The 228,395-nt window shown below is 64.8% G+C and carries 214 protein-coding genes, 1 tRNA gene and 1 other RNA gene (2 of these 216 running past the window's edge); 103 read left to right on the top strand and 113 right to left on the bottom strand.

Annotated features, from left to right (window positions below; all coding sequences use genetic code 11):
• Together ACS13N_RS11055 and ACS13N_RS11050 are read left to right on the top strand one after the other, a co-directional pair.
• On the top strand, positions 1–532 hold the final stretch of the coding sequence (locus ACS13N_RS11055) for an amidase (RefSeq protein ID WP_438931702.1). It extends 815 nt beyond the left edge of the window; the window shows 532 of its 1,347 coding nt (coding positions 816–1,347); its start codon lies beyond the left edge, outside the window; the stop codon is at positions 530–532.
• A 153-nt stretch (positions 533–685) separates the two neighbouring features.
• On the top strand, positions 686–2,008 hold the full coding sequence (locus tag ACS13N_RS11050) for an MFS transporter (RefSeq protein ID WP_438931701.1): 1,323 nt from the start codon (positions 686–688) through the stop codon (positions 2,006–2,008).
• A gap of 622 nt (positions 2,009–2,630) precedes the next feature.
• On the opposite strand, the gene ACS13N_RS11045 is transcribed toward ACS13N_RS11050, so the two are convergent.
• On the bottom strand, positions 2,631–4,043 hold the full coding sequence (locus ACS13N_RS11045; protein WP_438931700.1) for a methyl-accepting chemotaxis protein: 1,413 nt from the start codon (positions 4,041–4,043) through the stop codon (positions 2,631–2,633).
• Between the two features lie 140 nt (positions 4,044–4,183).
• Positions 4,184–6,898 (bottom strand): bifunctional diguanylate cyclase/phosphodiesterase, encoded by a 2,715-nt coding sequence (locus ACS13N_RS11040; protein WP_438931699.1) that lies wholly within the window; start codon positions 6,896–6,898, stop codon positions 4,184–4,186.
• Positions 6,899–7,360: 462 nt separating this feature from the next.
• Between ACS13N_RS11040 and ACS13N_RS11035 the strand changes: the two genes are divergently transcribed.
• Complete coding sequence (locus tag ACS13N_RS11035; protein ID WP_438931698.1) at positions 7,361–8,536, top strand: alpha-D-ribose 1-methylphosphonate 5-triphosphate diphosphatase; 1,176 nt, start codon at positions 7,361–7,363, stop codon at positions 8,534–8,536.
• Positions 8,537–8,550: 14 nt separating this feature from the next.
• Positions 8,551–9,303: a DUF1045 domain-containing protein gene (locus tag ACS13N_RS11030; protein ID WP_438931697.1), complete on the top strand. Its 753-nt coding sequence runs from the start codon at positions 8,551–8,553 to the stop codon at positions 9,301–9,303.
• A gap of 29 nt (positions 9,304–9,332) precedes the next feature.
• On the opposite strand, the gene ACS13N_RS11025 is transcribed toward ACS13N_RS11030, so the two are convergent.
• The 3 genes from ACS13N_RS11025 to ACS13N_RS11015 form a co-directional block, all read right to left on the bottom strand.
• Positions 9,333–10,154 (bottom strand): hypothetical protein, encoded by an 822-nt coding sequence (locus ACS13N_RS11025; protein ID WP_438931696.1) that lies wholly within the window; start codon positions 10,152–10,154, stop codon positions 9,333–9,335.
• A 4-nt stretch (positions 10,155–10,158) separates the two neighbouring features.
• Positions 10,159–10,533 (bottom strand): hypothetical protein, encoded by a 375-nt coding sequence (locus tag ACS13N_RS11020; RefSeq protein ID WP_438931695.1) that lies wholly within the window; start codon positions 10,531–10,533, stop codon positions 10,159–10,161.
• Between the two features lie 208 nt (positions 10,534–10,741).
• A complete protein-coding gene (locus ACS13N_RS11015) occupies positions 10,742–11,941 on the bottom strand; it encodes an MFS transporter (RefSeq protein WP_438931694.1) in 1,200 nt (399 codons plus the stop codon).
• 249 nt (positions 11,942–12,190) lie between these two features.
• On the opposite strand from ACS13N_RS11015, the gene dacB reads away from it, so the two are divergent.
• The 3 genes from dacB (at position 12,191) to ACS13N_RS11000 (ending at position 15,522) form a co-directional block, all read left to right on the top strand.
• Positions 12,191–13,738 (top strand): D-alanyl-D-alanine carboxypeptidase/D-alanyl-D-alanine endopeptidase, encoded by a 1,548-nt coding sequence (dacB, locus tag ACS13N_RS11010; RefSeq protein ID WP_438931693.1) that lies wholly within the window; start codon positions 12,191–12,193, stop codon positions 13,736–13,738.
• Positions 13,735–14,271 carry a molybdopterin-guanine dinucleotide biosynthesis protein B gene (mobB, locus tag ACS13N_RS11005; protein ID WP_438931692.1) on the top strand — a complete coding sequence of 179 codons (537 nt, stop codon included), beginning with the start codon at positions 13,735–13,737 and terminating at the stop codon, positions 14,269–14,271. Before dacB ends, mobB begins: the two co-directional genes overlap by 4 nt.
• A gap of 204 nt (positions 14,272–14,475) precedes the next feature.
• Positions 14,476–15,522 (top strand): tetratricopeptide repeat protein, encoded by a 1,047-nt coding sequence (locus ACS13N_RS11000; RefSeq protein WP_438931691.1) that lies wholly within the window; start codon positions 14,476–14,478, stop codon positions 15,520–15,522.
• 76 nt (positions 15,523–15,598) lie between these two features.
• Here the strand turns inward: ACS13N_RS11000 and ACS13N_RS10995 are convergent, their stop codons facing one another.
• The 8 genes from ACS13N_RS10995 to ACS13N_RS10960 all read right to left on the bottom strand — a co-directional run bounded on the left by ACS13N_RS10995 (position 15,599) and on the right by ACS13N_RS10960 (position 24,508).
• Positions 15,599–16,657 (bottom strand): SGNH/GDSL hydrolase family protein, encoded by a 1,059-nt coding sequence (locus ACS13N_RS10995; protein ID WP_438931690.1) that lies wholly within the window; start codon positions 16,655–16,657, stop codon positions 15,599–15,601.
• Between the two features lie 148 nt (positions 16,658–16,805).
• Positions 16,806–17,810 carry an L-threonylcarbamoyladenylate synthase gene (locus ACS13N_RS10990; protein ID WP_438931689.1) on the bottom strand — a complete coding sequence of 335 codons (1,005 nt, stop codon included), beginning with the start codon at positions 17,808–17,810 and terminating at the stop codon, positions 16,806–16,808.
• A 16-nt stretch (positions 17,811–17,826) separates the two neighbouring features.
• Complete coding sequence (locus ACS13N_RS10985; protein ID WP_438931688.1) at positions 17,827–19,062, bottom strand: 5-(carboxyamino)imidazole ribonucleotide synthase; 1,236 nt, start codon at positions 19,060–19,062, stop codon at positions 17,827–17,829.
• Positions 19,063–19,098: 36 nt separating this feature from the next.
• Positions 19,099–19,608, bottom strand: coding sequence for a 5-(carboxyamino)imidazole ribonucleotide mutase (purE, locus tag ACS13N_RS10980; protein ID WP_438931687.1), 510 nt, complete (start codon positions 19,606–19,608; stop codon positions 19,099–19,101).
• A 16-nt stretch (positions 19,609–19,624) separates the two neighbouring features.
• Positions 19,625–20,548: a phosphoribosylaminoimidazolesuccinocarboxamide synthase gene (locus ACS13N_RS10975; RefSeq protein WP_438931686.1), complete on the bottom strand. Its 924-nt coding sequence runs from the start codon at positions 20,546–20,548 to the stop codon at positions 19,625–19,627.
• A 113-nt stretch (positions 20,549–20,661) separates the two neighbouring features.
• Positions 20,662–21,726, bottom strand: a complete 1,065-nt coding sequence (gene fba, locus ACS13N_RS10970; RefSeq protein WP_438931685.1) for a class II fructose-bisphosphate aldolase — start codon at positions 21,724–21,726, stop codon at positions 20,662–20,664.
• 84 nt (positions 21,727–21,810) lie between these two features.
• Entirely contained in the window at positions 21,811–23,250 is a 1,440-nt protein-coding gene (pyk, locus tag ACS13N_RS10965) for a pyruvate kinase (protein WP_438931684.1), read from the bottom strand.
• 46 nt (positions 23,251–23,296) lie between these two features.
• On the bottom strand, positions 23,297–24,508 hold the full coding sequence (locus tag ACS13N_RS10960; protein WP_438931683.1) for a phosphoglycerate kinase: 1,212 nt from the start codon (positions 24,506–24,508) through the stop codon (positions 23,297–23,299).
• Between the two features lie 179 nt (positions 24,509–24,687).
• Between ACS13N_RS10960 and ACS13N_RS10955 the strand changes: the two genes are divergently transcribed.
• Positions 24,688–26,583 (top strand): M66 family metalloprotease, encoded by a 1,896-nt coding sequence (locus tag ACS13N_RS10955; RefSeq protein ID WP_438931682.1) that lies wholly within the window; start codon positions 24,688–24,690, stop codon positions 26,581–26,583.
• On the opposite strand, the gene rarD is transcribed toward ACS13N_RS10955, so the two are convergent.
• From rarD to ACS13N_RS10940, 3 genes are read right to left on the bottom strand one after another with little or no spacing between them, the layout of a single operon-like run.
• The gene (gene rarD, locus ACS13N_RS10950; protein WP_438931681.1) at positions 26,569–27,483 is read right to left on the bottom strand and encodes an EamA family transporter RarD; all 915 of its coding nucleotides are present in this window, start codon (positions 27,481–27,483) and stop codon (positions 26,569–26,571) included. The two genes, ACS13N_RS10955 and rarD, sit on opposite strands and share 15 nt — an antisense overlap.
• Entirely contained in the window at positions 27,480–27,803 is a 324-nt protein-coding gene (locus ACS13N_RS10945) for an AzlD domain-containing protein (RefSeq protein ID WP_048934102.1), read from the bottom strand. Before ACS13N_RS10945 ends, rarD begins: the two co-directional genes overlap by 4 nt.
• Positions 27,800–28,594 (bottom strand): AzlC family ABC transporter permease, encoded by a 795-nt coding sequence (locus ACS13N_RS10940; protein WP_438931680.1) that lies wholly within the window; start codon positions 28,592–28,594, stop codon positions 27,800–27,802. Before ACS13N_RS10940 ends, ACS13N_RS10945 begins: the two co-directional genes overlap by 4 nt.
• A 338-nt stretch (positions 28,595–28,932) precedes the next feature.
• Between ACS13N_RS10940 and ACS13N_RS10935 the strand changes: the two genes are divergently transcribed.
• The 5 genes from ACS13N_RS10935 to ACS13N_RS10915 are packed head-to-tail and all read left to right on the top strand — an operon-like array spanning position 28,933 to position 32,389.
• A complete protein-coding gene (locus tag ACS13N_RS10935) occupies positions 28,933–29,130 on the top strand; it encodes a zinc-finger domain-containing protein (RefSeq protein WP_296223835.1) in 198 nt (65 codons plus the stop codon).
• A gap of 52 nt (positions 29,131–29,182) precedes the next feature.
• Entirely contained in the window at positions 29,183–30,208 is a 1,026-nt protein-coding gene (waaF, locus tag ACS13N_RS10930) for a lipopolysaccharide heptosyltransferase II (protein ID WP_039600698.1), read from the top strand.
• A 32-nt stretch (positions 30,209–30,240) separates the two neighbouring features.
• Complete coding sequence (locus tag ACS13N_RS10925; protein WP_039600699.1) at positions 30,241–30,681, top strand: YybH family protein; 441 nt, start codon at positions 30,241–30,243, stop codon at positions 30,679–30,681.
• Between the two features lie 36 nt (positions 30,682–30,717).
• On the top strand, positions 30,718–31,815 hold the full coding sequence (locus ACS13N_RS10920; RefSeq protein ID WP_438931679.1) for a YheT family hydrolase: 1,098 nt from the start codon (positions 30,718–30,720) through the stop codon (positions 31,813–31,815).
• On the top strand, positions 31,808–32,389 hold the full coding sequence (locus tag ACS13N_RS10915; protein WP_438931678.1) for a DUF2946 family protein: 582 nt from the start codon (positions 31,808–31,810) through the stop codon (positions 32,387–32,389). The genes ACS13N_RS10920 and ACS13N_RS10915 overlap by 8 nt, the downstream gene beginning before the upstream one ends.
• A 26-nt stretch (positions 32,390–32,415) precedes the next feature.
• On the opposite strand, the gene ACS13N_RS10910 is transcribed toward ACS13N_RS10915, so the two are convergent.
• Complete coding sequence (locus ACS13N_RS10910) at positions 32,416–34,119, bottom strand: beta-barrel assembly-enhancing protease (protein WP_438931677.1); 1,704 nt, start codon at positions 34,117–34,119, stop codon at positions 32,416–32,418.
• 104 nt (positions 34,120–34,223) lie between these two features.
• On the opposite strand from ACS13N_RS10910, the gene moaC reads away from it, so the two are divergent.
• A complete protein-coding gene (gene moaC, locus ACS13N_RS10905; protein ID WP_438931676.1) occupies positions 34,224–34,700 on the top strand; it encodes a cyclic pyranopterin monophosphate synthase MoaC in 477 nt (158 codons plus the stop codon).
• 52 nt (positions 34,701–34,752) lie between these two features.
• Here the strand turns inward: moaC and ACS13N_RS10900 are convergent, their stop codons facing one another.
• From ACS13N_RS10900 to recA, 10 genes are all read right to left on the bottom strand, one after another.
• On the bottom strand, positions 34,753–35,319 hold the full coding sequence (locus tag ACS13N_RS10900; protein ID WP_438931675.1) for a pilin: 567 nt from the start codon (positions 35,317–35,319) through the stop codon (positions 34,753–34,755).
• Between the two features lie 132 nt (positions 35,320–35,451).
• On the bottom strand, positions 35,452–37,179 hold the full coding sequence (locus ACS13N_RS10895; protein ID WP_438931674.1) for a Wzy polymerase domain-containing protein: 1,728 nt from the start codon (positions 37,177–37,179) through the stop codon (positions 35,452–35,454).
• A 68-nt stretch (positions 37,180–37,247) separates the two neighbouring features.
• Complete coding sequence (locus tag ACS13N_RS10890; RefSeq protein WP_438931673.1) at positions 37,248–37,742, bottom strand: pilin; 495 nt, start codon at positions 37,740–37,742, stop codon at positions 37,248–37,250.
• A 258-nt stretch (positions 37,743–38,000) separates the two neighbouring features.
• Positions 38,001–38,522 (bottom strand): pilin, encoded by a 522-nt coding sequence (locus ACS13N_RS10885; protein WP_438931672.1) that lies wholly within the window; start codon positions 38,520–38,522, stop codon positions 38,001–38,003.
• Positions 38,523–38,706: 184 nt separating this feature from the next.
• The gene (locus ACS13N_RS10880; protein WP_438931671.1) at positions 38,707–39,405 is read right to left on the bottom strand and encodes a TerC family protein; all 699 of its coding nucleotides are present in this window, start codon (positions 39,403–39,405) and stop codon (positions 38,707–38,709) included.
• Between the two features lie 171 nt (positions 39,406–39,576).
• On the bottom strand, positions 39,577–40,458 hold the full coding sequence (gene sucD / locus ACS13N_RS10875) for a succinate--CoA ligase subunit alpha (protein WP_009239052.1): 882 nt from the start codon (positions 40,456–40,458) through the stop codon (positions 39,577–39,579).
• Between the two features lie 85 nt (positions 40,459–40,543).
• On the bottom strand, positions 40,544–41,710 hold the full coding sequence (gene sucC / locus ACS13N_RS10870; RefSeq protein WP_426397114.1) for an ADP-forming succinate--CoA ligase subunit beta: 1,167 nt from the start codon (positions 41,708–41,710) through the stop codon (positions 40,544–40,546).
• Between the two features lie 66 nt (positions 41,711–41,776).
• Positions 41,777–42,403 (bottom strand): DUF2889 domain-containing protein, encoded by a 627-nt coding sequence (locus ACS13N_RS10865; RefSeq protein WP_438931670.1) that lies wholly within the window; start codon positions 42,401–42,403, stop codon positions 41,777–41,779.
• Positions 42,404–42,690: 287 nt separating this feature from the next.
• A complete protein-coding gene (gene recX / locus ACS13N_RS10860; RefSeq protein ID WP_438931669.1) occupies positions 42,691–43,170 on the bottom strand; it encodes a recombination regulator RecX in 480 nt (159 codons plus the stop codon).
• A gap of 96 nt (positions 43,171–43,266) precedes the next feature.
• Positions 43,267–44,328, bottom strand: coding sequence for a recombinase RecA (gene recA / locus ACS13N_RS10855; protein WP_438931668.1), 1,062 nt, complete (start codon positions 44,326–44,328; stop codon positions 43,267–43,269).
• 282 nt (positions 44,329–44,610) lie between these two features.
• Here recA and ACS13N_RS10850 point away from each other — a divergent pair, with 282 nt between their 5' ends.
• The 5 genes from ACS13N_RS10850 to ACS13N_RS10830 all read left to right on the top strand — a co-directional run bounded on the left by ACS13N_RS10850 (position 44,611) and on the right by ACS13N_RS10830 (position 49,213).
• Complete coding sequence (locus ACS13N_RS10850; RefSeq protein WP_438931667.1) at positions 44,611–45,318, top strand: response regulator; 708 nt, start codon at positions 44,611–44,613, stop codon at positions 45,316–45,318.
• Positions 45,311–46,870 carry a sensor histidine kinase N-terminal domain-containing protein gene (locus tag ACS13N_RS10845; protein ID WP_438931666.1) on the top strand — a complete coding sequence of 520 codons (1,560 nt, stop codon included), beginning with the start codon at positions 45,311–45,313 and terminating at the stop codon, positions 46,868–46,870. Before ACS13N_RS10850 ends, ACS13N_RS10845 begins: the two co-directional genes overlap by 8 nt.
• Entirely contained in the window at positions 46,867–47,172 is a 306-nt protein-coding gene (locus ACS13N_RS10840) for a DUF4212 domain-containing protein (RefSeq protein ID WP_438931665.1), read from the top strand. The genes ACS13N_RS10845 and ACS13N_RS10840 overlap by 4 nt, the downstream gene beginning before the upstream one ends.
• A 199-nt stretch (positions 47,173–47,371) precedes the next feature.
• On the top strand, positions 47,372–49,075 hold the full coding sequence (locus tag ACS13N_RS10835; RefSeq protein ID WP_438931664.1) for an MFS transporter: 1,704 nt from the start codon (positions 47,372–47,374) through the stop codon (positions 49,073–49,075).
• A 61-nt stretch (positions 49,076–49,136) separates the two neighbouring features.
• Positions 49,137–49,213 (top strand) — tRNA-Met (locus tag ACS13N_RS10830).
• A gap of 87 nt (positions 49,214–49,300) precedes the next feature.
• Here ACS13N_RS10830 and ACS13N_RS10825 read toward each other — a convergent pair.
• The 3 genes from ACS13N_RS10825 to ACS13N_RS10815 all read right to left on the bottom strand — a co-directional run bounded on the left by ACS13N_RS10825 (position 49,301) and on the right by ACS13N_RS10815 (position 53,015).
• The gene (locus tag ACS13N_RS10825) at positions 49,301–50,218 is read right to left on the bottom strand and encodes a PilZ domain-containing protein (RefSeq protein ID WP_438931663.1); all 918 of its coding nucleotides are present in this window, start codon (positions 50,216–50,218) and stop codon (positions 49,301–49,303) included.
• 254 nt (positions 50,219–50,472) lie between these two features.
• Positions 50,473–51,447, bottom strand: a complete 975-nt coding sequence (locus ACS13N_RS10820; protein ID WP_438931662.1) for an alpha/beta fold hydrolase — start codon at positions 51,445–51,447, stop codon at positions 50,473–50,475.
• Positions 51,444–53,015 carry a flavin-containing monooxygenase gene (locus tag ACS13N_RS10815; RefSeq protein WP_438931661.1) on the bottom strand — a complete coding sequence of 524 codons (1,572 nt, stop codon included), beginning with the start codon at positions 53,013–53,015 and terminating at the stop codon, positions 51,444–51,446. The genes ACS13N_RS10820 and ACS13N_RS10815 overlap by 4 nt, the downstream gene beginning before the upstream one ends.
• 108 nt (positions 53,016–53,123) lie before the next feature.
• Between ACS13N_RS10815 and ACS13N_RS10810 the strand changes: the two genes are divergently transcribed.
• Complete coding sequence (locus ACS13N_RS10810; RefSeq protein WP_438931660.1) at positions 53,124–53,771, top strand: TetR/AcrR family transcriptional regulator; 648 nt, start codon at positions 53,124–53,126, stop codon at positions 53,769–53,771.
• Here ACS13N_RS10810 and ACS13N_RS10805 read toward each other — a convergent pair.
• The 3 genes from ACS13N_RS10805 to ACS13N_RS10795 form a co-directional block, all read right to left on the bottom strand.
• Positions 53,768–54,763 (bottom strand): M14 family metallopeptidase, encoded by a 996-nt coding sequence (locus tag ACS13N_RS10805; RefSeq protein ID WP_438931659.1) that lies wholly within the window; start codon positions 54,761–54,763, stop codon positions 53,768–53,770. The genes ACS13N_RS10810 and ACS13N_RS10805 overlap by 4 nt on opposite strands.
• 43 nt (positions 54,764–54,806) lie before the next feature.
• Entirely contained in the window at positions 54,807–56,138 is a 1,332-nt protein-coding gene (locus tag ACS13N_RS10800) for an MFS transporter (RefSeq protein WP_438931658.1), read from the bottom strand.
• Positions 56,139–56,271: 133 nt separating this feature from the next.
• On the bottom strand, positions 56,272–57,183 hold the full coding sequence (locus tag ACS13N_RS10795; protein WP_438931657.1) for a LysR family transcriptional regulator: 912 nt from the start codon (positions 57,181–57,183) through the stop codon (positions 56,272–56,274).
• Between the two features lie 116 nt (positions 57,184–57,299).
• Between ACS13N_RS10795 and ACS13N_RS10790 the strand changes: the two genes are divergently transcribed.
• Both ACS13N_RS10790 and ACS13N_RS10785 read left to right on the top strand, forming a co-directional pair.
• Positions 57,300–58,496, top strand: coding sequence for an FAD-dependent oxidoreductase (locus tag ACS13N_RS10790; RefSeq protein ID WP_438931656.1), 1,197 nt, complete (start codon positions 57,300–57,302; stop codon positions 58,494–58,496).
• A gap of 20 nt (positions 58,497–58,516) precedes the next feature.
• A complete protein-coding gene (locus ACS13N_RS10785; protein ID WP_438932829.1) occupies positions 58,517–59,074 on the top strand; it encodes a hypothetical protein in 558 nt (185 codons plus the stop codon).
• A 15-nt stretch (positions 59,075–59,089) separates the two neighbouring features.
• Here ACS13N_RS10785 and ACS13N_RS10780 read toward each other — a convergent pair whose 3' ends face one another.
• Positions 59,090–59,386 carry a cupin domain-containing protein gene (locus tag ACS13N_RS10780; protein ID WP_438931655.1) on the bottom strand — a complete coding sequence of 99 codons (297 nt, stop codon included), beginning with the start codon at positions 59,384–59,386 and terminating at the stop codon, positions 59,090–59,092.
• 172 nt (positions 59,387–59,558) lie between these two features.
• On the opposite strand from ACS13N_RS10780, the gene ACS13N_RS10775 reads away from it, so the two are divergent.
• From ACS13N_RS10775 to ACS13N_RS10750, 6 genes are read left to right on the top strand one after another with little or no spacing between them, the layout of a single operon-like run.
• A complete protein-coding gene (locus tag ACS13N_RS10775; RefSeq protein ID WP_438931654.1) occupies positions 59,559–60,728 on the top strand; it encodes an ABC transporter substrate-binding protein in 1,170 nt (389 codons plus the stop codon).
• 19 nt (positions 60,729–60,747) lie between these two features.
• Entirely contained in the window at positions 60,748–62,586 is a 1,839-nt protein-coding gene (locus ACS13N_RS10770; protein ID WP_438931653.1) for an ABC transporter permease, read from the top strand.
• A 32-nt stretch (positions 62,587–62,618) separates the two neighbouring features.
• The gene (locus ACS13N_RS10765) at positions 62,619–63,185 is read left to right on the top strand and encodes an OsmC family protein (protein ID WP_438931652.1); all 567 of its coding nucleotides are present in this window, start codon (positions 62,619–62,621) and stop codon (positions 63,183–63,185) included.
• A complete protein-coding gene (locus ACS13N_RS10760) occupies positions 63,169–64,005 on the top strand; it encodes an ABC transporter ATP-binding protein (protein WP_438931651.1) in 837 nt (278 codons plus the stop codon). The genes ACS13N_RS10765 and ACS13N_RS10760 overlap by 17 nt, the downstream gene beginning before the upstream one ends.
• 7 nt (positions 64,006–64,012) lie before the next feature.
• Positions 64,013–64,762: an ABC transporter ATP-binding protein gene (locus ACS13N_RS10755; RefSeq protein ID WP_048934067.1), complete on the top strand. Its 750-nt coding sequence runs from the start codon at positions 64,013–64,015 to the stop codon at positions 64,760–64,762.
• 34 nt (positions 64,763–64,796) lie between these two features.
• Entirely contained in the window at positions 64,797–65,648 is an 852-nt protein-coding gene (locus tag ACS13N_RS10750; RefSeq protein WP_438931650.1) for a VOC family protein, read from the top strand.
• A gap of 5 nt (positions 65,649–65,653) precedes the next feature.
• Here the strand turns inward: ACS13N_RS10750 and ACS13N_RS10745 are convergent, their stop codons facing one another.
• Both ACS13N_RS10745 and ACS13N_RS10740 read right to left on the bottom strand, forming a co-directional pair.
• The gene (locus tag ACS13N_RS10745; protein ID WP_438931649.1) at positions 65,654–66,394 is read right to left on the bottom strand and encodes a response regulator transcription factor; all 741 of its coding nucleotides are present in this window, start codon (positions 66,392–66,394) and stop codon (positions 65,654–65,656) included.
• A gap of 479 nt (positions 66,395–66,873) precedes the next feature.
• On the bottom strand, positions 66,874–67,791 hold the full coding sequence (locus ACS13N_RS10740) for a LysR family transcriptional regulator (RefSeq protein WP_048934065.1): 918 nt from the start codon (positions 67,789–67,791) through the stop codon (positions 66,874–66,876).
• Positions 67,792–67,943: 152 nt separating this feature from the next.
• Between ACS13N_RS10740 and ACS13N_RS10735 the strand changes: the two genes are divergently transcribed.
• Positions 67,944–68,840: a pirin family protein gene (locus ACS13N_RS10735; RefSeq protein WP_438931648.1), complete on the top strand. Its 897-nt coding sequence runs from the start codon at positions 67,944–67,946 to the stop codon at positions 68,838–68,840.
• A 39-nt stretch (positions 68,841–68,879) separates the two neighbouring features.
• Here the strand turns inward: ACS13N_RS10735 and ACS13N_RS10730 are convergent, their stop codons facing one another.
• The 3 genes from ACS13N_RS10730 to ACS13N_RS10720 form a co-directional block, all read right to left on the bottom strand.
• Positions 68,880–69,923 (bottom strand): serine/threonine protein kinase, encoded by a 1,044-nt coding sequence (locus tag ACS13N_RS10730; RefSeq protein ID WP_438931647.1) that lies wholly within the window; start codon positions 69,921–69,923, stop codon positions 68,880–68,882.
• 3 nt (positions 69,924–69,926) lie between these two features.
• The gene (locus ACS13N_RS10725) at positions 69,927–71,588 is read right to left on the bottom strand and encodes a DEAD/DEAH box helicase (RefSeq protein WP_438931646.1); all 1,662 of its coding nucleotides are present in this window, start codon (positions 71,586–71,588) and stop codon (positions 69,927–69,929) included.
• A 149-nt stretch (positions 71,589–71,737) separates the two neighbouring features.
• Complete coding sequence (locus tag ACS13N_RS10720) at positions 71,738–72,742, bottom strand: LysR family transcriptional regulator (RefSeq protein ID WP_438931645.1); 1,005 nt, start codon at positions 72,740–72,742, stop codon at positions 71,738–71,740.
• A 255-nt stretch (positions 72,743–72,997) separates the two neighbouring features.
• Between ACS13N_RS10720 and ACS13N_RS10715 the strand changes: the two genes are divergently transcribed.
• The 15 genes from ACS13N_RS10715 to ybeY all read left to right on the top strand — a co-directional run bounded on the left by ACS13N_RS10715 (position 72,998) and on the right by ybeY (position 91,827).
• Complete coding sequence (locus ACS13N_RS10715; protein ID WP_438931644.1) at positions 72,998–74,305, top strand: MFS transporter; 1,308 nt, start codon at positions 72,998–73,000, stop codon at positions 74,303–74,305.
• A 24-nt stretch (positions 74,306–74,329) separates the two neighbouring features.
• Positions 74,330–75,352 (top strand): histone deacetylase family protein, encoded by a 1,023-nt coding sequence (locus tag ACS13N_RS10710; protein ID WP_438931643.1) that lies wholly within the window; start codon positions 74,330–74,332, stop codon positions 75,350–75,352.
• Between the two features lie 259 nt (positions 75,353–75,611).
• Positions 75,612–76,691, top strand: coding sequence for a TetR/AcrR family transcriptional regulator (locus ACS13N_RS10705; protein WP_438931642.1), 1,080 nt, complete (start codon positions 75,612–75,614; stop codon positions 76,689–76,691).
• 108 nt (positions 76,692–76,799) lie between these two features.
• A complete protein-coding gene (locus tag ACS13N_RS10700; RefSeq protein ID WP_438931641.1) occupies positions 76,800–79,310 on the top strand; it encodes an acyl-CoA dehydrogenase in 2,511 nt (836 codons plus the stop codon).
• 20 nt (positions 79,311–79,330) lie between these two features.
• Positions 79,331–80,743: a 3-oxoacyl-ACP reductase gene (locus ACS13N_RS10695; RefSeq protein WP_438931640.1), complete on the top strand. Its 1,413-nt coding sequence runs from the start codon at positions 79,331–79,333 to the stop codon at positions 80,741–80,743.
• 7 nt (positions 80,744–80,750) lie between these two features.
• Positions 80,751–81,689, top strand: coding sequence for a MaoC/PaaZ C-terminal domain-containing protein (locus ACS13N_RS10690; protein WP_438931639.1), 939 nt, complete (start codon positions 80,751–80,753; stop codon positions 81,687–81,689).
• 4 nt (positions 81,690–81,693) lie between these two features.
• Positions 81,694–83,025, top strand: coding sequence for an acetyl-CoA C-acetyltransferase (locus tag ACS13N_RS10685; RefSeq protein WP_438931638.1), 1,332 nt, complete (start codon positions 81,694–81,696; stop codon positions 83,023–83,025).
• A 90-nt stretch (positions 83,026–83,115) separates the two neighbouring features.
• The gene (locus tag ACS13N_RS10680) at positions 83,116–84,876 is read left to right on the top strand and encodes an AMP-binding protein (protein ID WP_438931637.1); all 1,761 of its coding nucleotides are present in this window, start codon (positions 83,116–83,118) and stop codon (positions 84,874–84,876) included.
• A gap of 35 nt (positions 84,877–84,911) precedes the next feature.
• Complete coding sequence (locus ACS13N_RS10675; RefSeq protein ID WP_438932828.1) at positions 84,912–85,817, top strand: DUF1571 domain-containing protein; 906 nt, start codon at positions 84,912–84,914, stop codon at positions 85,815–85,817.
• Between the two features lie 211 nt (positions 85,818–86,028).
• Complete coding sequence (locus tag ACS13N_RS10670; protein ID WP_039599167.1) at positions 86,029–86,949, top strand: OmpW/AlkL family protein; 921 nt, start codon at positions 86,029–86,031, stop codon at positions 86,947–86,949.
• A gap of 135 nt (positions 86,950–87,084) precedes the next feature.
• Positions 87,085–88,083, top strand: a complete 999-nt coding sequence (locus ACS13N_RS10665; protein ID WP_438931636.1) for an NAD(P)/FAD-dependent oxidoreductase — start codon at positions 87,085–87,087, stop codon at positions 88,081–88,083.
• A 90-nt stretch (positions 88,084–88,173) separates the two neighbouring features.
• Complete coding sequence (locus ACS13N_RS10660) at positions 88,174–88,584, top strand: hypothetical protein (RefSeq protein WP_438931635.1); 411 nt, start codon at positions 88,174–88,176, stop codon at positions 88,582–88,584.
• A 49-nt stretch (positions 88,585–88,633) separates the two neighbouring features.
• Complete coding sequence (gene miaB / locus ACS13N_RS10655; RefSeq protein ID WP_438931634.1) at positions 88,634–89,992, top strand: tRNA (N6-isopentenyl adenosine(37)-C2)-methylthiotransferase MiaB; 1,359 nt, start codon at positions 88,634–88,636, stop codon at positions 89,990–89,992.
• A 21-nt stretch (positions 89,993–90,013) separates the two neighbouring features.
• Entirely contained in the window at positions 90,014–91,006 is a 993-nt protein-coding gene (locus ACS13N_RS10650; protein WP_438931633.1) for a PhoH family protein, read from the top strand.
• Positions 91,007–91,008: 2 nt separating this feature from the next.
• Positions 91,009–91,827 (top strand): rRNA maturation RNase YbeY, encoded by an 819-nt coding sequence (gene ybeY, locus ACS13N_RS10645; RefSeq protein ID WP_438931632.1) that lies wholly within the window; start codon positions 91,009–91,011, stop codon positions 91,825–91,827.
• A 485-nt stretch (positions 91,828–92,312) separates the two neighbouring features.
• Here the strand turns inward: ybeY and ACS13N_RS10640 are convergent, their stop codons facing one another.
• Positions 92,313–92,498, bottom strand: coding sequence for a hypothetical protein (locus ACS13N_RS10640; RefSeq protein WP_438931631.1), 186 nt, complete (start codon positions 92,496–92,498; stop codon positions 92,313–92,315).
• A gap of 278 nt (positions 92,499–92,776) precedes the next feature.
• Positions 92,777–93,151, bottom strand: a complete 375-nt coding sequence (locus tag ACS13N_RS10635; protein ID WP_438931630.1) for a hypothetical protein — start codon at positions 93,149–93,151, stop codon at positions 92,777–92,779.
• A gap of 48 nt (positions 93,152–93,199) precedes the next feature.
• Here ACS13N_RS10635 and ACS13N_RS10630 point away from each other — a divergent pair, with 48 nt between their 5' ends.
• The 15 genes from ACS13N_RS10630 (at position 93,200) to ACS13N_RS10560 (ending at position 107,046) form a co-directional block, all read left to right on the top strand.
• Positions 93,200–93,646: a hypothetical protein gene (locus tag ACS13N_RS10630; RefSeq protein ID WP_438931629.1), complete on the top strand. Its 447-nt coding sequence runs from the start codon at positions 93,200–93,202 to the stop codon at positions 93,644–93,646.
• Between the two features lie 143 nt (positions 93,647–93,789).
• Entirely contained in the window at positions 93,790–94,683 is an 894-nt protein-coding gene (locus ACS13N_RS10625; RefSeq protein ID WP_438931628.1) for an HlyC/CorC family transporter, read from the top strand.
• A gap of 65 nt (positions 94,684–94,748) precedes the next feature.
• Complete coding sequence (gene lnt, locus ACS13N_RS10620; protein ID WP_438931627.1) at positions 94,749–96,260, top strand: apolipoprotein N-acyltransferase; 1,512 nt, start codon at positions 94,749–94,751, stop codon at positions 96,258–96,260.
• A 176-nt stretch (positions 96,261–96,436) separates the two neighbouring features.
• Complete coding sequence (gene glyQ, locus ACS13N_RS10615; RefSeq protein WP_438932827.1) at positions 96,437–97,423, top strand: glycine--tRNA ligase subunit alpha; 987 nt, start codon at positions 96,437–96,439, stop codon at positions 97,421–97,423.
• The gene (locus tag ACS13N_RS10610) at positions 97,420–98,079 is read left to right on the top strand and encodes a hypothetical protein (protein WP_438931626.1); all 660 of its coding nucleotides are present in this window, start codon (positions 97,420–97,422) and stop codon (positions 98,077–98,079) included. The genes glyQ and ACS13N_RS10610 overlap by 4 nt, the downstream gene beginning before the upstream one ends.
• 77 nt (positions 98,080–98,156) lie before the next feature.
• Positions 98,157–100,250, top strand: a complete 2,094-nt coding sequence (glyS, locus tag ACS13N_RS10605; protein WP_438931625.1) for a glycine--tRNA ligase subunit beta — start codon at positions 98,157–98,159, stop codon at positions 100,248–100,250.
• A 31-nt stretch (positions 100,251–100,281) separates the two neighbouring features.
• Positions 100,282–100,869 carry a D-glycero-beta-D-manno-heptose 1,7-bisphosphate 7-phosphatase gene (gene gmhB, locus ACS13N_RS10600; protein WP_438931624.1) on the top strand — a complete coding sequence of 196 codons (588 nt, stop codon included), beginning with the start codon at positions 100,282–100,284 and terminating at the stop codon, positions 100,867–100,869.
• 9 nt (positions 100,870–100,878) lie between these two features.
• A complete protein-coding gene (locus ACS13N_RS10595) occupies positions 100,879–101,631 on the top strand; it encodes a lysophospholipid acyltransferase family protein (RefSeq protein WP_048934041.1) in 753 nt (250 codons plus the stop codon).
• On the top strand, positions 101,628–102,509 hold the full coding sequence (locus tag ACS13N_RS10590) for a M48 family metallopeptidase (protein WP_438931623.1): 882 nt from the start codon (positions 101,628–101,630) through the stop codon (positions 102,507–102,509). Before ACS13N_RS10595 ends, ACS13N_RS10590 begins: the two co-directional genes overlap by 4 nt.
• Before the next feature lie 54 nt (positions 102,510–102,563).
• Positions 102,564–103,307 carry a hypothetical protein gene (locus ACS13N_RS10585; protein ID WP_438931622.1) on the top strand — a complete coding sequence of 248 codons (744 nt, stop codon included), beginning with the start codon at positions 102,564–102,566 and terminating at the stop codon, positions 103,305–103,307.
• Positions 103,308–103,398: 91 nt separating this feature from the next.
• A complete protein-coding gene (locus tag ACS13N_RS10580) occupies positions 103,399–104,538 on the top strand; it encodes an MGDG synthase family glycosyltransferase (RefSeq protein WP_438931621.1) in 1,140 nt (379 codons plus the stop codon).
• Positions 104,535–105,026, top strand: coding sequence for a hypothetical protein (locus ACS13N_RS10575; protein ID WP_438931620.1), 492 nt, complete (start codon positions 104,535–104,537; stop codon positions 105,024–105,026). Before ACS13N_RS10580 ends, ACS13N_RS10575 begins: the two co-directional genes overlap by 4 nt.
• Positions 105,027–105,039: 13 nt before the next feature.
• Positions 105,040–105,636 (top strand): dual specificity protein phosphatase family protein, encoded by a 597-nt coding sequence (locus ACS13N_RS10570; RefSeq protein WP_438931619.1) that lies wholly within the window; start codon positions 105,040–105,042, stop codon positions 105,634–105,636.
• 113 nt (positions 105,637–105,749) lie between these two features.
• Positions 105,750–106,157 (top strand): lactoylglutathione lyase, encoded by a 408-nt coding sequence (gloA, locus tag ACS13N_RS10565; protein ID WP_031329860.1) that lies wholly within the window; start codon positions 105,750–105,752, stop codon positions 106,155–106,157.
• A complete protein-coding gene (locus ACS13N_RS10560) occupies positions 106,141–107,046 on the top strand; it encodes a DMT family transporter (RefSeq protein ID WP_438931618.1) in 906 nt (301 codons plus the stop codon). The genes gloA and ACS13N_RS10560 overlap by 17 nt, the downstream gene beginning before the upstream one ends.
• Here the strand turns inward: ACS13N_RS10560 and rsmA are convergent.
• From rsmA to ACS13N_RS10540, 4 genes are all read right to left on the bottom strand, one after another.
• Positions 107,033–107,878 (bottom strand): 16S rRNA (adenine(1518)-N(6)/adenine(1519)-N(6))-dimethyltransferase RsmA, encoded by an 846-nt coding sequence (gene rsmA / locus ACS13N_RS10555; RefSeq protein ID WP_438931617.1) that lies wholly within the window; start codon positions 107,876–107,878, stop codon positions 107,033–107,035. The genes ACS13N_RS10560 and rsmA overlap by 14 nt on opposite strands.
• 35 nt (positions 107,879–107,913) lie before the next feature.
• Positions 107,914–108,939, bottom strand: a complete 1,026-nt coding sequence (gene pdxA, locus ACS13N_RS10550; RefSeq protein ID WP_438931616.1) for a 4-hydroxythreonine-4-phosphate dehydrogenase PdxA — start codon at positions 108,937–108,939, stop codon at positions 107,914–107,916.
• A 98-nt stretch (positions 108,940–109,037) separates the two neighbouring features.
• Positions 109,038–110,528: a peptidylprolyl isomerase gene (locus ACS13N_RS10545; protein ID WP_438932826.1), complete on the bottom strand. Its 1,491-nt coding sequence runs from the start codon at positions 110,526–110,528 to the stop codon at positions 109,038–109,040.
• A 7-nt stretch (positions 110,529–110,535) separates the two neighbouring features.
• Entirely contained in the window at positions 110,536–112,989 is a 2,454-nt protein-coding gene (locus tag ACS13N_RS10540; RefSeq protein WP_438931615.1) for an LPS-assembly protein LptD, read from the bottom strand.
• A 175-nt stretch (positions 112,990–113,164) separates the two neighbouring features.
• Here ACS13N_RS10540 and ACS13N_RS10535 point away from each other — a divergent pair, with 175 nt between their 5' ends.
• Genes ACS13N_RS10535 through murU form a run of 4 tightly spaced genes read left to right on the top strand, consistent with a single transcriptional unit; the run spans position 113,165 to position 116,020 of the window.
• On the top strand, positions 113,165–114,238 hold the full coding sequence (locus tag ACS13N_RS10535) for an aminoglycoside phosphotransferase family protein (RefSeq protein ID WP_438931614.1): 1,074 nt from the start codon (positions 113,165–113,167) through the stop codon (positions 114,236–114,238).
• A 5-nt stretch (positions 114,239–114,243) separates the two neighbouring features.
• Positions 114,244–114,981, top strand: coding sequence for an AzlC family ABC transporter permease (locus tag ACS13N_RS10530; RefSeq protein ID WP_438931613.1), 738 nt, complete (start codon positions 114,244–114,246; stop codon positions 114,979–114,981).
• Entirely contained in the window at positions 114,978–115,304 is a 327-nt protein-coding gene (locus tag ACS13N_RS10525; RefSeq protein ID WP_438931612.1) for an AzlD domain-containing protein, read from the top strand. Before ACS13N_RS10530 ends, ACS13N_RS10525 begins: the two co-directional genes overlap by 4 nt.
• A 17-nt stretch (positions 115,305–115,321) precedes the next feature.
• Positions 115,322–116,020, top strand: a complete 699-nt coding sequence (murU, locus tag ACS13N_RS10520; protein ID WP_438931611.1) for an N-acetylmuramate alpha-1-phosphate uridylyltransferase MurU — start codon at positions 115,322–115,324, stop codon at positions 116,018–116,020.
• Here murU and ACS13N_RS10515 read toward each other — a convergent pair whose 3' ends face one another.
• Positions 116,021–118,087, bottom strand: a complete 2,067-nt coding sequence (locus tag ACS13N_RS10515; RefSeq protein ID WP_438931610.1) for a putative bifunctional diguanylate cyclase/phosphodiesterase — start codon at positions 118,085–118,087, stop codon at positions 116,021–116,023. It abuts the gene before it with no gap.
• Between the two features lie 230 nt (positions 118,088–118,317).
• Between ACS13N_RS10515 and ACS13N_RS10510 the strand changes: the two genes are divergently transcribed.
• From ACS13N_RS10510 to ACS13N_RS10460, 11 genes are all read left to right on the top strand, one after another.
• Positions 118,318–119,694 (top strand): aminopeptidase P N-terminal domain-containing protein, encoded by a 1,377-nt coding sequence (locus ACS13N_RS10510; protein ID WP_438931609.1) that lies wholly within the window; start codon positions 118,318–118,320, stop codon positions 119,692–119,694.
• Positions 119,691–120,917: a UbiH/UbiF/VisC/COQ6 family ubiquinone biosynthesis hydroxylase gene (locus ACS13N_RS10505; protein ID WP_438931608.1), complete on the top strand. Its 1,227-nt coding sequence runs from the start codon at positions 119,691–119,693 to the stop codon at positions 120,915–120,917. Before ACS13N_RS10510 ends, ACS13N_RS10505 begins: the two co-directional genes overlap by 4 nt.
• A 3-nt stretch (positions 120,918–120,920) precedes the next feature.
• Positions 120,921–122,186 carry an NAD(P)/FAD-dependent oxidoreductase gene (locus ACS13N_RS10500; protein WP_438931607.1) on the top strand — a complete coding sequence of 422 codons (1,266 nt, stop codon included), beginning with the start codon at positions 120,921–120,923 and terminating at the stop codon, positions 122,184–122,186.
• A 197-nt stretch (positions 122,187–122,383) separates the two neighbouring features.
• A complete protein-coding gene (gene dusB / locus ACS13N_RS10495) occupies positions 122,384–123,451 on the top strand; it encodes a tRNA dihydrouridine synthase DusB (RefSeq protein WP_438931606.1) in 1,068 nt (355 codons plus the stop codon).
• A complete protein-coding gene (locus ACS13N_RS10490) occupies positions 123,448–123,681 on the top strand; it encodes a Fis family transcriptional regulator (RefSeq protein ID WP_438931605.1) in 234 nt (77 codons plus the stop codon). Before dusB ends, ACS13N_RS10490 begins: the two co-directional genes overlap by 4 nt.
• Positions 123,682–123,784: 103 nt before the next feature.
• The gene (gene purH / locus ACS13N_RS10485) at positions 123,785–125,359 is read left to right on the top strand and encodes a bifunctional phosphoribosylaminoimidazolecarboxamide formyltransferase/IMP cyclohydrolase (RefSeq protein WP_438931604.1); all 1,575 of its coding nucleotides are present in this window, start codon (positions 123,785–123,787) and stop codon (positions 125,357–125,359) included.
• A gap of 83 nt (positions 125,360–125,442) precedes the next feature.
• Positions 125,443–125,988 carry a crossover junction endodeoxyribonuclease RuvC gene (gene ruvC / locus ACS13N_RS10480; protein WP_199029271.1) on the top strand — a complete coding sequence of 182 codons (546 nt, stop codon included), beginning with the start codon at positions 125,443–125,445 and terminating at the stop codon, positions 125,986–125,988.
• Between the two features lie 79 nt (positions 125,989–126,067).
• A complete protein-coding gene (locus ACS13N_RS10475; protein WP_438931603.1) occupies positions 126,068–127,216 on the top strand; it encodes a glycerophosphodiester phosphodiesterase in 1,149 nt (382 codons plus the stop codon).
• Positions 127,217–127,270: 54 nt separating this feature from the next.
• Positions 127,271–127,852 (top strand): Holliday junction branch migration protein RuvA, encoded by a 582-nt coding sequence (ruvA, locus tag ACS13N_RS10470; protein ID WP_438931602.1) that lies wholly within the window; start codon positions 127,271–127,273, stop codon positions 127,850–127,852.
• Between the two features lie 64 nt (positions 127,853–127,916).
• Complete coding sequence (gene ruvB / locus ACS13N_RS10465; protein WP_438931601.1) at positions 127,917–128,981, top strand: Holliday junction branch migration DNA helicase RuvB; 1,065 nt, start codon at positions 127,917–127,919, stop codon at positions 128,979–128,981.
• A 17-nt stretch (positions 128,982–128,998) separates the two neighbouring features.
• On the top strand, positions 128,999–129,709 hold the full coding sequence (locus ACS13N_RS10460; RefSeq protein WP_438931600.1) for a queuosine precursor transporter: 711 nt from the start codon (positions 128,999–129,001) through the stop codon (positions 129,707–129,709).
• Between the two features lie 291 nt (positions 129,710–130,000).
• On the opposite strand, the gene ACS13N_RS10455 is transcribed toward ACS13N_RS10460, so the two are convergent.
• The 3 genes from ACS13N_RS10455 to tyrS are packed head-to-tail and all read right to left on the bottom strand — an operon-like array spanning position 130,001 to position 132,498.
• Positions 130,001–130,681: a histidine phosphatase family protein gene (locus ACS13N_RS10455; protein ID WP_438931599.1), complete on the bottom strand. Its 681-nt coding sequence runs from the start codon at positions 130,679–130,681 to the stop codon at positions 130,001–130,003.
• Between the two features lie 27 nt (positions 130,682–130,708).
• A complete protein-coding gene (dtd, locus tag ACS13N_RS10450; RefSeq protein ID WP_438931598.1) occupies positions 130,709–131,230 on the bottom strand; it encodes a D-aminoacyl-tRNA deacylase in 522 nt (173 codons plus the stop codon).
• The gene (tyrS, locus tag ACS13N_RS10445; RefSeq protein WP_438931597.1) at positions 131,227–132,498 is read right to left on the bottom strand and encodes a tyrosine--tRNA ligase; all 1,272 of its coding nucleotides are present in this window, start codon (positions 132,496–132,498) and stop codon (positions 131,227–131,229) included. The genes dtd and tyrS overlap by 4 nt, the downstream gene beginning before the upstream one ends.
• Positions 132,499–132,705: 207 nt before the next feature.
• On the opposite strand from tyrS, the gene ACS13N_RS10440 reads away from it, so the two are divergent.
• A complete protein-coding gene (locus ACS13N_RS10440; protein WP_438931596.1) occupies positions 132,706–133,866 on the top strand; it encodes an anhydro-N-acetylmuramic acid kinase in 1,161 nt (386 codons plus the stop codon).
• A gap of 69 nt (positions 133,867–133,935) precedes the next feature.
• Here the strand turns inward: ACS13N_RS10440 and erpA are convergent, their stop codons facing one another.
• The 5 genes from erpA to rplM all read right to left on the bottom strand — a co-directional run bounded on the left by erpA (position 133,936) and on the right by rplM (position 136,724).
• On the bottom strand, positions 133,936–134,310 hold the full coding sequence (erpA, locus tag ACS13N_RS10435) for an iron-sulfur cluster insertion protein ErpA (RefSeq protein WP_039599125.1): 375 nt from the start codon (positions 134,308–134,310) through the stop codon (positions 133,936–133,938).
• Positions 134,311–134,437: 127 nt separating this feature from the next.
• Complete coding sequence (locus tag ACS13N_RS10430) at positions 134,438–134,842, bottom strand: bactofilin family protein (protein ID WP_438931595.1); 405 nt, start codon at positions 134,840–134,842, stop codon at positions 134,438–134,440.
• Between the two features lie 41 nt (positions 134,843–134,883).
• The gene (locus tag ACS13N_RS10425; protein ID WP_438931594.1) at positions 134,884–135,660 is read right to left on the bottom strand and encodes a DUF6776 family protein; all 777 of its coding nucleotides are present in this window, start codon (positions 135,658–135,660) and stop codon (positions 134,884–134,886) included.
• A 230-nt stretch (positions 135,661–135,890) separates the two neighbouring features.
• Positions 135,891–136,283 carry a 30S ribosomal protein S9 gene (gene rpsI / locus ACS13N_RS10420; protein ID WP_021196516.1) on the bottom strand — a complete coding sequence of 131 codons (393 nt, stop codon included), beginning with the start codon at positions 136,281–136,283 and terminating at the stop codon, positions 135,891–135,893.
• A gap of 12 nt (positions 136,284–136,295) precedes the next feature.
• On the bottom strand, positions 136,296–136,724 hold the full coding sequence (gene rplM / locus ACS13N_RS10415; protein WP_009239122.1) for a 50S ribosomal protein L13: 429 nt from the start codon (positions 136,722–136,724) through the stop codon (positions 136,296–136,298).
• A 688-nt stretch (positions 136,725–137,412) separates the two neighbouring features.
• Between rplM and ACS13N_RS10410 the strand changes: the two genes are divergently transcribed.
• Positions 137,413–137,838: an OsmC family protein gene (locus tag ACS13N_RS10410; RefSeq protein WP_438931593.1), complete on the top strand. Its 426-nt coding sequence runs from the start codon at positions 137,413–137,415 to the stop codon at positions 137,836–137,838.
• A 26-nt stretch (positions 137,839–137,864) separates the two neighbouring features.
• Here ACS13N_RS10410 and rnpB read toward each other — a convergent pair.
• The 4 genes from rnpB to ACS13N_RS10390 form a co-directional block, all read right to left on the bottom strand.
• Positions 137,865–138,206, bottom strand: an RNA gene (rnpB, locus tag ACS13N_RS10405) — RNase P RNA component class A.
• 19 nt (positions 138,207–138,225) lie between these two features.
• Positions 138,226–139,035: a DUF3025 domain-containing protein gene (locus ACS13N_RS10400; protein ID WP_438931592.1), complete on the bottom strand. Its 810-nt coding sequence runs from the start codon at positions 139,033–139,035 to the stop codon at positions 138,226–138,228.
• A 4-nt stretch (positions 139,036–139,039) separates the two neighbouring features.
• Positions 139,040–140,074 (bottom strand): dihydroorotase, encoded by a 1,035-nt coding sequence (pyrC, locus tag ACS13N_RS10395; RefSeq protein WP_438931591.1) that lies wholly within the window; start codon positions 140,072–140,074, stop codon positions 139,040–139,042.
• A gap of 63 nt (positions 140,075–140,137) precedes the next feature.
• On the bottom strand, positions 140,138–141,229 hold the full coding sequence (locus ACS13N_RS10390) for a tartrate dehydrogenase (RefSeq protein WP_438931590.1): 1,092 nt from the start codon (positions 141,227–141,229) through the stop codon (positions 140,138–140,140).
• Positions 141,230–141,411: 182 nt separating this feature from the next.
• Between ACS13N_RS10390 and ACS13N_RS10385 the strand changes: the two genes are divergently transcribed.
• On the top strand, positions 141,412–142,242 hold the full coding sequence (locus tag ACS13N_RS10385; RefSeq protein ID WP_438931589.1) for a class II glutamine amidotransferase: 831 nt from the start codon (positions 141,412–141,414) through the stop codon (positions 142,240–142,242).
• Positions 142,243–142,320: 78 nt separating this feature from the next.
• Here ACS13N_RS10385 and ACS13N_RS10380 read toward each other — a convergent pair whose 3' ends face one another.
• The 7 genes from ACS13N_RS10380 to ACS13N_RS10350 all read right to left on the bottom strand — a co-directional run bounded on the left by ACS13N_RS10380 (position 142,321) and on the right by ACS13N_RS10350 (position 150,279).
• A complete protein-coding gene (locus ACS13N_RS10380; protein WP_438931588.1) occupies positions 142,321–143,055 on the bottom strand; it encodes an amino acid ABC transporter ATP-binding protein in 735 nt (244 codons plus the stop codon).
• Entirely contained in the window at positions 143,052–143,735 is a 684-nt protein-coding gene (gene gltK, locus ACS13N_RS10375) for a glutamate/aspartate ABC transporter permease GltK (RefSeq protein WP_438931587.1), read from the bottom strand. Before gltK ends, ACS13N_RS10380 begins: the two co-directional genes overlap by 4 nt.
• 18 nt (positions 143,736–143,753) lie before the next feature.
• Positions 143,754–144,482 carry an amino acid ABC transporter permease gene (locus tag ACS13N_RS10370; RefSeq protein WP_438931586.1) on the bottom strand — a complete coding sequence of 243 codons (729 nt, stop codon included), beginning with the start codon at positions 144,480–144,482 and terminating at the stop codon, positions 143,754–143,756.
• Positions 144,483–144,581: 99 nt separating this feature from the next.
• Entirely contained in the window at positions 144,582–145,478 is an 897-nt protein-coding gene (locus ACS13N_RS10365; RefSeq protein ID WP_438931585.1) for a glutamate/aspartate ABC transporter substrate-binding protein, read from the bottom strand.
• Positions 145,479–145,997: 519 nt separating this feature from the next.
• Positions 145,998–147,299, bottom strand: a complete 1,302-nt coding sequence (locus ACS13N_RS10360; protein WP_048934003.1) for a Glu/Leu/Phe/Val family dehydrogenase — start codon at positions 147,297–147,299, stop codon at positions 145,998–146,000.
• 163 nt (positions 147,300–147,462) lie between these two features.
• On the bottom strand, positions 147,463–148,407 hold the full coding sequence (locus tag ACS13N_RS10355) for a LysR substrate-binding domain-containing protein (RefSeq protein WP_438931584.1): 945 nt from the start codon (positions 148,405–148,407) through the stop codon (positions 147,463–147,465).
• Positions 148,408–148,431: 24 nt separating this feature from the next.
• Positions 148,432–150,279, bottom strand: coding sequence for an ABCB family ABC transporter ATP-binding protein/permease (locus ACS13N_RS10350; RefSeq protein ID WP_438931583.1), 1,848 nt, complete (start codon positions 150,277–150,279; stop codon positions 148,432–148,434).
• Between the two features lie 98 nt (positions 150,280–150,377).
• Between ACS13N_RS10350 and ACS13N_RS10345 the strand changes: the two genes are divergently transcribed.
• On the top strand, positions 150,378–150,797 hold the full coding sequence (locus ACS13N_RS10345) for an acyl-CoA thioesterase (RefSeq protein WP_438931582.1): 420 nt from the start codon (positions 150,378–150,380) through the stop codon (positions 150,795–150,797).
• A gap of 62 nt (positions 150,798–150,859) precedes the next feature.
• On the opposite strand, the gene ACS13N_RS10340 is transcribed toward ACS13N_RS10345, so the two are convergent.
• The 28 genes from ACS13N_RS10340 to ACS13N_RS10205 all read right to left on the bottom strand — a co-directional run bounded on the left by ACS13N_RS10340 (position 150,860) and on the right by ACS13N_RS10205 (position 185,542).
• Entirely contained in the window at positions 150,860–151,624 is a 765-nt protein-coding gene (locus ACS13N_RS10340) for an enoyl-CoA hydratase (protein ID WP_438931581.1), read from the bottom strand.
• 28 nt (positions 151,625–151,652) lie between these two features.
• Complete coding sequence (locus ACS13N_RS10335) at positions 151,653–152,606, bottom strand: DegV family protein (RefSeq protein ID WP_438931580.1); 954 nt, start codon at positions 152,604–152,606, stop codon at positions 151,653–151,655.
• A gap of 225 nt (positions 152,607–152,831) precedes the next feature.
• The gene (locus tag ACS13N_RS10330) at positions 152,832–154,031 is read right to left on the bottom strand and encodes an acetyl-CoA C-acyltransferase (protein ID WP_438931579.1); all 1,200 of its coding nucleotides are present in this window, start codon (positions 154,029–154,031) and stop codon (positions 152,832–152,834) included.
• A 29-nt stretch (positions 154,032–154,060) separates the two neighbouring features.
• Entirely contained in the window at positions 154,061–156,538 is a 2,478-nt protein-coding gene (locus ACS13N_RS10325) for a 3-hydroxyacyl-CoA dehydrogenase/enoyl-CoA hydratase family protein (protein ID WP_438931578.1), read from the bottom strand.
• An 83-nt stretch (positions 156,539–156,621) separates the two neighbouring features.
• Positions 156,622–158,409, bottom strand: coding sequence for an acyl-CoA dehydrogenase C-terminal domain-containing protein (locus tag ACS13N_RS10320; RefSeq protein WP_438931577.1), 1,788 nt, complete (start codon positions 158,407–158,409; stop codon positions 156,622–156,624).
• 51 nt (positions 158,410–158,460) lie between these two features.
• Positions 158,461–159,051, bottom strand: coding sequence for a TetR/AcrR family transcriptional regulator (locus tag ACS13N_RS10315; protein ID WP_438932825.1), 591 nt, complete (start codon positions 159,049–159,051; stop codon positions 158,461–158,463).
• Positions 159,052–159,454: 403 nt separating this feature from the next.
• Positions 159,455–161,119 (bottom strand): acyl CoA:acetate/3-ketoacid CoA transferase, encoded by a 1,665-nt coding sequence (locus ACS13N_RS10310; protein WP_438931576.1) that lies wholly within the window; start codon positions 161,117–161,119, stop codon positions 159,455–159,457.
• Between the two features lie 48 nt (positions 161,120–161,167).
• A complete protein-coding gene (clsB, locus tag ACS13N_RS10305) occupies positions 161,168–162,436 on the bottom strand; it encodes a cardiolipin synthase ClsB (protein ID WP_438931575.1) in 1,269 nt (422 codons plus the stop codon).
• Positions 162,433–163,179 (bottom strand): endonuclease/exonuclease/phosphatase family protein, encoded by a 747-nt coding sequence (locus ACS13N_RS10300; RefSeq protein ID WP_438931574.1) that lies wholly within the window; start codon positions 163,177–163,179, stop codon positions 162,433–162,435. Before ACS13N_RS10300 ends, clsB begins: the two co-directional genes overlap by 4 nt.
• Position 163,180: 1 nt before the next feature.
• The gene (gene nudB / locus ACS13N_RS10295) at positions 163,181–163,666 is read right to left on the bottom strand and encodes a dihydroneopterin triphosphate diphosphatase (protein ID WP_438931573.1); all 486 of its coding nucleotides are present in this window, start codon (positions 163,664–163,666) and stop codon (positions 163,181–163,183) included.
• A gap of 122 nt (positions 163,667–163,788) precedes the next feature.
• Entirely contained in the window at positions 163,789–164,664 is an 876-nt protein-coding gene (locus ACS13N_RS10290) for a hypothetical protein (protein ID WP_438931572.1), read from the bottom strand.
• A gap of 152 nt (positions 164,665–164,816) precedes the next feature.
• A complete protein-coding gene (gene aspS, locus ACS13N_RS10285) occupies positions 164,817–166,688 on the bottom strand; it encodes an aspartate--tRNA ligase (protein WP_438931571.1) in 1,872 nt (623 codons plus the stop codon).
• 58 nt (positions 166,689–166,746) lie between these two features.
• On the bottom strand, positions 166,747–167,484 hold the full coding sequence (locus tag ACS13N_RS10280) for a DUF502 domain-containing protein (protein WP_438931570.1): 738 nt from the start codon (positions 167,482–167,484) through the stop codon (positions 166,747–166,749).
• A 31-nt stretch (positions 167,485–167,515) separates the two neighbouring features.
• Entirely contained in the window at positions 167,516–167,860 is a 345-nt protein-coding gene (locus ACS13N_RS10275) for an FmdB family zinc ribbon protein (protein WP_438931569.1), read from the bottom strand.
• Positions 167,861–168,117: 257 nt separating this feature from the next.
• On the bottom strand, positions 168,118–169,557 hold the full coding sequence (locus tag ACS13N_RS10270) for a sodium:solute symporter family protein (RefSeq protein WP_438931568.1): 1,440 nt from the start codon (positions 169,555–169,557) through the stop codon (positions 168,118–168,120).
• A gap of 224 nt (positions 169,558–169,781) precedes the next feature.
• Complete coding sequence (locus ACS13N_RS10265; protein ID WP_438931567.1) at positions 169,782–170,411, bottom strand: SAM-dependent methyltransferase; 630 nt, start codon at positions 170,409–170,411, stop codon at positions 169,782–169,784.
• Between the two features lie 23 nt (positions 170,412–170,434).
• A complete protein-coding gene (ubiB, locus tag ACS13N_RS10260) occupies positions 170,435–172,012 on the bottom strand; it encodes a ubiquinone biosynthesis regulatory protein kinase UbiB (protein ID WP_438931566.1) in 1,578 nt (525 codons plus the stop codon).
• Entirely contained in the window at positions 172,009–172,665 is a 657-nt protein-coding gene (locus ACS13N_RS10255; protein WP_438931565.1) for a ubiquinone biosynthesis accessory factor UbiJ, read from the bottom strand. The genes ubiB and ACS13N_RS10255 overlap by 4 nt, the downstream gene beginning before the upstream one ends.
• A gap of 125 nt (positions 172,666–172,790) precedes the next feature.
• Entirely contained in the window at positions 172,791–173,840 is a 1,050-nt protein-coding gene (locus tag ACS13N_RS10250; RefSeq protein ID WP_438931564.1) for a Tim44 domain-containing protein, read from the bottom strand.
• A gap of 130 nt (positions 173,841–173,970) precedes the next feature.
• Positions 173,971–174,702, bottom strand: a complete 732-nt coding sequence (gene ubiE, locus ACS13N_RS10245) for a bifunctional demethylmenaquinone methyltransferase/2-methoxy-6-polyprenyl-1,4-benzoquinol methylase UbiE (RefSeq protein WP_039599093.1) — start codon at positions 174,700–174,702, stop codon at positions 173,971–173,973.
• A gap of 63 nt (positions 174,703–174,765) precedes the next feature.
• Entirely contained in the window at positions 174,766–175,182 is a 417-nt protein-coding gene (locus ACS13N_RS10240; protein ID WP_438931563.1) for a gamma-butyrobetaine hydroxylase-like domain-containing protein, read from the bottom strand.
• Between the two features lie 24 nt (positions 175,183–175,206).
• Positions 175,207–177,051 carry an ABC transporter ATP-binding protein/permease gene (locus tag ACS13N_RS10235; protein WP_438931562.1) on the bottom strand — a complete coding sequence of 615 codons (1,845 nt, stop codon included), beginning with the start codon at positions 177,049–177,051 and terminating at the stop codon, positions 175,207–175,209.
• A gap of 114 nt (positions 177,052–177,165) precedes the next feature.
• Entirely contained in the window at positions 177,166–177,609 is a 444-nt protein-coding gene (locus ACS13N_RS10230; protein WP_438931561.1) for an HIT family protein, read from the bottom strand.
• Entirely contained in the window at positions 177,606–181,628 is a 4,023-nt protein-coding gene (locus tag ACS13N_RS10225) for a DUF3683 domain-containing protein (protein WP_438931560.1), read from the bottom strand. The genes ACS13N_RS10230 and ACS13N_RS10225 overlap by 4 nt, the downstream gene beginning before the upstream one ends.
• A 200-nt stretch (positions 181,629–181,828) precedes the next feature.
• Complete coding sequence (locus ACS13N_RS10220; protein WP_438931559.1) at positions 181,829–182,410, bottom strand: YqaA family protein; 582 nt, start codon at positions 182,408–182,410, stop codon at positions 181,829–181,831.
• Between the two features lie 57 nt (positions 182,411–182,467).
• Positions 182,468–183,715, bottom strand: coding sequence for a nucleoside recognition domain-containing protein (locus ACS13N_RS10215; RefSeq protein WP_438931558.1), 1,248 nt, complete (start codon positions 183,713–183,715; stop codon positions 182,468–182,470).
• 43 nt (positions 183,716–183,758) lie between these two features.
• Positions 183,759–184,691, bottom strand: a complete 933-nt coding sequence (locus ACS13N_RS10210; RefSeq protein WP_438931557.1) for an ion channel — start codon at positions 184,689–184,691, stop codon at positions 183,759–183,761.
• A 191-nt stretch (positions 184,692–184,882) separates the two neighbouring features.
• Positions 184,883–185,542 (bottom strand): LysE family translocator, encoded by a 660-nt coding sequence (locus tag ACS13N_RS10205; protein WP_438932824.1) that lies wholly within the window; start codon positions 185,540–185,542, stop codon positions 184,883–184,885.
• Positions 185,543–185,659: 117 nt separating this feature from the next.
• Between ACS13N_RS10205 and ACS13N_RS10200 the strand changes: the two genes are divergently transcribed.
• The 5 genes from ACS13N_RS10200 to ACS13N_RS10180 all read left to right on the top strand — a co-directional run bounded on the left by ACS13N_RS10200 (position 185,660) and on the right by ACS13N_RS10180 (position 190,769).
• Complete coding sequence (locus ACS13N_RS10200; RefSeq protein ID WP_438931556.1) at positions 185,660–186,109, top strand: Lrp/AsnC family transcriptional regulator; 450 nt, start codon at positions 185,660–185,662, stop codon at positions 186,107–186,109.
• A 129-nt stretch (positions 186,110–186,238) separates the two neighbouring features.
• Complete coding sequence (ilvA, locus tag ACS13N_RS10195; RefSeq protein ID WP_438931555.1) at positions 186,239–187,759, top strand: threonine ammonia-lyase, biosynthetic; 1,521 nt, start codon at positions 186,239–186,241, stop codon at positions 187,757–187,759.
• Between the two features lie 47 nt (positions 187,760–187,806).
• Positions 187,807–188,319, top strand: coding sequence for a DUF4822 domain-containing protein (locus ACS13N_RS10190; RefSeq protein WP_438931554.1), 513 nt, complete (start codon positions 187,807–187,809; stop codon positions 188,317–188,319).
• Positions 188,320–188,372: 53 nt separating this feature from the next.
• Positions 188,373–189,209: an NADPH-dependent 7-cyano-7-deazaguanine reductase QueF gene (queF, locus tag ACS13N_RS10185; RefSeq protein WP_438931553.1), complete on the top strand. Its 837-nt coding sequence runs from the start codon at positions 188,373–188,375 to the stop codon at positions 189,207–189,209.
• A gap of 237 nt (positions 189,210–189,446) precedes the next feature.
• The gene (locus tag ACS13N_RS10180; RefSeq protein ID WP_438931552.1) at positions 189,447–190,769 is read left to right on the top strand and encodes an acetate kinase; all 1,323 of its coding nucleotides are present in this window, start codon (positions 189,447–189,449) and stop codon (positions 190,767–190,769) included.
• A 21-nt stretch (positions 190,770–190,790) separates the two neighbouring features.
• Here ACS13N_RS10180 and ACS13N_RS10175 read toward each other — a convergent pair whose 3' ends face one another.
• The 5 genes from ACS13N_RS10175 to ACS13N_RS10155 all read right to left on the bottom strand — a co-directional run bounded on the left by ACS13N_RS10175 (position 190,791) and on the right by ACS13N_RS10155 (position 196,411).
• The gene (locus ACS13N_RS10175) at positions 190,791–191,351 is read right to left on the bottom strand and encodes a hypothetical protein (RefSeq protein ID WP_438931551.1); all 561 of its coding nucleotides are present in this window, start codon (positions 191,349–191,351) and stop codon (positions 190,791–190,793) included.
• A 28-nt stretch (positions 191,352–191,379) separates the two neighbouring features.
• On the bottom strand, positions 191,380–192,072 hold the full coding sequence (locus ACS13N_RS10170) for a C39 family peptidase (RefSeq protein ID WP_438931550.1): 693 nt from the start codon (positions 192,070–192,072) through the stop codon (positions 191,380–191,382).
• A gap of 25 nt (positions 192,073–192,097) precedes the next feature.
• Positions 192,098–192,541, bottom strand: coding sequence for a hypothetical protein (locus tag ACS13N_RS10165; RefSeq protein WP_438931549.1), 444 nt, complete (start codon positions 192,539–192,541; stop codon positions 192,098–192,100).
• Positions 192,542–192,666: 125 nt separating this feature from the next.
• A complete protein-coding gene (locus tag ACS13N_RS10160) occupies positions 192,667–193,980 on the bottom strand; it encodes a hypothetical protein (protein ID WP_438931548.1) in 1,314 nt (437 codons plus the stop codon).
• A gap of 703 nt (positions 193,981–194,683) precedes the next feature.
• Complete coding sequence (locus ACS13N_RS10155; RefSeq protein ID WP_438931547.1) at positions 194,684–196,411, bottom strand: AMP-binding protein; 1,728 nt, start codon at positions 196,409–196,411, stop codon at positions 194,684–194,686.
• Positions 196,412–196,633: 222 nt separating this feature from the next.
• Between ACS13N_RS10155 and ACS13N_RS10150 the strand changes: the two genes are divergently transcribed.
• Positions 196,634–197,152 carry a gluconokinase gene (locus tag ACS13N_RS10150; protein WP_438931546.1) on the top strand — a complete coding sequence of 173 codons (519 nt, stop codon included), beginning with the start codon at positions 196,634–196,636 and terminating at the stop codon, positions 197,150–197,152.
• A 12-nt stretch (positions 197,153–197,164) separates the two neighbouring features.
• Here ACS13N_RS10150 and ACS13N_RS10145 read toward each other — a convergent pair whose 3' ends face one another.
• The 3 genes from ACS13N_RS10145 to ACS13N_RS10135 all read right to left on the bottom strand — a co-directional run bounded on the left by ACS13N_RS10145 (position 197,165) and on the right by ACS13N_RS10135 (position 199,771).
• A complete protein-coding gene (locus ACS13N_RS10145; protein WP_438931545.1) occupies positions 197,165–197,968 on the bottom strand; it encodes a hypothetical protein in 804 nt (267 codons plus the stop codon).
• 66 nt (positions 197,969–198,034) lie between these two features.
• The gene (locus tag ACS13N_RS10140) at positions 198,035–198,988 is read right to left on the bottom strand and encodes an alpha/beta hydrolase (RefSeq protein WP_438931544.1); all 954 of its coding nucleotides are present in this window, start codon (positions 198,986–198,988) and stop codon (positions 198,035–198,037) included.
• A 90-nt stretch (positions 198,989–199,078) separates the two neighbouring features.
• Positions 199,079–199,771 carry a TetR/AcrR family transcriptional regulator gene (locus tag ACS13N_RS10135; protein WP_438931543.1) on the bottom strand — a complete coding sequence of 231 codons (693 nt, stop codon included), beginning with the start codon at positions 199,769–199,771 and terminating at the stop codon, positions 199,079–199,081.
• Between the two features lie 33 nt (positions 199,772–199,804).
• On the opposite strand from ACS13N_RS10135, the gene ACS13N_RS10130 reads away from it, so the two are divergent.
• From ACS13N_RS10130 to ACS13N_RS10115, 4 genes are all read left to right on the top strand, one after another.
• Complete coding sequence (locus ACS13N_RS10130; RefSeq protein WP_438931542.1) at positions 199,805–200,923, top strand: DUF2855 family protein; 1,119 nt, start codon at positions 199,805–199,807, stop codon at positions 200,921–200,923.
• 227 nt (positions 200,924–201,150) lie between these two features.
• Positions 201,151–201,585, top strand: a complete 435-nt coding sequence (locus ACS13N_RS10125; protein ID WP_438931541.1) for a YeeE/YedE family protein — start codon at positions 201,151–201,153, stop codon at positions 201,583–201,585.
• Position 201,586: 1 nt separating this feature from the next.
• Positions 201,587–202,000, top strand: a complete 414-nt coding sequence (locus ACS13N_RS10120) for a DUF6691 family protein (RefSeq protein ID WP_438931540.1) — start codon at positions 201,587–201,589, stop codon at positions 201,998–202,000.
• 53 nt (positions 202,001–202,053) lie between these two features.
• Complete coding sequence (locus ACS13N_RS10115; protein ID WP_438931539.1) at positions 202,054–202,863, top strand: c-type cytochrome; 810 nt, start codon at positions 202,054–202,056, stop codon at positions 202,861–202,863.
• 110 nt (positions 202,864–202,973) lie between these two features.
• Here ACS13N_RS10115 and ACS13N_RS10110 read toward each other — a convergent pair whose 3' ends face one another.
• On the bottom strand, positions 202,974–203,807 hold the full coding sequence (locus tag ACS13N_RS10110) for a hypothetical protein (protein ID WP_438931538.1): 834 nt from the start codon (positions 203,805–203,807) through the stop codon (positions 202,974–202,976).
• 138 nt (positions 203,808–203,945) lie between these two features.
• A complete protein-coding gene (locus ACS13N_RS10105) occupies positions 203,946–204,527 on the bottom strand; it encodes a tetratricopeptide repeat protein (protein ID WP_438931537.1) in 582 nt (193 codons plus the stop codon).
• Between the two features lie 294 nt (positions 204,528–204,821).
• Here ACS13N_RS10105 and ACS13N_RS10100 point away from each other — a divergent pair, with 294 nt between their 5' ends.
• Positions 204,822–205,406 carry a TetR/AcrR family transcriptional regulator gene (locus ACS13N_RS10100; protein ID WP_438931536.1) on the top strand — a complete coding sequence of 195 codons (585 nt, stop codon included), beginning with the start codon at positions 204,822–204,824 and terminating at the stop codon, positions 205,404–205,406.
• A gap of 13 nt (positions 205,407–205,419) precedes the next feature.
• Here ACS13N_RS10100 and ACS13N_RS10095 read toward each other — a convergent pair whose 3' ends face one another.
• On the bottom strand, positions 205,420–206,190 hold the full coding sequence (locus ACS13N_RS10095) for a glycosyltransferase family 2 protein (RefSeq protein WP_438932823.1): 771 nt from the start codon (positions 206,188–206,190) through the stop codon (positions 205,420–205,422).
• Positions 206,191–206,233: 43 nt separating this feature from the next.
• Entirely contained in the window at positions 206,234–206,494 is a 261-nt protein-coding gene (locus tag ACS13N_RS10090; RefSeq protein WP_438931535.1) for a phosphopantetheine-binding protein, read from the bottom strand.
• 527 nt (positions 206,495–207,021) lie between these two features.
• Between ACS13N_RS10090 and ACS13N_RS10085 the strand changes: the two genes are divergently transcribed.
• The 10 genes from ACS13N_RS10085 (at position 207,022) to ACS13N_RS10040 (ending at position 217,164) form a co-directional block, all read left to right on the top strand.
• Entirely contained in the window at positions 207,022–207,654 is a 633-nt protein-coding gene (locus ACS13N_RS10085; RefSeq protein ID WP_438931534.1) for a hypothetical protein, read from the top strand.
• Between the two features lie 33 nt (positions 207,655–207,687).
• Positions 207,688–209,400 (top strand): AMP-binding protein, encoded by a 1,713-nt coding sequence (locus tag ACS13N_RS10080; protein WP_438931533.1) that lies wholly within the window; start codon positions 207,688–207,690, stop codon positions 209,398–209,400.
• A complete protein-coding gene (locus tag ACS13N_RS10075) occupies positions 209,397–210,377 on the top strand; it encodes an LpxL/LpxP family acyltransferase (protein WP_438931532.1) in 981 nt (326 codons plus the stop codon). The genes ACS13N_RS10080 and ACS13N_RS10075 overlap by 4 nt, the downstream gene beginning before the upstream one ends.
• A gap of 32 nt (positions 210,378–210,409) precedes the next feature.
• Positions 210,410–210,967, top strand: coding sequence for an outer membrane lipoprotein carrier protein LolA (locus ACS13N_RS10070; protein ID WP_438932822.1), 558 nt, complete (start codon positions 210,410–210,412; stop codon positions 210,965–210,967).
• A gap of 11 nt (positions 210,968–210,978) precedes the next feature.
• The gene (locus ACS13N_RS10065; protein WP_438931531.1) at positions 210,979–213,426 is read left to right on the top strand and encodes an MMPL family transporter; all 2,448 of its coding nucleotides are present in this window, start codon (positions 210,979–210,981) and stop codon (positions 213,424–213,426) included.
• Positions 213,423–214,274, top strand: coding sequence for a polysaccharide deacetylase family protein (locus ACS13N_RS10060; RefSeq protein ID WP_438931530.1), 852 nt, complete (start codon positions 213,423–213,425; stop codon positions 214,272–214,274). The genes ACS13N_RS10065 and ACS13N_RS10060 overlap by 4 nt, the downstream gene beginning before the upstream one ends.
• 88 nt (positions 214,275–214,362) lie before the next feature.
• Complete coding sequence (locus ACS13N_RS10055; RefSeq protein ID WP_438931529.1) at positions 214,363–215,574, top strand: beta-ketoacyl-[acyl-carrier-protein] synthase family protein; 1,212 nt, start codon at positions 214,363–214,365, stop codon at positions 215,572–215,574.
• Between the two features lie 8 nt (positions 215,575–215,582).
• The gene (locus ACS13N_RS10050) at positions 215,583–216,413 is read left to right on the top strand and encodes a beta-ketoacyl synthase chain length factor (RefSeq protein WP_438931528.1); all 831 of its coding nucleotides are present in this window, start codon (positions 215,583–215,585) and stop codon (positions 216,411–216,413) included.
• Positions 216,410–216,871, top strand: coding sequence for a hotdog family protein (locus tag ACS13N_RS10045; RefSeq protein WP_438931527.1), 462 nt, complete (start codon positions 216,410–216,412; stop codon positions 216,869–216,871). Before ACS13N_RS10050 ends, ACS13N_RS10045 begins: the two co-directional genes overlap by 4 nt.
• A complete protein-coding gene (locus ACS13N_RS10040; RefSeq protein WP_438931526.1) occupies positions 216,868–217,164 on the top strand; it encodes a hypothetical protein in 297 nt (98 codons plus the stop codon). Before ACS13N_RS10045 ends, ACS13N_RS10040 begins: the two co-directional genes overlap by 4 nt.
• Positions 217,165–217,248: 84 nt before the next feature.
• Here ACS13N_RS10040 and ACS13N_RS10035 read toward each other — a convergent pair whose 3' ends face one another.
• From ACS13N_RS10035 to ACS13N_RS10020, 4 genes are all read right to left on the bottom strand, one after another.
• Complete coding sequence (locus ACS13N_RS10035) at positions 217,249–217,722, bottom strand: hypothetical protein (RefSeq protein ID WP_438931525.1); 474 nt, start codon at positions 217,720–217,722, stop codon at positions 217,249–217,251.
• A 121-nt stretch (positions 217,723–217,843) separates the two neighbouring features.
• Positions 217,844–218,002, bottom strand: coding sequence for a hypothetical protein (locus tag ACS13N_RS10030; protein WP_438931524.1), 159 nt, complete (start codon positions 218,000–218,002; stop codon positions 217,844–217,846).
• 191 nt (positions 218,003–218,193) lie between these two features.
• Positions 218,194–218,736: a single-stranded DNA-binding protein gene (locus tag ACS13N_RS10025; protein ID WP_438931523.1), complete on the bottom strand. Its 543-nt coding sequence runs from the start codon at positions 218,734–218,736 to the stop codon at positions 218,194–218,196.
• Positions 218,737–218,783: 47 nt separating this feature from the next.
• Positions 218,784–219,947 carry an MFS transporter gene (locus ACS13N_RS10020; protein ID WP_438932821.1) on the bottom strand — a complete coding sequence of 388 codons (1,164 nt, stop codon included), beginning with the start codon at positions 219,945–219,947 and terminating at the stop codon, positions 218,784–218,786.
• 224 nt (positions 219,948–220,171) lie between these two features.
• Between ACS13N_RS10020 and uvrA the strand changes: the two genes are divergently transcribed.
• Positions 220,172–223,036 carry an excinuclease ABC subunit UvrA gene (uvrA, locus tag ACS13N_RS10015; protein ID WP_438931522.1) on the top strand — a complete coding sequence of 955 codons (2,865 nt, stop codon included), beginning with the start codon at positions 220,172–220,174 and terminating at the stop codon, positions 223,034–223,036.
• 91 nt (positions 223,037–223,127) lie between these two features.
• A complete protein-coding gene (locus ACS13N_RS10010) occupies positions 223,128–223,613 on the top strand; it encodes an adenosine-specific kinase (RefSeq protein WP_438931521.1) in 486 nt (161 codons plus the stop codon).
• 16 nt (positions 223,614–223,629) lie between these two features.
• Here the strand turns inward: ACS13N_RS10010 and ACS13N_RS10005 are convergent, their stop codons facing one another.
• The 3 genes from ACS13N_RS10005 to ACS13N_RS09995 all read right to left on the bottom strand — a co-directional run bounded on the left by ACS13N_RS10005 (position 223,630) and on the right by ACS13N_RS09995 (position 226,665).
• Complete coding sequence (locus ACS13N_RS10005; protein WP_438931520.1) at positions 223,630–225,297, bottom strand: Na/Pi cotransporter family protein; 1,668 nt, start codon at positions 225,295–225,297, stop codon at positions 223,630–223,632.
• 12 nt (positions 225,298–225,309) lie between these two features.
• Positions 225,310–225,930, bottom strand: coding sequence for a LysE family translocator (locus ACS13N_RS10000; protein WP_021196412.1), 621 nt, complete (start codon positions 225,928–225,930; stop codon positions 225,310–225,312).
• Between the two features lie 126 nt (positions 225,931–226,056).
• Positions 226,057–226,665 (bottom strand): adenine phosphoribosyltransferase, encoded by a 609-nt coding sequence (locus ACS13N_RS09995; RefSeq protein WP_438931519.1) that lies wholly within the window; start codon positions 226,663–226,665, stop codon positions 226,057–226,059.
• A 119-nt stretch (positions 226,666–226,784) separates the two neighbouring features.
• Here ACS13N_RS09995 and ACS13N_RS09990 point away from each other — a divergent pair, with 119 nt between their 5' ends.
• The gene (locus ACS13N_RS09990; RefSeq protein ID WP_438931518.1) at positions 226,785–227,363 is read left to right on the top strand and encodes a DJ-1/PfpI family protein; all 579 of its coding nucleotides are present in this window, start codon (positions 226,785–226,787) and stop codon (positions 227,361–227,363) included.
• 54 nt (positions 227,364–227,417) lie between these two features.
• A complete protein-coding gene (locus ACS13N_RS09985) occupies positions 227,418–227,822 on the top strand; it encodes a ribbon-helix-helix domain-containing protein (RefSeq protein WP_438931517.1) in 405 nt (134 codons plus the stop codon).
• A 12-nt stretch (positions 227,823–227,834) separates the two neighbouring features.
• Here ACS13N_RS09985 and ACS13N_RS09980 read toward each other — a convergent pair whose 3' ends face one another.
• Positions 227,835–228,395, bottom strand: partial view of a cation:proton antiporter domain-containing protein gene (locus ACS13N_RS09980; protein ID WP_438931516.1) — the 3' portion only. The gene runs 1,419 nt beyond the window's last position; 561 of the gene's 1,980 nt are visible here — the last part of the coding sequence; its start codon lies off the right edge, out of view — the gene reads right to left on this strand; it ends in the stop codon at positions 227,835–227,837.

The raw sequence follows: 228,395 nt of genomic DNA, 5'->3' as shown, positions 1-228,395 counted from the left end.
CGTCGAACGACTCCAACGCGCCGGCGCGCATATCGTGCGCTTCGACTTTCCTGAACTGCTGCAACTGCCCGAGATCAACGGCGGTGGCGGCCTCACGGCGGCCGAAGCCTGGGCATGGCATCGCCCGGTGCTGGCGCGCGCCGAAGCGCAGTACGACCAGCGCGTTGCCGCGCGCATCCGCCGTGGTGAGCAGATGGGTGCCGCCGCCTACATCGACGTGCTCGACGCCCGCACCCGCATGATTGCCGCCGCGCGCAAGCGCCTGGGCAACGTGGACGCATGGCTGATGCCGACGGTGGCCATCGTGCCGCCGGAAGTGGCCCCGCTCGAAGCCGACGACGCCCAGTTCTTCCGCACCAACGCACTGACGCTGCGCAACCCGAGCGTCATCAATTTCCTGGACGGCTGCGCACTGACGCTGCCCATCCATGCCTCCGGCGAACTGCCGGTCGGCCTGTCGCTGTGCGGTCTCGCCAATGACGATGCGCGCATCCTGCGTGTCGGCCGGGCGGTGGAGGCTGCGCTGCGTTGATCGACTAAACAGAACATTCCCGCCAGCGTCCGGGCCACGCGGGCGGTTCTCTAAGCCACGAAGACAAGGCGCGCTGAAGACGCGTCCGGCCCCACTCACGCCTGCGTTTTGACAACAAAGCGCAGACGCCCTTGCACGCTATTGGAGGAAACCATGTCGCAAACCCAAGCCCTGCCGGCTGACCGCACGGACCCGGCCAGCAGCCCACCCCACGGCACCGCGCTGGACGCCACCTACCGCCGCATCACATGGCGGCTGGTGCCGTTCCTGGTCTTCCTGTTCATCCTCGCGTGGATCGACCGCGTCAACGTCGGCTTTGCCAAGCTGTCGATGCTGCAAGATCTGCAGTTCAGCGAAGCGGTGTACGGTCTGGGTGCCGGCATCTTCTTCATCGGCTACTTCCTGTTTGAAGTGCCGAGCAACCTGCTGCTGGAGAAGATCGGCGCACGCAAAACGCTGGCGCGCATCACCATCCTCTGGGGCCTGGCCTCGATGGCGATGATCTATGTGAAAACCCCAGCCTCGTTCTATGCGCTGCGTTTCCTGCTGGGCATTTTTGAAGCCGGCTTCTTCCCGGGCGTGGTGCTGTATCTGACGTACTGGTTTCCGTCGGCCTACCGTGCGCGCATCAACGGCCTGTTCATGACCTCGTTTGCGATCGCGGGCGTGGTGGGCGGCCCGGTGGCGGGCTTCATCATGAGCACGATGGAAGGCGTGGGCCACCTCGCCAACTGGCAGTGGCTGTTCTTGCTGGAGGGCATACCTTCGGTGCTGGCCGGCTTTGCCGTGCTGGCCTGGCTGCCTGAGACGCCACGCCAGGCCAAGTGGCTCTCCGCCGCCGAGCAGGAAGCCGTCGTCCGCTCCATCGACGCAGAAAACCGCGATCCGGCCAAGCACGTATCGTTTGGCGCGGCGCTGTCCAACGCCCGTGTGTGGATCTGCGCAGCAATTTACTTCTGCGTGGTCAGCGGCAACGCCACCATCGCCTTCTGGACGCCGTCGATCATCAAAGAGCTGGGCATCCAGGGCAACTTCCGTATCGGGCTGATCAGCGCCATTCCGTTCATCGCCGGCACGATCGCGATGGTATGGAACGGCATGCATTCGGACCGCACGGGTGAACGCCGCATGCACTGCGCCATCGCCGCCATCATCGCCAGCGCGGGCCTGATCGCAACGGGCGCAACGCTGGGCTCACCGGTGCTGGCGCTGGTTGCGCTCACTGTAGCGGCCATCGGCATCCTGGCGGCGTTCCCCGTGTTCTGGTCAATTCCAGCTGTGTTCCTCGCCGGTACGGCAGCCGCAGGCGGCATCGCGCTCATCAACTCGATCGGCAACCTGGCCGGCTTCGTCGCACCGTACATGATCGGCTGGCTGAAAACGAGCACCGGCCACCTGTCGGCCGGCCTGTACTTCGTAGCCATGCTGGAGCTGGGTGCCGCAGTGCTAGTAATCCTCGGCACGCGCAAGCGCTAAACCCAGCAACCAAACCCCAGAAGACACCATCGAGGCGCAGCCCCATGCGCCCCGATGGTTTGGCCGTTGACGTTCCTGCCCTAGATGGCGCCTTGAATTTTCGTAAGCGGGCGGAAAAAGGATGGGGAACTGTCTGAGCGAAGCGAGTTTTCCCCATCCCCGCCCGGTTACGAAAATTCAAGGAGTCTTTCGCCATCTCGGGCGCGCCTTTCTTTGCTTACTTTCTTTGGCAAGACAAAGAAAGTGAGTCGCCCCCGGCAGGGGACGAAACGGGGGATGCACCACCAGCGCCAATCAGCACCCAATCGCCCCCCCAGAGCGCAGTTCAGAACGCCACCGATGAAGTTCTGAACTCCACGCTTGAGGTTCCAAACCCCATCAACGATGGTTCAGAACTCCACTGACGAAGTTCCGAACGCCGCGGGTGAGGTTCCGAACGCCATCAGCAATGGTTCCATACACCACCGGTGAGGTTCCGAACACCGCGATTGAAGTTCCAAAACTCCATCAATAGGGTTCCAGACTTCATCGACGGAGTTCCGAACGCCACCAATGAGGTTCCGGACACCGTCGGCGATGTTCCGAACCCCATCAACGCCCTTTCCAAAGCAGAACCGGCGCCCTACCCCGCCACCTTGTACCCGATCCGCAACCCACCCCAGTGCCGCCCTTTGACATAGATCGGCGCCGACACGTCCTTCATCATCGCGAAGGTGCCGTTCCCCATATCGCGCCGGTAGGTTTGCAGCAGGAAAGCCTCGGTATTGCGTGCAGCCCCAAGGCCCGTGCGGTCGGTAAACATCCGGCGGTTGCGACTGTTGGCCGCGTTCCACACCGGATCACCCCCCTGCGGCTGCGAGAACTTCAGGTTATGCGTCGGCAGATAGCCATTGGCATCCACCGCCGCGCAAAACACCACACGCGGGTCGAGCCCCAGCAGCGGCTCCTGCAACGCGGGCAGCACGCGGTCGGTAAATGTGGTGAAGCGCGCCAGATGCTGCGGCGGGTCGGTATCGGCGACGGGCTGATACGCACGATCGAACAGGTCGCCTTCACTGATGTCACCACGCGCGACCGCCGATTCGAACAGCGCACCGATCTTGCGCGCCGTTGCCTGTACGGCGTCGATGAACACCGTGTCAGCGCTCTGCACACCAGTGGAGGCCGTGTGCCGAATCAGCGTTTCCGACACCGCCAGCAGGCCGGAAAGCTGCTGCCGTGCGTTGTCGATGTTTTGACTCGATTGCCGGACACCCTCAGCCATGCCCTCCACCTCTTGCGCGAGCGAGGCGCATTCGTCTTCGATCGCGGCGGTGGAATCGGCAATGCTGGTGGCCTCGGCATCAAAGCGCGCGATGGCCTCGCCTGCCACGCCAATCACGGCGCCGATGGCCTGCGTGCCCGTGTCCACGCGCTGGGCACGCGCCACGTTGGCGCTGCTGTCGCCGATCAGCTTGTCGGTCTGGCCGGACAGGTCCGCCAGCGTGGTCTCGATGCGTTGCGTGGCCTCTGCGGTCTGGCCGGCGAGCTGCTTGACCGCGCCTGCCACCACGGCAAAGCTGCGGCCGGATTCGCCAGCGCGCGCCGCCTCGATGGCGGCGTTGATGGCCAACAGGTTGGTCTGCTTGGCAATCTGCGAGATCTGTTCGGACGCCTGCGCCACCTGCACCAGCGCGTCGCGCAGCGCAGCGATCTGCTGCTCCATGCTGGCCACGCCGATCGCCAGCTCGCGGATGTCGCGCAGCGACGCCTCGACCGTGGCGCGTGAACCGCTCACCTCTTCGCTGGCATGCGAGGCCACTTCACGCGCGTGGCGCGCCGCCACGGCAATGTCGTGGTTGCCGCGCATGGTGGCGTCGGCGGCACTGCGCAATTGATCGAACACATCGGCCTGGCGACGCAGGCGCACGGCCACGTCTTCCACGTTGCCGGACACCTCGCAGATGCCCATGCCCACGCGGCCGGCCTCTTCGGCGATTCGGGCGACAAGTTCAGGAGAGGCTTTGGGGCCGCGGCCCCAGGCGAATGGCTTCACGTGCGGTGGTCTCCAAGTGTCATTGTTTTGTGCGCCCTCGCAACGGTGGCGGGGCAACCCTCTATGGGGCATATCGGCGCAGGCGGATGCGCGCTTGAGAGACGCTACGCGCCCTGACTTACGCGGGCATTACGTCGGGACTACGCCTGTGCGGTGTGGTTGCGCCGCAGCCGTGCCTCGTAGGCCGCGGCCGTCATCGGCGGGCCGAACAGGAAGCCCTGCAGCTTGTCGCAGCCGGCTGCCTGCAGGAATTCGGCCTGCTCCAGCGTCTCGACGCCCTCGGCGGTTACGGTCATGTCGAGCGACGCGGCCATCGCGACGATGGCGCGCGAGATCACCACCGAATCGCGGTGGCGCGGAATGCCCGAGACGAACGAGCGGTCCACCTTCAGGTTGTCGATCGGGAAGCGCTGCAGATACGACAGCGAGGAATACCCCGTACCGAAATCGTCGACCGAGATGCGGATACCCAGCGCGGTGAGCGCGTCGAGCACGGGCATCACGGCAGCGGTGTCGCGCATGAGCAGGCCTTCGGTAATCTCCATCTCCAGCGCGCACGCGGGCAGGCCAGCTTCGGCCAGGCACCGCGAGATGGTCGGCACCAGCCCTTCGCCAAACTGGCGCGGCGACAGGTTCACGGCCACGAAGAAGTTCGGCATGCAGGTGGCGCGCCAGTGCGCGGCTTGGCGGCACGCCTGCGCCAGCACCCACTCGCCGATCGCGCCGATGAGCCCGGCGTCTTCGGCCACGGGGATGAACTCGGCGGGCGACACCTCGCCCAGCTCCGTGCTGTGCCAGCGCAGCAGCACCTCGGCACCCACGATCTCCATCGACGTTGCATCGACGATGGGCTGAAAGCGCAGCGACAGCTCTTCCGCGGCCAGCGCGCGGCGCAGGTGGTATTCCAGCTGGAAGCGCCGCTGCGCCCGCTGTGAGAGCCGCGCGGTGTACACGCGGTGCTGGTTGCGCCCGTTCTGCTTGGCGTTGTACATGGCGGCATCGGCACAGCGCAGCAGCGTGGCGGCGTCGCTGCCGTGTTCGGGATACACGGCAATGCCGATCGATGCCCCCAGGTAGTACTCCGTGCCGCTGGTGGAAAACGGCTGCGCGATGGCGCCCACGATGCGCTGGGCCAGGCGCTCGGCCTCGCCCAGCGAGCGCACGTTGTCGAGCAGCACGACGAATTCGTCGCCGCCCAGGCGCGCCAGCGTATCGCTCTGGCGCACGCAGGCCGACAGCCGCTGCGCGACGATACGCAGCAGATGGTCGCCCGCTTCGTGGCCGGCGGTGTCGTTGACCTTCTTGAAGCCGTCCAGATCCAGGAACAGCACGGCCACCTGACGGCCGTCGTTGGCCGCCTCGTCCAGCACGGCCTGCATGCGCTGCGAAAAATAGGCGCGGTTGTACAGGCCAGTGAGCGCATCGCGCTGCGCGAGGAACTTGAGCTGTTGCTGCGCCTGCCGTGCGGGGCCGATGTCGTTGAACGAGATGAGCACGGCGGTGGGCGCATCGTCGCCGGGGCGCGCGATGGGCAGCACGTTCTCGTGCACCCACACCACGTCGCCATCCACCAGTTCCAGGCCGATGGTCAGGCCCAGCAGCGGGCGGCCGGTGCTCAGCACCACGTGCGTGGGCCGTTCGTTGAAGGGGATCTCGCTGCCGTCTTCGCGCAAGGACCGGCGCATCAGCGCAAGGTGGCTGGTACCGACCGGCGAGACGTTGCCCGCCCGCAGGATGCGGCGCGCACTCGGGTTGCAGGCGAGGATGGTGCCGTCGGCCGCCTGCACGACGATGCCTTCGGTCAGGTTGTCGACGGCCAGTCGATAGCGCTCTTCGCTCTCCTGCAGCTCACGCGCGATGTGCGCCTTCTGAATCGCCACGCCGACGATGTCGGTAATGCCGTCAAGCAAACCCATCGTATCGGGCGTGGGCGCGCGCGGCGTGTCGTAGTAGACGCCCATCGCACCGATCATCTGCGCGTTGTCGCCGCGGATGGGGGTGGACCAGCAGGCACGCAATCCGAGCGGCTGGACGATGTCGCGGTAGCCGTCCCATAGCGGGTCGGTGTCGATGTCTTCCACCACCACGCGCTTGTTGAGGAACATGGCCGTGCCGCACGAGCCATGCGCCGGCCCGATCGACAGCCCGATCAGCACCTGCGAGAGCATGAACGGCAGCGAGGGTGCAACCGCCTGTGTGACGTGCTCGCCGTCGCCGCATAGCAGTACGGAGCACATCGCCCCGTCGTCGAGCAGCACTTCCACCAGCCGGCACACCTCGGCCAGCAGGTCGGGCAGCGGCACGTTGCGCGAACTCAGTTCGAGCACAGTCTTTTCGCAGCGCAGCAATTCCTTGGCACGGGCAGTCTCTGCGGCCAGGGCGCGGTAGTTGGCTTCGGATTCACGCAGGGCCTGCTCGGCCTGCTTGCGCTGGCTGATGTCGCGGGCCACCACCTGGATGGCGGTACGCCAGCCCAGCTGCACAGGGGCGGACAGCACTTCCACCTCGACCGGTGTGCCGTCGCAGCGCAGCAAGGTCTGCTCCACCGGCGGCAGGCCCGCACCGTGCGCGACCATCCATTCGCGGCGCTGGCGGGCAAGCTGCACCGAGTCGCCATGCACGAACTCGTCCAGCTCATGGCCGACGATGTCGCGGGCGTGCTGCGCACCAAACAGCCGAACACCCGCCTCGTTGATGAAAACGATGATGTCGTCTGCCACGATGTACAGCGCATCCGGCATTTGCCGGACAAGCGCCTCGTAGCGGTCATCAGCAAGCGGTAGCGGCCGAGGCGTCTCCGGGCCGGTTGCATCCGGTTCGGGACGGTCGGGCCGCTCGGCGGAAGTGGCATCCATATGGGCAGGGGCCTGTCGTCACATGAAACGTGCGCGCGCAAGGGGAATTTGGGGCGCAGGGCTAGGCGTGGACGGCGCCGCTTGGTCGCCCCAAGCAAGCCGGCCACAACGACGCCATGCGGCCCAAATTCCCCTTGCCCTCCGGGTTACCCCGAGCTGGGGCCATCTACTTTGTCGGGCGCCTTGCAAAGGGAATGACCCTTTGCGGCGGCTTCCTTCGCGTAGCTGACCCCAGCTCGGGGCAACGCGCGTACGTTTCATGTGATGACAGGCCCCAGTCTGTTTCTCTTGCTATCGACCATCGTGTCGGGAAAGTTAAGGCGTTTGGATGGTCCTCCCTACTTCAGAGTGGTGCAAATGACCGATGTCAGGTCGAATGGCACGTGAGTTGCGGCACAATGCCAGCACAACTTCGATGCGCGCGAGCACTGCATTGCGCACACTTTCTCTCAGGCACGGGCCATGCAATCGTTTTCGTCCTCTGTCGGTCACTTGGCCGGCCTCGTTTCGCGCCGCACGCTCCTGGCCGATGGGCTCGTGGAGGCGGCGGTCCAGTTTCGCGACGGTCGCATCGTTGCGTGTGATGCCAACCCGACGCGCGGCATGCTCGACTGCGGTGACCTCCTTGTCCTGCCCGGCATCGTCGATCTGCATGGCGATGCCTTCGAGCGCGCCGTCATGCCGCGCCCCGGCGTGGCCTTTCCGTACGATACGGCGCTGGCCGATGTAGACGGCCAGTTGCTCTCCAGCGGCATCACCACCGAATTCCACGGCGTGACGTACTCCTGGGAAGGCGGCCTGCGCGGCCACGCCTATGCGCTGCGCATGCTCGACACGCTCGAAGCCATGCGCCCGCACCTGGGTGCCGAGCACCTGATGCACCTGCGTTTCGAGTTGCACCACGCGGACGGCGTGGCCGATGCGCTGGCCTGGATGGCGGCGGGCCGCGTGCACTTCCTGTCATTCAACGACCACCTGCCGATGATGCGCGACAAGCTGGGCGACGCGCGCAAGCTCGCGCAATACGCCGACCGCGCCGAGTGCGACGTCGACACCTTCCGCACCCGCCTGGACACCGCCGCCGTCAACGTACACAAGCTCGACGAGGTGCTCGGCGCGCTGGCACGGGCAGCGCAGCAGCACGGCATCCGCATGGCCTCGCACGACGAACCGGATGTGGCCACGCGAAACACCTTCCACGCACAGGGCTGCACCGTGACTGAATTCCCGCTGACCGAGGAGGTGGCCCGCGCGGCGCGTGCGCACGGTGGGCACATCGTCTTCGGCGCCCCCAATGTGGTGCGCGGCGGCAGCCACAACGGCGCGCCCAACGCCGCAGCCATGGTGGCGGCCGGGCTGGGCACGGTGCTGGCCTCCGACTACTACTACCCGGCCCTGCTGGCCGCGCCATTCAAGCTGGCCGAACGCGGCGTCGCACCGTTGGCGCGGGCATGGGATCTGGTGGCCGCCAACCCGGCTGAAGCGGCGGGGCTGACCGACCGCGGCAGGTTCGCCGCCGGCCTGCGTGCCGACGCCATCGTGGTCGATGACCGCCGCCCGGGCCTGCCACGCGTGGTGGCTGCCGTGGTGGGTGGGCGCCTGCGCCACGCCACCGGGCATCTGCCGCTCATCGCCTGAAGGCTTTGTCGCAGATGGACGCACCGCTGCAACCGTTGCCTGCTCTCCCCAACGCCTGGCGATACGCGCTCTACCTGCTGCCGCCCGAGCCCTGGTACACGCTGGGCACCCGCTGGCTCGGCCGCTGCGCGCTGCACGGCGAGCCGATCGACGCCGATGCGCGCCAACCGCTGGCCCGCGACGCTCGTGTCGACCTCACCACGCTCGACCGCTGGACCGCAGACCCGCGCCACTACGGCCTGCACGCCACCTTCAAGCCGCCGTTCCGCCTGGCAGAGACCCACACAGTGGATGACCTGGATGCGGCACTGCGCCGGTTCGCGCCCGAACAAACCCCGTTCACGATCGAACCCGCCTTGCAAACGTTGCGCGGCTTCCTGGCCTGGCGCCTGCGCCATGGCGATCCGGCGCGCGATGCGCTCCACGAGTTCGCTGATGCCTGCGTGCGCGAGTTCGACGCCTTCCGCGCACCCGCCCCGGCCACCGAACTTGCGCGGCGGCGCCAGGCCGGCCTGTCCGACGCACAGGAGCACCATCTGCAGCGCTGGGGCTATCCGTACGTGTTTGATACCTTCACCTTCCACATCACGCTGACCGGACGACTGGGCCATACAGAGCAGCTAGCCTGCTACCGCGCGCTGGAAGCCAGCAGCGTGGTGCTGCCGCCTACGATGTCCGTCGACAACATCACGCTGTTCACGCAGCCCGAGCCCGAGGCGCCCTTTACGGTGGCGCGCGTGTACCGCTTCGACGGCAGCGTTGAATGATGTCGCGACAGGTATTCGGGTATTGATGCTCAGCGTGTGAGATCGACCACGTCGATCGTCTGCGTCTGGCCGTGCTGCTCAACCTCCTGACGCATCACCACGCCGGCTTCCGGGCAGAACCAATCGGTCAGATGGGCAACGGTCGGCTCGGGTTCGAGCGATTCATCGCCCAGCTTCAGCACGCCCAGCGTGGCCGTGCGCGTGTAGCGAATCGGCCGGCATTGCAGAACGCCCACCACCGTGTTCATCGGTTGCGGCGGGCCCACCTCGCGTTCGGACACCTCCACCTTGGCGTGCTCGGCACGCATGCGCCCCACCGAAATCCCCAGGCGCGGCGATATCACGTCGAAATCGAAACTCGAATCGTAGGTGTCGCCCGGCAGCATCTCGGCCTCGGGTGCCAAACCTGCGCCATACAGGAACATGCCGGAGATGGCGGTGCTGACGGTGCCAACCAGATCGGCATGCTCGCTTTGCGCAAACACCTTGCCGTTGGTGCTGACAACGCGCGTGACGACACCCGCTTCATCCACCATCAACCGATGCTCCTGCACCGTCTCGATCGGCCGACCGCCAAGCGCCACAAGGCCGGATTTGGCATAGATGTGCAGACCGATCTCGCAGCCGTCCAGCACATCGTGATTGACGTCGTGCAGCGTGAACTCGACGATCATCGGCGTCTTGCCATTGCCGTCCAACTGCAGGCGGCTGCCGTCGTGCACCCAGGACGCGGAGCACAGGCCGGCTGCGTGCGCGGGCAGCGTGACACACGCCACTGCGGCCGCAACCCATAAAGAAAAACGCCGATGCATCTGGCGATGCATCAGCGTCTTCATGAACCCAATGTGCATGGGCTTACTGCTTGGTGTTCGGATCCTTCGAGTACGGGCTGGTGGCATCGCCCTGGCGAGCACCCTGGCTGTACGGATCGAACTTGTCACCGGCCTTGGCACCCTGCGTGTACGTATCGTACTTGCCCTTCTCGACATTGGCCGGCTGGGCACCCGGGTTGAGTGCGCTGGCGGTGCTGTCATCCTTGTTGGCACCCTGCGAATACGGGTCGAATTTGTCGCCGGCCTTCGCCCCTTGGGTATACGGGTCGAACTTCTTGTCGGCGTTGGCGCCTTGGCTGTAGGGGTCGAACTTCTTATCGGTTTGTGCGTGCGCCACACCACTGATGGCTGCCACGACAGCAACCGCTGCCACGAGGTTGAGACGTTTGTACGGCATCTGAAGCTCCTTTCCTATGGGTCGTTTGGGCTGATCGCATGGTGCAGCCTCGTTTTGAACGTGTCCCGATGCCGTCATCACGGTTTGGCCATGACAGGGCGTCGGGGAACCCCCTCTCCTCGTCGTAAGCTATGGCAAGCGCACGCGAAAGTCAACGCACAGGAAGTGCCTATTTTTTTGGCGATTTGCACAACATCAGTGTTGACCCTTAAGCCTCATTCAGCCCTTTCTGGCTTTTCTGCCGAATCGCCCCCGGCCCGGCCACGGCAATCAGCGCCATCGTCAGCGCTACCACCGACAGCCCCCAGCGCAGGTCCGACCGGTGGGCAATCAACCCGATGATGACCGGGCCGATCAGCAAACCTACATAGGCAAAACGCGCCACCGCCGCAATGCCTTCGGCGGCCGGCACGCCCGGCAGGCGCGATGCAGTAATGAAGAAGATCGGCACCATGTTGGCCGCGCCCACGCCCATCAGCGCAAAGCCGGCCAGCACGGCAGCCGGGTCAGGCCACAGCAGCGCCAGCAGGATGCCGCCCGTGGCCAGCACGCCGCTGGCGCCCAGCACGCGCATGTTGCCCCAGCGCCCGCGTGCGAAATCGCCGCCGAAACGCGCCAGTGCCATGCCGCCAGAGAACGCTGCATACCCGGCGCTGGCAACGGCCTCGGGCGATTGCGCAATCTCGCGCATGTAGACGGTGGTCCAGTCGTACATTGCACCTTCACCCAGCAGACCGAAGAACGCCAGGAGACCCAGTACAAAAAGCGTGCGTCCGGTGGTCGGGTGTGCGGGCTCGCCTTCCGCATGCACGTGATCGGGCAGCATGAACGGCCCGGCGCACAGCGCGGTCGCCATCAAGACGATCGCCATACCGCCACAGTGCACGGCCGGCGGCACGCCCAACTCCAACAGCACGCCGCCCACCGCTGCGCCCACCATGCCGCCCAGGCTGAACATGCCATGCAAAGACGAAATGATGGGCTTGTGGTGGTGGGCCTCCACCGTGGTGGCCTGTGCATTGATGGCCACGTCAAACCCCACAGTGCTGATGCCGAACAGAAAGAGCGCCACCAGCAGCGCCGGGTAGCTGGGCATCAGCATGATCAACGCGAGCATCGCGCTGAACGCGATGCCACCCCGCACGCTGGCGTGCTGCGTGCCAACGCGCGCCACCCAGCGGCCCACAAATTTGATCGAGAGGATGGCGCCAAAGGCGACCATGAACATCGCCAGTGACAACGACGCCTCGGACAAGCCAAAGCGCGCCTTCACCGTGGGGATGTGGATCCCCCAGGTCGCAAACGTTGCACCGTTGACGAAAAAGAGAGCCATCGTCGCCGCGCGGGCTGACAGGGGAAGCCGGCGAGGCTGCAGCACGCCGGCAGATTGCACGAATTCGGAAGACATGAGGACAACGAAGAATGCGCTTGCCGCACGAACGTCGCGCAGCAAAGGTGCCATGCTACCGCGCCAAGCTGATCACTGCTTTGCGCAGGATTGCCCACGCGATGACGCTGCCGTCACACGCGGATGCTTCTACGGGAATTGGATGGCGAATGCCGCATTGCTTGTCGGCCGAAGCATGGGGTCACTGCGTTAACATGCCTGCATCCGCACTTGGCGCACGCACGTGTGCCCCACTCTGCCTCCCGCCCGATGGCCCGAATTCGCTCGACCCGTTTGCTGAACCTGTCGCGCTGTGCACTTGCCTGCGCGACGCTGCTCACCCTCACGGCCGCGCCGCTGGCGCATGCCAAGAAACCCAAGGCCCACGCCGCACACGCTACGCCCGCCGCAACCGCAGCACAGAAGCGCCAGGCCGCACGCAATCCGGCCGGGCTGCCTGCCAACGTGGCACTGGCATTTGCCCGCGCACATATTCCGCTCGATGCGGTGAGCGTGTTCGTGATCCGCACCGGCACCGCCAACCCCATCCTGCAGTGGAACGCCGATGCCGGCATGAACCCGGCATCGACCATGAAGCTGCTGACCACCTTTGCCGGGCTGGACTTGCTGGGCCCCAACTTCCGCTGGAAGACCACGGCCTATGCCGACAACCAGCCCGTCAACGGCACGCTCAACGGCAACCTCTACCTGCGCGGCCAGGGGGACCCGAAGCTGATTCCCGAAGAGCTGGTCAAGCTGGTGAGCGATGTACGCCGCGCTGGCGTGGATGAGCTGGCCGGCAACATCGTGCTGGACCGCACATACTTCGAGAACGGCCTGTCTGAAGCGCCCCCGCTCGACGGCGACAGCGGACGCGCCTACAACGTGGCGCCTGACGCGCTGCTCTACTCGTTCAAGACACTCACCTTCACGCTCACGCCGGACGCGGGCAACGGCGCAGTCAACATCGACGTGTCGCCGCCGCTGGCACAACTGCAGATCGACAACCAGCTGCGCACCACGCGCGGCGGCTGCGGCGACTGGAAGACGGCCTCCGGCGCCAACATCACCACGCAGACCGACGGCCACGTGCTCGCCAGCTTCGACGGCCGCTACGCTGCCGCCTGCGGAGAGCGCGTCTACAACATTGCCGCGCTCACGCACGCCGACTTCATCTGGGGCGGCTTCCTGGCGCTGTGGCAGCAAGCCGGTGGCACGACGCGCTTCACGCCCGGCCTGCGTGAAGGCAAGGTGCCGCGCCAGGCCGTGCTGCTGGCCACGCACTACGGCCCCACGCTGGCGGATGTCGTGCACGACATCGACAAGTATTCGAACAACGTGATGGCACGCCAGCTCTTCCTCACCATTGGTGCGGAGATCGGCCGCAAGCCCGCCTCGGTGCCGCAATCGACCGAGGTCATCAACCGCTGGCTTGCCAAACAGAACCTGACGATGCCGGAGCTGGTGCTGGAGAACGGCTCGGGCCTGTCGCGCACGGAACGCATCAGTGCGCGCAACATGGGGCGCCTGCTGCAACAGGCCGATGCCAACCCGAACGGCGGCATCCTGCGCGACGCACTGCCCGTGGTGGGCGTGGACGGCACCATGCGCAACCGCCTCACGCGCGCCGGCGTGGCCGGCAATGCCGAGATCAAAACCGGCACGCTCAATGACGTGCGCGCCATCGCCGGCTACGTAGAAGGCGAAAACGGCGAGCGCTTCGTGGTCGTCAGCATGATCAACCACCCGAATGCCAGCGGCGGTCAGGCTGCACACGACGCGCTGCTGCAATGGATCTACCAGGGCGCGCCACGATGATCCCGCCGAACACCCGCGCGGCGCTTCTCGGCATTACGGGCACCTCAGGCAGCGGCAAGACCACGCTCGTCGAGCAGCTCATCGCCCGCTTCGTACGCGATGGCCGCCGCGTGGCCGCAGTCAAGCACACCCATCACGGGTTCGACCTCGACACGCCGGGCAAGGATTCGCACCGTATGCGCTCGGCCGGCAGCGCCGAGGTGGTGCTGGTGGGCGGCGAGCGTCTCGTGCTGATGCGCGAGTTTGCGCCGGCACAGGAACCGGAGTTGGCCGACGTGCTGGCACTGCTGTCTCCCGAGACCGACGTGGTGATCGTGGAAGGCTACAAGCGCAGTGACTTCCCGAAGATCGAGATCTTCCGCCCTTCGCTGGGTCGTGCGCCGCTGTGGCCGGAGATTGGTGGTGTGGTAGCGGTCGCCACGGATGCAGCAGATGCGGTTCAGGTACCGGAAGGCATCACCGTGCTCAACCTAAACGATGTCGACGCGGTGTACCGGTTTGCCGTGCAGCACATTGCAAAGGCATCCACATGAAGCACTCTTAACATCTGGGCGAAGCAGCTTGGCTATGATGGGGCGTTGAAATTTTTCGCCAGCCCCCCTCCCAACAATATGCTTTCCCGTCTATCTGCCGCGCTTCTTGGCGCGGCATTTTTTTGCTCTGCCCTACCTGCTGTCGCGCGCGAGTGGATCGCCCCAACAGCCACGCTCGGCCGCGGCGCACAGGTCCACCAGTTCGTGCTGATCGATCCCTCGACCAGCAAGCCGATGCCCAACGCGCGCTACCGCCTGTTCCTGCCGAACCACACCATCGCCGGCAAACCGCCCAAGAAAGACGAAAACGATAGCGTGATCTTCGGCACCACCGATGGCGCGGGGCGCACGGTCAAAATCCGCCTGCCCAAGCGCTATCCGGCAAAGCGCTGGATACTCAACCCGATCATCGGCCAGGGTGAGTTTGGTGAATCTTTCCATCTGATCAGCACACTCGATGGTGCTCCGTTGAGCGGCTATCCGTACCTGCTGGATGTGACGGACGAATACCTGATCTGCGGCCGCGCCAATGACGGGGGCTATTCTTACTACGCGCAATCGCGCGAAACGCGCGCGGTGCAGCTCGATATCGACATGCAGTTCACCCTCGAGGACTACGCCTGGTGCGCAGGCCCCGGCAGAGCCATTGCCAACGCAGACGAGGCGCAAAGCCCGTCGGCGCTCTACGCGCAGTACCTCGGCGCACTGACCGCCAACGGCACCACACTCAGCGAAGGCTTTCAAAACCGCCTTGCACGCAAGCTGATCTCGCTGGCGATTGCCGAGCGCAACCTCGAACACGTCGACTTCGCGCTCAATCTGCGTCCAGTGCCCGACGACAAGCTCAACAGCTACGGCTATGACCTCGTCGATGCGGGGCTGCGTGTGGAGCGCGGCCTGTCGATGATCGAAGCCTATCTGGCACAACAGCCGGACGATCCGTTCGCCCTCGACAGCAAGGGCTGGGCGCTCCATCGGCTGAGCCGCAATGAAGAAGCACTCACGTGGTTCGACCGCTCCATCGCCATCTTCGACCAGCCGGACGGCAGCTACGGCGTCAGCGACGACGTGGTGCGCGATGCGCGTGCGGAAGGTCTCGCGCACAAGGGCGAAGTGCTGTGGAAACTCGGCCGAACCGACGAAGCGCAGGAGGCGTTCAAGCGGGGCCTCGCCATCTCGCCGAAAAGCGAAGCGCTGAAGGCGACACTGGCACGCCTAGCGGTGACGTTGCCGACGCCGACCGCACAGTGACGCCGCCCACGCGTCGCCGCTGCAAACAAAAACGCCCGCTTGCGCGGGCGTTTTGCTTTGAGTCGGACTTGCCAGATCAGTGCATCAGGCTGTCTGCCAGCAGACGCTGCAGCACGTTGCTCGCGATCAGGCGATGGCCGCCCGTGGTCGGGTGCACACCGTCGGCAAACAGGTAGGACTGATCCGCACCCACTGCCACCAGCGTGTTGGCCGAGCAGAACAGCGAGCTGCCGCCAGCGCCCGGCACCAGCGCGTTGATCTTGGTTGCGTCGCAAGCCGGCGTGCTGGTGTTGGTAAAGCCGAACTGCGTGCCGTTCTGGATCACGGCGGTCAGTTGCGAGTTGAAGTCGATCACGCGAGCAGTGGTGCCCGCCAGGCCGGTTTGCAGCGTGGTGTTGAACACGCCCACCAGTGCATGCAGCAGTGCCTGGCCTTGCGGGCCACCCAATGCGCCCTGCGGCGTCAGGCTGCTGTCCGGCAGGTTGAACACGTAGAGCTGCGTCGCGTTCTTGCTGATCATGTCCTTGACGTAGCCGACCAGATCGGTCGCGGCCTGCTGCACCTGTGCGGTAGCGATGGCCGGCGTTATCACGACACCGCCGGGGCCAGTTTGGCCCACCGCCGCTGCCCAATAGAAGATGTCGTTGTTGCCACCAAACACGAACACCACGTCGCCGCTACCGTTGAACGTGTTGCCGCTGGCCGCGTAGAAGTTGGCGAGCTGTTGCTTGACCGGATAGGTCAGCGCGCCTGCGCCACCGTTGTGGCCGATACCGTTCGGATCAGTCACGCGCGAACCGCCTTGCGCATAGTCGAAGCAACCGGGTTTCGGGCAGGTCTGCACCTGGTTTGCGTAACCCATCACCGCCGGCGTAAGTGCCACACCCAGTTGCGATGCCACGGTCTCCGCCCACACCGGACCAGGGTTGGTGGTGAACTTGCCGCCGCCCACAGGGGCTGCCGCCGGCGTGTAGGTACCGGCGTCGCTCAGGCTGTCGCCGAACACCACCATGCGTTGAACCTTGGGGTTGCCGCTATTGCTGCTACCGCTCTGATCGGATTCGCCGCCGCAAGCGGCCAGGCCCAAGGCAAGGGTTGCCGATGCAACAACCCCCATCCATTGACGCAACTTCATGGTCTGTCTCCCGTATGGAATTTTTTTTGATCTGTGGTGCGTTGCCCGTGCGTTTGAAGCACGCCAGACGACACAACGCCCAAGTGTAGCGAGGTTGGCGGGGGCACGGCGAACGCGTGCCCCGGAAGAATTAGAGGCCCGACTCGAACTAAGCAGCGAACGCGGCGGCGGCGCGACGCAGGCGGTCGTTGACGGCTGCCCAGGCGGGGGTATCGGCTAGGGTTTCTACCCAGATGGCGTCGTAGCCACCGCGATCGAGCTCGCGCAGCAGCGCATACAGCGCGTTGGCGTAGGCCGCAGGGGTGGTAGGTGCGGCTTGCTGGTCGCAGCCGGCCGGCAATGCCACGGGGGCGCCCAGCCAGACGATGCGCTTGCCGGGTTGCAACGCTGCCAGACGCGCGGGCACTTCGGTCGCGGAGAGCAGATACAGCGGCGTACGCGGCGCGTAGTGCGCCTTCAACGTGCCGGAGGCACGCGGCGCAGCGGCATCGGGCAGTGCGGGCATCTCGCCGGTCACGCGCTCGATGTCTTCGGGGGTGATGGCGCCCGGGCGCAGCAGCACTGGGCCAATGCCCTGATCCAGGCGCGAGAGATCGATGATCGTCGATTCGATCCCCACGTCAACGCCGTCGCCTTCGAGCACGAACACGGCATCGCCGAACTCGTCACGCACGTGCTGTGCGGTGGTCGGGCTGACCTGGCCGAACTTATTGGCCGACGGCGCCGCAATGCCACCGCGCCCGCGCTTGAAGCGCGAGAGCAGCGCCTGCGCCACCGGATGCGACGGGCAACGCAGCCCGATGCTGTCCTGCCCGCCTGCTACCGCAGCCGGAATGTGCGGCGCGCGTTTCAGGATCAGCGTGAGCGGGCCAGGCCAGAAGGCTTCGATAAGTTGCAGCGCGATGCCGGGTACATCATCGGCCCAGTAAGAGATGTCCGCGCCATCGACCACGTGCACGATCACGGGGTGATTGGACGGACGCCCCTTGGCGGCGTAGATCTTGGCGATGGCCTGCGGGCTTTCGGCATCGGCGCCGAGACCATAGACGGTCTCGGTCGGGAAGGCGACCAGCTCGCCCGCCTCCAGCTTGCGCGCGGCTTCATCCAGGCGCTCGCGCGAAGGCATGACGTAGGGCGTGGTCGACTTGTGCATGATGATGCGTGCTCGCTTAATCCGGCTGCAGGCCGAGCACGTGTGCGGCGTGGCGGAAGGCTTCGTCCACCACTTCCGGCGAGGTGCCGACGCAGTTGACGTGGCCCATCTTGCGGCCCGGGCGGGCGTCCGCCTTGCCATACAGGTGGACCTTGGCACCGCTGTGGCCCATCACTTCGTGCCACGCTGGCGTACGTTCCAGACCATATTCGAACCACACGTCGCCCAGCACATTGAGCATACGCCCCGGTGAGTGCTGGCGCGTGCTGCCCAGCGGCAGACGGGCCATGGCGCGCACCTGCTGCTCGAACTGGCTGGTCTCACACACATCCATGGTGATGTGGCCGGAGTTGTGCGGGCGCGGCGCCATTTCGTTGGCCACCAGCGAGCCATCCTGCAGCACGAAGAACTCGATGCACAGCACGCCGACATAGCCCATCTCTTCCGCGATCATCGCGGCGGCGGCACGCGTGCGCGTGGCAATGTCGTCCGACACGCTGCGCGACGGCATGATCGTCGAGAACAAGATGCCGTCACGGTGCTCATTCTCGGCCAGCGGCCAGGTGGCGGTAGTGCCGTCGGCGGCACGGGCGGCTAGCACGGACACTTCGTACGCCAGCGGCAGCATCTTCTCCAGCACGCACGGCACGTGCTGCATGGCACCCCAGGCAGCGCGCAGTTCCTCAATGGTGGAGACGCGGGCCTGGCCCTTACCGTCATAGCCCATGCGGGCAATCTTCAGGATGCCGGGCAGAATGTCGGCGGGCAGTTGCTCGATGTCGGCTTCGTGCTCGATCACCCAGCTCGGTGCCGGATGAATGCCGGTGCGGGCGGCGCACAGCGCGAAGAACTTCTTCTCGGCGATGCGGTTCTGCGCGATCGACACGCAGTTGGCGCGCGGCGCGACAAACGCGCCGAGTTGCTCAAGCTTGTCCAGCGCTTGCGCCGGCACGTTCTCGAATTCGGTGGTGACGGCCGGGCACAGCGCGGCCATTTCGGTCAGCGCGGCTTCATCGGTGTACCCGGCGCACAGGTGACGCTCGGCGATGGTGCCGGCGGGGCTGTTCGGGTCCGGATCCAGCACGCAGACCTTGTAGCCCATCGCCTGCGCGGCGTGCGTGAACATGCGGCCGAGCTGGCCGCCACCCAGCATGCCCAGCCAGGCATCGGGCAGGATCGCGTTGGGAACGTTCAGCGCGCGGGATTCCGCGGTGTGGGCTTGCGCCAGGCGCGGGTTCAGGTCGTCGGCCATGGATCAGGTCGCGGGGTCGTCAGTTACTTAGGCGCCTCAGGCACCATGAACGGGCAGCGTCATGCCGCGTGCCACTTCGGTTTGTTGCGCGCGGAAGGCTTCGAGCTTATCGGCCAACGCCAAGTCTGTCGTAGCAATGGTGGCGATGGCCGCGAGCGCCGCATTGGCCGCGCCCGCTTCACCAATGGCGAACGTCGACACCGGAATGCCCTTGGGCATCTGCACGATGGAGAGCAGCGAGTCTTCGCCACGCAGATACTTGGACGGCACCGGCACGCCGAACACCGGCACGATCGTCTTGGCGGCGATCATGCCCGGCAGGTGCGCAGCACCGCCTGCCCCGGCGATGATGGCGCGCAAACCGCGGCTGCGTGCGGCTTCGGCGTAACGGAACATGTCGTCCGGCATGCGGTGTGCCGAGACGACCTGCGCCTCGAACGGAATGCCGAACTGCGTGAGCATGTCGACGGCGTGGCGCATGATCTCCCAATCGGAGTTCGAGCCCATCACCACGCCAACGAGCGGAGCGGTTTGCTGTACGGTCATCGTCGTCGCTCCTGGTTTAGCGCAGCGACTCGCCGGTCAGGCGGGTCAGTGCTTCGCGGTACTTGCTAGCGGTCTTCTCGATCACGTCGGCGGGCAGTTGCGGCGCCGGCGCGGTCTTCGGCCACGGCTTGCCGTCGATGCGCACGGCTTCCAACCAGTCGCGCACGAACTGCTTGTCGAACGACGGCGGGTTGGTGCCCACCTGGTACGAATCGGCCGGCCAGAAACGCGACGAATCGGCGGTGAGCGCCTCGTCCATCAACGTGAGCGTGCCGTTCTCGTCCAGACCGAACTCGAACTTGGTATCGGCAATGATGATGCCGCGCGTGGCGGCAAAATCGGACGCTTCCTTGTACAGGCGGATGCTCACGTCGCGGATCTGCGCGGCCAGCGCCGTACCGATGCGGCGCTCGACTTCATCGAAGGAGATGTTCTCGTCGTGCTCACCCATCTCGGCCTTGGCGGCGGGGGTGAAGATCGGCTCGGGCAACTTCTGCGCGTTCTGCAGACCAGGGGCCAGATGCACGCCGCACACGGCGCCAGTGGCCTGGTAGTCCTTCCAGCCGCTGCCGGCCAGGTAACCGCGCACCACGGCTTCCACCAGGATCGGCTTCAGGCGCTTGACCACGATGGCGCGGCCGCGCACCTGGTCGACTTCGTTTGGGGCCACCACGGTTTCCGGCGCAATGCCCGTCTCGTGCGTCGGCACGATGTGGCGCAGCTTGTTGAACCAGAAATCCGACATCTGTGCCAGGACCTTGCCCTTGTCCGGAATCGGCTGGCCGAGGATCACGTCAAACGCCGACAGGCGGTCGGTGGTGACCATCAGCAGCTTGTCGTCGCCGACGGCGTAGTTCTCGCGCACCTTGCCACGGCCGAGCAACGGCAGGCTGGTGATCGACGATTCATAAAGGGCGGTGGATGCGGGGGTGGCGGACACGGCGAAACCCGAGAGGAGATGAGGAAACGTGGAAGGCCAGCATTATACGTGGCCCATGCAATGCAAAACGGCTGGCGCAGTGCCAGCCGTTTGCTAGTTGTGACGCGAAATGCTTACTGCACCACTTGCGCCAGCTTGCCGCTCGCGTAATCCGCAGCAATGACCGACAGGCCGATCGGCTTGATCTTGCCAGCCTGGCCTTCACAGCCGAACTGGATGTAGCGGGCCTTGCAGACTTGCTTGGCGGCTTCGCGGGCGGGCTTGAGCCATTCACGGGCGTCGAACTTGTCCGGGTTTTCAGCCAGGAACTTGCGCACCGCGCCAGTCATTGCCAGGCGAATGTCGGTGTCGATGTTGATCTTGCGCACACCGTACTTGATGGCTTCCTGAATCTCTTCGACCGGCACACCGTAGGTTTCCTTCATCTTGCCGCCGTACTGGTTGATGATGGCCAGCAGCTCTTGCGGCACACTCGACGAGCCGTGCATCACCAAGTGGGTGTTCGGGATGCGCGCGTGGATTTCCTTCACGCGGCTGATCGCCAGGATGTCACCGGTGGGCTTGCGCGTGAACTTGTAGGCGCCGTGGCTGGTGCCGATGGCGATGGCCAGCGCGTCCAGTTGGGTAGCCTTGACGAACTGGGCCGCTTCTTCCGGGTCGGTCAGCAGGGACGAGTGGTCGAGCTTGCCCTCAGCGCCGTGGCCGTCTTCCTCGCCAGCCATACCGGTTTCCAGCGAGCCCAGGCAGCCGAGCTCACCTTCAACGGTCACGCCAACCTTGTGTGCCATCTCGACCACGCGGCGCGTGACGTCGACGTTGTAGTCGAAGTCCGCCGGGGTCTTACCGTCTTCGCGCAGCGACCCGTCCATCATGACCGAGCCGAAGCCCAGGTCGATCGCGCCCTGGCAGATCGCCGGGCTCTGGCCGTGATCCTGGTGCATCACCAGCGGGATCTCCGGATAGGCTTCAACGGCGGCCTGGATCAGGTGCTTGATGAAGGACTCGCCGGCGTACTTGCGGGCGCCTGCGCTGGCTTGCAGGATCACCGGCGCGCCGGTTTCCTTGGCGGCTTCCATCACAGCCTGGACCTGCTCCAGGTTGTTCACGTTGAATGCCGGCAGGCCGTAGCCGTTTTCAGCGGCGTGGTCCAGCAGTTGGCGCATGGAAACGAGTGGCATGGTTTTCTCCTATGGGTCGATCTGTATTCGGTTCTCAGGAACACCGTAGCAACCGGTGTTCCCTGGTGCAGGACATGCAGAACGTCAATGCATGCCCACGCGGACAATCTTGAGTGTGTTGGTGCCGCCCGCCTGCCCCATCGGCTCGCCGACGGTCAGGACGATGAAGTCGCCGCGCTGCACGACGCCGCGCGCGACCAGCAGTTCTTCCGCCTGATGCAGCGCCTCGTCACGGTCGGCGCTGGTGGCCATCGCCAGCGCCTGCACGTTGCGGTACAGGGCCATCTTGCGCTGCGAACCCACATTGGGCGTCATCGCATAGATCGGCACGTTGATACCGTGACGGCTCATCCACAGGGCGGTGGCGCCGGAATCGGTCAGCGCGGCGATCGCCTTCACCTGTAAATGGTAGGCCGTGAACAGCGCCCCCATGGCGATCGATTGGTCGATGCGGCTGAAAGTCTGCTCCAGGAAGTCGGTATCCAGGTGCACCGGCTGCGACTTCTCGGCTTCCACGCAGATGGCTGCCATGGCTTCGATGGTCTCGACCGGGTAGCGGCCGGCGGCGGTTTCTGCCGAGAGCATCACCGCATCGGTGCCATCCAGCACGGCGTTGGCGACGTCCGACACCTCGGCGCGCGTCGGCACCGGGTTGACGATCATCGACTCCATCATCTGCGTGGCGGTAATGGTCAGCTTGTTGGCTTCGCGCGCGAGCTTGATCATGCGCTTCTGCAGTGCCGGCACGGCCGCGTTGCCCACTTCCACTGCCAGGTCACCGCGGGCAACCATGATGCCGTCGGACGCGGCCAGGATCTCTTCGAGCACGCCCGGGCGGATGGCCTCGGCACGCTCGATCTTGGCGATCATGCGCGGCTTGTGGTTGTGCGGTGCGCCGGCCACCACGGCCAGTTGGCGCGCCATTTCCATGTCGGTGGCGTTCTTGGGGAAGCTGACCGCAACGTAGTCGGCGCCCAGCGCCATCGCGGTCTTGATGTCTTCCATGTCCTTGGCGGTCAGCGCCGGGGCCGACAGCCCGCCGCCCTGGCGGTTGATGCCCTTGTTGTTGGACAGCTCGCCGCCGATCTTGACGATGGTTTCGATCTCTTCGCCGACCACGCGTTCGACCTGCAACACGATCAGGCCGTCGTTGAGCAGCAGCAGATCACCGGGGCCGACGTCGCGCGGCAGCTCCTTGTAGTCGAGACCGGCGCGCTCCTGGTTGCCCAGTTCGCAACGCGCATCGAGCGTGAAGCGATCACCCGGGTTCAGCGTGATCTTGCCGCTCTCGAACTTGCCGACGCGGATCTTCGGACCCTGCAGGTCGGCCATGATGGCCACTTCGCGGCCCACCGAGCGCGCTACTTCACGCACGAGCTGCGCTCGGTCGATATGGTCCTGCGCGGTGCCGTGCGAGAAATTCAGCCGCACCACGTCCACCCCGGCCGAGATCATGCGGGTCAGGACTTCCTGCGTGCTGGACGCGGGGCCGAGCGTGGCGACGATCTTGGTAGCGCGGGTCATGGGCGGTGTCTCGTTGGTGTTATTGGGCAATGCGAGTGGAACGCAATCAGGCCGTGGTTGCCTGGTTCTGTGCGCGCTGCTCCAGGATCTCCACGGCCGGCAGTGTCTTGCCTTCCAGGAACTCCAGGAACGCACCGCCGCCGGTGGAGATATAGCCCACCTTGTCAGCGATGTTGTACTTGGCGATGGCAGCCAGCGTATCGCCGCCACCTGCAATCGAGAAGCCCGACGAGGCTGCGATCGCCTCGGCCAGCACCTTGGTGCCGTTACCGAACTGGTCGAATTCGAACACGCCGACCGGGCCGTTCCACACGATCGTGCCGGCAGCCTTCAGTTGGTCAGCCAGTTGCGCGGCGGTCTTCGGGCCAATGTCGAGAATCATGTCGTCATCCGCCACGTCCTTCACGTCCTTGACGGTGGCAGCAGCAGTGGCGCTGAACTCCTTGGCGCAGACCACGTCGACGGGGATGGGGACCGACGCACCGCGTGCGGCCAGCATGTCGATGATCGCCTTGGCGTCGCCCACCAGATCGGCTTCGGCCAGCGATTTACCAATCTTCAGACCGGCAGCCAGCATGAACGTGTTGGCGATGCCTCCGCCGACGATCAGGTTGTCCACCTTGTCGGCCAGCGACTTCAGGATGGTCAGCTTGGTCGACACCTTCGAGCCGGCCACGATGGCGACCAGCGGGCGCTTGGGCGCACCCAGTGCCTTGCCCAGCGCATCCAGCTCAGCGGCCAGCAGCGGGCCGGCGCAGGCGATCGGGGCGAACTTGGCGATGCCGTGGGTGGTGGCTTCTGCGCGGTGGGCGGTGCCGAAGGCGTCGTTGACGTAGACGTCGCACAGCTTGGCCATCTTCTGGGCCAGTTCGTCGCTGTTCTTCTTCTCGCCCTTGTTCACGCGGCAGTTTTCCAGCAGTACAACTTGGCCGGGCGCGACTTCCACACCATCCACCCAGTTCTGCACCAGCTTCACGTCACGGCCCAGCAGCTCGGCCAAGCGCTTGGCAACCGGTGCCAGCGAGTCTTCCGGCTTGAACTCACCCTCGGTCGGGCGGCCCAGGTGCGACGTGACCATCACGGCAGCACCAGCGCCCAGTGCAGCCTGGATGGCCGGCACGGAGGCGCGGATGCGGGTGTCTTCGGTGATGTTGCCGGCGTCGTCTTGCGGCACGTTGAGGTCGGCGCGGATAAACACACGCTTGCCGGCTAGTTTGCCTTCGGAGATGAGATCGGACAGACGCAGAACGTGAGGCATGGCAGCAACAGTAGGAATCGCGGAAAACGACGATTTTACCTGATCACCCTTGCACCCTTGCCGTAAAACGGACGAACGAAACCCCGAATCCCCTGACTAGGGGAGCGCGCCTAGCTTCACAATCCTCCACAAAGCTAGAATGTGCGCGCCAATAAACATAAATACGTCGGGAGTTTTCCATGAGCCAAGCGCCAATCCTGGGCCGCGCCACGCTGGCGGCCGCCTTGACCACCCTATTGCTGACCGCTTGCGGCGGCGGCGATGGTGGCGCCACCAGCACCACATCAAGCACCCAACCGGACGGCGGATCGACCGGCACCCCCAGCTCGCCCACCACGCCGGCCGCCGGCCCGCTCGCGCTGAATAAGCTGGAATTTGCGCAGACCCACGTGCTGCCCGAGGGCGGCATCACCTGGACGCTGCCGAACACCACCGGCACGCTGCAACTCACCGGCAGTCGGGCGGCGCTGGCGCTGGTGTCGATCGGCCAGGCAGACGTGCAGCAACCGACGCTGGAAGCCTGGCGCAACGGCGCGTTGGTCGGCAGCCTGGCGCTGAATGCGCCCGCCGCCCTGCCGCCCACGGAATCTGCCGGCCGCCCGTACGCCACCGACCGCTGGAGCGTGACCGTACCTGCCGCGTGGATGGTGCCCGGCACGTCGTTCCGCGTATCGGCAGCCAACTACACCGCCAGCACCAGCCACACACCCAGCTTCGGCACCAACGCCGACATCACGCTGCGTGTGCTGCCGTTCTACCTCTTTGGCGCGAACGATTCGAATACGACACCGCTGTCGACCGTCAAGGCGCCGGACGCCGTGACGCAGCAGGAGATCTTCGCCAAGTGGCCGGTCTCGGCACTCACCGCAGCCAATCACCCGATCGGGCGCGTGTCGTGGCTGAGCATGGTGATCGGGCCGCGTGCAGACAGCGCCAACGTGGCGCAGCCCGCCTATGTCGTCACCGCCATGAGCCAGCAGAAGGACGGCTACGCGGTGATGAGCTCCGTGCTCAGCCTGATCCAGAGCCTGCGCAACGCCAACGGCGAAGGCCCGACCAACAACCAGTACTACGCGCCGATCCTGCCGGTCGACCCGGTGACGAACAAGCCGGTGTTCCTCGGCGGCGGCCTGGGCGGCGGCAACGCGGGCGTGGGCGACCAGAACTACACCGGCATCTTCATCCACGAGCAGGGTCACGCGTTCGGCTTGCCGCATGCGGGCGATGCCTACACCGCCGGCACGTATCCGTACGCGGGCGGCAGCCTGACGGGCTCGGTGTGGGGCTACGACCCGAACAAGAACCAGTTCCTCGACATCCGCGTGCCGACCACGGCCAGCAGCTACGCCAACTGTGCGAGCGGCCACCAGACCGATTCCGCCAACCGCTGCATCAAGCAGGACCCGATGCAGGGCGGCGCAGGCGATCAATCACCCGGCTACAAGTTCGCGACGTTCTCGGATTTCAATACGGGAAAGATGCAGGCCTGGCTGCAGAACCGCATCCTGGTCGACACGGCCTCGCCCACCGGCTACAGCCAGTGGAATGCCACCACGCAGGCACGCGTGACCTACGCGCCCACGACCACCAACAACGGCCTGTACGGCATCAACCAGAACCTGCCGACGCAGACCAACGTACCGGTCTACGCCATCGCCATCACGTTGAGCCGCGCGGGCACGGCGGGTGTCTCGCAGATCTATCCGCCGCTGCCGTTCACCGGCAACCTGATCCAGACCTTTGACCCGGCCAGCGCTGCCGACCGTGCCGCCATCGTGCCCAACACCGGCACGTATGCGTGGTACTGCCACGCCAGCGGCTGCGACTACACTGTGCGCGTGACCTACGCCGACAACTCGCAGATCACGCGTGTGCTGCAAGGCGGCTTCCGCCCGTGGTTCAGCCCGACCGGCACACCAGCCACCAGCACGACAGATCCGACCAGCGGCGACAGCTTCAAGCTGTGGACCATCAACGTGCCTGGCGACAAGGCCATCACCAAGGTGGAACTGCTGGATACACCGATGGCGTGGAACGGCGTGCCCGTCACGCCGACCGTGTTACTTAGCCGGTAACACCTGAGGGCGACGCTGCAGACGCAGCGCGCTCTCGGCACTGTAGACCGCCAGGCCGATCCAGATCAGCACATAGCCCGCCACCTTCGGCCCGGCAAACGGCTCGTTGTAGAGCCACACGCCCAGCAGCAGTTGCAGCGTGGGGCTCACGTACTGCAGCAGCCCCAGCAGCGAGAGCGGAATGCGCCGCGCCCCGGCGCCGAACAGCAGCAGCGGCAACGCGGTCAGCGGGCCGGCCAGCGCCAGCAGCAACTGCATGCCGGGCGACGCGGCCAGGAAAGCGTTCTGCTGCTGCGCGGCCAGCCAGCCCAAGTAGGCCAGCGCCAACGGAAACAGCAGCAGCGTCTCCAGCGTCAGCCCCTCCAGTGCACCCAGAGGCGAGGTCTTGCGCAGCAGGCCATAGAAGCCGAACGAAAACGCCAGCGCCAGCGCGATCCACGGCAGCGTACCGGCCTGCCACGTGAGCCACGCCACGCCGGCCGCCGCCAGCGCCACCGATACCCACTGCACGGGCCGCAGCTGCTCGCCCAACACCAGCGCAGCCAGCATCACCACCACCAGCGGGTTGATGAAGTAGCCCAGGCTCGCGTCGAGCACGTGATCGTGGTTGACCGCCCAGATGTAGGTCAGCCAGTTGGCCGCCAGCAGTGCAGTGCTGGCCGCGTAGCGCCCCACCACGCGCGGCTGCGTGCGCAGCGCCCACAACCACGCCCAATGCCGCTTGACGAGCAGGATCACTACCATCACCGCCAACGACCAGATCACCCGGTGCGACAGGATCTCCACCGGCGACACGGCCTTGAGCAGCTTGAAGTACAGCGGAAACAGGCCCCACATCGTGTAGGCCAGAAACGCGAAGATCACGCCGTTGCGCGTGGAAGCAGAACCCGACACATTCATCCCCAGAGACGCAGCACGGTAAACACCCCCATGCCGACGAAAATCATGCCCAGCATGCGCCGCGTCGCCACATAGAACGCAGTAGCCGCAACACCGGCCATCAGGCGCGGGTTGGTCCAGGTCGCATCAAAATGGCCCTGATTCCAGAGCAGGTCAGGCAGCACGATGGCGATGAGCGCAGCCGCTGGCGCAAAGCGCAGCGCGTGCTGCAGACGCATCGGCAGCGCCACCTTGTCGCCCACGATCAGGAACAGCGAGCGCGTCACAATCGTCACCACCGTCATGCCGGCGATGACCAGCCAGATCTCCAGCGCGCTCATGCGTCCTCCTCCTCGGCTGTCGCCGGTGCGGCACGGCGGCGCTGCCATTGCAGGCGTGCGACGGCCTCGTCGGCGGCCAGGCCCGCAGCCATGGCGCCGGTGACAGCAATCACCAGGCTCAATCGATACGGCAGCTTGAAGGCAACCAGCGCCAGTACCGCCGCCACGGCCACCGCCATGAGGGTGGCACGGCCACGAATGGTCGACACCATGACAGGAATCAGCGCGAGCGTCCCGGCCAGCGCCAGGCCCCACGCATCAGGAAACAGGCTCGCCGCGACGATGCCCAGGATGGACGACACCTGCCAGGCCACGAAGCTCAGCAGGACCATGCCCCAGTAGTACCCTTCCTTGCCCGCCTCCGGCGCCGCGGAGGGATATTTCTGGGTGAACAGCACAAACGGCAGATCGCCGTTGAACACGCCCAGGACCACCCGCCGCACGAACGGCAGGTGCCCGAAATGCTGCGCAAGCCCCGCGCTGAAGATGATGAAGCGCACGTTGACGATGAATGCCGTCAGCAGCACCGTCCAGATCGGCAACCCCGCGGCCAGCAACGGCAGCACCGCCAGTTGCGACGACCCCGCATAGACGAAGATCGTCATGCCGATCGCCTGCGGGATGGTCAGCACCGACTTGCTCATCGCCACGCCCGTCACCACGCCCCAGGTGAACACCGGCGGCAGCGACGGTGCGTAGGCGCGGATGCCGGTGAAGAAACCGGCGCGCTCGGCGGGGTCGATGGCCTGCCAGCGGCGTTGCAGCGCAGTGCTCCAGCGGACTAGCGGCATGACACCCCCATAAGCGGCGCATTCGTCTCTTTTTTTGGGTCCGGACAAAGGCTGCCGGCAGCGCGCGGGCGCGGATGCGTCGGGGGCGACATGGGTGGCTCGTAGGAAACGCACGATTATACTTTTGATGTTAAGCAGCCGCTTAACGCCAATGCGCACGCGCCTTGTCCGGTACAACGATTCGTGCCGGGCACCACGCAGTGCAACAATCGGCGTTGGCGCGCCCGCGCCCACCCCTTACAATTTCGCCTCTTCGCCAAATTTTTCGGCATTTGAATTTGCGGCCCATACCAAGGCACGGCTGACCTGTTCAGACCGTGCCGGCAATCCACCTCATCATGACCACGCACACCGCACCCACGATCGAAATCGGCGCAGACGACCTGCCGCTGCACTGCCCGACCGCCAAGACCCCGGCCTGGAACTACCACCCGCGCGTGTTCCTCGACATCGCCGACACTGGCGAGGTCAAGTGCCCGTACTGCGGCACCGTCTACAAGCTGGCTCCCGGCGTTGAACTGAAGGGCCACCATTGAGCCGTCTTCACACGCAGTACGACGCCGGTCGCAACGTACGCCCGGCGAGTCGATGATGCGCAAGATCCTCGTCGTCGCCCCCAACTGGATCGGTGATGCGCTGATGGCGCAACCGCTGTTTGCGCAGATCAAGGCGCGGCACCCCCGCGCGCAGATCCACGCCATCGCGCCCAAGTGGGTCGCGCCCGTGCTCGCGCGCATGCCCGAGATTGCCCGCGTGCTGCCGACCGACCTCGCGCACGGCAAGCTGCAGCTCGGCAGCCGCACGATGTTCGCCCAGCAGCTCAAGAACGAGACGTTCGACGCGGCCTACGTGCTGCCGAACTCGTTCAAGAGTGCGCTGATCCCGTGGCTGGCCGGTATTCCGCTGCGCATCGGCTACAAGGGCGAGTCGCGCCTGGGCGTGCTGAACGTGCGCTACCCAAATCCGCCCAAGAACGCGCGTCCGCCGATGGTGCAGCACTATGCTGCGCTGGCCTTCAAGCCCGGCGCCAAGCTGCCCGACGCCCTGCCCGACCCGAAGCTGAACGTTGACGTGCAGCGCGTGGCCGCCACCTCGGCCAAGTTCGACATCCCCGGCAATGCGCGCCTGGTCGCTTTCTGCCCCGGTGCGGAATACGGCCCCGCCAAGCGCTGGCCCGCCGAGCACTTTGCCGAGCTTGCACAGATGCTGCGCCGCTCGTTCCCGTATGCGCAGATCGTCGCGCTCGGTTCGGGCAAGGACCGCGAGATGGCCAACGCCATCGTCGAACGCGCGCCGTTCGTACGCAACCTGTGCGGTGAGACCTCGCTGGATGAGGCCATCGAACTGCTCGCCCGATCCGAAGCTGCCATCTGCAACGACTCAGGCCTGATGCACGTGACGGCAGCCCTGGGGCGCCCGCAGGTGGCCGTATTCGGCTCCAGCGACCCGCGCCATACGCCGCCGCTGTCGCCCGCTGCGAGTATCATGTGGCTCCATCTGGAGTGCAGTCCGTGCTTTGCGCGCGAATGCCCGCTGGGTCATCTGCGCTGCCTGCGCGACATCGGCCCCGAGATGGTGTTTCATGAATTGCGCCGGCTGCTGCAGCCGGCTTAGGTCTGTAGCCTTTCCCTCAACGTCCAGCCGCCATGCCACGATTTGCCCGCCTATTCGAAGCCGCCGAGGACATCCTCGAAGCCTATCGCGATGCGCTCAAGCGCCGCGATGCCGATGGCGCGCTCAGGCTGTGGCTGGACGAGGACTCCGTGAGCTTCATCCTGCCCGACGGCCAGCGCCTGCACGGCCACGAGCAACTGCGCGGTTGCCTGGATGCGCTGGTCGAGAAGAACCCGGTCTGGATCGAGTGCCTCTCGCAACAGGTGCATTCGTCGCTGGGCGTATCGATTTTCGAAGCCACCGAAGCCCTGCGTTTCTCCGCCACCGCCACCGAAGCCGATCTGTACGTGCACACGACCTACGTGCTGATGCAGAACCACGAAGGCTGGCGCATCGCCCACGTGCACTCCAGCCAGGCGGCGGAAGAACGTGTGGCGGCCTCCATCTCCAGCGCCACACACTCCCTGCACTAAACCAGCCACGCTGGGCGTGGCTGATGCATTCGTCCGATGACCCGCTCGTCCCGCCAAGCTGCCCCCGTTGAACTGAACCTCGGCGCCATGTTGGCGGGGCCGTTCGAGCCACACGCGTTCCGCTCGCCGTGGTGGCTCATCGGCGGTAACGCACAGACCATCGTGCCGGCACGCCTCTGGCGCTTTCCGCGCATCCCCTACCGGCGCGAGCGCTGGGACACGCCCGACCAGGACTTCATCGATCTCGACTGGACCTCGCACGACACGGATGCGCATGCGCCGCTCGTCGTCATGTTCCACGGCCTGGAGGGTGATTCACGCAGCCACTACGCGAGCCTGCTGATGGATGCACTGCGCGCGCGCCGCTGGCCCGGCGTGATCCCGCACTTCCGTGGCTGCTCGGGCGAGATGAACCGCGCACCGCGCATGTACCACTGCGGCGACGGCGCCGAGATCGCGTGGATTCTTGAGCGGCTCTACCGGACGGTCTGCCAGCCCCAGGGCCGCAAGCTGCTGGCCGTGGGCATCTCGCTGGGCGGCAATGCGTTGCTGCGTTACCTGGGTGAGCATGGTACCGGCGCACGCCACCTGAGCGCTGCTGCAACGGTCTCTGCGCCGCTGGACATGCGGGCCGGCGGCGCAGCGCTGTCTCGCGGCTTCAACATGGTGTACACGCGCATGTTCCTGCGCACGCTCAAAGCCAAGGCCAACGCCAAGCTCGACCAGCACCCCGGCCTGTACGACCGCGCCGCCATGCTCGCCGCGCGCAACCTGAGCGAATTCGACAACCTCGTCACCGCGCCGCTGCATGGTTTCCGCGACGTGCTCGACTACTGGACACGCGCATCGTCCAAGCCGATCCTGCGCGACGTGCGCGTGCCGGCGCTGGTGCTCAACGCGCGCAACGACCCCTTCCTGCCCGGCCAGCACCTGCCCGGCCCCGCCGACGTCTCACCCGACATCGTGCTTGACCAGCCGCAACATGGCGGCCACGTCGGCTTCCTGCTGCGCCACGACAGCGGCCTGCGCAACATGGCCGGTCGCATCGACTGGATGCCGGCACGCGTGCTGCGTTTCTTTGATGATGTGCTCGGTCGCCAGGCGCAGGCCGGAGGCTTGGATTCCCATGGATGACATCGTCCGCCAAGCGATGGCCAAATGGCCGAACGTACCGAACTGCTTCGGCTGGCTGGCGCTGGACCGACGCGGCCAATGGCGCATGCGCAACGAATTCGCGCAGGCCAACAAGCTGTCGGGGGATCCGATCCGGCATGCGCCGCTCATCGACTTCATCGTCCGCAACTACGCACACGACGACGCGGGGCAATGGTTCTTCCAGAACGGGCCGCAGCGCGTGTTCGTGGCGTTGGACTACACCCCGTGGATTGTGCGACTGGCGCCCGGCAGCCTCGTACCCACCTTCACCACGACCACGAGCGCGGCCTTCACACCCATCGGCTGCTTTGCTGATGAGCAAGGCAACGTACTGCTGTCTGGACGCGTGGCGGGGCGGGATGCAGAAGACACCATCGCCGTGCTGCACGATCACGACCTGGAGCCGTTTTCGTCGCTCGTGCAATGGCATGGAGACGCATGCGGCGCCGCACTCGGCACGCTCACCATCGGTGATCGCACGTTCGATATCGAGCCGATTCGTCGCGCAGAAGTCGCACGGCGCTACGGGTTCGTGCCGCATCCGACCGCGTAGCGGCAACAGGCCGCTGCGCCACCCGACTACTTCGGCAGCGCCTTGTCCTCGGCTTTCTCTTCCTTGTACTGCCGCTCCATCTGATGCAATCGCGCATCGACTTCGGACAGCGTGTAGAAATCCGCATCCCCCGCTTCGCGCGCCAGCTTGAGTTGCTCGACCGCCGAGCCCCATGCACCGTCGCGCGCGTACTTCTCGGCCAATGCGCGATGCTGCTCAAGACGCTTGCCCTTGTCGGCATAGGCACGTGCGAGCATGTCCCACCAGATCGATTGCGCGGTGTCTTCGCGGGTCTTGTCCTTCAGATACGGAATCGCGTCGTCGATCCGGCCCGCCGCCAGCAACGTCTGCGCATACGTCTGGCCAACTGCGCGCGATAGCGGATAGGCGACAAGCGCCGCCCGCGACAAGGTCAATGCCTCGGGCATGCGGTTGCGGGCACGCGCCAACTCGATCGCCGTCACGTCCAGATCGACACTGCCAGAGGTGATGCCAGGGATGTTGCCGTACAGGCGCCGCGCCTCCAGCAACGCCTGCTCGGCCTCGTCCAATCGGCCCGCCATCTGATTGGCCACCGCTACGCCGTACCACAGCGCCGCACGCTTCTCGACCGGTGCATCCGGTGCCGAGGACAGCTGCGATTGCATCGCATTGCGCACATCGATGTAGGAGCTGGTCGACGTTTCCTGCAGCACACGCGCACGCGCCTTGGCAAAGCCGAACTCCGGCCGACGCGGTTGGCGCGGGTGCGGCAGGCCGCGTGCGCGGTCGGCCATGTCGGCGATGCGCTCACCGGTGAGCGGGTGGGTGCGCGCATAACCGGGGATCACGCCGGTATCGGCAATGTTGGTGACCCGCTGCATGCGGCGGAAGAAGTCCGGCATGCCCTCCGGGTCATAACCGGCACCGGTGAGCAACGTGAAACCGACACGATCCGCCTCACGCTCGGCACTGCGCGAGAACGAGAGCTGGTTCGACACCGCCGCCGCCTGCCCACCAATCGCCAGCGCCTGCGCCGCGTCGCCGCTCTTGGTGGCGGCCAGGCCAGCCAGCAGGATCGACGCCAGCGCAATCCACATCGACTCACCCGACTTGTCGATACCGCGCGCGATATGCCGCTGCAGCACGTGGCCGATTTCGTGGCCGAGCACGGAGGCCAGCTCCGACTCGCTCTCAGTGGCCACCAGCGTGCCGGTGTTCACGCCGATATAGCCGCCTGGCAGCGCAAACGCGTTGATGGCCGGGTCACGCACTGCAAACAGCTCGAAGCTCGACGACGACGTGCTGCCCGCCACGTGCTGCCGGCGCGCCGCCTCGATCAACTTGAAGCCGATGGTGTTCAGGTAGTCACTGAGCAGCGGATCGGGCACGTAATCCGGGTCGCGGCGAATCTCGCGCATCACCCGGTCGCCCAGCCGGCGCTCCATGTCGGGTGACAGCGCCGCCGTGGATGGGTCGCCCATGTCAGGCAACTCGTACGTTGGCGCGTCAATGACGGTCGGGTCCTTCTGCAGATACGGCGACTGGCGGCCAATCTGCACGCTGCGATTCAGGTTGCTCTGCACCTGGTCCGCCTGCGCAGCGGAACCCAGGCCGAGATTGGCCGAGGCCGCCGGAGCAGAGGCCGGCACCTGCGCCAACACGGGCAGTGGCAATGGAGCCAGCCACGTCGACAACAACACAACAGCCGTCAGCTTACGGGCACGCGGCCGCGAGAAGAAATGCGTCATACGGAAAGCGCAGTGTGCAGGATCAGCCCGGCGGCATCGGGAACCGCCGGGCGCTTGCTATCATAAAACGCTTCGTCTTCTGCCCCGCAATCCTGCGGTCACTTATGTCGCAACTCACCCACTTCGATTCCGCCGGACAAGCCCATATGGTCGACGTCGGCGACAAGGCCGTCACGCGCCGCGTGGCGGTGGCTACCGGCACGATCCGCATGCTGCCGGACACCTTTGCGCTGGTGCGTGACGGCACGGCCAAGAAAGGCGATGTGCTCGGGATTGCGCGGATTGCGGCGATTCAGGGGTCGAAGCGGACGTCGGATTTGATTCCGCTGTGTCATCCGCTGGCGCTGACCAAGGTGGCGGTGGAGTTTGATCTGGATGAAGCTGCTCACACTATCCGCTGCACTGTTCGCACTGAGACGCGTGGGCAGACTGGAGTGGAGATGGAGGCGCTAACCGCCGTGCAGGTCGGGCTGCTGACGATCTACGACATGTGCAAGGCCGTGGATCGGGGGATGGTGATTGGGGATGTGCGGTTGATGGAGAAGCACGGGGGGAAGTCTGGGGATTGGGTGGCGACATAAGAAGCCTTTGCCTCAATGCAAAAGAGCGCATCCTTTGCGCTCTTTTTGCTTTTTAGCGGCACTCTGCCGGAGTCAATTTTGCTGCCAGTGTTGGACTATAAACCTTTGGCTCCTCCACATTGCCGCGCTGCGTCACACCCGTGGCGTAGCAGTCCCAACGAATGGGGCCACTAGGTAGCGTACTGGCGGTAGTGCTGCCCTGCAACGATGCTCCGTCAGCCGCAGTGGTCGGCTTCAGCACCAGTACATTGGCACCCGAAGGCGCAATCTTTGCGCTGTATTGGATCTGAATCTCGCCCTTGGTGGGGTCGATCGTGATGCCGTTGGCAAGCAAATTCTGTGTTGCCGCCGTGCTACTAGTGAACCCTTGCCCGAATGGGGCGCCAGAGGCTGCATTTTCTGCCACTGCGGTTTTGGCTGCGGCTGCAAACGACAAGCCTTCAGTCACGCGTGCCCGAACGGTGTAGTCCTGATACGCCGGCACTGCAATCGCCGCAAGAATGCCGACGATAGCAACGACGATCATGAGTTCGATCAGGGTGAAGCCACGTTGCCGCTTCATTGTTCTCGTGCAGTTGCAGCTCAATTGAGTCGTGTGAAGCAGAATCTGCGATTTCAAAGCCTGTCTCCTTTTGAAAGTTGGCTACGCAGATTAGTGGAGATTTCCGGCAGACCCTCATGATGCAACTATTTTTGACGCACCCAAAATAAGAAAAGCGCCCAAATGGACGCTTTTCTTATTAAAAATTAATCACTTACTCTCAACAAGTAGATTCTCAGCCTTTAGGCGCGAACAAAATTCTTTCAAATCGGCTTTTTTCTTTGCGCAGGATGCTGTCAGAACTTGAGACTGCGATCCGTAGTATGTCCAATATTGGTTGTAGAGTCGGCGCACTTGTACAACTGCCTCATCGTTCTTACCCTGCAATGCCAGCGCAAGTGCGTAGAGTTGAACGGGCCCCGCCCCTGGGTAAAACTGTGTGGCCTGCTGTTCAAGGGCAGCCTGAAGTGGCGCCATTTCAGCGGTCACATTTGCGTTGATGGCGATAGCCAGCGTGGCATATGGTGTAAGCAGAATGCTTGGATTAGCGCGATAGTGTTCAGTTTGCGCCGTTGTGCTATTCGTGGAGTAATAGAGTTGCTCGACTCTACGGTAGTCACTCCACAACGCCGGCAGCAATACCACAACACCGGTAGAAATCAGTGCCATCAACAGCCATGCCATGCTCCCTGATGGAAAGCGAAGTACGCGCATGTCCAGATAGCCGAGGGCAAACGCAAAAGGCAGTAGAAAATAGAGGTAGTGGAGCGGAAATTCCAACATCGAATGAATGCCCATCACCGCAATAATCGTCCACAAGAATGCCCCCTCAGCACGCTTCACTTGACGCCAGATCAAGCGAATCAGGCCCAGAAAGGGTATTGCAACGACAAGCAGACCGACCACCCCAATCTTGGCCAACAAATCCAAGACGATGTTGTGGGCATTCGTCGCCATTTCCACATGTCCGAGTACGTCGGTTTGCACGTACTGATTCCAGGCGTAGTCTCCCCAGCCTGCGCCAAGCCACGGATGTGCAAGAAACATGTGCCAAGCATGGTTCCACAAGAAGGGACGGAACCCGATGCCTTGCTGCACTCGATCCGAGAGCGACCCAGGTAGGCTCCAGCTCCAACGCACGTTCCCATAGTCCATTGCCCAGTTGCATACCTGATAAGCAACCATCAGCAGGAGCAGTGGAGCAAGGCGGCGCAGCCACGCACGGCCCCCGCGCTGAGGCGCATCAACGGCAGCGCCCGCCAATACGCCGATTGCGATAATCAGTAGCCAAGACGTGCGAGAAACCGTCAATGCCATGCCCCACAGCAAAGGAACAACCAGCAGCATCAACAGGACAGCGGCCCGACGATAACGTTGGGCCAGAAACAAACACGCAGCAATGCCGAAAGCAAGATACGACCCGATGTGGTTGGGTTGATTCAAATTCCCCCACATACGCCGATTCGGGCCTTCAGTCACGGTGGAGATGTAGTTCGACCACCCAGACAAGCGCAGCAACTGCATAGTTTCAATCCCAGCAGTTGCAACGGCACCAATGATGAGCCCAATAGCTAAAGCCTCAAGCGTGCCGGGAAGCTCACGACTACGCGCTCCGAGACCACAAACCGCCGCGACACCGAATAGACAGACAATCGCTGCAAACGAGAAGAATGGATTGAGCGGCGTCGACACAAGCAACTGCAGCAGGAGCGCGCCAATTAGGCCAAGAGGTGCGAGCGCAATCACCGGCAACTCGACGCGACTTCTCAAGGTCATCCCAAGGATGCAGGCCGAAACACCGAACCAACACGCTGCGGCGACGAATTCGTTATAGAACGTCGTGATCGGATAGGTATGGAGTTGCACCAAGAACGGCGCGGATCCGCTTGCGGCAAGACAGAACCACAACAACGGCAATGCGATTCGAGAGGCAGGCATCGAGAATGCAGGGATGAGGAAACAAAAAGAGCGCCCGAAGGCGCTCTTCCTATGCTAACAAAACCAGCTTAGCGGCACTCAGCCGGAGCGTACTTGCTCTGCAGAGTCGCGGTTGCCGGGGCAGAAGCGGACCCTGCTGTCTGGCAGATCCACTTGATCGGGGCAGCAGGCGGCGTGCCGGCCTGCAGAGGGCCACTTGCCGTCGGGGTGAGAACAATAGCGTTGGCACCATTCGGGGCGACGTTCGTATTGTAGGTGACCGTAATAGTGCCAGTAGCAGGTGCGATGCTGATGGAATTCACGTTCTTGAGCGATCCAACGGCCGGCGCTGTGTAGCCCGACGACAGATCGTTCGGAGTAGCATTGGCGGCGTTGTCAGCCACAGTCACCTTGGCTGCAGCAGCCAACGACAGACCTTCCGCCACACGAGCGCGGATCGTGTAGTCCTGATAGGCCGGAATGGCGATAGCAGCCAGAATACCGACGATCGCGACCACGATCATCAGTTCGATCAGCGTGAAACCCTTTTGGACACGCTTGTTCAGACGACGCATCGATTGCATGAATTTTCCCCCGGAAAAATTTGGTTAAGGATGATGCGGGGCTAATAGAGCAGGGACCGTGCCAGCCCATTTTGCTTATTTTTGCGGGAAAAACTGACGCGATCCGCTGTCATGGCTACCTCTCTCGTGACAATTTTTGGCATCAAATGACGTATTTGGTCAAATAAGTGATATTTGCGTCACAAATCAACGTAGATACTCTGTAAAAAGAGAAGCGCCCGAAGGCGCTTTGATTTGAGGGGTGCCCCCGTCGCTTGTTCAGCGGCACTCAGCAGGCGCGTACTGGGGCGGCAACGTGGCCGCTGATACCGTCACGGTGGGTGCCGGCGACTGCTTCCCCGCCGCTGAACAAACCCAGGCGACAGCATTCGGTGGCGGCATATTGGCCTGCAGGTTTGCAAGCGGCGATGACCCGCCTCCTGAGTAGGGGGTGAACACCAGCGTATACGCGTTGGCTCCACTCACCGCAGAGGCGTACGTGATGGTGATTTCGCCATTGCCTCCATTGATATTCAAGCTACTTACATTCTTACTGGCAGGAATTGAGGCGGAGCCCGCCGATAGACTGCTCTGCGCGTTGGCAACGTTTTCCACGACCAATGCCTTGGCCTGAGCAGCCATCACCAACCCCTCCGTCACCCGCGACCGAATCGCGTAGTCCTGATACGCCGGAATCGCAATCGCCGCCAGAATCCCGACAATCGCGACCACGATCATCAGTTCGATCAGCGTGAAGCCGCGCGCGCGACGCCTTGTTCCCGTGCTGTGCTTGAAGCCCATGACCTCTCCCCAAAAGGCATTTTGTTGTGGGAGGCCACAGTGCAGGGACTATGCCAAGGCACACACTGCGTTTCCGGGCGAAAACTGGCGCACTTTGACGGGAATTCGAACGCGAATCTGACCGTTCTTGACAGAATTCTGGACAGATCGCGTCATCACCTACTTTCGGGGGGAATCGTTCGGATTAGGCCTGCCGCAACGTCCTGCGGCTGAGCCACCAGCCCACGGCCACCACGAGCAGTGCGCCTGCACAGCCGATCACCATGTCCGCGTATGGCAGCGAGTGCGCAAACCAAGCCGCATCCACCGGATCGCTGACGAGCATGTCGCCGGCCAAGTAGCCAAGCAGCGCGGCGCCCAGCGTGACGATGATCGGGAACCGCGCCATCAACCCCACCAGCAGCGTGCTGCCAAAAATGATCAACGGAATCGACAGCCCGAGGCCGAGTACGAGCAATAGAAACGTCGTACCCGGCGGCCCCTTCTCCGCCGCAGCGGCTACGGCAACGACGTTGTCGAGCGACATCACCAGATCCGCAATCAGGATGGTCTGGACAGCCGGCCACAGGCCATCGCGTTGCTTGCGGCCGTGCGCGTCATCGTCATCCGCTTCGGCCAGCAGCTTGATGCCGATATAGACCAGCAGCACCGCACCGATCGTCTTCAGATACGGCAACGCCAGCAGCTTGACGGCCAAGATCGTCAGCACGATACGCAGCACGATGGCGCCGGCGCTGCCCCAGAAGATCGCCTGCTTCTGCTGCCACTGCGGCAGGTTGCGCGCAGCCAGCGCGATGACGACCGCGTTGTCGCCCGACAGCACGATATTGGTCAGGATGATGGAACCAAGCGCGAACCAGAACGCGCTGGACGTCAGCAGCATGAATGTTCCCGAGAATCTTTTTGTTGGAGAGGGATAACAGACAAGAGACCACGTCTTTGCTTATACACAGGTCGTGCACGGCGCGCATGTTGCATCGCTCGCAAACCGTCGCGCCCAAACAAAAACGGGAGGCCAAGCCTCCCGTTCTCGCACAACCTCAAACCTTGCCGATTACAGCATCGCCTTCAGCAGACGCGCCATTTCCGACGGGTTCTTGGTAGTCTTGATGCCGCATTCTTCCATGATGTCCAGCTTGGCTTGCGCGGTGTCGGCACCGCCCGAGATCAGCGCGCCGGCGTGGCCCATGCGCTTGCCCGGAGGCGCGGTCACGCCAGCGATGAAGCCCACCACCGGCTTCTTCATGTTGTCCTTGATCCAGTAAGCCGCGTTGGCTTCGTCCGGACCGCCGATCTCACCGATCATGACCACGGCGTCCGTTTCCGGATCGTCGTTGAACATCTTCATCACGTCGATGTGCTTCAGGCCGTTGATCGGGTCGCCGCCGATACCAACGGCCGACGATTGGCCCAGGCCCAGCGCGGTGAGCTGGCCCACGGCTTCGTACGTCAGCGTGCCCGAGCGCGACACCACGCCGATGCGGCCCTTGCGGTGGATGTGACCCGGCATGATGCCGATCTTGATTTCGTCCGGCGTGATCAGACCCGGACAGTTCGGGCCCAGCAGCAGCGTCTTGCTGCCGGCCTTACGCATCTTGTCCTTGACCATCATCATGTCGCGCACGGGGATGCCTTCGGTGATGCAAACCACCAGATCCAGTTCGGCCTCGACGGCTTCCCAGATTGCATCAGCGGCGCCTGCGGGCGGCACGTAGATCACCGACACGGTTGCGCCGGTTTGTGCCTTGGCGTCCTTGACGGTTGCGTAGATGGGAATGCCTTCGAAGTCTTCGCCGGCCTTCTTCGGGTTCACGCCGGCGACGAAGCAGTTCTTGCCGTTGGCGTAGTCGCGGCAGCCGCGGGTGTGGAACTGGCCGGTCTTACCGGTGATCCCCTGGGTAATGACCTTGGTGTCTTTGTTGATCAGAATCGACATACTGTAATCCTTTTATGCAGCGAGCCGCGCCGTCATGTTCAACGGGCGCCGCTCGCGTTCGCGTATGGTTGGGTCAGCGGGCGGCTTACTTGCCGGCGGCTGCGGCCACGACCTTCTCGGCGGCCTCTGCCATCGTGTCAGCGGCGATGATGGGCAGACCCGAGTCAGCCAGCATCTTCTTGCCGAGGTCTTCGTTCGTGCCCTTCATGCGCACAACCAGCGGCACCGACAGCGACACAGCCTTCGCCGCGGCGATCACGCCTTCAGCGATCACGTCGCAACGCATGATGCCGCCGAAGATGTTGACCAGGATGGCCTTCACGTCCGGGTTCTTCAGCATCAGCTTGAAGGCTTCGGTCACCTTCTCGGTGGTGGCACCGCCGCCCACATCGAGGAAGTTGGCCGGCTCGCCGCCGAACAGCTTGATGGTGTCCATGGTGGCCATGGCCAGACCGGCGCCGTTCACCAGGCAGCCGATGTTGCCGTCCAGCGAGATGTAGGCCAGGTCGAACTTGGAAGCTTCGATTTCGGCCGGGTCTTCTTCATCCAGATCGCGGTAAGCCACGATTTCCGGGTGACGGAACAGCGCGTTCGAGTCGAAGTTGAACTTGGCGTCCAGGGCGATGACCTTGCCGTCGCCGGTCAGGATCAGCGGGTTGATTTCCGCTTGCGAAGCGTCGGTTTCCCAGAATGCCTTGTACAGGCCTTGCAGGGCTTGGCGGGCTTGCGCGATCGAAGCATCCGGCACGCCGATCTTGCGGGCGATGTCGTCAGCGTCAGCGTCGGTCAGGCCGGTCGACGGTTCGATGATCAGCGTGTGGATCTTTTCCGGATGCGATTCAGCGACTTCTTCGATGTCCATGCCGCCTTCGCTCGAGGCCATCAGCGCGACCTTCTGCGACACACGGTCCACCACCAGCGACACGTACAGTTCCTTCTTGATGTCCGCGCCTTCTTCGATCAGCAGGCGCTTGACCAGCTTGCCTTCCGGACCGGTCTGGTGCGTCACCAGCGTCATGCCCAGGATGCTGCTGGCGTATTCCTTGACCTGGTCCATGCTCTTGGCAACCTTCACGCCGCCGCCCTTGCCACGGCCACCCGCATGAATCTGTGCCTTCACGACCCACACCGGGCCGCCCAGGGTTTCAGCAGCCTTGATGGCCTCGTCGACCGAGAAGGCCGGAATGCCGCGCGGAACCGGCACATTGTATTTGCGCAGGATTTCCTTGCCTTGGTACTCATGGATATTCATGCGTGTTTCCTTTGCTAGGCAGAGTGAGTGTGATGAGTGTTGAAAACGCGAGCAGCGCGGTGCCCTTCAGGACGAGGGCTCGGGCGACAGCTCGGTGGGTGGCGGTTGGATCTTGGCTTCGGGCTGGTAGGCATACCAGCGCGGATAGTGCTTGCGGACCACCTCGCCCTCGAGATGCAGAGCGTGGCAGCCATGAAGTTGGTAAGGCGGCTGTTCGCCGGGCTCGATCGGCCGGAGGTCGTTGGAGTTGTCTCGTACCGGAAAGACATCGCCCGCAAAGGCCTGGATGGCAGCGGTCGGCAGCACGCCACACAGCTCGGTCAGGTGCGTACAGCCCGCCACGCCGCCAAGTCTCTCACGCGAGGCCTTTCGAAAACCCTTCATCAGGTTCAGGCCGATGAGCTTGCGGTAGGCCGGGCCGATCGTGTCGCAGTGTGTGGGATACGGCACCCAATCGGAGCACGCTTCGGCATCGACGACGTTCATGCGGGTGTCGATGGTCACGCGCAGCCACAGGTCGTGCAGCGGCTGGCCTTCGGGGCGGATGCCACCACTGGCCAGCGGGATATCGCGGGGCTTGGTGTCGGTCAGGCGCGCTTCGATGTCCCACAGACCGTCTTCCCGCAAATAGGCCTCCACCGTGATGGCACGGCGGTGGCGCATAACGCGCGGGACAGGAGCAGACAGAGGCATGGACCAGACAGACCGATAGGACCGATGGAGGCGGCGCACGCGGATCTCGCGCATCGCCTACGGGACGTATGCAGCAGCACATCAGCCGCCACACACGAACACAACCGCCCTGCAACCGAAGTAGAGGACGGTATCAAAGCCGTGGATTTTAACACGTCGTTACGACTGTACTGCGTCGTATGCTGCAATGCAGTGCTGGAAGGGTTGCAACGACCAGTCGAGGTGCAACCTGTCGGATTGGCACGCAAGCGGATTGTCTGCGTAAATTGTTGAGAGATCGCCGACGTTCAGTCGGATTCGTCACTGTCGCCCAGCAATTCATCGGCGCCCGAGATGATGCGCGAGACCACTGAGCGCGAGAATCCGCGCGCCATCATGTAGCGGACTTGCTTGGCGCGTTCGGCCAGATCGGCCGGTGGGCGCCCGAAACGCTTGTCCCATAGGGCCTTGGCTCGGGCGGCTTCGGTGCTTTGCAGTTGAGCCTTGACCTCACCCAACGTTTCTTCGCCGAGTTGGTGCGTTTTCAGCTCCTGCATCAGCCGGGCGGTACCGTAGCGGCCCGCGCGGCGGTGCACCATGCTTTCGGCAAAGCGCGTATTGGACAGCCAGTTCTCACCCTCCAACCAATCCAGCAGCGCGTCCACCTCCTCCGCAGATTCGGCGTGCGGCGCCAGCTTACGGCGCAGTTCAGTGCGACTGTGTTCGCGCCGGGAGAGATAGCCCAGCGCGCGCGCCTTGAGTGACAGCGGTTGACGCGGCAAAGCCATGCGGTTTCATGCTCCAAAGAAAAACGCCCACCGTTGGGGGACGGCAGGCGTATGAAGCTCGATAGAGCCGCCGATCTGCGCCGGCGGCCAACCCAATTACTCTTCCTCGACTTCCGCTTCGACCGCCACAACGGCGCCCATCGGCGTCACGCCCAGTGCCTCGCGGACCTTGTTCTCGATGTCGCGAGCCAGGTCGGGGTTCTCACGCAGGTATTCGCGGCAGTTGTCGCGGCCTTGGCCGATGCGCTCGCCGCCGTAGCTGTACCAGGCGCCCGACTTTTCAACGATCTTGGCTTCGACGCCCAGGTCGATGATTTCGCCCTCGCGCGACACGCCCTGGCCGTAGAGGATGTCGAAGATGGCCTCGCGGAACGGCGGCGCCACCTTGTTCTTGACGACCTTGACCTTGGTTTCGTTGCCGACCACGTCGTCGCCCTTCTTGATCGAACCGATGCGGCGGATATCCAGACGCACCGAGGCGTAGAACTTGAGCGCGTTACCACCCGTGGTGGTTTCCGGCGAGCCGAACATCACACCGATCTTCATGCGGATCTGGTTGATGAAGATGACCATACAGTTGGTCTTCTTGATGGTGCCGGTCAGCTTGCGCAGCGCCTGGCTCATCAGACGGGCTTGCAGGCCGGGCAGCGCGTCGCCCATTTCGCCTTCAATTTCAGCCTTCGGCACCAGTGCGGCCACCGAGTCGATGACGATCAGGTCGACCGAACCCGAACGCACCAGCGCGTCGGCAATTTCCAGCGCCTGTTCACCGGTGTCCGGCTGGGAGATCAGCAGGTCCGGCACGCTCACGCCGATCTTGTCAGCGTAGGTGACGTCCAGCGCATGTTCTGCGTCGATGAACGCGCAAGTGCCGCCCAGCTTCTGCATCTCGGCAACCACCTGCAGCGTCAGCGTGGTTTTACCAGACGATTCCGGACCGTAGATTTCGATCACGCGACCGCGCGGCAGGCCGCCGACGCCCAGCGCCACATCCAGCCCCAGCGAGCCGGTAGACACGACCTGGACCGGCTCCACTTCGGCATCGCCCATCTTCATGATGGAGCCCTTGCCGAACTGCTTTTCGATCTGCGCGAGCGCGGCAGCCAGCGCCTTCTGCTTTTCTGCGCTCATCGTGGCTGCCTTCTTGCCGTCTTCCATGGTCGTCCTTCGTGCGATTTGGTGTATAAATGGGCCGCAAGGGCCGATGATTCCTGCGTTTGTTCGCAACAGCAGATCAGCTGCACGGCCTGACGCTGGAACCAATCTTGATACTTTAGCGCCGCCAAGACTACAGCACCGCGAGTTCGGAGTACTGTATAAAAAACCAGTGGTTTTGACAAGTCTCCAGCGCAGCGATTGCGCAACAACACGCGCGAAAACAATGTAGCGGGCGGAATGGGCCGGTCAGACACCACGCCCGAGCATCGCGGGGAGACACGCATGCGCATCCTGATTGCCGAAGACGACGCCACCTTGGCCGACGGTTTGACCCGTTCGCTGCGTCAGGCCGGCTATGCCGTCGACCGGGCCGAAGACGGGGCCGCCGCTGATGCGGCGCTTGCCACGCAAACGGCCCAGACCTATGACCTCCTGATCCTAGACGTGGGGCTGCCGCGCCTGTCAGGGCTGGAGGTGCTCCGTCGCCTGCGTTCGCGCGGGGCCATGCTGCCGGTGCTGATCCTGACTGCCGCAGACAGCGTGGAAGACCGCGTCAAGGGCTTGGACCTGGGCGCCGACGACTACATGGCAAAACCCTTCGCACTGTCCGAGCTGGAGGCGCGCGTACGCGCGCTGGTACGGCGCGGCACAGGCGGTGGCGCTACGCTCGTCCGGCACGGCCCGCTGGCGTTCGACCAAGTTGGCCGCATCGCCTATATCCATGACCAGATGATCGACCTGTCGGCGCGTGAGATCGGACTACTAGAGATCCTGCTGGCGCGCGTGGGCCGGCTGGTGTCGAAGGAGCAGCTGGTCGACCACCTGTGCGGCTGGGGCGAAGAGGTCAGCAACAACGCCATCGAGGTATACGTCCACCGCTTGCGCAAGAAGATCGAGGTGGAGGGCATCCGCATTGCCACGGTGCGCGGGTTGGGCTATTGCCTGGAGCGCGCTGCCGCCCCCGCCAACTCTGCCGCCGCCCATGGCTGATCGGCTGGCCTGGCCGTGGCGTCGCCACCGGATACCGCGCGCACCGCGCCCCGGCGTTGCGCCCCAGGCTGACGACCGCGACCTCGCTGATACCCTCCCCCATCTCGAAGACGACGCCACCGGGCGGGTCGCCCGATCGTTGTTTGGCGAGATTCTCGACTGGATGCTCGCGCCGCTGTTGCTGCTCTGGCCGATGAGCATTGCGGTGACATATCTCGTGGCCAAGTCCATTGCGAATGCGCCCTACGATCGCGCGCTGGAATCAAGCGCCATCGTACTCAGCCAGCAACTGCGCGAGGTGAACGGGCGCGTAACACTGCAGTTGCCGATCTCCGCGCGCGAGATCCTGCGCGCGGATGAGACCGACAACATCTACTACCAGGTGCTTGGTGAGAGCGGCGAGTTCGTCTCGGGCGATCGCGACCTGCCGCTCCCCCCGGAAGAAGACGCCAATGCTGGCAGCCTCGTGCAATTGCGCGACGACCATATCCATGGCGCAGAGATCCGCGTGGCGTATACGTTTGTGCAGCGCCCCGGCATGACCGGCGGCAAACCCGCGCTGGTGCAGGTGGCGGAAACGCTCGACAAGCGTGCGCAACTGGCCAACGAAATCATCAAGGGCGTGATCCTGCCGCAGTTCGTGATCCTGCCGTTGGCGGTCATTCTGGTGTGGTTTGGGCTCACGCGCGGGCTGGCGCCGCTCAATGCGATTCAGGAGCGCATCCGCGCGCGCAACCCGGGCGATACCAGCCCCATCGACGAAGGCGCGGCACCGCAGGAGCTGACACCGTTGGTGGCATCGTTCAACGACCTGCTCGGGCGGCTGGAGCAATCCGTGCAGACGCAGAAGCGTTTCATTGCCGATGCCGCGCATCAGATGAAAACGCCGCTAGCCGGCCTGCGCATGCAAGCCGAGCTGGCCCAGCGCGAACAGTCGCCCGACGAGTTGCGCCGCACGCTCGCTCACATCGCCGACAGCTCGGACCGCACGGCACACCTCGTCAAGCAACTGCTCTCGCTGGCGCGCATGGAGAACATGGGGGCGACCGACGGCATGGTGCCGCTCGATATCTGCGCACTGTCGCGTCAGGTGGTGGCCGACTGGCTACAGAAGGCATGGGCCAAGCAGATCGACCTCGGCTTCGAAGAACCCGGCCCGCCGGTCATGACCTCCGGCAACGCGACGATGCTGGCCGAGATGCTCAACAACCTGCTCGACAACGCCATCCGCTACACGCCTGACGGCGGCCATGTCACGGTGCGCGTGACCACGGCACCGTTCGAGCCATTCGTCTTCATCGACGTGGACGACACCGGCCCCGGCATCCCCGTGGCGGAGCGTGAACGCGTGATGCAGCGCTTCTATCGCATTCTCGGCACGCAGGCCGAGGGCAGCGGGCTGGGCCTGGCCATCGTGCGTGAGATCGTGCAGCAGCACGGCGGCGACATCGAGGTGCTCGATAACGTCTACCAGACATCGCCACGGGTGGCGGGCGCGCGCTTTCGCATCACGCTGCATCGCTGTGCACCGGATGGGGAAACCACCGCATGAGCATCACGCCCGGAACGCCTGCACGCCGACGCTGGATCGCCAACATGCGCTGGATCGCAGCGCTGCTGGGGGTGTGGTTTGTCGTCACCTATGTGGTGGCGTTCTTCGCGCGCGATCTGTCGATGCGCGTCTTCGGTTGGCCGTTCGCTTACTGGGTAGCGAGCCAGGGCGCGCCCATCGTCTATGTGCTGATCACCGTGTTGTACGCATGGCGTACCAATCGCGCCGCGGATGCTGCATCGCAAGATGACGAAGCATCGCGGCAGGAAGCCACTGAACCCACTCCCCCGCCTTCCATTTGATGCGTTGAAGCAGTGAATTGCGCTGCAACGCAACGCGCACATCTTCGTGTATACCCCGACGAAATTGCCCTGTTGACGGGGTGTTCGTGTCAGAACGCAGTAAGTTTCGCTTTCCACAATCGTTCACAATTCCGCGGGCGGTTGCTTTGCGTTGTCATGTCCATGCCCAGCGGGACGACCTACGAAAACAGGAGACAACATGGCAACCGTGCAAAGTGCACCGAACGCGCCCGCCGGGCGTGTCCAGCCTGCGCCCATGACGAAGGAGGAGAAGAAGGTCATCTTCGCCTCGTCGCTCGGGACGGTGTTCGAGTGGTACGACTTTTATCTCTACGGCTCGCTGGCGGCAGTCATCGCCAAGCAGTTCTTCTCGGGGCTGGACCCCACGGCGGGCTTCATCTTTGCACTGCTGGCGTTTGCGGCGGGCTTCCTGGTGCGCCCGTTTGGTGCGCTGGTGTTCGGCCGCCTGGGCGACATGATCGGGCGCAAGTACACCTTCCTGGTCACCATCGTCATCATGGGCTCGTCGACATTCATTGTCGGCTTGCTGCCCTCTTACAGCACGATTGGCGTGGCTGCACCGATCATCCTGATCGCACTGCGCATGCTGCAAGGCCTGGCCCTGGGCGGTGAGTACGGCGGTGCTGCCACGTATGTGGCCGAGCATGCGCCGCACGGCCGTCGCGGTGCCTACACGTCGTGGATCCAGACCACGGCCACGCTGGGCCTGTTCCTCTCGCTGATCGTCATCCTGGTGGTGCGCGAGCTGACCGGCAAGTCGTTCGACGACTGGGGCTGGCGTATCCCGTTCCTGGTGTCGATCCTGCTGCTCGCCACCTCGGTGTACATCCGTCTGTCGATGAGCGAATCGCCTGCGTTCCAGAAGATGAAGGCCGAGGGCAAGACCTCCAAGGCCCCGCTGACGGAAGCCTTCGGCCAATGGCGCAACCTGAAGATCGTGATCCTGGCGCTGATCGGCCTGACCGCCGGCCAGGCTGTGGTGTGGTACACGGGCCAGTTCTACGCGCTGTTCTTCCTCACGCAGGTGCTGAAGGTGGACGCGTTTACGGCCAACGTGCTGATTGCGGTGGCGCTGGCCATCGGCACGCCGTTCTTCGTGTTCTTCGGTTCGCTGTCGGATCGCATCGGTCGCAAGAAGATCATCCTGGCCGGTTGCCTGCTGGCGGTGCTGACCTACTTCCCGCTGTTCAAGGCGCTCACGCACTATGCCAACCCGGCGCTGGAGCGTGCCCAGCAGACTGCGCAGATCACCATCACGGTCGACCCCAAGGAGTGCTCGTTCCAGGGCAGCCCGATCGCCCGCGAGGTGGACTTCCGCTCGTCGTGCGACATTGCCAAGCGCACGCTGGCGCAATCGTCGGCCAGCTATGAGACGGTGGAAGGCCCCGCCGGTACCGTCGCCTCGGTGACGATCGCCGGCAAGCAGATCGCCTCGCTCAACGCCACCCGCACGGCTGACGGCCAGAGCTTTGACGCTGACAGCAAGACGAAGATCGCCGACTTCAAGAAGCAGGTGGCAGAGTCGCTCAAGGCCGCCAACTACCCGACCAAGGCCGACCCCGCCCAGATGAACACGGTCATGGTGCTGGTGATCCTGGTGATCCTGGTGATCTACGTGACCATGGTCTATGGCCCGATCGCAGCGATGCTGGTGGAAATGTTCCCCACGCGCATCCGGTACTCGTCGATGTCGTTGCCGTATCACATCGGCAACGGCTGGTTCGGGGGGCTGCTGCCGACCATCTCGTTCGCACTCGTGGCGCAGAACGGCAACATCTATCACGGGCTGTGGTACCCGATCTGGATCGCGGCCATCACCTTCGTGATCGGCATGCTGTTCGTACGGGAAACCAAGGACGTGGACATCTACAAGAACGACTGAGCAACATACTGGATCAAGGGGCTTGACAGATTCACCGAAGACTGTAGAATCTCGTTTCTTCGGCGAATTAGCTCAGTCGGTTAGAGCGACGGAATCATAATCCGCAGGTCCGGGGTTCGAGTCCCTGATTCGCCACCAGATGTAAGAAAAGCCGCTGCTCCGCAAGGATCAGCGGCTTTTTTGTCCGTGCGATTTGCGGCACCGCATGCCGACGCGCACTGCCCGCTATTCCAGCGCAAGGCTCTCCAGCACGAAGTCTTTGATGTCGCGCCGCGTCTCCTCGGGCATGCGGGAGAACTCCAGGCCGTAGACAAAGCGCTCACCCTCCTGCCGGCGATTACGCACCTCGACGAATACCGTGATGGGACGCACGCGGTGCTCGATGGCCAAGTCCACTCTGAGCCGCGCGGTGCGGCCGACGATCAGGAAGTCTTCCTTGGCCGAAACGCCCGCGCCGGTGGTGCTCACATTCTCGACCACCACATCGACGGCCGCGCGCTGATACTCGCCTGAGGACAACTCGCCCGGAAACGCCGTGGTCACACGCTGATGCTTGCGCACGAGCGCCTGCGCAACGGCCTCCGGATAGCGCAGGAAATAGCAACCGAACGGCCCCACGGCCTCCGGCAGCAACGCGGTCGGAAATTTGAACAACCGCGATCCAGTGAAGAGCCGGGCGTCGTACTGCACGTCCTGCATCAGCGCAGGGGCGTTCTCATGCGCCACACATTGCACGATCAACGCTAGCCCGGGAATCACACCCACCAGTTCGACGCGCAGCACATCCTTCGCGCCACCGGTCGTCAGGTGGAAGAATTCCACCTTCTGCGTGAAGTTCGGCAGCGATGACGGCTTGGTGAGCAACGCGTCGGCATCGCCACTCGGTGCAGCATCCTCGGCTTCCGGCTCGCTCACTTCCGGCGACGGATGTTCTTCTGCGGCCGCTACATGAACGGGCTTCAGCCCGAACCTTCCGGCATGCACCGTGTTGCGCCGATAGCCGAGACGGTACAGGCGCATCAGCAGAATGTCGGACGTGACCACCTGGCCCTTCTGGAGAAGCAGGGCACCGTCAGCGTTGTAGATGGCGAAGTCGATAGGCCTGTCAAGCCGGAGATCGCCGGAAGCGAGCTTGATGAGCATGGTTGTTCTTGACGAGGGTTGCACGCGGTTGCGTGGCCGCGAGGAGTGTGCCGCGCACGTCGTTCGGGTGCGATACCCCTTGCGCAGGGGACGCGACCACAGGCCGCAAGAAATGGCAGGGCTCCGGCGTTTAACGGCAACTCCAGGTCGAACTTTGGCGAGTGACCCTAGGGGCACTCGTCCCGACGGCAGCCAAAACAATAAAGCCCCGCATCGACGGGGCTTTCTGCTGTTCCAGCGCTTCGGCTGTGCGTCTATCCGGCAAGCACTGCGGGCTGCGCCGGCGCGGATGCCGGTGCCGCAATCCCCATCACCCAATCTGTCGTCAACGCGGGCTGCGTCACGGGCAGCATGTGGCCACCCGCCACGACGCGCAGGTTCACGCGATCGAGCTTCTGCTTGAGCGCTTCGCCCTGGCGCTTGTAGTTGAGGATGCGATCTCCCTTGCCGTACAGGACGTCCACCGGCACCGTCATCGATGCATACCGACGCTCCATGTCCGGCAGATCTTGCGGCGCGGACACCAGGTCGGACGACGCGGCATAGAACACGTGCGGACGCAGCCCCAGCAGGCCACCGCCCTTGAACGGGAAGTTCTGCGGCATGGACTCGGGCGCAAACACGGCCTCGACGGCCTTGCGTGAATTGATGATCGACATCGGAATCGCCAGCGTCCACGACACCAGCCGGCGCGCCAGCGGTGACGGCAACACGAGACCCCTGAATGCGCCCGGCGGTGTGCTTTCCGCATGCGTGAGCGGTGCAATCAAGGCAAGCCGGCGAATGACTTGCGGGTCGTTGAGCCCGACCGCCAGTGCTATCGCGCCGCCCAGCGAATGCCCCACCAGCACGGGCTTGTCCAGGCCGAGCTTTTCAATGCATCGCGCGATCGTGCGTGCCTGCGCGTAGACGTTGGCGGGAGACGCATCACCGCGCAACGAGCGCCCCGACCCCGGCCGATCGATCAGGATCACGCGATGCGATTGCGCCAGCCGCTCCAGTTCCAGATACGCGAAGTTGCGCAGGTTCCCGCACAGGCCATGCACGAACACGATGGCCGGGCCGCTGCCCTGATCGACGTAGTGCACGCGATCCCCATCGATATCGATGAACTTGCCCTCCGGCGGAAACCCCTTGGTCACGCGACGCGCGGTAACGAACGTGAACGCCGCCGGTACGGAGATCACCGCAATCAAGATGGCGACGGCAGTCAGGATGGTGCTGATCACAAGGCCCCCGAGGTGAATGAAGCGGTTTGCTCTGCGCCGACCGGTTGCCCACGGCGCTCGAACTGCATCGCGCTGTCGGCAAGCGACCCGAACTTGAGCATCATCAGATCGCGCGCGTAGTTCTGATACGACTTCCAGGGCTGCTTCGTGCCCTGCTTGGGCAGGATGGTCGCCGCGCGCTGGATGTAGCCCGAGGTCAGGTCGACGGCGGGCTCGCGGCCCATCGCTTCATCGTCGAGCCGGGGCACGCAAACGTCGTAGCCATGCGCCTGCATGTGGTTGAGCAGCCGGCACACGTACTGCGCAATCAGCTCGGCCTTGAGCGTCCACGATGCATTCGTGTAGCCGAACGAGGATGCCAGGTTCGGGATACCGCTGTACATCATGCCCTTGTACGACACCGTCTGCGACAGGTCGACAGGGCGCCCGTCGATGGTCACCGATGCGCCGCCCAGCACCTTGAGCTTGAGCCCGGTGGCAGTGACGACCACATCCGCGTCCAGATGCTCGCCGCTCTTGAGTTGCAGGCCGGTGGAGGTGAAGCGTTCGATCTCGTCGGTGGCGATGGACGCGCGGCCCGAGCGGATCGTCTTGAACAGATCGCCGTCGGGCACCAGGCACAGGCGCTGGTCCCACGGGTTGTAGCGTGGCGTGAGGTGCTTGCGCACGTCAAAGTCCGGTCCGATCTGCTTGCCGGCCATGCGGATGATGAAGTCTTTGAACGCGCGGGGCTTACGGCGCGCCAGGCTGTAGAAGTACATCGTCAGCAACACGTTCTTGGTGCGCACGAGCCGGTGCGCGAGCCCGGCAGGCAGCCAGCGGCGCAGCGAGTTGGCCACGGCGTCCTGCTCCGGCCGCGACACGATATACGTAGGCGAGCGCTGCAACATCGTCACGTGCTGCGCGGTATCGGCCATGGCGGGCACCAGCGTGACGGCGGTCGCGCCGCTGCCGATGACCACCACGCGCTTGCCCGCGTAGTCCAAGTCCTGCGGCCAATGCTGCGGATGAACGATGCGGCCCCGGAACTGGTCCATCTCGGCCCAGGCTGGTGCATGCCCTTCTTCGTAGTCGTAGTAGCCGCTGCACATGTAGAGGAACTTGCACGTGTAGTGCAGCTCTTCCTGCCGATCGCCGTCAGTGCGCAGCACGCGCACGGTCCAGCGCGCAGCAGCCGAATCCCAACTGGCGCCGGTCACCTTGTGCTGGTACCGGATCGTCTTGTCGATGCCGAACACGCGCGCCGTGTCATGGATGTAATCGAGAATGGTCTGGCCGTCAGAGATGGCCTTGTCGCTATGCCACGGGCGGAAGCTGTAGCCGAGCGTGAACATATCGGAGTCGGAGCGGATGCCGGGGTAGCGAAACAGATCCCACGTGCCGCCCATCGTCGCGCGGCTCTCGAGGATGGCGAACCGGGCCGACGGGCAACGCTCGCGCAGGTGGTAAGCCGCGCCCACGCCGGACAGGCCGGCACCGACGATCAGCACGTCGAACTCCGTGTCCGATCCTGCCACCCGGCTGCGAGGCGGCGGCGCAGTGGCTGCCCTTTCGATCGTCGTCTCCATGTGCTCTCCTGGTTGGCGGCCCGGCGACGGGCTTGGCAAACTTCGCCTTAAATGTGGTGCACGTCGTCACCACTTTAATTTTTCAGCGTCCTGACGTCAAATAGCGAAATGGAGAAAACATTTGAAACGGCCAAGAAGGGCCGCCCGTATGGAGGAGTGGCGCCGGAAGCACGTGCAGCCGAGCGCCGCGAAGCGCTGATCCGCGCCGGCACGTGCGTCTTTGGCACGGTGGGGTTCCGCAAGGCCACCGTCCGCGCAATCTGCCAGGAAGCCAAGCTGAACGATCGCTACTTCTACGCGGCGTTCGACAGCACGGAAGCGCTGCTGCGCGCGACCTATCAGCAGCATGCCGAGGACTTGCGCGCCCAGGTGTCACAAGCCACGGCCGCCGTGGACGGCACCCTGGAAGCGCGCGTCGATGCCGGCCTGCATGCGTTCTTCGCATTCCTGCGTGACCCATGCGCAGCGCGCGTGCTGCTATTGGAAGTGATGGGCGTGAGCCCGGAGACGGACGCGACCTACCAGCGCAACCTGCTGGAGTTCGGCAAACAGATCATGGCGAACGCGCAGCCGCCCGGCGCCGATGACGCCGACCAGCGCACCGATCACCGCATCATCGGCCTCGCACTCGTGGGTGCGATGACCAACGTGGGTGCTGCCTGGCTGCTGACAGGGTACCGGGACCCCGAAGAGAAGATGGTGCGCAACTGCCGGCAGGTGCTGCTCGGCACGTTGCGAGCCATGGCAGGCGCCTAGGCTACGCCCTCCGACTTGCCCAGCCGGACGACAGTAACGCCCGGCGCCAGATGGCGCAGCGACGGCTGCAGCAACACGCAGTTGTCGTACGGCGTGACGATCTGCATATCGCCGTCGGGACCATCGGTAGCGATGACGGTGCCCGCGCGGGCGATGACCTCCATGCCGCGGTAGTCCTCTGCAAAACGGAAGCCGATGGACTTAGCGACCACCGGGTCAGTCACACGGATGCACCGCACGTCCAGCGCAGGCGCGATGCCCAGCCACGCCGAGACGGCGGATGCATCCACCGTATCCAACGCCACCAGCACGCGTGCACACGCGTCGAGCGCCACATCGCGGCTCACGCGCTCGAAGTGCTGACCGCATTCGATGAGCAGCGCGTTCTTCGGGCTGGCGGCATCGCCAAAGCCACCGTAGTCGCGCAGGCGGCGGCCGGCGGCATGGCCCGCGTCGATCATCAGGTGCGACGGCGCGCCCACCCGGCGGCCGAACGCGACACCCTTTGCCAGCGGGCCGGTCAACATCAGCGGCTCTGCCTTCTCGTGCATCGAGTGGATGTCGAGCAGGTAGTCGACGGTATCGATCACCGGACGCAGCTCACGCGCACGGCGCAGTTCGAGCGTGTTGCCAGGGCCGTCGAACTTGTCGGCGGACCACACGCGGTTCAGGTCTTCATCGATGAAGCGCGTGGCATCCGGGTCGTTGATGTCGAAGCGCTCGTAGGCCTCGACGTTGGCGAACGACAGCGTCAGCTTGCCGCGTGCCGGGCGCACACCGGCGGCCAGCAGCGCATCCACCGCGATCGCGCCGCACAGCTCGTTACCATGCGTGAGCGCGTTGATCATGACGTGCGGACCGGGCACGCCGCTGTCGAACGTGTGCACGTAGTCAACACCGTCCGTGCCGGTCTTCCAGCGGCGGATGTCAGGTTTGCTCAGCTCGATCGGGTACACCGGCAGCGTGGCGCGCAGCGCCTCCAGGGTCATCATGCGAAATCCTTGGGTAGAGACGAAACGAGAAGTCCGTTCGGGTTCAGTGCGCACGCGCGCGGCCGCGCAGCATCCACAGCGACGCCAGGCTGATGAGCGTGGTCGCAAACACGTAGAAGCTCGGCGAGGTCTTGATGTGCGTGACACCAATCAGCCACGTGACGATGAGCGGCGAGAACCCGCCGAAGATCGTCACCGACAAGTTATAGCTCAACGCCAGGCCCGTGCCACGCGTGCGGGTCGGGAAGATGTCGGCCAGCAGCGCAGGCAGCGGTGCCAGGATGGCCGCCAGCAGCACACCCACGATCGCCTGCATGACCAGCAGCGTCCAGAACGTCGGCTGCGCAACCAGCGTGGCGAACATCGGATACGTCGACAGTGCAATCACCACCATTGCAATCGACACCACGCGAATGCTGCCAAAACGATCGGCCAGCAAGCCGAACGCGGGCGCCATCACCATCAGCATCGCTCCGGTGATCATTGTGCAGACGAGCGACGCGCTGGTTGCGATGTGCAGTTGATTGATGGCATAGGTCGGCATGTAGACCTTCTGCACGTAGTTGAATGCGGTGACGGCCACCACCACGCCGGCGCCCAGCAGCAGCCCCGGCAAGCCTTGCGTGAGTGTGTCGCGCAGCGGCGAGCGCTCTTGCAGCGCAGCCGGCGCTTCGGCTTGCATGGCGACGAACTCCGGCGTTTCTGGCGTATGGCGACGGATGTATACGCCGATGGGGCCGATCAGCAGGCCGAACAGGAAGGCCACCCGCCAGCCCCACGATTCCATCTGCGCGGTAGTCAACGCATACGTGAGCCACGCACTCAACCCTGCTGCCAGCAGCGTCGCGAGACCCTGCGTGGCCGCCTGCCAGCTCGCGTTGTAGCCCATGCGCTTGCCGTTGGCATGCTCGATCATGAAGGCCGTGGCGGAGCCAAACTCGCCACCCGCCGAGAAGCCCTGCAGCAGCCGCGCGACGATCACGATGGCCGGCGACCACAGCCCGATCGACGCGTACGTGGGTGCAAACGCGATCATCGCGGTGCCCAGCATCATCAGCAGGATCGACCACGTGAGCGCCGCCTTGCGGCCGACGCGATCGGCATAGCTGCCGAGCACCATCGAGCCCAGCGGCCGCATGATGAACGACACGCCAAACGTGCCGACGGAGAGCATCAGCGAACTCCACGCATCGCCCGTCGGGAAGAACAGCTTGCCGATGGTGATGGCGAAGTAGCCGTAGATCAGCAGGTCGTAGTATTCGAGCGCGTTGCCGACGCTGGCGGCCAGCACGGCGCGCCAGGGTGCGGGGTGTCGGTGCGTGTCAGTGGCCGCGTGTGCGGATGCGCCGCTCGCGTTGAGGGTGTGGGCTGGCAAGGTTGTCTCCCCGTGGTCTGTGCCGATCCGCCTGTTGAACTGCCTGGCGGGCGAAGGTTGCGGGGGAGTCTAGGCGCCGTGCCGGGGCGGCTTGTGCCGTTTCGGCACAAGGCTGGGCTTTTTGCGATGCGGCTCAGGCGATGTCTGTGCGGGCGTTGGCGACCGCCAATTGCCACACCTCGTCTAGCAGCGCGCTCTGGTTGCTGCGTACGCGCATCATGCGGATGTCGACGTAGATGTGCCAGGCCTCGTCGCCAGCGGGGCGCAGTGCGCCGGCATTCAGGTGCGGCTTGGCCAGACGGTAGGGCAGCCATGCCATGCCAAAACCGCGCAGGGCCATCTCTTCCACCGCCTCGTAGAAATCTGCCTGGAACACCGGCTGCAGATGCGCCTTGCGGTCAGCCGCGGCCAGATGGCTGTCGAGCATCTGTCGCAGCGTCAGCCCGCGCGCAAAGGCCAGCCACGGCAGCGGCGCAGCAGCCGTGCCCGGCAACGTGAAGCGTGCACGGCCACGCTTGTCGGGGGCACTCACCGGCACCAGCGTCTCGCTGCCCAGCAGGCAGTTGTCGTACTTGCGCGGGTCGAGCAGCGCATCGGCCTGCGGGCTGGCGTAGGCAATCAGCAAATCGACCGTGCCGTCGGCCAGCGCCAGCACACCCTCCTGCGTGCCGCCCGTCGTCACGGTCAGCGGAAACACGCCGCGCTGGCGCGCCAGCGTTTCATACCAGCCGGGGACGAAGGTACGTGCCAGCGTGCGCCCCGTGCCGATCTTGAGTGCCACCGGCAACTGCGCCTCGCGCAACAGCAACCGGGCATCGTTCAGGCCATCGACCGCATTGGCGGCCGCATCCAGAAACAGCCGCCCGGCCGGCGTGAGCGTGACCGGATGCTCGCTACGCTCCACCAGCGCCGTGCCCACCCACGCCTCCAGCGCCTTGATCCGCCGCCCGAATGCGGGGTGCGTGACGTTGCGGTTCTCGGCGGCGCGGCTGAAGCTGCGCGTTTTCGCCAGTTCCTTGAAGTCTTCCAGCCATTTGATCTGCATGGCGCGTCCAGTGGAGCCGATAGAGGTGTGCGCATTATCTGGCAGGACTGGCGCGAACAGCCTTAACCTGCGTGCCGTATCGTTATCATCTTGAGCAAACGTTCCGCCATGCACTCATGACCGCACCTAGTTCACTGTCCATCGGCATTGCAGGCGCCGGCAACGCCGGTTTGGCCGCCGCCATCGCATTTGCCCGCCAGGGGCATGATGTCCACGTCTACGAAAAGCATCCGCAGTTGACCGCCATGGGCGCGGGGCTGTTAATCCAGCCGCAAGGCATCCGCGCGCTGGAGGCGCTTGGCGTGGGCCGTGAGCTGGAGAACATCGGCGCGCCGATCGACCGGCTGATCGGCCTGAGCCATCGCGGCTGGCGTTTGCTCGACATCGACTACACCGATGCGCCGGGCCGTGCAGTCACACGCCATGCGCTCTCCTCCATGCTGTACGACGCAGCCCTGCGCGCCGGCGCCGCGTTCCACTTCGATTGCGGCATCCAGCAATTGCACCGCGATGGCACGCAGGCACGCGTGACCCACGCACAAGGTGAATCGACCTTCGATCTGTTCGTGATTGCCGACGGCGCGGCCTCCTCGCTGCGCGAACCCGCGGGCCTAGCGGGCCCGTCGAGCACCTACCGCTGGGGCACGCTGTGGTTCCAGGCCTGGGTCGATGGCTGGGATGCGCGCGTGCTGCACCAGCGCTTTCGCGGCACGCGCGAGATGATGGGCCTGCTGCCCACCGATGTGGATGGCCCACGCACACGCCTGTCGATGTTCTGGAGCCTGCCCAGCGATACCGTCGATGCATGGCGCCAAGGCGACATCGCCCAGTGGAAGGCCCACGTGCTGAGCCTGTGGCCGCAAGCCGCACCCGTGGTCGAACAGATCTGCTCGCACGACGACCTGCCCTTTGCCGTGTATCGCCACACATGGCCGCGCGCGCTGGCCAAGCCGCCCTACTGCGTCATCGGCGACGCTGCCCACGCGATGAGCCCGCAGCTCGGCCTGGGGACCACGTTGGCGGCGCAAGATGCACTGGCGCTGGCCTCCGCCGTGCAGGAACACGGCCCCGTCGACGGCGCCCTCGCCTATCACGCACGCCGGTTACGCACCGTGCAGGCTTACCAAACCCTCAGCCGCGCGCTCACGCCATGTTTCCAGGCGCAATACGGCGGCTGGGCGCGCGACCTGGTGTTCACCACCGGCCTGCGCATTCCCGGCGTGGCATGGCTCATGAAACGCAGCCTGGCCGAGCCGCCCGCGCGCAATGCTGCCCGCACCGCCACACCCGCAAGTGAAAAGACGCAAGCATGAACCTGACCTCATCCACCGACATGTCGTTGCTGCACAGCCTGTTGCCTGAACACCAGTTCAGCGAGCAGCATCAGATCCGCATCGATGCCGCTCCCGGGCGCGTGCTCAACATGGTGTCTCGATTGGAGGTCAGCGATTTCCCGCTGGCGCAGCTGTTCCTGCATCTGCGCGCGGTGCCGGCACGCCTTGCCGCGCTGGCGGGCAAACATAGCGAGCGCCGCGTCGACGCGGGGTTCGGGTTGCATGACTTCATCAAGCTCGGCCGGGATGGCGATCGTGAACTCGCGCTGGGTCTGGTCGGCAAGTTCTGGGAGCCCGATGGTGGGCTCGTTGATGTGCAGGCAAGCGAATTCCGCACGTTTTCCGCAGCCGGCGTACTCAAGCTGGTGATGACGTTCGTAACCCAGCCCGACAGCGCAGGCGGCACGCTGCTCACCACCCGCACCTGTGTGCATTGCCCGGACGACGCCTCGCGCCGCCGCTTCACGCCCTACTGGCTGCTGATCCGCATCCCGAGCGGGTTGATCCGCCGCATGATGCTCAAGCGCATCAAGCAACTGGCCGAGGCACGTGCGTAGTCCGCAACGTGCCGCTTACACGTCCAGAATGACCAGCGTGCCAGCACTGCCGGCGTCCACGCTGTGCGGCACGCCCGCCGGCACCACATAGACTTCACCGCGCGAGACCGTCACCGCCTGGCCATGAATGCGCAGGCGCAGCTCACCGTCGATCACCAGCAGGCCCTCGGCATAGTCGTGCACTTCATCGGGATACGGCGTGCCGTCCATGCGCAGCACCTTGAAGTTGCCGCCGCCAAAACGCTCCAGCACACGAGACGACCACGCTTTCGGTAGCGCTTGCGCAAACGCATTCAGATTGACCAGTGACACAGAAAGCTCGGCCCGGAGGATGGGACGCCGAGCATAGCACCGCCGATTCGCACACGCATGGCGTGCATGCTTGCTCGCGCGAATATGCATGCTCCAAACCGTTCGTTGGCGCGCACGCACGGCCAGCCCATAGTGATTGCTTCCCTGACTTTCCTGAGCGATGGAGCAAACGATGGCTGTGCTGCATGGATGGCGCCGTTGGTGGATCGGTGCAACGTGGGTGGTGGCTGCCGCTGCCGGGGGGCACGCCCTGGCGGCGCCCGCCTCCGGCGAGCCGCTGTTCTTCGGCGTCTCGGGCCCGCTGACCGGGCAGAACGCGCAGTACGGCGCGCAGTGGAAGGCCGGTTTCGACCTGGCGCTGGAGCAGATCAACGCTGCCGGCGGCATCCACGGGCGCCCGCTGCAATACGTCTTCGAAGACAGCCAGAGCGACCCACGCCAGGCAGTAGCCATTGCACAGAAATTCGTGGCCGACCGCCGTATCCTCATCGAGCTGGGGGATTTCTCCAGCCCCGCCTCGATGGCCGCTTCGCCGATCTATCAGCGCGCGGGACTGGTGCAGTTGGGCTTCACCAACTCGCACCCGGATTTCACCAAGGGCGGTGATTTCATCTGGAGCCCATCGGTCAGCCAGGCCGATGCGCAACCGCTGCTGGCCGATCTGGCCGTCAAGACCGAAGGCTTCAAGCGCGTGGCCGTGCTGTACCTGAACACCGATTGGGGCCGCACCAGCAAGGATGTGTTCGCGGCAGCAGTCAAACAACACGGCGCGCAAGTGGTGGCCGCCGAGGGCTATCAGCCTGACGAAAAGGATTTCCGCTCCACGCTCGTACGTGTGCGGGATGCCAAGCCTGACGGCATCGTCCTGATCTCGTACTACGCAGACGGCGCACTCATTGCCGGCCAGTTGCGCGCCACCGGCATTCAATTGCCGATCGTGGCCGCCAGCTCGGTGTATTCGCCCAAGTTCCTGGAGCTGGGGGCGGCTGCCGTCAATGGCGTAGCGACCAACACCACGTTCTTCCCCGACGAGCCGCGCCCGGAGGTGCAGACCTTCGTCAAACAGTTCCGCACCAAGTACCAGCGCGACCCCGACGCCTTCAACGCCTTCGCCTACGACGCCGTCATCCTGGCCGCCGAAGCACTGAAGGCCGGCGGCACCGACCGCCGCGCCATCCGCGACGCGCTGCCCAAGCTGCGCGACGTGCCCAGCGTGGTCTTCGGCCGCGCCACGTTCGACCCGAACACGCGCCGCGTACTGGGCGTGCGCAGCGTCAACGTGGTGGTCAAGGACGGCAAGTGGGCGCTGCTTGAGCGCAAGTCGACGGTGGCATCGCAATAGCACGACGGGTGGTTTGACGATGGAATCGCTGTGGCATGGAGCGTGGCTGGATTACACGGTCAACGGGCTCGTCGTCGGCAACATCTATGCGTTGCTGGCGGTGGGGCTGGCGTTGATCTTCGGCGTCTCGCACCTGATCAACTTTGCGCATGGCTCGGTCTATACCGTGGGTGCGTTCCTGGGCTGGTTTGCCATCACGCATCTGCACGCGCCGCTGTGGGCGACGATCCTGCTGGTGATTGTCGGCTCGGCGCTGCTGGGCATGGGCATCGAGCGCGTGGGGCTGCGTCCGCTGGCAAACGCGCCGCGCATTGCGCCGCTGCTGGCCACCATCGGTTTGAGCTATGTGATCGACCAGGCCGTGCAGTTGCTCGCTGGGCCCGACCCGCGTGCGCTACCAAGCCCGCTGCCCGATTGGCGCCTGACGCTCGGCGGCGGCGGCATCGGCGCGCTGGATGTGCTGATCGCAGGGCTGGGGCTGGCCAGTGCGGCCGTGCTGTTCGTCTTCCTGCGCTACGCGCGCCTGGGCTGGGCGGTACGCGCCACCGCGCAAGACCGCGACGCCGCGCGCCAGATGGGCGTAAGCACCCATGCAGTTAACCAGGCGGTGTTTGCGATTGCCTCGGCGCTGGGCGGCCTGAGCGGCCTGCTGGTCGGCATGTACTACAACAACATCAGCCCGGCGATGAGCTTTCAGGCCACGCTCAAGGGCGTGGTGGCGGTGGTGATCGGCGGCGTAGGCAATGTGCCCGGTGCGATTGCCGGCAGCCTGCTGCTGGGCCTGACGGAAAGCTACGGCGTGGCGCTGTTCGGCACGCCCTATCGCAACCTGTTCGCCTTCCTGTTGCTGCTGGGCGTGCTGGCGTGGCGGCCCAATGGGTTGTTCGCACGCAAGCCGGCACTGCCGCCTGAGCCGATGACCGGCACCTTCATCGCACCAAGCCGGCCGATCCACGTGCCGCGCTGGGTGTGGCCCGTGGCAGTTGCGGTGCTGGCGTTGATTCCGCTCACCGGCATCTCGCCATACGTCGTGCAGGTGCTGACCAATGCCTGGCTCTATGCGCTGCTCGCGCTGTCGCTCTCGCTGGTGGCCGGCACGGCGGGGCAGATCTCGCTCGGGCACGCTGGTCTGCTGGCAATCGGTGCCTATGCATCGGCGTTGCTGGCGATCGATGCCCATGTGCCGGTGCTGCTGGCGGTGCTCCTGGCAGGCATCGTCACCGCCGGGCTTGGCACGCTGCTGGTGCTGCCGGCGTTCCGCCTGCGTGGGCACTACGTGTCGATTGCCACGCTCGGCATCGGCGAGATCATCGCGCTGGTCATCCTCAACTGGGAAAGCATGACGCGCGGGCCGATCGGGGTGGCGGGTATTCCGCCGCTGGCGGTGGGCAGCCTGGCACTCGATTCCGCGGCGGCGTTCTATTGGGTGGGCCTGGCCGCGGCGGTTGCGCTAGCGCTGCTGCAGCGCCGCCTGCTCGGTACGCACCTGGGCCGCAGCTTGCGCGCCATCCGTGACGACGACGTCGCAGCCCGCGCCTATGGCATCTCACCGGCGCGCTACAAGGCGCTGGCGTTCGGCGTGGGCGGCTTTGCGGCGGGCATTGCCGGCGCGTTGACGGCGCATCAATACAGCTACATCAACCACGAGACCTTCGGCTCTCCGATCTCCATCCTGGCGCTGACCATGGTGATCCTCGGCGGCCTGGGCAACGTGGCGGGAGCGGTGATCGGCGCGGTGGCACTGGTCGGCCTGCCTGAACTGTTTCGCGTGACGGCCGAGTACCGCATCCTGATCGTCGGCCTCACCCTTCTGCTGCTGGTCCGCTTCCGCCCGCAGGGGCTGCTGGGAACGGTCTGAGCAGTCCAACGCATGACTCCCAAGAGGGCCCCATGAGCACACTCAACGACTACCTGATCGAGAAACGCGCGGCCGTGCTGGCCCGTGATGCACGCATCGCCGCCGGCACCTTCGAGCCGGTGCGGCTGGCCGCCAGCGTGAGCGCCGAGGGGCGCAGCGGCGTACGCCGCGTGCGCATCCGCGAGCACCAGATCATCAGCGACAGCCCGCCCGACTTTGCCGGCTACAACCTCGGGGCCAGTTCTCCGGAGCAGCAGTTGGGCGTGCTTGGGTCCTGCGTCACGCATATCTTCCTGATCCAGGCCGCGCAGCATCAGGTGCCGATCGATTCGCTGGAGGTGGAGGTGACGGGCCAGATCGATGCTCGCGCTGGCCACCCTGGCTTTGAGCACGTTCCCGTCTATCCGCACGACATCGGCTACACGGTGCACATCGCGTCACCGGCATCGCGCGAGCAGCTCGATACGCTGTTCGAGGCAGTCGAGCGCACCTGCCCGATCCTGAACCTGCTCAAGCATCCGCAAAATATTCGCGCCACGCTGCAACACACGCGCACGGGCGCCGCGCAAACGCAGGCCAGCGATGCCGTCCCGGCTTGAACTGCGTGGCGTGACGCGTCGCTTCGGCGGGCTGACGGCCGTTGACGGCATCAGCCTGGACGTGGCCGACGGCGAAGTCGTCAGCCTGATCGGCCCGAACGGTGCGGGCAAGACCACGCTGTTCAACCTCATCACCGGCGTCGACACACCGGACGCCGGCACGGTGCGCGTGGATGGCATCGACACGACCGGCAGGCGTGCCGAGCAGCTTGCTGCCGCCGGCCTGGCACGCACGTTCCAGCACGGCCGCGTATTCGGCAACCTGAGCGTGCTCGACAACGTGCTGATTGGCGCGCACGCCCAGCTGCGCGCGGTGCGGCCTGCGTGGCCCGTGATCGGCCCGCTTGCCGAACTGGCGCTTGCGCTGTGGCGCCCGGCGCGCGTACGCGACGAAGAAGCTGCGCTGCACGCGCAAGCGCTCGACATCCTCGCCCTCTTCGGCGAGCGCCTGCTGCCCCGCCTGCATCAGCCCACCTACACGCTGTCGTATGCGAACCGCCGCCGCGTGGAGATCGCCCGCGCGCTCGCCGCCCGCCCTCGCCTGCTGCTGCTCGATGAGCCCACCGCCGGCATGAACGAGAGCGAAACCGCCGAGATGCAGCAGATCATCGCCACGCTCAAGGCGCGCGGCCAGACCATTCTCCTGATCGAGCACAAGCTGGAACTCGTGATGCAGCTCTCTGACCGCGTGATCGCCATGGATGACGGCCGCAAGATCGCCGAGGGCCCGCCCGATACGGTACGCAACGATCCCGCTGTTGTCGAAGCCTATCTTGGCCACCGCGCCGTGGGCGAAGCGCCCGACGCCCTGGCTGCATGAACCCCACATGACCACGCTCGCCCCTTCCGCTCCGCTGCTGCGCCTGAGCCACATCAACACGCACTATGGTCCGGCGCAAGTGCACTTTGACGTGAACCTGGACGTGCAACACGGCCAGATCGTCAGCCTGCTGGGCGGCAATGCCAGCGGCAAGTCGACGTCGATGAAACTGATCCTCGGGCTGCACAAGCCGACCTCTGGCGATGTGCAGATCGACGGCGCCTCCACCCTCAAGCTGTCGACGCCGCAGATCATCCGTCTGGGCGTGGCGTCGGTGCCCGAAGCGCGGCGATTGTTCGGCGCCATGACAGTGCGCGAGAACCTGCTGATGGGCGCCTTCACGCGCAACCCGCACCGCGAGCGCGCCGCCATTGCAGAAGACTACGAACGCATGCTTGCCCTGTTCCCACGCGTGAAAGAGCGCCTGCACGCGCTGGCCGGCACGCTCTCGGGCGGTGAACAGCAGATGGTGGCCATGGCGCGCGCGCTGATGGGCCGCCCGCGCTTGATCTGCATGGATGAGCCGACGATGGGCCTCTCCCCACGCTATGTCGACCACGTACTGGACCTCATCGCCCAGGTGAACGCGACGGGCGTGTCGGTCTTCATGGTCGAACAGAATGCCAGCCTCGCCCTGCGCATCGCCCACCATGGCTACGTGCTGCAGAACGGCCGCATCGTGCTGTCGGGCCCGGCGCGCGAATTGCTGCACGACCCGCGCATCCGCCATGCCTACCTCGGCGGTGAAGCCGCCTGAAGCTGCCGCATTCCCCCACCCAACCGGAACCGCCATGAGCCTGACCCTGGACCACATCGTCATCCGCGTGAATGATCTCGAGCACGTCATTGCCGACTACACCGCACTCGGCTTTACCGTGCAGCGTGGCGGCACCCATGCCGATGGCGTCACACACAACGCCCTAGTGGGTTTTGCCGATGGCAGCTATCTGGAGTTGATTGCCTTCCTCCAGCCCGCGCCCGAGCGCCGCTGGTGGACGCTCGGCGAGCAGCATGGCGCCGGCTATGTCGACTTTGCCCTGCTGCCGCACAACGTGGGGGCAGTGGTCGGTGCGGCGCGCGCACGCGGGCTCGACTATGAAGGCCCGCTACCCGGCGGCCGCCTGCGCCCCGATGGCGAACAACTGCGTTGGGAACTCGGCCGTCCGGCCACCTCCGATCTGCCCTTTCTGTGCGGCGACATCACACCGCGCCATCTGCGCGTGCGCGAAGGCGACGTACGCGAGCACGCCAACGGCGTGCGCGGCATCGCATCAGTAACGGTGGTGGTACGGGATATCGAAACGAGCCTGGCGCGCTATCGCGCGCTGCTCGGATTGACGCCGGAACCGGCGCCAGTGACGTTGTCCGGTATCGGGATCGCCACGGTCGTGTTGCCGGTGGGCAGTGCGTCCGTGGTGTTGGTCAGCCCGCTGCCGGGCAGCGCCCTGCCGGCAGCCGCAGACCTGGAACACAGACTCAGCACGCGCGGAGAAGGCGTGCTGGGGCTGACACTGGCGGGTGCGCACAGTGCAGCCGCCTCATTGCCCGCCGCACAAACGCACGGCGCGTGGATCACCCTGCAACCGGGTCATCCCGCGCCATCCGTGCCGGACAATGCGCCGGCTGAAACCGTGCTCACCTGAGCCCGTCACACCTCGTACGGCACAGCCTCGTCGCCCACCAGTGAGCCTGCCTCATCTGCCGGCTTCAGGTGGTCCAGTCGATAGCCGTGCTTGTACACGGCCACCAGGCGCACCTCGTTCACCGGCTCGATGTTCAGTTTCATGCGGATGCGTGAGACGTGGCTGTCGATCGTACGTGTGTACTCCGACGAGTTGCGCCCCCACACCTGCCCGAAGATGTGGTCACGCGAGAGCGTGCGGCCCACGTTCGAGAACAGCAGCAGCGCGAGCTGGAACTCAATGCCGGTCAGCGTGACAGGCTCACCGTGCAGCGTGACCTGCTGACGCTGCGGATTAAAGTGGAACGGGCCCACGTCAAACGGCAGACGACCGTACGGAATCGGATAGGCACGACGCAGCAGCGCATCAACGCGCGCGCGCAGTTCAGGAATACGGAACGGCTTGGTGATGTAGTCATCAGCGCCCTGCGTGAGTGCACGCACCAGGCCCTTCTCGCTCTCTTCGGCCGTCACGAACAGGATCGGCAGGACATCTTTGTGGCGGCTACGCACAACGCTCAGCACATCGATGCCAAGCATGCCCGGCGTATGCCAGTCGAGGATCAGCATGTCGTACGAAGAGCGGCCCAGCATGCGCAGCAGCGTTGCGCCGTCGGTATAGGTGACCACGTCGTGGCCGGACTGGGACAGGATCTGGACGATGACTTCGCTCTGGAAAGGATCGTCTTCAAGCAAGGCGATACGCATGTTCGGTTCCATGAAAGATGCGCACATGCGGCCGGGATGGCGTGGGCTCTCACGGCAACTGCAGCAGCCCAATCGGACGCACTCTCAAGCGATCCGTTGCATGTGTTATTTCCATGCAATTTTGTTGGCAAGGTGTGCCACAAACCATGAGAAGAGTCCTAATTTGTGGAGACGCTTCCAAGCTTCACCGTTATGTGCTGATGAGGAACAAGAGCGGCGCGAACAAAAAAAAGCCCGGACAAACGAGGTCCGGGCGGCGGTGTTTCTCACAACGTGACGGGATCAGAAACACCCAAGGGTCGCGTATGCCGGACACGCTGCAGCACACCGGGGGGACGCACTGCAACGCTTCACGGGGGTGACGTCAAGGAGGTCGACGTAGTTGTCCGGCAAACGTGGAGCGGATGATGCCGCGCCACATGCATGGACGGATCATTCGTCACAACATTTGACGAGCCACCATGCCCGGTGGCGACACCTCAGGTGGGATCAGCGTTTTCCAGCTCCTGCCGGATCGACTCCGTCAGCATGTCGATCAGCAGGCGAACCCGCTTGGGCACGAACCGCGCAGATGGCGTCACGAGATTGATCGGCTCACCGCTGGTGGCGTAGTCGGGCAACACGCGCACGAGGCGCGGCAGTGGCGCGTTCGCACGGGCAATGCCGCTCGCATACAAGGGCAGCGGACCGATGCCGGTGCCGGAGGCGATGAGCGTTTCCAGGTAGATCAGGCTGTCGGCATTCAGGCGCGCACGCACGGCCACGGTCTTGAGGCCGTCGGGGCCGACCAGGCGCCACTGCGTCTCGCCCCGGCCAGTACCGCGGAAGTCGAGACAGCAGTGATCGGCCAGTTCCTGCACCGTCTGGGGCACACCGCGCCGCTGCAAGTATTCCGGCGAGGCGAACAGCCCGATGCGCAGCACGCCCAACGGTCGCGCCACGAGCGAACTGTCGGCGAGGCGTCCGACACGTACCGCAAGATCGAAGCCCTCCTGCACCAGATCGACATTGCGCGGTGAGAGCACGACATCCAGGTCGATGTCCTGGTATTGCTGCATGAAACGCGCGGCCACCGGCGCGACCAGCAGGCGCCCCACGTCTTCGGAGGACGTGAGCCGCACTTTGCCGCGCGGGGTGTCCTGCAGTTCACCCGCACAGGTTGTCGCGCGCTCAATGTCTTCCAGTGCGTGCGACGCCACCTGATACAGGCTCTGGCCTGCATCCGTCAGATGCAGCGTGCGCGTGGTGCGCTGTAACAGACGTACGTTCAAATCCTGTTCCAGCGCGGCAATGCCCCGGCTGACGGACGATTTGGGCAAATCCAGGCGCGCGGCGGCGGCGGTAAAGCTGCCCGCCTCGACAACGCGCACGAACAGCGACAATTGGTTCAGATCCACGTGGTTTCCTCCTCTTGTGGTTGTGCTCGCCGGTCTGTGTTTTTAATTGTCCCGCCGGGAGCAACATTTTTTCCCACGATAACCGACTAGTGCCAAAGGGGCAACCACCCTACATTGTGGGTATGACAAATCCCCAATTTCAGGAGAAGCACATGGAAACCCTCGTGCAACCTCGTGTGCAACACGCTCGCCGTGTGGAGCGCATCGTCACCGGCCGGCCCACTTCGGACGGCGCGGGCGTGAAGCTCACGCGCGTGCTGACGAACAACCTGCAGCGCCGGCTCGATCCGTTTCTGATGCTCGACGCCTTCCGTAGCGACGATCCGAACGACTACCTGGCTGGCTTTCCCGATCACCCACACCGCGGCTTTGAAACGGTGACGTACATGATCGCGGGCCGTATGCGCCACCGCGACAGCGCCGGCCACGAAGGCCTGCTGCAACACGGCGGCGTGCAGTGGATGACGGCTGGCAGCGGCGTCGTGCACTCCGAGATGCCGGAACAGGAAGATGGCGTGATGGAAGGCTTCCAGCTCTGGCTGAACCTGCCTGCGCGCGACAAGATGACGACGCCGTGGTACCGCGACATCCCGTCGGCCGAGATTCCCGAGTTCACGACGGAAGACGGCGTGGCGGTGCGCGTGATCGCTGGTGAGTCGCACGGTGTGCAAGGCGCGATGACGCGGGAAGCGACGCAGCCGCTGTATCTGGACATCACGCTGCCAGCGGGCGCGTCGTTTGCACAGCCGCTGCCGGTGGGGCACAACGCGTTCGTCTACGTGTTCCGTGGCAGCGCGCTGGTGGGCGATGCTGAAGCACCGGGCAATGCCGGCCTCCAGCGCGTGGACGACAAGCAGATGGCCATCCTCGCCAACACGGAGGGCAGCGACGGCGTGGTCATCCGCGCGGGGGATGCTGAGGCACGCGTGCTGGTGGTGGCAGGTAGGCCGCTGAACGAGTCGATCGCGCAGTACGGCCCGTTCGTGATGAACACGCAGGAAGAGATCTTCCAAGCGGTGCGTGACTTCCAGGCTGGCAAGTTCGCCTAAAGCGTTCGCATTTGCCCAAAGAAAAACCGCCGCTCGGTTTCACCAGAGCGGCGGTTCGTCCAACAGCGCGATCTGCTCGCGCAACTCCAATACCCGGTCCTGCCAGTAGCGTTGCGTGTTGAACCATGGAAACGCGGCGGGAAACGCCGGATCATTCCAGCGACGCGCCAACCACGCGCTGTAGTGCAGCAAGCGCAGCGTGCGCAACGCTTCCACCAGATACAACTCGCGCGTGTCGAATTCGCAAAAGTCTTCGTAGCCGGCCAGCACGCTGGCGAGCTGCGATTGCATCGACGCGCGATCGCCCGAGAGCAGCATCCACAGATCCTGCACGGCGGGGCCGGTGCGGCTGTCGTCAAAGTCGACGAAGTGCGGGCCGGCCGAGCGCAACGGGTCACCCTGTTTGGCGTCGGCCTCTTCGATCCAGAGAACGTTCGACGCATGGCAGTCGCCATGCAGGCGCAGCAGTGCTACGTCACCCGCGCGGTCGTAGCAGCGGCGCACGCCGTCGAGCGCGGCATCGGCCACGCTGCGCCAGGCGGGCAGCAGATCGGGCGGGATGAAATCGTGTTCGAGCAGCCAGTCGCGCGATTGCACGCCGAAGGTGTCGATGTCGAGCGCAGGCCGCGCCATGAACGGGCGTTGTGCGCCCACAGCGTGGATGCGGCCAAGGAAGCGGCCCATCCACTCGAGCGTGTCGTCGCGGTCGATGGCGGGCACGCGGCCGGCGCAGCGCGGGAAGACCGCGAAGTGCCAGCGTTCGAACGCGTGGAGCGTGCGGCCATCGATCTCCAGCGGAGCGATGACCGGGATCTCGGCAGCCGCGAGTTCCGCCGTGAAGGCATGTTCCTCGACGATCTGCGCGTCGTTCCAGCGGCCCGGTCGATAGAACTTGACCACCACCGGCGCGCTGTCTTCCACGCCGACTTGGTAGACGCGGTTCTCGTAGCTGTTGAGCGCGAACATGCGGCCGTCCGGCATCAGCCCGACCTGCGCCAACGCATCGAGGATGCTGTCGGGCGTCAGGCCATCGTATGGCGCTTCGGCTGATGCGGGTTGGCCGCTGTCGTCGCTACTGTGCATGCGTCAGGCTTTGCGGCCGCCCAGCAACGCTGCCGCCTTGGCGAACAGGCCGTTGAACGGCTGCTTGGCAGGTTGTGCCGCCTTCTGGGCCGGTTGCGCAGCTTGCGTGTTCGAAGAACGACGCTGACCGCCCTGCCCGTTGCCTTGCGCTTGCCCCTGGCGCTGACCACGTCCCTGCGATTGACCGTTGCCCGCGCCATTGCGATGACCGCCCTGCGGCTTCGGTGCTGCCTGGCCATCGCGCTGGCCTTGTGCTTGTCGTTGGCGGCTGCCGCCGCCGTTGCGACCCTGACCTTGGCTTTGGCCCTGACCTTGGCCCTGACCATTACCGCTCGACTCACGACGTGGTTCGCGGGGCTCACGCGGAGCACGTGGCTCGCGCGGTGCAACGTTGCCGCCCGCCGCTTGGCGCGGTTGCTGGCTGCGACCACCGCCCGGGCGACCGCCACGCGCATTACCGCCACGGCCGGCCGAGTTGCGGCCATTCGGAATCGGCTCCGGCGCGATGCTCGGATCCGGCTCGAAACCTTCCAGCACGGTGCGCGGCAGTTCACGCTTGATCAGGCGTTCGATGTCGCGCAGCAGGCCGTGCTCATCCACGCAGACCAGCGAGATCGCCTCGCCCTGCGCACCCGCGCGGCCCGTACGGCCGATACGGTGCACATAGTCTTCCGGCACGTTCGGCAGGTCGAAGTTGACCACGTGCGGCAGTTGGTCAATGTCGATGCCGCGTGCTGCGATATCGGTGGCAACCAGCACGCGCAGCGTGTTGGCCTTGAACTCCGACAGCGCACGCGTGCGTGCCGACTGGCTCTTGTTGCCGTGAATCGCCAGCGCGGGAATACCGTCACGCGAGAGCTGTTCGGCCAGACGGTTCGCGCCGTGCTTGGTGCGCGTGAAGACCAGCACCTGGTGCCAGTCGTTGTCGCGCACGAGCTTGGCGAGCAGTTCGCGCTTGCGCTCGCGGTCCACCGGGTAGATGCGTTGCTCGACTGTCTCGGCCGTGGTGTTGCGGCGTGCGACTTCGATCAATGCCGGCTTGTCGAGCAGGCGATCCGCCAGTTCGCGGATGTCGTCCGAGAACGTGGCCGAGAACAGCAGGTTCTGACGCTTCGGCGGCAGGATGTTGAGGATCTTGCGGATGTCGTGGATGAAGCCCATGTCGAGCATGCGGTCAGCTTCGTCCAGCACCAGCAGTTCGATGTACGACAGGTCGATGGTGCGCTGGCCCACGTGGTCCAGCAAACGGCCCGGCGTGGCCACGACGATATCGACACCGCGCTTGAGCGCATCGATCTGCGGGTTGATGCCAACGCCGCCGAACATCACCATCGACTTCAGCGGCAGGTATTTGCCATAGGCGCGCACGCTCTCTTCCACCTGCGCGGCGAGTTCACGCGTGGGGGTCAGCACCAGCGCGCGAACGGGGAAGCGCATGCCGTTGGGCGTCTGCACCTTGTTCGGCTGCGTGGCAGAGAGGCGGTGCAGCAGCGGCAGCGTAAAGCCGGCGGTCTTGCCGGTGCCGGTCTGTGCGCCGGCGAGCAGGTCACCGCCCTTGAGGATGGCGGGGATGGCCTGGCGTTGAATCGGGGTGGGTTCTGCGTAGCCGAGTTCGGCCACGGCGCGTACCAGCTTGTCTGACAAGCCGAGTTCGGAAAACGACATGGAAAAGCAATTGGACCGGCGTGTCCCGCGCATTCGTTCGTGCGCCAATCGTGGACAAAGCCTGGGTAGGTGACGGGGCGACTGGACCCCGGGGACTGCAAGAAGGGCGGTAGTTTAACAGGATGCGGTGTCGGACTTGGGTTTACCCGCTACCCCGCCGGCGCCCGCAACGCCGCCAACGGCGCATTCACCACATCCCCCAGCCGCTCAGCCAGCGAATAGCGCGCCATATACCGCCGAAAGTGCGCCAGAAACGCTGCCTCGGCAGCCGCCAACCGCCGCTCCTTGTGCCATAGCAGATACAGGTCGATATCCGCAACGCCCTCCTCCGGCGGCAAGCGCCACAACCGCTGCTGCGCCAAATCATCGGCCACGATGTGCTCCGGCAGGCAGCCGATCCCGTAGCCAGCAAACACCAGCCGCTTGATCTCATCCAGACTCGGCGAGGTCGCGACGATGCGCCCGGTGAACCCCTGCTGATCCCGAAACACTGCCAGCGGCGACAGCGCATCGCCCAACTGATCGCTCATGAACGAGACGAAGTTCTCGCCAAGCAAATCGCTGATCGACAGCCCGGTGCGCCCGAACAACCGGTGATGCCGCCCGCAGAACACCGCATAGCGCTGGCGCAGAAAAAGCTGCCGCTCCAGCTTGTCGACGGGGGTCCGGCACAGGCTAAGACCAATCCCCGCCCGCTTCTGCGCGAGTGCATCGAGGATGTCCGTGCTGCGCATCACCTCCATCTGCAGATCCACCCGCGGGTGGTGCCGATGAAACGCGGCGAGGCATTCGTCATACACGCCGGACTGGATGCGACTGACGGTCATCAGGTGCAGCACGCCACTCACATCGTCCTGCGGCTCGCCTAGCTCTGAGCCGAGCCGCGCGACGTTTCCGTAGACATCGGTGGCGATACGCAGCACGTCCTCGCCGACGCGCGTGAGGCGGAAGTGCGAGCCGCGCCGTTCGATGAGCGTGTGGCCGAGCTGATCTTCCAGCCGCCGCAGCGCCAGGCTCACGGCCGGCTGCGTGATGTGCAAACGCACCGCCGCACGGCTGATGCTGCGCTCGTGGACGATGGTCAGGAAGGTGCGCAGCAGGTTCCAGTCGAGCCGGTCGCTGACCAAGGCGGGATCGAGAGCAGACGGGTCCATGGCGGCGAATATGAGTTCAATTTATACAAACAATAAGTATTCAGAATTTGACTAATACCCGTCAACCGGCAATAAACACGCATCCGCTGCCTCGATGCAGTGGGCTCAAGGCTGCCTCGGAAACCGTAGCGAGCGGCCCGAGGTTGGCTCGAGAAGCGCAGCCGTACGACCAGTACGGCGAGCATCGCAGGGGCCAGATCGGGCCGCGCAGTAGGTTTGTGGGGTAGCCGAAAAATATTTTGTGAGGAGCTACCTATGCAACCGTCTCAACCGGGCGGGCGTCAGCCTGCGCGCGCGGCCACCGCCGCCTTTGTCGGCACCATGATCGAGTGGTACGACTTCTACATCTACGCCACCGCCGCAGCGCTCGTGTTCGGGCCGCTGTTCTTCCCGGGGGGCGATCCGTTTCTCAGCACACTCGCGTCGTTCGGCACGTTTGCCGTGGGCTTCTTCGCGCGGCCGCTGGGCGGCATCGTGTTCGGCCATTGGGGTGACCGCATCGGCCGCAAGAAGGCGCTGATGATCACACTCACGATGATGGGCCTGGCGACCATTGGCATCGGCCTGCTGCCGACGTATGCCACTGCCGGTGCGCTCGCGCCCGTGCTGCTCGTGCTGCTGCGCGTGGTGCAGGGCATCGCGGTCGGCGGCGAATGGGGCGGCGCGGTGCTGATGGCGGGCGAACACGCGCCCAAGGGCCGCCGCACGTTCTTCGCATCGTTTGCTCAGCTCGGTAGCCCGGCGGGGTTGATCCTCTCGTTGCTGGCCTTCCGCCTCGTCACGTCGATGGAGAAAGACGTATTCATGGACTGGGGCTGGCGTCTGCCCTTCCTCGCCAGCGCGGTGCTGCTGATCGTGGGTGTGGCGATCCGCCTGGGCGTGAACGAATCGCCCGAGTTTGCGCAGGTGCAGGCGCAGCGCAAGACGGCCAAGCTGCCGATCGCCGAGGTCTGGCGCACGGCGCGTGTGCCTGTGCTGCTGTGCATCGGTGCCAACACCATCGGCATTGCGGGCGTGTACTTCACCAACACGTTCATGATCGCGTACACGACGCAGTACCTGTCACTGTCGAAGACGCTGATTCTCGATTGCCTGTTTGCGGTGGCCTTCATCCAGTTCCTCGCACAGCCGCTGGCGGCTTGGCTGGCGGAGAAGCTCGGCGGCGCGCGCTTCCTCAAGCTGATGGCACTGCTGGCGATGGCCTCGCCGTATCCGATGTTTCTGCTGGTGCAGACGCGTCAGGCACCGCTGATGATTCTCGGCATCGCCATCGCCGTGGTGTGCATGGCGAGCTTCTACTCGGTCATCGCTGGCTTCGTGTCGGGCGTGTTCGAGACGCGTGTGCGGTACTCGGCGATCTCGCTGTCGTATCAGGTGTGCGGCGCGGTGGCGGGCGGGCTCACGCCGCTGGTGGGCACCATTCTCGCGCAGCGCTTCCATGGCGAATGGTGGCCGCTGGCGGTGTTCTACACACTGCTCGCCGGTGTCTCGCTGCTGTGCATCGCCGCTATCGACGCGCGCCAGCGTGGCCGTGCGCCCGCCGGCGATGCAGTGAATGCGTAACGATCCCCCAACCCCGTTTCACCCATGCTGACGTTCTTCCATCCCGAACAGCTGCTGCACCATCCGCAGAGCTACTACTCGCGCGGCAAGATGCGCACGCCGCAGGAAGTGCCTGACCGCGCGCGCAACCTGCTGCAGGCTGCACGCGATCTCGGCTTCACCATCGCGCAGCCCGAAGACCACGGCCTCGCCCCGCTCACCGCGGTGCACGGCGAGCCCTACCTGCGCTTCCTGCAGGACGCCCACACCGACTGGCGCCAACTGCCCGAAGACTGGGGCGACGAGGTCATGTCCAACATCTTCGTACGCGAGCCCAATGCGCTGCGCGGCGTGCTGGCCCAGGCGGCGCGCTACTTGGCGGATGGCAGTTGCCCCGTCGGCGCAAACACGTGGCGATCGGCCTATTGGTCGGCGCAAAGCGCGGCAGCCGGCGCGCAGGCCATCCTCAGTGGCGAGCACCTAGCCTACGCACTGTGCCGCCCGCCCGGCCACCATGCGCGCCGTGAGGCAGCCGGCGGCTTCTGCTACCTGAACAACGCCGCCGTGGCCGCACAGGCATTGCGCGCCAAGTACAAGCGTGTCGCCATTCTCGATACCGACATGCACCACGGCCAGGGCATCCAGGAGATCTTCTACGACCGCGCGGACGTGCTCTACGTCTCCATCCACGGCGATCCAACCAACTTCTACCCGGTCGTCGCGGGCTTTGACGATGAGCGCGGCGCGGGCGATGGCGTAGGCCTGAATGTGAACCTGCCGATGCCGCATCGCTCGCCGGAATCGGTGTTCTTCGACAAGCTGGGGGAGGCGCTTGCTGCGCTTGAGCGCTTCCAGCCCGATGCGCTGGTGCTGTCACTCGGCTTCGACATCTATCGCGAAGATCCGCAATCGCAGGTGGATGTGTCGACTGAGGGCTTCGGTCGCCTCGGCGCAACCGTTGGTGCGCTCGGCTTGCCGACATTGGTCGTCCAGGAAGGCGGGTACCACCTCGCCACCCTCGCACAAAACGCTGCCGCATTCTTTGGCGGCCTTCATCCCGCCGGCTGACCCGCAGCCACCCCGGCGCAGACATCCCTTTAGCAATTTGGATGTTTGCGCCTACTCACTTTTTAGCCCAAGCGTTTCATACGTTCTCTGGGCAACCTCCCCTCGTCTAGAGTGCCTGCTCGAATTGGGAACTTTGCGTTTTCAAACGTCTGTTCCTAACATGCCCGGGCAACCCCATACACATGTTTGAATCGAGCGTTGGAGCGCTGCGCTGCAGCAATCGACCCGATATCAGACCCAAAAAAACGAGGTAGGAGACATGGGACGTCCTGGAGCAGGAGACACCAAGGGCCGCATTCTGGAAGCCACCGAACTGCTGTTCATCGAGTTCGGCTACGAGGCGATGTCGTTGCGGCAGATCACGGCGCGCGCCAAGGTCAATCTGGCAGCGGTCAACTATCACTTCGGCAGCAAGGAAGCACTGATGCAGTCGGTGCTTGGCCGCCGGCTTGATCCACTCAACACGCGCCGCCTGGCGCTGCTCACCGCGTGCGAAGAACGCTGGACCAAGGAGCAGCTCACCTGCGATCACGTGCTCGGCGCGCTGTTCGTGCCGGCCCTGCAGATGGCGCGCAACCCCGACACTGGCGGCCCCGCGTTCCTGCGCCTGATGGGCCGCGTGTATTCCGACACTTCGCCATTCGTGCAGAACTATCTGCTCGGGCATTACGCGCCGGTGTTCGGTCGATTCTTCGAGGCGTTCTCGTGCGCGCTGCCGCATGTGCCGCGTGCTGAGCTCGGCTGGCGCCTGCACTTCTCGCTCAAGGCGCTCGCGGGCGTGTTGGCCGGCGATGACCTCAACAACCTGCTGCCGATGTTCACGCAGGGCAAGCCGATGAACGATGCCTCGCTGCTGGCGCGCCTGACCGCGCTGGTGGTGGCCACGCTCAACGCCCCCATGCCCAAGGACGCCGGCGAGGCCGGTGCGCTCGACCAAGTGGTTGAACTGGCCGAAGCCCAGGCCCCCACGCCCGTGGCGCAAGCCGACGACGCGCCCAACGGCAGCGACAGCGGCAATGGCCACGGTGGCTCAAGCCGCCATGGCAACGGAAGCGGCAACGGCAATGGCCGTGCCCCCGAACGCACCACAACACCCGCCACCGCATCGCCCTTTGCTGGTGACTTGTTCGGCCGCACACCCGGCGCGCGCGCCAGCTCCGCCGAAGATACCGACGCCGACGAGCACGACAGCGCCCTCGACGACGGTGACGATGATCACGAGGACGGCGGCTCCCCGCCCACTGCACGCACCCGTGCGCTGGCCATCCGCCGCAGCAACGCCGCGCGCGCGATCTTCCCGGCCAACCCGATGCGCCCCTGGCGCAGCCCCAGCGCCTGACGGAAAAACCAAGCGCGGCGCGGCTTCAGCCCCCGTAGGCACGGGAGTCGCTGGGCATTCGGCAACCACCGAATGCCCAGCGCATGAACGCATCGAATGGAGACCCTCATGACGACGATCTGGATCGTCCTGCTTTGCATTGGCGCGCTCGGGCTCGCCACCATGGAGGCATCGGCACTGGCCTGGCTGGTCGGCTCGGGTGTGTGGCTTGCGGCAGGTGCACGGCTCGGTCTCGTAGGTCCGGTGATGACCACCATGCTCGCCATCGTCTTCGTGCTGCCCGCGCTGGTGCTCGCGCTCAAGCCGCTGCGCCGTGCGCTGATCACGCGCCGCGTGCTGGCGATGTTCCGCAAGATCATGCCGGAGATGTCGCCAACGGAGCGCGACGCCATCGAAGCCGGCACCGTCTGGTGGGATGCTGAACTCTTCTCCGGCCGCCCCGACTGGAAGCGCCTGCTCACGTCACCGCCGCCGCGCCTGTCGCCCGAAGAACAAGCCTTTCTCGATGTGGAAACCGAGAAGCTGTGCGACCTCGCCAACGACTGGGAAAGCACACAGATCTGGCAGGACATGTCGCCCGAGGCGTGGGCCTATGCCAAGCAGGCCGGCTTTCTCGGCATGATCATCCCGAAGGAATACGGCGGCAAAGGCTTCTCGGCCTATGCACACTCGCAGGTCATCATGAAGCTGTCGACGCGTTGCTCCGCGGCGGCCGTGTCGGTCATGGTGCCCAACTCGCTGGGCCCGGCGGAACTGCTGCTGCACTACGGCACCGACGCGCAGAAGAACCACTACCTGCCGCGCCTCGCCCGTGGCGAAGAAATCCCCTGCTTTGCACTGACCAACGCGTATGCGGGCTCCGATGCTGCGGCCATCCCCGATGTGGGCGTGGTCTGCCGCGGCATGCATGAGGGCCGCGAAACGCTGGGCTTCCGTGTGACCTGGAGCAAGCGCTACATCACGCTCGGCCCCATCGCGACTGTGCTGGGCTTGGCCTTCCGCGCGGTCGATCCAGATGGACTGCTGGGCAGCGACAAGGAACCCGGCATCACCTGCGCGCTGATCCCGACCAAGCATCCTGGCGTGAACATCGGCCGCCGCCACTGGCCGCTGAACGCGGTGTTCCAGAACGGCCCGAACTCGGGCAAGGATGTGTTCATCCCGATCGACTGGGTGATCGGTGGGCAAGCGCAGGTTGGCCGTGGCTGGCGCATGCTGATGGAATGCCTGGCGGCGGGCCGTGCGATTTCGCTGCCGTCGTCCAACGTGGGACTGTCCAAGATCGCCGTGCGCAGTACCGGCGCGTATGCCGCCGTGCGCCGCCAGTTCCGCACGCCCATCGGCAAGTTCGAGGGCATTCAGGAAGCGTTCGGCCGCATGGGCGGCAACCTGTACATGATGGATGCGGCGCGGCGCCTGTCCGCGCTGGCCGTGGACCTGGGCGAGAAACCCTCGGTCATCTCGGCCATTGCCAAGTACCACGTCACCGAACGTGCGCGCGACGTGGTCAACGATGCGATGGACATCGTCGGCGGCAAGGGCATCTGCATGGGGCCGAACAACTTCCTGGCGCGTGCGTATCAGCAGGTGCCGATCGCGATTACGGTCGAAGGCGCGAACATCATGACGCGCTGCCTGATCATCTTCGGGCAGGGCGTGATTCGCTGCCATCCGTATGTGCTGCGCGAGATGACGGCCGCGCAAGACGCCGATTCCCCCGAGACGCTGCGCGCATTCGATGCGGCGCTGTTCGGCCACGGTGCGTTCATCGCGGGCAACTTCGTGCGTGCGTTTCTGCATGCGCTCTCGGGCGGCCGAGTCGCCCCCGCACCGTCGAATGCCGCCCCCGAAATGCAGCGCTACTACCAGGCCGTCAACCGTTTCTCGACCGCGCTGGCGCTGCTGTCCGATGTGTCGATGTTCACGCTGGGTGGCACGCTCAAGCGCCGCGAGAGCATCACCGGGCGCCTGGGCGACATCCTCTCGCAGATGTACCTGATCTCGTCCGCCCTCAAACGCTTTGAAGACGAAGGCCGCCCGGTTGAAGATGCACCGCTGGTGCACTGGTCGGTGCAGGACGCGCTGGTGAAGGCCCATGATGCGCTCGACGGCGTGCTGGCCAACTTCCCGAACCGAGGCGTCGCCGGGTTGCTGCGTGCGCTGATCTTCCCGTTCGGCTCGCCCTATCGCAAACCGTCGGATGCGCTGGCGGCGCAGGTGGCGGAGCTGATGCAGACACCGGGCGCCGCACGCAATCGCCTGCTGGCCGATTCGTACTGCCCCACGCCCGACATCGACCCGATCGCTTACGGTGAATTCGCCTTCCGCCTGCAACCGGCGGTGGATGCCATCGAGCAGCGCTTGAAACCCGTCATCCGAGAAGGCAAGCTGCCGCCCGTGCCGCAAAGCCTGCCCGACTTCGAAGCCTGGGCCGCACAGGCCGTGGCACAAGGCCTCATCGACGAGGCCGAACGCAAGCAACTGTGCGACTACGCGCGCTACGGCGAGCATGCCGTCGCCGTGGACGACTTCCCGCCTGACTTCAACCTGCTGGCTGATCTGCAGCGCCGCAAGGATGCGCTGGATGCCCTGCAAGCTGCCGAACGCCGCGCAGCCTGATCTCAACCACAACAACAACGATGCAAGACAAGTACCTCGATTTCGTCGGTTCCGGTTTCGGCAAATGGCTGTCGGCCAACCTTGGCCTGCCGCAGCCGGTGCCACTGCGCCGGTATCAAGAAGGAAAACCGGAGTTCATCGGTCCGTTCCTGGTGGGTGCGGCACCGGGTGGGACGATGCGGGAAACGCTCGCCGCGCTGTTCGCCGAGATCGGCGTACCCACGCGCTTTCATGAAAGCGACCCCGAATGGCTCGGCGCTGCCAACCGGCACGGACAGATCACCGGGCGCTTTGTTGCGCCCACGGGCAAGGAAGGCGATGCGTTTGACCGCGTCGGCGGCATTGTCTTCGATGCGACCGGCGTCCAAGCAACGGAAGACCTCGACGCGCTGTATCACGTGTTCCACGACGGCGTGCGTGCTGTCGGCTGTTGCGGGCGCGTGGTGGTCATCGGTCGCCCGCCTGAAGATTGCGAGACGCCGCAGGCTGCCATCGCCCAGCGCGCACTGGAAGGGATGACGCGCTCGCTCGGCAAGGAGATCCGGCGTGGTTGCACGGCGCAGCTTGTCTACGTGACCGAGGGCGCGGAGAACGTGGCGGCGTCAACGCTGCGGTTTTTGCTGTCGGCGCGCTCAGCGTATGTATCGGGGCAGGTGGTGCGCGTGCGGGCCGCAGCGCCGGTCTCCGTCGATTGGCAGAAACCGCTGGCTGGACGTACTGCACTGGTGACGGGGGCCTCGCGCGGCATCGGCGCGGCGATTGCGCATGTGCTGGCGCGTGACGGCGCGCGTGTGCTGTGCCTCGATGTGCCGGCGGCACAGGAAGGGTTGAACGCCGTCGCGCAGGCGATCGGCGGTGAAGCGCTGGCCTACGACATCGCTGCGCCGGAAACACCCGCCCTGCTTGCGCAGCAGCTCGCTGCTGCGGGCGGCATCGACATCCTCGTGCACAACGCCGGCATCACGCGCGACAAGACCATCGCCCGCATGACTGAACCGGCGTGGCGCAGCGTGATCGACATCAACCTCACCGCGCAGTTGCGCATCAACGATGCGCTACTTGCTGCCAACGCGCTGCATGCGGGTGGGGCCATCGTCTGCGTGTCGTCCATCAGCGGTATTGCGGGCAACCTGGGACAGACCAACTATGCGACGTCCAAAGCGGGCGTGATCGGCCTCGTGCAGGCCAGTGCGCCGTTGCTGGCCGAACGCGGCATCACCATCAACGCTGTCGCGCCCGGCTTTATCGAGACGCAAATGACGGCCGCCGTGCCCTTCGCCATTCGCGAGGCGGGCCGACGCATGAACGCAATGAGCCAGGGCGGCCAGCCTGTGGACGTGGCCGAGGCGATTGCGTGGTTTGCGTGCCCGGCGTCCAACGGCGTGACCGGCAACGTCGTACGCGTGTGCGGCCAGAGCCTGCTCGGAGCCTAGAACGATCATGCCGCCCACCGTCGCCACACGCACCCGCGCGACCGTCACGCCGCGCTTCGCCACGCAGACGCTGGTGACGACGCCGCCGTCGCCCAGGGCGTTGGCGTGGTGGGCGCTGCTGTCGCAACGCAAGGGCAAGCGCGGCGGACCACTGCCGCGTCATACGCTGGTGCGGCAGGAAGTGCCGCTGGACGCAGAACACATCGCGCGCTACGCCGCAGTCTGCGGCTTCTCGCCCGCACACGGCGTGCCGATGACGTATCCGCACCTGCTGGGCTTTCCGCTGCAACTCATGTTGATGACGGAATCGGCGTTCCCGTATCCGGTCATCGGGCTGGTGCATCTGTGCAACACGATCCGTCAGCATCAACCGCTCACCGCCGGTGAACGCGTGCGTGTGGAGGTGCGACCGCGCCGGCTGTTCCAGCATGCGCGCGGGCAGGCGTTCGCGATTGAGACCGCCATTGTCAGGGCGGGCGCCGTGGTGTGGGAATCGCTCTCGACCTACCTGCGCGTGGGCGTGCCGTCTCCGCAGGGAGCACCACTAATCGCGCTGCCGGCTGCGCAAGACCTGTCGCCCGATGGCCACTGGGATGCGCCCGCCGACACCGGCCGCCGCTACGCCCGTGTCTCGGGTGACTGGAATCCGATCCACGTATCGAACCTTGGCGCGAAGTTGTTTGGCTTCGCCCACCCCATCGCCCATGGCATGTGGACCAAGGCACGCGCACTGGCTGCGTTGCTGCCGGCCGCGCCGCTTGCGCGGGGGGAGGTAGTTGCCGAGTTCAAGACGCCGTTGTCGCTGCCGGGTGCAGCCACGCTCTGGCAAGCCGAGGATGCCGCGCCGAGCTGCGCCTTCGAAGTGCGCAACACCGCCGGCGACAAACCCTATCTGCGCGGCGTGCTGACACTGCCGCAAGCACAACAAGACAACACGGGAAACTGAATCCATGCTCGCTAATGCAGGTACAAGCACACAGGTACGCCGCGTCGCCATCCTCGGGGGCAACCGCATCCCGTTCGCCCGCTCGAACACGGCCTACGCCACCGCGTCGAACCAGCAGATGCTGGTGGCCGCGCTGCAGGGCCTGATCGACCGGTTCAACCTGCACGGCCAGCGCCTGGATGAAGTCGTCGCCGGCGCCGTGATCAAGCTCTCGCGGGATTTCAACCTGACACGCGAATCGGTGCTCTCCACCACACTCGCCAAGCAGACGCCCGCGTATGACGTGCAGCAGGCGTGCGGCACTGGGCTGGAGGCAGCCATCCTGGTCGCCAACAAGATCGCGTTGGGACAGATCGACGTGGGCATCGCGGGCGGCACGGATACCACCTCCGACGCGCCCGTTGGCCTGAACGAGAAGATGCGCAAGATCCTGCTGGAGGCCAACCGCGCCAAGTCCACCGGCGAACGCATCAAGGCACTGGCCGGCCTACGGCCGTCCATGTTCGTGCGCCCACTCCTGCCGCGCAACAGCGAGCCGCGCACCGGCCTGTCGATGGGTGAGCACTGCGAGCTGATGGCCAAGCGCTGGGGCATCCGCCGCGAAGATCAGGATGCGCTGGCCCTGCGCAGCCACCACAACCTGACCGCCGCCTACGAGCGCGGCTTCTTCACCGACCTGATGACCGCCCACCTCGGGCTGGACCGCGACAACAACCTGCGCAGCAACCTCACCGCCGAGCAGCTCGCCAAGCTGCAACCGGTGTTCGACCGCAGCGCCAGCGGCACCATGACCGCCGGCAACTCCACGCCGCTGACCGACGGCGCCTCGTGCGTGCTGCTCGCCAGCGAGGACTGGGCGCGCGCGCGCAACCTGCCGGTGCTCGCCTACATGACGTGCGCAGATACGGCCGCCGTCGATTTCTTCAGTGGCACGCCCGAACAGAACGAAGGGCTGCTGATGGCGCCGGCCTATGCTGTCTCGCGCATGCTGCAGCGCGCGGGCCTCACGCTCCAGGACTTCGACTACTACGAGATCCACGAAGCCTTTGCCGCCCAGGTGCTCTGCACACTGGCCGCATGGGAATCGCCCGAGTACTGCCGCGAAAAGCTCGGCCGCAGCGCGCCACTCGGCAGCATCGACCGCAGCAAGCTCAACGTGAACGGCAGCTCACTGGGCACCGGCCATCCGTTTGCCGCCACCGGCGGGCGCATTGTCGCCACGCTCGCCAAGATGCTGGCGCAGCGCGGCAGCGGGCGCGGGCTGGTGTCGATCTGCGCGGCCGGCGGACAAGGCGTGGTTGCCATTCTGGAGCGCCCCGAAACGATGTCGCACTGAACCACTCGGGCCACAACGGGAACGGCCCAATCTTGAAACCCACGCGGCACACAACAACACCACGCCGCGTTTTTCATGGACGGAGACACCATGAACACCGTTGCCGACCCAACTCAGCCAAACTCGAGCCTGACCGACCACATCGACCGCATCTGGCTGAAGTCGTATCCCGAAGGCGTGCCCGCCGAGATCGACCCCGACCGCTATCACTCGCTGGCCGAGGTGTTTCGCGAATCGGTGGAGAAGTACCGCAACCGCGTCGCCTACGTGAGCGTCGGCACGGAAATGACCTACGACGAATGCGAGCGCAAGGCCCGGCAGTTCGCGGCGTGGCTGCAATCGCGCGGCGTGAAGAAGGGCGACCGCGTGGCGATCATGCTGCCCAACAGCCTGCAGTACCCCGTGTGCCTGTTCGGCACGCTGCTGGCAGGTGCCATCGTCGTCAACGTGAACCCGCTATACACGGTGCCCGAGCTGGCGCACCAGTTGCGCGACTCCGGCGCACAGACCATCGTGGTGCTGGAGAACTTTGCGCGCACGCTCGAACAGGCGCTGCCCGGCAGCCAGGTGCGCAACATCGTCCTCACCGGCATTGGCGACCTGATGGGTGGCGCGCTCAACCTCAAGGGCCGCGCGCTGAACTTCGTGATGCGCAACGTACAGAAGCAGGTGCCGCGGTACAAGCTGCCCTCGCCCATCTGGTTGCGCGATGCGCTGGCCACAGGGCGTACGCGTGCGCCGCAAGCCGTACCGCTGGCGCCGGAAGACATCGCCTTCCTGCAGTACACCGGCGGCACCACGGGCGTAGCCAAGGGCGCGATGCTCACCCACCGCAACATCATCGCCAACCTGCTGCAGGCGGAGGTGTGGTCCAAGGGCATGCTCTCGGATGAGGCGGAGACCAACGTCACGCTGCTGCCGCTGTATCACATCTTCTCGCTCACGGTGAACCTGCTGATGTTCATGACCATGGGTGGGCGCAACATCCTGATTGCCAATCCGCGCGACACCAAGCGCGTGCTGTTCATCCTGCGCAACGAGCGTTTCTCGGGCATTGCCGGCGTCAACACGCTGTTCAACTCGCTGCTGGAAGATCCGGAATTTGCCAAGCGCGATTTCTCGGCCATGAAGATCACCATCGGCGGCGGCATGGCGGTGCAGCGCGCCATCGCCCAACGCTGGAAGCAGGTGACGGGCCACACCATCGTGGAAGGCTACGGGCTGACGGAATGCTCGCCCGTGGTGTCGATGAACCCGCCACAGGTGACTGAGTTCAGCGGCACCATCGGCCTGCCGGCGCCGTCCACCGAGGTGCGCTTCAAAGCCGACGACGGCAGCATCGCCCCGCTGGGCGAACCCGGCGAGCTGCAGGTGCGCGGGCCGCAGGTCATGCGCGGCTACTGGCAACGCCCAGATGAAACCGCCAAATCCATCGACGCGGACGGCTGGTTCTCCACGGGTGACATCGGCGTGATGGATGCCAACGGCTACATCCGCCTGATCGACCGCAAGAAGGACATGATCCTGGTCTCGGGCTTCAACGTGTACCCCAACGAGATCGAAGACGCCGTCGCGCTGCACCCGGAGGTGCTGGAAGTGGCCGCCATTGGCGTGCCAGACCCGGTGGCGGGTGAGCGCGTGAAGGTCATCGTCGTGCGGCGCACCGGCGCGCTGACGGAGCCCGCGCTACTCGAACACTGCCGCGCCCACCTGACCGGCTACAAGATGCCGCGCATTGTCGAGTTCCGCGATGAAGAACTGCCCAAGTCGACCGTGGGCAAGATCCTGCGCCGCGAACTGCGCGATGCCGACCCCGACATCAAGCGCGCCCGTGCCGAGGCCCAGCAATGACCACCATGACCATCGCAACGATGGAGAAGACCCGCATGCGACTGCGCACGCTTGCCCTGGCGACGGCACTGGTCTGCACGAGCGCCGCGTGGGCGCAGACACCCGAAGCTTCTGCGCCCGCAGTTGCCGCAGCGACGGCTACACCGGCCGCTCAATCCGCCGCCATCAGCAGCTTTGGCGCAATGGACGTCGCCCGGCAGACGACTTGGCTTAACGGCCAGGTCCAGGCCAACGCCTTTGCCGACTGGTCTGACGACGACATCCTCGCCATGGCGCAGGCGATGAAGCCCGAGACGCTGGTGCGCTGGCTGCGTGGCGAGGTAGCCAAGCTGCCCGAGTACGAATACCGCATGCGTCGGCAAGAGCGCGTGAAAGACCAGTGGCAAAGCCAGCCGTCTCTCATGCTGATCCGCTACCGCAATGCGCCGCGCCAGGTGTACGCACGCTGGCTCAAGGGCGGCTCGCATGCCGGCCAGGAAATCATCTACGACGAGACCGTCCGCCGCGATGAGATGGTCGGCCACCTGGGCGGCCTCTTCGGCTTTGCCACCATCTGGAGCGCGCTGGACGGGTCATTGGCCAAATCGCAGTCGAACCACACCGCACGTGAACTGGGGTTGCAGTTCATCGTCGACACGGTGGAACGCGACGGGCGCGCCCACGTGGCCGCCGGCGGCAGCGGCAAGTTCAACGAAGCCAAGATGGTGACCGAAGGCGGCGAGCGCATGCTGCGCCTGACCTGGGATGCGCCCAGCGGCCCACCCACGTTCTACGCCAAGCGCGTACGGCTGTTTTTCGACCTCAAGAACCCGTGGGTTCGTGTTGAAGAGGCTTGGGACGAGTCGGGCAACCAGCTCGAAAAGATCGTCATCGAGAGCGTCACGCGCAAGACCTGGAACGACCAGACTTTCAACCCCAAAAACCCTGAGTACAAGTTTTGAAGTTCTACCCGCAGACCGTTGTAGGCCAAGGCTCCGCCGACCGGTGGATGGTATGAAACGTGACTAGGGGAAACCCCTTGTTGCGTGCGTACAAGCTAGAGGAAAACTTCGGTGAGCGCGGCGTAACGTAACAAAAGCGCTGCGTTATGCTGCGGAAACACAAATCGCCACACCCAGGCGAAATAACAATCCAATCCAGAGAGACAACCACATGAACCGCACCACCCGCCGCTTTGCCGCAGCACTTGCCTGCGCCGCCGTCAGCGCCCTCGCTGCCCCCCTGGCTCAGGCCCAATCCACCGCGGAGGCCAACGTGGCTGCAAGCGCCAGCACCGGCAGTGGCACCAGCAGCGGCGGCGGGTTCAGCGGCTTCATGGACGACTACGTCTGGGGCCGCAATGTCATGGCGTTGGGTTGGTTCTACATTCGCCCGATGGATTCGGCCACGCCGCTGACCACCACCACCAGCGCGCTGGGCCTGGGCACGTACCAGTCGCCCGGAACTGACGTGCGAGTCAGTAACGCCAACACGCTATCGCTCACGTTCACGCACTTCTTTACCGACAACATCGCCGGTACGTTCGTTGGCGGCGTGCCGCCCAAGTTCAACCTGTACGGCAGCGGCAATGTGATCGCACCGGTGCCGGTCATCGGTCCGCTCACGCTCATCAACCTGGGCCTGCCGCAGAACAACCCGGTTGCCACCGTGCGTGAGTGGAGCCCGGCCATCGTCGCCCAGTACTACTTCGGCACGAAGGAAAGCAAGTTCCGTCCGTTCGTTGGCGCCGGTGTCAGCTACAACTTCTTCACCAACCTGAAGCTGAACCCGAACTTCGTCAACGCGCTGCAGAACCTCGGTCAGGTGCTGCAACTCGGCATGGGCCAGGTGCCGAGCGGCACGGCCAAGGTGACAGCGGAAACGTCGAGCTCCTGGACGCCGGTGGCCAACGTGGGCCTGTCGTATGAGTTCGCCAAGAACTGGACCGCCATCGGCACGGTGTCGTACCTGCCGCTGAAGACGACCTCCACGATCACGATCCGCAGCGCGCAGGGCCAGGTGCTGGCGGTCAACAAGACCGACATCAAGGTCGACCCGCTCGTGTTTGGGCTGGCGGTTGGCTACAAGTTCTAAGCTGCGGGATTGCGCTATCGCAAACGCCACCTTCGGGTGGCGTTTTTCATTGGGGCGCGACCCGATATGATGGCGGGGTTTTGACGCCCCAGTTCCGAATTCCGGATTCCCGCCCCAGCACCCCACGTCACATCCATGACCCAGCCTTCCATCGCCATCGTCGGAGCCGGCATTGCCGGTGTTGCCTGTGCCAACGCGCTTGCCGCAGAAGGCATCGCTGCCACCGTCTATGAACGCGCGGGCGGCGTGGGCGGCCGGCTGGCCACCACGGTGCTGCCCGAAGGCGCCCCGGCCTACGCTTTTGACCACGGCGCGCAGTCGTTCAACGTCCGCAGCGAGGCCTTCCGCCGCGCGGTGGACGCCGCCCGCCGGCAGGGCTCGGTGATGCCGTGGCCGGCACGCTGGGGCCACCGCACAGCCGATGCGCTGCAGGCGGATTCGCGCGACGAGGCCCGCTACGTCGGCCTGCCCGGCATGGGCGCGCTGGTGCGCAGCCTGGCCACACCGCTGGATGTGCGTTTCGGCCACGCCGTCACCCGCGTGGCACATGAGGGCCGGCGCTGGACGATCGAGCGCAACGGTGCCGATGTGGCGCATGCCGACATCGTCGCCCTGGCCCTGCCCGCACCCGAACTGCCTGCGCTGTTTGGCAACGCAGCGCCCGCCTCGCTGCAGGAGACCATCGCGCCTGTGCGCTACGCGCCCTGCTGGGCACTGATGATGGGCTTTGCGCAATCGCTGGACCTACCCTTCGATGGCATCCGCATTGACGACGACATGCTCGCCTGGGCCGCACGCGACAACACCAAGCCAGGCCGGGTGATGGTCGATGAATCCTGGGTGGTGCATGCATCGCCGGGCTGGTCGGCAGCGCACGCCAACGACACCCCCGAGCAGGCGCTGCACGCCATGCACGCCCGCTTTGCCGAGGCCTTTCCCGGTACGCCCGAGCCTGACCTGATGGCGGCCCATCTGTGGCCGCATGCGCTGGTCGAGCAGTCGGCGGGCATGCCCTGCCACTGGGACGCCGCCACCCGCCTGGGCGCCTGCGGCGACTGGTGCGAGGGCCCACGCGTGGAAGCCGCCTTCCTCAGCGGCGTTGCGCTGGCCGCAAAGATTGCCGAAGCGCTATAAGAGTTCGGCCCGGAACGCTACAATATCGGGTTGTCTCGTGTTTCGTGTGCCGGGTCGCTCACCCGGCGGTGGCTTTCTCCTGACGACGCCATGCGCACCCGACGCCAAGTCCTTGCCCTAGCCTTTGCTGCTGTCGCTGCAGCATCGGCGCCGCTGCTGCCCGCCCATGCGCAAGTCCTGCGCAACATTCCGGCGGCGGCCCCGGCTGCCCAGTTGACCGTCAATTCGGCCAATACCGGCACGCTGACCACCGGCAGCACGGGCTTGGTGAACATCCTGCTGCTCGGCTTCGGTACCACCAAGGCCGATATCCGCTTCGCCCCAGGCGTGCGGATTCTGTCGCTGAATGGGCTGTTGACGCAGCCCAGTGCGGTGATCGGCCAGACGTTCAAGGTGCGCTATCAGCTCGACCTGTATCAGCAACTGCTGACGGCCTGGGTTGTCAGCGATGACGACTACAAGGCCGCGGTCGCCGCTCAGGCGCAGGCCCAGTCTCAGTAGCGCCGCCCCACGAAGCACGTGCCCCCAGGTCAACCACTGTGAACGGCACATGAAAAAAGTCTTCATCAAAACCTACGGCTGCCAGATGAATGAGTACGACTCGGACAAGATGTCCGACGTGCTCAATGCGGCTGAAGGTCTCGTCCCCACCGACACGCCCGAAGATGCGGACGTGATCCTCTTCAACACGTGCTCCGTGCGCGAGAAGGCGCAGGAGAAGGTGTTCTCCGAACTCGGCCGCGTCAAGGCGCTCAAGGCCCTCAAGCCGGACCTCGTGGTCGGCGTCGGTGGCTGCGTGGCGAGCCAGGAAGGCGCCTCCATCGTGGCGCGCGCGCCGTACGTGGACGTCGTCTTCGGCCCGCAGACGCTGCACCGCCTGCCGGACCTGATCGCCGCGCGCCGCCGCACGGGCCGCTCGCAGGTCGACGTGTCCTTCCCCGAGATCGAGAAATTCGACCACCTGCCGCCCGCGCGCGTGGAAGGCTCGACCGCCTTCGTGTCGATCATGGAAGGCTGCTCGAAGTACTGCAGCTACTGCGTGGTGCCCTATACCCGTGGCGAAGAAGTCTCGCGCCCGTTCGACGACGTGCTGGCCGAAGTGGCTGGCCTGGCCGAACAGGGCGTGCGCGAAGTCACGCTGCTGGGCCAGAACGTCAACGCCTATATCGGCAAGATGGGTGACACCGCTGAGCGTGCGGACTTCGCGCTGCTGCTCGAATATGTGGCCGAAATTCCGGGCATCGAGCGCATCCGCTACACGACCAGCCATCCGAAGGAATTCTCCTCGCGCCTGATCGAGGCCTACGCCACCAACCCGAAGCTGGTCGACCACCTGCACCTGCCCGTGCAGCACGGCTCCGACCGCATCCTGATGGCGATGAAGCGCGGCTACACGGTGCTCGAATACAAGAGCAGCATCCGCAGGCTGCGCGCGATCCGGCCGAATATTTCGATCGCCACCGACTTCATCGTCGGCTTCCCGGGCGAGACCGATGCGGACTTCGCCAAGACGATGGACCTGATCCACGAGATCGGCTACGACACCTCGTTCAGCTTCATCTACAGCCCGCGCCCCGGCACGCCGGCGGCCAACCTGCACGACGATACGCCACAGGCCGTGAAGCTCGAACGCCTGAAACATTTGCAGGCGACCATCGAAGAGAACGTCGCGCGCATCAGCCAGGGCATGGTCGGCAGCGTGCAGCGCATCCTCGTGGAAGGCCCGTCGCGCAAGGACCCGACCGAGCTGCATGGCCGCACCGAGAACAACCGCGTGGTCAACTTTGCCCTGCCGGACCTGCCGCAGGCGCGCCGCGACCAGCTGATCGGCCAGATGCTGGACGTGCGCATCGTGCACGCCTTCCCGCACTCGCTGCGCGGCGAAGTTGCGGTCGACGCGACCCACTGATCATCAACACAGACGGATTGGATGAAACCGACCACCGCTGAATTCACCGCGCCCAAGAACGACAACGCGCGCCTGCAGAACCTGTGCGGGCCGTTGGATGAAAACCTGCGTCAGATCGAGCAGGCGCTGGACGTGACCATCAGCCGGCGCGGCGCCAAGTTCACCGTGCGCGGCGCCAACGCGCAGGGCGCTGCCAACGCGCTGGAGACGTTCTACAACAGCGCGCGCGAGCCGCTGTCGGTGGACGACATCCAGCTCGGCCTGGTGGAGACGCGCCAGGTGGCCGCACACGGCGCCTACCTGCCGGAATCGAGTACCGACGTGCCCGACGGCAACGACCTGTCACCAGTGCTGCACACGCGCCGCACCGACCTGCACGGCCGCACGCCGATGCAGCGCGAATACCTGCGCAGCATCCTCTCGCACGACCTGTCGTTCGGCATCGGCCCGGCGGGTACGGGCAAGACGTATTTGGCGGTGGCCTGCGCGGTGGATGCGCTCGAGCGCGATGCCGTCAAGCGCATCGTGCTGACGCGCCCGGCCGTGGAAGCCGGCGAGCGCCTGGGCTTCCTGCCCGGCGACCTCGCGCAGAAGGTCGACCCGTACCTGCGCCCGCTGTACGACGCGCTGTACGACCTGCTCGGCTTCGACAAGACGCAGAAGATGTTCGAGCGCCAGATGATCGAGATCGCGCCGCTGGCCTACATGCGCGGGCGCACGCTCAACCACGCCTTCATCATCCTGGACGAAGCCCAGAACACCACGCCGGAACAGATGAAGATGTTCCTCACGCGGATCGGCTTCGGCTCCAAGGCGGTGATCACCGGCGACACCACGCAGATCGACCTGCCGCGCGGCCAGAAGAGTGGCCTGATTGAAGCGCAGCACGTGCTGCGCGATGTGCGCGGCGTGTCGATGACGCGCTTTTCCAGCGTCGACGTTGTGCGGCACCCCCTGGTGGCCCGCATCGTCGAGGCCTATGACGAATTCCATGCCCAGCATAAGGACGCCTGAACGTGGCTAAAGACAAAACCAAGACCAAGAAGACCCAATCCGCCGCGCCTGAAGCGCTCGGCCCGCGTGTCGACGTATTCGACGCCAAGGGCAAGCCGAAGACGGTGGCCGCCAGCGCCCTGCGCATCGCCTTTGCGGATGGCCGCAGCCTGATCATCAGCGTGCCCGATACAGCCGATGGCGCCATCACCCTGGTTGCCGAGCATTCAGACACCAACACGAATGCCATGCTGTCGCTGCGCCCGGAGCACCACGACAGCGTCACGCTGCGCATCGAGGCCGAGCCGGTACAAACCGAGCGCACTGAAGAACTCGACGACACGTTCTGGAACCACGGCGGCGAAGCCTTCGATGACGCCGAAATGCTCACGCTCGACCTCACCGTGCAGCACGGCGACGAGCTGAAGGCCGCCGCCCGCAAGGCGCTGCCGAAAGAGAAGGACATCGAAGCGTGGATCGCCCCGGCACTGTTTGCCGATGCGCAGCTCAACGTGCGCTTTGTCGGTGAAGAAGAAGGCCGCACGCTCAACCGCACGTACCGCGACAAGGACTACGCCACCAACGTGCTGACATTCTCGTACGCAGAAAGCGACGAAGACCCGGTTGCCGCCGACATCGTGCTGTGCTGCCCGGTGGTCGAGAAGGAAGCCAAGGAACAAGGCAAACCGCTGGTCGCGCACTACGCGCACCTGATCGTGCACGGCGCGCTGCATGCGCAGGGCTATGACCACGAAGACCCGGCCGATGCCGAAGAGATGGAAGGCATCGAAACCGAGATCCTCGGCGATCTGGGTTTTGCCGATCCGTACGCGAGCCGCTGACGCATCCCCTGCCTCGCTGCCAGACGCCGGCCTTGTGCCGGCGTTTTTGTTTTCCGCTACAGAAACGCAACACCGCGTTTCAACGCTGAATCAAGTCCGCTTTCCGCAGATCCAGTCCTGACAACGGTTTGCGGCACTTCCTCCTCCATTCGATGCAGGCGTGTGCCCATCGAATCGCGCATGCGCCCCGCATCGGTCGTCGGCCATCCGGCACCTGCCCCGCTCTCCGTATGGCGAATGGGTTTTGCCGTGGCAATCCATATCCTCGATTCATAAGCCGCCACCCGAGCGCGCTCGATCAATTTCGCCGCAACAGGCGTCATGGGCCAACCCGCGCACAGACGGGCACGGCCTCGCGGGGAGGTCATCATGCGTCAACATTTCATGGACAGCATTCCATGGGCTACGCTGCTCGTCGGCGTAGGGGTCGGCACTGCGCTGGCGGTCACGCCACGAATCGCACATGCGGACCACAAGCAATCGTGCTACGCGGGCATCGTCGTCGTATTCGACGGCACATGGCATCCGGGCGCGCAGATTGGTTGCCGCACCGTCAACGTTTCGGGCAACAACAACGTGGTCGGCGCGGAAGTGAACTTCATGATCGCGCAAGGCACCATCCGGCCGCGCGTGCAGGCGGTGGTCGGCAGCACCAGCGTGCAGGCGCTCATCGGCGGCGGCTATGACTTTGCAAGCAGCAAAGCGCTGGTGGGCGTTGGCGCCACCGGCGACCACTGGATCGCCGGCGCCGACATGGAGATCGCCGGACGCTGGACCGCCTATGGCGGCGCGACTACGCTCGGCCGCTACCACAGCAACAGGGCAGACCCCGTCACAACGCCGGCACCGGCTCCAGTGTCCAGCAACGTGACGGCACCGCCTTCCACGAACAACAATTCGCCCGCCCCCGCTCCGGCACCCGGCAAATCGCCTAGCCCTAGCCCTAGCCCTAGCCCGAGTCCGAGTCCGAGTCCGAGCCCGAGCCCGAGCCCGAGCCCGAGCCCGAGCCCGAGCCCGAGCCCGAGCCCGACACCGACACCGACACCGACTCCGACTCCGACTCCGACTCCGACTCCGACTCCGACTCCGACTCCGACTCCGACTCCGACTCCGACTCCGGTTCCGACTCCGACTCCGACTCCGACACCGACACCGACTCCGACTCCGACTCCGACTCCGACTCCGACTCCGACTCCGACTCCGACTCCGACACCGACACCGACACCGACACCGACACCGACACCGACACCGACACCGACTCCGGTTCCGACTCCGGTTCCGACTCCGGTTCCAGTGCCGACTCCGAGCCCGACTCCCGCTCCAACACCGGCGCCGGGAGGCGGGCACCATCACCACCATCGTCATCACGATCATGATCACGGTGGCGATGGCAACCACGGCGGAGATCACGATCATGGTGGCGACGGCAACCATGGCGGGGACCACGATCACGGTGGTGACGGCAACCATGGCGGCGATCACGATCACGATCACGGTGGCGACGGCAACCATGGCGGCGATCACGATCACGGCGGCAACGGCAACCACGGCGGAGACCACGATCACGGCGGCGACAGCAACCATGGCGGTGGCGACGACCACAACCATTCCGGCCATGACAACGGCAATCACAAAGACAAGGGCAACAATAACCAGGGCGACAACGATCATGGCGGCGACGGCCGCCAGGGCACAGGCAGTGATGAGGGTAGCGGGCACACCGGTGACGACGGTCACCAGCAAGGCGGCAAGGACAGCGGCGACTGACCGTTTCCCCCTCGGCAGGCGCCGTGCCACGCCACCCGGGCCGGCCCCCTGAAGTGCAATTCAGCGCACATCAGGGGGCTTGGTGCCCATCCCGCGCCGTGTTGGAAGGCACCCACCAACCCGCCGCCCACGTCATCGGGGCGGCGAGTCTTTTGGTGTATGCTGGCCCGATGTTTAACGACGCGCGACCGCGCCATGAATGATCCGTATCCCAGTCCGAAGCCAGCCGACAAACCCCGTACGCTGCTGGAACGCCTGACCGACCTCATCTCGCCCGAGCCCGAATCGCGGGCCGAACTCCTAGAAATCCTCCAAGACGCGCACGCGCGCAACCTGATCGACGCCGACTCCCTGTCGATGATCGAAGGCGTCTTCCAGGTCTCGGACCTGTGTGCGCGCGACATCATGATCCCGCGCGCGCAAATGGACGCGCTCAACATCGCCGACGCGCCGTCTGAGTTCATCCCCTTCGTGCAGGAAGCCGCGCATTCGCGCTTCCCCGTCTACGAAGGCAGCCGTGACAACATCATCGGCATCCTGCTGGCCAAGGATCTGCTGCGCTTCTATACCGATGAAGACTTCGACGTGCGCGACATGCTGCGCCCCGCCGTATTCATCCCCGAATCGAAGCGCCTGAACGTGCTGTTGCGCGACTTTCGCGTCAACCGCAACCACATCGCCATCGTCGTCGACGAGTACGGCGGCGTGGCCGGCCTCATCACCATTGAAGACGTGCTGGAGCAGATCGTCGGCGACATCGAAGACGAATACGACATCGAAGAGGAAGAAGACAACATCCTCGCCACTGCCGATGGCCACATGCGCGTGCGCGGCCTGACCGAAATCAGCCAGTTCAACGAAGCCTTCGGCACGCACTTCTCGGATGAAGACGTCGATACCATCGGCGGGCTGCTGTCCAACCACCTCGGCCGTGTGCCGCATCGGGGCGAGAAGATCGTCCTGGGCACGCTGCAGTTTGACGTGCTGCGCGCCGATGCGCGGCAGGTGCAAGTGCTGCTGGTGCGCCGTCTCACCACCCCGGCCGGCGGCAATGCCTCGGCCGACGCTTCCGGTTCCAACCCCGCCTGACCTCCGTGCCCGCTCAGTTCTCCTCCCCTGCCGCCGAACCACCCCGCCGGCAGGACGCTCCGGCTGTGTCACTCGCACGGTTGCGTTTTGCCATGCCGCTGGCGGCGCTGCTGGGCGTCATGCACACGCTGTCGTTCGCGCCCAACCACTGGTGGTGGCTGCAGATCCTGTCGCTGACGGGACTCGCTGCCCTGGTGCAACGCGCACCGCGTTTGCGTGACGCCGCCTGGGTCGGCTACGCCTTCGGGCTCGGCTGGTTCCTCTCGGGCGTCTGGTGGCTTTTCATCAGCATGCACGTATACGGCGACATGCCCGCGTGGATGGCTGCGCTGGCGGTGCTGCTGTTCGCGGGCTACCTGGCGCTGCATCCGGCGCTGGCGGTGTGGGCGTGGCAGTGGCTGACGCGGCGCGGGCGGTGGTCGGGTACGGCGTCGGCGCTGGTGTTCGGTGCAGCGTGGGCTGTCGTGGAATGGCTGCGCGGCACGGTGTGGACAGGCTTCCCCTGGATCAACGGCGGCTATGCGCACACCGACGGCCCACTGGCCGGCTACGCGCCGCTGGTAGGCGTCTACGGCATCGTGCTGATTGCCGCCACGCTGGCCGGCCTGCTGTGCGTGGCTGCCGAGCGCCGCCTGCACTGGCTGACCGCCATCATCGGCGCCGCGGTGCTGGTGGCCGGCTGGCCGCTGCACGGCATTGCGTGGACACAGCCCGTAGGCAAGCCGATCTCCGTGCGCCTGCTGCAAGGCAACGTGCCGCAGGATGTGAAGTTCCAGCAAACCGGCATCGAGCGCTCGCTGGAGCTGTACACGAAGATGGTCACCGAGCAGCCCGCGCAACTGGTGATCACGCCCGAGACCGCCTTCCCAATCATGATCCAGGAAATGCCACAGGAGATCGCGCTGGCCATCCGCACGTATGTGGATAGCACCGGCTCCAGCGTGCTATTTGGCGCGGCCAGCCAGGATTCGGCGGTGGATTACACCAACAGTGTGTTCGGCGTCGGCCCGCAGTTCCAGGGGGTGTACCGCTACAACAAGCACCATCTGGTGCCTTTCGGTGAGTTCATCCCCTTCGGCTTCCACTGGTTCGTCAACATGATGAACATGCCGCTGGGCGATTTCCGGCGCGGCCAGCTCGTGCAGCCGCCCATGACGGTGGCCGACCAGCGCGTTGCGCCCAACATCTGCTACGAAGATTTGTTCGGCGAGGAGATCGCCGCCTCGCTACGCCATGCCGATCAGCCGGCCACGATGCTGGCCAACACGACGAACCTGGCGTGGTTTGGCGACACGATCGCACTGGATCAGCATCTGCAGATTTCGCGCATGCGCGCGCTGGAAACCGGCCGGCCGATGCTGCGTGCCACCAATACCGGCGCCACCGCCGTGGTGCGCCCGGACGGCAGCGTGCAGGCGCGCCTGCCGGTCTTTACGCTGGGCACGCTGCAGGCCGAGGTGCAGGGCACGCAAGGCCTGACGCCGTTTGTGCGGGCCGGCAACGCGCCTGCGCTGGGCGTGGGCGTGCTGGTGCTGTTGATTGCATTCGTGCGTCGCCGCAGGGCGAAGGCGAATTGATCGTTCGTCGCCTGGAGGGCTTTCGAGCCACTTTCCGGGGCGGCTGACAAAAAACGCTAAAATTCAACGTTTTACGGCGGGCATGCAGCCATGCGCTTCTCGTGCCCGCCGCTGCATTCCACCGCCGCGCGGCGCACAGCATCGCTGCGTGCCACAGCGGACCAACGGGTACCACCATGCTCACCTTCCAGCAAATCATCCTCAAGCTGCAGTCGTACTGGGACGCCCAGGGCTGCGCCCTGCTGCAACCGATCGACCTCGAAGTCGGCGCCGGCACCTCGCACGTGCACACCTTCCTGCGCGCGATCGGCCCTGAGCCTTGGCGCGCCGCCTATGTACAACCGTCGCGCCGCCCCAAGGACGGCCGCTACGGCGAGAACCCCAACCGCCTGCAGCACTACTACCAGTATCAGGTGGTGCTCAAGCCCGCGCCGGAGAACATCCTCGATCTGTACCTCGGTTCGCTGGAAGCCCTGGGCCTGGACCTCAAGCAGAACGACGTGCGCTTTGTGGAAGACGACTGGGAAAACCCCACGCTCGGCGCCTGGGGCCTGGGCTGGGAAGTCTGGCTCAACGGCATGGAAGTCACGCAGTTCACGTACTTCCAGCAAGTCGGCGGCCTGGACTGCAAACCAGTCACCGGCGAGATCACTTACGGTATCGAGCGCCTGGCGATGTACCTGCAGCAGGTCGAGAACATCTATGACCTGGTCTGGACGGAATGGGAGGAGCCGGGCCCGAACGGCCCGGTCAAGCGCCGCCTGACCTATGGCGACGTCTACCACCAGAACGAAGTCGAGCAATCGACCTACAACTTCGAGCACGCCGACACCGCTGTGCTGTTCCGCCGCTTTGCCGAGCACGAAACCGAGGCCAAACGCCTGATGGGCGTGCGCCCCGAAGGTGACGCGGCCGCGACCGAAAGCGATGCACCGGTCGTGCAACTCGCCCTGCCTGCCTACGAGCAAGTGCTCAAGGCCGGCCACACGTTCAACCTGCTCGACGCACGCGGCGCCATCTCGGTGACGGAGCGCGCAGCCTACATCGGCCGCATCCGCAACCTGTCGCGCCTGGTCGCACAGGCCTACTACGACTCGCGCGAGCGCCTGGGCTTCCCGATGTGCGGCACTGCCGCTGCGCCTGCTGCCACGGAGGCTGCATGACGGCCACGCGTACGCGACGCGGGCTGGCCTTGCTGACGGCGGCATCGGTCGCCGTGCTGGCGCTGCCGGCAAGCGTTGCGCAAGCAGCGCGGCATCGCACGTCCAAGCCGGCATCGACGGAAAAGATCTTCGTGGTGCCGAGCAACCTGACCCAGATCTGCGTGGCCGATTCCAAGCCGCTGCAGCAAGCGCTGGGCACGGCATGGACGCCGGCGCCGCCGGCGCTCGACCAATGGACGAGCCTGGCGCGCACGATGGCCTGCGACCTGTCTGGCGCACGTGACCTCGGCTGGCACCGCGTGCCGCTGCGCACCTACGCCACCGCCCTGCGCTTCCCGCTCACCTGGGTTGAGTGGCAAGGCGCCGGTGGCAAGGCACAGCGCCGTGCGCGGGTGTTCCGCTCGTCGGCGCAACTGCCGAGCCGCCTGGAATTCAACGTGTCCGGCACGCTGCAAGAGGTGCGCTATGACGAGCGCCGCGGCACGCTGTCCGCGCGCTTCCTGCGCCGCGATGCCGCCGCGCCCGGCACCAACCCCGCGCCGATCGCACCGCCGCCCCCGCCGGGCCAGTGCGCTGGCACGCAACTGCAATTCCAACAGCAAGGCGGCGTGTGGCTGCTCTCGGGCGTGGAGCCCGTGCCCGGCTCGCCGTGCTGACCACGGAACACAACAACGTAACCGCCGCACGCAAGACGTAAGCGGCGCAGAACAACGACGTCACCGATTCAACTGCTATGTCCACCCTCCTGATCGAACTGCTGACCGAAGAACTGCCGCCCAAGGCGCTGGCCCGCCTGGGCGAGACGTTTGCGCGCGGCCTCTTTGACGGTCTGTCGGCACAAGGCCTGCTGGAAGACAACGCCAGCGTGGAAGGCTTTGCCACGCCGCGCCGCCTGGCTGCGTCGATCACCGGCGTGCGCCGCGCGGCGCCCGATCGCGAACTGCGCGAGAAGGTGCTGCCCGTGACCATCGCCTTCGACGCCGAAGGCAAGCCTGCTGCGCCGCTGGTCAAAAAGCTGGCTGCGCTGGCCAAGACGGTGGGTGTGGATTCGATCGCCCCCGAATCGCTCGAACGCGCACCGGACGGCAAGGCCGAATCGCTCTTCTACCGCTACACCGCGCGCGGCGCCGTGCTGGCCGAGGGCCTGCAGACCGCACTGACGCAGACCATTGCCAACCTGCCGATCCCCAAGGTGATGACGTACCAGCGCCCGAACGGTGACAACGTGCAGTTCGTGCGCCCGGCACACAAGCTGATTGCGCTGCTCGGTAGCGAAGTCATCCCTGTCAGCGCGCTGGGCCTGCAGTCAGGCAACGTGACGCTGGGTCACCGCTTCCTGTCGGCCGGCGAAATCGTCATCGCCGATGCCACGTCGTACGCCAGCACGCTGGAAGCCCAAGGCAAGGTCATCGCCAGCTACGCCAAGCGCCGCGAAGCCATCCGCGCCGAGCTGCTCAAGACCGCCGGCGCCGATACGGTCGTCATGCCCGAAGCGCTGCTGGACGAAGTCAACGCGCTGGTCGAATGGCCCGTGGTCTACCCCTGCCACTTCGAGGAAGCGTTCCTCGCCGTGCCGCAGGAGTGTCTGATCCTGACCATGCAGACCAACCAGAAGTACTTTGCGCTGACGGACGCGCAAGGCCATCTGCGCAACCGCTTCCTGATCGTCTCCAACATCGCCACCGGCACGCCGGAAGCCATCATTCAGGGCAACGAGCGCGTGGTGCGCCCGCGCCTGGCCGATGCCCGCTTCTTCTTCGAGCAGGACAAGAAGAAGCCGCTGGCCGACCGCGTGCCGCTGCTCTCGCGCGTGGTCTATCACAACAAGATCGGCACGCAGCTTGAGCGCGTGTCGCGCCTGCAGGCCATTGCCGGCCAACTGGCCGAGAAGCTTGGTGCGGATGTCGCGCACGCTTCGCGCGGCGCGCTGCTGGCCAAGGCTGACCTGCTGACCGACATGGTCGGCGAGTTCCCCGAGCTGCAGGGCACGATGGGCACCTACTACGCCCGTCACGACGGCGAACCCGACGACGTGGCGCTGGCCTGCTCCGAGCACTACCAGCCGCGCTTTGCCGGCGACGCGCTGCCCAGCACCGCCACCGGTACCGTGGTCGCCCTGGCTGACAAGCTGGAAACGCTGGTCGGCATCTGGGGCATCGGCCTGCAACCCACGGGGGAGAAGGACCCGTTCGCGCTGCGCCGCCACGCGTTGGGCATCCTGCGCATGCTGATCGAAAAGCCGCTCACGCTGACGATCGACGGCGCGCTGCAGATTGCCGCCACCAGCTTCGATGGCATCGCCGCCGTCAAGCCGGACCTGGCCGCCATCACCGACTTCCTGTACGACCGCCTGCGCGGCTACCTGAAGGACAAGGGTTACAGCACCAATGAGGTGGAAGCCGTGGTCAGCCAGCGCCCGCAGCGCCTGGACGACATCGTCGCGCGCCTGGAAGCCGTGCGCGCCTTTGCCGCCCTGCCGCAAGCTGAAGCACTGGCCGCCGCCAACAAGCGCATCACCAACATCCTGAAGAAGACCGATGTCGCCATCGGCGCAGTGCAGCCGCAACTGCTCAAGGAAGACGCCGAGCGCGCGCTGCACCAGGCGGTTGCTTCGTCCGAGCCGCAGGTGCACGATGCCTTCGCACGCGGCGACTTCACCACGGCGCTGAAGACGCTGGCCGGCCTGCGCGAAGCGGTCGACACCTTCTTCGACGGCGTGATGGTGATGGCCGACGACACCGCGCTGCGCGACAACCGTCTCGCGCTGCTGGGCGAGCTGCATGGCCTGATGAACCGCGTAGCGGACATCTCCAAACTGGCCGCCTGATTGACCGCCCGCGCGAAGCCCGGAGCCTGACATGCCCCACATCCCCAAGCTGGTGATCCTTGACCGTGATGGCGTGATCAACCTCGACAGCGACCAGTTCATCAAGTCACCCGACGAGTGGATTCCCATCGACGGCAGCCTGGAGGCCATTGCCGAGCTGAACCAGGCAGGCTACGAGGTGGTGGTCGCGACCAACCAGTCAGGCATCGGCCGCGGGCTGTTCGAAGCGGCGGCACTCAACGCGATGCACGAGAAGATGTACAAGGCGCTGTCCGCGTTTGGCGGCCGTGTCGATGCTGTCTTCTTCTGCCCACATACCGCTGCGGACGCCTGCGAATGCCGTAAGCCCAAAGCCGGCATGCTCCGCGAGATCGCGCGCCGCTTTGACCTGGACCTGACGGGCGTGCCGGTGGTCGGCGATTCGCTGCGCGACCTGCAGGCGGGCGTGGAAGTTGGCGCCGCGCCGCATCTCGTGCTGACCGGCAAGGGCATCAAGACGCGCGACGCCGGCAATCTGCCTCCCGGCACCCAGATCCACAACGACCTGCGCGCGTTTGCGCGTGCGCTGCTCTCGCCTACCCCCCAGGGCGTGCCCTCACGTGCACCTAGCGCCCCTTGAAGTCACACCATGACCTTTATCCGTTCGCTGCTGCTGCTGATTTTCCTGGTCGTCTGGACGCCTATTTACGCGGTGGCCTGCTTCATCGTGTTCCCGATCCTGAACCCGCACCGCCGCTTCTGGATGGTGACGGGCTGGACCAAGTCCGTGATCTGGACGGCGCGCTTCCTGGTCGGCATCCGCTGGAAGTACGAGGGCTGGGAGCATATTGAAGAGGCCGTCGCCACCAACAAGCAGGTGGTCCTCCTCTCCAAGCATCAGTCGGCCTGGGAGACCATGGCCTATGTTGCGACCATGCCGCGCCCGCTGTGCTTCGTGTTCAAGCGTGAACTGCTGTTCGTGCCGTTCTTCGGCTGGACGCTGGGCTTGTTGAAGATGGTGCACATCAACCGCAAGGACGGCGCCAACGCGTTCGCCTCGGTGGCGCGCCAGGGCAAGGAGCGCCTGGCCGATGGCGCGTGGGTCATCATGTTTCCGGAAGGCACGCGCACGCGCTCGGGCGATCCGAAGCCGCGCTACAAAAGCGGTGGTGCGCGCTTTGCCGTGGATACCGGCGCATGGGTCATCCCCATCGCACACAACTCCGGGCGCGTGTGGCCGCGCAATTCATTCCTGAAGCATCCGGGTCTGATCACGCTGTCGGTCGGCCCGGCCATTCCGACCGCCGGCAAGACCAGCGATCAGCTCAACCGCGAAGTCGAAGCGTGGATCGAAACAGAAATGCGTAGAATCGACGCCGATAGCTACCGCGAGCGTGCATGAAACTGCTGCGACCACCGACTTCGCCCACCACCGCCGACAGCGTTCAGCTTGAACTGCCGCTGCTCGCGCCTGAAGCCCCGTCGCTCCCAAACGCGCAGCCCGACGCCGCGCTCCTCGCCCCACCCGCAGTCGATCCCACCACCGTAGCGCTGGGCCCCAACCAGCGCCGCCTGACGTTGGGCGAGCGCGCGCTGGTATACAACCTCAAACGCTCGTCGCGGCGCACCATCGGCTTTGTCATCGATGACCGGGGGTTGTCCATCACGGCACCGCGTTGGGTCACGCTCGGTGAGATCGAACACGCCATCAGCGAAAAGCAGAAGTGGATTTTCGCCAAGCTGGCGGAATGGCGCACCAGCGCCGCGCGCCGCGTGCTGCCGCCGATGGAATGGCAGGATAGCGCGTCGCTGCCCTTCCTCGGCAAGTCGATCATGCTCAAACTGGAATCGCCCATCGGCGCGCTGATGTTCGATGCCGATGCGTGCGTGCTGCACCTGGGCCTGCCGCCCGCGGCCACCGAGCAGCAGATCAAGGATCGCGTGCAAGGCTGGCTGCAAACGCAGGCGCGTCGCCTCTTCGGTGAGCGGCTCGACGTGTATGCGGAGCGCCTGGGCGTGCGACATAGTGCGTATGCGCTGTCCTCAGCCGCCACGCGCTGGGGCAGTTGCACGGCCGACGGCAAGATCCGCCTGAACTGGCGCCTCGTGCATTTCCCGATGAGCCTGATCGACTACGTGGTCGCGCACGAGCTGGCGCACCTCAAGGAAATGAACCACAGCCCGCGCTTCTGGGACACGGTGGAATCGATCTTCCCCGAGTTTCGCGAGGCGCGCGAGCAACTGCGTTCGCATCCGCCGGAATATCTGCCGGCGTTCTGAGGGCACCGCCCTCTTGCCCTCCACGCACGGCGCAGGCACGCAGCGCCGCCATCCATGATCTTCGCCCCCGCCCTCTCGCTGCTGGGTTTCCTGGTTCTCGTCATCGTGCCGTTCGTAGGCGTGTTCGGCACGATCCCGATGGTCGGCATCATCGTGGCGAGGTCGTGCACCAAGCGCCCACCGCTCTCGCGGAAAGCGCGGAGATGGATGTGGGCGCTGGCGATCTTCCTTGTAGCGGCGGATCTGTGGACGGGTCTGCTGTACTACCATTTCCGCAGCATTGACCGCGACATTGAGGAAAAGCAGGCGAACAGGATTACGCGGGAGAACTTCATCCTCGATCGCGACTTTCAGTATGGCGAGCTGGTGATTCCAGCGGGCAGCCAGATCAACCGGTACGACCCATTTGACAACGGCGAGAAGGATTTGCCCCTGGCATTGCGCGGCCTGCGCGCCGTACGCTTTCCCCATTCGGTGCGGGTAGCGGGCGTCAATACCGAAGCGATGGATATCTCCGGGAACGCCAAACTCGTGTTGGCCGAAGACCAGGCCATCGGTCCGCTGTTTGCCTACAACCCGAAAGGGAAACTGTCACGCGAGGGCCAGCCGGCGTCCGTTGCTTGCAAGCGCGGACAAGTAGCCCGCTTCGACGTCCCCTCAATCCCCTACGACATCGTGGCCGAATTCGCCCAGCCGGCACCAGACGGACCCGATGCTCGGTTCAAGCCGAGCCAGTGGCAATTCCTGGGCTGCACGGACGACGCTCCGATCGACCTGCCGCCCATCGCGCCGCGCTGACACGCCTGTCTGCTTCATTCCACAAGACGCCATGGTTGGTGGAGAATACGCCACCCGGCAACCCGATGACGCCGGAACTCCTACGCCAACCATGAAGAAGATTCTGCTCCTGAGTGTCAGTGCCGGCGCCGGCCATATGCGCGCCGCTGAAGCCATTCGCGCCTTCGCCGATGTGCACCCCGCGGGCATCGAAGCCACGCACCTCGATGTGATGGACTTTGTGTCGGCCGGCTTTCGCAAGCTCTACACCGACTTCTACATCAAGCTGGTCAGCAACCAGCCGGCGCTGTGGGGCTATCTCTACCAGAAGACCGATGAGACCGCGCCTAGCGCGTTCTCCCAGAAGATCCGCCGCGCGGTCGAACGACTGAACAGCCGCCCGCTGCTGGCCGAGATCAAGCGCCAGCGCCCCGACGCCATCATCTGCACGCACTTCCTGCCGGCGGAGCTGCTCTCGCGCGAGCTGCGCAAAGCGCGCCTGGACGTGCCGGTCTGGGTGCAGGTGACCGACTTCGACCTGCACAGCATGTGGATCGTGCCGAACATGCGTGGTTACTTCGCGGCCAATGAAGAGATTGCGTGGCGCATGCGCGAGCGCGGGCTGGCAGCCGATGCCGTGCACGTGAGCGGCATTCCCGTGATGCCGGCGTTCGGCAAGCCGCTCGACCGCGCTGCGTGTGCGGCGGAGTTCGGCATCGACCCGAAGCGCAAGACCTTTCTGATGATGTCGGGCGGTGCTGGCCTGGGCGGCCTCGACACCTTGGCCGAACGGCTGCTGGCGATGGACGGCGACTTCCAGCTGATCGCACTGGCAGGCAAGAACCAGACGATGCTGGAAGCGCTGCAGCATGTTGCGCAGCGGCATCCGGGGCGCCTCTTCCCGCAGGGCTTCACGCACCAGGTGGAACGCCTGATGGCCTGTGCCGACCTGGTCATCACCAAGCCGGGCGGCCTGACCACCTCCGAATGCCTGGCCATACAGTTGCCGATGATCGTCAACTCGCCCATCCCCGGCCAGGAAGAGCGCAATGCCGACTTCCTGCTGGAGCAAGGCGTCGCACTCAAGGCCATCGACGATGCCGCGCTCGAGTTCCGCATCCATGCGCTGCTGAAGGAGCCTGATCGACTGACGGCAATGCGGCACAAGATTGCGCCCCTGGGCCGTCCGAACGCGGGGCAGTTCGTGCTCGACCGCGTGCTGGGTCTCACCGCGCAAGCCCGCACCGCATGAACGCCACCGATTTCATTCCACGACGCCGCACGCTGGCGCTGGTGGCCTGGGTGGTGCTACTCGGCTTCTTCTTTGCCAACGTCGAGATCCAGATCGAAGGCAGCGCCGGCTGGGCCACCAACCTGCCCACGTGGCGCATCGAAAGGCACTGGCTGCTCGATCTCTTCTGGGGCGGCCGCCCGATGACGGGCTACCACGCGTGGGTGTTCCCGTTCGTGGCGCTGTTCTTCCACCTGCCGGTGGTCTTCAACGGCCAGTGGTCGTGGCGTATCGAGGCACGCACCGTCGCCTGCATCATGGTCTTCTGGCTGGTGGAGGACTTCCTCTGGTTCGTGCTGAACCCCGCCTACGGCATTGCGAAGTTCACGCCCGCCAATGTGCCCTGGCACATCCACTGGACGGCCTTTGCCCCGACCGACTACTGGACCATGAGCGCCGCGGCGATCGTGCTGTTCTTCCTCTCCCGCACGCGCACTGTCGTGCGCTGACTTGCCCACCACCATGCGAATTCTCGCCCTTGCCGCCGCCGCGCTGCTGTTGATCGGCCAACTCCAATCGGCCTGCGCAGACACGACGCCACCCGCCCAATCGTCGGCCAACCGCCCACTCCAGTGGGCGCAAAGCGTCACGGACGCACCGGTGAACAACCTGCATCGCATCACGCCGTCGCTCTACCGCAGCGCGCAGCTTTCGAAGAGCGATCTCCCCCAGTTGCAAAAGCTGGGTATCAAGAAGGTCATCAGCTTCCGCGCTTTCCACTCGGACAGCGAGATCCTGGCGGGCAGCGGCATCACCATGCAACGCATTCCGATCAACACGTGGAGCATCCGCGACGAAGACATGGTGACCGCACTCAAGGCCCTGCACGAAGTCGAGCGTGATGGCCCGGTGCTGATCCATTGCCAGCATGGCGCGGATCGAACGGGCCTGGTGTCGGCGCTGTATCGCGTGGTGTACCAGGGCTGGACGAAGGAACAGGCGCTGGATGAACTGCAACACGGCGGATACGGCTTCCACTCGATCTGGCAGAACATCACGCGCTATCTGCAGCGCGTCGACGTCCAGCGACTGCGCCAACAGGTCGAGGCGCAGGGCTGATCCTCCGGCCGCATCAATCAAGCGACGCTCGGCACGCGCGTGGCCGCTGCCAGCGCGTTTGCTCGGAGCGCCCTAAAATAACGCCTCTTTGCAGTTCTCCAGGAAGGCCCACCATGCGAATGCTCCACACCATGCTGCGCGTCGGCGACATGCAGCGCTCGATCGACTTCTACACCAAGGTGCTCGGCATGCAATTGCTGCGCACCAGCGACAACCCGGAGTACAAGTACTCGCTGGCCTTTGTCGGCTACGGCCCCGAGGCCGGCAACACCGTCATCGAGCTGACCTACAACTACGGCGTGAGCGAATACGACCTCGGCTCCGCCTTCGGCCATCTCGCTATCGAAGTCGACAACGCCGCCCAGGCCTGCGACCAGATCCGCAATGCGGGCGGCAAGGTCACGCGCGAGGCCGGCCCGGTCAAGGGCGGCACGACCGTCATCGCGTTTGTGGAAGATCCGGACGGCTACAAGATCGAGCTGATCCAGGCACGCTCGATGCCCGATGGCAACCGCCACTGACACGGTCCGCCGCCCGCTGGACGGCACTGCCATCGGCCTGATGGTGGTGCTGTGCATGTGCTGGGGCTTTCAACAGGTCGCCATCAAGGTGGCGGCGCATGACGTCGGCCCGGTCATGCAGGCCGGCGTACGTTCGACGATTGCGTCGGTGCTGGTGCTGGCATTTGCGCTGTGGCGCGGCACGTGCCTGTCGGTGCGCGACGGCACGCTGCCCGGCGGCCTGATGGCGGGCATCCTGTTCGGCGTCGAGTTCCTGTGCATCTTCATCGGCCTGGGCTACACCACGGCCTCACGCATGGCGGTGTTCCTCTACACCGCGCCAATCTTCACCGCACTCGGGCTGCACTTCTTCGTGGCGGGCGAGCACCTGCGCTCACGCCAGTGGATCGGCATCGGCATTGCATTTGCGGGGATCGTGCTGGCATTTGCCGACGGCATCCTCCACCCGGCGGCGGGTCCGTCCACGTCGTTGGGCGATGCGCTTGGCGTGGTGGCTGGTGCGCTGTGGGGCGCGACGACCATCGTCGTGCGTGCGAGCAAGCTATCGAACGCACCGGCCGCGAAGACGCTGCTGTATCAGTTGGCCGTCTCCGCCGTGCTGCTGATGGTGATGGCCGCGGGCACCGGTCAGGCCTTCACGGCCAACCTGACACCAACCGCGCTGGCCAGCCTCGCCTATCAGTCCGTACTGATTGCGTTTGCCAGCTACCTGACGTGGTTCTGGCTGCTGCGCCGCTACCTGGCGTCGCGGCTGTCGGTGTTCTCGTTCCTGACGCCGCTGTTTGGCGTGGCCTTTGGTGTACTGCTGCTGCACGAGCCGGTCGGCCTGCGCTTTGCGCTGGCCGCCGCACTGGTGCTCTCGGGCATCCTGCTCGTCAATCTTCGCTAAGGTCTGACATGCTGCCGGCGATGCGGTTTGCCGGCAGCGCGTTCGCCACCGCCACGAAGTCCGCTACCGGCACCTCTTCGGCGCGCCGGCCCAGGTCAAAGCCCAGCGCGTCGAAATCGATCACATCGCGCAGTGCCCCCAGCGTGTTACGCAACACCTTGCGCCGCTGCGAAAATGCCATCGTCACTACCGTGCCAAGCGCGCGCATGTCCACCGGGGCATAGGGCGACTTGTCCGCCGGCCACGGAATCATCCGCACCACGGCGGAATCCACCTTCGGCGGCGGGTTGAACGAGCCCGGCGGCACCTCCAGCACCTGTTCCATGTAGTACCGCACCTGCAGCATCACCGACAACCGGCTGAACGCCTTGCTGCCTGGCTCGGCCACCATGCGGTCAACCACCTCTTTCTGCAGCATGAAGTGCTGATCGCGCACGCGGTCGGCAAACGTGGCCAGGTGAAACAGCAGCGGGCTGGAGATGTTGTACGGCAGGTTGCCGACAATGCGCAGCGGCCGGTCTGCCTCGTGCAGCGAGCCGAAGTCGAAGGCCAGCGCATCGCCCGCATGCACGATCAGCCGATCACCAAAACGCCGCTGCAGGCGCGCCACGAGGTCACGGTCCAGCTCGACCACCTGCAACGTACGTACACGCTCCATGAGCGGCACGGTGAGCGCGCCCAGGCCGGGGCCGATTTCGACGAGCACGTCGTCAGGCTTCGGATCAATGGCCGCAACAATGGCGTGGATCACGCCGTCATCGACCAGGAAGTTCTGGCCGAAGCGCTTGCGGGCCTGGTGCCCCTGGTGAACGCCGGTCGTGGATCGTGCCATCGTGAAACTCGAAATCGAAAAGGTGAAAGCAGAAATCAGGAACGTATTGCCCGAGAAGCATGCCGGGCCATGGCGATGGCGGTGTCGATCGCCTCGAGCAGGCTGCCGAACTCGGCGCGGCCCGTGCCGGCTAGCGTCAGCGCGGTGCCGTGGTCAACCGACGTCCGCACGAACGGCAAGCCCAGCGTGATGTTCACGCCATGGCCGAAGGTGCCGTACTTGAGCGGCGCCAGACCCTGGTCGTGGTACATCGCCAGCACGCAGTCGGCATCGGCCAGCAGGCGTGGCTGAAACAGCGTATCGGCCGGATACGGGCCACGGGCGTTGATGCCCCGCTCCAGCGCACGGGCAATGGCGGGCTCGATGACCTCGATTTCCTCGCGGCCGAGGTGACCGGACTCGCCGGCATGCGGGTTCAGCCCCGTCACGAGAATGCGCGGTGCGCTCAGTCCGAAGCGGGTGCGCAGGTCACGCTGCACGATGTCCAACGTCTCATCGAGCACGGCGGGCGTGATGGCATCCGGCACCTCGCGCAGCGGCAGATGCGTGGTCGCCAGGGCCACGCGCAGCATGGCGTTGTTGTGCGCGGGCTGCGGACCGGCCAGCATCATCACCACGCGCGGCGTGTCGCTGCGTTCGGCCAGGTACTCGGTATGGCCGGTGAAGGGCACACCAGCATCGTTGATGGTGCTCTTCTGCACCGGCGCCGTGACCATCGCGTCATAGCGTACGCCGTCGGCCGTGCCGCGCAGGCAACCGTCGATGGCAGCGTCGAGCAGGTCGAGCACATAGCGCCCATTGGCTGCGTCGAGCACACCCGCGCGCACTGGCTCGCCAAGCGGCCGCTCCACAATGGTCAGTGCCGTGGATGCCACGCGCCAGAAATCCCCCTGGCCGATGGCATTGGCGCGCGCCTGCAGCAAGGCCGCGTCGCCGATCACGTGCCACTGCACGTCGGCGTAGCGCGACGCGCCCTGTCGCGCCAGATGCAGCAGCGCTGCCACGGTGATGTCGGGGCCGATGCCGGCGGGCTCGCCGGTGGTGATGGCAATGTTCAGCATGCGGCGCTTGTCAGAAGCAGTGTCGAAGTCGTTCTAGAAATGCCACGGCCGCCCACAGGCGGCCGTGTGCGATGCGGATACCCGCAAGCGTAGCAGGCTTACTGTTGTTGGCGGTTCACGCGGTATTCCACGTGTGCGCCATCGCGCAGTTCGCGCAGCCAATCCTCATAGGCCGCCTGGACCTTCTGCTCGCGGATCACCGAACGCGCATAGTCACGCTGGCGGTCCACCGGCACTTCGGCTTCGCGGCGGCCTTCCACCTGGATCAGGTGTACGCCAAACTGGCTCTGCACCGGCTGCGACACCTCACCCGGCTTGAGCAGGTTCATCGCCTGTTCGAACTCCGGCACAAGCTGACCCGGCGATACCCAGCCCAGTTCGCCACCGGCGCTGGCCGAACCGTCCTGCGAGTAACGGCGCGCCGCATCGGCAAAGTCATAGCCGTGGACGATACGGTCACGCAAGCCGGCCAGTTGGCGGCGAGCGTCATCGGCCGACATGGTTGCACCGGTCTTGATCAGGATGTGACGCACCTGCGTCTGCTGCACCTTGGTGGCAATGGCAGTGGTCGGCGCACGCTTCTCAAGCAGCTTGATCACGTGGTAACCCGCCGGGCTGTCGATCACTTGACCCGCCACTTGGCCAGCCTTCATGTCGACCACCGCGTTGGCGAACACCGCCGGCAGGCGACCGATCGGGCGCAGGCCCAGTTCGCCGCCCTGGGCTGCATCCTGCGCACCGGAATTCTCACGCGCCAGCTTGGCAAAGTCGGCACCGCCCTGCGCTTGCTTGAGCAGGCTTTCCGCCTTGCTGCGCGCGGCAGCCTTCTGCTCAGCCGTGGCGTCTTCCGCCACCGGCACGAGAATCTGCGCGACGTTGTATTCCTGCTCGCCAGCCGCGGCGGCACCGCCGCCCTGCTGCGCAAGATAGTTGTCGATCTCACCATCGTAGACCTGCACCTTGGAATCCACCTCACGCTCGCGCAGGCGGGCCAGCAGGATCTCCTGGCGGAGGTCATCGCGGTACTTGTCGTACGCCATGCCCGACTCCGTCAGCTTGCTCTTGAGCTGCGGCACCGACAGGTTGTTGCGCTGGGCCACGCTTTCCACGGCACGGTCCACGTCGGCATCGGAGACGCGGATACCGCTTTCCTTGGCGGTCTGCGCCTGGACGCGCTCCAGAATCAGTTGCTCGAGCACCTCGCCGAGCAGATCGGCCCGCGGAGGCAGCGGACGATTCTGCGCGCGGAACGTACGCTCCACCAGATCAGCCCGATTGAGCAGCTCGCGACGCGTGATGACATCGGTGTTGACCACGGCCACCACTTCGTCGACGAGTTGGCTGCGCGGCGTGCCGGCAACGGTCGGCCCGGGCAACGTACCTTGCAACAACGGCTGGCTGGGTGATGAATCGGGCTTGGAGAAGATGCCCTTCAGCGGCGCACTCTTCTGCTTCGGCTGCTGTGCATGGACAGCAGGTACCAGCGCTGCACCCACGGTCAGTGCAATCAGCGCCCGGGTCATTGCGCCCACGCGGCGGGCAGGTGCCATGCGCGTGGCAAAGCGGTCAGCGTTCGATTGGAAAGCCATCATGTCGTTATTCATATTGATCCAGCACGGACGGCGTAACCGGCTGCGCGGTCACCGGCTGATAGCCGGGCACGTTCAGACGAATCACGTCGATCGGATTGTTCCCCACCTTCGACAGGCCCTTGAACTCGATCTGGGCAAAGATGTGCGTCGTATAGCCCGAGACCGCGTTGCTGTAACGCTGCACGGCCAGGCGGCCAACCCAGCAATCGGCCACGTATTCGAGGCCGAGCAGCATATCCGATGGCTTGCGCGCATCCAGGTCGTAACCGATGCGGCCCAGGCCATACAGACGCCGCGTGATCGGCCACTGTGTCGAGATATCGGCCTGCTCCAGCGGCAACTGACCCGTGTTGGTATCGGCGCGATAGTAGCGGTAGCCGAGGTTGATCACCTTGTTGGCCTCCGGCTTCCAGCTGAACGCTACGGTCGAACGCATGACGCGGTCGATGTCCTGATTGTACTGAAGGTTCGTATCGAAAAAGATGCCGCGGAACATCTGGATCGTGGTCGCGCCCAGCAAGTCCGAGTAACGGCGCACCGCGGTAGGGGCAGCGCCCGCCAACGTCACGCGCTGCCCATCGAGGTCAAGACGCTGCGCGATTGTGGCACGCAAGCGCTCTATGCCCGACTCGGCTTCGATAAAGCGCGTGGTCACACCTGCCGTCAGCTTGTTGTTGTCCGCAATGCGGTCATAGCCGGTGTACGGATTCTCGGTGAAGATCTGACCGAGGTTGTAGTCCGACTGACCCGTGTCAAACAACGGGATCTGCGACTGATCGCGGTACGGTGTGTACACGTAGAACAGGCGCGGCTCCAGCGTCTGGATATAGCTCACGCCGAACAGCTTGGAGACCAGCTTCGCATCACGCTCGAACGTCATGCCGGAATCGAGTGAGAACGTTGGCAGCGTGCGGTTGATCTGCGACTGCTGCGTGTCGCCTGCCGGGCGGTCCAGGCGGTATGACGTGGCGTTCAGGATGAACTTGGGCGTGACATACCAGCCCGGGCGGACGATCGGATAGCTGATCGTCGGCTGCATGAACAGGCGTTCGCCCTGCACAGTGTCCGCTGTCGGAATCGAGAACCGCGTGTAGTTGGTCAGGAAATTGACATCGAACCCGCCAAAGTCATAGCGGTTGTATGTCAAGCTCAACTCCGGCACGCGCTCGTACGGCGGCGACAGCGGCGTGGTGGCCGTCGACAGCGTCTGGAACTTCTGCACGCGGGCCACAGCCAGCCAGTCGCCAATCGAATAGGTAACGCCACCTTCCTGGATGTACTGCCGCTGCGTTGCCGTGACGATACTGCGCCCAAGGTCATCCGGATAAGTGTTATCGGAGACCTTGTTGTAGTTGATATAGGCGCTGAGCCCAGGAGCCAGGCGCTGGGTGTGTTGCAGGGCGATCGACCAACGGTTGCGCCCGGCCTCGCGGTCATCTGGCAGGAATTCGCCACGCAGGACGCCGGCGTACGACGAATCGAGATAGCGATACTCCGCGCCGAGCTGCAAACCGCGCTGGCTCAGCAGGCGCGGATATAGCGTCAGATCGCGGTTAGGCGCGATGTTGAAGTAGTACGGCGTCGTGATATCGGCACCGCTGCGACTGTTGTAGCCGAACACCGGCGCGAGGAAGCCGCTGCGCCGATCGTCATTGAGCGGGAAATCCATCACGGGTGCTGCAAACACGGGCACGCCGAAGAAGTGCAGCACGCCATTACGGCCGGTACCGACCTGGCGGTCGCTGTCGATATCGATGCGGCTCGCGCTGAAGTACCAGTCGACGTTGTCCGGCGAGCACGTGGTGTACGTGCCGCGCGTGATGCGGCTGTTGTCTTTGTCGATGAAGTCGATACGGTCTGCCGTGCCGCGGCCGCCAGTCGAATGGAACTCATAAGCCGGCGTGCTCATGGTGCCTTCGCTGGCGGTGACCTTGAGCTTGGCATCCGGGCCGGTGACCAGCGTGCCGCCCTTGAACAGCCGCACGTTGCCAGTGGCGGTGGCAACGTCGGTGTCCTGGTTGTAGTCGAGCGTGTCGCCCTTCACCACCGTGCCGTTGCGGCGCAATTCGCCGTGGCCGCGCAGATGCACGTCCTCATTGGTGCGACCGTCCATCTTGTCGGCCGCGGTAAATGTGGGGACGGTGTTGTCCTGGCGCTGGACGGGCTCGGCCATCCTGGGTACGAGCGGGCTGCCACCGGGCGTTGCCGGGCCGGAGGTGGCCAGCGCCGTCACGGAAGACTCAGACGATGCCGCCGCAGGTGCCGATTGCGTGGCGTCCTGGCTCTGCGCGGCGGACGTCGCTGCCCAGACCCCGGCCACCGCGAACACCAGCGGCCGCAATGCTAGCGTGCTGCGCCTGCTTGTGGCCCCGCGTTCAGCCCTGTCGGCGCCGCGCTCGTCGGGCTTGGCAACAGCAGTGCGCTGCCGGGTCTTCCTGGCTCGGTTCGGTTCGGTCATGCAAGTCGGAAACTGGGCACGCGCCGGGCAAATGGGCGCCGGGCGCGCAGGCACATCATCGGTCGGTGTTTTGCCGCGCCGGGCGGGCCAGACGGGGCCAGCACTCGCTCGCGGCGAAACTCGGTCGGGTATTATACGGGGCTTCTTTCCTGCCCCATTCCAGCGTTCCCTCAGCATGGCTTCGACCCCTGGCGCCGCCACCGGCGCAACCGACGCGCGTCTTGATCAACTGCGCGACTGGCTCAGCACTTTGCCCGCCAGCCATGAACTGCGCGTCGACACGCTGCGACCCGCCTCGGCCGATGCCAGCTTCCGTCGTTACTTCCGCGTTGACGGTGCCGCTGGCGGCCAATCCAGCACGCTCATCCTCATGGACGCCCCGCCGCCGCAGGAAGACTGCCGCCCGTTCGTCCACGTGGCCGGCCTGCTGAACGGTGCCGGCGTGCACGCGCCGCAGGTGCTGGAGCAGGACCTCGCGCAGGGCTTTCTGCTGCTGACCGACCTGGGCCCGCAAACGTACCTGCAATCGCTGCGCGAGCGCGATTTCGACCTCGCCTACGCCAACACGCTATTCCGCCCGGCCATCCACACACTGGTGCGCTGGCAATCGGCCTCGCGCGAAGGCGAACTGCCGCCGTACGACGAAGCCCTGCTGCGCCGCGAGCTGTCGCTGTTTCCCGACTGGTACATCGACCGCCACCTGCAGCGCCCGCTTGACGCCACCCAGCGCGAATCGCTCGACAAGGTGTTCAAGCTGCTGGTCGACAGCGCCCTGGCTCAGCCGAAGGTGTACGTGCATCGTGATTACATGCCGCGCAACCTGATGATCAACGCGGCCGACCCGTCGCAACCGGGCGTGCTGGACTTCCAGGACGCCGTCTATGGCCCGATCACGTACGACGCGGCCTCGCTGCTGCGCGACGCCTTCCTGTCGTGGGACGAAGAGCAGGAACTCGACTGGGCCGTGCGTTACTGGGAAGCCGCCCGCGCCGCCAAGCTGCCGGTGGATGAAGACTTCGGCGAGTTCTACCGCGCGCTCGAATGGATGGGCGCGCAGCGTCACCTGAAGGTGGCCGGCATCTTCGCGCGCCTGCGCTACCGCGACGGCAAGACCGGCTACGTGGAAGATACCCCGCGCTTCATCGCCTACCTGCGCCGCGTGTGCAGCCGCTACAACGCGCTAGCGCCGCTGGCCCGCCTGCTCGATCAGCTCGAAGATCGCGCCCAGCAGATCGGCTACACGTTCTGATCCCCATGGCATCCTCACGTGCTGCCGAATTCCGCGCTGGCGTCCTGGCGCTTGCGCCCATGCTGCTGGGCGTGGTGCCGTTCGGCCTGATCTACGGCGTGCTGGCCACGTCTGCCGGCATGCCCGCGTGGCTGGCAGTGGCGATGAGCGCCATCGTATTCGGTGGCGCCTCGCAGATGATCCTGGTGCAGTTGTGGGCCGGCGGCGCGCCCGCGCTGGTCATTGCGGCGACGGTGTCGATGGTGAACCTGCGCCACGCACTGTATTCGGCCAGCATTGCCCCCGCGCTGGCGCATCTGCCGCGCCGCTGGAAATGGCTGATCGCGTATCTGCTGACGGACGAGGCCTTCGCCGCGATGAACCGCCGCGTCGTCAACGCCCGTTCCAACGCAAATGCGGGCACGGAAGAGACCACCTACCGCCACTGGTACTTCCTTGGCGCCGGTGTGGCGCTGTGGACGAGCTGGCAAACGTCGACCATCGTCGGCGTGGTGCTGGGTGCGCAGGTGCCGACCACCTGGCCGCTCGATTTCTTCCTGCCGCTCACGTTCATCGCCATCGTGGTGCCGTCGCTGCGCACGCGTGCGCAACTGGCCGCGGCACTCACCGGTGCTGCGCTGGCGGTGGCATGGACGGGCTGGCCGCACAAGCTGGGGTTGATGAGTGCGGCGTGCGTCGGCATTGCCATCGGTGCGATTGCCGAGCGGTTGCTGAACCGGCCGAAGACGGAGGCGGCGGTATGAAAGCGCTCATCCTCTTCGGCGTGCTGCTGATTTCCGGCGCGGCCACTTACCTCATCCGCCTGTCGTTCATCGCGCTGGAAGGACGCATGAACCTGCCGATGTGGTTCCGCAGCGCCCTGCCCTATGTGCCGGCGGCCATGCTGACCGCGTTGATCGCGCCCGATCTGCTGATGCGCGACGGCGCGCTGGCCGTGTCGGCGGACAACCCGCGCCTGATCGCCGGCATCGTCGCCATCGTCATTGCGCGTGTCACCAGGAGCGCGATGTGGACCATCGTCGGTGGCATGGCTGTATTGCTGATTCTCATGAAGGTGATGGCTTGAGTTCCACGACGCGCGCCATGATTTTTGCAGCGGGCCGCGGTGACCGCATGCGCCCGCTGACCGACCACACGCCCAAACCCCTGCTGAAGGTGGGCGGCAAACCGCTGATCGTCTGGCAGATCGAACGCTTGGCCGCAGCCGGTGTGCGCGATATCGTCATCAACCATGCTTGGCTGGGCACGCAGATTGAAGCCGCGCTCGGCGACGGCAGCGCCTGGGGCGTACGCCTTGCCTACTCGCCAGAGGGCGAAGCGCTGGAGACAGCCGGCGGAGTCGCCCAGGCCATGCCGCTGCTGCATGCCGGCGACGGCCACAGCGTGTTCATCGCCATCAGCGGCGATGTGTTCTGCGATTACGACTACACCGTGCTGCGCGAGTGCGCGCCCGCCATGGCTGCGCAGCCCGCGCCGGGCATGCACCTCGTGATGGTGCCCAACCCGCCCTACCATCTGCGTGGCGACTTTGCCCTGACGGATGACGGTACCCTCCACGCCGATGGTGCGCAACGTCTCACGTTCGGCAACATCGGCCTGTACGACACACGCCTGTTTGCCGGCATCGCACCCGGCACGCGCATGGCGATGACGCCGCTCTATCACCAGGCCATCGCCGAGGGCCGCGCCACCGGCGAGCGTTTCGACGGCCGCTGGGAAAACGTCGGCACCCCGGCGCAACTGGCCGCGCTGGACGCCGAACTGGGGTCGCAGCCAGCCTGATTAAGGCAACGGCAACGTCGTGGCGCTCAGCGATTCGGCCGTCATCGGGCGGCCCAGCAGATAGCCCTGCAAAGAATCGCACCCGAGCCGCGTGAGGAACGCCTGCTGCTCGGCCGTCTCCACACCCTCGGCAACGATGCGCAGGTTCAGCGTCTGACCCAGCGCCACGATGGCCGACACGATGGCCGCGTCCTCCGTGTCGTGCGCCAAGTCGCGCACAAAACCGCGGTCGATCTTCAGCTCGCTGGCCGGCAAGCGCTTGAGGTACAGCAGACTCGAATACCCGGTACCGAAATCGTCGATGGAGATGCGCACGCCCATCGCGTCGAGCTGCTGCAGGATGTGCAGGCTGGCATCGGCATCGCGCATGGCGGTCGACTCGGTAATCTCCAGCATCAGGCAATGCGGGTCGAGCGTGTGGCGGGCCAGCGCATCACGTACCGTATCGATGAGTGCCGCGTGGGCAAACTGCAGCGCGGAGAGATTCACGGCGACGCTCCACGTGGTGTGTCCCTCGCTGTGCCATTGCGCCATCTGGCGGCAGGCTTCGTTCAGCACCCAGGCACCGAGCGGCACGATCAGGCCAGTCTTCTCGGCCAGCGGGATGAATTCATCCGCCGAGACCAGCCCACGCACCGGATGCTGCCAGCGCACCAGTGCCTCTACGCCCAGGATCGGGCCATTGGGTGCATGGAATTTCGGCTGGTAGTGCAGCACGAGTTCATTCCGTTCGATCGCCAGGCGCAGGTCCTGCACAAGCTGCAGTTGCTTGTGCACGTTGGCGTTCATCGACGGCTCGAAGAAACAGTAGGCGTTGCGGCCCAGGCCCTTGGCGTGGTACATAGCCGCGTCGGCATTGGTGAGCAGGTCGTGTTGATTGCCGCCGTCACCCGGGTACATGGAGATGCCGATGCTGGTCGACACGCGCAGCTCGTGCCCGCCCGCGATGAACGGCTCGCGCACCACCTCCAGCAGCGCATCGGCCAGCGTACCGGCGTCTTGCGGATCATCTACGTAAGCGAGCACGACGAATTCGTCGCCACCGACACGTGCCACGGTGTCCTGCTGGCGCACGCGCGCGACGATGCGCTGCGCCACGTCAATCAGCAGCAGGTCGCCCACATGGTGGCCGTAGACGTCATTGATGGCCTTGAAGCCGTCCAGGTCCATGAACATCAGCGCGAAGTGGCGCTTCTCGCGGTCTGCCGAGCGGATCGCCTGGTTCAGGCGGTCTTCCAGCAGCAGGCGATTGGAGAGTTTGGTCAGGTTGTCGTGCAGTGCCAGGTAGGCCAGTTCCTGATTGGCTTCGGCAAGGGAATGCGCCAGCACGGCGGTGCGCGCCTCCATGCGCAAGTCGAGCACGGAGATGATCAGCGCAATCGCCAGCACCGCCAGCGTGACGATGATGATGACCAGCGCCAGCCATTCCGCGCTCGCACCGGTATGCGCCGCGCCGCACACGCTGCCGAACGGAAACGCGGCCGCCGCCATGCCTGTGTAGTGCATGCCGACAATCGCCACGCCCATCACCACCGCCGATCCGGCGCGCAGCGCACGCACACGCTGCGACTGTCGCCGCAGGCGGAAGGCAATCCACAGCGCCACGCCCGATGCCAGCACCGCCACCCCCACCGACAACGCGAAGATCGCAGGGTCGTACTGGATGCCCGGCGTCATGCGCAGCGCAGCCATGCCCGCGTAGTGCATGCCGGCCACGCCCGATCCCATTAACAGCGCACCACCAACCAGTCGCGGCCACGGCAGTTCGCGCCGGCTCACCAGCCACAGTGCAAATGCCGACGAAGCAATGGCAATGGCGAGCGAGCCAAGTGTGATTGATACGTCATAGCCGAGCGGAATCGGCAGGCTGAAGGCCAGCATGCCGACAAAGTGCATCGACCAGATGCCCAGCCCCATGGCCGATGCACCACCGATGAGCCACCAGAACGCGGCACGGCCCTGCGCGGTAACAACCCGGCCCGCCATGTCCAGCGCCGTATACGACGCCAGGATGGCCACGAAGAGGGAAAGAAGAACAAGAAGGGGGTTGTAACTGCTGGCGAGCATCGGTTCTCCAGGACAGGCCGATCCAATGCGGCATGCCACGTGCGGGCGAAGGTCGCAACCGAGGGATTCCTAACAATCCAGTTGTATCGACCAAGTCCGCCCGAGACTTTAGGAGAGACGGCGCCCACGCCACAAGTCTCCTTTTGGGTGTGACCCCCACCCCGCGCAAAGTGTCACGAATGGGGCGGCGTTACAATCGGCGCATCTCCCCGCAGCCCGGAATCCACGCCATGTCCGCCACTGAACTCGCCTTCCTCCAGACCTATCGCCAGCGCCGCGAGCGCGTCGCGCAGTGGCTGCGCGCGGCAGGTGGTGGTGTGGCCATCGTGCCGACCGCGCCGGAAGCCATGCGCAACCGCGACAGCGATTACCCCTACCGGCACGACAGCTATTTCTACTACCTGACTGGCTTTACCGAGCCTGAAGCGGTGCTCGCCATCGTGGTGCCGGCCGGCGGCGAACCCGCGCGCAGCGTGCTGTTCTGCCGCCCCAAGCATGAAGAACGCGAGATTTGGGACGGCTTCCGTTTCGGCCCGGAATCGGCCAAGGAAGCCTTCGGCCTGGACGCCGCGCATTCTGTCGAAGACATCGACGCGACCCTGCCGGGGCTGCTCGCCAATGCGGCGGCCGTGGCCTATCCGTTGGCCGAGAGCGGCACGTTCGACCGCCGCATGCGCCGCTGGCTCGATGCCGTACGCATGCAGGGCCGCGCGGGCGTGTCGTCGCCGCACCAGGCACTCGACGTGCGCGCCATCCTCGATGAACTGCGCCTGTTCAAGGACGCCGGCGAACTCGACATCATGCGTCGCGCTGGGCGCATCTCGGCCGGCGCACACGTGCGCGCCATGCAGGCCTCCCACGCCGGGCTGCGTGAATACCATCTCGAAGCCGAGCTGCTGTACGAATTCCGCCGCCACGGCGCACAGAGCGTCGCCTACAACTCCATCGTTGCCACCGGCCCGAACGCGTGCGTGCTGCACTACCGCGCCGGCAATGCCGAACTGCGCGACGGCGATCTCTGCCTGATCGATGCCGGTTGCGAGCTGGACGGCTACGCGTCGGACATCACCCGCACCTTCCCCGTCAACGGCCGCTTCACCGGCCCGCAGCGCGCGCTGTATGAACTCGTGGTGGCAGCGCAGGAAGCCGCCATTGCCGAAACGCGCCCAGGCGTGCCGTACAACGTGCCGCACGACGCCGCCACGCGCGTGCTGGCGCAGGGCATGCTCGACACCGGCCTGCTCGACGCCAACCAGGTCGGCACGCTCGACGACGTGCTCGCCGGCGGCCAGTATCGCCAGTTCTACATGCACCGCACCGGGCACTGGCTCGGCATGGACGTGCACGACGTGGGTGAATACCGCACCCCAGGCGCCGTGCCCGCACAAGGCGAACGCCCGTGGCGCCCGCTGGAGGCCGGCATGGTGCTGACCGTCGAGCCGGGCATCTACGTGCGCCCTGCAGCAGGCGTGCCCGAGCAGTACTGGCACATCGGCATCCGCATCGAAGACGACGCCATCGTCACGCCCAACGGCTGCGAAATCATCACGCGTGATGTGCCGGTGACCGCCGACGAAATCGAGGCCGTCATGCGAGGCCAGCAATGACGGACACAACCGCCACTGCCCCGGACTTCGACGTCGCCATCGTCGGCGCGGGACCAGTGGGACTGGCACTGGCCAACTGGCTGCTGCGCGACACCGACTGGCGCATCGCCCTGTTCGACGCACGCGACGCCGAAGCCGCCGCACGCGACCCGCGCGCGCTGGCGCTGTCGCACGGCTCGCGCGTGCTGCTGCAGGAGATTGGCGGCTGGCCCGCGCGCGCCACACCCATCACGCATATCCACGTCTCGCAGCGCGGCCACTTTGGGCAGGCGCATATCCGCCGCGAAGACTATGACGTCCCCGCACTCGGCCATGTCGTGCAGTACGGCGACCTGAGCGCCGCGCTCAACGCCGCGCTGGCCACGCAGATGCAGCGTTACCCGAATCGCCTCACGCGCTATGACCACACGCCGGTCGAGCGCGTGGAGCAACTGCCGCGCGCCGACGGTACCGTCGCTCCGGCACGTGTGCGGGCATTGCGCGAAGGACGCCATCCGCTCGCCATCGAAACCGAAGTCGTCGTGCAAGCCGAAGGCGGCCTGTTCGACGATGCGCGCAAACAGGCGGGCGGGCTCTCGCATGCACGCCGCCGTGACTACGGCCAGACCGCCATCGTCGCGCACGTCCGCTGCTCGGCGCCGCTGGAAGGCTGGGCGTGGGAGCGTTTCACTAATGAAGGCCCGCTCGCGCTGCTGCCGCAGGACGACACGCAGGGCCCCGGCTACGCGCTCGTCTGGTGCTGCGCGCCGGATGAGGCACGCCGCCGCGCTGGCTTGCCGGAAGGCACCTTCCTCACGGAATTGAGCACAGCCTTTGGCGATCGCATGGGCCACTTCACACAGGTCGGCCCGCGCCACACCTTCGCGCTCGGGCTGCATGCGCAACGCATCCCAGTGGACCGGCGTGTCGCTGCCATCGGCAACGCCGCGCAGACCATCCACCCCGTCGCCGGCCAGGGCTTCAACCTGGGCCTGCGCGATGCGTTCGAAATGGCACGCACGCTGCGCGATGGTGCGACACCTGCCGCCCTCGCCCGCTTTGCCCGCGAACGCGCATTCGACCGCGCCGTGACCATCGGCCTAACCGACCTGCTGCCGCGCGCGTTTGCGGTGCCGGGCCGGCCGTTCGGCCACCTGCGCGGCGCGGCGCTCACGCTGCTGGAATGCCTGCCGCCGCTCAAGCACGGGCTGGCACGGCAGATGATGTTCGGGCAGCGGGGCTAGCGCGTGGCGCTGTGCAGCGCAGGCGATCGCCGGCAGATCACGGTGGTGGGTGCCGGCATCGTCGGCGCCGCCTGCGCACTGCAACTGCAACGCGACGGACACCAGGTCACCCTGCTGGATCAGGCCGGCATTGGCGAAGGCTGCTCGTTTGGCAACGCGGGTTGCCTGAGCGTGGCCTCCGTGGTGCCGATGGCACTGCCTGGCATGCTGATGCAGGTACCGAAATGGCTGGCCGATCCGATGGGGCCGTTGACGGTGCGCTGGCCCTATCTGCCGCGTGCGCTGCCGTGGTTGCTCCAATGGGTACGTGCTGGCAACGAGGCCCAGGCCCGCGCCACTGCACAGCCGCTCGCGCACCTCTTTGGCGCGACCTTCCCTGGCTATCACAGCCTGCTCGATGCTGCCCAATATGACGGGCTGATCCGCCAGACCGGCCACCTATATGTGTGGCGCACACTGGCACGCTCGCCGGGCGACCTGCTGGCGCAGTCGATTCGCGACACGACCGGCGTGCGCTCGCAGGCGCTAAGCGCGGCCGAGACGCGCGAACTGGAGCCAACACTCTCGCCCGACATCCAATCGGGCCTGCTACTGCCCGACAACGGCTTCACGTGCAATCCGGAACGGCTGGTCAAGACGCTGGCGGCCAACTTTGTATCAGCGGGCGGCACCGTCCTGCGGCGTAAGGTGCTGGACTTCGCATTCAGTGAAGATGGCCCCACGCGCCTGTACACAGACTGCGGCACGCTGCCCGTCACCACCCTCGTCCTCTGTGCGGGGGCATGGTCGATGCGCCTGGGCGCCAGGCTCACCGGCATCCGCGTCCCGCTTGATACCGAGCGCGGCTACCACACCACGCTGCGTACGCCGACCGTGCAGCCCTCGCGGCCGATCATGGATTGCGAACGCAAGTTCATCGCCACGCCCTTGGAGGGCGGCCTGCGCATCGCGGGCACGGTGGAGATCGGCGGGCTGGATGCCCCGCCCGACTATCGGCGCGCCGACGTCCTGCAGCGACAGGGCCAGCAGCTCTTCCCTGGTCTCGCGTTTGCCGACGACAGCGCCTGGATGGGCCATCGGCCATCCTTGCCGGACAGCCTGCCCGTGATCGATCGCTCTGAGCGCTACCGCAGCGTCTTCTTCGCCTTCGGCCATGGCCACCTCGGCATGACCGGCGCCCCCGGCACGGCACGGCTGATCGCTGATCTGGTGGCCGGACGCGCGCCGTTCATCGACGCCGGGCCCTACAGCCTGCAGCGGTTCCGGTAACGATTGCCGCGACAGCGACGCCCTCGCCGACCGCACTGCCGCATAGTTTGTGCACAACATTTAGGCAATTCGGCCGTTTGGCGGTAAAATCCCGTCCTCGCATTTTTCACCCCCGTCGCTCCGCCCAATATGTCCACCGACCCGGGCGGAAGGGGCTGTTTTTTCGTTTCTCCACCGCTAGCCACGCATCGCGCACCGTGCAAATCGGACCGCATACCCTCCGCAACAACCTGTTCGTCGCCCCCATGGCGGGTGTGACGGACCGCCCGTTCCGCCAGCTCTGCAAGCGGCTGGGCGCGGGCTATGCGGTGTCCGAGATGGTTGCCTCCAATGCGCAGCTCTGGAAGAGCGAGAAGACCATGCGGCGTGCCAACCACACGGGCGAGGTCGAGCCGATCTCCGTGCAGATTGCTGGCGCCGAGCCGATGATGATGGCCGAGGCCGCGCGCTACAACGTCGATCGCGGCGCGCAGATCATCGACATCAACATGGGCTGCCCGGCCAAGAAGGTGTGCAACGTGGCGGCCGGTTCCGCCCTGCTGCAAAACGAGCCACTGGTCACGCGCATCGTCGAGGCCGTGGTGGGTGCCGTGGGCGACCGCGTACCGGTTACGCTCAAGATCCGCACCGGCTGGGACCGTGAACACCGCAATGCACTCAGCGTGGCGCGCATCGCGCAGGATGCCGGCATCAGCATGCTGACCGTGCACGGCCGCACGCGTGCGGACCTGTACCACGGTGATGCGGAATACAACACCATCGCCGCGGTCAAGGCGTCGGTGCGCATTCCGGTGGTGGCCAATGGCGACATCACCACGCCGGCCAAGGCCAAGCATGTACTGGCCGTGACTGGCGCCGATGCCATCATGATCGGCCGCGCGGCGCAGGGACGTCCGTGGTTGTTCCGCGAGATCGAACACTTCCTGCAGACCGGCACGCTGCTGCCGTCACCTGAAGTGGAAGAGATTCGCGGCATCATGAACACGCACCTGGAAGAGCACTACGCGTTCTATGGCGAATACACCGGTGTGCGCACCGCACGCAAGCACATCGCCTGGTACACGCGCGGGTTGGCGGGGGCCAACCTGTTCCGCCACCGCATGAACACGATCGAAGACACCGCGGCACAACTCGCTGCCGTCAACGCGTTCTTCGACGAACAGCGCGCGCTGTCTGATCGCCTGATCTACGAAGATCAGGCCACCGATAGCGAGCGCCCCACGACGGGCAACAACGACAACAACAAGGAACCGCTTGCCGCATGAGCCGCAACCCGATCGAACGCTGCATCCGCGACAGCCTGGATGCGTACTACCGCGACCTGGATGGCGAGAACCCGTCCAACGTGTATGACATGGTGCTGCAGGCCATTGAACGCCCACTGCTGGAAACCGTGATGGCATGGGCCTCCAACAACCAGTCGCAGGCAGCCGATTACCTCGGCATCAACCGCAATACGTTGCGCAAAAAGTTGCAACAGCACGGGCTGCTCTGACGTAACTGAGATAGCGTACCAGCTTCGAACCGATTTCCTTTCTGACGGCGCCTAAGACCAACCTGGTGCCACACCCGCTCACCGGCCCACCGGTATTCCCACCATGATCCAGCAAGCCCTGCTTTCCGTTTCCGACAAGACCGGCATCGTCGACTTTGCCCGTGCCCTGCACGCGCGCGGCGTCAAGCTCCTTTCCACCGGCGGCACCGCCAAGCTGCTCGCCGAATCGGGCCTGCCCGTGACGGAAGTGGCGGACTACACGGGCTTTCCGGAAATGCTCGACGGCCGCGTCAAGACGCTGCACCCGAAGGTGCACGGCGGCATCCTGGCCCGCCGCGACCTGCCCGAGCACATGGCCGCGCTGGCTGAGCACAGCATTCCGACCATCGACCTGCTGGTGGTGAACCTGTACCCGTTCCAGCAGACGGTGGCCAAGGACGAATGCTCGCTGGCCGACGCCATCGAGAACATCGACATCGGCGGCCCGACCATGCTGCGCTCGGCGGCCAAGAACCACCGCGACGTGACGGTCATCGTTGACCCGGCCGACTACGCCACCGTGCTGGCCGAGATGCAGGCCAACAACAACACCGTCGGCTACGAGACCAACTTCATGCTGGCCAAGAAGGTGTTCGCGCACACCGCGCAGTACGACGGCGCCATCACCAACTACCTGACGAGCCTGGGCGCTGACAAGTCGCACAGCACGCGCAGCGCCTATCCGCAAACGCTGAACCTGGCCTTCGACAAGGTGCAGGAAATGCGCTACGGCGAGAACCCGCACCAGTCCGCCGCCTTCTACCGCGACCTGAAGGCAGTGGACGGCGCCCTCGCCAACTACAAGCAACTGCAAGGCAAGGAGCTGTCGTACAACAACATCGCTGACGCCGATGCCGCGTGGGAATGCGTGAAGTCGTTCGACCCGGCCAAGGGCGCCGCGTGCGTCATCATCAAGCACGCCAACCCGTGCGGCGTGGCCATCGGCGGCACCGCGCAGGAAGCGTATGAGAAGGCCTTCAAGACCGATTCGACCTCGGCTTTCGGCGGCATCATCGCCTTCAACGTGCCGCTGGATGAAGCCGCTGCACACGTCGTCGCCAAGCAGTTCGTGGAAGTGCTGATCGCCCCGGGTTTCTCGGAAGGCGCACGTGCCGTGTTCGCGGCCAAGCAGAACGTCCGCGTGCTGGAGATTCCGCTGGGCAAGGGCGTGAACGCGTATGACTTCAAGCGCGTTGGCGGCGGCCTGCTGGTGCAGAGCCCGGACGCCAAGAACGTGCAGCCGAGCGAGCTGCGCGTGGTCACCAAGCGCCACCCGACCCCGAAGGAAATGGACGACCTGATGTTCGCCTGGCGCGTCGCCAAGTTCGTCAAGTCGAACGCCATCGTGTTCTGCGGCGGCGGCATGACGCTGGGCGTGGGCGCCGGCCAGATGAGCCGTGTGGACTCGGCACGCATCGCCAGCATCAAGGCACAGAACGCAGGCCTCACGCTGGCCGGTTCAGCCGTGGCGTCGGATGCGTTCTTCCCGTTCCGCGACGGCTTGGATGTGGTGGTCGATGCAGGCGCCTCGTGCGTGATCCAGCCGGGCGGCTCGGTGCGCGATGACGAAGTGATCGCCGCCGCCGACGAGCGCAACGTGGCGATGATCTTCACGGGCACCCGCCACTTCCGCCACTAAGCAACACCGTCCGTACTACGGACCAACGGGGCAAGGCGTAGACTGTCGCCTACCCCGTTTTTCATTTCTGCCCTGCTCCATTCATGCGCATCCTCGGCATCGACCCCGGCCTTCGCACAACAGGTTTTGGCGTGCTCGAACGGCACGGCCACAAGCTCGTCTACGTGGCCTCGGGCACGATCAAGAGCAACGGCAATGCCGACTTGCCGAGCCGCTTGAAGACCTTGTACGACGGCGTCTCCGAGCTGGTGAGCACGTACCGGCCAGACTGCGCTTCCATCGAAAAGGTGTTCGTCAACGTCAACCCGCAATCGACCCTGCTGCTGGGCCAGGCGCGCGGCGCGGTGATCTGCGGGCTGATGAGCGGCAACCTGCCGGTGTTTGAATACACCGCGCTGCAGCTCAAGCAGGCCGTGGTCGGCTATGGCCGCGCCAACAAGGACCAGGTGCAGGAGATGGTCGTGCGCCTGCTCAACCTCGAAGGCAAACCCGGCTCGGATGCCTCGGATGCGCTGGGTGTGGCGATCTGCCACGCACACGGCGGCGAGACGCTGGCCGCCATGGCAGGCCTCGCACCGCAGCTTGCGCAAAAGGGCCTGCGCGTGCGGCGCGGACGCCTGGTCGGCTGACAGGATTCTCAAAGCCTACGGGTAGCTCCTACACGGCCCCGCGACTACCATGCGGTGAGTCCGTTTCCGGGAGCCCCCGATGTCGCGCCGCCTTGCCCTGCTGAGCCCACTTGCCCTGACTGCAGTCGTTGCACTGTCCGCCTGCCGGATGGAATACAACCACGGTGGCAACAATGGCGGTGGCGGTGGCGGCACCACGCCCATCACCACCATCCAGGTCATCGGCCATCGCGGCGCCTCGGCACTGCGGCCCGAGCACACGCTGGCGTCGTATCAAAAGGCCATCGACGATGGCGCCGACGTCATCGAACCGGATCTCGTCTCCACCAAGGACGGCGTGCTGGTGGCGCGCCACGAGAACGAGATTTCCGGCACCACCAATGTGGCCGACGTCGCCGCGTTTGCCGGCCGCAAGACCACCAAGACGATCGACGGCCAGAGCATCACCGGCTGGTTCACGGAAGACTTCACCCTCGTTGAGCTCAAGACGCTGCGCGCACGCGAGCGCATCCCGAGCATCCGCCCCAACAACGTCGTCTACAACGACCAGTTCCAGATCCCCACGCTCGACGAAATCGTTGCGCTGGCGCGGGACCAATCCGCCAGGCTCGGCCGCAACATCGCCATCTATCCGGAAACCAAACACCCGACGTACTTCCAGTCGATCGGCCTGCCACTCGAAGACAGGCTGATCGACGGCCTGCGCCGTGACAGCTTCACAGCCAGCCGCACCACGGTGTACATCCAGTCGTTCGAAGTCGCCAACCTCAAGGCCGTCCGCAACAAGATCGGCGGCAGCCAGCCCAACTGGCGACTGGTGCAACTGATGGGGACGTCCGGCAGGCAGCCCTACGACTTCGTCGTCGCCAAGGACAACCGCACCTTCGGCGACATGATGACCAGCCGCGGCATGCGCGATATCGCCGCGTACGCCAACGGCGTCGGCCCGGACAAGAGCAGCATCATGGGGCTGGATGCCAACGGCAAGCTGACCGACCCGACCGACTTGATCCGCAACGCGCACAACGCCGGGCTGGTCGTCCACCCCTACACCTTCCGGCCAGAGAACACGTTCCTGCCGCCCTCCCTGCGCAGCGGTGCAGACAACACGCGAAACGTCAACGGCTCGGTCCAGGAAATCCAGGCCTTTCTGCGTGCAGGCGTGGATGGCTTCTTCACTGACGATCCGGCCATCGGGCGACAGGCCGTGTCGACCTTCAAGCGCTGAGGCATTTACGCGGCCCGGCATCGGCTACACTGCGTCCCGTTTTGGAGGAATCACATGATCGGACGCATCGCCGGGACGCTGGTTGAAAAGAACCCGCCGCACCTGCTGGTCGATTGCCACGGCGTCGGCTACGAGATCGACGTGCCGATGAGCACGTTCTACAACCTGCCCGCCACGAGCGAGCCCGTCGTACTGCTCATCCAGCAAATCGTGCGCGAGGATGCGCACCTGCTCTACGGCTTCGGCACCGCAGCTGAACGCGAGACCTTCCGCCAGCTCATCAAGATTTCCGGCATTGGCGCGCGCATCGCGCTGGCGGTGCTGTCGGGCATGTCGGTCGCCGAACTCGCGCAAGCCGTCACGCTGCAGGAAGCCGGGCGGCTGACGCGCATCCCGGGCATCGGCAAGAAGACAGCTGAACGCCTGTTGCTGGAACTCAAGGGCAAGCTTGGCGCTGACCTGGGTACGGTGCCGGGCGGCCCGGCGGTGTCCGACGACGCGGCGGACGTGCTCAACGCCTTGCTGGCGCTGGGGTATTCCGACAAGGAAGCCGCGCTCGCCATCAAGCAGGTGCCGGCCGGCACGGGCGTCTCCGAAGGCATCAAGCTGGCACTCAAGGCGCTCTCGAAAGGCTGACGCCCGCGCGGTGGCAAGGCGGTAAAATGGCCCGTTCGCGGCCATCCTGCGCCGTCTGCCCCTCATGATCGAAACCGACAAGCTCGCCGCCAAGGCCGTCTCCGCTGAGCGCATCATCTCAGCGTCCCCCGCGTCCCCCAATGAGGAGGCCTTCGAGCGCGCGCTGCGCCCCAAGCTGCTCGACGAGTACGTCGGCCAGGAAAAGGTGCGCGGCCAGCTCGACATTTTCATGACGGCGGCCAAGAAGCGCAGCGAAGCGCTGGACCACGTGCTGCTGTTCGGCCCGCCGGGCCTGGGCAAGACGACGCTGGCGCACATCATCGCGCGCGAGATGGGCGTCAACCTGCGCCAGACCTCCGGCCCCGTGCTGGAGCGTCCGGGTGACCTGGCCGCGCTGCTCACCAACCTCGAAGCCAACGACGTCCTCTTCATCGACGAGATCCACCGGCTCTCGCCCGTGGTGGAGGAAATCCTGTACCCGGCGCTGGAGGACTACCAGATCGACATCATGATCGGCGAGGGCCCGGCGGCGCGCTCGGTCAAGCTCGATCTGCAGCCGTTCACGCTGGTGGGCGCCACCACGCGTGCCGGCATGCTGACCAACCCGCTGCGCGACCGCTTCGGTATCGTGGCGCGGCTGGAGTTCTACACGCCGAGCGAGCTGGCGAAGATCGTCACGCGCTCTTCGGGCCTGCTGAATGCGCACATCGTCGACGAGGGCGCGCTGGAGATCGCCAAGCGCTCGCGCGGCACGCCCCGGATCGCCAACCGCCTGCTGCGTCGCGTGCGCGACTACGCCGAGGTGAAAGCCGACGGCATCATCACCCGCGAGGTGGCCGACGCCGCGCTGGCGATGCTCGATGTGGACGCGGTAGGCTTCGACCTGATGGACCGCAAGCTGCTCGAAGCGATCCTGCACAAGTTCAACGGTGGGCCGGTCGGCATCGACAACCTGGCCGCCGCCATCGGCGAGGAGCGCGACACGATCGAAGACGTGCTCGAGCCCTACCTGATCCAGCAGGGCTACCTGCAGCGCACGCCGCGCGGGCGCGTGGCGACGGCTTCGGCGTACCAGCACTTTGGCCTCGGCGCCCCCAAGGGCGACCTCTGGGACGGCAACAACAACTAACTCCCCCACCCGCCGCCATGACCACTCAAAGTCCTCAGCGCAACTTCCGCTACTACGACTTCGTCATGGCCGCCTTCGTGACGGTGCTGCTGTGTTCGAACCTGATCGGCGCGGCCAAGGCGGCGCAGGTCACGTTGCCGATCCTCGGGCCCATCACGTTTGGCGCGGGCGTGCTGTTCTTCCCCATCTCGTACATCTTCGGCGACATCCTGACCGAGGTGTACGGCTATGGGCGCGACCGACGCGTGGTATGGGCAGGCTTTGCCGCGCTGATCTTCGCGTCGTTCATGTCGCTGGTGGTGCTGGCGCTGCCGGTGGCGCCGTTCATGGCCGGCTACCAGAGCAGCCTGAACGACGTGTTCGGCAACACGCCGCGCATTGTCGCTGGGTCGCTCATTGCGTTCTGGTGCGGCAGCTTCGCCAACAGCTACACGCTGGCGAAGATGAAGATCTATACGGAGGGGAAATGGCTGTGGACGCGCATCGTCGGCTCCACGGTGGTGGGCGAGGCGGTGGATTCGTCGCTGTTCTACGTGATCGCCTTCTACGGCATCTGGCCGCACGAACAGGTGCTGCGCGTGGCCATCGCGCAATACATCCTCAAGACCGGTTGGGAGATCGTGGCCACGCCGCTCACCTACCGCGTCGTCGCCTTCCTCAAGCGCGCCGAGAACGAGGACTACTACGACCGCGATACCGACTTCACGCCGTTCCGGCTGAAGGTGTAGTGCTGCCACACGCCAAGGCTCACGCACAGGGTTGTGAACGTCGATGTTGGGGTTCTGCGCTCGATAGCCGGCGTTTGGAACACCGTGTTTGGCGTTCTGAACCTCAACACTCCGCGTTCTGAACATCGCCTTTGAGGTTCTGAACCTCACGATCGGCGTGTTGAACTCGGCGCGTCGGGGTTCCGGACTCGGTTGTTGGCGCTCTGAACGCCATGGTTGATGTTCTGTAACCCCACGTTTGGCGTTGCAAACGCCATGTTCGGCGTTCTGAACCCCGCGGCCAGTTCGGCGCTAGGGAACACGGCGGTCCACCTCGTCGAGCACCAACAAATCCAGGTGCGCGACATCCCCCCACTGCAGCACGGTCAGTTGATGACCATCGGACGAGAGCCGGTTGATGCTCGCGTTGCGCAGCTCATGCTGGCGCGGCTCGGTCAGCGTCATGGCGTTGGCGTGGCGGTACAGGCAATCGAGCACGCCGCCGTGGCTGACCAGCGCGATGCGCTCGCCGGGGTGGCGGCGGATCAGGCGCAGCACGGTTTCCACCGCGCGCTCGTGGAATTCGGTGAGCGTTTCGCCGCCGGGCGGGGCGAACTCGGGCACGCGGTTCTGCCACGCGTCAAACTCAGCCGGATGCTGCTCGGCGACCTCGGCGTAGGTCAGGCCCTCGAACTGGCCATAGTGACGTTCGCGCAAACCGGCGTCGTCGCGCACCGTCACGCCGACCTCATCTGCCAGCGCCTGCGCCGTCTGCTTGGCGCGCGACAAGTCGCTCGCGTAGACGGCATCAAACCGCTCACGCGCGAGTGCGCGGCCCAGTTGCGTAGCCTGCTCCAGCCCCTGTGTATTCAGCGGCACGTCGAGCTGGCCTTGCAGGCGGCGCTCACGGTTCCAGTCGGTCTCGCCGTGGCGGACCAGCACGATGTGGGTGATCTGCGGCAACGGCATGGGGATGGCGGCGGCGCGTGGCATCACAGGTTCCAGAGCGAGTCAGAAAAATTAGGCAGATTGGTCGGCGGATTTGGCAACTTCGGGCTCAGCCTTCTTGCTGACAGGCGCGGCTTGCGGCACCACCTGCAGCCAGAACGTGACCGGGCCATCGTTGACGAGCGACACCTTCATATCCGCGCCAAACTCGCCGGTCGCGACGGTCGGGTGCTGCGCACGGGCCCGCGCCACGAAATGCTCGTACAGGCGGCGGCCATCTTCAGGCGCAGCCGCCGGCGTGAAGCTCGGACGCGTACCGGACTTGGTATCGGCCGCCAGCGTGAACTGCGAAACCACTAGCAAGCCGCCTGCCTGACCGTTGCCGTCGATGTTGCGCACGGGCAGGTTCATCTTGCCCTGTGCATCGGAGAACACGCGGTAGTTCAGCAGCTTCTCCAGCAAGCGGTCGGCCTCGGCAACGGTGTCACCGCGTTCGGCGCACACGAGCGCGAGCAGGCCCGGGCCGATCTCGCCGACCACGCGGCCGTCGACACGGACCGCCGCTTCGGACACACGCTGGATCAGTCCGATCACGACAGCACCACGCGCGCAAAGCGACGCTTGCCGACCTGCACGACGAACGTGCCGGCCTCGATCTTCAAACCCTTGTCGCTGATGACGGTGCCGTCGATCTTCACGCCGCCCTGCTCGATGTTGCGGTTCGCGTCCGAGGTGGACGGGCACAGGCCCGCTTGCTTGAGCAGCTGCGCGATGCCCAGCGGCGCACCCGACAACTCGATCTGCGGAATGTCGTCCGGCACGCCGCCGCGTGCGCGGTGGTTGAAATCTTCCAGCGCGCGCTCGGCATCGGCCTGGCTGTGGAAGCGCGCGACGATCTCCTGCGCCAGCAGCACCTTGCAATCGCGCGGGTTGCGGCCCAGCGCGATCTCCTGCTTCATCAGGTCGATATCAGAGAGCGGGCGGAACGACAGCAGCGTGTAGTACGTCCACATCAGGTCGTCGGAGATGCTCATCAGCTTGCCGAACATGTCGCTCGGTGCCTCGCTGATACCGACGTAGTTGCCCTTGGACTTCGACATCTTCTCGACGCCATCCAGGCCCACCAGCAGCGGCATGGTCAAGATGCACTGCGGCTCCTGGCCGTATTCCTTCTGCAGCTCGCGGCCGACCAGCAGGTTGAATTTCTGATCGGTGCCGCCCAGCTCCAGGTCGGACTTGAGCGCGACCGAGTCATAGCCCTGCATCAGCGGGTAGAGGAATTCGTGCACCGAGATCGGCACGCCGGCCTTGTAGCGCTTGGTGAAGTCATCGCGCTCCATCATGCGGGCGACAGTGTACTTGGCGGCGAGCTGGATCATGCCGCGCGCGCCCAGCGGGTCGCTCCATTCGCTGTTGTAGCGGATCTCGGTCTTGCTCGGGTCCAGCACCATGCTGGCCTGACGGTAGTAGGTCTGCGCGTTGGCCTCGATCTGCTCGCGGGTGAGCGGCGGGCGTGTGGCGTTGCGGCCGGATGGGTCACCAATCGTCGACGTGAAATCGCCGATCAGGAAGATCACCTGATGCCCCAGGTCCTGCAACTGGCGCATCTTGTTGAGCACCACCGTGTGGCCGATGTGGATGTCGGGCGCGGTCGGGTCCAGGCCCAGCTTGATGCGCAGCGGCACGCCGGTGGCGGCGCTCTTGGCCAGCTTCTGCTCCCATTCGGCAGCGACCAGCAGTTCGTCGCAGCCGCGCAGCGACACTTCCATCGCGTGCGCCACCTCCGGCGTGATCGGATACTTCGGCGTGGCCGTTGCGGCGTTATCGGAAGCGGGTGCAGTAGAAGCGTCAGAAACGGTCATGGCAGAAAGAGAGGTCACCGCGCCGACCGAGAAAGTCAGCAGCGCGGACGAGAAACAACAATCGGGAAACCAGTGCGTGCGCGATGGCCGACATCCGTGCAAGCCGTTCCGGCCGCGCAATCCCGCGATTTTACCGTGATGCGCCTTCCTGCCCAACGGACGCCGTCCGACCACCCTCCTGCGCCCCTGCATAGCGCCCCCGCTGGTATGCTCACGCGCATGACGACCACCCCCCATTCCCACAGCGAGCTCTACATCGGCCTGATGTCCGGCACCAGCCTGGACGGCGTCGATGGTGTGCTGGTTGATTTCTCCGGTGCCCATCCGGTACTGGTGGCCGATGCTTACGCCCCCTTTCCGCCGGAGCTGCGCCACGCCTTCCTCAATCTGCAGCACGCCGGCCACGACGAGATTCATCGCGAAGCCCTGGCCGCCAACGCGCTCGCCAGCCTGTATGCCGAATGCGTCGAGCAACTGCTGAAGAAGAGCGGCTGCATCCGCCGTGAAATCCGCGCCATCGGCGCGCACGGCCAGACCATCCGCCATCAGCCAGGCGCGCATGACGGTGTGGGCTACACGCGCCAAACGCAGCACGCAGCCGTGTTGGCCGAACACACTGGCATCGATGTCATCGCCGATTTCCGCAGCCGTGATGTGGCTGCCGGCGGCCAGGGTGCACCGCTGGTGCCCGCCGTGCATCGCGCGCTGTTCGGGCTGCCCGATGGATGGCGCGTGATTTGCAACATTGGCGGCATCGCCAACCTGACAGTGCTACCGCCGCAAGCCTCGGATGCGCGCGACACCGTGCTCGGCTTCGATTGCGGCCCCGGCAACGCCCTGCTTGATCACTGGGTCCACACGCACCACGGGCATACCTTTGACCGCGACGGCGCCTGGGCGCGCACTGGCCATGTCGATGAGGCCCTGCTCGCCCGCCTGCGCGCCGAGCCTTTCTTCGACTTGCCGCCGCCCAAGAGCACCGGCCGCGATCTGTTCAACCCCGCTTGGCTGAAACACCGCGCCGGCGACGCGCTGGACCGCCTGCGCCCCCAGGTCGTGCAAGCGACCCTGCTGGCGCTAACCACCGACACCATCGCCGATGCGGTTCGCCGCTATGCGCCCCAGGCAACCTCCCTTGTGGTCTGTGGTGGTGGCGCGCGCAACGGCGCCTTGATGGAGCGGCTTGGCGCGCAGTTGCCCGGCGTCGACATTGCACCTAGCGACCAATTCGGCGTACCCGCCAATCAGGTCGAGGCGCTCGCCTTCGCCTGGCTGGCCCGCCAGTGCGTGCGCCGCGAGCCGGGCAACCTGCACCATGCGACTGGCGCTTCAGGGCCGCGCGTGCTTGGCACGATCTACCCCGCCTGACGCTACGCAAATCCTGCGGGCAACAAAAAAGCGCACCGAAGTGCGCTTTTTCTTTACAGCGATGCCGCGTCAGACCGAGAACGACGAGCCGCAACCGCAAGTGGTCGAGGCATTCGGGTTCTTGATGACGAATTGCGCACCGTTGATGTCTTCCTTGTAGTCGATCTCGGCGCCCACCAGGTACTGGTAGCTCATCGAGTCGATCAGGAGCGACACGCCATTCTTGGTCATGGTCGTGTCGTCTTCGTTGGTGTCTTCGTCAAAGGTGAAGCCGTACTGGAAGCCCGAGCACCCGCCGCCTTGCACGAACACGCGCAGCTTCAACGCCGGGTTGCCTTCCTCTTCGATCAGTTGCTTGACCTTGTCCGCAGCGCTGTCGGTAAAGACCAGCGGAGCCGGAACCTCGTTCACATCGGGCGTGGCTGCCTGCGCGACTGCGTTCATGAAAATCTCCTGTGGGGAACGTCTAAAACTTGCCTGTATTTTAAGCGCAAGCTGCAAATCGTGCCGAAGCCCCGGGTTTCAAGAGGATATTGTGCGGTGCGCCAGCAACGGCTGGCCCACCGTGTGATCAGTCCTGATTGGACGCGAGCTTGAGGTTAGGCAAGAGCTTCACTTCACCGGGCGCCGAGTGCGCCAGCGTGCCCATGACAACCGCGCCCTGATGCATCTCGAGTGCTGCATATTGCACGTTACCCTCGATGCGCGCCTTGGGCTGCAGCTCCAGCAATTCCGCCACATGCACCGGGCCAACCACCGTGCCGTTCAGAATCAGATGTCCGACGTGCACTTCGCCCTCGATGCGCGCGGTATCCGTGATGACCAGCATGCTGGGCTTGTCCGGATCACCATAGACGTTGCCCTTGATCTGGCCATCGATCCGCAGCCCGCCCGAAAAGCGCAGGTCCCCCTCCAGCTTGGTGTGGGCGCCCAGCAGCGTTTCGATTGCCAGCCCCTTCTTCTTGCCAAACAGCATCGTCGACTCCTCTTTGTACGGATCCGACAGGCCCCCGCCCGTCAGATGGAAAAACTCTGGCTCGCCTTGATCTTGCCGTTCTGCAACACCTTCACCATCACCGATTTCACCGTGGTGCCGGGCGGGACATCCACCCAGCCTTCCAAGCGCTGGTAGTGCGTAAGCTTGACGCGCGTGGCTGCTGCTGTGGCCACCGGCACCGAAGCGCCCGCGCCGCCGGCCATGGCGCCGGGGAAATCGATCGTAGCAGGTTTGCCTGCCTGCACCACATTCAACGTGAGTGCCAGTTGCCCCTCGAATTCGGAGACCGGCGCGAAGGCTTTGCCGCCGCCTTGCATCAACAAAACGCGGAAGTGCATGCGCGTCGGCTGCGCTTCGTCCGGCGCGATCCGGAAGCTGCGCACGTAGATGCCGGCGGAATTGGTGGGCGCAGGCAGCAGGCTGTCGAAGAAGGCCAAGTCCTCCTTCAACTGCGCGTTCTCGGCTTCCAGCCCCTTGAGCTGCTCGGCCATTTGCGTCTGCGCACCTTCGGCCATGCCGACACGCGATTCCGCCGTGCCCGCGGCCGCGGCGAGCTTGTCGCGCTCAGCCTGCACCGTTGCTAGTTTGGCGACCAGCTCGCGGTTCATTGCACGCAGGTCACTGTCGTGCGGACCGGTCAGGCGGCGGCCTTCTTCAAAGGCCCACAGCGCCACGGCTGCAGCCAGGCCGATCACCACCGCAATCAACAGCACCGTTACCGGCCACGGCAGGCGCGAGCGCACCGTGACATTCGGAGCAAGCACGGAAGCGCGACGCAGCAAGCGACGCGCCTTCATGCGGCGACCCCTCGACTCGCGCCGCGAATCAGAATCGGCTTAGAGCAAATTGCGGATTGCATCATACGGACCAAACGCAAACGAAACGTGAATTGTAGTCTCGGCGACATGTCGGAGCTGTTGCAAAGGGTAAGTGAGGCGCCCGACAGATCACACCGTTTGATTGAGGCGCTCAAAACAAAAAACCACACCCGGGGGTGTGGTTTTTTGCTGAAGCAGCAGGAAGCGGATTAACGCTTCGAGAACTGCTTGGCGCGGCGAGCCTTGCGCAGACCGACCTTCTTACGCTCGACTTCACGCGCATCGCGCGTCACCAAACCTGCCTTCGACAGGGTGGGCTTGAGCGTTGCATCGTAGTCGATCAGGGCGCGGGTGATGCCGTGACGCACGGCACCGGCTTGGCCGGTTTCACCGCCGCCGACCACGTTGACCTTGATGTCAAACGTAGCTGCGTGGTTGGTCAGTTCCAGGGGTTGACGCACGATCATCAGCGAGGTCTCACGAGCGAAGTACTCGTTGATAGCCTTGCCGTTGACGATGATGTCGCCCTTGCCGGACTTGATGAAAACACGTGCCACAGCGCTCTTGCGGCGGCCAGTGCCATAGTTCCAGTTACCGATCATGGATGTGGCCCCTTAGATTTCCAGCGCTTTCGGCTGCTGTGCTTCGTGCGGATGCGAGCCTTCGGCGTAAACCTTCAGCTTCTTGATCATCGCGTAGCCCAGCGGACCCTTCGGCAGCATGCCCTTCACAGCCTTTTCCAGGGCACGGCCCGGGAAACGCTGCTGCATCTTGCCAAACGTCGTTTCGTAGATACCGCCCGGGTAACCCGAGTGGCGATAGTACTTCTTGTCCGTCGTCTTGGCGCCCGTCACGCGCAGCTTGGCTGCGTTGATGACGATGATGAAATCGCCCGTGTCGACGTGCGGAGTGAATTCAGGCTTGTGCTTGCCGCGCAGTCGGTGTGCCACTTCGCTGGCGACACGCCCGAGGACCTTGTCCGTCGCGTCAATCACGTACCAATCGCGCTTCACCTCATGGGGCTTTGCGGAAAAGGTCTTCATGATTTTTCCAAAATTTTGAGTCAGTGCCCGAGTGGACCCGTATCGCGCGTAACAACTCATGAACGGATCGTCTTGCGGACGCCTGCGCAACCTCATACAAGGTCATCGCCGGCCCGCCTTCCCGCTTGTTGGTGCGGGCTCTCCAAAGTTTCTTTCCCGCGGGCAATCCGGAAAAGATTTCGAGTGTACCCCGCAAACAGCCCTTGACACAAGGAAAAAGACACACTCCGCTCACAGTGGACGAAAAAAAACCCAAGCCGTTGAGCTTGGGTTTGAATCCACCAAAGGAGGAGGGTGGAGGAGACACCTGCTGATCGTTGACTTGGTGGGTTGCACCGCATCGGCCGATCCAATGGGGGCAATTATACCCACTTCTGGGGCATGCGCAAGATAATTTGCACTACGAAATTGCATTTCATAATGCAGAATGCACCATGATGCGCACGCATATGACTAGCATCATTGAAAATCAATCACTTGCGGAAGACTGGTCACCGTGCCGTTGTCGTCTACTAGAAACTTTCCTCCAATTTCAGCCCAACTCAGGTGCATGAGCAACGGGTTGCACCTTTTTATCCAGGTGCCACTGTCAAGGGGGAGATCACCCTAGGGTGCCGACGCGGGTTGATCACGATGGCTACAATGTGGCTTTTCGTCGGTACTCGCCGACACCGCACAAGGATTCGACATGGATTGCACTGTGAGCTGGACCGGCCCGGACGGCATGGCCTTTTTGGCGGAAACCGGCAGCGGCCACCTCGTCACAATGGACGGCGCACCGGACGGCGGCGGCCGCAACCTGGCACCGCGCCCGATGGAAATGGTGCTGCTGGGCACCGGCGGCTGCACTGCCTATGACGTGGTGCTGATCCTCAAGCGCGGCCGCGTGGATGTGCAAGGTTGCAGCGTCAAGCTGCACGCGGATCGTGCCGAGGCCGACCCGAAAGTCTTCACGCGCATCCACTTCACCTTCACGGTGACGGGGCGCAAGCTCAAGCGGGAAACGGTGGAACGTGCGGTTCAGCTCTCGCACGAGAAGTACTGCTCAGCGTCGATCATGCTGGCCAAGACGGCCGAAATCACGCACTCGCTGGAACTGGTTGAGTTGGCCTGATTGATGACCAATCCGGCAGAAGGAAGAAGCGAAGCGGACCGATAAGCCGGATTCTGTGCGCCGCGTGGCCGAAACCAGCGGCGTGACAACCATTCCTCTAGACCGGCTGTTGCCAGCCGGCTCAAGCTCCCTACCCGCAGACTCAGCGAGCCGCTTCATCGCCTGCTTACTTGGGATTGCTCCGGGTGGAGGTTACCGCGTTTCACCCTTCGCCCTGACCGAAGCCGGGGCGAAGACTCGTCTCTGTGGCCCTATTCCGCACGTCACCGTGGATGGTCGTTAGCCATCACCCTGCTCTATGGAGTCCGGACTTTCCTCCCCTTCCGCTCGCACGAGGCGGCGGAAGCAGCGGTTGTCTGGTCCGCTTCGCGAGGCGCGAGTCTAGCACTATTCAGCCCTGACGATTTTGTTGGCTGCTGCCCGACGGCCCGGACGGAATACCGTTGTATCTGAATAGAAAGCAGTGTCCTCATTGGCACTGCACCAGCCGGGAATGCCCATGACGGGCAACGGACGGAAATCTCGCGTCGTCAGCTCAGCATCGAGCAGCGTGTCAGCCAGCGCGGTATCAAGCGATGCGCGATCAGTCTCCAGACTGGCAACACGTACTGGCCAGGCATGCGCCGTGATCGATTTATACGGCGTCACCAACTTTTCCAGCAACGCGTGCCCGAACGGCAACACGGCGCAGGTCTCACCCCACGCTGCCCTGACCTCTACGAACAAATGTTGCCAGCCGAAGGCCATCAGGCTGCGCTCGGGTGCATCTTCGGCGTGCAGAAAGATCAGGGCGTTTTCGTCGAACAGCGTGGCGGCATCGCGCACCGCGCCGCGGACCGCACGGATGCCGTCTCCCGCGATGGCCCGCGCCTGACGCGCGTTGAGCGCTGCCTTGGCACACGGCCAGTGCAGCCAGATCAGCGCGTTGAAGAAATCGTGCAGATTGTCCCGCGTCGGCACTTCGCCTGTTGCGGCGATGTGCGCCTCGTAGGCCGCACCGACGGGCAGCGCATCTTGTGGGATAAAGCGCAGCGCTTGCCCGCCTGAGGTACGAATCGCCGATGCAGCCGGATGCGCGTTGAGCGTATCGCGCAGGTCAGCGCCGTGCGCGACGGCGCCAGCAATTGGGGCACCGATTTGAGCGAGCGGTGCGAACGCCGGATGGCTCCAGTCGATCGCACCCAAACCCTCGATCACCAACTCAGACCGACTTCCAGCGCAGCATCTCGCCGCCGCGCAACGGCACGAGCGTCTGCTCGCCAAACGGCACCTCAGCAGGGAGTTGCCATTGCGAGCGTGTGAGCGTGAGCGTGCCGGCATTGCGCGGCAGACCGTAGAAGTCCGGGCCGTGCAAGCTGGCGAAACCTTCGAGCTTGTCGAGTGCGTTGGCGTCTTCAAACGCCTCGGCGTACAGCTCCATGGCGTGCAGTGCGGTGTAGCAGCCGGCGCAACCGCAGGCGTGTTCCTTCACGCCCTTGGCGTGCGGCGCGCTGTCGGTGCCAAGGAAGAAGCGCGGGTGGCCCGAGGTGGCAGCCGCCACCAGCGCCAGACGGTGCGTCTCGCGCTTGAGCACCGGCAGGCAGTAGTAGTGCGGGCGGATGCCGCCAACGAACAGCGCGTTGCGGTTGTACAGCAGATGGTGCGCGGTGATGGTCGCACCGACCGGGCCTTCTGCATCGCGCACGTACTCGGCAGCCTGCTTGGTGGTGATGTGCTCGAACACGACCTTCAGCGCAGGGAAGTCGCGGCGCAGCGGGAGCATCACCGTGTCGATGAAGACGGCTTCGCGGTCGAAGATGTCGACGGTGGGGTCGGTCACCTCGCCATGTACCAGTAGCGGCAGGCCGACTTCCTGCATCGCTTCGAGCGTCTTGGCGCAGCGGCGCAGGTCAGTCACGCCGGCGTCGCTGTTGGTGGTGGCGCCGGCCGGGTACAGCTTCACGCCGTGGATGAAGCCGCTGGCACGGGCCTCACGAATCACCTCGGGCGACGTGTTGTCCGTCAGGTAGAGCGTCATCAGCGGCTCGAACTGCGTGCCTGCGGGCAGCGCGGCGACGATGCGGTCACGGTAGGCACGCGCCTGCGCGGTGGTCGTTACCGGCGGCTTGAGGTTGGGCATGATGATCGCCCGGCCGAACTGGCGCGCGGTGTCGCCCACCACGTCGGCGAGCGTTTCGCCATCGCGCAGGTGCAGGTGCCAGTCATCGGGGCGGACGATAGTGAGGGTGTCGGTCATGGTGCGTAGGAATGCGGTGAGCGAAAAACGAAAATCGGAGAACGAGGAGGAGTCGGCCTGGCCTCACGCAAGGGCATCGGCAATCGCGCGGCCCAGATCAACGGTGCTTGCCGTGCCGCCAATGTCGCGCGTGAGCGGCGCATGACCCGGGCCTGCGGCCAGCACACGCTCGATGGCGGTCAGCACGGCTGCGCCAGCTTCGGGCTGACCGAGGTGTTCGAGCATCATCGCGGCACACCAGATCTGGCCGATGGGGTTGGCCACGCCCTTGCCCGCGATGTCCGGCGCCGAACCATGCACCGGCTCAAACAGGCTCGGATACGTACGGTCCGGGTTGATGTTGCCTGACGGCGCGATGGCTATCGTGCCGGTGCAAGCCGGCCCCAGGTCAGACAGGATGTCACCGAACAGGTTGCTGGCGACCACCACGTCAAACATCTCCGGCTTCTGCACGAAGTGCGCAGTCAGAATGTCGATGTGGAACTTGTCGACGTTGACTTCGGGGTAGGCCTTGGCCATCGCTTCGACGCGCTCATCCCAGTACGGCATGGTGATGGAAATGCCGTTGGATTTGGTGGCCGACGTCAGATGCTTGGCCGGACGGCGCTGCGCCAGGTCGAAAGCGAACTTGAGGATGCGGTCCACGCCGGTGCGGCTCATGACCGTTTCCTGGATGACGATCTCGCGCTCGGTACCGCCGTACATGCGGCCGCCGACGCTGGAGTACTCGCCCTCGGTGTTCTCGCGCACCACGTAGAAATCGATTTCTCCGGGCGCGCGAGGCTGGCCGTTGCGATCAACCAGCGGGCTGCGGATGCCAGGCATCAGGCGTACCGGGCGCAGGTTCACGTACTGATCGAAGCCGCGCCGGAACTGCAGCAATGAGCCCCACAACGAAATGTGATCGGGCACCGTATCTGGCCAGCCAACCGCGCCGAAGAAAATGGCGTCATAGCCGCGCAGGGTGTCGAACCAGTCGTCGGGCAGCATCTTGCCGTGGCGTGCGTAGTAGTCGCAGCTGGCAAAGTCAAAGTGATCGGTCTGCAGTGTGAAGCCAAATTTGCGCGCCGCCGCATCCAGCACCCGCAGGCCCTCCGGGACGACTTCCTTGCCGATCCCGTCTCCGGGGATCACGGCGATGCGATATGAATTCATGAAAATGGGGTCCGATTGTGCGACGGTCGGAATGCTATGTTTGGTGGCAAATCTGGCGGCGTGCGGCGTGAGCGCAACGGCCGGTGGCCAAGGGCGCAGGCGCGAGGACCAAGTCGCTTGGCACCCCCGTCGGCCCGCAGGATAATGACTATTTTATTGCATCCGACTTTTTCTTCCCCACCATGTGCCAGCTGCTAGGCATGAACTGCGCCGAACCGACCGATGTGACGTTCTCGTTTACCGGGTTCGCCGCGCGCGGTGGCGTGACTGACCACCATGCCGACGGTTTCGGCGTCGCTTTCTTCGAAGACAAGGCCTGCCGCCTCTTCATCGACAACCAGTCGGCCGGGACGTCGCCGGTGGCTGAACTGGTCAAGCGCTACCCGATCAAGTCCAAGAACGTCATCTCGCACATCCGCAAGGCGACACAGGGCACGGTGCGGCTGGAAAACTGCCATCCGTTCATGCGTGAACTGTGGGGCCGGCACTGGATCTTCGCCCACAACGGCGATCTGAAGAATTTCTCGCCCTTCCTCTCGGGCGTCTACCAGCCGGTGGGCGACACCGACAGCGAACTCGCCTTCTGCTTCATCATGCAATCGCTGCGCAAGCGCTTTCCGGGTTCGCAGCCGCCGCTCAACGAGCTGTTCTACGCGCTGTCGGACATCACCAAGGAAATCACCCGCTACGGTGTGTTCAACTTCCTGCTGTGCAACGGGCAGGCACAGTTTGCGCATTGCTCGACGCGGCTGTATTACATCGTGCGGCAGTGGCCGTTCTCCACGGCGCATTTGATCGACGCTGATATGACGATCGACTTCGCCAAGTACACCACGCCCGCCGACCGCGTGGCCGTAATCGCCACCGCGCCGCTGACCGACAACGAAGTCTGGACCCAGTTCGTGCCGGGCGAGTTGTTGATGTTCGAAGATGGCCAGGCCACCATGGCGACCAAGGTGCCGATTCCGGAAGCGGTACAGATTGCCAACGCAGCCAACACCGCCTGCACCTGACACGATCATCACCAACGCGCCGCCCAACAAAAAGCCGCTCCCGAAAGAGCGGCTTTTCTTTTGCGCAAAACCCTGTGCTCAGTGCGACAGGATCTTCGACAGGAATTGCTTGGCGCGATCGGAACGAGCGTCGATGTTGCCGAAGAACTCTTCCTTCTCGCAGTCTTCAACGATGCGGCCTTGGTCCATGAAGATCACGCGGTTGGCGACCTTGCGGGCGAAACCCATTTCGTGGGTCACGCACATCATGGTCATACCTTCCTTGGCCAGCTCCACCATTACGTCGAGCACTTCATTGACCATTTCCGGGTCCAGCGCGGAGGTCGGCTCGTCGAACAGCATGCAGATCGGGTCCATCGACAGCGCACGTGCAATCGCCACCCGTTGCTGCTGACCACCCGACAGCTGGCCCGGGTACTTGGCAGCGTGCGCCTTCAAACCCACGCGATCCAGATACTTCAGGCCCTTGGCCATCGCCTCTTCCTTCGAACGGCCCAGCACCTTCTGCTGCGCAATCGTCAGGTTTTCGGTAATCGACAGGTGCGGGAACAGCTCAAAGTTCTGGAACACCATGCCCACACGCGAACGCAGCTTCGGCAGGTTGGTGCCGCGGGCGCCCACCGAGGTGCCGTCGACGAGGATATCGCCCTTCTGGAACGGCTCCAGCGCGTTGACGGTCTTGATGAGCGTGGACTTGCCCGAACCCGACGGGCCGCACACCACCACCACCTCGCTCTTCTTCACACTGGTGGTGCAGTCGGTCAGCACCTGGAAGCTGCCATACCACTTGGAAACGTTCTTGATCTCGATCATTGGGTCACCTTCTTCTGAAGTCGCTTCACCAGCACGGAGGCGCCGAAGCAGATCACGAAATAGCACAGGCCGGCAAACAGCAGCAGCTCAACGATACGGCCGTCGCGCTCACCGATGTTGTATGCCTGCGTAAAGAAGTCCGACAGCGCGCTCACATACACCAGCGACGTATCCTGGAACAGGACGATGGCCTGCGTGAGCAGCAGCGGGATCATGTTGCGGAATGCCTGCGGCAGGATCACCAGACGCATGGCCTGGCCGTAGGTCATGCCCATCGCGTAGGCCGCGAACATCTGCCCGCGCGACACGCTCTGGATACCGGCGCGAATGATCTCCGAGTAGTACGCCGCCTCGAACAGCGCGAAGGCGACCAGCGCGGAGGTCATGCGCATGTCGGTGGCCGGCGACAGGTTGAAGATCTTCTGCAGCACCTGCGGCACGATCAGGAAGAACCACAGCAGCACCATCACCAGCGGGATGGAGCGGAAGAGGTTCACATACCCCTGCCCGAACCACTGCAGCGGCTTGATGCCCGACAAGCGCATCATCGCCAGCAGTGTGCCCCAGACGATGCCGACCAGAATGGCGGTGCCAGTGATCTCCAGCGAGAGGACCATGCCCTCGCCGAGCACGCGCATGTTGTCGGCGTTGACGGATGAGAAATCGAAGTGATAAGCCATGAAGTGTCCTCGCTCCGATTACTTGCCGCCGATGAAGCCAGGCAGCCGGGAACGTGCTTCCACCCAGCGCATCAGGCCCATGACAGTCAGGTTGATCAGCATGTACATCAGCGTCACGGCGATGAACGATTCGTACGGCTGCGCGGTGTAGTCCACCAGTTGGCGGCCCTGCGCGGCAAGCTCGAGCAAACCGATGGTCGATGCCACGGCGGAGTTCTTGAAGATGTTCAGGAATTCCGAGGTGAGCGGCGGCACGATGATGCGGAACGACATTGGCAACATCACGTAGCGATACGTCTGTGCCAGGGTGAAGCCCATGGCCAGACCGGCGTTACGCTGGCCGCGCGGCAGCGAGTTGATACCGGAGCGCACCTGCTCGCACACACGCGCCGCGGTAAAGGTACCGAGACACAGCATCGCGCACAGGAACATTGCCGTGGCGGGATTCATCTGCTTGATGTAGTCGCCGCCCGGCACGAGTTCGGGCATGACGAAGTACCAGATGAAGAGCTGCACGATCAGCGGGATGTTGCGGAACAACTCCACGTACGCAGCGGCAAAACCCGACAGCCACTTGTTCGGCACAGTGCGCAGCACGCCCAGCACGGAGCCGATGGCGAGCGCGATGATCCAGGAGGAGAGACCGAGCACGACAGTGGTCTTCAACCCCGCCAGCAGCCAGTCGAGATAGGTCTGATTCTGGGCGGCTTCCGTAAAGAAGACGCCCCAGTTCCAGTGGTAATTCATGGTGGTTCCCTCAAAGAGAAACGGAAGGGAGAGGACCTGTTAATCGGCCTTTGCCTTCCGTTTCGATGATGCTTGAGTCAGGCCCGTTGAGGGAGCCGATCAGTCAAGAGCCTTGTCGTTCGGGTTCTTGATCAGCGCCTTCATGTCATCCGACAGCGGGAAGTCCAGGTTCAGGCCCTTCGGCGGAACCGGACTTTCGAACCACTTCTTGTACGCAGCGGTGATCGAGCCGTCCTTCATCATGCCGACGATGGTCTTGTCAGCCAGAGCCTTGAATGGAGCGTCGTCCTTGCGGACCATACAGCCGTACGATTCACGCGATTGCGGCTTGGCCACGACCACCCAGTCGTTCGGGTTGCGAGCCTTGGCGCGCTCGCCGTACAGCAGGGCGTCGTCCATCATGAACGCAACGGCACGGCCCGATTCCAGCGTCAGGAACGACTGACCGTGGTCCTTCGTACTGATGATGTTCATACCCATCTGCTTGTCGTCGTTCATCTTGCGCAGCAGACGTTCCGAGGTCGTGCCGGCGGTGGTCACGACGTTCTTGCCTTTCAGATCGGCCCAGTCCTTGATGCCCGAATCCTTCTTCACCATGATGCGGGTGCCGATGATGAAGATGGTGTCGGTGAACGATGCCTGCTTCTGACGCTCGAGGTTGTTCGTCGTGGAGCCGCACTCCAGATCGATGGTGCCGTTCTGCAGAAGCGTGATGCGGTTCTGCGAAGTCACCGGAATTTCGTTGATCTTCAGGTCCTTCAGGCCAAGCTGCTTCTTCACGTCCTCAGCAATCTTGGTGGCCACGTCGTACGAATAGCCGATCGTGCGGACACCGCCAACGTTGTAGCTGAACGGAATCGACGAATCGCGCACGCCCAGCGTGATGGTGCCGGTGTCTTTGATCTTCTTGAGCGTACCAGTCAGCTCTTCTGCGTGAGCAGCACCGCTCATCACACCAACGGCGGCAAGCACGGTTGCCAGCTTGGCGAGGTTCATGAAAGTCTCCTTTTGACCATGAAAGAGAAAGACGGGACTGTACCAAAAAACGTTTGGCGACAGTATTGGTGTTGCCACTAAATCGTTGAATCGAACGGAGTTTTTCCTCCGGCGCGGACCTTGCCGCAACCACGTTTTCCGAGCAACCGGACACCTTACGTTGTGCTTTTCCGGAAAACCGGAAACGCCGCGCAGCGCCCAATACGGAAACGCTCTGCACAATCGGCACGCAGGCACGATCGCTTGAGCGGATGACCGTCAGTTGCTAAGGAAAACAAGGGGAAATGAAGCCCGCCCGATGTGCGCTCTCTGTCGCTTACACGAACCCGACTTGAGGATGGGAAGGGCGACGATGTCATCGCCCTTCTCATGGTGCGGTGCTTCGGGACGTTATGGTTCGCCCTGTGAGCACCGGCTTTCTTCAACCGTCGCGCATAGCTGCCTGATCGGCAGCGACGCGATAGACCGGAGCAGCGCCCTGTTGGAGCACCGCGCCGGTATTGATCAGCGCGTCGCCAATCAGGGGTACAGACCGCGCTCTTGGCGGGCCTGCAGAATCCGCGTGCAAGCGATGATGAATGCCGCCGTACGCAGAGTGACCTTGTTGTCCTGCGAAACTTGCCAGACACCACGGAAGGCATCCTGCATGATCCGTACCAGGCGCTGGTTGATCTCGTCTTCGGTCCAGAAGAAGCTCGAGAAATCCTGCACCCATTCGAAATAGCTGACCGTCACGCCGCCGGCGTTGGCGATCACGTCCGGGCAGACCAGCGTGCCTTTGTCGCGCAGGATGTCATCGGCCTCGGGCGTCGTGGGGCCGTTTGCACCTTCCACGACAATCTTTGCCTTGATATGGGGCGCGTTCTTGGCGGTGATCTGGCCTTCCAGTGCGGCCGGGATCAGGAATTCGCAGTCCAGCGCCCAGAAATCGTCTTGCGAGACGGTCTCGGCAGCAAAGCCGGCCACGCTGCCGTTGTGGTCAACGTGCTTGATCAGCGCGTCGACATCCAGGCCATTGCCGTTGAACACGATGCCCTTGTGATCCTGCACGGCGATGACCTTCGCACCGGCGTCATGGAACAGCTTGGCGGCCACGCTACCCACGTTGCCGAAGCCTTGCACCACCACGCGAGAACCCTTGACGTCGATGCCCAGGTTGCGTGCGGCTTCGCTGCCGACCACGAACACGCCGCGGCCAGTGGCTTCACGACGGCCCAGGCTGCCGCCCAGCGCGATCGGCTTGCCGGTCACCACGCCGGTGGCGGTGGAGCCTTCGTTCATGGAGTACGTGTCCATCATCCACGCCATGATCTGCGCGTTGGTGTTCACGTCCGGTGCCGGGATGTCCTTGTTCGGGCCGATGATGATGCCGATCTCGCTGGTGTAGCGGCGGGTCAGGCGTTCGAGCTCACCGGAAGACAGCTTGCGCGGGTCGACACGAATGCCACCCTTGGCGCCGCCGTACGGCACGTTCACAGCCGCATTCTTCACCGACATCCACGCGGACAGCGCCATCACTTCCGACAGTGTCACGTCCTGGTGGAAACGCACGCCGCCCTTGCCCGGGCCGCGCGACGTGTTGTGCTGCACGCGATAACCCTCGAAGTGGGCGATGCTGCCGTCATCCATCTGGATGGGCACATCGACGATCAGAGCGCGCTTGGGGCGCTTGAGGGTTTCAACCCAGCGTGCCAGCGAGCCGAGGTAGGGGGTGACCCGGTCGACCTGCTGCAGATAGATGCCCCACGGGCCGAGGTTATCGGCCGGCAGATAGGACGGGATGGCGTGCTGAAGTGTCGTCGGAGAAGCGACATTGGACATGGTGTCTTCCTGTTTTGAGCCTCGGTAAGGCTCCTCGTTTGGGAATATGCGGTCCCACAAAATGCCCGCCAGCTTAGGGACCGCCCAGAACGAAATCCAATGCCGTTTTTACATCGGGTTATGCATTAAGCGCATAACCCCATGACCCGATGCGATGGCGTACTCAGCCCGATAGCGCGCTCCACAGCGTGTCGATCAGCTCCCGCTTGCGCTTGGATTGCGGGTGGCGACGGTCATGCGCGCCGTTCTGCGGGTGTTCACGGTACAGCCGAATCTCCATTTCGATCGACAGCGTGCCACCGCCCTTGCCTTCGGCGCGCACCAGCCGCCCGGCCGCCACGTCGTCGCGCACCGCACTCTCGGGCAGGAAGGCAACGCCGTGGCCCGCCAGCGCCATCACCTTGAGCGCCTCGGCCATATCGGTCTCGTAGCACTTGTCGAGCAGCGGCGCCACCGGCGAGTTCTCCAGCAGCACATCCACCATACGGCCCAAGAAGGCATTGGGCGTATAGCTCAGGTAGGCAATCGGCTTACGTGCTGCCGGCATCAGCCGGTAGATCGGGCGGCCATTCGCATCTGGCTTGGAAAACGGAGACAACCGCTCGGTACCCAGCACCAGCATGTCGTAACGCGTCGGGTCGAGCTGGATCATCTGGCGCGCATGGTGGTAGACCATGACGAGATCGCAGCCGCCTTCCACCAGCGTCATCACCGCATCGTGCACGTTGAGCGCGCGCAAGCGGCACTGCAGCTTGCCGACCTTCTCCTCCACCTGCGCCAGCCAGCCCGGGAAGAACGTGAGCGACAGCGTGTGCGGCACGGCAAAGTCGATGGTCGATGCGCTGGCCGGGCGCTGACCACGCATGAGCGCGCGTGTCTCGCTCACCTGCGCGAGCATCGCCAGCGCCTGCTCGTAGAACACCTCGCCCGCGGGCGTGAGACGCGTGGGATAGCTTGAGCGATCGATCAGCTCATTGCCCAGCCATGCCTCAAGCGACTGAATGCGCCGCGAGAACGCCGGCTGTGTGACATGCCGCAATTCCGCCGAGCGCGAAAAGCTGCGCGTCTCGGCCAGGCTGATGAAGTCTTCCAGCCATTTGAGTTCCATCGCTTCTCCCTTCCCCTGCCCTGCTTATGCGCCCGCCACGTTTGCGGCGTTTTCGACTTCTTCAGCGACACGCTCTGGTTCGCGCGCCTGCATGCGCCACATCTGCGCGTAGCGCCCTTCTGCGCGCAGCAGTTGTTCGTGCGTGCCGCGCTCGATGATGCGGCCGTGTTCCATCACCAGGATCTGGTGTGCCCGCACGATGGTGGACAACCGATGCGCAATCACCAGCGTGGTGTGGTTTTGCGCCAGGCTCATCAACTCTTCCTGGATGGCGTGTTCAGTGCGTGAGTCCAGCGCGGAGGTCGCCTCGTCAAACACCAGAATCGGCGGGCGCTTGAGCAGCGTGCGCGCGATGGCCACACGCTGCTTCTCGCCGCCGGAGAGCTTCAACCCACGCTCACCGACCTGCGTGTCGTAGCCATCTGGCAGCGATTCGACAAAGTGGTGGATCTGTGCAGCGCGGGCGGCTTCGATCACTTCTTCGCGCGTGGCTTCTGGGCGACCGTAGGCGATGTTGTAGTAGATGCTGTCGTTGAAGAGCACCGTGTCTTGCGGAACGATGCCGATGGCCCCGCGCACGCTGGCCTGCGTGACGTCGCGCAGATCTTGTCCGTCGATCTGGATGGCGCCGGATTTGACGTCGTAGAAGCGGAACAGCAAGCGCGCGAGCGTCGACTTGCCCGAGCCGCTCTGCCCCACCACGGCCGTGGTCGTGCCAGCGGCAATCGTGAAGTCCACATCGAACAGGATCTGCCGCTTGGCTTCGTAGCTGAAGTCCACGTGCGCGAAGCGGACTTCACCGGCGTGCACGGCCAGCGGCAGCGCATCGGGCTTGTCGGCCACTTCGCGGTTGGTCTGCAGCAGGTGGAACATGCGGTCCATGTCCGTCACGGCCTGCTTCAGCTCGCGGTAGATCACACCCAGGAAGTTGAGCGGAATGTAGATCTGCAGCATCAGCGTGTTGACCAGCACGAGGTCACCCAGCGTCATGTGCCCAGCAACTACGCCCTGCGTGGCGCGGTACAGGATCAGGATCAGCGCGGTGGCCACGATGAACTGCTGGCCAAAGTTCAGGATCGATAACGAACGCTGCGAGCGAATGGCGGCTGCGCGGTAGTTCAGCAGATTCTCGTCGTAGCGGCGCGCCTCGTACTCTTCGTTGCCGAAGTACTTGACCGTCTCGAAGTTGAGCAGCGAATCGATCGCCTTCTGGTTGGCACGCGAATCCAGCTCGTTCATCTTGCGGCGGAAGTGCGTGCGCCAGTTCGTCACCGTCACCGTAAAGACGATGTAGCTGACCAGTGCGCAGAACGTGATGAGTGCAAACCACACGTCGTACTTCACGAAGAAGTACGTGATGACCAGGCCCACTTCCACCAGCGTTGGCAGGATGCTGTAGAGCGAGTACGAGATGAGCGACTGGATGCCACGCGTGCCGCGCTCGATGTCGCGGCTCATGCCACCAGTCTGGCGCTCCAGGTGAAAGCGCAGCGACAGTGCATGCAGATGGCGGAACACCTGCAGCGCGAGCGTGCGCACCGAGCTTTCCGTGACCTTCGCAAAGAGGATTTCGCGCAGCTCGGAGAACAGCGACGTCGACAACCGCAGCAGCCCATAGCCGATGATGATGCCCACCGGCACCACCAGCAGCGCACGTGGGTCTGACGGCGACACGTTCATCGAGTCGATCAGCCGCTTCATGACCATCGGCACGCCCAGGTTGGCCACCTTAGCTGCGATCAGGAACGACAGCGCGAACCCCACGCGCCACTTGTAGGCCATGAGATACGGCAGCAGGCTCTTGATGGTGCGCCAGTCACCGCGGTTACCCCCGGGCGGAGGCGGTTCGGAAGAAGCGGGGAAGCGGCGCATGTGCGGTGCAATAAAATAGCGGATTGTGTATTCTCCCACCGATCACCTGTGTGCGCCCCGCACCCAGTCCGTCCGCTTCAATGCTGCCCTGCATCATCATGTCCGAACCCCAAGCCTCCACTGAGATCGTCAAGCTGCCCGCCGGCAAGCAACCTGCCGTGCGCGTCATGCCGATGCCGTCCGACGCCAACGTGCACGGCGACGTGTTCGGCGGCTGGATCATGTCGCAGGTCGACATTGCCGGGTCGATTCCGGCGGTGGTGCGCGCCAACGGGCGCGTAGCGACGATTGCGGTCAACTCGTTCGTGTTCAAGCAGCCCGTGTACGTGGGCGACCTCGTGAGCTTCTATGCCGAGGTGGTCAAGACCGGCCGCACGTCCATCACCGTGGATGTGGAGGTCTTTGCCCAGCGCATGGGCGCCAACGGCCGTCACGCGACCGTCAAGGTCACGGAAGCCACCCTCACCTACGTGGCCACGGACGAGACCCGCAAGCCACGCGTGTTGCCGGAGCAGTGATTCGACATCGCCCAATGAAAAACCCGGCCTAGGCCGGGTTTTCTTTTGCGCAGAAGCCGCGCTCAGTTGAACTTGGAGAAATCAGGACGGCGCTTCTCGAAGAACGCAGTGAACGCTTCACGCGCTTCCGGCGCGCGCAGCATCTCGCCAAACTGCTTGCCCTCGACCGACATGCGCTCGGCGACCTGTGGCGTAGCACCTTCCTTCATCAGGCGCTTGGTGGCGCGCAGCGAAGCCGGCGGCAGCAGTGTCAGTTTGCGCGCCTGGGTGCGAACGAAGGCGTCCAGTTCGCCTGCCGGCAGCACGCGGTTGACCAAGCCCAACTCGCGCGCCTCATTCGCATCGAACGGCTCACCAAACAGCAGCTTGTCCGCGGCGCGGTGGTAACCGGCCAGTTGTGGCAGCAGCAGGCTCGAAGCCGCTTCCGGGCACAGGCCCAGTTGCGCGAACGGCATCGACAGCTTGGCTGTGTCGGATGCGTACACAAGGTCGCAGTGCAGCAGCATCGTCGTGCCAACGCCGACGGCCGCGCCGCTCACCGAGGCAATCAACGGCTTCGTGGCCGTGCTGATGGCCTTGAGGAACTGGTGCACCGGAGCGCTCTCGTCCTTGGGCGGGTTCTTCATGAAATCTTCGAGATCGTTGCCCGCCGTGAACACGCTCTCATGGCCCGCCAGCACGATCACGCGGATGGCGGGATCGGTCTCGGCGGCCACCAGTGCATCCGCCAGCGTCTGGTACATCGCGGCGGTGATGGCATTCTTGCGGTCCAGACGGTCGAAGGTGAGTGTGAGGACGCCGTCTGCGGTCTCGGTACGAATCGACATGAAAACTCCAGGGTGAAGGCCCGCGCCGCTAGATCGGCACGGATGAATCAGAGAGATAACCGACGGAGAACGCGTTGGCCCCCACGTTCAACGCCACGGTCAGGCTCATCGGCGCGAGCAGCACTTCCACACCGTGGTCCTTGGCGGTCTGCATCAGCGACTGCACCGGCTCCATGCGGCGCACGACGTCGAGCGAACCGGAATACGTGATCGCCACCACGGGCGTGGCCAGACGCTCCTCGGCGATCATGGTTTCGGCATGGGCCAGCACGCGGCGAATCCCCTCGTCGGAACCGCGCACCTTGGCGACGGCCTCGGTCTCGCCACGGTGCATGTGAATGATGGGGCGCACATTGAACGCCGTACCCATCATGTAGCGGCCCCAGGTGATGCTCTTCTCGCCTTTCTGCTTGGCACGCGTGTACATGTAAAGCAGCTCATCCGGCACGAGGTACATATGCGCGGCATCGCGCAGGCGATTCTCGATCACATGGACGACGTCACGCACTTCGGCGCCCTCGCGCAGCATGCGTGCGGCTTCATGCACCATCAGCGCCTGACCCGGGCCGATGGCGCCGGTGTCCACCACCGTCAATTCGAACAGGCCCGAGCGGCCGGCGTCCTTGCGCGGCTTGAAGCTCTTGGCCGTGGTGCCCACCACCGCACCGGTGGCATGGCTGTAGAAGTGGCTGCGCGAGCTTGCAATCGTCAGCAGCAGTGCGCGGTCATGCTGGGTGACCACGTGCTTGAGCAGGTAGTCCTCGATCTCGCGTTCGAGCAGCGGGATCGACTCGGCATAGTGGTCTTGCTTGTCGACCAGGTACTTTCGGTAGAGCTGCGGAAGCGCCTCTTCGTCGCGCCGGTCTTCCACAAACAGTTCGCCCGCGCGGATGCGGAACGGCACTACGCCCAAGCCCAGTTGATCAATCATCGAGCGCGGCATATCGCATGCCGCGTCGGTCAACACGATGGTGTTGCTCATCGCACGCCCTCCTCTTGGTGCACCGCCGGTGGCCCGGTGGTGTGTCTCCTCTGTCGCGGAATCGTGGCTCCGCTTCTGTAGCGTGCCCACTGGCGTGGGCCGCATTCTTCGGCGCGCTTGTTCTGTATTGCTGTGCGCGCCTGCGCAACTATGCGTGGTGAGACGGGCGATATCAAGCGGGGGAAGGCCCTAAAAAGCGACCTGAGCCCTCCCCCTCACGTGGGGTCACATGCGTTCGAAAATGCCCGCAGCGCCCATGCCGGTGCCGACGCACATCGTCACCATGCCGTACTTCAGGTTGCGACGGCGCAGGCCGTGCACGACGGTGGCCGAGCGGACGGCACCCGTAGCGCCCAGCGGGTGACCCAGCGCGATCGCGCCGCCCAGCGGGTTGATCTTGCTGGTGTCCAGACCCAGGTCCTGAATCACGGCCAGCGACTGCGCAGCGAACGCTTCGTTCAGCTCGATCCAGTCGAGTTGATCTTGCGTCAGGCCGCCCGCCTTCAGCGCCGCAGGAATCGCTTCCTTCGGGCCGATGCCCATGATCTCCGGCGGCACACCGCGCACCGCAAACGACACGAAGCGCGCCAGCGGCACCAGGTTGAACTGCTTGAGGATCTTTTCCGACACCAGGATCAGCGCACCCGAGCCGTCCGACGTCTGCGAGCTGTTACCGGCCGTCACGCTGCCCTTGTTGGCGAACACAGCGCGCAGCTTGCCCAGCCCTTCGAGCGACGTATCGGCGCGCGGACCTTCGTCCAGCGACAGCGTGCGCGTCTTCAGGTCGATCGCACCCGTGCCCAGGTTCGGGAACTTCTCGATGATCTCGATCGGGGTGATCTCGTCCTTGAACTCGCCGGCTTGCTGCGCGGCCAGTGCCTTCTGGTGCGACAACAGCGAGAAGGCATCCTGCGCTTCACGCGAGATCTTCCATTGCTGGGCGACCTTCTCGGCGGTCAGGCCCATGCCGTAGGCGATGCCAATGTTCTCGTCACGCGTGAAGATGTCCGGCGACATCGACGGCGAGTTGCCCATCATCGGCACCATGCTCATCGATTCGACACCGGCAGCGATCATCACGTCGGATTCACCCACGCGGATGCGGTCAGCCGCCATGGCGACGGCGGTCAGGCCCGAGGCGCAGAAACGGTTGACGGTCACGCCGCCCACCGTGTTCGGCAGGCCGGCCAGCAGCGCGCCGATACGCGCCACGTTCAGGCCTTGCTGCGCTTCGGGAATCGCGCAGCCGACGATGGCGTCTTCGATCAGCGCCGGGTCCAGGTTCGGCACCTGGGCGACAGCGCTCTTGAGGATGGTCGCCAGCAGATCGTCCGGGCGCAGGTTCTTGAGCGTGCCCTTGGGCGCCTTGCCGATCGGGGAACGCGTCGCGGCGACGATGTAGGCGTCTTGCAGTTGCTTGGTCATGATGAAACTCCTGTTCTCTGTCGCTGCGATTAGTTACGCACCGGCTTGCCGGTCTGCAGCATGCCCATGATGCGTTCCTGGGTCTTGGCGCTGCCGAGCAGATCGACGAAGGCCTTGCGCTCCAGCGCCAGCAGCCATTCTTCGTCCACCAGCGCGCCGGCTTCCACGTCGCCGCCACATACAGCTTCAGCGATGCGCGAGGCGATCGTGAAGTCGTGCTGCGAGATGAAGCCGCCGTCACGCATGTTCACCAGCGACGCCTTGATGGTCGCGATGCCCGAACGGCCCGCCACCGGAATGGCCACCGGACGCAGCGGTGCGCGGTAGCCCGAGTCGGACAGCGCACGCACTTCGTTGCGCGCCACGTGCAGCAGTTCGTGCACGTTGAAGACGATGGTGTCGGTCGGTTGCAGGTAGCCGATCTTCTGCGCATCCAGCGCGGAAGACGACACCTTGGCCATGGCCGCAGCCTGGAAGCGGTTGGTCAGGAATTGCAGGATGTTGGTGCTGCCCGCCGCCTGCGCAGCGCGCGCTGCAGCCAATGCGGCTTCCTTCAAACCACCGCCCGCCGGCACCAGGCCCACGCCCACTTCCACCAGGCCCATGTAGGTTTCCAGCGCAGCCACACGCTTGGCCGAGTGCAGCATCAGCTCGCAGCCGCCACCCAGCGCAATACCCGACGCAGCCGACACAACCGGCACACCGGCGTACTTCACGCGCATCATGCCGTCCTGGAACTTCTTGACGAACGGCTCGATGCCCTTGGCGCCGCCCATCATGAAGGCCGGCATCGCCTCTTCCAGATTCGCACCCGCGGAGAACGGACCACCCGGCGCGCCCAGCTTGAGCGACGTCGGCTGCCACACCACCAGCCCCTTGTAGCCGGCTTCGGCCAGATCAACCGCACGCGTCAGGCCATCGATCACGCTCGGTCCGATCGTGTTCATCTTGCTCTTGAACGAAACGATCAGAACATCGTCCTGGCCAGCGGCATCGTCCACCCAGATGCGCACGGCATCGGTCTCTTCGATGGTCTTGCCGTACGTGAGCGGGTTGACCGTGGTCGCACCCTTGATCGGTGCGCGGAACACCTGACGGCCATACACCGGCAGCGTGCTGCGCGACAGGAATGCGTTTTGGTTGGCCGACCACGAACCCTGCGCCGAATGCACACCGCCGTTGTCCGCCACCGGGCCGGAGAACACCCACTGCGGCAGGGCTGCGTTCGACAGCGCCTTGCCGGCTTCGATGTCTTCCTTCACCCACTCGGCCACTTGCTTCCAGCCGGCTTCTTGCCAATCTTCGAACGGGCCGCTGTTCCAGCCGAAGCCCCAGCGGATGGCTAGATCGACTTCTGCTGCGGAGTCAGCAATCTGCTCCAGGTACACGGCGATGTAGTGGAACACGTCGCGGAACACCGCCCACAGGAACTGCGCCTGCGGGTTGGTCGATTCGCGCAGCAGTTTCAGGCGCTCGGCCGGCTCCTTCTTCAGGATACGAACGACCAGCTCATCCGCCTTCTTGCCGCTCGGGCCGTACTGGCCGCTTTGCGGGTCCAGCACCTTGATGTCCTTGCCTTCCTTCTTGTAGAAGCCGGCGCCGGTCTTCTGACCCAGGGCACCCGCTTCCACCAGCTTGGCCAGCACGGGCGGCGTGGCGTAGACCGGGGCGAACGGATCGTCCTTCAGGTTGTCCTGCATCGTCTTGATGACGTGCGCCATGGTGTCCAGGCCCACCACGTCTGCCGTGCGGAACGTGGCTGACTTGGCGCGGCCGAGCTTCGAGCCCGTCAGGTCATCCACCACGTCAAACGGAATGCCGTACTTGGTCGATTCCGCAAACACCGCCAGGATCGAGAAGATGCCGACGCGGTTGGCGATGAAGTTGGGCGTGTCCTTCGCACGCACCACGCCCTTGCCGAGCGCGGAGGTGAGGAACGTTTCCAGCTTGTCGAGGATGTCGCCACGCGTGTGCGCGGTCGGGATCAGCTCGACCAGGTGCATGTAACGCGGTGGGTTGAAGAAATGCACGCCGCAGAAGCGCGACTTCAGCTCGGCGTCAAAACCATCCGACAGTTCGGTGATCGACAGACCCGACGTGTTCGACGCGAAGATCGCGTGCGGCGCGATGTGCGGCGCGACCTTCTTGTACAGGTCGTGCTTCCAGTCCATGCGCTCGGCAATCGCTTCGATCACGAGGTCGCAATCGCGCAGCTTTTCGATGTCGTCTTCGTAGTTGGCGGCCTGGATCAGGTTGGCGTCGTCCTTGATGCCCAGCGGCGCCGGCGACAGCTTCTTCAGGTTCTCGATGGCCTTGAGCGCGATGCCGCTCTTCGGGCCTTCCTTGGCCGGAAGATCGAACAGCGTGACGGGAACCTTGGCGTTGATCAGGTGCGCGGCAATCTGCGCGCCCATCACGCCAGCGCCCAGCACGGCGACGCGTCGGACGAGGAAGTTGGAACGCGCGCCAGCTTGCGGCTGGGCGACGGGGAGTTCGGTACGGGTCATGACATCCTCAACTGAAAAGAGGAAAGAGACGAGCGGGGCGACGGTCTGTGTGCGTCGCCCCGAGGGGGAGTGCGGCTGTTTGCTTAGAACAGCTCGGCGTCGAGTGCCATCAGCGTCGCGCCGCCTGCACGTGCCAGACGGATCTGCGAAGCGGTTTCGGGCAGCAGCTTGGCGAAGTAGAAGCGTGCCGTTGCCAGCTTGACCTTGTAGAACGTGTCGCCGCTGGCTTCCTTCTCCAGCGCGATCTTGGCCATGCGGGCCCAGAAGTACGAGAACACCAGGTGGCCGACCACACGCAGGTACGGCACAGCGGCCGCGCCCACTTCGTCCGGGTTGGCCATGGCCTTCATGCCGATTTCCATGGTCAGCTTCTGGACCTTGTCACCGATGTCAGCCAGCGGGTTGACGAACTCCTGCATGGCTTCGTTGGTGCCTTCGGCTTCAACAAAGTCCTGCACCAGCTTGCCGAACTTCTTCATCTTGGCGCCCATGTCGCCCAGGATCTTGCGACCCAGCAGGTCCAGCGACTGCACGGTGTTCGTGCCTTCGTAGATCATGTTGATGCGGGCGTCGCGCACGTATTGCTCCATGCCCCACTCGGCGATGTAGCCATGGCCGCCGAAGACTTGCATGCCTTCGTTGGTGGAGATGAATGCGTTGTCGCTCAGGAAGGCCTTGGCGATCGGGGTCAGCAGTGCAACCAGATCAGCAGCGTCCTTGCGCGCGGATTCGTCGGAGTGCGACAGCTCGCGGTCGATCTGCAGGGCGATCCAGTACGAGAATGCGCGGCCGCCTTCGGCAAAGGCACGCTGGGTCAGCAGCATGCGGCGCACGTCCGGGTGGACGATGATCGGGTCGGCCGGTTTCTCCGGTGCCTTCGGGCCCGACAGGCTGCGCATCTGCAGACGTTCCTTGGCGTAGGCGGCCGAGTTCTGGTACGCGACTTCGGTCAGGCCCAGGCTCTGCATGCCGACGCCCAGGCGGGCGGCGTTCATCATCACGAACATGGCGTTCAGGCCCTTGTTCGGCTCGCCGACCATCCAGCCACGGGCGCCATCCAGATTGATCACGCAGGTGGCGTTGCCGTGGATGCCCATCTTGTGCTCGATGGAGCCGCACTTCACGGTGTTGCGCTCGCCCGGGTTGCCGCTGGCATCGGGAATGAACTTCGGCACCACGAACAGCGAGATGCCCTTGGTGCCGCCCGGTGCGTCCGGCAGACGGGCCAGCACCAGGTGGATGATGTTTTCCGACAGGTCGTGCTCGCCGGCCGAGATGAAGATCTTCGTGCCGGTGATGGCGTACGAGCCATCGGCCAGCGGCTCGGCCTTGGTGCGCAGGATGCCGAGGTCGGTGCCGCAGTGCGGCTCGGTCAGACACATCGTGCCGGTCCACACGCCCGAAACCAGCTTGGGCAGGTAGCGCTGCTTCAGTTCATCCGTGCCGTGCGCGTGCAGGGCTTCGTATGCGCCGTGCGACAGGCCGGGGTACATCGTCCACGCCTGGTTGGCCGAGTTCAGCATCTCGTACACGGCGTTGTTGATCAGGATGGGCAGGCCCTGGCCACCATATTCCGGATCGCAGCCCAGTGCGGGCCAGCCACCTTCGACATACTGTTGATACGCTTCCTTGAAGCCCTTGGGTGCGGTCACCACGCCGTCGCCGTGGTACGTACAGCCTTCGCGATCGCCGCTCTGATTGAGCGGGAAGATGACTTCGGAGCAGAACTTGCCGGCTTCCTCGATCACCTGGTTGATGGTGTCGGCATCGATCTCCGCGTGCTGCGGCATCTGCTTCAGGTGATCCTCCACGCCGAGAAGCTCGTGCAGAACAAACTGCATATCACGCAGCGGTGCGGTGTATTGACCCATCTTGCAACTCCTTGGTGTGTACTGCGCGACCGCTAGGTGTGCGATGCCGCGTCAGGTTCGGTAAGACTGAATGAGTTTATTGAGCGCCACCATGGCCAGCTCGGCGCTGTTCGGCAACCGCAGGAAACGCGCATCGTGATGCAGGCCCAGTTCCAGGCTGTACATCTCGAACAGCATCAGCTGCGGGTCCGCTTCTGCACGCAGGTGGCCCTCTTCCTTTGCCTGTGCGATCGCGCGGGCCAATGCTGCCCGCCAGATCGTCACGCTCTTGACGAGTTCGTCGCGCACCGGGCTTTCGGCACGATCGTCGTACTCCACCGCGCCGCTGATGTAGATGCAGCCCGTGGTCACTTCCTGAATGCGGCGCTCCATCCAGCGCCGCACCATGCTCCACAGGCGCGGCAGACCGCGCGGTTCCGTCAAGCTCGGGTAGAAGACTTCCTGCTCGAACCGTTTGTGATACTCGCGAACCACTTCCACCTGCAGATCCTCACGCGAGCCGAAGTGCGCGAACACCCCGCTCTTGCTCATCTGCATGCGCTCCGCGAGCACACCGATCGTCAACCCTTCCAGTCCGTCGCGCGAGGCCAGGTCCAGCGCGGCATCGAGAATCGCCGCACGCGTCAGCTCGCCCTTGCGCATCGGCGTGGCTGCTGCGTGATTCGATTCGAGACGAGCGGTCGGGTGACGCATGATGATTTCTCTCCGTTCTTTTCTGGGGCGTGACACGCGAGAAAATTGGCTTGTTGCAGGGCGCCTTTCGCGTGCCGGGCAGGACTGTAAACCAGCCTGCGCGAACACTCTAGCCCAAAATCGAACGGTCGTTCAATTATTTACAGGGCCCCGGTGAGCGGCAAGTGTTTTATTAGAAAGTCGCGTCTAAATGAAGACGCCACAATGGCGCCTTCTGCGGTGCAGCGTGATTCCTGCAAACCCTTTTAATGGAATGCTCTACGGGGTGTGCGCCGCACCCAGAAAACCAGTGCGGCGCAGCATGTTCGACCGATTTTCTAGTGTTACCCGTCAGTAAATAAAACGGGCGAAATCAGGCCGGTGCGGTGCCCGCGCACATGGGGCCGCGATGGAAGATGCGGGCGTCCATTTCGCGCAGATCCGGTGCCACGGCAACCTCTGCGGCACATTGGTCGAGCACATCGCGCTGCAGGTCGATGCCGGGGGCGATTTCGGTGAGCGTGAGACGTCGGCCGCCTTGGCCGTCGTCGCGCATCTCGAAGACGGCGCGTTCGGTCACATAGCGCACGGGAATGCCCGAGCGCGCCGCGTAGTCGCCATTGAAGGTGAGGTGCGAGACCGCCGGCACGATCTTCTTGAGGCGCCCTTCGCGCACGATGCGCAGTTTGCCGCCGTCGGCTTCGACCTGAAGGCCACCAGCCGTGAGCGTGCCCATGAACACGACCGAGCGTGCGCTCTGCGTGATGTTGATGAAACCGCCCACGCCCGCGACGATGGTGTCGCCGCCCTCGCCGAACAGGCTCACGTTGACGTTGCCGGCGCCGTCCAGTTCCGCCAGGCCGAGAATGGCGAGATCAATGCCACCGCCTTCATAGAAGTCGAACTGCGCGGGCTGGTCGACCACCGCCTCGGGATAGGCAGACGCGCCAAAGCTGAGGCCATCTGCCGGCGTGCCCCCGATGGGGCCAGCTTCCACGGTGAGCGTGAAGCCGCGCGCGCCTTCCTGCTCGGCCAAGGCGCCCACGGCAGCGGGCATGCCCACGCCCAGGTTCACGACGCGCGGTTGCTGCGCCATTAGTTCCAGCACCGCGCGACGTTGCACCAGCGTGCGAGCGTCGAGCGCGCCGTGCAGGCTGGTCTCCAATGCTTCGCCGGCCTCGATGGCATCGGTCTTCAACTGGATCGCCTCGCCTTGCCATGGGCGAATGTAGGTCGGGTTGAACGCCTCACCAAAGGTCATCTGGTGCTCGGCCTCGTCGTCGGCAACGACCACGTAGTCGACGAGGATGCCCGGCACGTGGATCGCCTGCAGGTTGTCATGCCGATCCACCAGCCGACGCACCTGCGCGATGACGATGCCGCCCGAGTTGCGTGCGGCTTGCGCCATGGCCAGCAGCTCGTGGTGGAAGGCTTCTTCGTGCGTGCTGATGTTGCCGCGCGGGTCAGCCGCCGTGCCGCGCAGGAAGACGCAGTGCAGCGAGAAGCTTGGGTAGAACAGGTAGTCTTCGCCGCGAAAGCGCTCGTACTCGACCCACGAGGCCGTGCCCGCCGCACGCGCCGCCTTGGCGCGCGCGTTGATGGCGCCGCCGTGGTAGCGCGCATCCAACTCGGTGCGCGGGTCGACGAAGGTGTGCAGGCCAATCTTGGTGAGCACGCCCGGCTTGCCGCCCGCGATGGCGCGATACAGATGCGTGAGTACCCCTTGCGGCAGGTTGAATGCATCGCACTGTTCGGCGAGCGCCAGATCAGCCAGTCGCGTTGCCGAGCGCCAATGCCCGCCTACCACGCAGCGTGTCATGCCGGGATTGCCGAAGTGGTTGACGCCGCGCGTGGCGCGATCACCCTGCCCCGCCGAGTAGACCAGCGTGAGATCGCGTGGCTCGCCAGTCGCCAGAAAACGGCGCTCCAACGCGTGCGTGACGGCCTCCGCGTGACCTGCGCCGACAAACCCGGCACACGCCACCGTCCATCCGGGCTGCACCAACCGAGCGGCTTCGTCTGCTGTGATGACCTGCATGTCTCCTCCGTCTTTGTTTTGTTTTCTGCGCGCTTCATGACCTTGCCGCTAATACTGTGCCGCCTGCCCGCTGATAACCACGCCCAGACGCACGACCCGGTATGCGCACCAGTCTGCCAAGCGCCACCACCAACGGCGCGCGGCGTGGGTATCTGCGAGCACCGGGCGCGCGTGATGTGTGATGGCGTCTTCCAGTACGGTGCGCAACTCGCTGGCGACCTCTGCATCCCATGCAACAACGTTTGCCTCGCGCGCCAGCAGCAAGCTGAACGGATCGATGTTGCTGGAGCCAACCGTGGCCCAACGCTCGTCCACGACCGCCACCTTGGCGTGCAGGAAGCTGGCCGTGTATTCATGGATTTCCACCCCGTCGCGCAGCAGCATGTGATACAGCGAGCGCGTTGCGAAATGCTGCAACGGATACTCAACACGCCCCTGCAGCAGCATACGCACGCGCACACCGCGCCGCCGGCATGCCGCCAGCGCACGCATGAAGCGCACGCCCGGCAGGAAATACGCATTGGCGATGATCACCTCGCGCCGCGCCGTACCGAGCGCCCGTAGATATTCGCGCTCGATCGCGCGACGGTTGCGCACGTTATCGCGCAGCACCAGCGAGGCGAGCACGCTGCCCGGCGCGCGCGTACTTTCGGCACCAGACTCTCCTCGATGGCGCGGACGGGGCGTATCGGTCATCACCGGAAACTCGGCCGCCACGCCCGTCACACCCACCTCGCGCACGCCGGAGCGCACCCCCATCTGCCACCAGAGTCGATCGACCGTGAGCACGATCTGCGCAACCAGCGGCCCGCGCACGCATACCGCAAAGTCGTAGCGTGCGCCCAGCGTGGCGTCGTGCAGCGGTGCGTGATTCAGGTCGTCGATGATGTTGATGCCGCCGACAAAAGCGATCTCATCATCGATGATGGCGATCTTGCGGTGCAGGCGGCGCAGGTAGCGGCGCTGCAATGCAAAGCCGCGCACGGGGCGATACACGCGCCAGTCCACGCCGGCGGTGTCGAGCATTGTGGCGATGTCGGCAGGCAATGCGCCGGTGCCGAAACCGTCGACCGTCAGGTGGACCTCCACACCACGCTGTGCTGCGCGCGCCAGTGCCTCGGTCACGCTGCGCGCAACGTCGTCGTTGGTGTAGATGTAGGTTTCGAGCGCGACGCGATGTCGCGCACCCTCAATGGCGCCGATCAGCGCGGGGAAGAATTCTGCGCCGCCGCACAGCAGGTCGACGTCGTTGCCCGGCAGGGGCTTGCCCCGCCGCCACTCAGAACGCAGTGGACCCGCATCGCGCACGACCCTCATGGGCGCGCCAGTTCCGCCAGCAGGGGCACGTGGTCGGAGCGCTGCGCCCACTCGCGGCCCGTCAGCGCATGTGCGCGTTCAATATCGAACCCACGCACGTAGATGCGATCCAGCCGCAGCCACGGCATGTGGCTTGGGAAGGTACGCACGGGGCGCGCATCGGCCGCCTTGTCGGCCACTTCCGTGGCGCCCAACGACTGACAGATGATGCGGTCGAGGCGGTTGTTCCAGTCGTTGAAATCACCGGCCACCACGAGTGGCGCGTCTTTCGGCACCACGGCGCGCACGCGGTCGATCAGCGCCTCGGCCTGCCGCTGCCGGCTGCGCGCAAACAGGCCGAAGTGTGCGCACAAGAGATGCACCTCACCGAAGCCGAGATCGGTCACGGCATGCAGCAAGCCACGCTGTTCAAAGCGGTGATCGGAAATGTCCAGGTTCTCCGACAACAGGATCGGAAAGCGCGAGAGGATGGCGTTGCCGTGATGCCCGTGGTCGTACACGGCGTTGCGCCCATAGACCGTGTGTGGATACACGTCAGTCGCCAGGTAGCGCAGTTGCGTATAGCTCGGGTCGAACAGTTCGGAGGCGACCAGCCGATCGTTGCGGTCCTGTACTTCCTGCAGGAAGACGATGTCGGCGTCCATGGTGTGCAAGCCCTGCCGCACGTCATGCACGCGCACACGACGCGCAATCCCCGTCACGCCCTTGTGGATGTTGTAGGTGGCGACGCGCAGACGCAGCATGTCAGGCCCGGTCCTTCGTGAAGGCAGCCTGCCGGGCCGTGTAGGCCGCTAGGCGCTCGGGCAGCTGCAGGATGGCTTCGCCGTTGCTGCGTGAGAAGCAGCGCGCCGCGGCTTCTTCATAGGGCAGCCATTCGGCCTGGAGGTGCTCGCGTGGCGACAATCGCACCGGCACTTTGCCGCTCACCAGCAGGCCGAACCAGTGCTCGGTGTTGCGTGTGACACCCGGTGCGTAGCGGTAGCGCCAGCGCGGGTAGATCTCGTATTCGATCTGGTGGCCCCAATCGATCAGGTGATGCCGGCCCGTATCGATGCCGGTTTCCTCCTGCACCTCGCGGCGGGCGGTTTCGGCCAGGGGCTCATCAAGGGCATCGCAACTGCCGGTGACGGATTGCCAGAAGCCCGGGTGATCCGCCCGCTCCATCACCAGCACATGAAGATCAGGCGTGTGGATGACGACGAGAACGGAAACGGGAATCTTGTGCGACATGACGGTTGGCAGCGGATAACGGCGGGCGGCACAAGCGCACCGCAGTTCGATAGCTTACCGCAGCCGGATGCCGCTGATTGCGATGATCGCAACCGCCGTGCAACGCGGCGATGCCGCAGCCATCAAGCCGCGCGCAATGGGCCCTGCCCCGTGCGCGTGCGGGCGAGCCACAGCACGGTCTCATCGGTGGCAGTCTCGTGGCCAAGTTCGCGGCGCGCGACCGCCAGCAGTGGGTCGAGCATCGCGGCGTAGTCCGCGGCGGCCAGGTCCGATCTGGCCCACAGCGCCTCGGTTCGTTCACCCAGTTGCTGGCGCAGCGCACTGACTTGCGCCGTCAGCTCTCGCTCGCGCGTGCCAAGCGCGTTGAACTTCTGGATCAGGAACCGCTGCACCTCGGTCTGCTCGGATTGCGCGTTCGCTTGCTCGAAGCGCACCACGATGGCGGAGGTTTCGCGCTCGATGCGCTGCAGTTCTTCGCGGCCTTCGCGCTCGGCAGCTTCCAGCGCTTGCAAGGCGCGGCGTGCGGCCAGCAGCGCGTGGGCGTGCTCGGCAAAACAGCGTTCGGCGGCCAAGTGCTTTTCGGCCAACGAGCGTGGCGTGTCGTACAGCAGCGGATGGATCGGCGCCTCGGGTGCGGCTGGCGGCAAGGCCGTATCGGGCACGCGCAAATTGGCGATACCGCGCAGCCAATGCATGCGCGCTGCAGCCAGAGGCCCCAAGTCGCGTAAGGCATTCTCCAGGCGAGAGGACGGGGTAGGAGGCGCTGCAGCCTCAGAAGTGGGCGAATGTGCACTCTGCGCCGCAGCGGCGATCTCAGGCACGCAAGCCGCTACGGTTGTCGCCACGGCCTCCGTCATGGCGATGGCGGCACGACGGGTAGCGCGGCGGATTTCGATCCACGCCAAGGTCATGATGATCAGCGCGGCGATCAGCCAGGTCAGCAGGAATTCTGCGTGCGCCACCACCCAGGTGCGCACGAAATCGATGGGGTCGTTCAAGGTGGTCCTCCTTCGCTGTCACCCAGCGTGACAACTCCAAGGGACCACTAGTAGCAATTGGCGTTCCTGCACGAAGCGAGCGCCCAAAAACAAACCGCGCCGCCCTTGGTCCGGGCGGCGCGGTGTGTGTCGCAGCGCGAACAACGAGAGAATCAGGCCGTCGTTGCAGCGTTCGGAGCCGCTACCTTTGCCTCGGCAGCGCGCAGACGAATGTGCAATTCGCGCAATTGTTTCTCGTCGACCGGGCTCGGCGCCTGCGTGAGCAGATCTTGCGCACGCTGCGTCTTCGGGAAGGCGATCACGTCACGGATCGAATCGGCACCGGCCATCATCGTGACAACGCGGTCCAGACCGAAGGCGATGCCGCCGTGCGGGGGCGCACCGTACTGCAGTGCGTCCAGCAGGAAGCCGAACTTGGCACGCGCTTCTTCGTCGTTGATCTTCAGGGCGCGGAACACCTTGCTCTGCACTTCCTCGCGATAGATCCGCACCGAGCCGCCGCCGATTTCCCAGCCGTTGAGCACCATGTCGTAGGCCTTGGCGATGCACTTGCCCGGATCGGTTTCCAGGTATTCCAGGTGCTCGTCCTTCGGGCTCGTGAACGGGTGGTGCATGGCCACCCAGCGGGCGTCTTCCTCGTCGTATTCGAACATCGGGAAGTCCACCACCCACAGCGGCTTCCAGACGTCTTCAAACAGGCCGTTGGCCTTAGCAAAGTCGGAGTGACCGATCTTCAGGCGCAGCGCGCCCATTGCGTCGTTCACGACCTTGGCACGGTCCGCGCCGAAGAACAGGATGTCGCCGTCTTGCGCGCCGCTGCGCTTCAGAATTTCGGCGATGGCCGCGTCGTGCAGGTTCTTCACGATCGGCGATTGCAGGCCGTCGCGGCCCTTGGCCACTTCGTTGACCTTGATCCAGGCCAGGCCCTTGGCGCCGTAGATCTCGACGAACTTGCCGTAGGCGTCGATGTCACCACGCGACAGGGCTGCACCGCCCGGCACGCGCAGGGCGACCACGCGGCCACCTTCAGCGTTGGCCGCAGCCGAGAACACCTTGAAGTCGACGTCCTTCATGGCGTCGGTCAGCTCGGTGAATTCCAGCTTCACGCGCAGGTCCGGCTTGTCCGAACCAAAGCGGGCCATCGCCTCGCGGAACTCCATCACCGGGAACTTGGCATCCAGCTCGACCGACATGGTGTTCTTGAACACCGTGCGGATCATTTCTTCAAACAGGTCGCGGATTTCCTGCTCGGTCAGGAACGACGTTTCGCAGTCGATCTGGGTGAATTCGGGCTGGCGGTCAGCGCGCAGATCTTCGTCGCGGAAGCACTTGGTGATCTGGTAGTAGCGGTCGAAGCCCGACACCATCAGCATCTGCTTGAAGAGCTGCGGCGATTGCGGCAGCGCGAAGAACTGGCCGGCGTTCACACGCGACGGCACCAGGTAGTCGCGGGCGCCTTCGGGCGTGCTCTTGGTCAGCATCGGCGTTTCGATGTCGATGAAGCCCTTGTCGTCCAGGTACTTGCGCACTTCCATCGCCACCTTGTAGCGCAGGCGCAGGTTGTATTGCATCTGCGGGCGGCGCAGATCCAGCACGCGGTGCGTCAGGCGGGTGGTTTCCGACAGGTTGTCATCGTCCAGCTGGAACGGCGGCGTGACGGAGGCGTTGAGCACGGTCAGCTCTTGGCACAGCACTTCAACCTTGCCGCTGGCGAGGTTGGCGTTGGTGGTGCCTTCCGGACGGGCGCGCACGAGGCCCTTCACCTGCAGGCAGAACTCGTTGCGCACGCCTTCGGCCACCTTGAACATCTCCGGGCGGTCCGGGTCGCACACGACCTGCACCAGGCCTTCACGGTCGCGCAGGTCGATGAAGATCACGCCACCGTGGTCACGACGGCGATGCGCCCAGCCCGACAGCGTGACGCTCTGCCCGAGCAGTTGTTCGGTGACCTGACCGCAGTATTGAGTACGCATTTGCATGTTGTGGTTTTCCGCGAAGCGCGCCGCCAATAAGGCGTCGCGCATAAAAGTTGATCGAGAGGGGCCGGCGGGGATTGACTCACGCTACCGGCCGAATGCATTACTAAGGGGCTGATACGGCGCCGCCGGCATCGGGCAGCGCGTTCGGATTCGAAGGGTCGCGCGGCGAGTTTGCCGGCGACCGGTCCTCCGTATGTGGCGTGCCATCGGGCGGGTCCATGCGGCGCGGCAGCGTTTCGGGCGCCACCACCCCCATCGACACGATGTACTTGAGCGCCGCATCCACCGTCATGTCCAGCTCGATGGTGTCGGCCTTGGGCATCATCAGGAAGAAGCCCGACGTCGGGTTCGGCGTGGTCGGCACGTACACACTCACGTACTCGCCTTGCAGGTGGTTCTCGACATCACCGCCGGGGCGGCCAGTCAGGAACGCAATCGTCCACGAGCCCTCGCGCGGGTACTGCACCAGCAGCGCCTTGCGGAATGCATTGCCGCTGGATGACAGCAGCGTGTCCGACACTTGCTTCACGCTCGAATAGATCGGGCCGACCACGGGAATGCGGCCCAGCACAGCTTCCCACCACGTCACCAGCTTCTGGCCGATGAAGTTGTGCGCCAGCACGCCCACGATCAGGATGAACAGCAGCGTCAGGATCGCGCCCAGGCCAGGAATCTTCACGCCGAGCAGGCGATCGGGCTGCCAGGCCGACGGCAGCAGCGCCAGGCTCTGGTCCATCGTGCCGATGATGAGCGACAGCACCCACAGCGTGATCGCAAGCGGGACAAGCACCAGAAGACCGGTCAGGAACCACGTCTTGAGTGCGCTGGTTTTCTGTTTCATGGGGCGACGGACCGAGAAATCAAGGAAGCGATCAGTGGCACGCGCACGACGTGCCGCAACCACCGGAAGCTGCCGGAGCAGCACTGGTGGTGGACGACGCGCTGTCGGACGCAGGGGCCGAAACTGCTGGTGCAGCAGCAGGTGCAGCAGCATCCGTCTTGGCCGTGGTGCCGGCCGCAGACGTGCCGCCCGAGCCACCGCGGAAATCGGTCACGTACCAGCCCGAGCCCTTGAGCTGGAAGCCGGCAGCGGTGAGCTGCTTCTTGAACGCCGGCGCGCCGCACTCCGGGCAATCCGTCAGCGGCGCGTCGCTCATCTTCTGCAGCACATCCTTGGCGTGGCCGCAGGCGTCGCATCGATAAGCATAGATCGGCATGGTGTCCTCACCCTGGAACAAACGAAATTCGAGAAAACGGTTGAAATGCCCGCGCCCACCGCAATTCCAGCGTAGAAAAGCGCGCAGGCTCGCGAAAGATCGGGGCAACTGCGCCGGTTGCAAGTCCATCTGACAAGCACGGGCGCGCAAAGCCTTGAATTATAAACCCTTTCAGGGGGATTCCTGACCGCGGTTGCAGTGCGGGCGATGGCGGCGCGCCACAATGTGGCACACCAAGCACGCCCGGCAGTGCTGGGTCAGGCTTGGGTGGCGGCCTTGGTGGTTGGCGCGCGATTCTCGATCCACTGCGGCCCGAGCGAGCCCAGGATCATCGCGCCCAAGCTGGCCAGCAGGCCAACCAATTGTGGCGGAAGCGCCGCATCCGGCAAGAACACTTCGCACCAGATCCAGGCTGCCAGGCCCAGGATGATGGCCAGCAGACCGCCCTGCTTGGTCGCGCGCTTCCAGAACAGGCCGAAGGCCAGCGGCACGAAGGCCGCCACCAGCGTCACTTTGTAGGCGCTCTCGACCATGTGGAAGATCGACAGGTGCGAGTTCAGCGCGAACAGCGTCACCAGCACAGTGAACACCAGCACCACCGCCTGCATCACACGCAGGAAACGCTTGTCGTCCATGTTCGGCAGCAGCGGGCGCAGCACGTTTTCAGCAAAGGTCACGGACGGCGCCAACAGCGTCGCGCTGGCGCAGCTCTTGATGGCCGACAGCAGCGCACCGAAGAACATCACCTGCGCAAAGACCGGCGCGTGCTGCAGCACCAGATTGGGCAGGATCATCTGCGAATCGCTATCGATGTACTTGGCGACCATTTCGGGGTCGATCAGCGTGGCGGAGTACGCCAGGAACATCGGCACGAATGCGAACATGAAGTACAGCACGCCACCCAGGATCGAAGCCGTACCGGCGATGCGCTCGGTGCGCGATGATGTCACGCGCTGGAACACGTCCTGCTGCGGAATCGAGCCGAGCATCATGGTGATCCAGGCGGTCACAAAGCCGATGATCTCGATCGGGTTGAACGACGGCCAGAACGAGAACTTGCCCGAAGCCGCCGCGTGCGCCACCACCGTGCCCACGCCGCCAGCTTGGCCCGACACTTCCCAGCCGATGTACAGCATGCCGATCACGATGATGATCATCTGGATGAAGTCCGTCACCGCCACCGACCACATGCCGCCGAACAGCGTGTAGACCAGCACGCTGCCCGCGCCGATCATCATGCCCATGTCTTGCGAGACCGCGCCGTCCGACACGGTGTAGAACACCAGGCCCAACGCCTTGATCTGCGCCGCCACCCAGCCCAGGTACGACACGACGATGCACAGAGTGGTCAGCGTTTCGGCCACGCGGCCAAAGCGGTTGCGATAGAAGTCACCAATGGTGAGCAGGTTCATCCGGTACAGCGGCTTGGCGAAGAACAAGCCCACCAGGATCAGGCACAGGGACGAACCGAACGGATCGGCCACCACGCCATGCAGGCCGCCCTTGAGAAATTCTGCGGGAATGCCCAGCACCGCCTCGGAGCCGAACCAGGTGGCAAACACCGTGGCGGTCACGACGTAGAACGGCAGGCTGCGGCCGGCCACCGCGAAATCGGCCGCATCGCGCACACGCAGCGCAGCCCAGAGGCCGACCCCGACCGAAATCACCCAGTAAATAATGACAAACCAGATCAGCATGGCAGCGCGGAAGAATTGCAGGAAATCCCGTTGGCGGCCAAGCCGGGCGCCGGGCGAAGTGGCGGGATTATAGCGATGGGACTGTGCGACGGGGCATCGGTGCGACCACGAATACCACCCCGTTTGCCACTTTTTTGTGCGACGGGCCGCAACGGGCGTCCACAGGCTTTTTGTTGACAGCTGCCATGTTGCTTCGCACCAACACTGGCTGCAGTCGGTCGGGATCAGTCTGCCCGGCGGCGCCAGACCTGCCAGCGCTCGCGGCCGGCAAATACCGGAATCGAATCGGCCTCGGCGATGGGCGTATCGCTGACGCGCTCGAAAGCCGGCAACAGCAGTGCGCCCAGTTCGGCCTGGGTCGTCTCGAACGGGGGGCCCTTGGGCGATGCCTCCCTGCCCTCCACCACGGCGAAGAAGCCCGCCAGCAAGCCACCCGGCGGCAGCAGCTTCGCGACCTGCGCTGCGTAGTCCAGCCACAGCCGGCGCGGCATGGCACACAGGAAAGCGCGCTCGTAAATCCACTCCACCGGCCGATGCGGCGCAAAACGGAAGAAATCCGCCAGCTCCACGACGTCGGCATACGGGCCCAGCACGGCCTTGGCCGAGGTCACCGCACTCGGCGCAAAGTCGATGGCCGTGACAGGCCAGCCGCGCTCGGCCAGCCAACCGGCCTCGTAGGCATTACCGCAACCTGGGATCAGTGTAGAAAGTGGCGCGGACTGCGCTTCAAGGAATTGCTGGAAGGCAGCCGGCACACCGTGTGCATCCCAGGGCGTGTGATCGCGGCTGAAGCGCTCGTCCCAGAACGCAGGATCGGCGGCATCACGGGATTGGAAGACGGGCGGCTCGGCCATGGCAGCAACAGGCAATCAGAAGGTCAATGACGGGCCAGCCATGCCAGCACATGGGTGGCGATGATGCCGACTGCAAACCCGCCGATGAACAGCAGCGCAGCCGAGAGCAGCCGGTTGGTACGCCGTTGCTCGGCGAGCAGTGCGGCCAGCGCTTCCGTCTGGGCGTTGCCGTTGTTGCTCGCGTGGCGATCCAGGATCTGGTGCACCAGGCGCGGCAGGTCCGGCAGCTTGTTGGCCCATTGCGGCGCCTCGACCTTCAGGCGCTCGACAAACCCACGCCAGCCAATCTGCTCGTGCATCCAGCGTTCGAGGAAAGGCTTGGCAGTCTTCCACAAGTCCAGGTCCGGATCGAGCTGGCGGCCCAAGCCTTCCACGTTCAGCAGCGTCTTCTGCAGCAGCACCAATTGCGGCTGCACTTCCACGTTGAAGCGGCGCGAGGTCTGGAACAGGCGCATCAGCACCAGCCCCAGCGATATCTCGCCCAGCGGCCGGTCGAAATACGGTTCGCAGCACGCGCGGATGGCGCCTTCGAGTTCTTCCACGCGCGTCTCTTCCGGCGCCCAGCCGGACTCGATATGGAGCACCGCCACGCGGTGGTAATCGCGCTGGAAGAACGCCAGGAAGTTCTGCGCGAGGTAGTTCTTGTCGAACTCCGACAGTGCCCCGACGATGCCGAAATCCAGCGCGATATAGCGGCCCAGCGTCTCGGGCGCCACGCTCACGAGGATGTTGCCGGGGTGCATGTCGGCGTGGAAGAAGCCGTCGCGGAAGACCTGCGTGAAGAAGATCTCCACGCCGTCTCGCGCCAGCTTGCCCATGTCGACGCCGGCCGCGCGCAGCTCTTCGGTGTGCGAGATGCGCATGCCGTGCATGCGTTCCATGACGAACACGTCGGAGGTACACCAGTCCCAGAACACCTCGGGCACCAGCAGCAGATCGGATTTGGCGAAGTTGCGGCGCAGCTGGCTGGCGTTGGCCGCCTCGCGCATCAGGTCGAGCTCGTCGTGCAGATACTTGTCAAACTCGGCGACCACCTCACGTGGCTTCAGGCGTTTGGCGTCGGCCCACAGCTTTTCCATCCACGTGGCCAGGTCGCGCATCAGCGCCAGATCGCTGTCGATCACGGGCAGCATGCCCGGTCGCAGCACCTTCACCGCCACCTCGCGGCCGTCGTCCGGACCGCCGCGCAGTGTGGCGAAATGCACCTGTGCAATCGACGCGCTCGCCACCGGATGATGATCAAAGCGATGGAACAGCGCCGACAGCGGCTTGCCCAGTGACTTCTCCACAATGGCCGCCGCCACCTTTGGGTCGAATGGCGGCACCCGGTCCTGCAGCTTGGCGAGCTCGTCCGCTACGTCAGGCGGCAGCAGATCGCGCCGCGTCGACAGCACCTGCCCGAACTTCACGAAGATGGGGCCCAGCTGCTCGAGTGCCATGCGCAGGCGCTCGCCACGCGGGCGCTTGGGCTTGCGGCCCAGCGTCAGCAGCCAGACCAGCGCACGAATGCGCCGGCTCTTGAAGCCCGACAGTGCGAGCTGATCCAGCCCGTAGTACAGGATGACGAAAACAATCTTGCCCAGCCGGAAGAAGCGCGTCATGCCAATTCACCCGGGCGAGCCATAGAGGTTGCCGGGCGCTGGAGCTTCTCAAGCCGCTCCAGACGTTTGGCGAGCCGCGCCTCCGCATCGCGTAGCGCGGCCACATCGGCTGCGAATTGTGCGAGGCGTGCGTGGCGCACCAGCGTGGGTTGTTCATCGGTCAGGTACGACGCCACCGCCTCGGCCAGCGAGCGGCTGACGCGCGTGGCTTCGGTGCGCGCGGCCTGGGCGCCGCTCACCATGCGCTGCGCGATCACGTCGCCGAACACACGCGAGAGGTCCTCCGCCGCATCCCAACGCAGGTTGCGCAGCAGCGTCGACAACACGTTGGCAAATTCGGCCTCGCCCTCGATGCGCACGTGCTTGAGCACGGCGGCTTGCCCACCGGCGGCGTAGTCACTGGCAGCCGCAGCAAGCGGCACGACTACGGTCACGGCCGGCTCCGCGCCCGCCTCTGGCGTCGTCACGAGACCCGCTGCGTCCACCTGCAGCGTGACCGACACTGGCGCCAGATCAAAGCGCGCAGCGCGACCCGCGAACGGCCGCAGCGTTTCCTGCGCCCAGGGCTCCTGGCGCAACAGATGATTGAGCGCGAGCAGCAGCGGCTGCATCAGCACGAGGGGAAATGAAGACGAGGTAGCTGTCGAAGACATGCGGCAACGGTGCGCAGTAGCGGGCTAGCCGGTGGGCAACAAAAAGGGCCCGAACCGGACGGTCGGGCCCTATTTTACGGGGAATGTTGAAACGGCCGTTTTGCGCCGCTTCAAGTATTACCGCATCACTGCAGTTGCTGAATGCCTGCCAGCACCCAGCCACCGCTGCCTTGCGTCGGCTTGGACAGGTTCCACACCTCGGCAAACGGCTGGGCCGGTGCATTGGCTTCTTCGCGGATCATGCCCGAGAAGCGCACGCTCGCCAGGTACTCGCCAGCTTGCGTCTCGATGCCGAGCATCTCCGCCTCGACCGACACCACATCGGTCTTGTTGGGCGTGGCGCCACGGTCGGCCAGGTCCATCTTGATCTCGGCGAACATCTCCGGCGTGGTGAACTCGCGGATGTCGTTCAGGTTGCCAGCATCCCATGCGGCCTGCAGGCGGATGAAGTAGACCTTGGCGTTGCGCAGGAAGGCTTGCGTGTCGAAATCGGCGGGCACGCCCCACGGTTGCTGCGGTGCGGCTGCGGCTGGCTGTGCGTTGACAGCAGACGCCGCAGCCGGGCCACCCAGGCTCCACGCTTGCGCGGCCGTCGGTGCGCCAGCGCCCAAACCCGACGTGTTGCTGCTACCGGTGTTGAACGATGAAGCAGCCGGAGCGGAAGCCTGCGGCGCCGGTGCAGCGGGTTGCGGCACGTACGGCTCGCGCTCACCGCCCAGCGACGGGCCACCCGTGGCGTAGGCTGGACCTTGCGGACGGCTGCCGCGCACCTTGCGGATGATCCACATCACAACGAAAGCGACGATGGCGATCAGAATCAGATTCGACAGCAACGAGGCCAAGCCCGCGCCCAGACCAAACTTTGAAAGCAGATAGCCGATGCCCAGGCCTGCGGCCAAGCCACCCAGCATACCGCCCCAGTTGCGACCAGGCTTTGCGGCCGGTGCGCCCGGAGCCGGCGCTGCCGGTGACGGTTGTGCAGCCGGTGCAGCCTGTTGCGTTGGCGACGGTGTGGTCGCCGGCGGCGTTTGTTGACGTTGCGTCACCGTAGACGACTGCTTGCCGACGCTGCGGCTGCCGCCCATGCGCTTGGCATTGGCGTCGACCGCCGCGCCCAGTGCGATCGTCGCGACCAGCGCGCCGACCATCAATTTTCCACCCCAGTGCAAACTCATCGCTGTCTTCTCTCCAATGGCAGTGACGCCATTAGATGAAGACGTCAACGCCGAAATTCAATGTGAAAGATCGTGGCATATCGTCGCAGTGCGCTGCATCGCCCATCTGGTGGACCGGACGCACCGCCAATCAGAGGCGACGACCGACGTGCAGGGCCACGACACCCGCCGTCAGGTTGAAGTATTCGACCGAGTCCAACCCGGCCTGTTCCATCATCTGCTTGAGCGTTTCCTGATCCGGGTGCATGCGGATGGACTCGGCCAGGTAGCGGTAGCTCTCAGGATCACCGGCCACCTTGCTGCCCAACCACGGCAGCACCTTGAACGAATACACGTCGTAGGCCTTCTCCAGCGGCTGCCACACCTTGGAGAACTCCAGCACCATCACCTTGCCGCCCGGTTTGACGACGCGGCGCATCTCGGCGAGCGCTCGATCCTTGTGCGTCATGTTGCGCAAGCCGAATGCCACTGTCACTACGTCGAAGTAAGCATCTGGAAAGGGAATGTGCTCGGCGTCGCACAAGCAATTGGGCGTGAGCACACCGGCATCGAGCAGGCGGTCGCGGCCGACGCGCAGCATCGACTCGTTGATGTCGGTCAGCCACACCTCGCCGGTGGGGCCGGCCTGGCGCGCGAAGGCCTTGGCCAGATCACCCGTGCCGCCCGCGATGTCGAGCACCTTGTAGCCCGGACGCACAGCTGCCTGGGCGATGGTGAACATCTTCCACACGCGGTGCAGTCCACCGGACATCAGGTCGTTCATCACGTCGTACTTGCTGGCGACGGAATGGAACACGCCGGCGACCTTGCCGGCCTTCTCGCGCTCGTCGACCTTCTCGAATCCGAAGTGGGTTTGGCTCATGACAAAAAGAAATGCGAATTGGGTTGCATTCGGGCGCGTATGCGCCGCGATGTGAATCGGGAATCAGTGGCTGTGGCCGCAGGCGTGGCCGGCATTGGCGGCCATTGGCGCGTCACGGTCGAGGCCGGCGGCGGCCAAGCGGTCGAGGTAGGCCTGCCACAGCGCGTCGTGTTCAACGCCGAGGCGGTACAGGTAGGCCCAATCGAAGATGCCGGAATCGTGACCATCGGAGAACAGCGGCCGGATCGCGTAGTTGCCCACCGGCTCCACGCCGGTGATGCCCACCTCGCGCTTGCCGGTCTGCAGCACTTCCTGCCCCGGCCCATGCCCCTGCACTTCAGCCGACGGCGACAGCACGCGCAGGTATTCGAACGGCAGGCGGAACTGTTTGCCATCGGCAAAGGCGATCTCCAGCATGCGCGATTGGGTGTGCACGGTGATGCCGGTCGGGTGCGGGGTGTCGGCGGAAAGTCCTGCCATGAAAAACGTCTCTGTGATTGTGTTTCAGGAAGCCGCCAGCGCCATGTGCGCGGGCTCTTCCACCACCCGATAGCTTACCGCAGTCAACGGATCGCCCTCGGGGATGTAACGCAGGCGGCGATGGTGGAATCGTGCCACGGTGCTGCGGTGCGCCACGCTGACGATGGTCACATCGGACATCGATTCGAGCATCAGGCTGTACATGAACGCCTCGGTGTCTTCATCGAGTGCACTAGTCGCCTCGTCAAGGAAGAGGTAGTCCGGGCGCTGCAGCAAGGCGCGGGCGAAGGCCAGACGCTGCTGCTCGCCGGGTGAGAGGCGCAGGCTCCAGTTGCTGACCTCATCGAGCAGATCGACCAGTGCCGGCAAGCGGCATGCGATCAACACCTGCGAGAGACGCTCGGCGGTGTACTCGGTGGCGAGCTTGGGGTACGACAACGCATCCGCCAGCGTGCCGGACGGCAAGTAGCTGCGCTGCGGGAGGAATAGCACGCGAGCATCTTCCGGAATCTTGATCTGACCATTGCCGTACGGCCAGATGCCTGCCACGGCGCGCACCAGGGTGCTCTTGCCGCACCCTGACGGACCGTTCACGAGCACACGCTCACCGCGCGCGAGCGTCATGTCGAAGGGTTCGACCAGCATGTCTTCGGGCTTGTGGTTGGGCAGGTTCAGCGCCAGACCGCGTGCCTCGATGGCAGGCACGGCGGTGGTCTCGACTTCGATGTCCTGGATGCCGGCGCGATGCTCTTCCTCGCGCTCGGCGGCGCGCATAGCGCGCTGGAATTCGATCAGACGGTTGGTGGAGGCCTTCCAGCTCACCAGCGTGCTGTAGTTGTCGACGAACCACGACATCGCACCCTGCACCTGCCCGAACGCAGTGGCCACCTGCATCATGCCGCCCAGCGTGAGCGTGCCGCCAAAGTAGCGCGGGGCGGAGACCAGGAACGGGAAGATGATGGCGAACTGCCCGTAGCCGGAGCTGGCAAAGTTCAGGCGCCGGGTGTAGTCCATCAACTGGTTCCAGTTGGCGCGGATGCGCTCGAAGCGGCCGCGTAGGATGGCTTTTTCGCTGGGCTCGCCTCGGTACAGGGCGATGCTCTCGCTGTTCTCACGCACGCGCACGAGCAAGAAACGGAAATAGGCTTCGTAGCGCTCCTGCTGGAACGACAGCCCGATCAGCGGTCGGCCGACGAAGTGGATGATGACCGAGCCCAGCACCGAATACAGCAGCGCAAACCACACCATGTAGCCGGGGATGACGAAGTCGTGCCCGCTCAGCGTGAACGCAAGCGGCCCCGACACCGCCCACAGGATGCCGAAGAACGACACCAGCGTGACCGCTGAATTGAAGAAGCCGAACCCGAGGTTGACGGTCGCATCCGTGAAGTTGCGCAGGTCATCAGAGATCCGCTGGTCGGGGTTGTCCGCCGTGTGTGTCTGTTCGAGCCGGTAGAAGGCCTGCTTGCCCAGCCAGTCGTCGAGGAAGCTGCCGGTGATCCACGTCCGCCAGCGGATGCGCAGCAGCATCGTGTAGTACTGCCGCAGCACCGAGGCGATGATGATGCATGCGGCAATCCACGAAAAACGCCCCAGTTGATGCCAGAACTCGGCCTGGTTCTTCTGCTCGAGCGCGTTGTAGAAGAACTTGTACCACTCGGTGTACAGCACGGTCATGTAGACCGTGAACAGGCTCAGCGCGATGACCAGCGCCAGCAGCCCCCACGCCTTGTAGCGGTCTTCAGAGAACCAATAGGGCTTGATGAGCTGCCACGTCTCGGACAGGTTCAGCCGGCCGTGATGGACAGTCAGCTCGGCAACGGAATCCTTGCGGGAGTCAGGTGTGGCGGCGGTGCGCGGTGTCGTCATGGCGATGGCGGTGACACGACAAAAAGCGGACAGAAAGACAATCTGACGACCTGCGCGCCTCACGGGTTCCGCGCTGGGCGTGACGATGCGTTACAAGCGGTTGGTGCCGGTGACTCAGACGTCGGCCAGCGCCGATTGCAACGCGTAGGATAGCGCGGGCAGTTTGGCCGTCACCTCGGCCATGCGCGCGGCATCCGGCTCACGCTGGGCAGGTCCCCAGACGGCTTCGGGGAAGTGCGTGTCCCAGCGGTAGCGCGGAATGACATGCCAGTGCAGATGCGGGACGAAGTTGCCGAAGCTGGCGAGGTTGATCTTGTCCGGCGCCAACTCAGCGCGCAGCACGCGTTCGACGCGGGTGACGACTTCCATCAGCCAGTGGCGATCGGCATCGGACAAGTCGGTCTGCTCGGCCACATGGTCATTCCAGATGACGCGGCAGAAGCCAGGAAAGCGCGCGTGCTCAACCAGCACCACGCGCGCCCTGGCGTTGCGCCAGACGGGCTCACCGCCGTCGGTCTCACATAGCGCGCAGCCCGATGCCCGCTCGCCGGTCGTCACACCAGCACCCGCTCGATGCCGCCGGCGTTGGCGTGGGCGACATAGTCTTCCAGCCAGGTCTCACCCAGCACGTGGCGCGCCATCTCGACCACGATGTAGTCGGCCTGCACCGAGACATCTTCGGTGTAGCGCGACAGCCCTTGCAGGCAAGCCGGGCAGCTCGTGAGGATCTTCACGTCGCCGTCGAACGCCTGGCCGCTCTGGCCATCGGCGCGCAGCTTGTCGGCGCCCTTCTTCATCTCCTCTTCCTTGCGGAAGCGGACCTGCGTGGAGATGTCCGGGCGCGAGACTGCCAGCGTGCCCGATTCACCGCAGCAGCGATCGTTCTTCTCGATCGCGCGGGTCTGGCCGTCGGCACCGAGGTTGCCGCCCATGAGCTGGTTGACCAGCTTGGTCGGGTCCATGGTCTTGATCGGGGTGTGGCAGGGGTCGTGGTACATGTAGCGCGTACCCTGCACGCCGTCGATCTTCACGCCCTTTTCCAGCAGGAACTCGTGGATGTCGATGATGCGGCAGCCCGGGAATATCTTGTCGAATTCATAGCCGGCAAGCTGGTCGTAGCACGTGCCGCAGCTCACCACCACCGTCTTGATGTCGAGGTAGTTGAGCGTATTGGCCACGCGGTGGAACAGCACGCGGTTGTCGGTGACGATCTTCTCGGCCTTGTCGAACTGGCCGGTGCCGCGCTGCGGATAGCCGCAGCACAGATAGCCCGGCGGCAGCACGGTCTGCACACCGGCGTGCCACAGCATCGCCTGCGTGGCCAAGCCGACCTGCGAGAACAGCCGCTCCGAGCCGCAGCCCGGGAAGTAGAACACCGCCTCGCTGTCGGGCGTGGTCGCCTTCGGGTTGCGGATGATCGGGACGATCTCGTTGTCCTCGATGTCCAGCAGCGCGCGCGCCGTCTTCTTGGGCAGGTTGCCCGGCATCTTCTTGTTGATGAAGTGGATCACCTGCTCCTGCACAGGCGGCTTGCCCACCGTGGCGGGCGGATGCGCGGTCTGCTTCTTGGCGAACTTCTTCAGGATATCGTTGCCCAGCCGCTGTGCCTTGAAGCCCCAGTCAAACATCACCTTGCGCGTGAGGTTGATGGTCTCTGGGTTGGTGGCGTTCAGGAAGAACATCGCCGCGGCGGTGCCGGGATTGAACTTCTTCTGCCCCATCTTGCGCAGCAGGTTGCGCATGTTCATCGACACATCGCCGAAGTCGATCTTGACCGGGCACGGCGTCACGCACTTGTGGCAGACCGTGCAGTGGTCGCCCACGTCGGCAAACTCTTCCCAGTGCTTGACCGATACGCCGCGGCGCGTCTGCTCTTCGTACAGGAAGGCTTCGATCAGCAGCGAGGTGGCGAGAATCTTGTTGCGCGGGCTGTACAGCAGGTTGGCGCGCGGCACATGCGTGGCGCACACCGGCTTGCACTTGCCGCAGCGCAGGCAGTCCTTGATCGACTCCGAGATGGCGCCGATGTCGCTCTGCTGCATGATGATCGACTCGTGCCCCATCAGGCCGAACGACGGCGTGTAGGCGTTGCGCAGGTCGGCGGCCAGCCCTTGCGGGTCGTTCACGTCGCGCAGCAGCTTGCCCTTGTTGAAGCGGCCGTTGGGATCGACGCGGCGCTTGTAGGCCGCGAAGTCGGCGATCTCGTCGTCGGTCAGGAATTCCAGCTTGGTGATGCCGATGCCGTGCTCGCCCGAGATCACGCCGTCGAGCGAACGCGCCAGCGTCATGATGCGGGCCACCGCCTTGTGGGCGTCCTGCAGCATGTCGTAGTCATCCGAGTTGACGGGGATGTTGGTGTGCACGTTGCCGTCGCCGGCGTGCATGTGCAGTGCCACGAAAACGCGGCCACGCAGCACCTGCTTGTGGATCGCCTGTGCCTCGTCGAGGATCGGCTTGAACTCGCCGCCATTGAAGATCTTGCGCAGCTCGGCGCGAATCTCCGCCTTCCACGACACGCGGATCGTGCGGTCCTGCAGCAGGTGGAACAGGTTGGCGTCCGGCTGATTCACCAGACGGTCGTCGAAGGTCTGCGCGAGGTAGCCCAGACCCAGGCCGATCAGGCTGGCGCGTGCCGTATTCACCGGCGTATCGAGGTGGTCCAGCAGGTACTGCCAGCGCGCGCGCGTGGCGCGCACCAGTTGCTGTGCCTGCTGTACGCGGTCTTCCAGCAATTCAGCGCTGGGGATCTCGTTGGCGTCGTCGGTGCGGCCCAGCGGCAGATCGTTGCGCGCGAAAAAATCTTGCAGCGCGTCGGCCAGCTTGAGCTTGTTCTTGATCGACAGCTCGATGTTGATGCGCTCGATGCCGTCGGTGTACTCGCCCATGCGGTTGAGCGGGATCACCACGTCTTCGTTGATCTTGAAGGCGTTGGTGTGCTTGGAAATCGCTGCCGTACGCGAGCGATCCAGCCAGAATTTCTTGCGCGCCTCGGGGCTCACGGCCACGAAGCCTTCGCCGCTCTTGCCATTGGCCAGGCGAATCACCTCCGAGGTGGCACGCGCCACGGCGTCATCGTCGTCGCCAACGATGTCACCGATCAGCACCATCTTCGGGAACGCGTTGCGCTTGCTCTTGGTAGCGTAGCCGACCGCGCGCAGGTAGCGCTCGTCCAGGTGCTCCAAGCCAGCCAGGATGGCGCCGCCCTTCTTGGTCTCGCCGTCGAGGTAGTCCTTGATCTCGACGATGCTCGGCACCGAGTCGCGCGCCTGGCCAAAGAACTCCAGGCACACGGTGCGGATCGACTTCGGCATGCGGTGCAGAATCCAGCGCGCGCTGGTGATGATGCCGTCGCAGCCCTCCTTCTGCACACCGGGCAGGCCCGACAGGAACTTGTCCGTCACGTCCTTGCCCAGACCCTCCTTGCGGAATTTGCGGCCTTCGATGGTGAGCGTTTCGGTGCGCAGCAGCTTGCTGCCCATCGGCGCATTGCCGTCGAACCACTTCAGCTCGAACGTGGCGACCGGCGCGTCGTGAATCTTGCCGAGGTTGTGATCGAGGCGCTGGACTTCCAGCCAGTTGCCGTCCGGATCGACCATGCGCCACCAGGCGAGGTTGTCCAGCGCGGTGCCCCACAGCACGGCCTTCTTGCCACCCGCGTTCATGGCGACGTTGCCGCCGATGCACGATGCGTCGATCGAGGTCGGGTCCACGGCGAAGACGAGACCGGCCTTTTCAGCCGCTTCCGCCACGCGGCGCGTGACCACGCCGGCGCCCGAATAGATGGTCGCCACGGGGTGGTCGACGCCCGGCAGATCGGTCTGTTCGACCGCATCCAGGCGTTCCAGCTTTTCGGTGTTGATGACGGCCGAGAACGGCGTGAGCGGCACGGCGCCGCCGGTGTAGCCGGTGCCGCCTCCGCGCGGGATGATGGTCAGCCCAAGCTCGAAGCAGCCCTTGACGATGCCGGCGATCTCTTCTTCCGTATCGGGCGTGAGCACCACGAACGGGTATTCGACGCGCCAGTCGGTGGCGTCCGTCACGTGCGACACGCGCGACAGGCCGTCGAACTTGATGTTGTCCTTAGCGGTGACGCGGCCGAGCACCTTCTGGGCGCGGCGGCGCAGGTCATACACCTGGGCAAACTCTTCCTGGAACGCCTTGACCGCACGGCGGGCATGCACGACCAGTTGCTCGACCTTGCTGGCGCGCTCGTCGCCTTCCGGGTCGTGATGCGAATCGTGATCGGCCACGCGGCGCTTCTCGATCTCCGCCAGGCGGTGATTGAGCGCATCGATCAGCATCTGCCGGCGCTTGGGCGTCTCGAGCAGGTCGTCCTGCAGATATGGATTGCGGCGCACCACCCAGACATCGCCCAGCACTTCGTACAGCATGCGTGCCGATCGGCCGGTGCGGCGCTCGGCGCGCAGCTCGCTCAGGATCTGCCACGCAGACTCGCCCAGCAGGCGGATGACGATTTCCCGATCCGAGAACGAGGTGTAGTTGTAGGGAATCTCGCGCAGCCGGGGCGCAGCGTCGTGCGCCGTGAGTTTGGCGTCGATCAGAAGTGGGGCATTCATGGCGTGCCGCTGGGGAGGGATGGCGCGGCAAAGAGGGATCGAGCCGCGCGGTCTTTAAAGGGCGATTGTACTGCAAGGTTTAGCGTTGATGCATTGCAGCAACGGTATCCCTGCACCGAGCATGGCCGCAAAAACCGCCGCGTTTTCAATGGCTTGCGAAAACATAACGCGCCGAACGTGACGAAAAAATCACGCAAACGTCACATCATGAGATTCTTGATCCAGCCAAACATACCGTGCCAAAAGTCATCGGGCAGCGTCATCAGCGCGCCGGTCATGACCAGATACCGCAGGAATTTGCCGATGGCCATGTACATCACGCTCGGCCAGAATTTGAGGCGCAGCCAGCCGGCCAGCGTGCAGAGCGGGTCGCCAATGCCAGGCAGCCACGACACCAGCAGCGACACCGGCCCAAGACGGCGCATCCAGCGGAAGTATTTTTTGTCGAGCGGCGGCGCGCGGTGGCGCTTGGGGTGCGGCACGTGCTGCGCGTGCTCTGCATCGTGCTGACGGCGACGGCGGGCCAGGTGGTAGCGCACCAGCGCCAGCTTGGCCGCATAGCCCATCCACCAGTCGACCACGCCGCCCAGCGTATTGCCAATGGTGGCGACGATGATGGCCGGCCAGAACATCTCCGGGTTGAGCTTGATGTAAGCAAAGACCGCTGGCTCGGAGCCCAGCGGCAAGAGCGTCGCCGAGATGAAACTGACGAGAAAGATGGCGGGCAGCCCGACCTTGGGCAAGGCGAGCGTGGCAAAAAGCGTATCGATCCATTGTTCCATGCGACCGATTGTAGTGGCCGGGCGGCCGTGGCGTCGCTCGGGGGCCTCCCTACGCGGTCAGCCGAAGAACAGATAGGCGATGAACACAGCGCCGATCAGCCCGATCAGGTCGGCCCACAGCCCGCAGGCGAGCGCGTAGCGCGTGTCCTTGATGCCGACGCTGCCGAAGTACACAGCCAGCACGTAGAACGTGGTTTCGGTGGAGCCCTGGATGATGGCCGCCAGCTTGCCCTGGAAGGAGTCGACGCCGTAGGTGGTCATCACGTCCACCATCAGGCCGCGGGCGCCCGCGCCGGACAACGTCTTCATCAGCCCCACGGGCAGCGCCGGTACGAAGCGAGTGTCGATGCCGAGGTGCGAGAACAATGCCGAGAGCCCCTGCATCAGCACATCCATGCAGCCCGCTGCGCGAAACACGGCGATGCCTACCAGCACCGCCACCAGGTACGGCACGATGCCGATGGCGACCTGGAAACCATCCTTGGCCCCGTCGACGAAGGTCTCGTAGACGTTGATGCGGCGGATCGCCCCGCACGCCAGGAACGCCACCACGATGGTGAGGATGGAGCCCGCGCCGATCAGCCCGATCCACGCCGCCATCTGCTGCGGCGGAAACTGGCGCAGCCACGCAAACAGCAACCCCATCAACGTGATGAAGCCACCGAAATACGCCAGCAGCGCCGGCTTGAACAGGTTGATGCGCTGGTAGAACGCCACCGCCCCAATGCCCGCGCAAAAGCCGATGAAGGTGGACAGCAGCGTCGGCAGGAAGATGTCCGCCGCGTTGAAACCGACCAGGCCCTGCTTGACCGCCATCGCCTGACGGATGGCGATGACGGAGGTGGGCACCAGCGTGACGCCCGCCGTGTTGAGCACCACGAACATCAGTTGCGCATCGCTGGCGCGCTGCGGCTGCGGGTTGATCTGCTGCAGCTCGCGCATGGCCTGCAGGCCCAGCGGTGTGGCAGCGTTGTCCAGGCCGAGCATATTGGCCGACACGTTCATCATCATCGCGCCGTTGGCTGGGTGACCGGCGGGCACGGAGGGAAACAGGTGCCGCATCAGCGGGTTGACCAGCCGCGCGAACAGATCGACCACCCCGGCGCGTTCACCCACGCGCATGATGCCGAGCCACAGCGCCATCATGCCGGTCAAGCCCAGCGCGATCTCGAAGCCGGTGCGCGCGGCGTCGAACATGGCGGTCAGCATGCGGGAGAAGACTTCCATGTCGCCCTGCACCACCTGCACGCAGGCAGTCACGAAGGCAACGAGGAAGAAAGCCAGCCAGACGAGGTTCAGGGCCACGGACGTTGCGCGTTGGCGCGTTGAGAGGAATCGGACAAGCCGGTCATTGTGCCTGCACCGGTTCCTCGGCTGGCATATCGGCCGGCACGATCTTGTGGAAGTTGTCGTAGTCGACGTGGGTGACGCCGTTTTCGTCGTCGCGCATCAGGTCGACATAGCGGTAGCCCCAGCGGATCTCGTCGTGGCGCCAGGCGTTGCGCGCCTGCAGGGTTTGCGCGGCGGTTTCGTCCGAGCCTTCGATGGTGAGCAGCAGCAGCGCATCACCCGCGGCAAGCGACTCGGGCGTGGCGTTGTACAGCGGGCTGGTCTCGTCAATCACGTGCATCAAGACCCAGCCGAGCAGGAAGATCGGGTGCTCGCTGCGCTCCAGGTGCAGATCGCGGATGCGGTAGATCGAATAGCCCTCGGGCGAGCGCTCATCCTGCAGCAGACGCAGCTTGGCGCTGGCCTCGGCAATGACGTTCTGCCGCGCATTGGCCGCCCGCACCATCAGCGTCATCTTGCCGTTGAGCATCCGCACCACGGCATTCTGCGCAAACATGATCTTGGCGCGCGGGCGTGAGAAGCGCGCAAACACCAGCCCCGTCGCCATGGCAATGCCCGACATGCCGATGAAGATCTCCAGCGTGGCAATGACATGGGCGTAGAGCGTCTGCGGGTGCATGTCGCCGTAGCCGACCGTGGCAAGTGTCTCCACGCTGAAGAAGAACGCGCCCGCGAAGCCCGACGGCGACTGATTGGCGATGGACGCATCGCCCAGCGAATACAGCCCGGCAAACACGGCATTGAGGGTGAGGAAGAGCCCCGCCAGGATGGCAAAGAAGGTCGGCCAGTTGACCTCCAGTGCATGGTGATAGATGTCACGCCAGCCCAGCGACGGCATGCCGTAGGCGATGACCTGCTGCGTGCCGGACCAGACTTTGCGGCCCCGGCGCACGGGCCGGGAAGGCTGGGAGGAAGACGACGGGGTGTTCATGGAGGCCTCTCGCCCGAGTGTGCTTTTAGCAGCGCCAGCCATCGAGGTCGTAGGCACCGCAAATACCGCCGACACCGCTGACGGTGCCGGGGCAGTGTACAGATCACCCCAGGTCTCGGGCAAGAATCACCTGGCCTTGGCCGGGCCGGCATGATGTGCGCCCGCGCGATGGCCGATGGCTTGACTGAGGCTTACACCACCTGGGCAACGCTGCGCAGCCCCGCAATGACCTGCACGGTGCCGAACCCAGCGATGGCGAGCGCTGACAGCCGCGTGATGGCAGGCACGAATGAAGCTGGCATCCTCACGCGCAGCGCCGCGGTCGCTCCACTCAGGCAAAGCCACCATGCAGCGGAACCAACGAAGACCCCGACGACCATCTGCGCAACGGCGAGCCATCCGGCACCTTCAGCTGACGCATGCGCCTCGGCCGACGGCCCGAGCGCAGCGAAGATCGCCACGAACGATAGGATCGTCAGCGGGTTCGACAGGGTCAGTGCGAATGTCGTCAGGAATTCGCGCGCATTGGCAACGGCCTGCATATCACGTGCGGCGTCCAGCGCAGCAGGCCCGGCGGACGATGTGCGCGCGGTCGACCACGCTAGCCATACGAGAAACGCACCGCCGGCAATTTTGAGCACAAGCGTCAGCGCAGGGAGCGCAGCAACGACGCCGGCGACACCGAGCGCGCCAAGCAACCCGTACAGGGCATCTGCGCAGGCGGCGCCGAGGCCCGTCGCCAGTCCCGAGCGGAACCCGCGGTTCAGGCTGCGCTGGATGCACAGCATACCGATCGGGCCGACCGGCGCAGCAATACAGAACCCGATCATGGTGGCCTTGATGAACAGCACTTGCATGCCCTCCCACAGTGGTTTGTTGTGTAGGTCTCATCGTAGGCACCGCCGCATCCTGGCGGAATCGTATTTTTAAGGCAAAATCGCCCATTCTCCTTAAAGATTGCAACCACAATGGACGATCTGGACTGGAAGCTGCTAGACCTGCTGCAGCACAACGGCCGCATGACATATACAGAGCTTGCCCGACAGGTGAAGCTGTCGGTGCCGACCGTCACGGAGCGCGTGAAGCGTCTGGAAGACGCCGGTGTGATTGAAGGCTACGTGGCGCGAGTGAATCCCGTTGCTGCGGGCTACCCGGTCAGCGCGCTGATCGGTATCACCGTTGCGCAGCCCGCAAAGGCCAAGTTCCTCAAGCTGCTCGAGACGATTCCCGAAGTATTGGAATGCCACCACGTGACCGGCGCAGATTCCTACGTGATGCGGCTTGCAGCGACGAGCGTCGCAGATCTGGAGCGGTTGATCGAACGGATCAACCTGTATGGCGAAACACGCACCTCGATCATGATGTCGACGCCGATCGCGGCGCGTGCGCTTGGACGTCCGCTCACGACACAGGCATGACATTGCCGGCGCAGCCGTCTTCGGCGCGCGCCCACCAGACCCTGGCCCGCGCCAACAGCGGACACACCAGCGCACAAGGCGCCGCGTGATAGGCTTACGGGCTCCCCTCAGTCCAACCCGGTCCGTCCCATGGCCATCGATTACCTCAAGAAGATCCTGACTGCGAAGGTCTATGACGTCGCACTGGAAACCGAGCTCAAGTTCGCGCCCAACCTGTCGGCGCGCACCGGCAACCGCGTCTACCTCAAGCGCGAGGACGACCAGCCGGTGTTCTCGTTCAAGCTGCGCGGCGCCTACAACAAGATGGCCTCGCTCACGCCGGCCGAGCGCAAGCGCGGGGTGATTACGGCCTCCGCCGGCAACCACGCGCAGGGCGTGGCGTTCAGCGCAGCCCGCATGGAATGCAAGGCCGTGATCTGCATGCCGGTCACGACGCCCCAGCTCAAGATTGACGGCGTGCGCTCGCGCGGCGGCAAGTGGGTCGACGTCGTGCTGCAGGGCGAAAGCTATTCCGACACCTACGCCCACGCCGTCAAGCTGCAAGAGAAGCACGGCTATACCTTCGTGCACCCGTTTGACGACCCGGAGGTGATTGCAGGCCAGGGCACCATCGCCATGGAAATCCTGCGCCAGCATCCGCAGCCGATCCACGCGATCTTCTGCGCGATTGGCGGCGGCGGGCTGATCTCCGGCATTGCGGCCTACGTAAAAGCCGTGCGTCCGGACATCAAGGTGATCGGCGTGCAGAGCGAGGATTCCGACGCGATGGCGCGTTCGGTGGCCGCAGGCAAGCGTGTCGAGCTAAAGGACGTGGGCCTGTTTGCCGACGGCACCGCAGTCAAGCTGGTGGGCAAGGAAACCTTCCGCATCACGCGCGAGCTGGTCGACGAGATCATCACCGTGGATACGGATGCCATCTGCGCGGGGCTCAAGGACGTGTTCCAGGACACGCGCAGCCTGCTGGAGCCCTCGGGCGCGCTGGCACTCGCCGGCCTCAAGGTGTACGCCGAGAAGAACAAGCTGAAGAACGAAGCCCTGGTGGCCGTGGCCAGCGGCGCCAATATGAACTTCGACCGCCTGCGCTTCGTGGCCGAACGCGCCGAGGTGGGCGAAGCGCGCGAAGCCGTGTTTGCCGTGACGATTCCGGAAGAGCGCGGCAGCTTCAAGCGCTTCTGCGAGCTGGTCGGCTGGTCGCGCAACGTGACGGAGTTCAACTACCGCATTGCCAGCAAGGACGCCGCGCACATTTTCGTGGGCGTGCAGATTGCATCGCGCGCAGAAGGCGACAAGATTGCCGAGAACTTCCGCAAGCACGGCTTCCCGACGCTGGACCTGTCGAACGACGAGCTTGCCAAGCAGCACATCCGCTACATGGTGGGCGGGCGCTCGCCGCTGGCGGAGAACGAACACCTCTATCGCTTTGAGTTTCCCGAGCGGCCGGGCGCGCTGATGAAGTTTTTGTCGAGCATGAGCCCGAACTGGAACATCAGCCTGTTCCACTACCGCAATCAGGGCGCCGATTCGAGCAACATCCTCGTCGGCATCCAGGTGCCGAAGGGTGAGAAGCGCGAGTTCAAGGCGTTCCTCGCCACGCTGGGCTATACCTACTGGGACGAAAGCGAGAACCCCGTCTACAGCCTATTTTTGTGACGCGCTACCCCTTAACAGCGCTGTTGCGTAACGCTATCGAGGCATCCATGAAAATCAAATCGATCATCATGACGACTGCGCTTGCCGCCGGGATGTTCCTGGCCGGAGCCGCGCAGGCGGAGACACCCGCCATTCACCCTGAGGCGCTCGGCAAGACCGTCTGGCTCACGACAGAGGTTTACGTTGACGGGCATCCGGATACGAATGTGAAGGACGATTATCCCGGCGTCGTCGGCATCTCGAAGTGGGATATGCAAACGAATCGATACGAGTTCTTCGACACCAAGACCGGCGAATCGAAGCACGCCTTGGGTGGTGGCGGCTATTTCTTCATTACGGGAGACAAGAAGCATCACGTCCTCGTATCGGACAAAGGAACGGGCGGCATTGCGCGCAAGCTGGAAAAGCTCGACGACAGCGAATTCACCTATACCCGCGTGGTTCCCGAGAAGATGACCGCTGGGAATCCGCCGGTGAAAATCTGGGTCGTCCACAAACCTTATCGTGGGCAGCTCAATATTCAGTGGACCGACACCGTCGTGCGTTCACTCACCCCGTAACCGAGGCCATCGAATCCTCAGTGACCGTGCCTTCTGGGGCCCGAATCCTTGCCATGAGCAACCATCCCGAACATTCGCCGCTGGGCAAGACCTCCGCCTACAAGACGGAGTACGACCCGAGCCTCCTGTTTCCCATTCCGCGCCAGGGCAAGCGTGACGAGATCGGCCTGCCCGCCGGCAGCGCCCTGCCCTTCTTCGGCGTGGACTTGTGGAACCTGTACGAGCTGTCGTGGCTGAACCTGCGCGGCAAGCCACAGGTGGCCGTGGGTACGGTGATCGTGCCGGCGGATTCGCCCAACATTGTCGAATCCAAGTCGTTCAAGCTGTATCTGAATTCGTTCAACCAGACCAAGGTGGCCTCGCACGAGGCGCTGCAGCAGTTGATCCACCACGATCTGTCGGAAGCGTGCGGCGCGCCGGTGCAGGTGCGCATCGTGCCGCAGGAGGAATTTACGCGGCAGAAGATGGGCGAACTCGACGGCCTGCTACTCGATCGACTGGACATCGAGACCGACATCTACCAGCCCACGCCCGAACTGCTGCACGCGGATCAGGAAGAGACCCCGGTGGAAGAGACGCTGGTCTCGCACCTGCTCAAATCCAACTGCCTGGTGACGGGCCAGCCGGACTGGGGCAGCGTGCAGATCCGCTACGTGGGCGCGCCGATCAACCAGGAAGCGCTGCTCAAGTACCTGATCTCGTTCCGCGAGCACAACGAGTTTCACGAGCAGTGCGTCGAGCGCATCTTTACCGACATCCTGCGCCAGTGCCGGCCGGTCAAGCTGACCGTGTATGCGCGCTACACGCGGCGCGGCGGCCTGGACATCAACCCGTTCCGCACGAACTACAACACGCCGTGGCCGGACAACATGCGCAATGCACGCCAATGAGACGCGTCAGTAAGCACTGACAATTCGCGAGACACACAAGGCGCCTTCGGGCGCCTTTTTTCTTGCCCGGGCGATAGAGAAAACGGGCACGCGGCCCTCCTCCGTTTTGGGGACACCAATGCCCTATCGTTTCACGCGCGCTCGCCTATAGTGGAATCCGCATTACGCCACCCGGGGGAATCGTGAAGGGCTCATCCACTTTTCGTGGAGAGGGCGCTCTCGACGGGGGACATTGCCATGACGAACACGCCATGGTGGCCGCTACGTGCGGTTGCGTGCGCATGCCTGCTGTTGTGCAGCGGGCCGGTCCTTGCGCAGACCAACGAGCCGGTGGATGACAAACCACCCAGCTTTGAATCCCTTCAGCGGGAGCTTGCCGACGCGCAGGCGCGCCTGCAGGAATTGAAGCGTTCCATCAAGCAGCAGGAAGCTCACCTGAACCACATGCGGCGCGCGCTCGGCATGAGCGAGCTCGATACCGTGCGCGGTGCCGGTGCGCCGGGCGCGGGTGGTGATGCGTCGTCCGGTGAAGCTGCCGCACAGATGGCGCAGAACGGCGAGCCCGGCAACACGCCTGTCGGCAAGCCGCCAGAACCTTCCGACCAGCCACCGCGCGTCGCGCAGATCTTCGATGAGCCCAGCGCGCTCACGCCGCCGGGCAAGTTCGTCGTCGAACCTTCACTGCAGATGGCGTATTCATCGTCTGACCGCGTGGCGCTGGTGGGCTACACCATCATCCCTGCGCTGCTGATCGGCCTGATTGATGTGCGGCAGGTGAAGACCACCACGCTCACCAGCACGCTGGCCGTGCGCTATGGCTTGGCCCGCCGCTGGGAGCTGGAACTGCGCATGCCCTACGTCTACAGCACAAACGACACCGTCAGCCGTGAGATATTCACGGGCACGGCAACTGACAACGCCTTCGGCTCGCACGGCCACGGCATCGGCGACGTGGAGATGACCGCGCGCTATCAGATCAGCGCGGGCGGCGTCGACAAGCCGTTCACCATCGGCTGGCTGCGCTTCAAGACACGCACTGGCAAAGATCCATTCCAGGTCACCACCGACTGCGTGACGCGCTGCGTGAGCAACACCACAGGCACGGGCCTGCCGCTGCAGCAACCCACAGGCTCGGGCTTCTATGCACTGCAGCCGGGCCTGACCTGGCTGTTTCCGACCGACCCGGCGGTGTTTTTCGGCAGCATCAGCTACCTGCACAACTTCGAGCGCAAGGACGTGAGCCTGAATCTGGTGGACGGCTCGCAGCAGTTCCTGGGCAACGTGAAGGCCGGCGACATCATCGGCCTGAATTTCGGCATGGGGCTGGCGCTCAACGAGAAGGCTTCGTTCTCGATCGGCTACGACCAGAGCATCATCGGGCCGACCCAGCAGAACGGCCAGCGCGTGCCGGGCTCGGTGCGTACCACCCTGGGCACGCTGCTGGTGGGCTATTCGTACCGCATCTCGCCCAAGATGACGCTGAACCTCTCGGTGGGCGCAGGCCTCACGCGCGACACGCCAGACCTAACGGTCACGCTGCGGCTGCCAATCCAGTTCTGACGTTCTGACGCGGCTTCGGCTTTAGTGCAGGCCCGTCACAACGTTGGCCAGCGCGCTCTGCAGCGCGTTGTTGAGGCTGAGCTGACGGAACTGCGGCAGGCTATTGACTGCCGCGTTGATGGTCGTGATCGCTTGCAGGGTCTGGTTGTTCAGGCTGTTCTGGATGACCGTGGCAGCCGCTGACGCGCCCGCTGCAATGTCCGGCGGCGCAACGTTGTTCGGCCCGTTCTGCACGACATTGACGGTGTTGACCACGTTGGCCAGCTGCTGCGCCTGCGCGGTCGTCATGCGCGCAATGTCGGGAATGTTGACCGACACACTCGCCACCAGATCGCCGTTGATATAGACCGCGCGATCGATACCGAACGAGATGCGCAACCCCGCTGCCGAGGGCACATCAAACCCGCCGCGCATGTCGTCGAGCTGGTCTTCTGACACGGCTTTCCATGCGTGGACCGGGTTGTTCATGCGCGGGCCATCCATGGCATCCGTCACACCGCCCATGCCCGCCGCCAGCGCATGACCAGACCCAGCCAGCACCAGCGTGCCGGCTGCCCACAGCACCCCGCCAAACCGTCTCATGGTGCCCTCCTGCGCTTGCCTATCGCTCTCAGAAGTCGGACGGCCCATGCTTGGGGATCACGATGTTCCCCAGGCCAGTGCGATCCACCCCTTCGTCCAGCGGCGCACGCGGTGCCACGCGCCAGTCCGGCCCCGCGTTGAACGTTGCGCGCTCTTCGCGATTGTGGATGACGAACAGCAGATGGTTGTCCCACATGCTCTCGAAGCTCGCACGTGGGATCGCACGCGTGCCCATGGCCGGATCGCCCACCAGCACACGCCCTTCCTGCACACCCTTGACCACCACGAAGTGGTGATAGCCGTTCTCGCTCAACAGCACGATGGCCGGCAAGTGGGCGCCGCTCAATGCATCCAGCGGCTGCTCGAAACCATCGGCCTCGAAGCCTTGCGACTCCAGATAGCGTTTGATGTCGAGCAGCGAAAAGCCTTCTCGCCGGATCTTCTCCTGGTTGCCATGCAGATACATGGCCTGGAACACCGTCTGCTCACTCACCGGATAGCCGTACTGGTAGGTGAGCAGCGTCGCCACGGCAGCCGAACCGCAACTGAAGTCGAAACGCTGATGGATGGTGCGCAGAAAACGCGCCTCCTTCATGCTCGTCACCGGCATGTTGTAGGTCGCGCCACCCGTGCCGAGCATGTCGATCGAGCCGGCAAATGCCGGCCCACACGCCGGCCCGCATGCGCCGAGTATCAGCGCCGCACGCCACGTCCACCGCATCGCCACGTCCTTCATCTCGGCGTCATCAAGGCCTGAACTGCACGTTGACGATGGTCGCGTTCTGGATCAGCACGTTCGCCCCGCTGTTCTGGATGACCGTGGGTATCCCGGCTGCGTTGGTGAACGAGCCGTCGCGCACGATGTTGCCGCCCGTCGCTATGTTGACGGCACTATCGTTGCTGACGGTGCCCGAGAGACGCGCATCGTTGACGGTCTGGTACAGGTCCTGCGTCCCGCCGCGATAGCCTTCGAGCTTGTCTGCATCGACCGCATGACCGAACCCGGGCACCGATGCGGGCGCGGCGACCGGGGGACGCACCGCTTCCGTATTGACTGCCTGGAGACTGTCTGCGACCGGCGCATCTTCCGCCGCGATCACTGTCGCTGGCATGACCGTAGGCCACGCCGCAAGGCCGCATGTCAGGAACCATGCCGCCCATCCTGTTGCTGTTGTTCTGTCGGATCGCATCGAATGTCTCCCATACGTTCCAACTGCCGTTCCGACTGGGCCGGACCCTGTTGCGTGATCCAGCCCGATCAGCCACTGCCATCAGAGATGGCAGCGGCACTTCCCCGCTCATGCCTGATACCGGATCAGTGGCCGACATTCAGGTTGGCTTGCACGTTGACGCTCTGCTGGATGAGCGAGGCGAAACCGCTGTTCTGGTTCGCGATCATCACCCCGGCAGCCGATTGGCCGACACTGGTCATGGCGTTGGACATGTTGAACGTGCCGGCATCCACCGCCACCGCTCCGCCTGCCCCACCAGCACCGCCAACCGCGCCATTGCCGACGCCACCGTTGCCGGTGCCGCCCGCGCCGCCTGCTGCGCCCATCGCCCCCGTTGCGCCCACCGCGCCGTTGCCGGCCATGGACGTGGCTGAGCCGTTGGTTGCGCTGCCGTTAGTTGCGCTGCCGCCAGCACCGCCATTACCGGCCAGGTTGTTGGCCGCGCCGCCTGCTGCGCCGGCTCCACCCGTGCTTGTGCCAGTCGCTGCGCTAGTGCCTGTGCCTGCGCCGCCGGAAGCAGTGGATGTGCCAGCCGTTCCTGCGCCGCCAGCCGCACCGTTGCCGCCTGCCGCCGCACCTGCACCGCCAGTCGCCGCGCCGCCGCCGTGATGGCGGTTGGCATCGCCGCCACTGGCGCCAGCACCACCGCCACTGCCACCGCTGCCGCCGCCGGCTGCACTGTTACTGCCTGCCGCACCGCCCAGGCCTGCACCCAGGCTGGCCGACAGCGTGCCGGAGCCGCCGCCTGCGCCGCCGTTACCGGCATTGCCGCTGGCATCGCCGCCGCTGGCACCGTTGCCCGCTGTCGCGCTGCCGTTGGTCGCGCTGCCGTGCGTGACGTTGCCCGAGCTGCCGCCAGAACCGCCGCCGCCGCCCGCGCCACCCGCACCACCGGTGCCGCCATTGCCGCCCATGCCGACGCCGCCGTAGCCATTGCCGCCACGCCCGCCGCCGCCACCGTTGGCCGTGCCACCGTTGTTGGTGGCCACGTTGCCGATGCCCGATACGCTGAGGTTCGTCACCGTGCCTTCCAGCTTGGAGATGGCGATGGCCTTGCTGGAGTTGAAGGCATTGCTGAAAGTTGCCGTGGCAACGCTGCCATTGTTGGCAGCCGCAGTGCCATAGCCATAGGCAGTGGAAGCGCCGCTGTTGTCGCGGTCATTGCCTTGGCTTTGGTTGTTGTGTTGGTTGGAGTTGTTGGTGTTGCGTGTGCTCGTGCGCGAGCTTGTATTGGTGTTGGTGTCCGTCGTTGTGGTGGTTGTGGTGTTGGTGACAGTGGCCGTGCTGGTTTGGGTCTTGTCACCGGGCCCGGATGCTGAGTTCCCGATATCGGCCAATGCAACGCCAGAGACCCCCAATCCCATGGCGATCGCGGTGGCCAGTAAGGTCTTCTTCATAACGCACTCCATAAAGGTGAGAGGGGCGGTTGGAAGCGCGGCCGATGGGGCCGGCGCGCCTTGCCTGTGGGAAAAAACATCACCCACCCCGGGGCGCCGTGTTCGCATATTCAGTGCCAATTTCAGGCGCGCTCGCACGCCAAATCGCCAAGCAATTGAAAACGCAGTGAAATCCGATTTGGACGCGCGCTGCATGCGGCGAAAACACGTGGAATCGTGCCAAGGCATACGCATTTTGGGGGTGTCGTTCGCGCGCTTTGGTTGCACAGCCGAAACAGCAATGCGGCGACGGCGGCGTCAGCGGTGTTCCGTTGTCACACCAAGACCCACACCCTGCTAGCGGATCGCGTTGGCGCGGGTGTTCGAGTGCGCGTTCGTTTCAGGTGTTTCAACATTGCACCATCGGCGCATCAAGGCTCACATTGCGCGAGCCGACGCCAATCAGGAACGTGCATCCCGTCACGCACGTTGCAACGGAATTGACACGAGATTGCGGTCAGGCGCAGCGACACGCCAAACGCGTGCAGCGCTTTCCTGCGAGTGCCCCCTATCGGCAAGACGCGTGCGGGGTCGGTGTCTTGGTTTTCGTGCGGCGCCTCAGCCGGACACGCGCAAAAAATTGCGCACGGCAAGCATCGTCATGGCAACGACATGCCGTGCGCAACCGGTTCGCATTTCAGCGGAGAAACCGCGCAGGGCCTGCTCAGGCCGTTTGCGCGACGGTCAGCTTGAGCTCTTCGATCATGCGGTCACGCATGACGAACTTCTGCACCTTGCCGGTAACCGTCATCGGCATCTCGGTGACGAAGCGGATGTAGCGCGGGACCTTGTAGTGCGCGATCTGCCCTTTGCAGAATTCGCGAATCTCATCCTCCGTGGCCTGCTGACCCGGTTTGAGCACGATCCACGCGCACACCTCTTCGCCGTACTTCTGGTCGGGCACACCAAACACGTTGACGGCCTGCACCTTCGGGTGGCGGAAGAGGAATTCTTCGATCTCGCGCGGGTACACGTTCTCGCCGCCGCGAATGAGCATGTCCTTCACGCGGCCGACGATGTTGCAGTAGCCCTCGGCATCGAACGTTGCCAAGTCACCCGTGCGCATCCAGCCATCGTGGATGGACTCGGCGGTCTTGGCCTCGTCGTCCCAGTAGCCGAGCATGACCGAATAGCCCTTGGTGCACAGCTCGCCCTTCTCGCCCACGGGCACCACCTCGCCCGCGCCGTCCACCAGCTTGACCTGCAGATGCGGCTGAATGCGGCCGACGGTGGTCACGCGCTTGTCGAGCGGGTCCGTCACGGCGCTCTGGAACGACACGGGGCTCGTCTCCGTCATGCCATACGCAATGGTGACCTCGCGCAGGTTCAGCTCCGACACCACGCGCTTCATCACCTCGATCGGGCATGGCGATCCGGCCATGATGCCGCCGCGCAGGCTCGACACGTCGAAGGTCTTGAAATCCGGATGATCGAGCTGCGCGATGAACATCGTCGGCACGCCGTGCAGTTGCGTGCAGCGCTCTTCGGCCACGGCGCGCAGCGTGGCGAGCGGGTCAAAGGCCTCACCCGGAAACACCATGCACGCGCTGGTGGCGGTACACGTGAGCACCGACATGACCATACCGAAACAGTGGTACAGCGGCACCGGAATGCACAGCCGATCGCCGGCCTGCAGGTTCATCGCCATGGCAACGAAGCGCGCGTTGTTGACCACGTTCACGTGCGTGAGCGTGGCGCCCTTGGGCGCGCCGGTGGTGCCGCTGGTGAACTGGATGTTGATGGCGTCGTCGGGCGACAGCGTGGCGGTGATGGCGTCCAGCGCATCAACGGGTACGCCGCCTTTGTCATCCACGCCGCGCGCGATCACGTCGGCAAAGTTGATCATGCCGGGCGTGGCAGCCTCGCCCATCCGGATGACCCAGCGCAGCGCGGGCAGCTTGGCGGCGTTCAATGCGCCGGGTTGCTGGGTTGCCAGTTCAGGCGCCAGCGTCTGCAGCATCTCCAGGTAACGCGAGGTCTTGAACGCCTCGGCCGCCACGATGGCCTTGCAGCCGACTTTGTTCAGCGCGTATTCCAGCTCCGAGAGCCGGTACGCCGGATTGATGTTGACGAGGATGAGCCCCAGGCGTGCCGTCGCAAACTGCGTGAGCACCCATTCATAGCGGTTGGGCGACCAGATGCCGATGCGGTCGCCCCGCGCCAGCCCCAGTGCATGCAGGCCGGCGGCCAGCGCATCGACCTGTTCGGCAAAGTCGCGCCACGTCCAGCGCACACCTTGCTCGCGAAACACCACCGCCTCCGCGTCGGGGTAGCGATTCACCGTCGCTTCCAACAACGCGGGCACCGTTACGTGCGCCAGCGGCACCTCCGTATCCCCCACCACATACGACAGGCCGTTGCGTGGGCACGGATCGAATACTTCACCAGCCATGGACGTCTCCTCCAGTCAACGTTGGCCCTTTTGGGACCTTGTTTTGAATGATTCTTCCTACTGCGTTTGCCCGCAATTTGACGCAGCTTGACGCATTTGGCAATCCGTTCTCTGACGAACAATGACGCGGAACAATTGCTGCGCCGCAGCAGCAAAAATCGGCGGCCGGCACCGTCAACGCGCTAACATGCCGGACTGACGTTTTTGCCAGTGGGATGCGTGATGATTGTTGTAGTGATGGGTGTTTCGGGTTGCGGCAAATCGACGGTGGGCCAGAAGATTGCCGAGCGTCTGGGCTGCGCCTTCCGTGATGGCGACGAGTTCCACAGCGACGCCAACCGCGCCAAGATGCACGCCGGCATCCCGCTCAACGACGACGATCGCAAGCCCTGGCTCGAATCCATCCGCACCTACATGGACGAGACGACGAGCGGCGGCGGCTCGCTGGTGGTCGCCTGTTCCGCGCTCAAGCAGCGCTACCGCGACGTGCTGCGCGGCAACGCGGGTAGCAGCGGCAATACGGAGTTCGTCTATCTGAAGGGTGACTTCGAACTGCTGCAGGGCCGCCTGTCTGCGCGCAAGGACCACTTCTTCAACCCGAACCTGCTGCGCAGCCAGTTCGACGCGCTGGAAGAGCCGACCGACGCCATCGTCGTCGACATCGCCCTGCCGCCTGAGAGCATCGTCGACCAGGCGGTCACGCAACTGCAGGCACGCGCCGCACATCGCCCGGCGGCCTGAACCCCGGCGGCGTTAGCTGTGCCAGAGCTGCTGCAGCACGGCTTGCACTTCGCCGTTGCAGATGCGGCTCATGCGGTCCTGCTCTTGCGGCGTATCGATCTGCTCGTGCGCCTGCAAACCCAGTTCGATCAGCGACTGCGCGCGCGGTAGCCAGTGGCGCGTCAACTGCGTCTCCAGCTCGGCGGCAATGCGGTCCGGATCCCCAAAGTAGAGCCGCCCGCCATATTCGCGCTGGATCTCCTTGCGGATCACCTCAGCCGCGCGCGGCAGCACGGCACGATTGACGGCCACATGCCGCAGTTCGTGCTCTCGGATGGCGTTGTAGGCGCAGCTGCCGGGCGCAAATTCACGCGCCACCGTCACGCGAAAATCGCTCAGGATCAGCTCCACATCGACCGACGGCCGCAGGCACGTGGTGGGCGGTTGCGTCGGCAACGCCATGTAGTGCGTGGTGACGTCGAACTGCGCGCCAAGGGTGGCGTAGGTCTTGCCAAGGACCCGGGCGGCACGATCGTAGGGCGGTGCCTCGGCGGTCAACTGCCCGACGGAGCGGTCATTGGAAAACGTGAGCGGCGTTTCGTTGGCGTGCACCGTGACGGTCATCGGCCCGAGCTTCTCGTCGCAGATCTTGAGCCAATAGCTTTTGGGGGTCGATGTGCTCACCGGCACGGCGATCGGCCCGCCGTCGGTTGCTGCGGCAACCGATTCAATGGGCGCAAAGCGGACATCGGCCAACCGCGCGTGGTAGTGCCGACTCCAAACACCCACGCCGGCAACGCATACCAGCGCCAACCCCAAAACCAACACCCGACGCATGCTGGGCTCCCCGTCTGCGCTTGGCTGACCGGGGCGGTACGAGGCGGTACGAGGCGGCCGGTCAGATCATGCCAGTGTCAATTCCACTGGTTCTGTGCGGGCGGCGACCAGTCGTCTGATCTGCTCACCCGATCGTTTGAGCGCAACGCGCGCTTCTGGAAGGAAAGGATAGAAGATCGGCCACACGTGCGGAAGCCGACGGCCCATTTCTACCGAAACGGATACCCCGGCGGCACGCGCGCGCTCGGCCATTCGGAGGGTATCGTCACGCAGCACTTCACTGGTGCTGACGTAACAGTGCAGCGGCGGCAAGCCGGCAAAGTCGGCATACAGCGGCGACACCAGCGGATGATCCACCGGCATGCCCGAATCGCCCAGGTAGATCGTGGCGCCATAGGCCATCCACGCGCCGCGGAACATCACGTCGGATTCGTCGTTGTCGATCAGGCTCTGGCCGGTGGCCGCCAGGTCCGTCCACGGCGAGTAGAGAATCGCGCCGGCCGGTAGCGGGTCTGCCGCGTCGCGCAATGCCACGAGCAGGGCCAGCGCCAGCCCGCCCCCTGCCGAATCCCCCGCCACCACGATCTGCGCGGGCGACACCCCTTGCGCCAGCAGCGTGCGATAGCTGGCCAGCGCGTCTTCGACGGCAGCAGGAAACGGATGCTCAGGCGCGAGGCGGTAGTCCGGCACATGCACGCGTGAACGCGCATGTGTGGCCAGGCCAATCGTGATGGGGCGGTGCGTACGGGGGCTGCAGAAGAAGTAGCCGCCGCCGTGCAGGTAGAGCACCACCGGCGGTGGGTCATCCAGCATGTCGAGATCGGCGGGTTCGATCCACTCGCCGGTCAGGCCGCTGTTGGCAGGCACGATGCGCCATTCCGGCGGCAACTCCACCGGCGACGGCATCTTCCGCTTCTCCGCGCCGATGCGCGTGGCGACGGGATCGAAGGGCTCCCGTTCGGTCGGCCTCTTGATCTGCCTGCGCACCTTCCACGAGACGACCCAGTTCTGCCAACTCATCGCGCGGCCCTCTACAGCAAAATCCCAGCCTAGCGAGGATGCACTGCCCAGACAATCGGTTCGCACCCTTGTTTGAACACGGTGTGGGCGTCAGGCAACGTCTTGTGTTGCAGCCAGGGCAGCGAGGCAAAGCCGCTCCATCGCGCCCGTCCACACATCTGGCGCGGGCGGTGCATCGGGCAACAGCAGGCGATAGCGCCGTGCGCCCCAGATGGCCTGCAGCAGCGTCTGCAGCACGGCATCGTCAGGGCGGGCTGGCAGATCAGCGCAGGCATCCAGCGCCCGGCACCACGCGGTGCTCAGTTCGTCGAAGAAGCGCTGGTGGTGCTTGGGCTCGGCGATGCGGTCTTCGCGCATCAGCATGGCGTGGTCGAAGTACGGCGGATCGAGCACCGGGTCGCCGCAGGTCAGGCGCACGAGGTGGCGGATGCGCTCGCGCCAAGGCAGGTCGATGCGGTCAATCACCTCGCTCTGGATGCGCCCGAGCAATACCTCGATGGTGTGCCGCACGTAGCCGGAGAGCAGCGCCTCCTTGTTCGGGAAGTACTCGTACAGCGTGCCGACCGAGCAGCCGGCCTCCAGCGCCACCGCGCGCGTGGTGGCGGCCCGTGCGCCGTCGCGCTGCCAAATCCGAACAAACGCGTCGTAGATGGCCTGCACGGTGAACTTGGCGCGGCGCTGCACCGGCCGCTTGAGCGGCTTGGCACGGCGCGCTGGCGTGGCGTCTGCCTCGGATGCGTTTCCGAACCCGGCAGCCTGCGGCCGGCGATAGAGTGAAGCCATCAGCCCATCGATCCCGAGAATGGAGGAGACACCATGAACGCCCCGATGAATGCCCCATACGAGCGGCTCTTCACACGCAAGCATGCCCTAAACGAAAGCCGCCTGGAAAGCGCTGGTGCTGCCCCCGTGGCCGCGCCCGGCGAGGTCGTCCTGCGTCTGGACCGCTTTGCCCTCACCACCAACAACATCACCTACGCGGCCTTTGGCGATGCCATGCAGTACTGGTCGTTCTTCCCCACCGGGCAGGACGGCTGGGGCCACATGCCGGTGTGGGGCTTTGCCGATGTGGTGAGCTCCACGGTGGAGGGCATCGACGTGGGCGAACGCTTCTACGGCTACTTCCCCATCGCCACACACCTGCGCATGCAGCCCGAACGCGTGACGCCACGCGGCTTCTATGACGGCGCGGTGCATCGTCAGTCGCTGGTCTCCGCCTACAACCAGTACACGCGCGTGACGCAGGATGCGGCCTACGATGCAGCGCTGGAGAACTACCAGATCCTGTATCGGCCGCTGTTCATCACGTCATTCATGCTGGCGGATTTTCTCTCGGACAACGCCTTCTTTGGCGCGCGGCGGCTGGTGTTCTCCAGCGCATCCAGCAAGACGGCGTATGGCACCGCGTTCTGCCTGCGTGACACGCCGGGGCTCACGCTCACCGCGCTCACCTCCGCCGGCAATCGCGCCTTCGTCGACGGTCTGGGGTGCTATCACGACAGCGTCACCTACGGGATGGTCGATGGGCTCGACACGCTCGCCACCGACGTCCCCACGCTCTACGTCGACTTCTCCGGCGACGCGGCACTGCGCCGGCGCGTGCATGCGCACCTTGGCAACGCGCTGGTCTACGACTGCTTTGCAGGCTCCGCGCAGAACACGGATTTCATTCAGGCTGAAGACCTGCCCGGCCCCGCGCCGCAGTTCTACTTCGCGCCGGTGCAGATCCGCAAGCGCAATGCCGACTGGGGCCCTGCCGTTGTCACCGAGAAATTCAACGCTGCGCAGCGACGCTTCATCGACCACGTACGCGAACCCGCGCACGGCTGGCTCACGCTGATCGAAGAGCACGGCATGACGGCCGCGCAACAACGCATCACCGCGCTGCATGCCGGGCGCACGCATCCGCGTGAAGGCTATGTGATTCGCCTGTGATGAACGCGCTGACAGTACAGAGGCCAGCGTCTCCCTCACGCGCTTGAAGACGAGGTCGCGCACGCGCCTTCGGCTCGCAGCACTGGGCCGCCCCACAATCAGCGCGACCACGCAACGGTGCCTTTCTACACGTGATGCTTTCGTATCCCTGGGAAGGGATCTAACAAACAATCTACAAATTTATATATTATTTGAACCTTAATTGATTTCACCCCACCTCGATTCCCATGTCGATTGACTTTGCGCATTTCACGCCGGGCGCGGCCATGATTGGCGGCCTGATCATCGGGCTGGCTGCGGCCGTGCTGGTGTTGGGCAACGGCCGCATTGCCGGCATCAGCGGCATCGTCGGCGGGCTGCTGCAGCGCCCGCGTGGCGACATGGATTGGCGTATCGCCTTTCTCGTCGGGCTGATCGGGGCACCCGTCATTGCAGCGCGGCTCGGCCAGCCGGTGGTGTCCGACATCTCCGCCGGCTGGGGCGAGGTCATCGCCGCCGGTTTCCTGGTGGGCATCGGTACGCGCTATGCGGGTGGCTGCACAAGCGGCCACGGTGTCTGCGGGTTGTCGCGCGGCTCGGTGCGCTCGCTGGTGGCAACGCTCACCTTCATGGCGGCGGGCATCGCCACCGTGTTCGTGATGCGACACGTGGTGGGAGGCTGACATGCCGATCGTGATTGCGTTGATCGCGGGCCTGCTGTTTGGTGCGGGGCTTATCGTGTCAGGCATGGCCAATCCGGCCAAGGTGCTCGGCTTTCTGGATCTGTTCGGCCGGTGGGACCCATCGCTGGCCTTCGTGATGGGCGGGGCGATTGCCGTCGGCGCGGTCGCGTTCTTCATTGCGCGGCGGCGTGGCCGCTCGTTGCTCGGCACGCTGATTCAATGGCCGTCTGCCACGGGCGTCACCATGCGGCTTGTGCTCGGCAGCGCAGTCTTCGGTATCGGCTGGGGCCTGGCGGGGTTCTGCCCGGGGCCGGCACTGGTAACGTTGGGCGCGGGCGTGCCCAAGGCCATCGGCTTTGTCGGCGCAATGCTTGCGGGCATGGCCGTCTTCAGCGTGATCGAGCGCAAACGCTAGCCGCGCAACCCTCGACTTCTACAACAACACATAACCAACCCACAGGGGGCAACATGACGCTTCGCAAGCTCGGCGCTGCATTGGCGCTGGCCGTCACCACATCCGCATTCGCACAGACCACGCCCGGCACGCTGCCGGTGCCTGACGAAGCCACCATCCCAGCCGGCCCCGTCGGCGACGCCATCAAGCGCGGCAAGCTGATCTTGACCGACACCAAGCGCCAGTTGCCGCACAACGTCGGCAACGGTCTGAACTGCACGAGCTGCCACCTGAACGGCGGCACGACGCCGTACGCCGCGCCCTGGGTGGGGCTGACCGCCGCGTTTCCGGAATACCGTTCGCGCAGCGGTGCCGTCATCTCGTTGCAGCAGCGCGTAAATGATTGCTTCCAGCGTTCGATGAACGGCAAGCCGATCGCCTATGACGGCGAGGACATGAACGCCATCCTCGCGTATATGAAATGGCTCTCCAGCGGCGTGCCCGTCGGCACCAACGTGACCGGACGCGGCTTCGAGAAGATCGACACCGCGCTCGTGCCGAATCGCGAGAACGGCAAGGCCATCTACACACAACGTTGCGCCGCCTGCCACGGCGCCGAGGGCCAGGGCATGCCGAACCCGCAAGGCGGCTACTTCATGCCGCCGCTGTGGGGCAAGGACTCGTTCAACATCGGTGCGGGCATGGCGCGCCTGTACACCGCGGCGCCCTTCGTGAAGCACAACATGCCACTGGGCCAGGGCGGCACGCTGACGGCGCAGGAAGCCGTGGATGTGGCCGGGTTCTTTACCCAGCAGCCGCGCCCCGACTATGCCGAACGCGCAAAAGATTGGCCCAAGGGAGATCGGCCGAAAGACGCACGCTGACGCAACCGCGCCCAGCCAAGAAAAAAAGCCTGCGACGTCACCGCCGCAGGCTTTTTCTTTGACACATCAGGACGCTAGACGTCTCTTCTGTGTGAATCCCCGCTCAATACTCAGTTGACCTTGAGCTGACCGCCACGGCCCAGACCGCCCTTCACGTCTTGCGCCTTGTAGCTGCGCAGCGCAACGACCATCTTGTTCCAGGCGTCGATGAAGGCGACCACCGTGGCCTTGCCTTCCGGCGTGCTGGAGAAGCCAGCCAGACCGCCGCCCACGCCGCCGCCGAAGCCGGCCAGCACCGCGCCGTAGTTGGTGGCCGTCGAGCTGCCTTCCGCTGCAGCAATCTGCACGGCCGAACGCACGTCAAACAGCGTCAGCGTCACCACCGATGCCTTCGACTTCACGCTGCCAGCCAGTGCAGCGATGGCGCTGTTGCCCAGCAGGCCGCCCACAGCACCAGCCACACCGCCGATCGGCGAGTCGTTGATGATGATCTGCGGCTCCATGTAGTAGTCAGCGGCCACGCGCTGGCCCTTCTGCTGCTTGGAGCCGGCACGGTATTCGCCGGAGTTGCGCTGCAGATCGGTGATGCGCGACAGGCGTGCATCGGTCTTCTGGTTGCCGATCGACGTGATGATGAAGCAGTTGGACTGCTGCACAGCCAGGCGCAGCAGCGGGTCGATCGTGGTGATCTTGGTGGCGCTGCCGAACTGGCCGTACCAGTCGGCATTGCGGCCGTCATCCATGGCGATCGTGCCCAGCGGCGAAGCGCAGCGCTCGAGCGTCGGGTCTGCGCCTGCGCTGGAGCCGCCGGCGGCAGCACCGCTCACGCCGGCGTTCTGGCCTCCCGGGGTCACAACGCCACCACCCGCACATGCGGCGAGGGAAGCAGCGATCACTGCCACACCTGCAAACTTGGCAGTGCGGCTAAAGAGATTGGTTTTCATATTGTTTTGTGGCTCGAATTGAGTCGATTTCCGGCTTACGCGTCCTTCGACTCGATAAGCCCCCCTGGCAAGGCGCGCGACGAGTTTCCCCTCTCCCCAAAGCGCCTTAAAAACGCGATAACGCTTTCGCTTGTCCGGTCAGTACCAGTACCAGGTCGTCTGACGCCAGACGCCCAGATACGGATAACCCGAGTACCAATAGTTGTAATAGGTGGTGCGCCACTGCGCGCGCCACTTGTAGTCGTCCTGCTCCGACTGTTTCGCCTTGCGCGCTTCGTCGAGCAGTTTCTTGGATTCCTTATCGCCGCGGCTCACCGCAATCGAGAGCCATTTTTCGGCTTCAGCCGGGTCGGAGCCCATCTCTTCGAGGCCGAACAGGTAGAACGCGCCCAGTGCCTTCTGCGCCGCCAGGTTGCCGTGCTCGGCAGCCTCGCGCATCCACACCAGCGCCTGGTAGCTGTCCTGACGCACGCCATCACCGCGGAAGTAGCGCAGGCCCAGGTCATAGGCGGCCTTGGGCTCTCGCTTGGCGACTTCCTTGAGAGCCGCGATGCGCGGCTCTTCGTCCGGGATATTCGCCTGGTCAAAAGCCACTTGAGCCTTCGGCCGATCGGCGCACCCACGATCGTCGCAAATCCGCACGACATCGCTGGGCGGTTGCGGCTGGGCACATGCGGCCAACCACACGACTGCCCCCAGCATCAGCAAACGATTACGCATTCGTCTGACCTCTTATTTCTTATTGTTGCTGTCGATTTGAGAGAAACCTTGTCATCGCCGGATTGGGATGCCCCGACCGGTCGTGCAAAGTCTTCTCTTCCCCGCCCCACATATGAATCGCGGGCACATGATATAGATCGGTCTACTTTAGCGTCAACCATGTGCACTTGTGTTACCAAAGCGTAAAGCTGACATGGCAACAACAGTCTGAGCATGGCTTGACGGCCCCCCAGTCCACAGGATGCGGCAAGAGGCCAATGCTAAGATGCAAGCCAGCAATCAAGAGAGGTAGCAATGCGCGCAAGCAAGCGCCAACAGGTGGTGGACAAGGCCAGCGAGCTGTTTTCCCGGCACGGCTTCTACCCGGTCGGCGTCGATTGGATCATCAGCGAGTCCGGTGTCGCGCGCATGACGCTTTATCGGCACTTTTCCGGCAAGGAAGACCTGATCAAGGAAGTGCTGGAGCAGCGCTACACCTTCATCATGAACAGCATGGCCGAGCAGCTTTCGACCATGCCTGACGTCACGGCCCGCCTGAAGGGCATCTTCGACTGGTACGAAACGTGGTTCCGCACCCCGGAGTTTGCCGGTTGCCTGTTCGAGCGCGCGCTGGCCGAGTTTGGCGCGACCTGCCCCAAGGTGACCGACGTGGCGGTGCGCTATCGCGACGATCTGCTCAACATGATTGAGACACTGCTGGCGGAAGTGGTGCCCGCCGGCACAGCGCGGCAGCTCGCGAGCGTCTATGTGATGCTGCTCTCCGGTGCCACGGCCGACGCGCGCGCCGTTGGCGACCCGACGGCCGCCACCCGGGCGTGGCTTGCAGCGCAGACGCTACTGAACCAAGCCAAGAAGGCCACTGCTCACACCCTCGCGTAAGCCGAGACCGCGTCTACCAGCCCCGCCGCAAGTGCCGGGCGATCTGCCAAGGCAAGCGCAGCAGCCCACCCGCCGTCAGGCGCAGGTGCATGCCCACCAACAGGATGTTGTCGCGCAAATACTGGAAATGCGACACGCCGCCTTCGTTTGCCCGGAAATAGCGCACCGGGGCATCCACCCGGATCGGGCGCACGCCGGCCCAGCACAGACGCACGGCCGCCTCCGGGTCGAAGTCGAAGCCGCGCATCCACGTATGCCGGCGCATGATGGCGACCAACGGCGCGATCGGGTACACGCGGAATCCGAACAACGTATCGCCGATGCCCGCCCACAGCGTTTCGAGGTCTGCACACACGTTCGACAGGCGCCGGCCCTGCACGCGCAACTGCGGCGCGCTTGCGTCGAACACCGGCTGCCCGAGGATCATCGCGTCGGGTGCCGCCTGCGAGGCAGCCATGAAGGCGGGGATCAGGTCAGCAGGGTGCTGACCGTCGGAATCCATGGTCAGCGCATAGGTGAAGCCGCGCGCGGCAGCGGCCTCGAGCCCGGCCAGGATGGCCACGCCCTTGCCCTGGTTGCGCGGCAGCACGATCACGTGCAGCCCCGGGTCTTGCGCGGCCATGGCCTGCAAGCGCTCGGCGCTACCATCGGTGCTGCCGTCGACCACCACCCAAACGGGGTTCCATTGCGCGCGGGCGCTGCGCACGGTCTCGTCAAGCTTCGTGCCCGGGTTGTAGCTCGGGATCAGGACCAGATGCGTGGAAGATGCGCCGGTCATCGGCATGGCGTCATGCGTGCGCGGCAACGTGTCGGGCACCAGCGCGTGCCTATCGCGTGCGGTGGGCGGCCACATAAGCCGCCAGCGAACCCAGCGAAGCGAAGATCTTGGCGTTGTCCGGATTGCCCGAACGCAGTTCGAAGCCGTACTTCTTGGAGATCAGCAGTGCAACTTCAAGAATGTCGATGGAGTCGAGCGCAAACCCCTCGCCGTACAACGGCGTATCGGCGGTCAGGGTGTCGAGTTGGATGTCTTCGAGATTCAGCTCGCCGATCATCAGGGCGGCGAGTTCTTTTTCCAGATCGTTCATCGGTCTTGCTCACACGGGCAGTGTAGGGTCTGCTGACAGAGACCCTGTAGCGAGGGAATGCGGCCAGGAATGTGGCCTGAAGCGACGACGTCCTCCTCGCCAAACCCTGCCTTGCCCTGCCCCCGCCCGTGTGGTTTGGGGGTCGTTTAAGCTACGCGGATTCTAGTCGAAGGGTCCCCCCTCGTATAGCGCGAAACCGTGACAAAAACCCCGCGCACGACACCCGCATTTGTGACGCAAACGATTCAACGGTAGGAGCAACGCCGCGCCGTATCGCCAATCGGCATCCGGACGCTTTCATCACACGTTCGACAGCTTGTACATCCGGTTACAAACGCATCATCGCCCAGTCGGGCGAGGCACGTGCAGGCCACTAGAATGTGGCCGCCAGCATTGGCTGGCGAGGTTCGGTCTGCACCAACCGGCCCGCTGGCGCCTGCGTATGATGAAAATGCCCGGCACGACCAACCACCGGACAGACACACCCAACACCTGATGCACCACCGCTTCTTCCGCGCCCTTCTGACATGGATCGACTGACCGGCATCTTGCGCGGCGCGGCAGGCGTGGCTGCGGTCGTGGCCTACCAGGTGGGCGCGCATTACGCGGTGGCGACACCGGGCATGCATGCCTTCGGGCTGGCGATGGCGCTCGTGCCGCCACTGGCCGTTGCGCTGGTGGCCGCGGCCCGCTCTGCCCAGCGCGTTTGGTGGCTGCCGCCGTGGTTGCTGATCTGCGCTGCGCTGTGGAGTCTTCGCGAACCGCTGGCGCGCCATTTCGAATGGGGTCTGTACCTCGAGCATGCGAGCTTCAACCTGATGATGGCTTACCTATTCGGCCGCACGCTCGCCGCTGGGCGTGAACCGCTTTGCACGCGCTTTGCCGCCATCGTGCATGGCACGCTCACGCCGCGCATCACGCGTTATTCGCGACAGGTGACGGTGGCATGGACGCTGTTCTTCCTGGCAACGGCAGCCGTATCCACGGTGCTGTTTGCCATGGCATCGATCGTCACGTGGTCGACGTTTGCCAATTACGTATCGCTGCCACTGGTGGGGGTGATGTTTGCCGCGGAATATCTCTGCCGGCGCATCGTGCTGCGTGGCGAGCCGCGCTCCAGCCTGTTCGACGCCATGCGTGCTTACCGGCAACCCCGCTGAACCCACACCCACTGCATCACCCGAGATTGCTTCATGCCGACTTACCCGCTGGTCTCCCACACCTCGCTGGACCACACGCTCGCCTGGCGCGACGGCGCACCGGTTTCCGTGCGTACGTTCCTTGCCGACGTGAAGCGGCTGGCCGCGATGCTCCCGCCGGGCGGCCACGTCTTCAACGCCTGCACGGACCGCTACCGCTTTGCCGTCGGCCTGTGCGCGACGCTGGTGGCCGGCAAGATCAGCCTGCTGCCGCCCATGCAGACACCGCAGATGGTGCGTCAACTGGCAGCGTTCGCGCCCGATGTGTTCTGCCTGCATGACGCAATCGCATGCCCCGTCGACTTGCCCGGCTTCCATTACGCCGACGATGCGACGCCGTACGATGCGCCTGTCGATGTGCCGCAGATTGATGCGTCGCAGGTCATGGCCTATCTGTTCACGTCCGGCTCGACCGGTGTGCCGGTGCCGCATCGCAAGACATGGGGCGGGCTCGTGCGGTGCATGCGCGCGGGGGCTGCGCGGCTCGGGCTGGATGACGGGCGTGCCTTCACGCTGGTCGGCACCGTGCCGGCACAGCATATGTATGGCTTTGAAGTGACGGTACTGCTTGCGCTGCAGGCAGGCCTGGCGTTGAGCAACCGACAGCCGTTCTATCCGGCGGATATCCGTGAGGCACTGGAGGCCGTGCCGGAACCGCGCGTGCTGGTGACCTCGCCGGTGCACCTGCGGGCGCTGCTGGCGTCGGAACCCACGTTGCCGGGAGCAGCGCTGGTGCTGTCGGCCACCGCACCGCTGTCAGAAGCGCTTGCGCGCGAGGCGGAGGCGCGACTGGCTGCACCGCTCGTCGAAATCTATGGCAGCACCGAGACCGGTCAGATCGCCACACGGCGCACCGCACAGGACACCGTGTGGCATGCCTATCCCGACGTTCGGCTGGAGTCGCTGGAGTCACGCGCAGGCACGGCCGATGACGACGGCCCGACGGTGTGGGTCTCCGGCGGGCACGTGGAAACCCCGGTGCCGATGGGCGACACGCTGGAGTTGCTGGACGACACACGCTTCCTGCTGCACGGACGCAAGGCAGATCTGATCAACATTGCCGGCAAGCGCTCTTCGCTGGCGTATCTGAACCATCAGCTCAATGCGATTGCGGGCGTGGTGGACGGCGTGTTCTTCATGCCGGACGATGCGCCGGCCACACCGCATGCGTATGGCGGCATGCCGGTCACGCGGCTGGTCGCGCTGGTGGTGGCGCCGGGGCGCAGTGCGGCAGAGGTGCTTCGCGCGCTGCACGAGCGCATCGATGCTGCCTTCCTGCCGCGCCCGCTGCTGTTTGTCGATGCGCTGCCGCGCAACGGCACCGGCAAGCTGGCGCGGGATACCCTGGCCGCACTGGTTGCGCAACAGCTGCAGCTCCATCACCGGAAGCCTGCGATGCACTACACCATCCCCGTCGATCACCCTGCGCTGCCCGGCCACTTCCCAGGGCGCCCGATCGTGCCTGGCGTGGTACTGCTTGATCATGCGATCCACACGATCGGGGTGGCGCTGGGCCGCTCGTTCGATGCCTGCCAGCTCGGTTCGGCCAAGTTCCTGAGCCCCGCCGCACCGGGCGAGGCGCTTGATCTCGCGTTCGACACCACGGCCAGTGGCGCGATCCGCTTCACAATCCGCGCAGGCGAGCGGGAAGTGGCCAGCGGTGTGCTCAGTGCGCAGGCGGGCATGCCGGAGGCCGTGCCGGCATGAAGCGCCCCGAATGGGCCGAGCGCCCGGAGCGGAGCAATCTCGCAGCACTGCGCGCGATGACGTGGGTCTCGTTGCATCTGGGGCGGCCGTTCGGCCGGCTCCTGCTGCGGCTGGGCACGCTGTACTTTGTGCTGTGCTCGCCCGCGGCCTGCCGTGCATCGCGCGACTACCTGCGGCGCACGCTCGGCCGGCCCGTTGGCCTACGTGACGTCTATCGCCACATGCTCACCTTCGGCACCACGATCCACGATCGCATCTACCTGATGCATGCGCGGTTCGATCTGTTCGACATTCAGTTGCAGGGGCAGGCGCATGTGCACGAGGTGCTCGCGCAGGGGCACGGCGCCTTCCTGCTGGGCGCGCACCTGGGCAGCTTCGAAATGGTACGTGCACTCGGCCGCACAGCACCGGATCTGCCGAATCTGCGAGTGGCGGTTGCCATGTACGAAGACAACGCGCGCAACATCAACGCCGCCGTCGCCGCCATCAACCCGGCAGCGGCGCCAGAGATCATTCCGCTCGGGCGCGTCGATGCGATGCTGCAGGTGCGCGAGGCGCTCGACGACAATCGCCTGGTTGGCATGCTGGCCGATCGCACGTTGCTGCGCGATGCGGGCGCTTCCGTGCGGTGCGTGGACTTCCTTGGCGCCCCTGCTGCGTTTCCGCTGGGCCCACTGCACATGGCCGCCATGCTCAAGCGGCCAGTGCTGTTCATGAGCGGCCTGCACCTGGGCGGCAACCGCTACGCCGTCCGGTTCGACAAACTGGCCGACTTCACGAACCTGCAGCGCGAGGACCGCGCCGCCGCCGTCCAGGCAGCGCTGGCACGCTATGTGGAACACGTCGAACACTGCTGCCGCACCGCGCCCTACAACTGGTTCAACTTCTTTGACTTCTGGCACGATGCCAACGCGGCTGAACGGCAGCCCGCTAAAGGCCAAGAGGGCCCAGAAGGCCGGGAAACCCAGACGCCATGACCTCACGCCCACTGCTTCGCGCCTGTGTTGCCATGCTCACCGCCAGCATGCTGGCCGGCACCGTTCATGCCGCCGACACCTCCAGCTGGACACTCGACCGCCTGATGTCCACACTCGCCCGCAACAAGTCTGGGCGCGCCACCTTTACCGAAACGAAGACCCTGTCGATTGCTGAACAGCCCGTCGAATCCTCTGGCGAACTCGTCTTCGTCGCCCCCGACCACCTGGAAAAGCACACGCTGGCACCCAAGCCCGAGCACCTCGTGATCGACGGCAACACGCTGACCGTCGAACGCAACCAGCACAAGTTCACGATGCCGCTTGCGCAATATCCGGAGCTTGCCGCATTCATCGAAAGTATCCGAGCGACACTGGCGGGCAATCGCTACGCGCTCGAAGCGGTGTACAAGGTCGCCATCAGCGGCCGGGGTGACGACTGGACGCTGACACTCACCCCCATCGACGCGCGCATGCAGAACGTGGTCAGCACCATCACGCTCGATGGCACGCGCGATGTGCTGCGCAGCGTCGTCATCCGCCAGGCAGACGGCGATCACTCGCTGATGCGCCTGCGGCCGATCAATCACTGAAGCGGATGCCGATGCGCGAGCCCGTCCACGATACGCATGCAATGCGCCGTGCACTGCGGCAGCCCGCCGTGCTGGTGTGGCTGTTCGGCCTGCTGCTGTGCGCAATCGTGATCGGGCGTACGAGCTTCACGGCGGACCTCTCCGCCTTTCTGCCGCGCTCGCCCAGTGCAGAGCAACGCGTGCTGGTCGACCAGTTGCGCGAGGGGTTGGTGTCGCGGCTGATCCTCATCGGCATCGAAGGCGGCGATGCGCCGACGCGTGCAACATTGTCTCGGCAGCTTGCGGCCACGCTGCGTGCCAATGCGCAGTTCAACGCGATCAACAACGGCGAACCCGTGAGCGAGGTGCGCGACCGGCAATTCGTGTTCGCGCACCGCTATCTGCTCAGCCCGGCCGTCACACCGCAGCGCTTTTCCGCCGACGGGCTGCACGCCGCGCTGGGCGAGAGCCTGGACTTGCTGGCGTCATCAGCCGGATTGATCGCCAAGAACATGCTGCCGCGCGACCCCACCGGCGAGGTGGCCGCGCTGGTCAGCCAGCTCGACAGCACAGCGCTGCCCTCCACATCGAACGGCGTCCGGGCCTCGCACGACGGCAAGCGCGCCGTGCTGGTCGCGCAGACTTCCGCCGCCGGTTCCGACACCGATGCGCAGGCCCGCGCCATCGCCACAGTGCGCCGCGCGTTCGATGCGGCTGCGCGCACCGTGCCGAATGCCGCATCGACCACGCTGCTGATGACCGGCCCCGGCGTATTCTCGGTCGACACGCGCGACACCATCAAGCACGACGTTGAGCGGCTGTCTGCGTTGAGCCTGGTGTTGATCGTTGCGCTGCTGCTGACGGTGTATCGCTCGCCGCGCACGCTGGTGCTTGGGCTGCTGCCGGTGCTCTCGGGCGTGGCGGCCGGGGTAGCGGCGGTCAGCGTCGGGTTCGGCACCGTGCATGGGCTGACGCTCGGGTTCGGCACCACGCTCATCGGCGAGGCTGTCGACTATTCGATCTACCTGTTCGTGCAGTCGGCCCACACACGCACTGAGCGTACAGACGATTCGCTGCGCGCGTGGATTGCCACGTACTGGCCGACCATCCGGCTGGGTGTGCTGACCTCGGTGTGCGGTTTTGCGTCGATGCTGTTCTCGGGCTTTCCAGGGCTCGTACAGCTTGGGGCCTATTCGATTGTCGGGCTGGTGACGGCGGCGCTGGTCACGCGCTATGTGCTGCCGCACCTGCGTGGTGCGCACGTGGAGATTCGCGACGTTGCCAAGCTCGGTGCGTGGCTGGCGCGCGCCGCACAGGCCGCGCCACGCCTGCGCTGGGTGCTGGTGCTTGCGCTAGTCGGTGCATGCGCCGCACTTGTGCTGCATCGCGATGGCCTGTGGAGCCGCGAACTTGCCGCGCTCAGCCCAGTACCTGCCAAAAGCCAGGCACTCGATGCCAGCCTGCGCGCCGACGTGGGCGCACCGGACGTACGCTATCTGGTGGTAATTCCGGGCGCGACCGAACAGGCTGCGTTGCAGGGCGCGGAGAAGATGGCCGCCCAACTGCAACTGTTGGTGGATGCGGGCGCGCTGGCCGGGTTCGAAAACCCCGCACGCTATCTGCCAAGCGATGCCACACAGCGCGCGCGCCTGGCCAGCCTGCCACCCGCCGATGTGCTGGCAGCGCGCATGCACGCTGCGGTTGAAGATCAGCCCATCCGCGTGAAACCGGATCTCTTCGCCCCGTTCATCGCCGATGTGGCCGCTGCGCGCACGCAACCGCTGCTGCGCCGCGCGGACCTGCAAGGCACATCGATGGCATTGGCCGTGGATGCATTGCTGACGGAACGCAACGGCCAATGGAGCGCCATGCTGCCGCTGCGTGCACCCTCAGTCGACAAAGCAGGGGCCCAGACGGCAAACCAACCCAGCCTGGATGCCGCTGCCATCCGTACCGCGGTCGAGCGCGCCAACCTGCCCGGCGCATTGTTCGTCGATCTGAAAACCGAGGCCGATCGGCTGTACGTCAACTACGTACGCGAAGACATCCACCTGTCGCTGGCAGGGTTCGCGGCGATTGCGTTGCTGCTGTTGGTCACGCTCCGCTCTGCGCAACGCACGTTGCGCGCGCTCGCACCACTGGTGGCCGCGGTGCTGGCCGTCACAGCCGGCTTTGCGTTGGCGAGCGTGCAACTGACCATCCTGCACCTGGTGGGCATGCTGCTGATCGTGGCGGTGGGTTCGAACTACGCGCTGTTCTTCAACCAGCGTGCGGGCACGTCGAGCATCACCCCGCAGACGCTGGTATCACTGCTGGTAGCGAACTTGGCGACGGTGGCCGGCTTTGGCCTGCTGGCTTTCTCGCGCGTGCCGATGCTGGAAACCTTCGGGCTGACGGTCGGCCCCGGCGCCATGTTGGCGCTGGTGTTCGCCGCCATCCTCGCGCCGCCGGTTGATCCCGACAGACACATCGCCGCATGAACGCTCCACACATCAACACGTCCGACATGGCACGACGCTGGCAGCCAACGCCGCTCATCACCGGCTCACTGGCGCTGCACGCCGGCGCGGCCATGGCGATGGTGGTCCAGCCGTCGTCGTGGCCGTGGGCGGGTGGTGCCGTGGTTGCCTCGCATCTGGCGATGATGGCCGCTGGGCTATGGCCGCGCAGTGCACTGCTCGGGCCTAACTGGACGCGTTTGCCCGCAACGGCCGGCCAGCGGATCGCGCTCACCATTGACGATGGCCCTGACCCCGAAGTCACGCCACGCGTGCTCGATCTGCTGGATACGTACGGCGCCCGCGCCACGTTCTTCTGCATTGGCGATCTGGCGCGCCGACACCCGCACTGCGTCGAGGCCATCGTCGCGCGCGGGCACGCGGTGGAAAACCACAGCCAACGCCATCGGCACAACTTCTCGGTGCAAGGCCTCGGTGCGCTGCGTCGAGAGATCGAGGCCGCGCAGAACACGCTGACGGAGATCACCGGTACGCGTCCCCTGTTCTTCCGCGCGCCTGCCGGGTTGCGCAACCCGTTCCTCGAACCCGTGCTGTGCCAGCTCGGCCTGCAACTCGCGAGCTGGACCCGACGCGGCTTCGACACACGTTCGCGTGATGCGGCCGCGGTGGCGCAGCGCTTGCTGCACAACCTGGCAGCGCAGGACATCCTGCTCGTTCACGACGGCCACGCGGCGCGCGACGCACGCGGCGAGCCGGTGCTGCTGGCCGCGCTGCCGATCGTGCTGCAGGCGGCGGCGCAAGCGCAGTTGCAGTGCGTCACCCTGCGCGCCGCGCTGGCATTCGAGGCTTTGCCACCGAGCGGCCCATAGGTGACCGTTTGATAAAATTTGTGTATCGAGCCAGCGCACCAGCCGGCCAAGCCGCAACCCCGTGAACCGCCCCCAAGCCCCCCTTCCCGTGAAGCCCCTACTGCTCACGCATTTCACCGCCACGAGTTGTATCGGACGTGGCCTCGACGCCACGCTCGACGCGCTGCGCGGGCAGCGTGGCGGCCTGGCGCCCTGCGACTTCCCACGGGCAGACCTCGACACCTGGATCGGTGCAGTGGAAGGCGCAGACGCAGAGCGCCTGCACCCCGACCTGTCCGACTTCGATTGCCGCAACAACCGCCTGGCGCAGATCGGCCTGACGCAAGACGGCTTTGCCGAGCAGGTTGAAGCCGCCAAGGCGCGCTACGGTGCCAAGCGCGTCGGCGTGTTCATCGGCACCAGCACCTCTGGCATCCTGCAGGCCGAACACGCCTACCAGCACCGTGACACCCAAACCGGCGCGCTGCCGGCTGACTTTCACTACGCGCACACGCACAACATCTACTCGCCTGCCGCCTTCGTGCGGGCGTATTTCGGACTGGGCGGACCGTCGATGGCGATTTCGTCGGCATGTTCGTCGGGCGCCAAGGTGTTTGCCTCGGCGCGGCGCATGCTGGCGGCTGGCCTGATCGACGCGGCGGTGGTGGGCGGCGTGGATTCGCTGTGCCTGACCGCGCTGTATGGCTTCAACTCGCTGGAGCTGCTGTCGCAGCAGCCGTGCCGGCCATGTGATGCTGCGCGGGATGGCATCTCGATTGGCGAGGCTGCCGCCTTTGCGCTGCTCGAACGTGTACCCGACAACGATCGGCGCCTGGACGACAACGCGATTCTGCTGCTCGGCATCGGCGAATCGAGCGACGCGCATCACATGTCGACGCCGCACCCCGAAGGCCTGGGCGCACGCGCGGCGATGGCGCAAGCACTGACCACCAGCGGCCTCGACGCAAAGGACATCGACTACATCAACCTGCACGGCACCGGCACGCTCAGCAACGACGCCGCCGAGGGCTATGCCATCCACGTGCTGTTCGACGGCACGCCGTGCAGTTCGACCAAGGGCGCGACCGGCCACACGCTGGGTGCGGCAGGTGCGCTGGAAGCCGTGATCACCGCGCTGGCGCTGCGCCACCAGATTCTGCCGGCCGGCATCAATACTGCGCAGCCGGACCCTGCATTGGCCATCAACTACGTGACCAACAGCCGCGCAGCCGACATGCGTACCGCGCTGAGCAACGCGTTTGGTTTTGGCGGCACAAACTGCAGCCTCATCTTCGGTCGTGCCGACCGAGCCCGCCACTGACCCGCATCATGACCCGACTGAGCGCCTTCATTGAAAGCATCGGCCTGCTCGGGCCCGGCCTGCAGGATTGGCCGCTGGCGGCAGACGTTCTTGCCGGGCGTGCGGCGTACGCGCCCGCGCGCACCGTCCTGCCCTCGCCGACCAGCCTGCCGTCAGTCGAGCGCCGCCGCACCGGGCCGGTCGTCAAGCTTGCACTCGCGGTCGGCCACGAAGCCGTCGCCGCCAGCGGACGCGATGCCACCACGCTGGCCACCGTGTTCAGCTCGTCCGGCGGCGACGGACAGAACTGCCACGTGATCTGCGAAACACTGGCCAGCGACGATCGCAAGCTGTCACCCACGCGTTTCCACAACTCCGTGCACAACGCACCGGCGGGCTACTGGAGCATTGCCACACATGCCACGGCGCCGTCCAACGTACTGTGCGCACACGACGGCAGCTTTGCCGCGGGCCTGCTGGAGAGCCTCTGCCAGGTCGCGGTTGATGCTGCAGCCAACCTGCTGATCGTCTACGACAGCGACTACCCTGAACCGCTGCGCGCGGTGCGACCGGTGCCCGATGCGTTTGCCGTGGCACTGGTCCTCGCGCCTGAACCGGGTCAACGCACGCTGGCCCGCATCGATGTCGCCCTGACCGACGCCCCCACCACCACGCTGGCGCATACCGAACTCGAGGCCCTGCGTGGCAGCAATCCTGCCGCACGCGTGTTGCCGCTGCTCGAAGCGCTGGCGACACGGCAACCGCAACGTGTGGTGCTCGACTATCTGCCCGACACGCGGCTGCAGGTGGATATCGTCCTGCCTGGGGCCGATGGCGTCTTCAGCCAGAGCGCACCATGACACAAGACACACCGCTGTCGCCGCCGCTCGATCGCAACTGGATTGCCGCGCGCATTCCGCACAGCGGCGCCATGTGCCTGCTCGACACTGTGCTCGCCTGGGACGACGCGCGCATCCATTGCACGGCAACGAGCCACCGCGATCCGGCCAACCCGCTGCGCGCGCACGGTCGGCTGGCCGCCGTGTGCGGCGTCGAATACGCCGCACAGGCCATGGCCGTACATGGCGCCCTGCGCGATACCGCACAAGCGCGTCCGCGCGCAGGCTTTCTCGCCAGCGTGCGCGGTGTTGAAGCACACGTTGCGCGGCTCGATACGTTTGACGCGCCGCTCGACATCGAAGCCGAACGCATCAGCGGCGACGGCAACAACGTGCTGTATCGCTTTACCGTGCGCTGCGCCGAGCGCACGCTGCTCACCGGCCGCGCCGCCGTCGTACTCGACGCGTCCGTCGTATGAACTTGTTTGAGAGGAATCCTGCCGTGAAAGGTCGCCTGTTCCCGCTATTGCCGATTGCCGCGCTCTTGCTGGCACTGCTCAGCCCCGTCGCCCATGCCGACCTGTCGGAGACGAAAGAGAACATCAAGCAAGGCACGAAGGACGCTGCCAGAAAGACCGGGCACGCGGCAAAGGAAGCCGGCCATGCCACGGCCCACGCCGCGCGCGCGGTTGGACACGGCGTAAAGAACGCCGCGCACGCCACCAAGTGTGGCGTGAAGCATGTGTTCAAGAAGCCTTGTGAGAGCGACTGAGCTCATCGCATCGGCAGGCTGAAGTCAAACCCGGCGCTCCATGACGGATGCCGGGTTTTTCGTTGTTCAGCCAATCACCGTCATCTAGTGCGCGGGAGCCCCGCCGGGCATCTCGGCCTCCTGTGGCAATGGCGTCATCTGGGGCTTGGCATGACCCCGATGCATTGTGCCCCGCAGGGTGGTGCCCGCGCACGTCAGGTCCACGTCTTCAAACAGGTAGTTGGTCTGTTTCGCGTGGCGCGCCTCGTTGATGAAGCGCACCACCCAACTGACTCGGGCCTCGTAGTGCGCTGCCTCGGGGCCAGTCTGCAGCACCCCTTCGGTCTTGAGAAGCTTCTCGCGTGTGCCGCCGTTCTCCAGTGGCGTGGGTGGGCCATCAGTGCCCTGCAGATCATCAGCGTGACGCTGGTTCAGGTACGCCTCGCACGCCAGAAAACTATCGAATTGCTGCGGCCCGACAGGCTGCGTCGGTAATTGGATGCTGGCGGCGGCGCTAGCTGAAATCACCATACCGGCAAGGCCCATCATCCACGGGTGCGAGTTCTTCTTTTGCATCATGTGCGTCGGCAGGTGAACTGGATCGATTGGTTGGATAAACCCATTCTTGCAAACGCCGTGAGCTCCTGCCAAACGCAGATCCCCCTGTGGCTGCACGGTGGTCGAGCGCGATGGACTTGGATTAGGGCTGACCGCCGCTTCCGCCCTGCGGATACCCGCGGCCACCACACGGCTCAGCATATGCGGACGATGCAGAGAGGACGGCATAGGTTCCAACGGTGCCACCAACCACGGTCAGCATGGCAGCGGCAAACAGGAGGCTCTTCATCGCGCGTTTCATGGCTTTTCTCCAGAGCGGCGGCATCGCCTCCTACAGTCTAGTTCGCCTGTTGCGTTTGAGCGCCCGTCAGCATGTTCCGGCTAGCAACGGATACGGACCCCACAAAAAAGGCCCTGCAGATTCCCGCCTGACCCATTGATCAGGCAGAAACCTCAGGACCTTTCTGTTTACAGAATTACGCCGAATCCCGATCAGAACGGGATGTCGTCATCCATATCCTCAAAGCCGTTCGACGGCGCTTGCTGACGGCGTGCACCGCCACCTTGGCCGCCGCTTTCACCGCCGCGCGAATAGCCACCGCCACCTTGTTGGCTGCGGCCACCACCGTAACCGCCACCGCCGCCACCTTCGCCGCCGCGCGAGTAACCGCCGCCACCGCCACCCTGGCCGCCACCGCCTTCACCGCGGCCGCCGAGCATCTGCATCTGGTCTGCGACGATTTCGGTGCTGTATTGCTTCTGGCCGTCCTTCTCCCACTGACGGGTCTTGAGGCGGCCCTCGATGTAGACCGACGAACCCTTCTTCAGGTATTCACCGGCGATTTCGGCCAGGCGGCCGAAGAAAGCGATGCGGTGCCACTCGGTGGCTTCCTTCATTTCACCGCTGGCCTTGTCCTTGTAGCGATCAGTGGTCGCCACACGGATGTTGGTGACGGCATCGCCGCTGGGCATGTAACGCGTTTCTGGATCGGCGCCGAGATTGCCGACGATGATGACTTTGTTGACGGACGCCATGATGAGTTTCCGAAGGTAATTGAAGTGATGCCGCCGTTGGGCCCGGGTTAGTGTCGGCGCAGCGCCGGCATCTGCATGGGGCTCGCAATTATAAGCCAGGCAAAAGCCAGCGCAGCGCAGGTCAAAAATACTGCGTGTTGTCCCGCGTGCAGCAAGATCCAACCACCGCCCGCACCGCCCGCAAACAGCCCCAACGCCTGCGTCGTGTTGTACACGCCCATGGCCGCACCCTTGCGCACGCCCGGGGCGTACTTCGACACCAGCGAAGGTTGCGACGCCTCCAGCACGTTGAAACCAAGGAAGTACACCAGCAAAGCAATCGCCAACGCGGTCAAGGTCGGCTGCACTTCGCCCAGCGCCAATTGCGCCACCATGACCAACACCACGGCCGACAGCAGCACAATCTTCATCTTGCCGCGCTTTTCCGCAGCAATGATGGCCGGCACCATCAGCACGAACGACACGCCCATCACCGGCAGGTAGATCTGCCAGTGCGAGTCGATCGGCAGGCCGGCGGCTTCAAGCATGTGGGGCAGCACAACAAACAGCGCCGTTTGCGTGGCATGCAGCGCGAACACGCCAAAGTTCAAGCGCAGCAGTTCAGGGTTGTGCAGCACTTCACGGAACGGCGCTTTCACGTGCTCGGGCGGGCGCGGCGCATTCGGCACCACCCACAGCACCACGCCGATGGCGACGATGGCCAGCACGCCAATCGCCGTAAACATGCCCGGCATGCCGACCCAGCGGAAGATGATCGGCGCACTCACGATGGCCACGGCAAACGACAAGCCGATGCTGCCGCCGATCATGGCCATGGCCTTGGTGCGATGCTCCTCGCGCGTCAGGTCTGCCACGAAGGCGATGACCGCCGAGGAGATCGCCCCCGCGCCCTGAATGGCCCGCCCCACGGCAATGCCAGCCACGCTGTGCGAAAACGCCGCCACCAAGCTACCCACCGCAAAGATCACCAGCCCCGTCACGATGACCGGCTTGCGGCCGAAGCGGTCCGACAACCAGCCGTAAGGGATGTAGAGCACAGCCTGCGTGAGGCCATAGACGCCGATGGCGAAGGCGACGAGTTGGGTGTTGTTGCCGTCGGGCAGCGTTTTTGCGAACACTGCAAAGACCGGCATGATCATGAACAAACCGAGCATGCGCAGCGCAAAGATACCGGCCAGCGAGGCAGCCGCGCGCAGCTCAAGGCCGGTCATGCGGCCGGAAGCGGAAGTCATGGATGGGGAGTCGGAAACTGGGTGCGGAAACCGCCGCAAAAAAGCGGCGGCAAGAACACTTGAACGATCTTTCGGACTGCCCCATCTGGGGCCGGGTACCCGCAAAACCGAAGTTCGGTATATTAGCAGGCTTACCCTTTTCCACCCCCTCCGCTCATTGCCGCACCCAACCTGGGCGGGCGGTCCTCAGCGCCAAGCTGCACATGGACGAAATCAAGATTCGTGGGGCCCGTACCCACAACCTGAAGAACATCAACCTCGACCTGCCGCGCAACCAGTTGGTCGTGATTACCGGGCTGTCGGGGTCGGGCAAGTCGTCGCTCGCGTTCGATACGCTGTATGCGGAGGGGCAGCGGCGCTATGTGGAGTCGCTCTCGGCGTATGCCCGGCAGTTCCTGCAACTGATGGAAAAGCCCGACGTGGACCTGATCGAAGGTCTGTCGCCGGCCATTTCCATCGAACAGAAGGCGACGAGCCACAACCCGCGTTCGACGGTGGGCACCGTCACCGAGATCCACGACTACCTGCGTCTGCTGTATGCGCGCGCCGGCACGCCGTATTGCCCGGACCACGGCCAGCCGCTGGAAGCGCAGAGCGTGTCGCAGATGGTCGATGCCGTGCTGGCGCTGCCAGCCGACACCAAGCTGATGATCCTGGCGCCCGTGGTGGCCAACCGCAAGGGCGAGCACGTCGACCTGTTTGAAGCGATGCAGGCGCAGGGTTTCGTGCGCTTCCGCATCCGCTCGGGCGGCGGCACCGCACATGAGGCCGAGGCCAAGGTCTACGAAGTCGGCAACCTGCCCAAGCTCAAGAAGAACGACAAGCACAGCATCGAAGTCGTGGTCGACCGCGTGAAGGTCAACCCGGAGCTCAAGCAGCGCCTGGCCGAGTCGTTCGAAACCGCGCTGCGCCTGGCCGACGGCCGCGCCATCGCACTGGAAATGGACACGGGCAAGGAACACGGCTTCAGCTCCAAGTTCGCCTGCCCGATCTGCTCGTATTCGCTGCAGGAGCTGGAGCCGCGGCTGTTCTCGTTCAACAACCCGATGGGCGCCTGCCCGCACTGCGACGGCCTGGGCCAGATCACGTTCTTCGATCCGAAGCGCGTGGTGGCCTTCCCGAACCTGTCGCTGGCCTCGGGTGCCATCAAGGGGTGGGACCGCCGTAACCAGTTCTACTTCCAGATGCTGCAGAGCCTGGCGGCGTTCTACGACGTCGACATCGATGTCGCTTTTGAAGACCTGTCGCCGGAGACCCAGCAGATCGTGCTGCACGGCTCGGGCAAGCAGCAGATTCCGTTCACGTACATCAACGAAAAAGGTCGAACCACGGTGCGCGAGCACGCGTTCGAGGGGATCATCCCCAACCTGGAGCGGCGCTACAAGGAGACCGACTCCATCGCCGTGCGTGAAGAGCTGGCCAAGTACCAGAACAACCAGTCCTGCCCGGAGTGCAACGGCACGCGCTTGCGCCGGGAAGCGCGCTTCGTCAAGATTGGCGAGGCCGACCAGGCGCGCGGCATCTATGAGATCAACGGCTGGCCGCTGCGCGATGCGCTCACATATTTCCTGACGTTGAACATGCACGGTGCCAAGCGCGAGATCGCCGACAAGATCGTCCAGGAGATCACCGCGCGGCTGAACTTCCTGAACAACGTCGGGCTGGATTACCTGTCGCTGGAACGCAGCGCCGATACGCTCTCGGGCGGCGAGGCGCAGCGCATCCGCCTGGCTTCGCAGATCGGCTCGGGCCTGACCGGCGTGATGTACGTGCTCGATGAGCCGTCGATCGGCCTGCACCAGCGCGACAACGATCGCCTGATCGGCACGCTCAAGCATCTGCGCGATCTGGGCAACTCAGTGCTGGTGGTCGAGCACGATGAAGACATGATCCGCGCGTCGGATTACGTGGTCGACATCGGCCCCGGTGCCGGCGTGCATGGTGGTCAGATCATCGCGGAGGGCACACCCAAGCAGGTTGAGCAATCGCCCGCGTCGCTCACGGGCGAATACCTCTCGGGCAAGCGTCGCATCGAGGTGCCCAAGCAACGTACCGCCCCCGATGAAGAACGCTGGCTGCGCATCATCAACGCCACAGGCAACAACCTGCGAGGCGTGTCGGCGGACATTCCCGTTGGGCTGCTGACGTGCATCACGGGCGTGTCGGGCTCGGGCAAATCGACGCTGATCAACGACACGCTGTACCACGCGGTAGCACGCCATCTGTATGGCTCGACGCCGGAGCCGGCCGCGCATGACCGCATTGATGGGCTGGAGCATTTCGACAAGGTCATCAACGTCGACCAGTCGCCGATCGGCCGTACGCCGCGTTCGAACCCGGCCACGTACACGGGGCTGTTCACGCCCATCCGCGAGCTGTTTGCGGGTGTACCGTCAGCCAAGGAGCGCGGCTATGATCCGGGCCGCTTCTCGTTCAACGTCAAGGGCGGCCGCTGCGAGGCCTGCCAGGGCGACGGCGTGCTCAAGGTGGAGATGCACTTCCTGCCCGACGTGTACGTCCCGTGCGATGTGTGCCACGGCAGGCGCTACAACCGCGAAACGCTGGAAGTGCTCTACAAGGGCAAGAACATCACCGAAGTGCTGGAGATGACGGTGGAGCAGGCGCACGAGTTCTTCGCGCCAGTGCCGGTGGTGCGCCGCAAGCTTCAAACGCTGCTCGACGTGGGCCTGGGCTATATCCGCCTCGGGCAATCGGCGACGACGCTATCGGGTGGTGAAGCACAGCGCGTGAAATTGTCGTTGGAACTATCGAAGCGCGACACCGGCCGCACGCTCTACATCCTGGATGAGCCGACCACCGGTCTGCACTTCCACGACATCGAGCTGCTGCTCAAGGTCATCTACAAGCTGCGCGACCACGGCAATACGATCGTGATCATCGAGCACAACCTCGACGTGATCAAAACGGCGGACTGGCTGCTGGATCTCGGGCCGGAAGGCGGCGCGGGCGGCGGACAGATCATCGCCAAGGGCACGCCGGAAGATGTGGCCAAGAGCAAGGCCAGCTTTACCGGCAAGTACCTCGCACCGCTGCTCAAGCGCAAGTAACGCGAGACAGGCACGGTACGGGCGCGGCCGCTTGCAATCAAGCCGCCGCGCCCTACGATGAAGAGCGTTCCCACCGCACAGGAGCGCCGCCATGGAACTCACCGTGGTGCCCATCGCCAAGCCGGAGGCGACCAACTTCATCTTCGGGCAGTCGCATTTCATCAAGACCGTGGAAGACCTCCACGAAGCACTTGTGGGGGCGGTGCCGGGCATCCATTTCGGCATTGCGTTCTGCGAGGCGTCGGGCAAGCGCCTCGTGCGCTGGTCGGGCAATGATGAGGCCGCGCTCACGCTCGCGCGCGACAACGCATTGGCCGTTGGCGCGGGCCATACCTTCCTGATCTTCCTGGGGGACGGGTTCTTTCCCGTGAACGTGCTGGCTGCCGTGCGTGCGGTGCCGGAGGTGTGCCGCATCTACTGCGCCACGGCCAACCCGACGCAGGTAATCGTCGCGCAGACGGAGCAAGGGCGTGGCGTACTGGGTGTGGTGGATGGCGCCTCACCGCTAGGCGTTGAGACCGAGGCGGACATCGCTTGGCGCAAAGACCTTCTGCGGCAGATCGGCTACAAGCTATAGCGATAGCGCCGCAGCATCAGACACCGGGCGCAGCGACCTCTTCCTCCGCTTCATGCATGCGGCTGCGGCCCAACAGCCCGGCCTCTTCCAGCACCGGATACGCCGCAGCGCAGAACAGCGAGTTCAGCCGCTTGAAGTCGCTGATGATGTCCAGATGCAGCGAACTGGTTTCGATGCTTTCGGCGGTTTGTGCCGACACGCGCGTCAGGTGGCTGCGCGCATAGCGCTTTTCCAGATCGCGGAAGTGCGCCTTCTCCAGCATCAGCCGTTGCGCACTGGGCAGATCGCCGGTCAGGAATACCGACATCGACAGCTTCAGGTTGGCGACCAGTTGCGCGTGCATGTCTTCCAGCTCCTGCAAGCCGGCCTCGGAGAAGGCCAGCTTGTGTGCGATCTTCTTTTCGCGCGCGTCCTGCAGCAGGCGGTCGATGATGTCGCCGGCGTGCTCCAGGTTGATGGTCAGCGAAATGATGTCGGCCCAGCGCTTGCCCTCACGATCATCCAGCGCCTCGTGGCTCAGTTGCGTGAGGTAGAGCTTGATGGCGGTGTACAGCGCATCGACCTCGTCATCGATGGCTCGGGTGGATTGCAGCAGGCGCACGTCGTCGGTCTTGAGCACGCGCAGCGTGTTCTCCAGCATCTGCTCGACGCGGTCACCGATGCGCAGCACCTCGCGCGAGGCATTGCCCAGCGCCAGCGTGGGCGTGGCCAGTGCAGACGGGTCGAGATAGCGCGGCGCGACCAGCTCGTCCAGGTGCCGACCGCCCGGCAGGATGCGCGTGCACAGGCGGGCCATCTGGTCGGTGAGGCCAATCAGCAGCGCCGCCAGCGCCACGTTGAACAGCACGTGGAACGCGACCACCACGTGTTGCAGCGCCACCCCCACATGCGGCGCCAGCGCAGCCAGTTGCCCCAGGAACGGCAGCACCAACACGGCACCCAGCACGCGTGAGAGCAAGTTGCCCAACGTCGCCCGGCGCGCCGTCTGACTGGATGCCGGCGTGGTCGCTAATGCGGCGATGGCGCTGCCGATGTTGGCCCCCAGCACGATCGCAAAGGCCACCTTGACCGACACCGCCGCGGAGGTCGCCAGCGTGGCGCAAAACAGCACCACCGCCAGGCTCGAATAGCACAGCAGCGTGAGCACCGCACCGATCAGGATGTTCAGGCCCGTATCGGCCGAGATCGAACTGAGCAGCACACGCAGCGCGTTAGCTTCGACCATTGGGCTGGCCGCCACGGCAATCAGCTCCAGTGCCAGCGTGATCAGCCCGAGGCCGATCAGCACACGCCCGAAGTGCCCGACCGGACTGCCCTTGCGCGACAGATGCAGGATCACGCCAAAGAAGATCAGCAGCGGTGACAACCACGACAGGTTCAGCGCGAACACCTGCGCCATCAGCGCCGTGCCCACGTTGGCGCCCAGCAGGATCGCCAGCGCCGACGACACGCCCATCAGCCCCTGCGCAACAAACGCCCCGACGATGGTGGCCGTTGCGTTACTGCTCTGCACCAGGCACGTCACGCCAATGCCGGCCAGCAGCGCTGAGAACCGGTTCGACACGCTGCGCGACAGCAGCCGGCGCAAGTCCGCGCCATACAGGCGCAGCATGCCGACCTTGACGGTCTGCGTGCCCCAGACCAGCAGGGCCACGCCGGAGAGCAGTTTGAGCAGCGTGTACATCGTCTCGTGCGCTTACTTGGTCAGCGCCACGCGCAAGCCCAGCCCGATGAAGATGCATCCGCTCACGCGATCGAGCCATAGCGATGCACGCGGCGTGCGGCGCATCCAGCCACCCAGAGCGGCCGCGCACCAGCCGTACAGGCTGAACACGACGATGGTCTGCGCCATGAACACACCGCCCAGCAGCAGCATCTGCAGCGCCGCATGCCCGGCCTGCGCATCGACGAACTGCGGCAGGAACACCACGAAGAACAGCGTCACCTTCGGGTTGAGCAGGTTGGCAAACACGCTCTGGCGAAACACCTGCCACAAGTCCGGCGCCGCCTGCAGGCCACCGTTGTTCAAACCGACACCGCCCTTGCTGCGCAGCGCCTGCACGCCCAGCCAGATCAGGTAAGCCGCGCCCAGCCAGCGGATCGCCTGAAATGCCACGGGCGAGGATTGCAACACCGCCGCCAGCCCGAGTGCCGCCAGCGTCGTGTGGAACAGGCAGCCCGACGCAAACCCGGCCGCCGCCGCGAGCCCGGCCTTGCGCCCCTGGCTCGCGCCACGTGCGATCACCTGCAGGTTGTCCGGCCCCGGCATCACCGTGATGGCAATCGAGGTCAGCAGGAACAGCAACACATGGGGCATCGGCGCCTCCTGGCAGCAGAAGAAAAAGCGGAAGAGACCATGCTACCGCGCACGGTCACAAAGCGTCATATTTTTGTCACATGAGCGTTTGCGGCGAGTGCATCGCTCCAGTGCCATCGGTGCGCGTCAATGGCCGCCGAAATCGCAGACCGTGAACAGCGGCAACCCACCCTCGATCAACAGGCGTGAACCACCCAGTTCAGGCAGATCGACAATCGCCGCGCCCTCCACCACCGTCGCACCCAGACGCTCCAGCAAGCGCTTGCCGGCCATCATGGTGCCGCCGGTGGCGATCAGGTCGTCGATCAGCAGCACGCGGTCGCCTGGCTTGCAAGCGTCGGAATGAATTTCCACCGTCGCGCTGCCGTATTCGAGCTGGTACTCCTCCGCCACCGTGGTGAACGGCAGCTTGCCCTTCTTGCGGATCGGCACGAAACCCAGGTTCAGCTCATACGCCACGATCGAGCCCAGGATGAACCCGCGCGCATCGATGCCCGCCACCAGGTTCAGCCCCTGCCCCATGTAGCGGTGGATGAACACGTCCACCAGCACGCGCAGGCTCTTCGGGTCCTGCAGCAGCGGCGTGATGTCGCGAAACATCACCCCCGGCTGCGGCCAGTCAGGCACGGTGCGGATGCGGTCGCGCAGGTAGCGCGTCACGTCGCCCAGCTCGGTGGACGCAGGCACGGACGACGGCGTCAGCAAAGCCGCCTGATGGTGAGGAACGTTGGTCATGACAGGAATGGGAAGAAGCGATTTGCGCGGTCTGCGTGATGCGTGTAGTAACCGGCTACCACCCACGGCAGGCAGCGCGTCACCACAATGGGCCGACCGCAACCATACAGGAGACAACCGTGGCGAAAAAGATTCTGATGCTGGTGGGCGACTATGTCGAAGACTACGAAGTGATGGTGCCTTTCCAGGCCCTGCAGATGGTCGGCCACACGGTGCATGCGGTCTGCCCCGACAAGCGCGCCGGCGACGCCGTAGCCACCGCCGTGCACGATTTCGAGGGTGCGCAGACGTACTCCGAAAAGCCAGGCCATCGCTTTACCCTCAACGCCGCCTTTGCCGATGTCGACCCTGCGGCGTATGACGCACTCGTCGTGCCCGGCGGCCGAGCGCCGGAATACCTGCGTCTGAATGCCCGCGTGCTTGAGATCGTGCGCCACTTCGCCCGTGCCGATAAACCCATCGCGGCCATCTGCCACGGAGCGCAGTTGCTGTCGGCGGCAGGCGTGCTGGAGGGCAAGGCGTGTTCGGCGTATCCGGCATGTGGCCCGGAAGTCACGGCTGCGGGCGGCAATTTCCAGGACATTCCTGTCGATCAGGCCCACACCGATGGCAAGCTGGTAACCGCACCTGCCTGGCCGGCGCATCCCGCGTGGCTGGCGCAGTTTCTTGAAGTCCTGGGGACACGGGTTCTACACTGATCGGGCTGCCCGCCGGTTGCTCATCCGTGGGCGCCTTAATCGGGAGACCCGGCAATGTGCGAAATCTTCATCCGCGCCAATCCCCACTCGTACGACACCCTGGCCCGCTCGCTGCGCCTGCATGGCGTAGCGACCAGCGTGCGCCTGGAATGCCTGTTCTGGGAGGTGCTGGAAGAAATCGGCCAGCGCGACGGCCTAACGGTCAGCCAGCTCATCAGCAAGCTGTATGACGAGTTGCTGGAGCATCGGGGCGAAGTGGCCAACTTTGCCTCGTTCCTGCGTGTCTGCTGCCTGCGCTATCTGATGCTGCAACAAGGTGGGCGTATTCCGGCTGACACGCGCGTATCGATCCGTTCGCTCGATGCCGCTGCCGTGCTGGCGGGCTTGCCGCCGAGCTTGGGGGACAGCCCACCGCCGCGTCGTTCGCGCGGGCCGCTGCTTGAAGCGCTGACTAAGTAAGGCTCGGCCAGATCAACGCGGCGTGAGCCGCTCCTCCGCCATCTGCAGCCCCTCAGGCGTACCGCGTAACACGACGATATCGCCCAGTTCCAGCACTGTATCCGGGTCCGGATCGAGCGCGCGAATACCCTGGCGCCGGATCGCCGTCACCGACGTCTTGAAGGTCTCCAGCCCCATCGTGCCGAGCTTGCGGCCGATGGCGGGTGACCCCTTGGCCAGCGGCACCGAATGCAGACGCACGGCGTCGCGCTCCAGCATGTCTTCTTCATCATCCTGGCCGTGGAAGTAGCCACGCAGCAAGCTGTAGCGTGCGTCACGGGTTTCCTGCACGCGACGCACCACGCGGCGCAACGGCACGCCCAGCAGTACCAGCGCGTGCGAGGCCAGCATCAGGCTACCTTCGATGATCTCCGGCACGACCTCGGTGGCACCGGCCTGCTGCAAGCGGTCCAGGTCAGCATCGTCAATCGTGCGGACGATCACGGGCAAGGTCGGCTCCAGTGCCTGCACGTGGTGCAACACCTTCAGCGCCGAGGCCGTATCCGCATAGGTAATGGCCACCGCTGCCGCACG

Origin of the sequence: Ralstonia sp. 24A2, assembly GCF_051783885.1 — a bacterium.
In the GTDB taxonomy this organism is placed as follows: Bacteria; Pseudomonadota; Gammaproteobacteria; order Burkholderiales; family Burkholderiaceae; genus Ralstonia.
This window is presented reverse-complemented; position numbering and strand designations above follow the sequence as displayed.

Excerpts from the sequence above, each read along its gene's own strand:
- ACS13N_RS11050 (WP_438931701.1), top strand. The coding sequence starts at position 686 with ATGTCGCAAACCCAAGCCCTGCCGGCTGACCGCACGGACCCGGCCAGC.
- ACS13N_RS11040 (WP_438931699.1), bottom strand. The coding sequence starts at position 6,898 with ATGGATGCCACTTCCGCCGAGCGGCCCGACCGTCCCGAACCGGATGCA.
- ACS13N_RS11035 (WP_438931698.1), top strand. The coding sequence starts at position 7,361 with ATGCAATCGTTTTCGTCCTCTGTCGGTCACTTGGCCGGCCTCGTTTCG.
- ACS13N_RS11030 (WP_438931697.1), top strand. The coding sequence starts at position 8,551 with ATGGACGCACCGCTGCAACCGTTGCCTGCTCTCCCCAACGCCTGGCGA.
- ACS13N_RS11025 (WP_438931696.1), bottom strand. The coding sequence starts at position 10,154 with ATGCACATTGGGTTCATGAAGACGCTGATGCATCGCCAGATGCATCGG.
- ACS13N_RS11020 (WP_438931695.1), bottom strand. The coding sequence starts at position 10,533 with ATGCCGTACAAACGTCTCAACCTCGTGGCAGCGGTTGCTGTCGTGGCA.
- ACS13N_RS11015 (WP_438931694.1), bottom strand. The coding sequence starts at position 11,941 with ATGTCTTCCGAATTCGTGCAATCTGCCGGCGTGCTGCAGCCTCGCCGG.
- dacB (WP_438931693.1), top strand. The coding sequence starts at position 12,191 with ATGGCCCGAATTCGCTCGACCCGTTTGCTGAACCTGTCGCGCTGTGCA.
- mobB (WP_438931692.1), top strand. The coding sequence starts at position 13,735 with ATGATCCCGCCGAACACCCGCGCGGCGCTTCTCGGCATTACGGGCACC.
- ACS13N_RS10995 (WP_438931690.1), bottom strand. The coding sequence starts at position 16,657 with ATGAAGTTGCGTCAATGGATGGGGGTTGTTGCATCGGCAACCCTTGCC.
- ACS13N_RS10990 (WP_438931689.1), bottom strand. The coding sequence starts at position 17,810 with ATGCACAAGTCGACCACGCCCTACGTCATGCCTTCGCGCGAGCGCCTG.
- ACS13N_RS10985 (WP_438931688.1), bottom strand. The coding sequence starts at position 19,062 with ATGGCCGACGACCTGAACCCGCGCCTGGCGCAAGCCCACACCGCGGAA.
- purE (WP_438931687.1), bottom strand. The coding sequence starts at position 19,608 with ATGACCGTACAGCAAACCGCTCCGCTCGTTGGCGTGGTGATGGGCTCG.
- fba (WP_438931685.1), bottom strand. The coding sequence starts at position 21,726 with ATGCCACTCGTTTCCATGCGCCAACTGCTGGACCACGCCGCTGAAAAC.
- pyk (WP_438931684.1), bottom strand. The coding sequence starts at position 23,250 with ATGACCCGCGCTACCAAGATCGTCGCCACGCTCGGCCCCGCGTCCAGC.
- ACS13N_RS10960 (WP_438931683.1), bottom strand. The coding sequence starts at position 24,508 with ATGCCTCACGTTCTGCGTCTGTCCGATCTCATCTCCGAAGGCAAACTA.
- ACS13N_RS10955 (WP_438931682.1), top strand. The coding sequence starts at position 24,688 with ATGAGCCAAGCGCCAATCCTGGGCCGCGCCACGCTGGCGGCCGCCTTG.
- rarD (WP_438931681.1), bottom strand. The coding sequence starts at position 27,483 with ATGAATGTGTCGGGTTCTGCTTCCACGCGCAACGGCGTGATCTTCGCG.
- ACS13N_RS10945 (WP_048934102.1), bottom strand. The coding sequence starts at position 27,803 with ATGAGCGCGCTGGAGATCTGGCTGGTCATCGCCGGCATGACGGTGGTG.
- ACS13N_RS10940 (WP_438931680.1), bottom strand. The coding sequence starts at position 28,594 with ATGCCGCTAGTCCGCTGGAGCACTGCGCTGCAACGCCGCTGGCAGGCC.
- ACS13N_RS10935 (WP_296223835.1), top strand. The coding sequence starts at position 28,933 with ATGACCACGCACACCGCACCCACGATCGAAATCGGCGCAGACGACCTG.
- waaF (WP_039600698.1), top strand. The coding sequence starts at position 29,183 with ATGATGCGCAAGATCCTCGTCGTCGCCCCCAACTGGATCGGTGATGCG.
- ACS13N_RS10925 (WP_039600699.1), top strand. The coding sequence starts at position 30,241 with ATGCCACGATTTGCCCGCCTATTCGAAGCCGCCGAGGACATCCTCGAA.
- ACS13N_RS10920 (WP_438931679.1), top strand. The coding sequence starts at position 30,718 with ATGACCCGCTCGTCCCGCCAAGCTGCCCCCGTTGAACTGAACCTCGGC.
- ACS13N_RS10915 (WP_438931678.1), top strand. The coding sequence starts at position 31,808 with ATGGATGACATCGTCCGCCAAGCGATGGCCAAATGGCCGAACGTACCG.
- ACS13N_RS10910 (WP_438931677.1), bottom strand. The coding sequence starts at position 34,119 with ATGACGCATTTCTTCTCGCGGCCGCGTGCCCGTAAGCTGACGGCTGTT.
- moaC (WP_438931676.1), top strand. The coding sequence starts at position 34,224 with ATGTCGCAACTCACCCACTTCGATTCCGCCGGACAAGCCCATATGGTC.
- ACS13N_RS10895 (WP_438931674.1), bottom strand. The coding sequence starts at position 37,179 with ATGCCTGCCTCTCGAATCGCATTGCCGTTGTTGTGGTTCTGTCTTGCC.
- ACS13N_RS10890 (WP_438931673.1), bottom strand. The coding sequence starts at position 37,742 with ATGCAATCGATGCGTCGTCTGAACAAGCGTGTCCAAAAGGGTTTCACG.
- ACS13N_RS10885 (WP_438931672.1), bottom strand. The coding sequence starts at position 38,522 with ATGGGCTTCAAGCACAGCACGGGAACAAGGCGTCGCGCGCGCGGCTTC.
- ACS13N_RS10880 (WP_438931671.1), bottom strand. The coding sequence starts at position 39,405 with ATGCTGCTGACGTCCAGCGCGTTCTGGTTCGCGCTTGGTTCCATCATC.
- sucD (WP_009239052.1), bottom strand. The coding sequence starts at position 40,458 with ATGTCGATTCTGATCAACAAAGACACCAAGGTCATTACCCAGGGGATC.
- sucC (WP_426397114.1), bottom strand. The coding sequence starts at position 41,710 with ATGAATATCCATGAGTACCAAGGCAAGGAAATCCTGCGCAAATACAAT.
- ACS13N_RS10865 (WP_438931670.1), bottom strand. The coding sequence starts at position 42,403 with ATGCCTCTGTCTGCTCCTGTCCCGCGCGTTATGCGCCACCGCCGTGCC.
- recX (WP_438931669.1), bottom strand. The coding sequence starts at position 43,170 with ATGGCTTTGCCGCGTCAACCGCTGTCACTCAAGGCGCGCGCGCTGGGC.
- recA (WP_438931668.1), bottom strand. The coding sequence starts at position 44,328 with ATGGAAGACGGCAAGAAGGCAGCCACGATGAGCGCAGAAAAGCAGAAG.
- ACS13N_RS10850 (WP_438931667.1), top strand. The coding sequence starts at position 44,611 with ATGCGCATCCTGATTGCCGAAGACGACGCCACCTTGGCCGACGGTTTG.
- ACS13N_RS10845 (WP_438931666.1), top strand. The coding sequence starts at position 45,311 with ATGGCTGATCGGCTGGCCTGGCCGTGGCGTCGCCACCGGATACCGCGC.
- ACS13N_RS10840 (WP_438931665.1), top strand. The coding sequence starts at position 46,867 with ATGAGCATCACGCCCGGAACGCCTGCACGCCGACGCTGGATCGCCAAC.
- ACS13N_RS10835 (WP_438931664.1), top strand. The coding sequence starts at position 47,372 with ATGGCAACCGTGCAAAGTGCACCGAACGCGCCCGCCGGGCGTGTCCAG.
- ACS13N_RS10825 (WP_438931663.1), bottom strand. The coding sequence starts at position 50,218 with ATGCTCATCAAGCTCGCTTCCGGCGATCTCCGGCTTGACAGGCCTATC.
- ACS13N_RS10815 (WP_438931661.1), bottom strand. The coding sequence starts at position 53,015 with ATGGAGACGACGATCGAAAGGGCAGCCACTGCGCCGCCGCCTCGCAGC.
- ACS13N_RS10810 (WP_438931660.1), top strand. The coding sequence starts at position 53,124 with ATGGAGAAAACATTTGAAACGGCCAAGAAGGGCCGCCCGTATGGAGGA.
- ACS13N_RS10805 (WP_438931659.1), bottom strand. The coding sequence starts at position 54,763 with ATGATGACCCTGGAGGCGCTGCGCGCCACGCTGCCGGTGTACCCGATC.
- ACS13N_RS10795 (WP_438931657.1), bottom strand. The coding sequence starts at position 57,183 with ATGCAGATCAAATGGCTGGAAGACTTCAAGGAACTGGCGAAAACGCGC.
- ACS13N_RS10790 (WP_438931656.1), top strand. The coding sequence starts at position 57,300 with ATGACCGCACCTAGTTCACTGTCCATCGGCATTGCAGGCGCCGGCAAC.
- ACS13N_RS10785 (WP_438932829.1), top strand. The coding sequence starts at position 58,517 with ATGTCGTTGCTGCACAGCCTGTTGCCTGAACACCAGTTCAGCGAGCAG.
- ACS13N_RS10775 (WP_438931654.1), top strand. The coding sequence starts at position 59,559 with ATGGCTGTGCTGCATGGATGGCGCCGTTGGTGGATCGGTGCAACGTGG.
- ACS13N_RS10770 (WP_438931653.1), top strand. The coding sequence starts at position 60,748 with ATGGAATCGCTGTGGCATGGAGCGTGGCTGGATTACACGGTCAACGGG.
- ACS13N_RS10765 (WP_438931652.1), top strand. The coding sequence starts at position 62,619 with ATGAGCACACTCAACGACTACCTGATCGAGAAACGCGCGGCCGTGCTG.
- ACS13N_RS10760 (WP_438931651.1), top strand. The coding sequence starts at position 63,169 with ATGCCGTCCCGGCTTGAACTGCGTGGCGTGACGCGTCGCTTCGGCGGG.
- ACS13N_RS10755 (WP_048934067.1), top strand. The coding sequence starts at position 64,013 with ATGACCACGCTCGCCCCTTCCGCTCCGCTGCTGCGCCTGAGCCACATC.
- ACS13N_RS10750 (WP_438931650.1), top strand. The coding sequence starts at position 64,797 with ATGAGCCTGACCCTGGACCACATCGTCATCCGCGTGAATGATCTCGAG.
- ACS13N_RS10745 (WP_438931649.1), bottom strand. The coding sequence starts at position 66,394 with ATGCGTATCGCCTTGCTTGAAGACGATCCTTTCCAGAGCGAAGTCATC.
- ACS13N_RS10735 (WP_438931648.1), top strand. The coding sequence starts at position 67,944 with ATGGAAACCCTCGTGCAACCTCGTGTGCAACACGCTCGCCGTGTGGAG.
- ACS13N_RS10730 (WP_438931647.1), bottom strand. The coding sequence starts at position 69,923 with ATGCACAGTAGCGACGACAGCGGCCAACCCGCATCAGCCGAAGCGCCA.
- ACS13N_RS10725 (WP_438931646.1), bottom strand. The coding sequence starts at position 71,588 with ATGTCGTTTTCCGAACTCGGCTTGTCAGACAAGCTGGTACGCGCCGTG.
- ACS13N_RS10720 (WP_438931645.1), bottom strand. The coding sequence starts at position 72,742 with ATGGACCCGTCTGCTCTCGATCCCGCCTTGGTCAGCGACCGGCTCGAC.
- ACS13N_RS10715 (WP_438931644.1), top strand. The coding sequence starts at position 72,998 with ATGCAACCGTCTCAACCGGGCGGGCGTCAGCCTGCGCGCGCGGCCACC.
- ACS13N_RS10710 (WP_438931643.1), top strand. The coding sequence starts at position 74,330 with ATGCTGACGTTCTTCCATCCCGAACAGCTGCTGCACCATCCGCAGAGC.
- ACS13N_RS10705 (WP_438931642.1), top strand. The coding sequence starts at position 75,612 with ATGGGACGTCCTGGAGCAGGAGACACCAAGGGCCGCATTCTGGAAGCC.
- ACS13N_RS10700 (WP_438931641.1), top strand. The coding sequence starts at position 76,800 with ATGACGACGATCTGGATCGTCCTGCTTTGCATTGGCGCGCTCGGGCTC.
- ACS13N_RS10695 (WP_438931640.1), top strand. The coding sequence starts at position 79,331 with ATGCAAGACAAGTACCTCGATTTCGTCGGTTCCGGTTTCGGCAAATGG.
- ACS13N_RS10690 (WP_438931639.1), top strand. The coding sequence starts at position 80,751 with ATGCCGCCCACCGTCGCCACACGCACCCGCGCGACCGTCACGCCGCGC.
- ACS13N_RS10685 (WP_438931638.1), top strand. The coding sequence starts at position 81,694 with ATGCTCGCTAATGCAGGTACAAGCACACAGGTACGCCGCGTCGCCATC.
- ACS13N_RS10680 (WP_438931637.1), top strand. The coding sequence starts at position 83,116 with ATGAACACCGTTGCCGACCCAACTCAGCCAAACTCGAGCCTGACCGAC.
- ACS13N_RS10675 (WP_438932828.1), top strand. The coding sequence starts at position 84,912 with ATGCGACTGCGCACGCTTGCCCTGGCGACGGCACTGGTCTGCACGAGC.
- ACS13N_RS10670 (WP_039599167.1), top strand. The coding sequence starts at position 86,029 with ATGAACCGCACCACCCGCCGCTTTGCCGCAGCACTTGCCTGCGCCGCC.
- ACS13N_RS10665 (WP_438931636.1), top strand. The coding sequence starts at position 87,085 with ATGACCCAGCCTTCCATCGCCATCGTCGGAGCCGGCATTGCCGGTGTT.
- ACS13N_RS10660 (WP_438931635.1), top strand. The coding sequence starts at position 88,174 with ATGCGCACCCGACGCCAAGTCCTTGCCCTAGCCTTTGCTGCTGTCGCT.
- miaB (WP_438931634.1), top strand. The coding sequence starts at position 88,634 with ATGAAAAAAGTCTTCATCAAAACCTACGGCTGCCAGATGAATGAGTAC.
- ACS13N_RS10650 (WP_438931633.1), top strand. The coding sequence starts at position 90,014 with ATGAAACCGACCACCGCTGAATTCACCGCGCCCAAGAACGACAACGCG.
- ACS13N_RS10640 (WP_438931631.1), bottom strand. The coding sequence starts at position 92,498 with ATGAGCGCCTGCACGCTGGTGCTGCCGACCACCGCCTGCACGCGCGGC.
- ACS13N_RS10630 (WP_438931629.1), top strand. The coding sequence starts at position 93,200 with ATGATCACGGTGGCGATGGCAACCACGGCGGAGATCACGATCATGGTG.
- ACS13N_RS10625 (WP_438931628.1), top strand. The coding sequence starts at position 93,790 with ATGAATGATCCGTATCCCAGTCCGAAGCCAGCCGACAAACCCCGTACG.
- glyQ (WP_438932827.1), top strand. The coding sequence starts at position 96,437 with ATGCTCACCTTCCAGCAAATCATCCTCAAGCTGCAGTCGTACTGGGAC.
- ACS13N_RS10610 (WP_438931626.1), top strand. The coding sequence starts at position 97,420 with ATGACGGCCACGCGTACGCGACGCGGGCTGGCCTTGCTGACGGCGGCA.
- glyS (WP_438931625.1), top strand. The coding sequence starts at position 98,157 with ATGTCCACCCTCCTGATCGAACTGCTGACCGAAGAACTGCCGCCCAAG.
- gmhB (WP_438931624.1), top strand. The coding sequence starts at position 100,282 with ATGCCCCACATCCCCAAGCTGGTGATCCTTGACCGTGATGGCGTGATC.
- ACS13N_RS10595 (WP_048934041.1), top strand. The coding sequence starts at position 100,879 with ATGACCTTTATCCGTTCGCTGCTGCTGCTGATTTTCCTGGTCGTCTGG.
- ACS13N_RS10590 (WP_438931623.1), top strand. The coding sequence starts at position 101,628 with ATGAAACTGCTGCGACCACCGACTTCGCCCACCACCGCCGACAGCGTT.
- ACS13N_RS10585 (WP_438931622.1), top strand. The coding sequence starts at position 102,564 with ATGATCTTCGCCCCCGCCCTCTCGCTGCTGGGTTTCCTGGTTCTCGTC.
- ACS13N_RS10580 (WP_438931621.1), top strand. The coding sequence starts at position 103,399 with ATGAAGAAGATTCTGCTCCTGAGTGTCAGTGCCGGCGCCGGCCATATG.
- ACS13N_RS10575 (WP_438931620.1), top strand. The coding sequence starts at position 104,535 with ATGAACGCCACCGATTTCATTCCACGACGCCGCACGCTGGCGCTGGTG.
- ACS13N_RS10570 (WP_438931619.1), top strand. The coding sequence starts at position 105,040 with ATGCGAATTCTCGCCCTTGCCGCCGCCGCGCTGCTGTTGATCGGCCAA.
- gloA (WP_031329860.1), top strand. The coding sequence starts at position 105,750 with ATGCGAATGCTCCACACCATGCTGCGCGTCGGCGACATGCAGCGCTCG.
- ACS13N_RS10560 (WP_438931618.1), top strand. The coding sequence starts at position 106,141 with ATGGCAACCGCCACTGACACGGTCCGCCGCCCGCTGGACGGCACTGCC.
- rsmA (WP_438931617.1), bottom strand. The coding sequence starts at position 107,878 with ATGGCACGATCCACGACCGGCGTTCACCAGGGGCACCAGGCCCGCAAG.
- pdxA (WP_438931616.1), bottom strand. The coding sequence starts at position 108,939 with ATGCTGAACATTGCCATCACCACCGGCGAGCCCGCCGGCATCGGCCCC.
- ACS13N_RS10545 (WP_438932826.1), bottom strand. The coding sequence starts at position 110,528 with ATGGCTTTCCAATCGAACGCTGACCGCTTTGCCACGCGCATGGCACCT.
- ACS13N_RS10540 (WP_438931615.1), bottom strand. The coding sequence starts at position 112,989 with ATGACCGAACCGAACCGAGCCAGGAAGACCCGGCAGCGCACTGCTGTT.
- ACS13N_RS10535 (WP_438931614.1), top strand. The coding sequence starts at position 113,165 with ATGGCTTCGACCCCTGGCGCCGCCACCGGCGCAACCGACGCGCGTCTT.
- ACS13N_RS10530 (WP_438931613.1), top strand. The coding sequence starts at position 114,244 with ATGGCATCCTCACGTGCTGCCGAATTCCGCGCTGGCGTCCTGGCGCTT.
- ACS13N_RS10525 (WP_438931612.1), top strand. The coding sequence starts at position 114,978 with ATGAAAGCGCTCATCCTCTTCGGCGTGCTGCTGATTTCCGGCGCGGCC.
- murU (WP_438931611.1), top strand. The coding sequence starts at position 115,322 with ATGATTTTTGCAGCGGGCCGCGGTGACCGCATGCGCCCGCTGACCGAC.
- ACS13N_RS10515 (WP_438931610.1), bottom strand. The coding sequence starts at position 118,087 with ATGCTCGCCAGCAGTTACAACCCCCTTCTTGTTCTTCTTTCCCTCTTC.
- ACS13N_RS10510 (WP_438931609.1), top strand. The coding sequence starts at position 118,318 with ATGTCCGCCACTGAACTCGCCTTCCTCCAGACCTATCGCCAGCGCCGC.
- ACS13N_RS10505 (WP_438931608.1), top strand. The coding sequence starts at position 119,691 with ATGACGGACACAACCGCCACTGCCCCGGACTTCGACGTCGCCATCGTC.
- ACS13N_RS10490 (WP_438931605.1), top strand. The coding sequence starts at position 123,448 with ATGAGCCGCAACCCGATCGAACGCTGCATCCGCGACAGCCTGGATGCG.
- purH (WP_438931604.1), top strand. The coding sequence starts at position 123,785 with ATGATCCAGCAAGCCCTGCTTTCCGTTTCCGACAAGACCGGCATCGTC.
- ruvC (WP_199029271.1), top strand. The coding sequence starts at position 125,443 with ATGCGCATCCTCGGCATCGACCCCGGCCTTCGCACAACAGGTTTTGGC.
- ACS13N_RS10475 (WP_438931603.1), top strand. The coding sequence starts at position 126,068 with ATGTCGCGCCGCCTTGCCCTGCTGAGCCCACTTGCCCTGACTGCAGTC.
- ruvA (WP_438931602.1), top strand. The coding sequence starts at position 127,271 with ATGATCGGACGCATCGCCGGGACGCTGGTTGAAAAGAACCCGCCGCAC.
- ruvB (WP_438931601.1), top strand. The coding sequence starts at position 127,917 with ATGATCGAAACCGACAAGCTCGCCGCCAAGGCCGTCTCCGCTGAGCGC.
- ACS13N_RS10460 (WP_438931600.1), top strand. The coding sequence starts at position 128,999 with ATGACCACTCAAAGTCCTCAGCGCAACTTCCGCTACTACGACTTCGTC.
- ACS13N_RS10455 (WP_438931599.1), bottom strand. The coding sequence starts at position 130,681 with ATGCCACGCGCCGCCGCCATCCCCATGCCGTTGCCGCAGATCACCCAC.
- tyrS (WP_438931597.1), bottom strand. The coding sequence starts at position 132,498 with ATGACCGTTTCTGACGCTTCTACTGCACCCGCTTCCGATAACGCCGCA.
- ACS13N_RS10440 (WP_438931596.1), top strand. The coding sequence starts at position 132,706 with ATGCTCACGCGCATGACGACCACCCCCCATTCCCACAGCGAGCTCTAC.
- erpA (WP_039599125.1), bottom strand. The coding sequence starts at position 134,310 with ATGAACGCAGTCGCGCAGGCAGCCACGCCCGATGTGAACGAGGTTCCG.
- ACS13N_RS10430 (WP_438931595.1), bottom strand. The coding sequence starts at position 134,842 with ATGCTGTTTGGCAAGAAGAAGGGGCTGGCAATCGAAACGCTGCTGGGC.
- ACS13N_RS10425 (WP_438931594.1), bottom strand. The coding sequence starts at position 135,660 with ATGAAGGCGCGTCGCTTGCTGCGTCGCGCTTCCGTGCTTGCTCCGAAT.
- rpsI (WP_021196516.1), bottom strand. The coding sequence starts at position 136,283 with ATGATCGGTAACTGGAACTATGGCACTGGCCGCCGCAAGAGCGCTGTG.
- rplM (WP_009239122.1), bottom strand. The coding sequence starts at position 136,724 with ATGAAGACCTTTTCCGCAAAGCCCCATGAGGTGAAGCGCGATTGGTAC.
- ACS13N_RS10410 (WP_438931593.1), top strand. The coding sequence starts at position 137,413 with ATGGATTGCACTGTGAGCTGGACCGGCCCGGACGGCATGGCCTTTTTG.
- pyrC (WP_438931591.1), bottom strand. The coding sequence starts at position 140,074 with ATGACCGACACCCTCACTATCGTCCGCCCCGATGACTGGCACCTGCAC.
- ACS13N_RS10390 (WP_438931590.1), bottom strand. The coding sequence starts at position 141,229 with ATGAATTCATATCGCATCGCCGTGATCCCCGGAGACGGGATCGGCAAG.
- ACS13N_RS10385 (WP_438931589.1), top strand. The coding sequence starts at position 141,412 with ATGTGCCAGCTGCTAGGCATGAACTGCGCCGAACCGACCGATGTGACG.
- ACS13N_RS10380 (WP_438931588.1), bottom strand. The coding sequence starts at position 143,055 with ATGATCGAGATCAAGAACGTTTCCAAGTGGTATGGCAGCTTCCAGGTG.
- gltK (WP_438931587.1), bottom strand. The coding sequence starts at position 143,735 with ATGGCTTATCACTTCGATTTCTCATCCGTCAACGCCGACAACATGCGC.
- ACS13N_RS10370 (WP_438931586.1), bottom strand. The coding sequence starts at position 144,482 with ATGAATTACCACTGGAACTGGGGCGTCTTCTTTACGGAAGCCGCCCAG.
- ACS13N_RS10365 (WP_438931585.1), bottom strand. The coding sequence starts at position 145,478 with ATGAACCTCGCCAAGCTGGCAACCGTGCTTGCCGCCGTTGGTGTGATG.
- ACS13N_RS10360 (WP_048934003.1), bottom strand. The coding sequence starts at position 147,299 with ATGTCCAATGTCGCTTCTCCGACGACACTTCAGCACGCCATCCCGTCC.
- ACS13N_RS10355 (WP_438931584.1), bottom strand. The coding sequence starts at position 148,407 with ATGGAACTCAAATGGCTGGAAGACTTCATCAGCCTGGCCGAGACGCGC.
- ACS13N_RS10350 (WP_438931583.1), bottom strand. The coding sequence starts at position 150,279 with ATGCGCCGCTTCCCCGCTTCTTCCGAACCGCCTCCGCCCGGGGGTAAC.
- ACS13N_RS10345 (WP_438931582.1), top strand. The coding sequence starts at position 150,378 with ATGTCCGAACCCCAAGCCTCCACTGAGATCGTCAAGCTGCCCGCCGGC.
- ACS13N_RS10340 (WP_438931581.1), bottom strand. The coding sequence starts at position 151,624 with ATGTCGATTCGTACCGAGACCGCAGACGGCGTCCTCACACTCACCTTC.
- ACS13N_RS10335 (WP_438931580.1), bottom strand. The coding sequence starts at position 152,606 with ATGAGCAACACCATCGTGTTGACCGACGCGGCATGCGATATGCCGCGC.
- ACS13N_RS10330 (WP_438931579.1), bottom strand. The coding sequence starts at position 154,031 with ATGACCAAGCAACTGCAAGACGCCTACATCGTCGCCGCGACGCGTTCC.
- ACS13N_RS10325 (WP_438931578.1), bottom strand. The coding sequence starts at position 156,538 with ATGACCCGTACCGAACTCCCCGTCGCCCAGCCGCAAGCTGGCGCGCGT.
- ACS13N_RS10320 (WP_438931577.1), bottom strand. The coding sequence starts at position 158,409 with ATGGGTCAATACACCGCACCGCTGCGTGATATGCAGTTTGTTCTGCAC.
- ACS13N_RS10315 (WP_438932825.1), bottom strand. The coding sequence starts at position 159,051 with ATGCGCAAGGGCGAGCTGACGCGTGCGGCGATTCTCGATGCCGCGCTG.
- ACS13N_RS10310 (WP_438931576.1), bottom strand. The coding sequence starts at position 161,119 with ATGCAGGTCATCACAGCAGACGAAGCCGCTCGGTTGGTGCAGCCCGGA.
- clsB (WP_438931575.1), bottom strand. The coding sequence starts at position 162,436 with ATGAGGGTCGTGCGCGATGCGGGTCCACTGCGTTCTGAGTGGCGGCGG.
- ACS13N_RS10300 (WP_438931574.1), bottom strand. The coding sequence starts at position 163,179 with ATGCTGCGTCTGCGCGTCGCCACCTACAACATCCACAAGGGCGTGACG.
- nudB (WP_438931573.1), bottom strand. The coding sequence starts at position 163,666 with ATGTCGCACAAGATTCCCGTTTCCGTTCTCGTCGTCATCCACACGCCT.
- aspS (WP_438931571.1), bottom strand. The coding sequence starts at position 166,688 with ATGCGCGACGCCTTATTGGCGGCGCGCTTCGCGGAAAACCACAACATG.
- ACS13N_RS10280 (WP_438931570.1), bottom strand. The coding sequence starts at position 167,484 with ATGAAACAGAAAACCAGCGCACTCAAGACGTGGTTCCTGACCGGTCTT.
- ACS13N_RS10275 (WP_438931569.1), bottom strand. The coding sequence starts at position 167,860 with ATGCCGATCTATGCTTATCGATGCGACGCCTGCGGCCACGCCAAGGAT.
- ACS13N_RS10270 (WP_438931568.1), bottom strand. The coding sequence starts at position 169,557 with ATGCTGATCTGGTTTGTCATTATTTACTGGGTGATTTCGGTCGGGGTC.
- ACS13N_RS10265 (WP_438931567.1), bottom strand. The coding sequence starts at position 170,411 with ATGGCCGAGCCGCCCGTCTTCCAATCCCGTGATGCCGCCGATCCTGCG.
- ubiB (WP_438931566.1), bottom strand. The coding sequence starts at position 172,012 with ATGACGCGCTTCTTCCGGCTGGGCAAGATTGTTTTCGTCATCCTGTAC.
- ACS13N_RS10255 (WP_438931565.1), bottom strand. The coding sequence starts at position 172,665 with ATGTCTTCGACAGCTACCTCGTCTTCATTTCCCCTCGTGCTGATGCAG.
- ACS13N_RS10250 (WP_438931564.1), bottom strand. The coding sequence starts at position 173,840 with ATGAGTTTGCACTGGGGTGGAAAATTGATGGTCGGCGCGCTGGTCGCG.
- ubiE (WP_039599093.1), bottom strand. The coding sequence starts at position 174,702 with ATGAGCCAAACCCACTTCGGATTCGAGAAGGTCGACGAGCGCGAGAAG.
- ACS13N_RS10240 (WP_438931563.1), bottom strand. The coding sequence starts at position 175,182 with ATGGCAGGACTTTCCGCCGACACCCCGCACCCGACCGGCATCACCGTG.
- ACS13N_RS10235 (WP_438931562.1), bottom strand. The coding sequence starts at position 177,051 with ATGACGACACCGCGCACCGCCGCCACACCTGACTCCCGCAAGGATTCC.
- ACS13N_RS10225 (WP_438931560.1), bottom strand. The coding sequence starts at position 181,628 with ATGAATGCCCCACTTCTGATCGACGCCAAACTCACGGCGCACGACGCT.
- ACS13N_RS10220 (WP_438931559.1), bottom strand. The coding sequence starts at position 182,410 with ATGGAACAATGGATCGATACGCTTTTTGCCACGCTCGCCTTGCCCAAG.
- ACS13N_RS10210 (WP_438931557.1), bottom strand. The coding sequence starts at position 184,691 with ATGAACACCCCGTCGTCTTCCTCCCAGCCTTCCCGGCCCGTGCGCCGG.
- ACS13N_RS10200 (WP_438931556.1), top strand. The coding sequence starts at position 185,660 with ATGGACGATCTGGACTGGAAGCTGCTAGACCTGCTGCAGCACAACGGC.
- ilvA (WP_438931555.1), top strand. The coding sequence starts at position 186,239 with ATGGCCATCGATTACCTCAAGAAGATCCTGACTGCGAAGGTCTATGAC.
- ACS13N_RS10190 (WP_438931554.1), top strand. The coding sequence starts at position 187,807 with ATGAAAATCAAATCGATCATCATGACGACTGCGCTTGCCGCCGGGATG.
- queF (WP_438931553.1), top strand. The coding sequence starts at position 188,373 with ATGAGCAACCATCCCGAACATTCGCCGCTGGGCAAGACCTCCGCCTAC.
- ACS13N_RS10180 (WP_438931552.1), top strand. The coding sequence starts at position 189,447 with ATGACGAACACGCCATGGTGGCCGCTACGTGCGGTTGCGTGCGCATGC.
- ACS13N_RS10175 (WP_438931551.1), bottom strand. The coding sequence starts at position 191,351 with ATGAGACGGTTTGGCGGGGTGCTGTGGGCAGCCGGCACGCTGGTGCTG.
- ACS13N_RS10170 (WP_438931550.1), bottom strand. The coding sequence starts at position 192,072 with ATGCGGTGGACGTGGCGTGCGGCGCTGATACTCGGCGCATGCGGGCCG.
- ACS13N_RS10165 (WP_438931549.1), bottom strand. The coding sequence starts at position 192,541 with ATGCGATCCGACAGAACAACAGCAACAGGATGGGCGGCATGGTTCCTG.
- ACS13N_RS10160 (WP_438931548.1), bottom strand. The coding sequence starts at position 193,980 with ATGAAGAAGACCTTACTGGCCACCGCGATCGCCATGGGATTGGGGGTC.
- ACS13N_RS10155 (WP_438931547.1), bottom strand. The coding sequence starts at position 196,411 with ATGGCTGGTGAAGTATTCGATCCGTGCCCACGCAACGGCCTGTCGTAT.
- ACS13N_RS10150 (WP_438931546.1), top strand. The coding sequence starts at position 196,634 with ATGATTGTTGTAGTGATGGGTGTTTCGGGTTGCGGCAAATCGACGGTG.
- ACS13N_RS10145 (WP_438931545.1), bottom strand. The coding sequence starts at position 197,968 with ATGCGTCGGGTGTTGGTTTTGGGGTTGGCGCTGGTATGCGTTGCCGGC.
- ACS13N_RS10140 (WP_438931544.1), bottom strand. The coding sequence starts at position 198,988 with ATGAGTTGGCAGAACTGGGTCGTCTCGTGGAAGGTGCGCAGGCAGATC.
- ACS13N_RS10135 (WP_438931543.1), bottom strand. The coding sequence starts at position 199,771 with ATGGCTTCACTCTATCGCCGGCCGCAGGCTGCCGGGTTCGGAAACGCA.
- ACS13N_RS10130 (WP_438931542.1), top strand. The coding sequence starts at position 199,805 with ATGAACGCCCCGATGAATGCCCCATACGAGCGGCTCTTCACACGCAAG.
- ACS13N_RS10125 (WP_438931541.1), top strand. The coding sequence starts at position 201,151 with ATGTCGATTGACTTTGCGCATTTCACGCCGGGCGCGGCCATGATTGGC.
- ACS13N_RS10120 (WP_438931540.1), top strand. The coding sequence starts at position 201,587 with ATGCCGATCGTGATTGCGTTGATCGCGGGCCTGCTGTTTGGTGCGGGG.
- ACS13N_RS10115 (WP_438931539.1), top strand. The coding sequence starts at position 202,054 with ATGACGCTTCGCAAGCTCGGCGCTGCATTGGCGCTGGCCGTCACCACA.
- ACS13N_RS10110 (WP_438931538.1), bottom strand. The coding sequence starts at position 203,807 with ATGAAAACCAATCTCTTTAGCCGCACTGCCAAGTTTGCAGGTGTGGCA.
- ACS13N_RS10105 (WP_438931537.1), bottom strand. The coding sequence starts at position 204,527 with ATGCGTAATCGTTTGCTGATGCTGGGGGCAGTCGTGTGGTTGGCCGCA.
- ACS13N_RS10100 (WP_438931536.1), top strand. The coding sequence starts at position 204,822 with ATGCGCGCAAGCAAGCGCCAACAGGTGGTGGACAAGGCCAGCGAGCTG.
- ACS13N_RS10095 (WP_438932823.1), bottom strand. The coding sequence starts at position 206,190 with ATGCCGATGACCGGCGCATCTTCCACGCATCTGGTCCTGATCCCGAGC.
- ACS13N_RS10090 (WP_438931535.1), bottom strand. The coding sequence starts at position 206,494 with ATGAACGATCTGGAAAAAGAACTCGCCGCCCTGATGATCGGCGAGCTG.
- ACS13N_RS10085 (WP_438931534.1), top strand. The coding sequence starts at position 207,022 with ATGGATCGACTGACCGGCATCTTGCGCGGCGCGGCAGGCGTGGCTGCG.
- ACS13N_RS10080 (WP_438931533.1), top strand. The coding sequence starts at position 207,688 with ATGCCGACTTACCCGCTGGTCTCCCACACCTCGCTGGACCACACGCTC.
- ACS13N_RS10075 (WP_438931532.1), top strand. The coding sequence starts at position 209,397 with ATGAAGCGCCCCGAATGGGCCGAGCGCCCGGAGCGGAGCAATCTCGCA.
- ACS13N_RS10070 (WP_438932822.1), top strand. The coding sequence starts at position 210,410 with ATGCTCACCGCCAGCATGCTGGCCGGCACCGTTCATGCCGCCGACACC.
- ACS13N_RS10065 (WP_438931531.1), top strand. The coding sequence starts at position 210,979 with ATGCGCGAGCCCGTCCACGATACGCATGCAATGCGCCGTGCACTGCGG.
- ACS13N_RS10060 (WP_438931530.1), top strand. The coding sequence starts at position 213,423 with ATGAACGCTCCACACATCAACACGTCCGACATGGCACGACGCTGGCAG.
- ACS13N_RS10050 (WP_438931528.1), top strand. The coding sequence starts at position 215,583 with ATGACCCGACTGAGCGCCTTCATTGAAAGCATCGGCCTGCTCGGGCCC.
- ACS13N_RS10045 (WP_438931527.1), top strand. The coding sequence starts at position 216,410 with ATGACACAAGACACACCGCTGTCGCCGCCGCTCGATCGCAACTGGATT.
- ACS13N_RS10040 (WP_438931526.1), top strand. The coding sequence starts at position 216,868 with ATGAACTTGTTTGAGAGGAATCCTGCCGTGAAAGGTCGCCTGTTCCCG.
- ACS13N_RS10035 (WP_438931525.1), bottom strand. The coding sequence starts at position 217,722 with ATGATGCAAAAGAAGAACTCGCACCCGTGGATGATGGGCCTTGCCGGT.
- ACS13N_RS10030 (WP_438931524.1), bottom strand. The coding sequence starts at position 218,002 with ATGAAACGCGCGATGAAGAGCCTCCTGTTTGCCGCTGCCATGCTGACC.
- ACS13N_RS10025 (WP_438931523.1), bottom strand. The coding sequence starts at position 218,736 with ATGGCGTCCGTCAACAAAGTCATCATCGTCGGCAATCTCGGCGCCGAT.
- ACS13N_RS10020 (WP_438932821.1), bottom strand. The coding sequence starts at position 219,947 with ATGACCGGCCTTGAGCTGCGCGCGGCTGCCTCGCTGGCCGGTATCTTT.
- uvrA (WP_438931522.1), top strand. The coding sequence starts at position 220,172 with ATGGACGAAATCAAGATTCGTGGGGCCCGTACCCACAACCTGAAGAAC.
- ACS13N_RS10010 (WP_438931521.1), top strand. The coding sequence starts at position 223,128 with ATGGAACTCACCGTGGTGCCCATCGCCAAGCCGGAGGCGACCAACTTC.
- ACS13N_RS10005 (WP_438931520.1), bottom strand. The coding sequence starts at position 225,297 with ATGTACACGCTGCTCAAACTGCTCTCCGGCGTGGCCCTGCTGGTCTGG.
- ACS13N_RS10000 (WP_021196412.1), bottom strand. The coding sequence starts at position 225,930 with ATGCCCCATGTGTTGCTGTTCCTGCTGACCTCGATTGCCATCACGGTG.
- ACS13N_RS09995 (WP_438931519.1), bottom strand. The coding sequence starts at position 226,665 with ATGACCAACGTTCCTCACCATCAGGCGGCTTTGCTGACGCCGTCGTCC.
- ACS13N_RS09985 (WP_438931517.1), top strand. The coding sequence starts at position 227,418 with ATGTGCGAAATCTTCATCCGCGCCAATCCCCACTCGTACGACACCCTG.